Origin of the sequence: Cecembia rubra (assembly GCF_003014575.1) — a bacterium.
GTDB lineage: Bacteria > Bacteroidota > Bacteroidia > Cytophagales > Cyclobacteriaceae > Cecembia_A > Cecembia_A rubra.
This window is the reverse complement of sequence record NZ_PYGF01000009.1, coordinates 1-191514: the sequence shown is the minus strand read 5'-3', so window position 1 is coordinate 191514 and position 191514 is coordinate 1. Positions and strand designations below refer to the sequence as shown.

At 39.1% G+C, this 191514-nt stretch carries 152 protein-coding genes, 8 tRNA genes and 1 pseudogene; 80 read left to right on the top strand and 81 right to left on the bottom strand.

Going from position 1 to position 191514, the window contains the following annotated elements; genetic code table 11:
• Both CLV48_RS15695 and CLV48_RS15685 read right to left on the bottom strand, forming a co-directional pair.
• Positions 1-2333 (bottom strand): YDG domain-containing protein (locus CLV48_RS15695; protein WP_211299952.1); only part of this gene is annotated, 2333 nt, incomplete at its 3' end.
• 90 nt (positions 2334-2423) lie between these two features.
• Positions 2424-3383, bottom strand: a complete 960-nt coding sequence (locus CLV48_RS15685) for a PorP/SprF family type IX secretion system membrane protein (protein WP_106568243.1) — start codon at positions 3381-3383, stop codon at positions 2424-2426.
• A gap of 401 nt (positions 3384-3784) precedes the next feature.
• Between CLV48_RS15685 and CLV48_RS15680 the strand changes: the two genes are divergently transcribed.
• The 4 genes from CLV48_RS15680 to CLV48_RS15665 all read left to right on the top strand — a co-directional run bounded on the left by CLV48_RS15680 (position 3785) and on the right by CLV48_RS15665 (position 7386).
• Entirely contained in the window at positions 3785-4513 is a 729-nt protein-coding gene (locus CLV48_RS15680) for an acyl-[acyl-carrier-protein] thioesterase (RefSeq protein WP_106568242.1), read from the top strand.
• Positions 4514-4622: 109 nt separating this feature from the next.
• Positions 4623-5684: a c-type cytochrome gene (locus tag CLV48_RS15675; protein ID WP_106568241.1), complete on the top strand. Its 1062-nt coding sequence runs from the start codon at positions 4623-4625 to the stop codon at positions 5682-5684.
• Positions 5681-7057: a hypothetical protein gene (locus tag CLV48_RS15670; RefSeq protein ID WP_106568240.1), complete on the top strand. Its 1377-nt coding sequence runs from the start codon at positions 5681-5683 to the stop codon at positions 7055-7057. The genes CLV48_RS15675 and CLV48_RS15670 overlap by 4 nt, the downstream gene beginning before the upstream one ends.
• A complete protein-coding gene (locus tag CLV48_RS15665) occupies positions 7048-7386 on the top strand; it encodes a thioredoxin family protein (RefSeq protein ID WP_106568239.1) in 339 nt (112 codons plus the stop codon). Before CLV48_RS15670 ends, CLV48_RS15665 begins: the two co-directional genes overlap by 10 nt.
• A 29-nt stretch (positions 7387-7415) precedes the next feature.
• Here CLV48_RS15665 and CLV48_RS15660 read toward each other — a convergent pair whose 3' ends face one another.
• Positions 7416-8117: a LytR/AlgR family response regulator transcription factor gene (locus CLV48_RS15660; protein ID WP_106568238.1), complete on the bottom strand. Its 702-nt coding sequence runs from the start codon at positions 8115-8117 to the stop codon at positions 7416-7418.
• Between the two features lie 124 nt (positions 8118-8241).
• On the opposite strand from CLV48_RS15660, the gene CLV48_RS15655 reads away from it, so the two are divergent.
• On the top strand, positions 8242-10779 hold the full coding sequence (locus CLV48_RS15655) for a PAS domain S-box protein (protein ID WP_106568237.1): 2538 nt from the start codon (positions 8242-8244) through the stop codon (positions 10777-10779).
• A 51-nt stretch (positions 10780-10830) separates the two neighbouring features.
• Here CLV48_RS15655 and CLV48_RS15650 read toward each other — a convergent pair whose 3' ends face one another.
• Positions 10831-12966 (bottom strand): M3 family metallopeptidase, encoded by a 2136-nt coding sequence (locus tag CLV48_RS15650; RefSeq protein WP_106568236.1) that lies wholly within the window; start codon positions 12964-12966, stop codon positions 10831-10833.
• Between the two features lie 314 nt (positions 12967-13280).
• On the opposite strand from CLV48_RS15650, the gene CLV48_RS15645 reads away from it, so the two are divergent.
• Positions 13281-14525, top strand: a complete 1245-nt coding sequence (locus CLV48_RS15645) for an alkaline phosphatase family protein (RefSeq protein ID WP_106568235.1) — start codon at positions 13281-13283, stop codon at positions 14523-14525.
• The gene (locus CLV48_RS15640) at positions 14525-14929 is read left to right on the top strand and encodes a group III truncated hemoglobin (protein WP_106568234.1); all 405 of its coding nucleotides are present in this window, start codon (positions 14525-14527) and stop codon (positions 14927-14929) included. The genes CLV48_RS15645 and CLV48_RS15640 overlap by 1 nt, the downstream gene beginning before the upstream one ends.
• Here CLV48_RS15640 and CLV48_RS15635 read toward each other — a convergent pair whose 3' ends face one another.
• From CLV48_RS15635 to CLV48_RS15620, 4 genes are all read right to left on the bottom strand, one after another.
• The gene (locus CLV48_RS15635) at positions 14930-15526 is read right to left on the bottom strand and encodes a sugar transferase (RefSeq protein WP_106568233.1); all 597 of its coding nucleotides are present in this window, start codon (positions 15524-15526) and stop codon (positions 14930-14932) included.
• A 62-nt stretch (positions 15527-15588) separates the two neighbouring features.
• Positions 15589-16701 (bottom strand): DegT/DnrJ/EryC1/StrS family aminotransferase, encoded by a 1113-nt coding sequence (locus CLV48_RS15630; protein ID WP_106568232.1) that lies wholly within the window; start codon positions 16699-16701, stop codon positions 15589-15591.
• Positions 16702-16803: 102 nt separating this feature from the next.
• Positions 16804-17415: an NAD(P)-binding domain-containing protein gene (locus CLV48_RS15625; RefSeq protein ID WP_106568231.1), complete on the bottom strand. Its 612-nt coding sequence runs from the start codon at positions 17413-17415 to the stop codon at positions 16804-16806.
• Between the two features lie 139 nt (positions 17416-17554).
• A complete protein-coding gene (locus CLV48_RS15620) occupies positions 17555-18310 on the bottom strand; it encodes a TspO/MBR family protein (RefSeq protein ID WP_106568230.1) in 756 nt (251 codons plus the stop codon).
• Between the two features lie 130 nt (positions 18311-18440).
• Between CLV48_RS15620 and CLV48_RS15615 the strand changes: the two genes are divergently transcribed.
• Together CLV48_RS15615 and CLV48_RS15610 are read left to right on the top strand one after the other, a co-directional pair.
• Positions 18441-19283 (top strand): alpha/beta hydrolase, encoded by an 843-nt coding sequence (locus tag CLV48_RS15615; RefSeq protein ID WP_245889579.1) that lies wholly within the window; start codon positions 18441-18443, stop codon positions 19281-19283.
• Positions 19284-19383: 100 nt separating this feature from the next.
• Complete coding sequence (locus tag CLV48_RS15610) at positions 19384-20718, top strand: metal-dependent hydrolase family protein (RefSeq protein WP_106568228.1); 1335 nt, start codon at positions 19384-19386, stop codon at positions 20716-20718.
• Between the two features lie 57 nt (positions 20719-20775).
• Here the strand turns inward: CLV48_RS15610 and CLV48_RS15605 are convergent, their stop codons facing one another.
• Both CLV48_RS15605 and CLV48_RS15600 read right to left on the bottom strand, forming a co-directional pair.
• Positions 20776-21237 carry an RES family NAD+ phosphorylase gene (locus CLV48_RS15605; protein ID WP_106568227.1) on the bottom strand — a complete coding sequence of 154 codons (462 nt, stop codon included), beginning with the start codon at positions 21235-21237 and terminating at the stop codon, positions 20776-20778.
• 5 nt (positions 21238-21242) lie between these two features.
• Positions 21243-21704 (bottom strand): antitoxin Xre-like helix-turn-helix domain-containing protein, encoded by a 462-nt coding sequence (locus CLV48_RS15600; protein ID WP_106568251.1) that lies wholly within the window; start codon positions 21702-21704, stop codon positions 21243-21245.
• Positions 21705-21850: 146 nt separating this feature from the next.
• Between CLV48_RS15600 and CLV48_RS15595 the strand changes: the two genes are divergently transcribed.
• On the top strand, positions 21851-22225 hold the full coding sequence (locus CLV48_RS15595) for a hypothetical protein (RefSeq protein ID WP_106568226.1): 375 nt from the start codon (positions 21851-21853) through the stop codon (positions 22223-22225).
• A gap of 93 nt (positions 22226-22318) precedes the next feature.
• Positions 22319-23287: a Fic family protein gene (locus CLV48_RS15590; RefSeq protein WP_106568225.1), complete on the top strand. Its 969-nt coding sequence runs from the start codon at positions 22319-22321 to the stop codon at positions 23285-23287.
• Positions 23288-23450: 163 nt separating this feature from the next.
• Here CLV48_RS15590 and CLV48_RS15585 read toward each other — a convergent pair whose 3' ends face one another.
• Entirely contained in the window at positions 23451-24005 is a 555-nt protein-coding gene (locus CLV48_RS15585) for an REP-associated tyrosine transposase (RefSeq protein ID WP_106568224.1), read from the bottom strand.
• A 203-nt stretch (positions 24006-24208) separates the two neighbouring features.
• On the bottom strand, positions 24209-27157 hold the full coding sequence (locus CLV48_RS15580) for a DNA polymerase III subunit alpha (RefSeq protein WP_106568223.1): 2949 nt from the start codon (positions 27155-27157) through the stop codon (positions 24209-24211).
• A 621-nt stretch (positions 27158-27778) separates the two neighbouring features.
• Between CLV48_RS15580 and CLV48_RS15575 the strand changes: the two genes are divergently transcribed.
• From CLV48_RS15575 to CLV48_RS15560, 4 genes are all read left to right on the top strand, one after another.
• Positions 27779-27997 (top strand): hypothetical protein, encoded by a 219-nt coding sequence (locus CLV48_RS15575; protein ID WP_146140107.1) that lies wholly within the window; start codon positions 27779-27781, stop codon positions 27995-27997.
• Between the two features lie 145 nt (positions 27998-28142).
• Positions 28143-28652, top strand: coding sequence for a hypothetical protein (locus tag CLV48_RS15570; protein ID WP_106568221.1), 510 nt, complete (start codon positions 28143-28145; stop codon positions 28650-28652).
• Positions 28653-28701: 49 nt separating this feature from the next.
• Entirely contained in the window at positions 28702-29118 is a 417-nt protein-coding gene (locus CLV48_RS15565; RefSeq protein ID WP_106568220.1) for a transposase, read from the top strand.
• A 254-nt stretch (positions 29119-29372) separates the two neighbouring features.
• Positions 29373-30257, top strand: coding sequence for a mechanosensitive ion channel family protein (locus CLV48_RS15560; protein ID WP_106568219.1), 885 nt, complete (start codon positions 29373-29375; stop codon positions 30255-30257).
• A 146-nt stretch (positions 30258-30403) separates the two neighbouring features.
• On the opposite strand, the gene CLV48_RS15555 is transcribed toward CLV48_RS15560, so the two are convergent.
• The 4 genes from CLV48_RS15555 to polX all read right to left on the bottom strand — a co-directional run bounded on the left by CLV48_RS15555 (position 30404) and on the right by polX (position 34056).
• Positions 30404-31096, bottom strand: a complete 693-nt coding sequence (locus CLV48_RS15555) for a hypothetical protein (RefSeq protein WP_211299951.1) — start codon at positions 31094-31096, stop codon at positions 30404-30406.
• Positions 31097-31356: 260 nt separating this feature from the next.
• A complete protein-coding gene (locus tag CLV48_RS15550; RefSeq protein ID WP_106568218.1) occupies positions 31357-32007 on the bottom strand; it encodes a YiiX/YebB-like N1pC/P60 family cysteine hydrolase in 651 nt (216 codons plus the stop codon).
• 10 nt (positions 32008-32017) lie between these two features.
• Positions 32018-32308 (bottom strand): hypothetical protein, encoded by a 291-nt coding sequence (locus CLV48_RS15545; RefSeq protein WP_106568217.1) that lies wholly within the window; start codon positions 32306-32308, stop codon positions 32018-32020.
• Positions 32305-34056, bottom strand: coding sequence for a DNA polymerase/3'-5' exonuclease PolX (gene polX / locus CLV48_RS15540; protein WP_106568216.1), 1752 nt, complete (start codon positions 34054-34056; stop codon positions 32305-32307). Before polX ends, CLV48_RS15545 begins: the two co-directional genes overlap by 4 nt.
• A 65-nt stretch (positions 34057-34121) precedes the next feature.
• On the opposite strand from polX, the gene CLV48_RS15535 reads away from it, so the two are divergent.
• The 4 genes from CLV48_RS15535 to CLV48_RS15520 all read left to right on the top strand — a co-directional run bounded on the left by CLV48_RS15535 (position 34122) and on the right by CLV48_RS15520 (position 37712).
• Positions 34122-34529: an EVE domain-containing protein gene (locus CLV48_RS15535; RefSeq protein ID WP_106568249.1), complete on the top strand. Its 408-nt coding sequence runs from the start codon at positions 34122-34124 to the stop codon at positions 34527-34529.
• Complete coding sequence (locus CLV48_RS15530) at positions 34526-36160, top strand: transcriptional regulator (protein ID WP_106568215.1); 1635 nt, start codon at positions 34526-34528, stop codon at positions 36158-36160. Before CLV48_RS15535 ends, CLV48_RS15530 begins: the two co-directional genes overlap by 4 nt.
• Positions 36161-36237: 77 nt before the next feature.
• Positions 36238-36780, top strand: coding sequence for a bifunctional pyr operon transcriptional regulator/uracil phosphoribosyltransferase PyrR (gene pyrR / locus CLV48_RS15525; RefSeq protein ID WP_106568248.1), 543 nt, complete (start codon positions 36238-36240; stop codon positions 36778-36780).
• 8 nt (positions 36781-36788) lie between these two features.
• Positions 36789-37712: an aspartate carbamoyltransferase catalytic subunit gene (locus tag CLV48_RS15520; RefSeq protein WP_106568214.1), complete on the top strand. Its 924-nt coding sequence runs from the start codon at positions 36789-36791 to the stop codon at positions 37710-37712.
• A 99-nt stretch (positions 37713-37811) separates the two neighbouring features.
• Here CLV48_RS15520 and CLV48_RS15515 read toward each other — a convergent pair whose 3' ends face one another.
• Positions 37812-41243, bottom strand: coding sequence for a ThuA domain-containing protein (locus tag CLV48_RS15515; RefSeq protein WP_342748306.1), 3432 nt, complete (start codon positions 41241-41243; stop codon positions 37812-37814).
• 204 nt (positions 41244-41447) lie between these two features.
• Here CLV48_RS15515 and CLV48_RS15510 point away from each other — a divergent pair, with 204 nt between their 5' ends.
• Positions 41448-43790 (top strand): glycoside hydrolase family 3 protein, encoded by a 2343-nt coding sequence (locus CLV48_RS15510; protein ID WP_106568212.1) that lies wholly within the window; start codon positions 41448-41450, stop codon positions 43788-43790.
• A gap of 13 nt (positions 43791-43803) precedes the next feature.
• Here CLV48_RS15510 and CLV48_RS15505 read toward each other — a convergent pair whose 3' ends face one another.
• The 13 genes from CLV48_RS15505 to CLV48_RS15445 all read right to left on the bottom strand — a co-directional run bounded on the left by CLV48_RS15505 (position 43804) and on the right by CLV48_RS15445 (position 55823).
• Entirely contained in the window at positions 43804-44136 is a 333-nt protein-coding gene (locus CLV48_RS15505; RefSeq protein WP_106568211.1) for a hypothetical protein, read from the bottom strand.
• Between the two features lie 198 nt (positions 44137-44334).
• Positions 44335-45534 carry a phosphoglycerate kinase gene (locus CLV48_RS15500; RefSeq protein WP_106568210.1) on the bottom strand — a complete coding sequence of 400 codons (1200 nt, stop codon included), beginning with the start codon at positions 45532-45534 and terminating at the stop codon, positions 44335-44337.
• A gap of 71 nt (positions 45535-45605) precedes the next feature.
• Positions 45606-46583 (bottom strand): L-threonylcarbamoyladenylate synthase, encoded by a 978-nt coding sequence (locus CLV48_RS15495; RefSeq protein ID WP_106568209.1) that lies wholly within the window; start codon positions 46581-46583, stop codon positions 45606-45608.
• Entirely contained in the window at positions 46583-47269 is a 687-nt protein-coding gene (locus tag CLV48_RS15490; protein WP_106568208.1) for a tetratricopeptide repeat protein, read from the bottom strand. The genes CLV48_RS15495 and CLV48_RS15490 overlap by 1 nt, the downstream gene beginning before the upstream one ends.
• 165 nt (positions 47270-47434) lie before the next feature.
• Positions 47435-47875 (bottom strand): acyl-CoA thioesterase, encoded by a 441-nt coding sequence (locus CLV48_RS15485; RefSeq protein ID WP_106568207.1) that lies wholly within the window; start codon positions 47873-47875, stop codon positions 47435-47437.
• 13 nt (positions 47876-47888) lie between these two features.
• A complete protein-coding gene (locus CLV48_RS15480; RefSeq protein WP_106568206.1) occupies positions 47889-48440 on the bottom strand; it encodes an NUDIX hydrolase in 552 nt (183 codons plus the stop codon).
• 1 nt (position 48441) lies between these two features.
• A complete protein-coding gene (locus CLV48_RS15475; RefSeq protein WP_106568205.1) occupies positions 48442-49038 on the bottom strand; it encodes a hypothetical protein in 597 nt (198 codons plus the stop codon).
• Positions 49038-50948 (bottom strand): RecQ family ATP-dependent DNA helicase, encoded by a 1911-nt coding sequence (locus tag CLV48_RS15470; protein ID WP_106568204.1) that lies wholly within the window; start codon positions 50946-50948, stop codon positions 49038-49040. Before CLV48_RS15470 ends, CLV48_RS15475 begins: the two co-directional genes overlap by 1 nt.
• A 2-nt stretch (positions 50949-50950) precedes the next feature.
• Complete coding sequence (locus CLV48_RS15465) at positions 50951-51730, bottom strand: enoyl-CoA hydratase/isomerase family protein (RefSeq protein ID WP_106568203.1); 780 nt, start codon at positions 51728-51730, stop codon at positions 50951-50953.
• 71 nt (positions 51731-51801) lie between these two features.
• Entirely contained in the window at positions 51802-53766 is a 1965-nt protein-coding gene (locus CLV48_RS15460; protein WP_106568202.1) for a ComEC/Rec2 family competence protein, read from the bottom strand.
• A 90-nt stretch (positions 53767-53856) separates the two neighbouring features.
• Positions 53857-54393 (bottom strand): DUF3575 domain-containing protein, encoded by a 537-nt coding sequence (locus tag CLV48_RS15455; protein ID WP_106568201.1) that lies wholly within the window; start codon positions 54391-54393, stop codon positions 53857-53859.
• A gap of 34 nt (positions 54394-54427) precedes the next feature.
• Complete coding sequence (locus CLV48_RS15450) at positions 54428-54865, bottom strand: GNAT family N-acetyltransferase (protein WP_106568200.1); 438 nt, start codon at positions 54863-54865, stop codon at positions 54428-54430.
• On the bottom strand, positions 54822-55823 hold the full coding sequence (locus tag CLV48_RS15445; protein ID WP_106568199.1) for a PhoH family protein: 1002 nt from the start codon (positions 55821-55823) through the stop codon (positions 54822-54824). Before CLV48_RS15445 ends, CLV48_RS15450 begins: the two co-directional genes overlap by 44 nt.
• A gap of 104 nt (positions 55824-55927) precedes the next feature.
• On the opposite strand from CLV48_RS15445, the gene CLV48_RS15440 reads away from it, so the two are divergent.
• The 3 genes from CLV48_RS15440 to CLV48_RS15430 all read left to right on the top strand — a co-directional run bounded on the left by CLV48_RS15440 (position 55928) and on the right by CLV48_RS15430 (position 57156).
• Positions 55928-56704 (top strand): SAM hydrolase/SAM-dependent halogenase family protein, encoded by a 777-nt coding sequence (locus tag CLV48_RS15440; RefSeq protein ID WP_106568198.1) that lies wholly within the window; start codon positions 55928-55930, stop codon positions 56702-56704.
• Entirely contained in the window at positions 56704-57000 is a 297-nt protein-coding gene (locus tag CLV48_RS15435) for a putative quinol monooxygenase (protein WP_106568197.1), read from the top strand. Before CLV48_RS15440 ends, CLV48_RS15435 begins: the two co-directional genes overlap by 1 nt.
• Before the next feature lie 72 nt (positions 57001-57072).
• Positions 57073-57156: transfer RNA gene (locus CLV48_RS15430), tRNA-Leu, on the top strand.
• Between the two features lie 554 nt (positions 57157-57710).
• On the opposite strand, the gene CLV48_RS15420 is transcribed toward CLV48_RS15430, so the two are convergent.
• On the bottom strand, positions 57711-58631 hold the full coding sequence (locus CLV48_RS15420; RefSeq protein WP_106568195.1) for a sugar phosphate isomerase/epimerase family protein: 921 nt from the start codon (positions 58629-58631) through the stop codon (positions 57711-57713).
• Positions 58632-58787: 156 nt separating this feature from the next.
• Here CLV48_RS15420 and CLV48_RS15415 point away from each other — a divergent pair, with 156 nt between their 5' ends.
• Genes CLV48_RS15415 through CLV48_RS15400 form a run of 4 tightly spaced genes read left to right on the top strand, consistent with a single transcriptional unit; the run spans position 58788 to position 65008 of the window.
• Positions 58788-59504, top strand: coding sequence for a hypothetical protein (locus CLV48_RS15415; RefSeq protein WP_106568194.1), 717 nt, complete (start codon positions 58788-58790; stop codon positions 59502-59504).
• Positions 59491-62244: a TonB-dependent receptor gene (locus CLV48_RS15410; RefSeq protein WP_106568193.1), complete on the top strand. Its 2754-nt coding sequence runs from the start codon at positions 59491-59493 to the stop codon at positions 62242-62244. Before CLV48_RS15415 ends, CLV48_RS15410 begins: the two co-directional genes overlap by 14 nt.
• 26 nt (positions 62245-62270) lie before the next feature.
• Positions 62271-63398, top strand: coding sequence for a DUF4249 domain-containing protein (locus CLV48_RS15405; RefSeq protein WP_245889577.1), 1128 nt, complete (start codon positions 62271-62273; stop codon positions 63396-63398).
• A gap of 32 nt (positions 63399-63430) precedes the next feature.
• Positions 63431-65008: a hypothetical protein gene (locus tag CLV48_RS15400; RefSeq protein WP_245889576.1), complete on the top strand. Its 1578-nt coding sequence runs from the start codon at positions 63431-63433 to the stop codon at positions 65006-65008.
• Here CLV48_RS15400 and CLV48_RS15395 read toward each other — a convergent pair.
• The 5 genes from CLV48_RS15395 to tilS all read right to left on the bottom strand — a co-directional run bounded on the left by CLV48_RS15395 (position 65005) and on the right by tilS (position 72547).
• Positions 65005-66672: a mechanosensitive ion channel family protein gene (locus CLV48_RS15395; RefSeq protein WP_106568190.1), complete on the bottom strand. Its 1668-nt coding sequence runs from the start codon at positions 66670-66672 to the stop codon at positions 65005-65007. The genes CLV48_RS15400 and CLV48_RS15395 overlap by 4 nt on opposite strands.
• A gap of 108 nt (positions 66673-66780) precedes the next feature.
• Positions 66781-69480 (bottom strand): PQQ-like beta-propeller repeat protein, encoded by a 2700-nt coding sequence (locus CLV48_RS15390; protein WP_245889575.1) that lies wholly within the window; start codon positions 69478-69480, stop codon positions 66781-66783.
• Positions 69481-69604: 124 nt separating this feature from the next.
• Positions 69605-70543, bottom strand: a complete 939-nt coding sequence (gene mdh / locus CLV48_RS15385) for a malate dehydrogenase (RefSeq protein WP_106568188.1) — start codon at positions 70541-70543, stop codon at positions 69605-69607.
• A 148-nt stretch (positions 70544-70691) separates the two neighbouring features.
• Positions 70692-71228, bottom strand: coding sequence for a Crp/Fnr family transcriptional regulator (locus tag CLV48_RS15380; protein ID WP_106568187.1), 537 nt, complete (start codon positions 71226-71228; stop codon positions 70692-70694).
• Positions 71225-72547, bottom strand: a complete 1323-nt coding sequence (gene tilS / locus CLV48_RS15375; RefSeq protein WP_106568186.1) for a tRNA lysidine(34) synthetase TilS — start codon at positions 72545-72547, stop codon at positions 71225-71227. Before tilS ends, CLV48_RS15380 begins: the two co-directional genes overlap by 4 nt.
• Before the next feature lie 49 nt (positions 72548-72596).
• Here tilS and CLV48_RS15370 point away from each other — a divergent pair, with 49 nt between their 5' ends.
• From CLV48_RS15370 to CLV48_RS15335, 8 genes are all read left to right on the top strand, one after another.
• Complete coding sequence (locus tag CLV48_RS15370) at positions 72597-74234, top strand: OstA-like protein (protein ID WP_106568185.1); 1638 nt, start codon at positions 72597-72599, stop codon at positions 74232-74234.
• Between the two features lie 174 nt (positions 74235-74408).
• Positions 74409-75116, top strand: a complete 708-nt coding sequence (locus CLV48_RS15365) for a T9SS type A sorting domain-containing protein (RefSeq protein WP_106568184.1) — start codon at positions 74409-74411, stop codon at positions 75114-75116.
• A gap of 69 nt (positions 75117-75185) precedes the next feature.
• Positions 75186-76103, top strand: coding sequence for an outer membrane protein assembly factor BamD (locus CLV48_RS15360; RefSeq protein ID WP_106568183.1), 918 nt, complete (start codon positions 75186-75188; stop codon positions 76101-76103).
• Positions 76104-76128: 25 nt separating this feature from the next.
• Positions 76129-76443 carry a DNA-directed RNA polymerase subunit omega gene (locus CLV48_RS15355; RefSeq protein WP_106568182.1) on the top strand — a complete coding sequence of 105 codons (315 nt, stop codon included), beginning with the start codon at positions 76129-76131 and terminating at the stop codon, positions 76441-76443.
• Entirely contained in the window at positions 76443-77651 is a 1209-nt protein-coding gene (coaBC, locus tag CLV48_RS15350; RefSeq protein ID WP_106568181.1) for a bifunctional phosphopantothenoylcysteine decarboxylase/phosphopantothenate--cysteine ligase CoaBC, read from the top strand. The genes CLV48_RS15355 and coaBC overlap by 1 nt, the downstream gene beginning before the upstream one ends.
• Before the next feature lie 39 nt (positions 77652-77690).
• Positions 77691-78596 (top strand): type IX secretion system protein PorD, encoded by a 906-nt coding sequence (porD, locus tag CLV48_RS15345; protein ID WP_106568180.1) that lies wholly within the window; start codon positions 77691-77693, stop codon positions 78594-78596.
• Positions 78597-78638: 42 nt separating this feature from the next.
• The gene (recN, locus tag CLV48_RS15340; protein ID WP_106568179.1) at positions 78639-80294 is read left to right on the top strand and encodes a DNA repair protein RecN; all 1656 of its coding nucleotides are present in this window, start codon (positions 78639-78641) and stop codon (positions 80292-80294) included.
• Positions 80295-80487: 193 nt separating this feature from the next.
• Positions 80488-81303, top strand: coding sequence for an enoyl-ACP reductase FabI (locus CLV48_RS15335; RefSeq protein ID WP_106568178.1), 816 nt, complete (start codon positions 80488-80490; stop codon positions 81301-81303).
• 141 nt (positions 81304-81444) lie between these two features.
• Here CLV48_RS15335 and CLV48_RS15330 read toward each other — a convergent pair whose 3' ends face one another.
• Positions 81445-82221: a prohibitin family protein gene (locus CLV48_RS15330; RefSeq protein WP_106568177.1), complete on the bottom strand. Its 777-nt coding sequence runs from the start codon at positions 82219-82221 to the stop codon at positions 81445-81447.
• Between the two features lie 245 nt (positions 82222-82466).
• Between CLV48_RS15330 and purN the strand changes: the two genes are divergently transcribed.
• From purN to CLV48_RS15300, 6 genes are all read left to right on the top strand, one after another.
• Complete coding sequence (gene purN / locus CLV48_RS15325; RefSeq protein ID WP_106568176.1) at positions 82467-83024, top strand: phosphoribosylglycinamide formyltransferase; 558 nt, start codon at positions 82467-82469, stop codon at positions 83022-83024.
• A 109-nt stretch (positions 83025-83133) separates the two neighbouring features.
• Positions 83134-84660, top strand: a complete 1527-nt coding sequence (gene purH, locus CLV48_RS15320; protein ID WP_106568175.1) for a bifunctional phosphoribosylaminoimidazolecarboxamide formyltransferase/IMP cyclohydrolase — start codon at positions 83134-83136, stop codon at positions 84658-84660.
• Positions 84661-84975: 315 nt separating this feature from the next.
• Positions 84976-86469, top strand: coding sequence for a cysteine--tRNA ligase (gene cysS, locus CLV48_RS15315; RefSeq protein ID WP_106568174.1), 1494 nt, complete (start codon positions 84976-84978; stop codon positions 86467-86469).
• Positions 86459-87439: a M28 family peptidase gene (locus CLV48_RS15310; RefSeq protein ID WP_106568173.1), complete on the top strand. Its 981-nt coding sequence runs from the start codon at positions 86459-86461 to the stop codon at positions 87437-87439. Before cysS ends, CLV48_RS15310 begins: the two co-directional genes overlap by 11 nt.
• Before the next feature lie 25 nt (positions 87440-87464).
• On the top strand, positions 87465-88496 hold the full coding sequence (locus tag CLV48_RS15305) for a LacI family DNA-binding transcriptional regulator (protein ID WP_106568172.1): 1032 nt from the start codon (positions 87465-87467) through the stop codon (positions 88494-88496).
• 14 nt (positions 88497-88510) lie between these two features.
• Positions 88511-89578: an aldose epimerase family protein gene (locus CLV48_RS15300; RefSeq protein ID WP_106568171.1), complete on the top strand. Its 1068-nt coding sequence runs from the start codon at positions 88511-88513 to the stop codon at positions 89576-89578.
• A 6-nt stretch (positions 89579-89584) separates the two neighbouring features.
• Here the strand turns inward: CLV48_RS15300 and CLV48_RS15295 are convergent, their stop codons facing one another.
• On the bottom strand, positions 89585-90601 hold the full coding sequence (locus CLV48_RS15295; RefSeq protein ID WP_106568247.1) for a LacI family DNA-binding transcriptional regulator: 1017 nt from the start codon (positions 90599-90601) through the stop codon (positions 89585-89587).
• Positions 90602-91093: 492 nt separating this feature from the next.
• On the opposite strand from CLV48_RS15295, the gene CLV48_RS15290 reads away from it, so the two are divergent.
• The 7 genes from CLV48_RS15290 to galK all read left to right on the top strand — a co-directional run bounded on the left by CLV48_RS15290 (position 91094) and on the right by galK (position 106267).
• Complete coding sequence (locus tag CLV48_RS15290) at positions 91094-94108, top strand: SusC/RagA family TonB-linked outer membrane protein (protein WP_106568170.1); 3015 nt, start codon at positions 91094-91096, stop codon at positions 94106-94108.
• An 11-nt stretch (positions 94109-94119) separates the two neighbouring features.
• Positions 94120-95604, top strand: a complete 1485-nt coding sequence (locus tag CLV48_RS15285) for a RagB/SusD family nutrient uptake outer membrane protein (protein ID WP_106568169.1) — start codon at positions 94120-94122, stop codon at positions 95602-95604.
• Positions 95605-95709: 105 nt separating this feature from the next.
• Positions 95710-98559 carry a glycoside hydrolase family 2 TIM barrel-domain containing protein gene (locus tag CLV48_RS15280; RefSeq protein ID WP_106568168.1) on the top strand — a complete coding sequence of 950 codons (2850 nt, stop codon included), beginning with the start codon at positions 95710-95712 and terminating at the stop codon, positions 98557-98559.
• Positions 98560-98586: 27 nt separating this feature from the next.
• Complete coding sequence (locus CLV48_RS15275) at positions 98587-100242, top strand: sodium:solute symporter family protein (RefSeq protein WP_106568167.1); 1656 nt, start codon at positions 98587-98589, stop codon at positions 100240-100242.
• Between the two features lie 26 nt (positions 100243-100268).
• On the top strand, positions 100269-102551 hold the full coding sequence (locus CLV48_RS15270; protein ID WP_106568166.1) for an FAD-dependent oxidoreductase: 2283 nt from the start codon (positions 100269-100271) through the stop codon (positions 102549-102551).
• 187 nt (positions 102552-102738) lie between these two features.
• Positions 102739-105060 carry a discoidin domain-containing protein gene (locus tag CLV48_RS15265; protein ID WP_106568165.1) on the top strand — a complete coding sequence of 774 codons (2322 nt, stop codon included), beginning with the start codon at positions 102739-102741 and terminating at the stop codon, positions 105058-105060.
• 61 nt (positions 105061-105121) lie between these two features.
• Positions 105122-106267, top strand: coding sequence for a galactokinase (gene galK / locus CLV48_RS15260; RefSeq protein WP_106568164.1), 1146 nt, complete (start codon positions 105122-105124; stop codon positions 106265-106267).
• Positions 106268-106274: 7 nt separating this feature from the next.
• Here the strand turns inward: galK and CLV48_RS15255 are convergent, their stop codons facing one another.
• The 5 genes from CLV48_RS15255 to CLV48_RS15235 form a co-directional block, all read right to left on the bottom strand.
• On the bottom strand, positions 106275-107639 hold the full coding sequence (locus CLV48_RS15255) for a glycoside hydrolase family 140 protein (protein WP_106568163.1): 1365 nt from the start codon (positions 107637-107639) through the stop codon (positions 106275-106277).
• Between the two features lie 47 nt (positions 107640-107686).
• Positions 107687-108892 (bottom strand): MFS transporter, encoded by a 1206-nt coding sequence (locus tag CLV48_RS15250; protein ID WP_106568162.1) that lies wholly within the window; start codon positions 108890-108892, stop codon positions 107687-107689.
• 157 nt (positions 108893-109049) lie between these two features.
• Positions 109050-112565, bottom strand: coding sequence for a T9SS type B sorting domain-containing protein (locus CLV48_RS15245; RefSeq protein WP_106568161.1), 3516 nt, complete (start codon positions 112563-112565; stop codon positions 109050-109052).
• A gap of 142 nt (positions 112566-112707) precedes the next feature.
• A complete protein-coding gene (gene yaaA / locus CLV48_RS15240) occupies positions 112708-113457 on the bottom strand; it encodes a peroxide stress protein YaaA (protein ID WP_106568160.1) in 750 nt (249 codons plus the stop codon).
• An 8-nt stretch (positions 113458-113465) separates the two neighbouring features.
• A complete protein-coding gene (locus CLV48_RS15235; RefSeq protein ID WP_106568159.1) occupies positions 113466-118997 on the bottom strand; it encodes a gliding motility-associated C-terminal domain-containing protein in 5532 nt (1843 codons plus the stop codon).
• Between the two features lie 84 nt (positions 118998-119081).
• Here CLV48_RS15235 and CLV48_RS15230 point away from each other — a divergent pair, with 84 nt between their 5' ends.
• The 6 genes from CLV48_RS15230 to CLV48_RS15205 all read left to right on the top strand — a co-directional run bounded on the left by CLV48_RS15230 (position 119082) and on the right by CLV48_RS15205 (position 125729).
• On the top strand, positions 119082-120131 hold the full coding sequence (locus CLV48_RS15230) for a PorP/SprF family type IX secretion system membrane protein (RefSeq protein ID WP_106568158.1): 1050 nt from the start codon (positions 119082-119084) through the stop codon (positions 120129-120131).
• An 11-nt stretch (positions 120132-120142) separates the two neighbouring features.
• A complete protein-coding gene (locus tag CLV48_RS15225; protein ID WP_106568157.1) occupies positions 120143-121390 on the top strand; it encodes a M48 family metallopeptidase in 1248 nt (415 codons plus the stop codon).
• Positions 121391-121499: 109 nt separating this feature from the next.
• A complete protein-coding gene (locus tag CLV48_RS15220) occupies positions 121500-122378 on the top strand; it encodes a phytanoyl-CoA dioxygenase family protein (RefSeq protein WP_106568156.1) in 879 nt (292 codons plus the stop codon).
• 12 nt (positions 122379-122390) lie between these two features.
• Positions 122391-124394, top strand: a complete 2004-nt coding sequence (locus CLV48_RS15215) for an alpha-ketoacid dehydrogenase subunit alpha/beta (RefSeq protein WP_106568155.1) — start codon at positions 122391-122393, stop codon at positions 124392-124394.
• 94 nt (positions 124395-124488) lie between these two features.
• Positions 124489-125217, top strand: a complete 729-nt coding sequence (locus CLV48_RS15210; protein WP_106568154.1) for a lysophospholipid acyltransferase family protein — start codon at positions 124489-124491, stop codon at positions 125215-125217.
• A 287-nt stretch (positions 125218-125504) separates the two neighbouring features.
• Positions 125505-125729 (top strand): hypothetical protein, encoded by a 225-nt coding sequence (locus CLV48_RS15205; protein WP_245889573.1) that lies wholly within the window; start codon positions 125505-125507, stop codon positions 125727-125729.
• Between the two features lie 53 nt (positions 125730-125782).
• On the opposite strand, the gene CLV48_RS15200 is transcribed toward CLV48_RS15205, so the two are convergent.
• Positions 125783-127144: a transglutaminase-like domain-containing protein gene (locus CLV48_RS15200; RefSeq protein WP_106568152.1), complete on the bottom strand. Its 1362-nt coding sequence runs from the start codon at positions 127142-127144 to the stop codon at positions 125783-125785.
• 119 nt (positions 127145-127263) lie between these two features.
• Between CLV48_RS15200 and CLV48_RS15195 the strand changes: the two genes are divergently transcribed.
• Entirely contained in the window at positions 127264-127686 is a 423-nt protein-coding gene (locus CLV48_RS15195; protein WP_106568151.1) for a rhodanese-like domain-containing protein, read from the top strand.
• A gap of 42 nt (positions 127687-127728) precedes the next feature.
• Here the strand turns inward: CLV48_RS15195 and CLV48_RS15190 are convergent, their stop codons facing one another.
• The 4 genes from CLV48_RS15190 to CLV48_RS15175 form a co-directional block, all read right to left on the bottom strand.
• Entirely contained in the window at positions 127729-128460 is a 732-nt protein-coding gene (locus tag CLV48_RS15190) for a 3-keto-disaccharide hydrolase (RefSeq protein WP_106568150.1), read from the bottom strand.
• A gap of 2 nt (positions 128461-128462) precedes the next feature.
• Positions 128463-128891: a c-type cytochrome gene (locus CLV48_RS15185; protein ID WP_106568149.1), complete on the bottom strand. Its 429-nt coding sequence runs from the start codon at positions 128889-128891 to the stop codon at positions 128463-128465.
• Positions 128892-128915: 24 nt separating this feature from the next.
• Complete coding sequence (locus CLV48_RS15180; protein ID WP_106568148.1) at positions 128916-129968, bottom strand: sugar phosphate isomerase/epimerase family protein; 1053 nt, start codon at positions 129966-129968, stop codon at positions 128916-128918.
• A gap of 65 nt (positions 129969-130033) precedes the next feature.
• Entirely contained in the window at positions 130034-131203 is a 1170-nt protein-coding gene (locus CLV48_RS15175) for a Gfo/Idh/MocA family protein (protein WP_106568147.1), read from the bottom strand.
• Positions 131204-131478: 275 nt separating this feature from the next.
• Here CLV48_RS15175 and CLV48_RS15170 point away from each other — a divergent pair, with 275 nt between their 5' ends.
• The 5 genes from CLV48_RS15170 to CLV48_RS15150 all read left to right on the top strand — a co-directional run bounded on the left by CLV48_RS15170 (position 131479) and on the right by CLV48_RS15150 (position 136849).
• On the top strand, positions 131479-132723 hold the full coding sequence (locus CLV48_RS15170) for a nucleoside permease (protein ID WP_106568146.1): 1245 nt from the start codon (positions 131479-131481) through the stop codon (positions 132721-132723).
• Positions 132724-132725: 2 nt separating this feature from the next.
• Positions 132726-133598: a hydroxypyruvate isomerase family protein gene (locus CLV48_RS15165; protein ID WP_106568145.1), complete on the top strand. Its 873-nt coding sequence runs from the start codon at positions 132726-132728 to the stop codon at positions 133596-133598.
• Between the two features lie 20 nt (positions 133599-133618).
• Entirely contained in the window at positions 133619-135298 is a 1680-nt protein-coding gene (locus CLV48_RS15160; RefSeq protein WP_106568144.1) for a GMC oxidoreductase, read from the top strand.
• Positions 135299-135316: 18 nt separating this feature from the next.
• Positions 135317-135886: a gluconate 2-dehydrogenase subunit 3 family protein gene (locus CLV48_RS15155; protein WP_106568143.1), complete on the top strand. Its 570-nt coding sequence runs from the start codon at positions 135317-135319 to the stop codon at positions 135884-135886.
• 63 nt (positions 135887-135949) lie between these two features.
• Positions 135950-136849: a sugar phosphate isomerase/epimerase family protein gene (locus CLV48_RS15150; RefSeq protein WP_106568142.1), complete on the top strand. Its 900-nt coding sequence runs from the start codon at positions 135950-135952 to the stop codon at positions 136847-136849.
• Between the two features lie 30 nt (positions 136850-136879).
• Here the strand turns inward: CLV48_RS15150 and CLV48_RS15145 are convergent, their stop codons facing one another.
• Complete coding sequence (locus tag CLV48_RS15145; RefSeq protein ID WP_106568141.1) at positions 136880-137533, bottom strand: MCP four helix bundle domain-containing protein; 654 nt, start codon at positions 137531-137533, stop codon at positions 136880-136882.
• A gap of 266 nt (positions 137534-137799) precedes the next feature.
• On the opposite strand from CLV48_RS15145, the gene CLV48_RS15140 reads away from it, so the two are divergent.
• Genes CLV48_RS15140 through CLV48_RS15130 form a run of 3 tightly spaced genes read left to right on the top strand, consistent with a single transcriptional unit; the run spans position 137800 to position 142667 of the window.
• The gene (locus CLV48_RS15140) at positions 137800-139776 is read left to right on the top strand and encodes a DUF1592 domain-containing protein (protein ID WP_106568140.1); all 1977 of its coding nucleotides are present in this window, start codon (positions 137800-137802) and stop codon (positions 139774-139776) included.
• A gap of 36 nt (positions 139777-139812) precedes the next feature.
• Positions 139813-141162 (top strand): DUF1552 domain-containing protein, encoded by a 1350-nt coding sequence (locus tag CLV48_RS15135; protein ID WP_106568139.1) that lies wholly within the window; start codon positions 139813-139815, stop codon positions 141160-141162.
• 17 nt (positions 141163-141179) lie between these two features.
• On the top strand, positions 141180-142667 hold the full coding sequence (locus CLV48_RS15130) for a c-type cytochrome domain-containing protein (RefSeq protein WP_106568138.1): 1488 nt from the start codon (positions 141180-141182) through the stop codon (positions 142665-142667).
• 119 nt (positions 142668-142786) lie between these two features.
• Here CLV48_RS15130 and CLV48_RS15125 read toward each other — a convergent pair.
• The 4 genes from CLV48_RS15125 to CLV48_RS15110 form a co-directional block, all read right to left on the bottom strand.
• Positions 142787-142862, bottom strand: a tRNA-Lys gene (locus CLV48_RS15125).
• 86 nt (positions 142863-142948) lie between these two features.
• Positions 142949-143022 (bottom strand) — tRNA-Arg (locus CLV48_RS15120).
• A 10-nt stretch (positions 143023-143032) separates the two neighbouring features.
• Positions 143033-143107, bottom strand: a tRNA-Pro gene (locus CLV48_RS15115).
• 41 nt (positions 143108-143148) lie between these two features.
• Positions 143149-143221, bottom strand: a tRNA-Lys gene (locus CLV48_RS15110).
• Between the two features lie 184 nt (positions 143222-143405).
• On the opposite strand from CLV48_RS15110, the gene CLV48_RS15105 reads away from it, so the two are divergent.
• Positions 143406-144023 carry a tetratricopeptide repeat protein gene (locus CLV48_RS15105; RefSeq protein WP_342748305.1) on the top strand — a complete coding sequence of 206 codons (618 nt, stop codon included), beginning with the start codon at positions 143406-143408 and terminating at the stop codon, positions 144021-144023.
• Between the two features lie 18 nt (positions 144024-144041).
• On the opposite strand, the gene CLV48_RS15100 is transcribed toward CLV48_RS15105, so the two are convergent.
• The 7 genes from CLV48_RS15100 to CLV48_RS15070 all read right to left on the bottom strand — a co-directional run bounded on the left by CLV48_RS15100 (position 144042) and on the right by CLV48_RS15070 (position 151109).
• Positions 144042-144704: a hypothetical protein gene (locus CLV48_RS15100; protein ID WP_106568136.1), complete on the bottom strand. Its 663-nt coding sequence runs from the start codon at positions 144702-144704 to the stop codon at positions 144042-144044.
• Positions 144705-144822: 118 nt separating this feature from the next.
• Positions 144823-145830, bottom strand: coding sequence for a type I glyceraldehyde-3-phosphate dehydrogenase (gene gap / locus CLV48_RS15095; protein ID WP_106568135.1), 1008 nt, complete (start codon positions 145828-145830; stop codon positions 144823-144825).
• Positions 145831-146096: 266 nt separating this feature from the next.
• On the bottom strand, positions 146097-148331 hold the full coding sequence (locus tag CLV48_RS15090; RefSeq protein WP_106568134.1) for an NADP-dependent isocitrate dehydrogenase: 2235 nt from the start codon (positions 148329-148331) through the stop codon (positions 146097-146099).
• 200 nt (positions 148332-148531) lie between these two features.
• Positions 148532-149338, bottom strand: a complete 807-nt coding sequence (locus tag CLV48_RS15085) for an amidohydrolase (RefSeq protein WP_106568133.1) — start codon at positions 149336-149338, stop codon at positions 148532-148534.
• A 45-nt stretch (positions 149339-149383) separates the two neighbouring features.
• Positions 149384-149938 carry a peptide deformylase gene (def, locus tag CLV48_RS15080; protein ID WP_106568132.1) on the bottom strand — a complete coding sequence of 185 codons (555 nt, stop codon included), beginning with the start codon at positions 149936-149938 and terminating at the stop codon, positions 149384-149386.
• On the bottom strand, positions 149935-150348 hold the full coding sequence (gene ruvX / locus CLV48_RS15075; protein WP_106568131.1) for a Holliday junction resolvase RuvX: 414 nt from the start codon (positions 150346-150348) through the stop codon (positions 149935-149937). Before ruvX ends, def begins: the two co-directional genes overlap by 4 nt.
• On the bottom strand, positions 150348-151109 hold the full coding sequence (locus CLV48_RS15070) for a hemerythrin domain-containing protein (protein ID WP_106568130.1): 762 nt from the start codon (positions 151107-151109) through the stop codon (positions 150348-150350). Before CLV48_RS15070 ends, ruvX begins: the two co-directional genes overlap by 1 nt.
• Before the next feature lie 153 nt (positions 151110-151262).
• On the opposite strand from CLV48_RS15070, the gene CLV48_RS15065 reads away from it, so the two are divergent.
• Positions 151263-152903, top strand: a complete 1641-nt coding sequence (locus CLV48_RS15065) for a S41 family peptidase (protein ID WP_106568129.1) — start codon at positions 151263-151265, stop codon at positions 152901-152903.
• Between the two features lie 202 nt (positions 152904-153105).
• Complete coding sequence (locus CLV48_RS15060; RefSeq protein WP_245889572.1) at positions 153106-153504, top strand: VOC family protein; 399 nt, start codon at positions 153106-153108, stop codon at positions 153502-153504.
• A gap of 77 nt (positions 153505-153581) precedes the next feature.
• On the opposite strand, the gene CLV48_RS15055 is transcribed toward CLV48_RS15060, so the two are convergent.
• On the bottom strand, positions 153582-155537 hold the full coding sequence (locus CLV48_RS15055) for a M1 family metallopeptidase (RefSeq protein WP_211299950.1): 1956 nt from the start codon (positions 155535-155537) through the stop codon (positions 153582-153584).
• 178 nt (positions 155538-155715) lie between these two features.
• Here CLV48_RS15055 and CLV48_RS15050 point away from each other — a divergent pair, with 178 nt between their 5' ends.
• Positions 155716-157557 carry a TonB-dependent receptor gene (locus tag CLV48_RS15050; RefSeq protein WP_106568126.1) on the top strand — a complete coding sequence of 614 codons (1842 nt, stop codon included), beginning with the start codon at positions 155716-155718 and terminating at the stop codon, positions 157555-157557.
• A 75-nt stretch (positions 157558-157632) separates the two neighbouring features.
• On the opposite strand, the gene CLV48_RS15045 is transcribed toward CLV48_RS15050, so the two are convergent.
• The 8 genes from CLV48_RS15045 to CLV48_RS15010 all read right to left on the bottom strand — a co-directional run bounded on the left by CLV48_RS15045 (position 157633) and on the right by CLV48_RS15010 (position 163319).
• Entirely contained in the window at positions 157633-157872 is a 240-nt protein-coding gene (locus tag CLV48_RS15045; RefSeq protein ID WP_106568125.1) for a GIY-YIG nuclease family protein, read from the bottom strand.
• A gap of 31 nt (positions 157873-157903) precedes the next feature.
• Positions 157904-157977: transfer RNA gene (locus tag CLV48_RS15040), tRNA-Val, on the bottom strand.
• Positions 157971-158219 carry a GIY-YIG nuclease family protein gene (locus CLV48_RS15035; RefSeq protein ID WP_106568124.1) on the bottom strand — a complete coding sequence of 83 codons (249 nt, stop codon included), beginning with the start codon at positions 158217-158219 and terminating at the stop codon, positions 157971-157973. The genes CLV48_RS15040 and CLV48_RS15035 overlap by 7 nt, the downstream gene beginning before the upstream one ends.
• A gap of 31 nt (positions 158220-158250) precedes the next feature.
• Positions 158251-158325: transfer RNA gene (locus tag CLV48_RS15030), tRNA-Val, on the bottom strand.
• Positions 158326-158436: 111 nt separating this feature from the next.
• Positions 158437-158511, bottom strand: a tRNA-Val gene (locus tag CLV48_RS15025).
• Positions 158512-158770: 259 nt separating this feature from the next.
• A complete protein-coding gene (gene amaB, locus CLV48_RS15020) occupies positions 158771-160315 on the bottom strand; it encodes an L-piperidine-6-carboxylate dehydrogenase (protein ID WP_106568123.1) in 1545 nt (514 codons plus the stop codon).
• 61 nt (positions 160316-160376) lie between these two features.
• The gene (locus CLV48_RS15015) at positions 160377-161441 is read right to left on the bottom strand and encodes a DUF4421 domain-containing protein (protein WP_106568122.1); all 1065 of its coding nucleotides are present in this window, start codon (positions 161439-161441) and stop codon (positions 160377-160379) included.
• 675 nt (positions 161442-162116) lie between these two features.
• Complete coding sequence (locus CLV48_RS15010; protein WP_106568121.1) at positions 162117-163319, bottom strand: pyridoxal phosphate-dependent aminotransferase; 1203 nt, start codon at positions 163317-163319, stop codon at positions 162117-162119.
• 132 nt (positions 163320-163451) lie between these two features.
• Between CLV48_RS15010 and CLV48_RS15005 the strand changes: the two genes are divergently transcribed.
• The 4 genes from CLV48_RS15005 (at position 163452) to CLV48_RS14990 (ending at position 166265) form a co-directional block, all read left to right on the top strand.
• Positions 163452-164315, top strand: a complete 864-nt coding sequence (locus CLV48_RS15005) for a toxin-antitoxin system YwqK family antitoxin (RefSeq protein WP_106568120.1) — start codon at positions 163452-163454, stop codon at positions 164313-164315.
• A gap of 81 nt (positions 164316-164396) precedes the next feature.
• The gene (locus CLV48_RS15000; RefSeq protein WP_106568246.1) at positions 164397-164828 is read left to right on the top strand and encodes a MarR family winged helix-turn-helix transcriptional regulator; all 432 of its coding nucleotides are present in this window, start codon (positions 164397-164399) and stop codon (positions 164826-164828) included.
• A gap of 97 nt (positions 164829-164925) precedes the next feature.
• Positions 164926-165930, top strand: coding sequence for an NAD(P)/FAD-dependent oxidoreductase (locus CLV48_RS14995; protein ID WP_106568119.1), 1005 nt, complete (start codon positions 164926-164928; stop codon positions 165928-165930).
• Positions 165931-165944: 14 nt separating this feature from the next.
• Complete coding sequence (locus CLV48_RS14990; RefSeq protein WP_106568118.1) at positions 165945-166265, top strand: 2Fe-2S iron-sulfur cluster-binding protein; 321 nt, start codon at positions 165945-165947, stop codon at positions 166263-166265.
• A gap of 23 nt (positions 166266-166288) precedes the next feature.
• Here CLV48_RS14990 and CLV48_RS14985 read toward each other — a convergent pair whose 3' ends face one another.
• From CLV48_RS14985 to CLV48_RS14975, 3 genes are all read right to left on the bottom strand, one after another.
• Positions 166289-168451: a cation:proton antiporter gene (locus CLV48_RS14985; RefSeq protein WP_106568117.1), complete on the bottom strand. Its 2163-nt coding sequence runs from the start codon at positions 168449-168451 to the stop codon at positions 166289-166291.
• Between the two features lie 108 nt (positions 168452-168559).
• Positions 168560-170680 carry a methylmalonyl-CoA mutase gene (gene scpA, locus CLV48_RS14980; protein ID WP_106568116.1) on the bottom strand — a complete coding sequence of 707 codons (2121 nt, stop codon included), beginning with the start codon at positions 170678-170680 and terminating at the stop codon, positions 168560-168562.
• The gene (locus tag CLV48_RS14975; RefSeq protein WP_106568115.1) at positions 170677-172104 is read right to left on the bottom strand and encodes a methylmalonyl-CoA mutase family protein; all 1428 of its coding nucleotides are present in this window, start codon (positions 172102-172104) and stop codon (positions 170677-170679) included. The genes scpA and CLV48_RS14975 overlap by 4 nt, the downstream gene beginning before the upstream one ends.
• A gap of 140 nt (positions 172105-172244) precedes the next feature.
• Here CLV48_RS14975 and CLV48_RS14970 point away from each other — a divergent pair, with 140 nt between their 5' ends.
• The 3 genes from CLV48_RS14970 (at position 172245) to dnaA (ending at position 175460) form a co-directional block, all read left to right on the top strand.
• Positions 172245-172997 carry a 5'-nucleotidase C-terminal domain-containing protein gene (locus tag CLV48_RS14970; protein ID WP_106568114.1) on the top strand — a complete coding sequence of 251 codons (753 nt, stop codon included), beginning with the start codon at positions 172245-172247 and terminating at the stop codon, positions 172995-172997.
• 1 nt (position 172998) lies between these two features.
• Positions 172999-173913: a bifunctional metallophosphatase/5'-nucleotidase gene (locus CLV48_RS14965; RefSeq protein WP_106568113.1), complete on the top strand. Its 915-nt coding sequence runs from the start codon at positions 172999-173001 to the stop codon at positions 173911-173913.
• Between the two features lie 122 nt (positions 173914-174035).
• A complete protein-coding gene (dnaA, locus tag CLV48_RS14960; protein WP_106568112.1) occupies positions 174036-175460 on the top strand; it encodes a chromosomal replication initiator protein DnaA in 1425 nt (474 codons plus the stop codon).
• Positions 175461-175543: 83 nt separating this feature from the next.
• Here the strand turns inward: dnaA and meaB are convergent, their stop codons facing one another.
• Entirely contained in the window at positions 175544-176539 is a 996-nt protein-coding gene (meaB, locus tag CLV48_RS14955) for a methylmalonyl Co-A mutase-associated GTPase MeaB (protein ID WP_106568245.1), read from the bottom strand.
• A gap of 45 nt (positions 176540-176584) precedes the next feature.
• A complete protein-coding gene (locus tag CLV48_RS14950; RefSeq protein WP_106568111.1) occupies positions 176585-176989 on the bottom strand; it encodes a hypothetical protein in 405 nt (134 codons plus the stop codon).
• A gap of 245 nt (positions 176990-177234) precedes the next feature.
• Here CLV48_RS14950 and CLV48_RS14945 point away from each other — a divergent pair, with 245 nt between their 5' ends.
• From CLV48_RS14945 to CLV48_RS14935, 3 genes are all read left to right on the top strand, one after another.
• Positions 177235-177780: a CopD family protein gene (locus CLV48_RS14945; protein WP_106568110.1), complete on the top strand. Its 546-nt coding sequence runs from the start codon at positions 177235-177237 to the stop codon at positions 177778-177780.
• 194 nt (positions 177781-177974) lie between these two features.
• Positions 177975-178628 (top strand): SCO family protein, encoded by a 654-nt coding sequence (locus CLV48_RS14940; protein WP_106568109.1) that lies wholly within the window; start codon positions 177975-177977, stop codon positions 178626-178628.
• A 3-nt stretch (positions 178629-178631) separates the two neighbouring features.
• Positions 178632-179078, top strand: a complete 447-nt coding sequence (locus CLV48_RS14935) for a c-type cytochrome (protein ID WP_106568108.1) — start codon at positions 178632-178634, stop codon at positions 179076-179078.
• Here the strand turns inward: CLV48_RS14935 and CLV48_RS14930 are convergent.
• Entirely contained in the window at positions 179075-179503 is a 429-nt protein-coding gene (locus CLV48_RS14930; protein ID WP_106568107.1) for a hypothetical protein, read from the bottom strand. The genes CLV48_RS14935 and CLV48_RS14930 overlap by 4 nt on opposite strands.
• 218 nt (positions 179504-179721) lie before the next feature.
• On the opposite strand from CLV48_RS14930, the gene CLV48_RS14925 reads away from it, so the two are divergent.
• Positions 179722-180549 carry an aminotransferase class IV gene (locus CLV48_RS14925; protein ID WP_106568106.1) on the top strand — a complete coding sequence of 276 codons (828 nt, stop codon included), beginning with the start codon at positions 179722-179724 and terminating at the stop codon, positions 180547-180549.
• 76 nt (positions 180550-180625) lie between these two features.
• Here CLV48_RS14925 and CLV48_RS14920 read toward each other — a convergent pair whose 3' ends face one another.
• From CLV48_RS14920 to CLV48_RS14900, 5 genes are read right to left on the bottom strand one after another with little or no spacing between them, the layout of a single operon-like run.
• Positions 180626-181066, bottom strand: a complete 441-nt coding sequence (locus CLV48_RS14920) for a hypothetical protein (RefSeq protein WP_106568105.1) — start codon at positions 181064-181066, stop codon at positions 180626-180628.
• 36 nt (positions 181067-181102) lie between these two features.
• Positions 181103-182326, bottom strand: coding sequence for an ABC transporter permease (locus tag CLV48_RS14915; RefSeq protein WP_106568104.1), 1224 nt, complete (start codon positions 182324-182326; stop codon positions 181103-181105).
• A complete protein-coding gene (locus CLV48_RS14910; RefSeq protein WP_106568103.1) occupies positions 182323-182955 on the bottom strand; it encodes an ABC transporter ATP-binding protein in 633 nt (210 codons plus the stop codon). Before CLV48_RS14910 ends, CLV48_RS14915 begins: the two co-directional genes overlap by 4 nt.
• Positions 182956-182958: 3 nt before the next feature.
• The gene (locus CLV48_RS14905; RefSeq protein WP_106568102.1) at positions 182959-184137 is read right to left on the bottom strand and encodes a hybrid sensor histidine kinase/response regulator; all 1179 of its coding nucleotides are present in this window, start codon (positions 184135-184137) and stop codon (positions 182959-182961) included.
• Positions 184138-184188: 51 nt separating this feature from the next.
• The gene (locus CLV48_RS14900; RefSeq protein ID WP_106568101.1) at positions 184189-187614 is read right to left on the bottom strand and encodes a sensor histidine kinase; all 3426 of its coding nucleotides are present in this window, start codon (positions 187612-187614) and stop codon (positions 184189-184191) included.
• A gap of 129 nt (positions 187615-187743) precedes the next feature.
• Between CLV48_RS14900 and sucD the strand changes: the two genes are divergently transcribed.
• Together sucD and CLV48_RS14885 are read left to right on the top strand one after the other, a co-directional pair.
• Entirely contained in the window at positions 187744-188625 is an 882-nt protein-coding gene (gene sucD / locus CLV48_RS14895; RefSeq protein WP_106568100.1) for a succinate--CoA ligase subunit alpha, read from the top strand.
• 867 nt (positions 188626-189492) lie between these two features.
• On the top strand, positions 189493-191127 hold the full coding sequence (locus CLV48_RS14885; RefSeq protein ID WP_106568099.1) for an ABC-F family ATP-binding cassette domain-containing protein: 1635 nt from the start codon (positions 189493-189495) through the stop codon (positions 191125-191127).
• Positions 191128-191380: 253 nt separating this feature from the next.
• On the opposite strand, the pseudogene CLV48_RS20920 reads toward CLV48_RS14885, so the two are convergent.
• A pseudogene (locus CLV48_RS20920) lies at positions 191381-191514 on the bottom strand (IS256 family transposase); the annotation flags it as partial.

Below are 191514 nucleotides of genomic sequence, written 5' to 3'. Positions count from 1 at the left end.
CCGTCATAAACCTTGTTCTTATCATCTGCAGTAACCGTCAGGACAGCTTTCGTAATCTCTAGCGTACCGGCAACAAAGGTGATGTCATAGTTGTCCGAGGTCAGTCCCTCAGGAGTGATCACATACGTGCCCGCATTGACCGCAGGACCCGCAGGATCCGTAGTAAAGAGCAAGATACCGCCCAGATCGGCCGCATCTTCTCCTTCAATAAACCCTTCATAGCTTACCGTAAATGCTGTGAATGCCTCACCGTCATAAACCTTGTTCTTATCATCTGCCGTTACCGTCAGGACAGCTTTCGTAATCTCTAGCGTACCGGCAACAAAGGTGATGTCATAGTTGTCTGAAGTCAGACCGGAAGGAGTGATCAAATAGGTGCCGGCATTGACCGCAGGACCTGCTGGATCTATTGTAAAAATCAACTCACCGTCCAGATCGGCTGCATCTTCTCCTTCAATAAACCCGTCATAGCTTACCGTAAATGCCGTGAATGCCTCACCATCATAAACCTTGTTCCTATCATCTGCCGCTACCGTCAAGGCCTTTGCCGTAATATTTGCGCTGAATGAAGGCTGGACCAAGCTATAATTCGAAGCAGAGGCACCACTGATCGTGTATCCCGTTGTGCTGATATTGATTCCTGTACCCACATTTGGACTGGCAAATGTAAAAGTAGGCGTGCCGCCTAAAGTCACAATATCACCTGTCTCAACACCGCTCAAGGCAGCCGTACCTGTAACCGAAGCAGCCGTGGTGCGGTCATAAATTTTGTTATTCCCTGTAAGTCCTGTTACCGACAACTCTTTTGCCGTAATATTTGCGCTGAATGAAGGCTGGGCCAGGGTATAATTCGAAGCAGAGGCACCGCTGATCGTGTACCCCGTTGTGCTGATATTGATTCCTGTACCCACATTTGGACTGGCAAATGTAAAAGTAGGCGTGCCGCCTAAAGTCACAATATCACCTGTCTCAACACCGCTCAAGGCAGCCGTACCTGTAACCGAAGCAGCCGTGGTGCGGTCATAAATTTTGTTATTCCCTGTCAGACCAGTTACCGACAATTCTTTTGCCGTAATATTTGCGCTGAGTAAAGGCTGGGCCAGGGTATAATTCGAAGCAGAGGCACCGCTGATCGTGTACCCCGTTGTGCTGATATTGATTCCTGGACCCACATTTGGACTGGCAAATGTAAAAGTAGGCGTGCCGCCTAAAGTCACAATATCACCTGTTTCAACACCGCTCAAGACAGCCGTACCTGTTACCGAAGCAGCCGTGGTGCGGTTATAAATTTTGTTATTCCCTGTTAATCCAGTGATTGAAAGTTCTTTTTGGGCAACGGTCAAAGTTGCAGCAGCACTATTCTGTTCACAGCCATCTGCTGAAGTAATTTTTACACGATAAAGTGCTCCGGAAAGAGAAACTGGAGGTCTTGAGACCGTTAATTGATTAGTTGTAGCCCCGGAATAAACACCGGCATTGGACAAAGAGGTAAAGGAAGTCCCATTATTGGTGCTTATTTCCCATTGATAGGTAAAAGTGCCTGAAAGCCCTACACTTGCTGAAAACTGAGCATTCGCTCCATAAGTAATACTTTGATTTGATGGTGAGGTAATGACAAAGTCCGGACAGGTTATGGTGTATGTTATGATAATCAATCCATTTCCTCCACCGCCTCCAGGGTTGTTTTCTCCCCGTCCACCGCCTCCACCTCCGCCGGGGAATGAACCTGCCACTCCAGCTGCTACACCACCATTTCCTCCATTTCCTCCTGGCGTATTTTCACCTGCGGCTGAAATACCACCCGTTCCGGCTGTCCCGGTACTCGCAGCCCCTCCGTCCCCTCCTGAACCGGCACCACCGCCACCTCCAGCAGTATTATTGACTCCAGCAGCACCGGCACCACCATTTCTAGTTCCACCAGTTCCACCCGCACCTCCAGCACCATTATTCCCAGTACTACCATTGGAGCCCCCATTTGCTGTAACAGTTGAAAAATTAGTACTTCTAGAAGTTGAACCTACTTCACCATTTCCGATGGTGTAGGTAATCGAACTTGAAGGAGTTACTGTTAATGTCGATTTGGTATATGCACCTCCTCCACCTCCTCCACCTGCCCTAATATTAACTCCAGAAATAGTACCTGCACCACCTGCCCCACCTGCTCCCCAAGCCTCAACTGTAATGCTTGTAACCCCTGCTGGAACCGTCCATGAACCAGAAGTAGTTAATGTGACTTTTTTAGTTTGTGTCGTTTGCCCATAGACCCCCTGCCCTATAAGCAGCAATAGGATCAAGCCAAGCAGGGTCCCAAGTTTCTTTATTATAATATCCATCGGATTGCTAAAAATTTGCACTAATCGGCTTTTATTCGCCTCACCAAACATATAGCTTCTATTTTTCATTTTCTTAATCACTTTATCCCATTACCAGATCATTACCCGCTCATCCCCACGAAGTCTGCCAGGCTTAAACAATGAAAAAATCAGGGTAAATTCATGAGTAACATTAGGGAGCAAATAAGATCGGTTCATAGGCAATTCATAGATGTAGCCGATCCTAAACTGGGGCAAAACAAAGCCCAATTGAAAATTATTGGCATAAGTCACCCGATGACCTGCTCCAAACCAAAAGGTCTCCGAAAAAAGCATTTTCACATTTAGCTCCAAATGGTTTGGCAAGTCTGCCTGATTCCGATACATGATATTGGCAGAAAGGGCTAAGGAAGGAGAAACCGCCTCTCTGTAACCAGCCATGAATATACTTACCGGGGATTTTCGGTCCATAAAAGCCTCGCCCCTATAAAAATTCCCTTGGTTTACATTATGCATAGAGTAACTAATAAAAAAGTTATAATGGGTGAGCGCCATCCCCAAATTGAAATCTAAAATCCTCATGTAGGCAAACCGACTCTGAAAAGGTGATAAGATTGGGTCATTGACCATTTCTGCAGTCAGCACATTTCCGTCAAGTTGAACATTGTTGTAATTTAATCCGGCTCCCAATCGAAGGTTAGTTGAATTGCTTAATCTAATTCTGGAGGCATAGGCTAAAATCATTTCATTTTCCTGATAGGGACCATATTGATCATGGAGAAAATTAAATGAAAAAGCATTTTTCCCCATCAATGCCGGCTCAGGAAAAGGGCCAAACTGAGCAAAATCCATCTCAGCAGAGAGATGATAAGTTTTTGGCGCTCCATCCATTCCTACCCATTGGTTGCGCACAAATCCACGGACTGTAGCTCCTTCATAACCACTTAAAGCAGGGTTGTAGTAACTTTGAAAATGGCTAAACTGGCTGATAAATTTCCTAGATTGCGCCAAACTCAAATGAGAAAATAGCAGCAAAGACTGAAGTAAAATGAAATGAAATTTAAAACGCATAAATAAACTTTAGGTGGTGTTTTTTACCACCTTTATGAGAAGTGTTTAATACAATAGAAATTTTGATCAAATACTATTTATATGTGCAATGTTTGTTTTATTACATTTAAAATGTAAATGTTAGTGGTAGAAAATTGAAAAAATGCTACTTTTTGTAAACCACGAGCTCAATTCTCAAAAAATTCGTTTTCATAAAATTATAATTCAATAAAAAAATATTTCATTTTAATTTAACATGAAAATTATTTGAAATTAAAATTAAAACAATAAAAAATTTCAATTTTCATATCGATTTTAAACCTTACTCCAGAGCCAGAATACCCTTTGTTTATTGATTGGTAAATTTGATTTATACTATGTTAATTTACTTGAACTAAATAAGAACTTACAACCAAATTTGTATGCAATCAAAAAATGACAGTTTCCAATATGAAAAAGAATTTGAAGTCCTTTCATTCCAAGTTGACCCCTCAGGAAAGTTACGCTGGTCCGCATTGGCAGATATGCTTCAAGAGGTAGCTTGGAAACATGCTGACAGCAGGAACTTTGGACAGAAACTTTTTGACCTGGGGTTTATGTGGGTATTATCCCGCTTTGATATACAGGTCAATGAGATGCCATCCTGGGGGAATGACATCAAAATCGAAACTGCTGGAAGAGGGATCAACAAACTTTTTGCGATGAGAGAATTTCGTGTAAAAGACAGCCACGGGAAAATATTGGCGAGTGCCATGTCTGCTTGGCTCTTACTTGACATCGAGAAAAAAAGGCCACAAAAGCCGGAAAAAGTATTGCCTGCGGAATTATTTCAACCTATTCTTGAAGAGGAATTTCTTCCTGAAAAACTCAAGGCGCCTTCGTATCCGGTTTTTGGAAGGAATTTTCAGGTCAACTTCTCAGATCTGGACATGAATAACCATGTCAATAATGTGAGTTACATACGCTGGATAGAAGATTTTTGCAAAGAAAAGGATTTCAAGTTCAACAGATTACTGATCAACTACCAATCCGAAGCTATTTTGGGAGAAAGTATAGAAATCCAATTTGAAATAGATTCTAAAAAAATCGTCATTTCAGGAATAAGCAATGGAAGAGTTGTTTTTAATTCTTTAATGACCAATAATTCATAAAATCCGCAATTTTTTTGTAAGTTTTTATTCTGTCAGGGCTATGTGATGAAAATCACAGCATCCTTGCCTGCAATTGAGCCATTTTTGTGTTGTTTTATTTTAAGACCCGATGAGAGAAATCTTCCAGCCCTTCGTAAAATTATTGACTTTGATGGTCGGTTTATTGATGACCATATCCTTACTTACTGCTTTTCTTATCGGTGTGGTGATTTTTGTTTTCAGTGGAGGCTCTCTACCTTCTTTTAAGAACCAATCAGCAATTCAGTCAGTAGCAATGGAAGCTGAAAACTACAGAGGTGTTGCACCTAAAGAAGGAATGTGGAATGCACCTGATTGGAGCACAGTAGAGGAGGAAGCAAACGCTGAGGATATCAAATATGGTAGGGAACTGATTGTGAATACTTCCAACTATTTAGGTCCTAATGGAAAAGTAAAAAAGATGTCCAATGGCATGAACTGCCAGAACTGTCATTTGAATGCAGGAACAGCTCCCCTTGGCAATAACTATGGAGCTGTGGCTTCAACTTATCCAAAAGTGAGGGCCCGTTCGGGACAGATGGAGGATATTCCTAAGCGTATCAATGACTGTTTTGAAAGAAGTTTGAACGGTAAGACGCTTGAATTGAACAGTAAAGAAATGATAGCTATGGTTGCCTACATGGAATGGTTGGGCAAGGATGTAGCTAAAGGAGAAGCTCCCAAAGGGTCTGGTATTTATGAATTGGCATTTTTGGATAGGGCGGCAGACCCTATCAGGGGTAAGAGCGTATATGCACAAAACTGCCAGAGCTGTCACATGGAAAACGGGGAAGGAATGATGAAGCCTGATAAAACCGGTTACATTTATCCTCCGCTATGGGGAGAGCATAGTTACAATAATGGAGCAGGATTGTTCAGAATGTCCAGGTTTGCAGGATATGTGAAGACAAACATGCCGTTGGGTGCTTCTTTTGAAAACCCTATCCTAAGTGATGAAGATTCATGGGATGTAGCTGCTTATGTGAACAGCATGCCAAGACCCAAAAAAGATATTACAAAAGATTGGCCAGACATAGCGAAAAAGCCAATTGATCATCCTTTTGGCCCGTTTGCGGATGAATTTTCGGAAGAGCAGCATAAGTTCGGTCCATTCAAACCTATCAAAGAGTCCAAAGAAAAAACGAGTAAATGAGAAGATACCTGGTCATTGGTTTACTTTATTTTCTTGGTTTCCCTTCTTTGACTTCAGCACAAGATTCCACTAACACTTCCAAGTCCACCGTGCCCGTAGAAGGCACTATGGGGTTTAGGACTTTCTGGATGTCCACTTCCTATTTCGAAGATTTCAAAGGGGATTATGCCTTGGGCCAAGCGGCATTCCTTCGGCTGAAAACAAAAGATTTCAGAGGTTTCTCCATTGCGGCGAGGTACACCCTTTTTGCCAACGTATGGAGTTCGGATCTTTTGGATAGGGATCCAATCACGGGCAATTTCAACAGATATGAGGTAGGACTTTTTGATGTAACAAATCCTGCTGAGCGCTTTTTCGGGAAGCTGGAAGAATTACAGTTGAAGTACCAATCAAAAAAAATAACTGGTGTATTTGGCCGAATGGATATCAATACACCATTTATCAATCCTCAAGATGGTAGGCTGTCCCCGACCTTTGTTCAAGGAGCACAGTTGGCATACCGACCCAATAATACACATCATTTTACGGGCTATATCATTGACCGCATTAGCCCAAGATCCACCTCGGGCTGGTATGATGTGGGTGAGACTTTTGGGCTTTATCCTGTAGGTCAGAGCACCTTTGGTAAGCCTTCTCTATACAAGGGAAAGACCAACAGCCATTTTGTGAGTATATTGGAATGGAAGGGGCAGGTTTTGCCTGAAATGAGCCTTCAGTTTAATCACACCTTTGTGGACAATGTATCCAGTACCTATTTCTTACAGGCACTTAATGACTGGAAACAGCCAGGCAGAAGGTACGACCTTTTTACAGGAACACAGTTTATCCTCCAGCATGGTGTGGTTGAGGGCGGTAATCCTGACAGGACGCTACAGTTTAAGCATCCCGAAGACCTGAATTATGTGTTCAGTGGAAGGATAGGTATCAAAAATCCCAAGATGCAGTGGCACTTGAATTACACTAGAATTGATGGCCGTGGAAGATTCCTAAGCCCAAGGGAGTGGGGCAGGGATCCTTTCTTTACTTTTATTCCCCGGGAAAGGAATGAGGGCTTTAACCAAGTGGATGCCATTACTACCTATTACCAGCGCAATCTTCCCAGTGCAGGTCTACAACTGTATGGGTTTGCGGGACTTCACTTCCTTCCAGACCCTACCGATGTAGAGATCAATAAATTTGGATTCCCTTCCTATGCCCAGGCCAATCTTGGCGGTAGATATACTCCAGATTGGAGCAAAGGACTGGACTTTCATCTGATACTAATGAGCAAGATCAATATCAGGGAAGGGGAAATGAAGCCACAGTGGATTTACAACAAAGTGGATATGTTCCACGTCAATTTTATCGTCAATTATCAGCTGACATGGAAATAAAGAAATTCAACAGTTTGGAAGAACTTCAGCAGGCTTTAGCAATTAGGCCTGCCGTGATGCTTTATTTTTATCAAGATACCTGTGGGGTATGTGTCCAGGTACTCCCCAAGGCGAAAGCCATAATGGAGGAGTCATTTCCTTTGATGGAGCTGTGGGTGATGGAAGCTGAGCAGCACAGGGAGATCATGGCACAGATGCGTATGCTGTCCATTCCAGGGATTTTGGTGTTTTTTGAAGGACAGGAGTTTTTTCGCACCAATGGTCTGATTACCCTCAATGAAATGGAATTAAAAATTAGAAGACCTTATTCTATCATGTTTGAAGAATAAGGCCTAAAAACTTACATTTCATCCTACAATCAGCTATTTTCTTTCACTAGGTTTCTGATTTCTTTGAAGAAACCACGGCGTATAGGGATTACAAATTCCTTGATATGAAGCTCTTTTGAATTAAAAGATGAAATTTCCCGGTGATTTACAACAAAGGATTTATGTACCCTAACAAATTTAGAAATTGGAAGATCATCAACCATATCCTTTAGGATGTCCCTTACCACATAAGATTTGGTTTTAGTCTGAATCTTTGTGTAAAGCCCATCAGCTTGAAAAAACAATATATCATTTAGGGAAATCGGAATAGTAAACCCTTTATCCTTGATCGTGATTACATTTTTTTCCAGTTTGCCTTTTTTCTTTTCACGGGAATTGATTGCCAAATGCAATGCAGATCTTAATTCATCCAATGTAAATGGCTTAAGAAGATATCCCTCATAGGGTTGAGATGAAATCCTGTCCAGAAAACTGGCATCAGAAAAAGCAGTAAGGTATACTACTGGAATATCTGAGATAGCTTTAATCTTTTGGCATAGGGCAATGCCGTCCATATCTCCTTTTAATTGAATATCCATGAGAATAAGATCAGGTTTATTCCTTTTTAGAAAGTTGAGAGCATCCTTTCCATTATCCAATATCTCCTCAACTTGATACCCAAGATAATCCAGTAAATCTCTTATGTTTTGACCAAGCTCAAGCTCGTCCTCAATGATCAATATTTTTTTCATGGGCGAAATATAGGCTTATTGATAATTCAACTTAATAATTTAAAAATCTATTGCTGTATTTTGTAAATAAAGCAACCATAATTTACATATTAAAGGCCTTTATTTACAGCTTAATTGAAAAAAGATGAACAGGAGCGAAAAAATCCTATCCGCCTTAGGAAAATCCTATTTCGAATTGGAGGCTGAAATCAATTTAAAAAAGTCATTACCAAAAATTCTTCATTACCTTGGGGAGTCCACTTCTGTGGACCGCGTTTATATTTTTAAGAATCATTTCAATGAGGCAGGTGAATTCTGTATGTCTTATAAATTTGAATGGAATGCACCAGGTGTTGCACCACAAATTGACTTTGAATTTCTTCAGAATCTGCCCTGGTCAATTTTTCCGGAAATAGAACACAATCTAAGAAAAAACCTGGTAATCAATGACTTGGTTAAAAACACCCAAAATCCTGTTTTCTTTGAATCGATGTCTGAACAGGGTATTTTATCTTATCTTTTTGTTCCGATATTCTCCGGGAAAGAATTTTGGGGTTATATAGGTTTTGACAATTGCAGCTCAGAAATACTGTTTACCCAAGACCAAACTAGCGCACTTCTTGCCTTTGCTTCAACATTAGGAACAAAACTTTTGGCCAACCGACAAAAAAGGAAGTTGATGATAGGCCACAAAAATTACAGCCTCTTAGTCAATAACATTAACGAAATCGTTTTCAGAACAGATCAAGAGGGTCGCCTCGAATTTGTAAATAAAGCTTGGGAAAAGATCGCAAAATTCACAATTAATGAAACTATCGGACAACCGCTGTCTGACTTTTTTGAAAAGGGATCAGAAGAATTGGAGTGTATAAGGGATCCCAATATCAGAAAAAAAAATACAGATGGATTTGAGAAAGACCTTTTAATGAAAACCAAAACAGGACAAAAGGTATGGGTGAAGATAAAAGGAAAGTATAATGATCTCCAATTAGCAGCAAAAGAAGGAGTCCTTGGAACGATCATTAACATTCATTCTCAAAAATTGGCTGAAGAGGATGCCAAAAAACTGAACACCTTACTCCAGGCAGTCAACGAGACCCAATTGAATTTTTTTGAACAGGAAGATTTTCTGACTTCCATGAATTCCCTTCTGGAAAACTTATTATCCATTACTGGTAGCCAATTTGGCTTTACCGGGGAGGTTTTATATGATGAGCAGGGAAACCCCTATCTCAAGTCACATACCATATCGAATATTTCCTGGTCCGAAGAAACCCAGAAATATTACGAGCAAAACTTTAAAGTTGGAATTGAATTTAGAAACCTGAAAACACTTTTTGGAGAAAACCTGAGGACAGGAGAAATTGTCATTTCCAATGATTGTGCAAATGATCCAAGAAGTGGGGGAGTTCCCCAAGGGCATCCTCCTATAAAACGGTATTTGGGAATACCTATTTATAAGGGAACAGAATTTTTAGGTTTGATGGGATTTGCCAATAAGCCTACTGACTATACATTGGAAGACGTTCAGTTTTTGGAACCTATTATCTCTGGGTATGCAAATTTCATCAAAGCAATTCGGATCAATAGAAAAAGAAAAGAGTCTGATGCCATGTATAGGCTCATTTCAGAAAATTCCGGGGATATAATCGCCATTCATGATTTTGATCTGACATTCAGGTACATTTCCCCTTCTATTGAAAAAGTATTGGGATATAATCCCAGTGAAGTTATTGGAAAAAAACCAGAGGATATTTTTGGTAAATTCAAAGCAAAAGTCACCAAATTAGATGGATACGATAAAATGCTCATTTCCCATTTCCATAAAACCACTGGTGAAAAAATTCATCTGGAGATTCTAAGCAGGATTCTTTATGACGAAAAGGGGAATCCAGTTGGAATTGTCGCAGCATCAAGGGATGTGACTGATAGGGAACTGGTCCTTAAACAACTCAAAAAATCTTTGGAAAAAGAAAAAGATCTGAATAAACTCAAATCCAGGTTTATTTCTATGATCTCCCATGAACTCAGGACGCCACTATCAACAATTATCAGCAGTATTGATCTCCTGAAATTAATTACTGAAAATTTAAATGATAAAACACAGAAGGAAAAACTAAGCCTTCACCTTGATAGAATCCATCTTCAGGTGAACCGATTGACTAGAGTGATTTCTGACATACTTACCCTGGAAAATCAATCCAATAAACCTTCTCCCCGAAGAAATGAAAAAATTAATCTGAACAGGTTTTTGAAGACTTTAATTGAGGATTATTTTACGGTTGCTGATATCCCCCAAATTGAAGTCAATTTACCAACAGATGACAAAATCATTGAGACTGATGCATCTTTACTTTCCCATGCAGTAAAAAATATCATAGAAAATGCCATTAAATACTCACCTGACAGCACGGAAAAACCAATTCTAGACTTAATTTTTGAAAAAAATAAGTTTGAAATTATCGTAAAAGACTTCGGGCTTGGTATTCCTAAAGAAGAGCAAAAGCACATATTCAATTCCTTTTTCAGAGCAAAAAATGTTTCCAATATCAAGGGCACTGGGCTAGGTTTGAATATTGTCCATGAATTTGTAAAAAAACTTGGGGGCAAGGTGAGTTTCTCAAGCAAAGAAGGAGTGGGGACTACATTTATTATCTCCATGCCCTATCAAGAAGAGAAATAAAAAACGGAGCAATTAATCGCTCCGCTTTTTTGTCCATATTGGTTGAATCAATTACTTCGTCCTATCCACTTTGACCTGATCTAGGCCTCTCTTTTTAAGTAAAGCATCAATCTTAGGCTCTGAACCACGGAAATTGACATACATGCTCATAGGCTCATCAGTACCTCCTCTTTCCAATATTTCTTTGCGGAATGACAATGCTTTTTCCTGGTTGAACAACTGAGTTTCTTTGAATGCCTGGAAGGCATCGGTATCCAAAACTCCTGACCAGATATAACTATAATAGCCTGAAGAATAGCCTCCGGAGAAGATATGCTGGAAGTAGGTACTTCTGTACCTGGGAATGATTTCACCAATCAATCCGATTTTTTCCATAGATACATTTTCAAAGGTTTTGGCATCCATTTGAATTGGTGAAGTCTGGGAGTGATAATCCAAATCCAAAAGAGAAGCTGCCAAATACTCCGTAGTTCCAAATCCCTGACCAAAAGTCCCGCTGTTCTTCAACTTTTCAATAAGCGCATCAGGAATTACTTCCCCTGTTTGATAATGAATGGCATATTGCTTCAATACTTCGGGTTCAGTGGCCCAGTTTTCCATAATCTGGGATGGCAGTTCCACAAAATCCCTTGGAACAGCTGTACCAGCCAAACTTTTATATTGAACATTAGACAACAATCCGTGCAGAGCATGTCCAAACTCATGGAAGAAAGTGGTCACTTCATCAAAAGTAAGAAGTGCAGGAGCATTACCTGTAGGTTTGGAAAAGTTGCAAACAATAGAAATCACAGGTGCTTTTCTTTCTCCATTGACAGTATTCTGAGGTCTATATGAGGTCATCCAAGCTCCTCCCCTTTTGGAAGCTCTTGGGTGAAAATCCATATATAATACTCCGACATGGGTACCGTCCGCTTCTTTAACTTCATAAGCTTTTGCTTCTGGGTGATAGCTTGGAATATTTTTGATTTCGGCAAAAGTCAGTCCAAAAAGTTTATTCACCACCATGAATACACCTTCCTGAACTTTATCAAGGGCAAAGTAAGGCTTCACTTCCTGCTCATCGAGGTCAAATTTCTGCTTCCGCAGTTTTTCCTCATAATATCTCCAATCCCAAGGCTCTAACTTGAAATCTTTTCCTTCAGCAGCAATCATGGCCTGCATCTCATCCCTTTCTTGCTTGGCTTTGGCCAATGCTGGCTCCCATAATTGATTCAACAGCTTGTAAACATTGTCCACATTTTTAGCCATGCTTTCTTCCAATACATAATCAGCATGGTTGGCATATCCTATAAGATTGGCTTTCTGCAACCTAAGGTTGGCCATTTCAATTAGGATTTCATTATTGTTCTTGTCATTGGCCTGGTCACCTCTGTTTTTGTAAGCTTCCCAAATCTGCTTTCTCAGCTCTCTATTTTCAGCATATTGAAGAAAAGGCATTACGCTCGGATTCTGTAATGTAAACAACCACTTATCTTCTTCTCCGGCCGTCTCCGCATCCTGAAATGCCACATCCCTCAATTCCTGTGGCAGGCCTGCAAGATCTGCTTCGTTATCGATTATAAGCTTAAAAGCGTTGGTTTCTGCCAAAACGTTTTGGCCAAACTGAAGACTCAAAACGGATAATCTACTATTGATCTCCCTTAATTTTTCCTTATCGGACTCATTCAGGTTTGCTCCATTACGGACAAAGGACTTGTAGGATTTCTCCAGTAGCTTATGCTGTTCTGCATTTAAACCGAAAGAATCCTTGTTTTCCCAAACATGCTTTACCCTATGGAAAAGCTTCTCGTTTAGATTGATGTTATCACTGTGTTTGGAAAGTTCGGGAGCCATTTCTCTGGCTATAGCCTGAAGTTCGTCATTGGTGTTGGCAGAGTTAAGGTTGCTAAAAACGATGCTTACTCTGGCCAAAAGCTCACCTGACTTTTCCATTGCCTCGATAGTATTGGAAAATGTGGCTTCCTCTGGATTATTGACAATTGCATCGATTTCCTCTTGATGAAGGCGCATCCCTTCCCTCAAAGCAGGTGCAAAATGCTCATTTTTAATCTTATCAAAAGGAGGTACTTCAAATGGGGTATTGTAAGCTTCAAAGAAAGGATTCATACTATCTGATGGCTTGTCGCCCGTACCGCAGGAAGCCAATAAAGCTCCAGCTATGGAAAGGACAATGATTGTTTTATTCATAATATTCCTATTTGGGTTTGGATGCAAATATAAGATTTGTAACAAAACAAAAACGAATCTACAAAAGAAACCTGGATTGGGCTTCTATGGTTGATATGATTTGGCTTTTGTAGCCTAAGCCTTCTGCTAAAATTCTACTTAAATAGAAAAAATATTATGTAAAACAATTCATAATACTGTAAACCCAAGACAGAATATTTTTTGTTGTCAGGTATTTGAAATGAAAACACTTCTACATGGAACAACTGTAATGAAAAAATTTGTTGCCTTACAAAAGCCACAATACCTTTGCCCAAGGCCAAAAATCAGCTTACATGAAAAGTACAAAATACTTCCTTTTAATATGTTTGATATCTTTTACTTTTTCCGGAAAAGCTCAGCAAAAGGATCAATATGTAATTCTCATTTCCTTAGATGGTTACCGCTACGATTACACGGAACGTTTTCAGCCTGAAAACCTATCAAAATTCATTAAGGAAGGAGTAGAAGCTGAGGCCATGTCTCCATCCTTCCCAAGCAAAACCTTTCCAAATCACTATACCCTGGCCACAGGCATGAAACCAGAAAATCACGGCCTCATAGACAATTCATTTTACGATCCGGCAAAGGATCAGGTCTATGTCATTAACGACAGAGAAATTGTACAGGATGGTTATTGGTATGGTGGCACACCTTTATGGGTTTTGGCTGAACAAAATGGCCTGACCACAGCAAGCTATTTTTTTGTAGGTACAGAAGCACCTGTTCAGGGAATCCAACCCACCTATTATTATAATTATGATGCCAATATCCCTAATCTGGCCAGAATTATAAAAGTGTTTGAATGGCTTATGCTGCCTGAAGAGCAAAGACCAAGATTGATAACCCTTTATTTTTCGGATATGGATGATATCGGGCACCGCTATGGACCTGATAATGACGAACAATTGAACAAAAGGCTCCAGCGATTGGACAAAGAATTAGGTGCTCTTTTTGAAGGATTAAAAAGCTTTGACCTTGACATTAATGTATTCATCGTATCTGATCATGGCATGACCAAAGTGCCTAAAGAAAACCTGATCAACTTAGATCAAGTCACAGAAGGAATAGATGCAAAGGTCATCAATAATGGCGCCTCTGCCCATATTTACCTCAATAACCCCCTTGAGATCGAAGAAATTTACTTGAAACTTAACAGCAAAGAAGGGCCTTTTAAGGCGGTCAAAGTCAATGACAGAACTTTTTATAAAAATATCGAAAATTATAGGCACCGGATGGGGGACCTTCTGATTCTCCCCTATCTAGGATTTTATTTGGCCACAACTGAAGGAATGGTAAGTTACCAAAACCGTTCGGCAATTTTCAAAACAAGTGTATTCGGAGAGCATGGTTACAGCCCTGAATACAAAGACATGCAAGGAATATTTTACGCAAATGGGCCAAGGTTAAAAGAAGGTATTAAGATCGGCAAGTTCCAAAATATTCATGTATATCCGTTGATTTGTGAGATATTAGGACTTGAGATACCAGAAGGTATTGATGGCAGACTGGAAGTATTAAAACCTATCCTTAAAAACTAATGGGAACTACCATAGACATAAAAAGCAGAAAGGAAGTTTCCAAGTTGGTCCGAACCTTCTATGCAAAAGTCAGGACCAATCAGACTCTTGGTCCAGTATTCAACAGTATTGTTGATGATTGGGAAATACATTTGGAAAGGTTAACAGATTTCTGGGAAATGATTTTGCTTCAAACCGGACCGGGTGCTGGGAAATTCAGTCCTGTACCTGTCCACAAGGAGGTAGATGAAAAAATGAATCATCAAATATCAGAAACCCACTTCAATACCTGGCTTTCTCTTTGGTTTGAAACCCTTGAGAGTCAATTCAAAGGAGAGGTGGCTGACTTTGCTAAGCAACATGCCCATAAAATGGGGCATATATTGTTCTTCAAAATTATGGAAGGCAGGAATACAGCAAAATAATCAGGGGACTTTGTTCCCTGTGAACTTGGGCATTATGACATCATTATTGTGTCCTATTCCTTCTCTATTGAATACTTTTAAAATTGTTAACCAAATAATTTTAACATCCAGAAAAAAGGTCCGGTTTTCAACATACCATACATCCAAATCAAATTTTTCATTCCAGCTGATGGAATTTCGTCCATTGATCTGAGCCCAACCTGTAATCCCTGGCCTCACATCCATTCTTCTTCTCTGCCTGTCGCTGTAAAGAGGTAGATATTCCATCAATAATGGCCTGGGACCGACCAAGGACATTTCCCCTTTCAATACATTGATCAATTCAGGAAGCTCATCTAGACTTGTTGATCTTAACCATAAGCCAAATGATGTCAACCTGATTTCCTCCGGTAACAATACACCGTTCGAATCCCTTTCATCAGTCATTGTCCGGAACTTTAAGATATAAAAAGGTTTGCCAGATTTGCCCGGCCTTTGTTGTTTGAAAAATATTGGACTCCCCAATTTAAATCCCACTAGTAATCCCACCACGAAGAGCATGGGTGAAAGCACCAATAGTGCGGCTAAGGCAACTATAAAATCAAAAATCCTTTTCATTTATAAGCAAAGGTTTATTGAATTCGAATAAAAACAAAACTTGAAAAATAATTATCATACAATCAAACAGAAAATTTATTAATTACCCTGCAAACCTCCTCAATATCCTCCTTTGAAAGGCTTGGATCTAAAGGAAGGCTCAGTACTTCTTGGTGAATTTTCTCAGTGATCGGAAGGCAGAGTCCCTCAAATTCAGCCCAAGCTTCCTGCTGATGAGGGGGGATAGGATAATGAATCTGGGTTTGTATTTGTCTTTCGGCCAGATATTGCTGAAGAAGATTTCTTTGAGAAGACCTGATTACAAACAAATGCCACACATGTGATTTATTTCCTAAGGCACCATCAATTTTAGGAAGTACGATCTCTGGATGACAAATAGTCTCCAGGTATTGGGAAGCTAGATTTCTTCTCAATTCATTTTCTTCATCAACAATCTTTAGTTTGACCTGCAGGAAAGCGGCCTGAATTTCATCCATCCGGCTATTAAAACCCTTGACTTTGTTCAAGGATTTTTCTGAACTTCCATAATTAGACAGCATTCTGACCATTGATGCGAGTTCTCCATCATTGGTTGAAACTGCACCTGCATCCCCAAGGGCCCCAAGGTTTTTAGTAGGAAAAAAACTAAATGCGGCCGCATCTCCCAAAGCACCTGTTTTCAATCCTTCCCACTCAGCCCCAAAAGCCTGAGCATTGTCTTCAATAAGTTTTAATCCATATTGATCTGCCAATTCCTTCAACTTTGAATCCCAACATACCCTACCATAAAGGTGAACCAAGATGATAGCTTTGGTCTTTGAATTAATTCTGGATTCAATTAAGTTAAAATCCATATTGTAAGTTTCCAGATCGGGTTCAACCAGGACTGGAACCAAACCTGCATGGAAAACACTGAGCAAAGTGGCAATATAGGTGTTGGCTGGCACCAGGACCTCATCTCCCTTTTTGAACTGACCTGTTTGGACATAAGCCAAAAGAATCAGTCTTAAGGCATCTAGACCATTTGACACGCCAACGGCATAAGACACATTTGTGTAAGCTGCTAATGAATTTTCAAACTCATTGACTCTTTTCCCAAAAAGATATCTTCCTGAATCAATAACAGCAGCTGCTGCTTCTTTTAGTGCTTCCGCATATTTTTGATTAATGTTTTGAAGATCTGAAAATTTTATCATCAACTAAGGAGCTCAAGAACTTTAAAAGTAAAAATTTATGGCAAACACTAACCCAAAAAAATCAAATCTTTTATGAACAACCGTATAACAGTCCAAAATTATTTAGACAGAAATCAATTTAAAATGGTAATCCGTCTTTTCTTTGGTGCTGTTGCAGATCTCTTTGCGAAGATGATAGATAGCTTCAAGCAGAGGGGCATTTTCCAAGGGGCCTGCGTCAATAGCCTTAAAGCCCACCATGGAAATCACTTGCTTCACTATATTTTTTTCAGGAATATCCGGCCCACAGTAATAAGTCTCTTTTACCAATCCCATCGGATCAGAATTGGGATAGTCAAGGCCCAAATTGTTGAATGCTTTAAAAATTTTGGGAGAATCAATTATACTTTTGATGAAGGCCGTATTGCATGAAAAAACTTTGTGGTCATCACTATTGGTACAATCAATAATGGTCATTTCCTTGAGATCAACGTGCGAAAGCTCCTCAAATATTTGTTCCAAATAAGCATTCTCTGCACAGATCATCAAAATATTTGAGGTTTCGATCACATCTTTGAAACTCTTCACCTTATTGGCTGACATATTGAGTATCTTCCATTCTATCTCTGTTGGTGTAAATCCTTTTCTTACACCATAGGCAATTTCCACTCCTCTAGAAGAGAGTGCCTTGCCCAATGTTAGGGCCAGTCGGGTCCCGCCTAATATTCCTATCATATTGTCACATTTGGGATTTTGGATTTCTGTGGGAAAGTTGAATTAACTAGGGCGATTGAAGCAACAAAATCAGAAAATCCAAAATAATCGATGGTAAATTAAACAAAATACACATAAAAGCAAAACTTATTACACTTATTTAATTCAAAGCAGTTTTTTTGTTTTTTGGCTTAATAAAAACGCCTATCAGAAGTACCAACGAAAAAATGATGGCAGCATAAAAAACATTGGGGTTCAAATCTATCTGTTTTAAAGCAATTGCCACAAAAGCCCAAATTCCCACAAATGAAGGTATGGCAAGGTTTTTTCTGATCGCCAGAAAAAGATATACCAAAGCAGCCACAAACAGGACCAGGATGGTTACAAAGTCCTCAATCCCCTTAAACCAACCCATATCATAAAACCATACAGAAAAATTAACCACTGTGGCCACTATAATCCAACCCAAGTATACACTGACCGGAATTCCTGTTAATACTTCCGGACGATCGTTTTTAAATCCTAGCCTTAAATTTCTCCCCATAAAAAGGAGCGATACCAAAAGTCCGGCAATTATCCACACAGACAGGAAAAGCATTTCATGGACCCAAACCACTATCCAAATTCCATTCAGAATATTGGAAACTGTGAACCAATACGAAACAGGTTCAAGCGATCGGTCATTATTTCCTTTCAAGAAACAGACCCATTGATAAGCAATGAATCCAAAAAGCAAAATGTAAATCAGACCCCAAATAGAAAACGCATAACCCGAAGGAGTGATCAAGGTCTCGTATTGGTTGCTGATTTCCCCTACCGACTTTCTGCTGCCTGCCCCTGAACCATACAAGTAATTCAAAAAAAGAGTCCCAAAAAAAGTTAGAGAATTCAATACCAAAAGCAGGAAGTTTTTCATGTCGTGAAATTTAAATTAACAAACAATCAGGTACTTATTCCAAAATCTAATAAAAAAACCGACATTTTTGAAAACTTTGTTAACGCTCTCGAGATTTATAAAAATCAAACATAAGTGTTATTTGAAATCTGTGAAATATCCCTTCTTTCTTGTTTTGATTGTTTTGGCATTATCCTCCTGTTCATTTAAGGGAGTGAGCCGCTACAGAAACATTACCTATATCGAAGAACATCTTTCGGGAAAGCTTCCCAAAAAGGAACTCAATGTATTTGCTCCAAAAAAGTCCAGCGGAGAACAAGATGTTTTGATTTTTATCCATGGTGGAAGCTGGAATTCTGGAAAGAAAGAGATTTATAATTTTTTGGGCAATCGATTTGCGAAAAAAGGCGTGGTAACAGTCATCATTGATTATCCTTTAAGTCCAGAATATCAGGTGCATGATATGGCTTTGGCATCTACCCAAGCAGTCAAATGGACCCACCAAAACATATCCAGATTTGGTGGGAACCCCAATCAGATATTTGTATCAGGACATTCAGCAGGGGGACATTTGGCTAGCTTGATTTCGCTCAGAAATGAATACTTTGATACCCTTCAATACAATAACCCCGTCAGAGGAGCTGTCCTGATTGATGCAGCTGGGCTTGATATGAAGTGGTTTCTGGAACAAATGAACTATGAACCTGGAACAGAATACCTAGTGACATTTACAGATAGTCCTGAGGTATGGAAAGATACTTCACCCATTTACTATCTGGACGAAAAAGACCCCCCTTTGCTTATTTTAATGGGAGAGAAAACCCTTCCCGGAATCAAGGTAACCACAGATCGGTTTTTAGAGAAGTACAAGGAACTCGTTGCCGAGCCAGATTTCCATGTTCAAAAAGGTAAAAAACATAAACCCATGATAGTCCAATTTATCAATCCCCGCAATAAGGTATATGATTGGATTTTGGAATTTATGGCCCAATAGATTTTATAACCTTGATAATTTAGTTTAGAAGAATTTTGGCAACAAAGAGGATAATTAAGTTCAATTCCTTATTTTGGATAGGAAAAAATTTCTTGTTTTTATGTTTTTACTAAAATCCATTCCTAGCATTATTTTTACATGCTTTTTCCTCTCTCTATTAGCTCAAGCCCAGGATAGTGCAAACATCCTTTTCGAAAATGTCCGGGTATTTGATGGAAAATCCAATAACCTATCCGGGCCAGTGAATGTCTTGATAGAAGGAAATAAAATCAGGAGTATCAGTACTGCTCCAAATCCAACAGCTGATGGGATGACCAAAATTCAAGGCAATGGCAAAACCCTGATGCCAGGCCTGATTGATGTCCATGTACACATGGCATTCGGGGCCTTGACCATGCGGGAGATGATGTCCCCTATGCTATCAGAGGGATTGATCATGGAAAAAGTAGGAGGCAATGCAGAACGGATGTTGATGCGGGGATTCACTTCGGTGAGAGATGCCGGAGGCCCCATATTTCCATTAAAAACGGGCATTGATGCCGGAAAAGTAAGTGGCCCAAGAATTTGGCCATCAGGAGCTACTATCTCTCAGACAGCAGGGCATGGCGATTTCCGCACTCCTGATGAAAGATCCAGAAGGTTTTTTGGAGAGCCCTCAAGGGCAGAAAGGTTCAATGCCACTTTTATTGCCGATGGAAGGGATGAAATATTGACCGCTGTGAGGGAAAACCTGCGTTTTGGCGCAAGTCAGATCAAATTGATGGCAGGTGGAGGAACTTCTTCTGCCTATGATCCCGTGGATGTCACCCAATACACTTTTGATGAGATGCGGGCAGCAGTAGAAGCTGCCGAAGATTGGGGAACCTATGTAATGGTTCATGCCTATACCCCAAGAGCAGTGCAAAGGGCCATCAAGGCAGGCGTCAAATGCGTAGAACACGGACAGATGCTGGATGAAAAGACCCTGCGATTGATGAAAAGAAAGGATATCTGGCTAAGTACACAAAACTTGGTAGAGAGCACTCCTGATATGGATCCGCAAAGGGTAGAAAAACGTAAACCGGTAATCGAAGGGCAGGCCAAGCTTTGGCCTATTGCCAAAAAGATGAAATTGAAGATTGCCTGGGGGACGGACTTCCTTTTCGAACCGGAATTGAACGAACAGCAGAATGCCTATATCCTAAAATTGCAACAGTGGTTTACTAATGCCGAAATCCTGAAAATGGTCACGCATGACAATGCTGAATTGCTACAACTTTCAGGTCTAAGAAGCCCCTATCCCGGAAAATTGGGCGTGGTGGAAGAAGGGGCTTTGGCGGATTTGATTTTGGTAGATGGTGATCCTTTAGCAGACCTTTCTCTGATTGCGAATCCCGCAGAGAAGTTTGTGGTGATCATGAAGGATGGGAAAGTGTATAAGAATTTGGTGCAGTAATTTTTTGGAAGCAGGAAAAAGTAAGAAATAAGCTAATTATACTGAGTTCGCATTATTTTATACGCTTCTGATCTGTCTTTTGTCTAGTGGCAAAGGATAAACCCTATATTTGATCAAGTTGAATTTTGGAGAGAGAGGATTAATGACATAGTTCAGAGAACTCGGGTCCACCACCGAAGGCACTGCAAAGGACAGTAGTCCTGACTGCAATAGACCGGTGCCATAATTCATCGATGACTTTGCAGCAGGTATCAAATTCCAGCCAGCAGGAAGTTCGCCTAAGGAAGGGGTGAGAATATGCTCTGCAGGCAAATTGATTTCCATTACCGAATATTTGACATACCTGTCAGAAGCAAACAACTCCGGATCTATGGTCAATCTTTCAAGCAGGGAAGAGGCTATACTTGTTCCCGCATAGAGTGCGGGGTGTCCAGGCAAATTCCATCTGCCTCCAAAGCGTTTGGCTCCTTCACCGCTGTCGTCGCAGTATTGGGTCAGGGCAATCCTATAGACCTTCATGCAGTTCAGATGGCTATCCCGTGCTGTAGACGCATAATCTCTGACTTTAGAATATCCAATCCCTCAGACACATCTATTAAGTCTAAGGGCTTCCGGTTACCTATTGAAAAAAGGGGGCGCTCCATCCAATTCCTGAAGCCTTCCAGTCCAAAATAGGAGATGCCCATGGCATAAAGCTCGGCCAGTTCAAACATCTTTTCGGATTGGATAGTGTCAAATACTTCCTTTCGCTGAATGGTCTTGGATGAAATACCCAAGGCTGTAGCGAGGGTGTTGTAATCTAAACCAGCAATCGCTTTTAGGCTTTCGAAGGCATCTTTTCCAAGCCCCTGACGAAAGGTCTCCACCCTGTTTAAAGGCTCGTCGAAGTGGCCCATTTCCATATTAAGAATGGAATCTACTGAGAAAGTAGCTTTACCGTATGATGCCACTTCGGGCTCGCTAACTTTTGATGCTTTTTTAGACATGGTCTTATATGGAAATTTGTCCAATAACATAACGAAAAATGTCCAAAAATGAATTAAGGAAGAAGTGATTTTTTTATTTTAGAATCAATATCTTATTTGAAACGAAAGGACTGTTTGCATCGTCTCAAATAAAAACCTTTACATCCATGAAAAAGCACTATCTAATTTTGTGCATATTAGCTTTTTTCACCAATTGCACAGATCCGGAAGATGAAGAGCACAATCTTCCTACTGGGCAATTTGAGGTGACCACATTAGGCTTGAGTGTGGATTGCAGGTTAAATGTTTTGAGATTTGAAGAAAAGGATATCGCTAGGCTTGAAAGTTTAGTTGGCAACCAATATGTTATGGATCAAAGTTTACGGGAAGGGTTCAACTTGGATAGGAATAAATTTGGTGAACCTAATATGAAACTTCGGATCCGAATTAGAAAAAAACTGGATAGTGAAGCAATTGCTTGCACAACGCTGGGTATAAGGCTTCCGGCTGTTTTTGTTATTCATGCGGAGAGGATAGATTGATGGGCCAAATTTCCACGATTCTTGATCTTGAGATATTTTTTACTGATCACATTCATTATATTTGATACTATCAAATGATACTATCAAAAAGTAATGAAACCTCCATATGATCTTTCTCCAAACATCTTAAAACTGTTGACAGCTGTTTCTGAAAAAATTGGAGAAGTCCAGGCGGCATATTTGGTCAAGCAAAGCCCAAAACTAAGAAAGCAAAATCAGATAAAGACCATACATGCTTCTTTGAGTATTGAGGGCAACACGCTCTCGGAGGAGCAAATTTCTGCAATCATTGATGACAAGAGAGTTGTAGGTCCTGAAAAAGACATTATCGAAGTACTCAATGCATTGGAGGTTTACAAAAATATCCGAAAATTTAAGGATACCTCGGAAAAGGATTTTTTGGCTGCACACAAAATGTTAATGAAAGACTTGGTTAAGACACCTGGAGCGTACAGAACACAAGGTGTAAGTATTGTAAAAGGTTCAAAAGTCGCCCATTTGGCTCCTCCTGCTTCTCATGTGCCTTTCTTAATGAAGGAATTATTTGCTTATCTGAAAGACAAATCAGAATTAACACTTATAAAAAGCTGCGTCTTTCATTATGAAATGGAGTTTATCCATCCTTTTATGGATGGGAACGGAAGAATGGAAAGACTTTGGCAAACAGTGATTTTAATGAAGAAGTACCCCTTATTTGAATTTCTGCCATTCGAATCTTTGATTGCTAAAAATCAAAAAGCCTATTATCATGCCTTGTCTGCTTCAGATAAAGAAGGTAAATCGACTAAGTTTATCGAGTATATGCTGGAAGTGATCCTACTTTCATTGGAAGAGCTTTTGGTCACACCAACCCAAAAACTCAAGGAAACTGAAAGGTTGAAAGCGTTTTTACTGAATTTCAAAGGAGAATTCACCCGCAAAGATTATATGAATTTTCTCCCGGATTTATCCCCAGCAACGGCAAGCAGGGACCTAAAAAATGGCGTCAAACTTGGTTTGATTGAAAAGTGGGGAGATAAGAGGATGACGTTTTACAAGGGAAAAATGGGTAAGGATAGATAATCTCAATTGGTTCAAGATTAGTTTGGTTCAAGACTTAGTATTGGACCATATTGGTTGAAGTCTTCAGACTGCATTTTCACAGTCTGAAGACTGTATTATATGAGGTCCAAGTCTGAAGACTTAAACCAGGGATGAAGACCTGTACCACGACGGGCCTGAACCATTATTCCACCAAAATCACCTCCATCAAAGTATCAGTTAATCCAGCATAATTCGAAGCACTGCTGTAAAGATATTCCTCCGGAGAAAGGACTATTCCGGCCTCCACTGGATTATGGTGGATGTAATGCAAACATCTTGATAATTTATCATTGGTATTCAGTTCAACAGGATGGCTGTGCTGCTGCCATACCTGAAAACTTTTATTGTTCGGATTGAATCTTCCTGCTTTACTAAAATGCCAAAGCAATAAGTCCTTCCTGCTCTCCTGGGGGTTTATCTGGATTTCTTCGATAATTTTTACTGAAGTGAATTTCTTGACATCTCTGATAATTCCTTCCAAGGGCTGCTCCCCATTTCTACCGATTATAAAATGTGCATGGGAGGACATGATACAATATGCACACAGATCCAAACCTTTGTTTTGCTGACAGTAACGCAGTGAATCCAGCAAAATATCCCTGTAAATCCTGCGGGTAAACAAGTCTATCCATTCAACGATAGTAAAAGTCACAAAGTAAAGTTTCTCCTGATCTCTGATTTTGTATTTTCTGCTCATAGCCAAAAAGTTTTGGTTGAAAAATGTAAATTAATTTAGTTCATCAAAATTATTTTATCAATAGTGTTAGTTGATTTTTTAGGAGTTGGTTCAAGTCTTCTGACTTGGACCATAAAATTCACAGTCTTCAGACTGTGAGGAAAGCAGTCTGAAGACTGCAGTTTAAATGGTCCAAGACTAAGTCTTGGACCATCAACCCCACTTCAATCAGCCGCATTCCAATACGCCATCCTTTCGCAACTGTCCACTTCGATACTGTAGAAATCAAACTCCTGCGTCACCTTGCCTTGGATCAAATAGATGCCACGGCCTTTGAAGGGGTGCTTTTTTACTACAGGAGGGAAATGTACGGTGTCTATCCAGTCCCCTTCCCTATCGATAAAGGTGCCGAAGTTCATGACATCTCCCTTCACCGTTCGGGTGTACTTGATCGTAACAAGGTAGCCGATGATCTGCACTTGTTTGCCCAGATACTGCTTTAAATCCCTGGCTTTGATACTCGGGACAGTCTGATCTTTGACTAAGTGAAACGGGGAATCCAAGGGGAATTCCAAAATATCAATCTGATCCACAATCTCCTGCCGCAGGTCAGCTTCTTCAAGTGCAGGCACCTGCAATTCCCGAAATCCCGCCTGCCGGAAAAGTTCATTGCCTATTGCCACCGCTTTGCGCTTATTCAGAATAAAGTGTGCTTCCCAAAGCAATTCCTGTTTGCTCTTACCCGTAAATCTGAAACAACCGATTCGGATCAAGATCAAGGTTTGCTCCAGGCTAATATCCACACGTGCAATAAAATCCGATAAACCCATATAAAAGCCATTTACGCGACGCTCGCTAAGAATTTTTTCTACACTGGCTTTTTCCAGGTATTTCAGATGGATCAAACCCAGATACACTGTTTTTCCCTTGATATTGGTCAGGTAGTCACTCTCATTGATGTGGGGAGCTTGGATATCGGCCCCGTTCATTCGGAGTTCGTGGATGTAGAACTCGGTATGGTAAAATCCCCCAAAGTTATTGATCACGCCCACCATAAATTCCAATGGAAAGTAGGCCTTTAGGTATAAACTTTGATAGCTCTCCACAGCAAAGGACGCCGAATGTCCCTTAGCAAAGGAATAGCCTGCAAAACTCTCAATCTGATGCCAGACTTCGGCCGTAATCTTTGGATCTCTGCCCAGTCTTTCACAATTGATGAAAAACTGTTCCTTCACCCTTTGGAATTCATCTTTGGAGCGGGACTTGCCACTCATGCCACGGCGCAGCACATCCGCTTCGGCCAGCGAAAGTCCTGCAAAGTAATGCGCCACCTTGATCACATCTTCCTGATAGACCATGATGCCGTAGGTTTCGGGCATGATATCCATCATTACAGGGTGGGCCTGCTTGCGCCTTTCGGGATCCACATGGCGCAGGATATATTCACGCATCATACCTGAACGGGCCACACCCGGACGGATAATGGAACTGGCAGCCACCAGCTCCAGATACTCAGCCGCCTTCATCTTGGCCAGCAACATGCGCATGGCAGGGGATTCTACATAGAAGGCACCAATGGTATGTCCTGTCCTCAACAGTTCTTTGATCTTGGGATCTTTTTTGAATTTTTCTACCTGACGGATATCCACTTGTACGCCCTGATTTTGGTAGATAAGCTCCAAGCTGCTTTTGATATGACCCAGTCCCCGCTGGGAGAGGATATCAAATTTGTGCAGCCCGATGTCCTCTGCGGTATGCATATCGATATGTGCCAAGGGGAATCCCTTGGGAGGCATTTCCGTCGCCGTGTAGTAATGGATGGGCTTGTGCGAAATCAGTACCCCGCAGGCATGAATGGTCAGGTGTGAGGGCATACCATGCAGCACCTGACTGTACCTGAGGATCAGCTTTCCATACTGATCGGGAATATGATCAGGCTTATCGGCATGGTAGATCAGGGATTCGATTTCAGTTTTGGGCAGACCAAAGACCTTACCAAGCTCCCGCAACATGGAGTTGGCCTGAAAGGTACTGTAAGAACCCAATAGGGCCACATGTTCCTGATCCCCTTTATTGTATTTCTCGAAAATATACTTCACCACCTCATCCCTATCTGTCCAACTGAAGTCTATGTCAAAATCAGGGGGATTTTCCCGGTACAGGTTGATAAAGCGCTCAAAGTAAAGATCAAGCTCGATGGGATCCACATCTGTGATCCCCAAGCAGTAGGCCACGATGCTGTTGGCCCCGCTGCCCCTTCCCACATGGTAGAAGTTTCGGTGATGGGCAAACTTGACGATGTCATAATTGATCAGAAAATAGGAGACGAAACCCTTTTGTTGTATAAGTTCCAACTCTTTTTCCAAGCGCTTGCTGATTTCGGGGCTCAGGTTAGGATAGCGGCGGATGGCCCCCTTGAAGGTTTCCTGGCGCAGGAAGTCAAAGTCCTCCCAATCCGAGCCCAAGATGTCGCGCTTGTTTTTGACTGCCTGAAAGTAGAAGGAAAACTGACAGGCTTCGAGTAAGCGCTGTGAATTGTACAGCAGGTAGCTATGTCCCTCGCAGCGGGCCACCATATCGGCGTAGGAATAAAACTGATCGCTGATGTCCCCCTGTTCCTCGGGTTCTAGCTTGCTGAGTAAGGTGTTTTTATCCACTGCTCGTAAGAGTCGATGGGTATTGAATTGTGTCTTGGAGGAAAAACTCACGGGTTGTAGCAAGACCAGCTTGTCCTTGTAGCGATACCAAGAGGACTTGACCAAGCGATTGAGTTGGTAGGGGTGTATGCCGATAAATTCATTTTCACGCAGTGGGAAGATTTTTTCCCGAAAGGGGTAGATGATAAAGCTTTGCTGAAAGTTGGGAGCTTTTTCTTCAAATGGTATCCCCTTTGTTCTTCTATGAGAAAGATGACGGTTGAGTTCGTAGAAGCCTTCCTGATTTTTGGCCAGTCCTATGTATTGCTGTTTGATGCCGTTGCGGAAATCAATGCCAATCACGGGGTGAATGCCCGCTTTTTGAGCCTCCCGAATAAAAGGGAAGACTCCTGCTACCGAATTGATATCCGTCAGGGCGAGGGCATCGAGCTTTTTGCTTTTAGCCTGCGATACCAGCTCCTCGATGGAGAGGGTTCCGTATTTGAAGCTGTAATAAGAGTGGCAGTTGAGATGCATGACGTTACTTGATCAGGAGGGGGAATAGATAACTTTACTTATTCTAAAATGTTAAAAAAATTAACATTTATATGTTTATAATTTAAACAAAACAATTTTTAAAAACCAAGTACCGAAGAGGAAGATATCAGAGTGGGAACAAGAAAAACTGAGGGTCTAATTTAGGATGGATGTGAGCCTAATGTAAAAATTAGCTTTCCGCTAAACATCGCCAAAAGGAACATAGGAAGAAATAAACAATGGAAATTTAGGAAGATCATTCTAAAAAAATTCGATTCATGGATTTCAAAGCTTTCCCTTATGGGTTTACAAAATCAATGAAAGTTATAAATCCTTTTTATATACGATTTTGGTTTCTTCTTGGAGTTAAATTGTATCTTTTTATTTTAAGTTGCGGTGGGTCTGTAATGTTGCAGGAAGATGAATCCTACTGATTAGTTTTTTTGAAGCCAGGGATATACCAAATCCTGTACATCTTGAAGGGAAAAAAATGAGAATTTATTATCCACTTTCGGCACTTGGAGCTCAAAGCTTGAGGTAAGGACAGTTCCTCCTATTGTCATAGAATGGATGCACCAGGGGAAATTTTCCAGGAACTCGGATTGCACCAAATTTGTGTTGGTGGGGCTATTAAGCAACTTTATCGAGATTTTGTATATAAGGAAGGGCAATATTGTTTCTATTAGAGGGCCCAACCAGCATATACCTGAATTTGAAGTGGATTACTCAGCAGGCTATCCAATGCTCCAGCTTTTGGACATGGAAAGGCTCCACTTTTACACTGATGTGGTACTTGGCAATTTGGACTGGGGAATACAGTCTAAAATTTTTTTTGAATAAAATCATTGATGAAAACTTTATTTTTATTTATGTAGTGTATAAGTTTAGGTTGAAAAATCAAAGCATTCCGGAAGATTTACTTTTTGGGGAAGTTAATCCCGCCCCGAATGGTGCGAAAGGGGGAGGATTTTAAATTATTAAAGTCATGAAAAATAAATCAATTATTGCGTTTATTATTACTTTCTTTGCTTTAATATTCTCTTGCCAGGATAGAGACGGTTTCCCTGGAGAAATATCATTTAATGATTCGAAGGTGTTTTTTGATAATGATATAAAGGAGCAAATTTCTTTAATTATGGATGGTACTAAATTGCCTTTAGACAAAAGCTTATTCAAACAACTGCTTTTAGAGGATAATCAATTCGAAGATAATTTATTGGATTTTAATATGTTTGAACTCATTTCCAGCAACGAAAATGACCAATCCTTTTATTTCTTAAAGGCAATAAGTGATGATGGATCGGTTGAAACAGGGTATTTTCTTGAAGAGGATGGAAATGGAGGGTTTTTGCTTTCGGAAAAAAAATGTTCATGTACAGGGTGTCCCAACGGATGTAATTTAAGTGTTTTTGGAGGAACATGTTCCTGTACTCCTTGTTGGCCATCAGGAGATAACCAAAAATGTGAAAAAAAGGAAGAACAGACTATAAAATAACTGATTTTTTGACCAATTTAATTTATAAGTTAACCGATAAAATGGGAAGATGTATTTTTTTAAATGCATCTTCCCATTTGATTCTATCCCTTGGGATGTTCTTGTTTCCTGTCTTCCCGAAGAACGGCCGGGAAGGGGGACCTTGAGCTGGTTTGGCAGCAAGGGCATGTTTGCACTCATGTTCCTGAAGGCCTATCTCAACACCAGTGACAGGCAATTGTTGGAACGCTACAACACAGACTGGGCCTTACAGTATTTTTGCGGTAAAGTACTGTCCGAAAACCAGCAGTTTAGACTCTGTTCCCATCTGGGGGTGAAAAGGCCAAGATCTAAATTAAGGGAGCAGAGATTTGCCCATATGGCTTATTCCAGAAAAAGGAAAAACAGTTTCAGGAAAACGCTCAGAAAAAAAAGCACTCGAATATCTACTCGGCAAAGGGATCGGCTTACTCCAGCAGATCCTTGATAGTAATAAAGGCGCAGGTCTTGGATTGAAGGATTATGCAAGGTTTGCATTGATAAAAAAGGTCATCTGCAAAAAGGAGTTTTTGGAGAGTTACCCCAGGAGAGTCTTTCAAGTTGTAACTCCATACAACTCAAGGATTTCTTTCTGGACGCTTGAGCTGTTTACTTTCGATGATGTCTTTCGTAGTTTTCCTCTAAAGAACATTAATTTTCTTTGTGAATCAGATAAAGTCCGATTAGTTTTACTTCTTCGCTATGGAAAACTGGATAGACTATCTCAACGATATCGTAGAATATGAAGTCAGGTGGAATATCTACAAGACCGTCATCATTCTATTTGTCCTATGGCTGATCAAAAAAGGAGCTTATAAACTCATTGGTATAAGGACTGCCGATGACATGAAGCGGGTGTATCATTGGCGCAAGACCATCCAATATACTTTAGCCATTGTTGGTTTGCTCTTAATTGGAAACATCTGGATCAGCAACTTCCAGTCCATCACCACCTTTTTGGGTTTGTTGTCAGCGGGTATCGCTATTGCCTTAAAGGATATCTTTGTCAATATCGCCGGATGGATTTTTATTTATTGGAGAAAACCCTTTGATGTGGGAGACAGGATACAGATCGGTGAATTCAAAGGAGATGTGGTGGATCTGAGGTTATTTCAGTTCTCACTTTTGGAAGTAGGTAACTGGGTTGATGCAGAACAGAGTACCGGAAGAATTGTCCATGTACCCAATGGAAAGGTTTTTTCAGATCCTCAGGCCAATTACAGCCAAGGATTTGAGTACATCTGGAATGAGCAACAATTTTACATCAGCTTGGATTCTGATCACAAAAAGGCCCAACAAATCCTTAAAGACATCATGTATGAACTCATGCAGGATGGGTTTAAAAACATTGAACGGGCTATGATGAAAGCCCATAAGGAGCACTTTATCCATTTTGGACAATATACTCCGACCGTTTATACCAAGATTAATGAAAGAGGCATTCAACTTTCTCTGCGTTACCTCTGCCATCCAAGAAAAAGAAGGGTACTCGAACACCAGATTACGGAGGCTATCCTCGAGCGCTTTAGCACTGAAAAAGGCATCAGAATAGTTTACCCGATCACATCGGTTTATATGCAAAAGTGAATCATCCTACTGATTAAAGCTAGTAAGAAGCAGTCAGATAAAAAAAGCCCCCTGAAAACTTGTTTCAAGGGGACCTTACAGAGGAAATATATCTCAGCCTCCTTAACTCGCAAAAAACGTAGTTTCAAAAAGTCAGAGCTGTGTTCCTATTGGGCATAATCACAGTTTACGGTTGGATTGAATGGTATATACATCCCGGCAGGATTGTGTTTCCAAAGCCATACATGGAGCTGATAATGGGGCATAGGTGGTCCGCCCCTATCCGGCTGAAAAATCTCAATGGGATTCCCGTTTTCATCCATAGCGTTCACCATTTGCCCACGTCTATGGTTATCAAATGGTATATTTCCAAGCATTGGCGGATCAAGTTCATCCACCTCATCCCCAAACAGCGGAGTTGATGGGATTATATATTCCAATGCAACCAGCTTAAGTTTCCCATTTTGCATAGGTTCATATACCAAAACACTAGGTTCAAAGGGGTCAAACCCGGCCATGATTATCTCCATATTGACTGCATGGTGCCCCATACCTCCCAAAGTAGGATGCTGAACACATGGATGTAATTCATACCCATCTGCAATAGCTACTTCTTGATCATGATATTTGACTGTCGCCTGACGGATCTTAGCGATCAATTGGTTCTGCATAGATGGATTCATTCTTAGGTATTGACCTACCTCATCTTCAAAAAGGTCAAAACTTGATTGGCTTATTTCATCTTGACGATCTAATTGTGTCTCGAAACTTTGCTCCATGTTGTCGTTCATACAGGCTATTGTCAGCGATACCACTATAAGCATCGTAAAGCCTCGGGTTACTAGGTTCATTCTTTTCATAGGAAAATGATTCTTGTTAAAATTGACTATCGATTGATTTAATTTATCCTGGATGTAACAGGACACCTTCATTTTCATTGGCTGTTTAAAACCAAATACAGATCGATCTCTTTCCCTCCTTTTTCCGGAGGCAACTACAAAATCACATGAGGCCTACATGCAAAAACTGCGGAATAATAATTTTAAAATTGCCTTAAAAAACACAAAAAATAATCACCCGATTGAGTGATTTTGCATTTTTATTAACCAAAAAACACCTTTTATTTTATTTCAAACATTTGAAGGACAGGCTCAAGAGACATACCTCCCGGATTCAATCCCGGCTTACCCTCTGGAACTTCTACACCAAGCTCTTTGAAATATTGGTCCCAAATACCAAATAGTTCACCTGTGTCTGGATCTTTATAAGTCATAGGCTTGGGTAAAAATAGGTCTGATCCTTCATTTGCCTCCTTAAAGGCAAAGTAAATCAGCTCTGAGCAGTAAAAAGCATCATTTTCAAAATCAAAATAATGGTCATATGGCTTACCCAAATGCCCTTTTCCTACCCTTATTGCCTTGGGTATAAGTTTCTGATATTGAGCATTTAACCTCCCGACCATCACTTTGGGATTACCTATACTATCTAGATGGCGATTTAAAAACTCATCCAGAGGTGTAAGCACTACCCCTCTGCCCACAGCTTCCAGTACCTTCCATTCGTTTTCATCTTTGATCAATAGGCCATTATGCGAAAAATCTCTTCCCTGATACCCTTGTGTTACTTTCCTAATGGCTTCACAGAAATTCCCACAATCTCCATCCTGAAACAAAATGTCCCCCTCTTTCCATGTGAATTCTTTTGCATCTTCGCAGGAAGAACAACAAAAAACAACCCAAATAAAAAAAATGATATTCCTGTACCCAATCATTTTTTCATGATCAGTTTACAATGAAAAAATAAACTAAAGCCACTGCAAGGATCAAGATCATTTTCTTGGCCCTGTCTTTCAATACCTCTTCCAGTTTTCTTCTTCTAAGAACAAGCACAGCGATACTTAGGCCAAAAAGCTGCAATGCAATACCTATTCCATTGATCGGACCAAGAGGCAAGGAAAGGATATTAAAATAGCTGTTGAATAAAGGAAGCAAGCAAACAATAATTCCCGTAATGCCAAATAAAAAGGAACGTTTGAGCAACATTCCCGGATCTTTTTCCATCCACCTACTCATCTCTTTTTTATTTTCTGTTTTCTTTTTTCAAAATATGATTCCAATTCTTCCTTGCCTTTGGCATTGAAAGTCATTTCCCTGGTCAGCCCTCCCTTACGGCCTACTATCACCCCATACCGCATATCAGCATAACCTTCTATTTCATGAGCGTCCGGATTAATAGAAAGCATCACTCCTTTCTCCATAGCGTAATTGACCCAACGCCAATCCAAATCCAATCGCCATGGGTTGGCATTGATTTCTATGACTACCTGATTTTTTGCACAGGCATCAATTATGGCCTTATGATCCAATGGATAGCCCTCCCTTCTCAGCAACAACCTTCCTGTCGGATGGCCTAAGATGGTGGTGTGGGGGTTCTCAATAGCTTTTAATAATCTGGCAGTTGCTTTTTTTCTATCCATGCCCAAACCTGAATGAACGGACGAAACTACAAAATCAAAACTTAACAGCACTTCCTCAGGATAATCCAAACTCCCATCAGTCAAAATATCGCTTTCTATTCCCTTAAATATCTTGAAAGGAGCAAGTTCTTTGTTCAATGTATCAATTTCATCATGTTGTTTTTGCACCCTTTCAATATCCAATCCACCTGCATATCCTGCAGACCTGCTGTGGTCTGAAATCCCCAAATATTCATAACCCAAATCCCTACAGGCTTCAGCCATTTGTTTTAAGCTGTGTTTTCCGTCACTGTAGGTAGAATGGTTGTGCAGGATACCCTTCAGGTCCTCTTCTGAAAGCAATTGCTCAATTTTATTTTCCTTCGCCAACTCATACTCTATAAATCCTTCTCTTAACTCCTCAGGAATCCATGGAAGTCCAATATGAGAATAGACAGCTGCTTCGTTTTCAAATGGCCCCTCCTGCCTCAATACTTCAACAAGCGTCTTGTTCTCTTGTAAAGGATATAACAAATGTGACTTACTCCCTGTCCTAAGCATTTTTTCTGTCAAAAAATCAGTTGTAGAAGTAAGATGAACAATAAGATTTACCTCAGGCCCTAAAAGTTTCCCCCTCCATTTGAATGGACTAGATAACTTTTGTTCCTTTTCCAAACCTTTCGTTTTGGAGAGTCTGTCCATTACATTCTTGGGTTCCTGGGTTGAAATAAGCCATTCCACCGTTTCAATGATTTCCATTTTCCTTGCAAATTCACCAACTGGAACAACTTTTTCGACTCCCTCAATCCCTTCAATTTCTTTTTGGAGTTCCTGCATAGCATTTTCAATATCTGCAAAGAGCCATTTCCCTCTGTTGGCAGCCCTGAATTCCATTGCCTGGATGATACTTTCCTGTGTTTTCTCACCAAAACCTTTTATTTTGGCGACTTGACCCGCCTGACATGCTTCAAGCAATTCGTGAGTGGAAGTAATCTGTAATTCCTCCCAGAGTACTTTTACTTTTTTTGGTCCAAGCCCTTTAATCTCCAGGATTTCCAAAATCCCTGCCGGGGTTTTGGCCAAAAGTTCCTCTAGGTAAGGATGGGTACCGGTTTTAGCTAGTGCAACTATGATTTCGGCAATACTTTTTCCAATACCATTGATGGCTTGAAGTTCCTCCAGGTCTTTGCCTTCAATAGAAACATCCCCCCTGTCTATGGTATTGACTGCAGACTGGTAGCTTCTGATTTTAAAGGAATTTTCATCGTGCAGCTCCATGAGCTTTATGATGAGTTTGAGCTGGCGTAAAATGCTTTTTTGGTCCAAAATCTTCAATCTTTGGTTACTGAATAGGACAAATGTCATCAATAATTGTTTTAAAATAAAATGTTAAAACTTATCTTATGGCAAGGATTCAAAATTATGCGAACATGAACTATTGGTTAGTCAAGTCAGAGCCAAGTGAATATGGTTGGGATGATCTCAACAGCAAAGGAGAAGAATTATGGGATGGCATCAGGAATTTTCAGGCAAGAAATTACCTGAAAGAAATGAAAATCGGAGACCAAGTCCTGTTTTATCACAGTGGTAAAACCAAAGAAATCGTGGGCATTGCCCAGGTATCTGAAGAGGCCTTCCCTGACCCAAAAGATGATGAAAACAAAGGCTGGGTAGCCATCAGGATCATTCCTAAAAAAGCACTAAAAAAGCCTGTGAATCTTGAACAGATCAAATCAGATGATTTGCTAAGTAGCATGCCACTGCTTAAACAGTCAAGGCTTTCTGTAATGCCTGTTGAAAAAATCCAATTTGAGCACATCATCAAATTATCTTCATGAAACAACTCTTGACATTTATTTTATTTTTTACCTGCTCTGGCCACTTGGTAATTGCCCAGCTGTCATTTGTCAATCGATTTGAAGTTGAAGCTAAATTCCAGGAAAATGATTTTATGGTAATAAACAAACCTGGAGGAGTGGTAGCCTTTCGCGCACAGCCGGAAAAAGGCTTCAACCTGAGATCGAAGTTCCAATATTTCATTACAGATTACGAGCTCAATTCAAGCGAAATTAAGGAGATCCGGATAAAAGAGGGTTATGATTTGACAGGATATGATCTGGAGGGTGATTTTTTCTATGCCCTGATGCAAAAAGGCTCAGTAGCTACATCTGAAAAATATTTATTGGAGATCAATTTAAAAACAGACGAAGCATCTGAATTTTCATTGGAAAACATCTATTCGATGGAGCTGAAAGAGTTTTTGGTACTCAACAGAAACGCCGTGTTTTTGGGTAATGCAGACATGAGGCCCATGTTGCAAATATTCAAACTGGAAGAAAACACTGTACACACGGTCCAGGGAATCTATGGAAAAGAAACTTTGGTACTTCAGCTCAGAAAAGACAGTGAACTGGGAATTATTGATGTCCTTATCAGCAAGCGGGATAAATATAAAATCAAACAGGTGTCCATCATTTCTTATGACGAAAACGGCTCAAAAGTGCGTGAAATCGCTATAGATAAACTTCAGAGCAATGATCTGGAAATAATCGAGGGTATGCTTACTCCAATTCAGGATTATCAACAATCTGTGATAGGAACTTTCGGACAGAGAAAGCGTGAGGCATACCAAGGTATTTATATTGCAGAAATCAATGAATTTGGGGAATATGGAATTAAGTATTACACTATGGAAGACTTCCCGAATTTTTTCAATTACCTCAGCGACAAACAAAGAGAAAGAAGATGGAAAGAAATGGAAAAACTCTTCGAGAAAGGAAAAGTCCCTACGATCAAACCGGTCTTATCTTCAAGAGAGGTGATCAGTACTGCTGATGGTTACTTGATATACAGCGATAATTTCAATGCCACCAACCCAAGGTACATTCCTCGGGATGGTGCTTATGCCAATGATGCTTATCGCTTTAATCCCAACAGGCTTTATTTTGATGGTATGAATTATGGCCCTGCTTATGGTTCCCAATTGTTCTCGCCGCTGCGGTACAATAATTTTTCCTGGCAGCAAGAAGGTGAATACAAGTTTATTTCTGCTTACATGATCTACATTGGCAAGGAAGGTCAGGTGTTATGGGACAATGCATTTAACCTTTCCAATAAGTCCACAAGGATTCCGGGAAAATATGGGGAGTTGAGTTTCGATGGAAATAAACTTCATTATTTATACCTGGATGGATTAGACATTTATATGAGCTATATGAAAGGTGGAGAGGTGATTTTTGAGAATGAAGTTTTTGAGCTCAAATTGATCAATGAAAATGAACGCATCCGCGAAACACAGGATTTAAGCCTTAATTTCTCTTGGTGGTATGATAATTATTTTCTGCTGAGCGGCAAGCAAAAAATCAGATTTATAGGAACTTCTGGTAGGGAAGAAACCAGGGAAGTATTTTTCCTTACCAAGATCGCAGTAGATGGTGATCTTTACGTTCCGAAGGACAATATCGACTAGAACAAAAATCAAAAAGGCCCAAACATCCCTCTTCGTTCTTGGCCTTTTATTTTTATATTTGCATGCAAAGCACAGCCATGCAAAAAAGACTAGTCCTAGATCAGCAGCAAATAGCCATCATACTAAAACGCTTTTGCTATCAGCTGATCGAAAACCACGATACTTTTGAAAATACCGTACTCTTGGGTCTTCAGCCCAGAGGGCCGATTGTTTTGGATAAAATTGTAAAAACCCTGCTGGAAATAAGCGGGGTAAAGGTCCCCTTTGGCTACCTTGACGCTACTTTCCACCGAGATGATTTCCGGAGAAGGGATTTTCCCCTTAAAGCCAATGAAACCAAGATCGATTTCCTTATCGAAGGAAAAAAAGTGGTTTTGATAGATGATGTACTTTACAAAGGCCGGTCAGTCAGGGCTGCATTAGATGCCATGATAGCCTTTGGAAGACCTCAAAAAGTAGAACTTATGGTCTTAGTGGACAGAAAATACACACGCGATTATCCCATTATGCCAGATTACTGCGGGGTCAATGTCAATACCCTTGAAAGCCAGTATGTCTCAGTTGAATGGACTGAGAAGGGTTATGAAGAAGACGCCATTTGGATAACAGAAAAAGCTTAACTTCAGATATGTCACAACTCAGCACCAGACACCTCTTAGGCATCAAAGATATCAGCCCTGAAGATATTCAATTGATATTCGAGACCGCCGATAACTTCAAAGAGGTGCTCAACCGCCCGATCAAAAAAGTACCTTCCCTGAGAGACATTACCATTGCCAACATTTTTTTTGAAAATTCTACCAGAACCCGTCTTTCTTTTGAGCTTGCAGAAAAAAGATTATCTGCCGATGTGGTCAATTTTTCTTCCAGCACAAGTTCTGTTAAAAAAGGGGAAACGCTTATCGATACCGTAAATAACATCCTGTCCATGAAAGTGGATATGGTGGTCATGAGGCACAGTAGTCCAGGTGCCCCGCATTTTTTGGCAAGAAATATCACAGCAAATATCGTCAATGCAGGAGATGGCACACATGAACACCCTACCCAAGCTTTGTTAGATGCATTCTCGATAAGGGAGAAACTTGGAGATGTGGCAGGAAAAAAAATAGCAATTATCGGAGATATTCTCCATTCAAGGGTCGCTCTATCCAATATTTTTTGCCTTCAAAAATTAGGAGCTGAAGTCATGGTCTGCGGACCAACCACCCTCATTCCAAAACATACCGTAAGCTTGGGGGTAAAAGTAGAGCATGATGTAGAGAAAGCCTTACAGTGGTGTGATGTAGCTAATGTCCTTAGAATTCAACTGGAAAGACAGCAGATCAAATATTTTCCTTCTTTAAGAGAATACTCCCTTTATTTTGGAATAAACAAAAAAATGCTTGATCGCCTGGACAAAGAAATTGTCATCATGCATCCAGGGCCCATCAATAGAGGTGTAGAACTGAATTCAGATGTGGCAGATAGCGAGCATTCCATAATCTTACAGCAGGTGGAAAACGGTGTAGCAGTAAGAATGGCCGTTCTTTATCTTTTGGCTGGCGTGAAATAATTTCCTTTCACTGAAGGCAGTTTCGAATTTTCAAAGCAACTCAACAAAAAGGGCTTTTCTGATATCAGAAAAGCCCTTTTTGTTATGAGAAACTTCTGTTTATTTCTTTTTAAACTCTATGGACATCAATGCAGCATTGGGTTCATCACCGTCTATTGGCTTGGTAACAAAATACACATCATGGAATTTTCCTGTCTGTGCATTGCTAAGATGAATATCAATGGTACCGATTCCCATCATTATCCCCCCTTGTCCTTGGTTCGAAACTTTAAATTGTCCTTCACCAATTTTTGTTCCTGTCGGGCTGCCTAATCGCACCTCAACATCAAAACCCTTATTGGATGGCTCTTGGCCTCCTCCCATAAGTACTACCGAACCAATATCTGTCAGATCAATTTGTCTGAAAGCAAATGAAGCCTGAGCAGAAGGCAAAATCATTAAATCCATACCATTGAAATTCATGGTACTGGCTCCTTCCTGATTTTTGGCCTGGCCCATTCCCATGCTAGGATTTTTCAAAGCAATTGAGGTATTGCCTGTAAGTGGTTTAATGTTATTTCCTCCTTTATCAGTGAAACTTGCAGAAAGTACAAATACACCTGTTGGACTTAGGGTCTTACCTAAAACCGGATCGACAGCACCTGAAGCAGGAAGAGAAGGTTTCTCTTCAGTCCTTCTTCCAAGCGAAAGGATATAAGCCACTACTTTAGAGGCATCATCATTTTTCAAGTCAGGATTAGCCGGCATGGCTGTTTCACCCCAAACACCTCCTCCTCCTTTCTGGATTTTGTTTACAAGATAAGAAACCGCATCTGGGTTCCGTCTGTATTTCCTTGCTACATCTACATATGAAGGACCTATTGAGGCTTCATCTTCTTTGTGGCAGGTTTTACAGGTAAGAGAACTGACCAAACTTTTTCCTATCATAGCTTCAGTCATGATCAAATGCCCCTTGGAAGCTTCTGCTTGGTCAAGGCCTGAAATATAATCCGCATAAACAAACAAAGTGCTTAGGTCTCCTGCGGCATTCGGATCATCTGGATCATTTACTGTCACTTCATAGCTAACTTGCTGTCCGGGGAAGTAGAAACTCTGATTTCCCTTGATTTTAATGGTGACCTCCGGTGCTATGTTTCCTGCATAAACTGAAACTATGGCACTTTTTGCTTTTAACTTTCCTGGGTCACTCACTTCTACCTGTACATCATAATCCCCTAGTTGAGTGAATGTATGGGTAAGTTTGGGTTCTTTTGTAGTGATCCTTTCCCCATTACCCAAGTCCCAAACGTAAGTCAATGGATCTTTTTCAGGATCTACCGCTTCCACAGTGAAAGTTGCCGTAAACGGCAAAGCCCCTGAAGTTTTATCCACTGTGACTCCTTTCACTACTGGACTTCTATTGCCAGCATTAAAATCAATCCTGGACAACCCTGAATCAGGGTTCTTACTGAACCAGCCATTTCCATATTCCAAGAGATAAAGTTTTCCGTCCGGGCCTACTTCCATATCAATGATGGCATTGAATTTTGTGCCTGACATGAATGGCTCCATTTTGTCAAAATCACCATTTGCCTGCATGGTTACTACTTTTATCCATCCTCTTACCCAATCATAGATAAACAATTTTCCGTCATAATAAGAAGGATAGCGGCTTGCTTTAGGGAACATATCTCCATAGTAAACAGGGCCTGCCATGGCATTTCGCCCTCCTGTCCCCAATTGAGGAAAATCCGGAGAAACTGCATATGGATACCATATAAATGCAGGCTCTGCAGCCGGTAATTCTCTGACTCCCGTATTGTTCCTGGAATTATTAACAGGCTTATTTACATCATAAGGAATTCCTGATTTGCCGGATGCATAGTCAAACTCAACATAGGCATAATTATTTCCTACAAAATATGGCCAACCAAAATTTCCAGCTTTCCTTGCCTGATTGACCTCATCATATCCTCTAGGCCCCCTTGTGCTTAAGCTATCGGAATTGGCATCAGGCCCTACCTCTCCCCAATAAAGAAATCCAGTTTTTTGATCAATGGAAATCCTGTATGGGTTCCTATTACCTTGAACATAAATCTCAGGTCTGGTACCTTCTTTTCCTTTGGGGTAAAGATTACCTTCAGGGATATCATAACTTCCATCTTCATTTACTTTAATCCTAAGGATTTTGCCTCTAAGGTCATTGGCATTCCCCGAACTCCTTCTGGCATCAAATTGTTCAAAACCCGGCCTATCATCCAAAGGCGCAAAACCCCTGTTGACAAATTTGCTCTTTGCCTGATCGAAGGGAGTAGAATTATCACCCGTAGAAAGGTATAGCAGGCCATCCTTGTCAAAGGCAATAGACCCTCCTGTATGACAGCAGATATTTCTCTGGGAATACAATTCCAAAATGATTTTTTCAGATGCCATATCCCAGGTATCATTTTTGAAGGTAAACCTTGAAAGCCTGTTGATTTCCTTGTCTCCTGTAGGGCTGTAGAACACGAATACATAGCCGTTTTTCTCAAAATTAGGATCTTTTTGAAGTCCCATGACTCCTTCCTCTGCATTAACCCCAGGAATGTTTGTTTTCCAATAGACATCCAATTTGGCAACTTCCCTTGCCGTGGAATCACCATTTTTATACAATAATATTTCCCCCCTTCTCTGAGCAATCAGAATATCCAAATTTGGGAGAATGGTCATTTCAGTAGGTTCTGTAAACTCACCCAAAACAAGCTGTTTTTTCTCAAATCTGTCTGCTTCCGGAACCCTCTGGGTTTTCGCTTTGGAATAGTCCAATTTCTTATTATCTCCAATAGCATATTTGATACCTTCAAGGATATGCTGAAGGAAGAGTTCCTCGGAATATGACTCTTTGGTATGTCCGCCTGCTGTATACCAAGCTCTGCCTCCATCATATTCATGATACCAGGCCATTGGGTGATATCCCATAGGCTGGGTATGTTGATAACTTTCCTCATCAATATCCATCAGGACGTTGACATCAGTATTTAATTTCTTGAAATGATACCATTCATCCCTTCTGTTCCAGATTTCAGGTAAAAACCGGGTACTTGAATGATTTCTATCCGTGACATTCAATTTGCCATCCTGCACATTAGGATATGGATCTCCGATTCCCGGATGGTAAGAAAAATACCCACCGGCAAGTCTGTTGTACCAACCCCAATGATATTCTGTATCGGTGGCTGCATGAATACCGACATACCCTCCTCCGGCTTGGATATACCTTTCAAAATCAGCCTCCTGATAATGATTCAGCACATCACCGGTAGTACTCAACCAGATGACAGCAGAATATTGTTGGAGGTTTTCTTCAGTAAACATTTCGGCATTGGTAGTTGTATCCACTTCAAAGCCATTTTCCATCCCTAATTTTTGAATGGCTGCAATTCCATCAGGAATCGATTCATGATAAAATCCGGCGGTTTTACTAAACACCAAGACTTTTGGCTTTCCGCTTCTCTTGCTGCAGGAAGCAAAAACAACCAAAATCATCAAAGCGAACCATAAACTTTTTTTCACAAACTTGTAGGTTATCATAGGTTATTGATTTTCAAGAAATATAAAGGCTTAAATGTAATGATGTATATGCGAATATCACAAGTGGTGATTTATTTTTAAGATTGGTCTTTAGCCCAAATAAATCCCAAAGCTACATCTTTTCCGGATTAAATCTTTCCATTATGTGAAATTTACATTAAGATTGTATAACAATCCACTTCGTCCATGAATCGATCAGCTACTTTATTTTCTTTCGCACTGCTCCTTTCCAGTATTACGCTGGTTGGTTGTTCAAAAAATTCAGTTATCGAAAAAGAAATCGATGAAGGAATTGTCATTCTCCATCAAAGCAAGGGAGCAACTTTGGGTTATTCAACAGTATCCGGCGTCAATATCATTGAAAGCGCTGGTTTAAAATTTAAAGATCTTAATAAGAACAATAAGCTTGACCCTTATGAGGACTGGAGGCTTTCTGTGGAAGAACGATCCAGGGACTTGGCATCTAAAATGACTGTAGAACAAATAGCTGGATTAATGCTTTACAGTTCCCATCAATCAATTCCTTCTGCTCCCGGGGGATTCGGTGCAGGCACTTATGGAGGGAAACCATTATCAGAAAGCGGGATGAATTCTTACGACCTTTCTGATCAGCAAAAAAAATTCTTATCTGAAGATAACCTTAGGCATGTTTTGATTACCAGGGTAGAAAGCCCCAACATAGCTGCCAGATGGAATAACCGCGCTCAGGCTTTTGTAGAAGGCTTGGGATTGGGGATCCCAACCAACAATAGCTCAGACCCGAGACATGGTCCTATAGCAAGTACTGAGTACAATGCAGGGGCAGGCGGAAATATTTCCATGTGGCCAGAGTCCTTGGGATTAGCAGCCACATTTGACCCAAATTTAGTGGAAAGGTTTGGACAGGTGGCATCCATTGAATACCGGGCATTGGGTATTACAACTGCCCTTTCCCCACAAATAGATCTAGGGACAGAACCAAGATGGAATCGGTTAAAGGGAACATTTGGAGAGGATGCTTATTTATCATCTGATATGGCTAAGGCCTATGTTGATGGATTCCAAAGTTCAGATGAGGAACATGAATTCTACCTTGGATGGGGCAGTCAAAGTGTTAATGCAATGGTGAAGCATTGGCCTGGCGGAGGACCTGAAGAAGGTGGACGGGATGCTCATTTTGCTTATGGTAAATTTGCGGTATACCCAGGCAATAATTTCGATTATCATTTAATACCATTCATTGAGGGTGCATTTAAACTGAAGGGGAAAACCCAATCAGCCTCTGCTGTAATGCCTTATTATACAATTTCTTATGGACAGGATAAAAAAAACAACCTAAATACTGCAAATGCATTTAATGAATACATCATCACTGATTTATTAAGGAATAAGTATGGTTTTGAAGGCGTTGTATGTACAGACTGGGGTGTGACTGGGAATGAAGGGCCCAATCCGGAAATTTTCAGAGGGAAGCCCTGGGGTTTGGAAGACAAAACAATTGAAGAAAGACACTACATAGCTTTAATGGCTGGAGTGGATCAGTTTGGGGGAAACAATGATATAAATCCTGTTTTAGCTGCTTATCAGATCGGCGTCAAAGAGCATGGAGAAGAATGGATGCGAAGGAGATTTGAACAATCAGCCATACGTTTATTGAAAAACATATTCAATACTGGGCTTTTTGAAAATCCATATTTGGACCCAATAGAAAGTGAAAAGACAGTGGGCAATAGCAAATTCATGGAAGAGGGATATCAGGCACAATTGAAATCTGTGGTCATGCTTAAGAATAAAAACAACCTATTGCCTATACAGGAAAAAAGTAAGGTTTATATCCCCCAAAAATTTATCCCTTCAACTACCAACTGGTGGGGTATAAAATCACAGGAAAAATGGGTGGATCCTATAAACTTAGAAATTGCCAAAAAATATTTTGAAATAGTTCTTTCGCCTTCAGAGGCAGATTTTGCGTTGGTCTTCATGAGTAATCCTGAAAGTGGTACAGGTTACGATCCCGAAGACAGAGAAAAAGGTGGTACCGGGTATGTCCCCATAAGTTTACAATATGGTCCATATAAAGCTGAATATGCCAGATCTGAAAGTATTGCAGCAGGGGATCCTGTAATTGCGCCAACAGTAACCAATCGAAGTTATAAAAACAAAACCATCACAGCTGCCAATTTCGAGGAATTAAAAACACTATTAGAGACCAAAAAATTGATGAAAGGAAAACCGGTGATTACTATCGTTGAAACCGGAAATCCATTGATTTTCCAAGAGTTTGAAAAAGAGACTGAAGCTATATTTCTTCACTTTGGTGTGCAGGATCAGGTAGTTTTAGATCTTCTGACAGGCAAATCAGAACCCTCTGCCCTCCTCCCCATTCAAATGCCTGCTCATATGAAAACCGTAGAAGAGCAATCGGAGGACATAGCCCATGATATGGTATGTCACATAGATGAAATGGGAAATGTTTATGATTTTGCTTTTGGGTTGAATTGGAAAGGAGTGATAAAAGATCAAAGAACCAAACAATATAAAAGAAATTAAAGAAAGACCATACTCAATCATTCCCTGAATCCCCTTGTTCTCTCTGAAAATAAACTTTATCTCCGCATGATATACTCAAGACCTCAATGATTCCACTTGAAGTACTCTTTGAAATCCATTTTCCTTCATCATTCTTGGATATTGACCAAAGTTTTCCATTCTCGTCCCGATAGGTAAAAACGCCTGTTTTCTTATTTCTCCTGATATCGTCTGTGATTTCATAAAATCTCGTAGAACCATCAGCCATTATGACGTTGATTTCACAGGGACCATTGATTTCTTCAATTTCCATACATGCGGAGGAAATTCCGGTAAAAAGAAGAATCCATAAAATTCCATTTTTCATAGATGATAAAAGTTGTATGTAGTAAATCAATCAGGATTAATCACTTAAAAACATTTTTGCCTTTAGAGCCATTATAGCTTCCAAATATATCAATGATTTTCAAATCACTGAAATATAGGTCAGAAATTAAGATAGCCTGCAATTACCTGAAAAAAAAAGGCCAATCACTTGGCCTTTTTTTTAAGTTATTTTGAATAATTATGGGATAAGAGCGGCTACACCAGGGAGTACTTTGCCCTCCATATGCTCTAAAAGTGCTCCGCCCCCTGTAGACACATAAGAAACCTTATCTCCAAATCCAAATTTATTGACCGCTGCTGCTGAATCACCTCCTCCAATAAGGGAGAAAGAACCCGCTTGGGTCGCTTCTGCTATGGCCTCAGCCACTGCTACGGTTCCATGCAAAAAGCTGCTCATTTCAAACACTCCCATTGGTCCGTTCCAAAGAATGGTTTTGGATGATTTGATTATTTCTGCAAATAATTTACGGGTTTCCGGTCCAATATCTAGTCCCATCCAACCATCAGGGATTTGTCCTGCAATCGCCAAACCCTGTTCTGCATCATTGGCAAAGGCCTTTGAAATTACTGTATCCAAAGGCAGGATTATTTTGACTCCTTTTTCTTCTGCCTTCTTCATCAATTCCAAAACATAATCTAATTTATCTTCTTCACAAAGAGAATCCCCAATTGTTCCTCCTTTGGCTTTTGAGAAAGTATAGGACATCCCTCCACCGATGATAAGGTTATCCACTTTTTCCAACAGCCTTTCAATAATTAGGATTTTATCAGAAATCTTTGCCCCACCCATTATGGCTGTGTATGGTCTTTCAGGTTTTTCCAATACTTTGTCTGCATTTTCCAATTCAGAAAGCATAAGGTATCCGGTAGCCTTTGTGTTAAAAAACTTCGCAATTACTGCAGTGGAGGCATGTGCTCTATGGGCTGTTCCAAAAGCATCATTAACATATATGTCTCCTAGTTTGGACAATTTCTCTGCAAATCCTTCATCCCCTTTTTCCTCTTCTTTGTAAAAACGAAGGTTCTCCAACAACAGGACCTCACCTGGCTGAAGTCCGGCAGAGAGATTCTTGGCCTCATCCCCAATACAATCTGGGGCAAATTTCACGGGTTTTCCAAGTAGTTTTTGTAGGTTACTTACTACATGTCTTAAGGAATATTTATCTACCGGACCATCTTTAGGCCTTCCTAAATGGGACATTAAAATGACAGAACCCCCATCCTTAAGAATTTTTTCAATAGTTGGTACAGCTGCCCTGATTCTGGTATCATCCGTTACATTTTGATGTTCATCCAAAGGGACATTGAAATCCACTCTGATTAAGGCTTTTTTACCCTTGAAATCAAGGTTGTCCACACTTTTGATTCTGTTTGTCATATTGTTGTTGTTTAAAAGGTTTGATTTTCCTGTAAAATGAAAACGCTAGCTTTTTGCCGGAAAAGCAAAACTTACTCCTTTTCCTCTTCAGGCACAGCTGCCCTTTTTAGCCGGTCATTAATCGCTTTTCCGAGTCCAACTTCCGGCATTAATTCGGATAAAATTAAAGAAACATCCCTGCTATCCAAAGTCCTCATGGCAGCAAATAGGTTTTTTGCTGCTTCAGCCAAGTCTCCCGCCTTGCTTAATTGAATTTGCAAATGTTCTGAAACTTGCGGAAAACACCTCCGAAATGACAGAACAGCAAAGGATTCCCCTTTAGAGGAATATTCCGAAATAAGCAGATCCAAATCAGCGATAATAAAAGGTTTTGAAGGCGAATAGTGACTCTTCAGCATTCCAGGTGATTTTGGGTTACTGCTGGAATGTGCCACTACCTGAACCTTCCCAACCTCACTTTCAATCTTACTGATATCCAAACCACCCAACCGATATACTGTGACTTTATCCCCTTCCATACCCACTATGGTACTTTCCAATCCTACCTGACAACTACCACCATCCAAAATATAGGGTATTTTTGTTCCTAGTTGGTCATTGACATGGGAGGCTTGGGTTGGACTGATATAGCCAAATGGATTGGCACTTGGAGCCGCCAATGGGAAATCCAATGCTCCAAGCAATTCCTTTGTAAGTGGATGATCAGGAATTCTTACTGCAACTGTATCTAGGCCACTTGTTACAAGATCAGGAACAATATCTTTTTTGGGAAGTAATAGGGTCAAAGGTCCTGGCCAAAAACGCTTGGCCAAACGCTGAAGTGGGCCAGGAATTTCTTTTACAAATTGAGCTATCCTGCTCATATCAGAAGTATGCAAAATCAGGGGATCAAAGCTCGGCCTGTTCTTAACTGAAAAAATCTTGGCTACAGCATCAGGATCCAGGGCATTACCAGCCAGTCCATAGACAGTTTCTGTAGGAATACCTACAAGATTTCCTATCTCCAAATAAGCTTTTGCTTTTGCTATGTCCCTGCCAATCTCAGCCATTATTCCGCACAAAAGTCATCAATCCAGGTCTTTGCCTCTGAAAAACCTAAACCCAGGGCCATTTTAAGGTTGGCACAACCGTCCTGCTTTTGTCCAAATGCACTCATTTGAGTTACACCTAAAAGATAATATGCCGCTCCGTTTCTATTGTCCAGATTAACAGTATTGAAGAGGGACTCCACAGCACCTACCGGATCATTATTTCCCAATTGGGATTTCGCTTTATTGAATTGTGCCAATGCATGGTTGGGATTGGCTTGCAACACCACATCAAAATCAAAAATGGCATCCTCATACTCTTCTAATCCTAATAAAGCCAGGCCCCGATTGTAATAAATATCTATCTGCTGGGGATCAAGACCATTAGCCATATTATAATCCAATAGAGCCTCTTTGAATGCCTTTTTCTCCAAATAGGCATTTCCCCTATTGAAATAGGGTTTATAGCTTTCAGGTTCAATTTCAATAGATCTGGTAAATGCCACAATGGCTTCATCAAATTTTGCTTGCTGAAAAAGCGCCACACCTTTTGCATTCAGTGCGGAGGTAAAACCTGGGTTTTTCTCAATAGCTCTATCAAAATATTCAATGGATTTTTGGTATTCGGATGATTCCAACAACCTTACCCCCTCCTCGAACAACTCCTGTTCAGAGGGACTGCATGACCATGCCAAGAAGATGAACATGGACCAAATCAAGTATTTTCTCACGTCTTTAAGGTTAAATATAATCGATTGATACGCCCTAATCACCCCAATAGTTCATTTTTGGATCTATCCAAAAGAGAATTAAACACTGTCCAAATGTTTACTGGCCTTCAATTTCGCCCACAAAGATAATGAAAATTAACCTCAAACTGACTTTTCACTCATTTTTGAGGCATATTCCAGTGGAACGGGCACTGGCCTCATCGTATTCATATCTACCGAAACCATGGTTACTAAAGCCTGTGCAAAAATTTTAGTCTCTCCACTTTCAACTGCCCCCATCAATACCTGTTCCAATACAAAAGAACTGTTTCCAATATGGATACAACGGACATAAGCAGATGGCTGATCCAATATATGTATCGGCACTTTAAAATCTAAATTGATATTCGCAACTACAGTACCTATCTTCATGATATCCCAATTGCAGACTTGATATAAATATGCAGCCCTTGCATGTTCTAAATAACTGAAGTAAACACCATTATTGACATGCATATAGCCATCGATATCTGAAAACCTTATCTGAATAGGTACTGAAAATGAAAAAGAGGACTTTATATCCTCTATTGTATATTTATGCATAAACCCTTGACATTTAAAGTAATATTTCGGATTTACTGGTCTTTTCAAGCATTCTTAAGATTGATGAATTGGTACCTGTCAGATCTTCTATCGCATCAAATGGAATCCAGGCCAAATCCATACTTTCTTCAGAAATCACCAAAGGTTCATTGATCTCTGCTTCTATCAAAAAACGGACATCATAATGAAAATGCTCAGGTACTTCACCTTTTTGGGGAATAACATGCCTGTCAATATCAAAAATACCAGAATCCACTATCCTGAGAGAAGACAAGCCACTTTCCTCCATTGCCTCTGACATTGCTACTTCTAGGAGATTCTCATTACCGTCAGCATGTCCCCCTAGCTGAAGCCATCTATCCAGCTTCCTATGATGGGTCAAAAGTGCATGTGTACGGGTTTTATTGACAATCCAGGCAGATCCTGTAAAATGCCCATCCAATCTTTCCCTTACAAAAGCTTTTTCATCGAAAGTCAGATCAATAAAATCATTTATAAAAGAAGCTTCCTCCTCAAAAGGTGTCCTGTATTTTTCAAGATTAGATCTTAAAGAAAGTCTATCCATGTTATGTGTTGGTTTCAAATATAAAGTCGATAAATTGGTCAAAAGGCCTTGCATCCTGATATAGGCGATCGGAATAAACGGTGACCAAAATTTTAAGGAAACTGGGTGTATCGTTGATGCTCACCTTTTCGATACTGACATTTCCAAAGAGCTGATCTATTTTTTCGGTAGTCAGATCTGCGCTGCTCAAAGGTGGCTTGAAATATTGTTTTTCGGTAGTCTTGACATAATCATTGATTTCCTCAATTTTTCGGTCCAAACTAACCTGATTATACCCCAAATCTAACACTCGCCTGCCAAATGCAAAGAAAAGATTAGAAAAACTTTTTTCATCAAGAGGGCTATCATAAGAAACTGCAAAGCCATTGGCATAAGGTGAGTTTAATATGTGCACCTCCGGAGAAGCATTGATCCCTGATTTTTTAAAATAATAATTTTTGGAAATCAGAGCCACCAAAGATTTTCCTTCCTCTGATTGGGTCCATTGCTCAAGCTCCACTTTGTCTATATCAGACTGCTTGAAATTTTCCTTGATGGACAATGGGTTGGATTTCTTTGGGAATAATTTCCCTAAAACATCATCAATGAATGAAGCCATTAACGCTTTAATTTATAGTTACCATTTGGTTCTGCCACTATCAGCCCCGCTTCTTCCATTTCACGCAATACTTCCACAGTGGTTTGGTCACTTTTTAATCCGGATATTTCTTGAATTGTATATAGAGAAAACTCCTTTCCCTCCTTTAAAGTTTGAATTATTTTTTCCTTTACTTCCTTCTCTCCCCCGTCAGCCTTCTTTTTTTTTGAAATGCATACATCACAGATGCCACAAAACTGCTCTGAAACTTCTCCGAAATAATAGGAAATCTGATTTGCTCTGCATACACTGTAATTGTTGACGTAAGCTATCATTGCATTAGCTTTGTTAATGGCATTCTTCCTTCTTTCCTCAATTCTTTTGAGGTTTAATGGAAGTTTTCCTGCATCAAAACGCTCTGTCAAAAATGTAATCTGGGGCTGGTCTTTTCTTTTGTTATAAGAAATCACACCTCCCTGATCCATATAGTCCAACATCTTGATCAATTCCCTTTCGCTTAAACCCATAGATTTGGCCAATTTGGATTCCTGAATTTTCAAGAATTCCACAAAAAGTTCACCTCCATAAGTCCTTAATAAAATTTTGATTAAAGGGTCCAATTTTGCATTGGCTATCTGAAACTCATACAATTTGCTTTGGTCAACGAGAAATTTTAAAGTTGAGGGGCTAAAAAAACTTTCATTAAGTTCCAAAAGGCCTTCTTCCTGCAAAACTTTCAGGGCATTGTAGGTTAAAAGCACTTCCAAATTGTAAGTTTCCGCGAATGTGGCCAAATCAAAATCAAAACTGCTCATCAGACCACTTCCTACTGCCATGCGATAATAATTGGCAAGACTTTGATACACTTTTTTCAAAAATTCGACAGGGGGATAGGCCATTGCAGCTCTTTCTTCCAAGACCTGCAGATCCTGCTGATGGGTAATGAGCACAGCATATGCTTTTTTTTCATCCCTTCCTGCCCTGCCGGCTTCCTGGTAATAATTCTCCAGATTTTCAGGCAGGTCCAAATGTATTACTACCCGCACATCTGGCTTATCAATTCCCATTCCAAATGCATTGGTTGCCACCATTACCCTTACCTGGTTTTTTTTCCAATCATTTTGCCTTATTTCCCTTACCTCATTGTCCAGGCCTGCATGGTAAAATGTCGCTGAAATTCCAACTTGATTCAAAATAGATGCGATTTCTTTGGTTCCCTTCCGGTTTCTAACATAAACTATGGCTGTACCAGGGACTTTTTGTAGTATTTCTATGCCTTTTTCCAGCTTATTTTCAGCTATACGGACTGAATAACTAAGGTTTTTCCTTGAAAAAGACCTTACAAATACATCTGGGGATTTTAGTTGAAGTTTATCAATTATATCTTCCTTCACTTGCAATGTGGCTGAAGCAGTCAAGGCAAGACAGGGGACATCCGGGTGAAACGCTCTGATATTGGCAATGTCAAGATAAGGAGGTCTAAAATCGTAACCCCATTGAGAAATACAGTGGGCTTCATCTACAGCAATTAGATTGACCTTCATCCGCTTAAATCTCTCTATGAAAATTTCGGTTTTTAGTCTTTCGGGCGAAACATATAGGAACTTATAATTCCCATATATACAATTATCCAATATTGTATCAATTTCCCTCTTACCCATACCTGAATAGATCGCTGCAGCTAACACACCCTTTTTCCTCAGGTTATCTACCTGATCTTTCATCAGAGCGATCAGAGGACTGATCACGACACATATACCCTCCATGGCCAATGCCGGCACTTGGAAACAAATGGACTTTCCTCCTCCGGTTGGTAACAGTGCAAGACAGTCCTTTCCTTCTAAAGCTGATAGGACAATATCCAATTGAACTGCCCTAAATTCATTGAAGCCGAAAACTGTTTGGAGGATATGATAGGCCTTTTCTTTCAATTTTACCAGGAAATAGTTTCTTTGTTCAAAAATGCAGCAATACCTTTTTTGCAATCTTCTGAGCCCCTTGCTCTGGCATTCATCGCAGCAGCATAATCTAGCCCTTCTTCAAGGGTTTGTTCCTGTACCCTTCCGATCATTTCTTTGGTTAAGGCCATAGATTGATCTGAATTCTGTTTAATCAACTTTTGGGCATAGGAATATACTTTTTGCTCCAATTCCTCTGCTTCGACAACCCAATTGATCAGGCCCATTGATTGGGCTTCTTTAGCTTCTATCAAGTCTCCGTCCAAAAGGAGCTGTTTAGATTTACCCTCACCAATCTTTCGTAAAAGAAAAACTTTAACAATGGCAGGTACAAAACCTATTTTCACTTCTGTATATCCAAACTTTGCATCAGGAACCGCAAAAGAAAAATCACAGACCATAGCCAGTCCGCAACCACCTGCAATAGCATGTCCCTGTATTTGGGCAATAATAACTTTCGGGGAAGTGTAAATTCTATAAAACAAATCCTTCAGGTTGTTGCTGTCCTCAAGGTTTTCCTCAAAAGTATTTGTCTGCATAGACTGGAGATAGGCAAGGTCTGCCCCGGAGCAAAAAACCTTACCTGATGCTTTTATCACCAAGACTTTTACATCTTTATCTTTCTCAAAATCTGAAATAGCCAGTTTCAAAGCCTCCACCATTTCTGCATTGAGCGCATTCCTTTTTTCAGGCCTATTAAGTTCCAAATAGCCAATTCTGTCTTTTTTAAAGGTGATAATGGGATTTTCACTCATTTTTTCTGCTCAGTAAATGTTTAGAAATATTATTGAAAGATAGATTACCGAAAGTGCTCTTCCAAAAACATTCATTGAAAAACGACTTTCAGGGCATTTTCAGTTCTGCTAATTGAGTCATTATATTCTATTTTTCTCCATATTCCTGATTCCCATTGAAAAATACCTAAAGCGGATGCATCACAATCTTTGAAATGAATTTTTTCATCCTGAATACTTACAGTCTGGCCATAGGGAAAACGAAATTTTAAATTTTCTTCACTTGAATCGGGAATTAAAGGCAGGAATCCTCCAGAAGATTTCCTTTCTCTGTTAGCTATCACTTTGTACTTCAGCTCATTTTCTTCCGCTTGATCAAAAACAAAAAGTTTACCTTGGTACAAAAAATCAATTGCCAATCCCTTATCTAATCGGTAAACCATCAATTCCTTTCTGTTGAAATCTGTTATCCGTTCTATAACCCGAGACATGCTTCCTATGAATAATATGGCCACAATCATCCAAAGTACCTTTTTGTTGGGCAGGTGGACCAAAAATATCAATAAACCAAGTACTGAAAAATAAATCATCACATCCAATAGATCTAGATAAATACCGGATATCCTTGACTTTGGCAAAGCTTGAATTGCAAATATTCCTGTATTGACAAGCTGGATTATAATTTCTGTAAACTTGGATAGCCAATCACCAATAACATTTACTCTTCCTAAAAGCAAATAAGGCACACCAAAGGACATAATCAAAAATGCTCCCGGAATAGCGATAAGATTAGACAGTAAAAAGTAAACAGGAAAAATATTGAAATAATAACTTGAAATGGGAAAGGTGGCTATCTGGGCAGCGATACCCACCGTACTGATTTGCCAAATATATTCCAAAATACGGTTATCAGGAATCCATAATCTGACCAAAATTGGCTGAATCAACAATATCCCTATCAATGCCACATAGGACAACTGAAATCCAACCGCATAAATCAATTGTGGGTCAAAGACTAAAAGTATCAAAGCAGAAAGGGCTATAGCATTAAAAATCGAAGGAGATCGGGATTTCATTTGGGCCAAACCCATTAGGGAAAACATGGTAGCTGAACGCATTACAGATGGTGACATTCCGGTCAATAGGGCATAACTCCAAATCAGCAAAATTATCCCTGATAAATAGGTAATTCGCTTTCTGACAGAAAGCCTGTAAGGTTTGATCCACAAAAAGAAAAAACCATAAATAATACCCACATGAAGTCCGGAGACAGCCAAAACATGCATGGCACCGGCAGTGGCGTAAGCTTCACTCAATTCTCTGTCCAATGATTTCTTTTGGCCTAAAAGTAAAGCCTTGGCAATCTGGTTAGCTTGAAAATCCTCAAAATGTCTATCAAAATTACCGATTATCTCCCCCCTCAAAAGCACAAAAAAATGCTCCAACGGAGATTCATTTACCCAAGCAATTTTTTGAAAATTATCCCCTACAAAATGTTGGTGCATGACCTGTTGTCGAGCCATGAATTTCTTGTAATCGAATTCAAAAGGATTTTTGGGTCCTTCAATAATCTGAGGGTTTCCCTTTATCCAAAGGAAGTCCCCAGGCAGCCATACACCTGAATCTTTCCGGTAAATGATGACTTCCCCTGCTAGGTCCTTCCATTCTCCCTTGGAGTAACCACGCTTAATCTCAACCCTATTAGAAATTGAATTAGGTCTGGCTTCATCCTGTCCTGTTACTATGGCCAGATACCCTGATAGCCCTTCCTGATGGTAGATCAAATGGTTTTTATTTTGCAATACATCCTTATGAAATGAAAATTGTAAACCAAGGAGTATAAGCATTAAATAGGCCAATGAAGGAAATGTCCATGTTTTTAACCACTGGAGATTTCTTTTGGCATTTATCAACAATAGAGTTACATAAGCCAAGAAAAAGACTGCCAGCAGAAAATCAAAAGTTGGTTTTGGAAAATGCATCAAAAGGGGATAAAGCAATATTCCTAGAATGAAAAAAATCAGGTACCTTATAAATGGATAATCGGCAAATGGCATAGACTTAAAAATTTGAAGGAAAATACCTATAAAAAATGAAAAAGGGGACTGTAAAGCCCCCTTTAAGTATAACTTAATCGGATAAGTTTATCAAAACCTATATCCGACGTTCAGTCCAGCTTTTAATTCGATGGCATTGAACCTATCTGCCACTTCTGAAGAGAAGCCTCTTGCAACTGCAACAAATGGTCCAAAGGCAAAATTGTTAAAATTCCACTTATATCCGCCCATAAGACCAATATATCCGCTATTCAAATTGGTCACAGTTATGGGGCCATCCAGACTTTCGCGATACTCCCCAAATCTATATTTGAAAAAAGGAGAAATATGAAGTTTACCTGATTCATTTCCCGCAAAATAGAAATTATATGACATCAAAATAGAGGTAGCATTAAAGTCTTTACCTGCTCCGGCAGAGCGGTAATTGAACCTGTCATTGATATGAAGTTCCAGACCTAAAGATTGGTCTGGGGCAAGAAAATGCTCATAACCCAGCTCAACGGAACCTAATAATATGGTATTAAGAAAGTTAAGCCTGATTTCACCTTTCGGATCTTCCAAAGCCTGGCCCAAAGCCAAATTCCCTATCAAAATCATTGCTGGCAATACAAATAATAGTTTTTTCATGGTCTTAATTTTTTAAAACAAACAGTAAAATAAATCACAAATATAATTCCATTTTGTAATGCAGAATATTGCATTCCTCAAACATAGGGCCCACTTGTTTGAATCCAAATTTGGCATACAAAGGCATGGCATCGAGTTGGGCATGCATATAGAGTTTTTTACTTTTCGAATCAGGATGTTTGGAAATATCATCCACTACAGCCCTGACTAATGCCTGGCCGACACCTTTTCCTCTCATGGATTTGAGAACGGCAAACCTCTCCAATTTGATGCCTTTATCTGTAAATCTCCATCTGGCTGTTCCCGCTACCTGTCCATCAAGTTTGGCCAAAAAATGTGTAGATGATTGTTCGTATTCATCATATTCTTCTTCGGGATCCACTTCCTGTTCGATTACAAAGACCTTTTCTCTGATATCGAATATTGTTTCAAGCTCCTCCTTCGTCTGTACCTTTTGGACGCTTATGTTCATCTTTTTCAGTTACTTTTTGGGATTCGTTTTTTTCGTATGCTTCAATGATAGACTTTACCAATTTATGGCGGATGACATCTTTACCGCTCAGGCTGACAATTCCGATTCCTTTCACATCTTTAAGGACATGAAGGGCCTCTCTGAGTCCTGATTTTTGTCTTTTTGGCAAATCCACCTGAGTCTGATCCCCGGTAATGATCACTTTGGAATTAGGCCCCATTCTTGTCAGGAACATTTTAATCTGCTCGCTTGTGGTGTTCTGGGCTTCATCCAGCAGGACAAAGGCATCATGTAAAGTTCTACCCCTCATATATGCCAATGGTGCTATTTCAATCACTCTTGTTTCCTGATAAAATTTGAGTTTTTCGGAAGGAACCATATCACTTAGCGCATCATAAATAGGCCTTAAATATGGATCCAGCTTTTCCTGTAAATCTCCAGGAAGGAAACCCAAGTTTTCACCAGCTTCTACAGCTGGTCTGGTGATAATGATCCTTTTCACTTCCCTGTTTTTCAGGGCACGTACAGCCAATGCCACCGCTATATAAGTCTTGCCAGTACCTGCAGGACCTAGAGCAAACACGAGGTCATTTTTGAATGAAGCCTCTACAAGTTTTCTTTGGTTGGCAGATTTGGGTTTGACCACCAATCCTTTGTTCCCGTAGATGATCACATCATTTTTGAGGTTTTCTTCAAATGGCGCCCCTTCTAAAGCAATATACTCTTGAATGTTTTCGGGAGTAATATGTCCAAATCGATGAAAATGTTGAAGCAACATATTGAGAAGGTCATTGATGCGCAGGATTTCAGGTGCACGTCCTTGAATCCTGATTTCATTTCCCCTTGACACCAATTTGCTTTGTGGAAAAGCAGCAGCGATATGCTTGATGTTTTCGTTTCCCGGGCCTAAAAAATCCAGCAGGGGAATATTTTCCAAAGTAATTACTTTCTCTACCAATCCTATACTTTTGAATTATGATTTGTTCCTATGGTGTAATGAATAAATTTCTATTTTTGTTCACACCTATCACAAAAATATAAAATTTTAACAGACTTGCTTGTATGGCATTGATAACATTCACTTCGGATTTTGGAGACAGGGATTATTATGTCCCGGCTGTTAAGGCAAAAATGTTATCCATCAACCCACAACTCAACATTGTGGACATTACCCATATGGTGGAAAATTATGATGTTGCCCACGCCGCATTTTTATTGAAGTCTGTATATAATGAATTTCCAAAAGGAACGGTCCATTTGGTTGCCATGAACGCAACAAGCAATGTAACTGACGGCTACATTGGCATCAAACTGGATGATCACATCTTCATCGGTCCTAACAATGGCATTTTAAGTCTTTTGTCGGAAGATGAACCCGGTATCATTGTGAAATTAGGGGATGTACACATTAAAGAAAGTACTTTCCCCGCGAAAGACATATTGGCTCCCGTGGCTGCCAAAGTGGCCTCCGGAGCTTCCATTCATGATTTTGGAGGTCCATTGAGCGGAATTAAAAAAATGATCCCTAGGAATTTCAAAGCTACCAAAAAGCAGATCACTGGGCATATTGTAAGAGTGGACAATTATGGCAATCTGATAACCAATATCACTAAAGCAGTATTTGATACCCTGAATCCAGGAAAGTTCAATATTGAATTTGGGCGCGAAACCTTGGTCAAACTCAATACAAATTATGATCAGGTGGAGCCCGGAGATTGCTTTGCATTTTTCAATAGTCTGGGCTTATTGGAAATCGGTATCAATCATGGGCATGGCGCCGATCTATTGGGGTTAAGATATGACAGTCCGGTATTTATCAATTTTGATTCAGAGGGATAATGCTGATACGTATAGTAAGAATGACCTTCCAGGAAGATAGAATACAGGATTTCCTGAACAACTTCGAAGTGAATAAGGAAAAAATCAGAAATTTCCCGGGCTGTCATTACCTTGAACTCTGGCAGGACAAAAATTTTAAAAATATTTTCATGACTTACAGTCACTGGGAATCAGAGGAGGCGCTAAATCAATACCGTGATTCTGAATTGTTTAAATCCGTATGGTCTTTTACCAAAACCCTGTTTGCAGATAAACCCATGGCCTTTTCTGCAAAAAAAATTGAAGAACTGCCTTGAGGGTTCTTGCAAGGAAAAAAAATAGTATTCATATTTGCATCCCGTTCAGCAAGGAACGCGGAAGATTGAAAAGCCCAGGTGGCGGAATTGGTAGACGCGTTGGTCTCAAACACCAATGAGGTTACACTCGTGCCGGTTCGACTCCGGCCCTGGGTACTTAAACAGAAAAGGTCCTTCTCATCAGAGTTGGGCCTTTTTTTATGGCTTTGGACGGAGGAGAAGTTTATCCCGACAAAATCGGGAACTCTGGCCCTGGGTACAAAAGACTCACAGAATTGTAGGTCTTTTTTTTCTAACCATTCAAAATCTAACCATTGCTCACCTGAACATAACCCAGGTAAGCATCTTCATGATCCTCCTCCAATTCCCCTTTTCCATAGGACACTAAAAAACTGTTCCCTTTCCTGAACTCATTCCAGATGACTTTGAGGGCGTTTTACATATAAGGATATTCTGCTCTCAACAGAACCCACCAGGCACTATAGAATTTGCCAAGATTTCTGTAAATCTATGCAATAAAGAGGTTAATAATCATACCTGAACCTGATCAATGGCACCAATACCTTTAAATTCCCTTTACAAATCTCTTTATCTCCATCATTCATAAATAATACCCCAGATACCCAATAACGGTCATTAAAAGACCAATGGAGATTTTTTCTCAAATAAATCACTTGGTCCTTTCCAGAAAAATTACCTGTCACCAAGCATTAAACTTGCGCAACTAAAGCCTTCATCTTTTCAAGACCGGTCTTTGCCACAGACAAAGCATCTTTCTTCCAATAGTCTTGATTGAAAAGCTCCAAAGAAAGTATTTTTTCGCCTCCCATGGCCTTTAGATCGGATAGAATCTGACCCATGGGAGCCGATCCATCACCTGGATAAACTCTGTCTTTATCCTGTTGCTCTTCCCTAGGTATATGGGATACAAAATCATTCATATGAAAAATCTCAATCAAATCTCCATTGAGCATTTTCAGTCCCTCGTAACCTGAACCTCCTCTGAAAAGATGATAAACGTCTGGCAAAATCCTCGCATCCTTATCGTTTGCCACTGCAGCAACCATAAGCACCTGCCCTAAATGATTGAAAAATGGGAAAGCTCCCCAAAACTCCAACTGGGGCATAACGCCTGTTTTTCTTCCGAGATCCAATAAAGCTTTATACCTTTCCCCTGCTTTGAAAAGATCCAATGGTGCATCGACGCCAAAAGCAGGAGCAGCTACCCGCTTACAGCCTAAAGCGGCTAATAGCTCCATCTCTTTCTCCATTTGCTCAAATCCTGCCTTTCTCTTTGAATCATCATCTACCATCCAAGGGGCAAAACCTATCGCATTTTCAAATTTCAATCCACTATCATCAATAAGCTTTTTCAAACTGACTAAAGAGTTTCCTGCCTTAATAAAATCCTGCAAATCCCTGATCCATAATTCTACCCCATCATATCCCGCACGGGCAGCGATTTCCAGATAACCTTTCAGTCCAGGCTGCTGCCCCATAATGGTACTGGTATTCAAACAGTATCTGAATTGACTTGCAGAACCGGAAGGACTTGCCTGCAATGAATTGGCCGTTAAAAAAGCTCCTGCACCTAATCCCAAGGATTTGATGGCATTTCTTCTGGAAATCATGTTATATAGGTTTAAGATTGTTGTTAATACTTCATTTGGACTTAAAATTAAACGAATTAGCCCTCAACAATCAACCATTCATAAAAATATTAAACCAATATACCTCTCGAAATAATTAATTTGGTAAATTAAACTTTATTCCATTTTATCCTTTGCATGAAGTCTCCAGTCTTTTTGGTTTTTTTAGTCCTATTTTCATTTGCGGTTGAGGCCTATGCTCAAGGTGGCTCAGGTCTAGAAGTCAAATACAGAGATAACATTACCCTAGACCAAGAAGTAGTCAGTGGTGGATATTTTGTGGACCCTCCAAAAGAATTTGAGGGCCACCCCTATTTTTTCACAAAAAATTTTGAACAAAGTGATATCACAATCAATGGACTTACATATAGACGAGTACCCATTCTCTACAATATCTGGAAAGATCAGGTATTGACCTTCCAGCCTATCCACAAACAAAAAATACTGATCAGGCATGATAAAATAGATGCATTTACGCTTCATTTGGATTTCCCAGTTTCATTTATCCGCTTAGATGAAAATCCAACTTATAGCCACCATGGAAGTGGTATATATGAATATGTAGGAGAAGGCCCCTCAAGGCTTTTGATCAAACATAGAAAACAGACCAAGCCTAAAAGGGAATTCAGTATTTACAGCGAGGTATTTTATGAAACCCAGGATTACTTTCTTCAAAAAAACGGAGAAATAATCAAAATTTCCGGCAGAAAACAGGCCATTGACTTTTTAAGCATGGACCCAAAAGAAGTCAGGAAATCAACTAGGGATTCAAACTTGATTTACAGAATTGACAGAAGAGGCTACCTGTCATTTTTGGTTTCACTATACAATCAGGCACAATATGACAAGAAATAAGCTAATCCTGATTTTGATTTTTTCACTTATTAGCTGTTTGTTTTTTCAAACAGCCCTACATGCCCAAGAGCAGCAGAAAATTTCAGGATTATTTCCAGGAATATCCTTTCCAAGATTTGCCCAGCAAGTGAATTCAATGACAGGCTATCAGTTCTACTACAATCAAGAGGATTTAGCAGATTTACAGGTCAATATCAGCGCAAAAGACAACACCCTGACACAAATTTTGGAGGCACTTTTTGAACAGACTGATTTTAAGTTCAGTATTGATACGGAAAAAAGGGTATTTATCACCAAACACAAACCTTTGGATCTTAAACTTGCAAAAGATTTTTTCGAAAGTCCGGACCCCTTATTGAAAACAGATAGCCTTACCCGTCAATCAGATATTGAAAGGGCTTTTTCAAGAAACAAATTATATGTAATTGGAAATCCGGGCAATCAAAAAGAAGCAACTTTGAAAGGGAAAATTACAGGAATTGAAACCGGAAATCCTGTTTTTGGAGCTGTTGTTTTCGAAAGAACAGAATATAGGCGGGCAATAACCAACGAGGAGGGTTACTTCCAAATTCTCTTACCTGTAGGCCGACATACCTTATTTATTCAAAATCTCGGTGGATTTATTGAACAGAGGCAAATCAGCCTTCAGGGGGACGGTATCCTGGATGTGGCTATTGAAGAAAATATCATTTCCTTATCAGAGGTAACGGTTAATTCAGACCGGATGACCAATATTTCCCGACCCGAAATGGGTGTTCAAAAATTGAACATCCAATCAATGAAGAAAATCCCTGCGGTTTTGGGGGAAGTAGATGTAATCCGTTCTATCCTTACCTTACCTGGGGTTCAGACAGTCGGAGAAGCTTCAGTTGGCTTCAATGTCAGAGGAGGGGCGGCGGACCAAAATCTCATACTTTATAACCATAGCACCATATACAACCCTTCCCATTTATTTGGCTTATTCTCAGCTTTCAATCCGGATGTGGTGGAATCCGTAGAACTATACAAAGCAGGCATTCCTATACAATATGGTGGAAGACTATCCTCTGTACTGGATGTCAAGGCCAAATACGGCAATAACGAAAAAATAAAAGTCACAGGAGGCATAGGTCTGCTTACAGGAAGATTAGCTGTAGATGGTCCAATTGGAGAAAACACCACTTTCTCCATAGGTGCACGCAGTACCTATTCCGATTGGCTGCTCCAGTTATTGGAAGAAAATACCGATTTCAAAGATGGAAGGGCTTCCTTTTATGACCTAAATGTCAGTATCTCCCATAAACTGGATAACAAAAACATCATCCGGGCCAACGCTTACAACAGCAATGACAATTTCAGATTTGACAGAGACACTACTTTCCGCTATGAAAACCTGAATTTTAATATAGGTTGGACACATTATTTCAATGAAAGACTGGAGGCTGAATTTGTGGTCGGAAGGGACAATTATTCTTTCGGAATTGAAGGAAGGGACAATCCAAGCAATTCTTATGACTTTGGCTTCAATATCCGGCAGGATTTTGCCAAAATTCATTTCAATTACGATTATGACTTCAGACATAAATTCAATTTTGGAATCCAGAGTACCCGGTATAGACTAAACCCTGGAAAAATCCAGCCTTGGGGATTAGAATCGATTGTAGCCCCTGAAGAAGTCAATCAGGAACAGGCCTTAGAGACTGCTTTTTATATTGGAGACAATATTGAAATCAGCGAACAACTCACTGTAAGCCTGGGAGGAAGGTATGCACTTTATAATTTTTTGGGGCCTAACACCAGTAGAATTTATACCCCTGGACTGCCCATGGCTCGGACTACCTTAATTCGGGAGGAAACTTTCAATGCAGGCGAAGTGATAAAAACCCACCATGGTCCCGAATTCCGTATTTCAGGAAGATATATTCTCAATAATATTTCATCTTTAAAGGCAGGATACAACACCGGTAGGCAGTTTATCCATTTGGTTACCAACAATGCAGCTATAGCCCCAACAGATATTTGGAAGTTAAGTGATAACAACATTCTTCCACATTGGGGGGATCAAATTTCATTGGGCTACTACAGGAATTTGAAAGTCGATAAATATGAATTTTCAATTGAAACTTACCATAGAAACCTGAGGAACCTTCTGGATTTCCGTTCAGGAAGCACGCTTATCTTGAACAACACTGTAGAGCAGGCAGTGGTAAGATCACAAGGAAGAGCTTATGGGGCAGAAGTATTGCTTAGAAAAAACACCGGTAAACTGAATGGCTGGATCAGCTACACTTACTCTAGATCCTTATTGAAAACAGCCAAGGATGAACCTGCTGAAAAAATCAATAATGGGGAATGGTATCCTAATAATTTTGACCAGCCTCATAATGCGGTGCTTGTAGGCAATTATGAATGGAGCAAAAGATTCAGTACTTCCGTCAATGCCAATTACAGTACCGGAAGGCCTATCACCTTGCCTGTGGCCAAATTTGAATATGGGGGCTCAGAAAGGGTGTTTTTCTCGGACAGAAATGCTTACAGAATCCCGGATTATTTTAGGATTGACTTATCTGTCAACATTGAAGGCAACCATAAAGTAAGAAAACTTGCCCATTCATCATGGTCGGTAGGTGTTTATAACTTATTAGGAAGAAGAAATCCATACTCGGTGTACTTCACCCCTGTCAACGGCATTTTGGAGGGTTACAAATTGTCCATCTTTGCCCAACCAATTCCCTTTATCAGTTATAACTTTAGAATTTGATGCTGAAAAAAATCTTTCATATAAACATGATTTTGGTCCTTCTGATGATGTTTTCATGCAGAGATCCATTCGAACCTGATTTGAGTGATATTCCCGTTGAAGTGCTTGTGGCAGAAGGTTACATAGAGATTCAAGGTGAATCTATAATCAGACTCAGTAAGACTGTTCCTGTGAGGAGTACCCAAAGCAGCCCAGTCATTAGTGGAGCAAAATTATCCCTTCTGGACAGCAATAATGGCCGATGGGAGTTTGTAGAAAAAGAGGAAGGTGTTTATTCATTAAATGGCAACTTCTCACCTTCTGAAACATATCAGTTACAGATAGAACTTATTGGTGGAAAAGTTTACAAAACAGAAAATTTACAACCCATCATTTCTCCTGAAATTGATGAATTGGGTTTTCTTAGGGATCAAAATGGAGTGGAAATATTCGTTAGCACAAAGGGGGATGAACAGGCACAATATTTCTTGTGGAGCTACCAGGAATACTGGATTTTCAGGCCTGGGGTCATTTCCCGCTTGATTTATAATGATGGGGAAGTAAGGTTTAGGGATACGGATGAGCGGATTGATCTCTGTTGGAAAAACAACCTTAATCCAAAAATTGTACTTCAAAATGCAGCTAGATTTGAAGATAACCGCATCCTCCAGAGAGAATTGGTCCTGATTCCCAACAATTCAGAAAAACTAACACAGCGCTACAGTATTGAGGTCATGCAAATGGCAATAAGTCAAGAGGCATTTGATTTTTGGGAGATTCTAAGGAAAAACTCCGATGATATTGGAGGGATTTTCAGCCCTTTACCTTCTCTTATCAGAGGCAATATCTATAATGTAACCGATGAATCCGAACCTGTCATTGGGTATATAAGTATGGGAAAATCTGCTACCAAAAGGATTTACATTGATATCTCGGATGTTTTCCCATGGCCTGTTTTTATTCCCGAATACGAATTTTGTGGAATCTCCTTTCAGGACACAATTCCTCCAACCAAGCAAGCTTTGTTTGAAGCATTTGGCAAAGGCGATAGAATGCCAGCCAGAGATTTGTATGCAAGTAATGGGGAAATAATAGGCTATTTTGGAGCTCCTACACAATGTGTGGACTGTACGTTAAGAGGATCCAATGTCAGACCTGAATTTTGGGAGGATTGACGATGAGAAGTATAAAGCTAATTTTTCTTTTTTTGATAAGCATTCCTTCATTTGGCCAAAATTGGGAGAATGATGAAGTATTTGCCCATATTTCCAAAAATATCAGTCTGATCAACGATCAAATCTGGTTTTATCTACAGGTAAGCAACGGTGGCCAACCAAGTCCTTCAAAAATAGCTTACGTAGAACTGATAGACAGGGAAAGTTTACCGGTACTGCAATTGATCCTTCCTTTAAATCAAGGAAAAGTTGAGGGACTCTTAGAAATTCCTTCCCATCTCGAATCAGACCATTATCTACTGAGGTTTTATACAAGAATCAGCCCACTAAATGATGAAAATAACAGGGGAGTTTTCAATCAATTGATCACAGTTATCAACCCCAAAAAAGGACCACAAACTCCTGGGACAATTCTCGGCAAGAATACTTATCCATTTGAAAAACCTGGAGATTTTCAGATTGCAGAAATTAGCATGAAGCACAAATCTGAAATTCAGGTTCCTTTAAACTCAATCAAAAGCCCTTATCAGATTTCAATTTCCATCCATAACCCTTTCTTACCTGAAGATTTTCACGGTCATATCGGGCAGGAAATCTATCAGCCGTTGGAAAAAAAAACCAACATAATTCCTGAACTTTATGGGCATATTATTCATGGAAAAAACCTAAGCATGGAAGTGGACACCACTGAAACTTTTTTCCTTTCAGCCCATGGAAAACAATCCGTCCTCCATTCCGCTAAACCTGATCCACTAGGCAATTTGTTCTTTGAACTTGGTCCAATAATGGATTTTGATTTTTTGATTGCACAGTCACTGTACTATGAAAAGCAACTCAATTTTTCACCCCAATCACCTTTTTGGAATTTGAAATTGAAAGAAGATTTTGTTTTTCCTACTCTCAATTTGATGGAAGAAGACAGAGTTTTCTTGGAAATGTTACTATTGGCTGCCCAACTTAAACCACACTTTTATCCTGTAAATGCAGGCGAACCACAGCCTATTGTTACAGGATTAGTAGCTGACAGAACATACCATTTGAATGATTACACCCGCTTTGATAATATTGAAACTACCCTTAGGGAATATGTTCCCGAAGTATTGGTCAGAAGACAAAACCGAAACATCGTTTTTAAATTACTTAACACCCCTTTAGGAAATCTGTTCCAGGAAAATCCATTGATATTGATTGATGCCATGCCTGTCTTTGATTCAGATGTTTTAGCAAAATTTGACCCTAAGGATATAGAAAAATTAGAAGTTCTTACCAGAGAATTTTCATTCAATAAGGACAAGTTTTCGGGAGTTTTGAGTTTTACCTCTTTCCAAAATGACTTTGGCAAATTCGAGCTTCCAAAAAATGCCTTGTATTTAAATTACTGGCCAATGTTGAAGACCAAAAAACTGGAAACACCCCACTTCAACCCGAAAATCGGAACAGCAAATTACCCGGATTTCAGAACCAGTCTGCTTTGGAACACAAATCAATCTACTTCTCGACTCCAATTTTATACATCAGAAATCAAAGGGAAATTTGAAATCAAAGTATCCTATTTGAATGAGAGGTCTGAACTGCAATTCCTTCAATCCAATTTTGAGATCACAGATTAATTGTCCTTTTTCCCCATCTCCTTCACCAAAAAATCCTGAAGCTTAGAAGTATAAAAAGCAGCATCATCAGGGTACTCCGGGATAAGTGTTCTCTTTTCAGGAAAACTCTCCATGTGTACTGTTTGGGTCGGAAAGGCAAATCTCACACCTAATCCCTTGGCCAACCTGATTATCTGAACCAAAATTTCATGCCTACAGCGTAATTCCTCCTGCAAGGTAGGCACCTGGAAGAAAATATAGAACATAATGTCCTGACTGTAGGTAGAAAGGCTGTTAAAGTATATGTTATACAAATCTTTCCTGGTGTTAGGATGGTTCTCAACGATTTTGCGGAGACCTTCCACAAAAGCTTCTATCAAATCAGGGGGAGTATCATAAGTTATTGTCAAAGTAGTATAAAACCTTCTGTATTGTCTTAAACCATGGTTATCTATAGTTGCATCTGCAATTTTACCATTTGGAATATACATTACTGAATTTCTAAAGGTCCTCACCCGTGTTGATCTAAAACCCACTTCTTCCACAGTTCCGTCAACATCTCCTGAAGTAATCCAATCCCCAACTTGAAATGGCTTATCGATAAAAATCATGATGGAACCAAAAAAGTTTTTGATGGTATCCTGAGCAGCCAGGGCAAAAGCAAGCCCCCCTATGGAAAGTCCTGTAAGAAAAGGGACAATATCTACTTCAAGCCCCTCTTTGAGAACAAACAAAGTCCCTACGATGACCACAAATGCTTTCAAGGTTTTGCGCAACAAAGGCACAAGTTGATCATCAAGCGTGGATTCTGTCTTCTCAGCCAGTTTCGCAAAATACAGAGAAACTATGTCCACAATTTTATAAAACACAATTGTGATTACCAATGGCTTGGCAGCATTGAGCACTTTGATCACCATAGAAACCACCTCCACTGGCAACTGCAATAACCTGATAAAAAGGGAAGACAGTACAACGATCAAGTAAATACTGGTAATTCTGGCCACCGGAAGAAGGTACTTTTCTCCTACATAGCCATATCCCATTTTGGCCACCAAATAGAGAAATACCTTGTCCAATAAAAAAGTAATCAGCTTATGCGCTACAAAAAGCAAGAGAATAAGAAGGAAGAGACCCGCCAATTGCCAGAAGTGCAATCCTATATAAACTTCATTGCCCATCTTAGGTAAAATGTTCAATAAGCGGTCAGTTCCATAAGGATAGGTGACCCTATGCATTTCATCAATCTGGGAAACCGTAAACGCACTGAACTTCCATTCATTATTGATTTTTTCAAGGTATACCAGAGGCAGCTTTTTGGTATCGTAAAAAAATTTTGCCTGATTGCTGAAAACCGAATCAAAAAAATCCGGCTCATTGGGGACTTCCAAAAACTTTATGAATACTCCATTCCCATCAAAAATCTGTTTGAGTTTTACAGCTAATTTTTCACCTTCCTTCTCACGTTCTGGACCTAAGTTCAGTGCCATTGCGGCAGCTTTTGGATCATAATTATCCTCTCTTAGATTTAAAAAGAAGGTCAAAGTTGTATGATAAGGAGTCTTCAGGTTATGGTAATCCTCTTCTTCTATAGGAACCAATTGGTCATCCAACACTACCTGAGCAAAAATGGATGAATAGAAAAACGTAAAAATAAGAATCAAAATCTTAATCTTGAATTGCTGCATGGGATTACATATTCAGTCTTTTCCTGCGCAAAAGTAATAACATCGCAAAAAGTTGGAAAAGAAAAAACAAAAAAGCCTCCCCTACCTGATTATAAGAGAGGCCAAATATTAAATTGGCAACTTATATTCAGCAAATTTATTCCCTGAAATCGAATAAATCGAATACTGGTTTTGGCTACCTGAATACCTGATCTCTACTTTGTGGTCCCCAATGATAGGAAGGGTATTAAGAAGAATTCCATCCAAATTATACAGGTAAATGAATTCCTGGCTCTTGTCCACTATGACAAAAATATTTTTGTCAGTCCCGAAAGAGAAATACTGAAATTCCAGATTTTCGGAAAATACATCCACACTGAATACTGTTTTATATTCGCTGTCCAAAACTGTTACTTTATTGTACTCATGTACAGCAAAAACATAACGATCATCCTTTTGGTCTTTGATCAGATAAAATTTACTTTCCCTATCAGGCCTTAAAAGTTGATTTCTGTAAGTCAATTCTCCTTTGAGATTTACCTGTACAACTTCACCTTCCTTGGTAATGGTTACAAGTCGGCTTTCCTGTGCACTTCCTCGCTCCAAAAGAATATAATCTGACCTTAATTCATCCCCCAATCTAATAGGAGAGCCTAGCTCCGGCTCGCCCCTCCTATTGAAGAAATACAATTGACCTTTTGAAGATAAAGCCACCATTCTATCGCCTACCCCGGCAATTCTATGATGTGCAGGAGCAGTAGCTACAGGTCCACTGATAGATTTTGGATTCCAACCTTCCAGTTGATTTCCATTTTTATCCAACAAATAAAGATTCCCTTCCTCCGAGGCGATAAAGTATCTGTAATCCCTGGAATTACTGTAATCTACTACATTGAGGTGAGAAATGGTCTGCCCTTCTATGCGAACAGGGAAACCTGAAACCAAATTGCCCAACCTGTCAATGATATAAACCTGATTTTGGGTAGCAAATAACAGTTGTAACTTACCATTTTTGAAAAAATCAACTTGGTGAATGCCTGAGACAATCGGCCCATCCAAATTATAACCGAATACCTGCTCCCCTTCTGAAGTCAACAAATACAGGTTATTTGCTTCATCTTGCACAACAAATTCCTGACTGCGGTCAATAAAATTTTGAACAACAATCGGTCCATAAGTAAGTCTATTGCTGAATGCTACTGTCCTATTTTCTGTCAACAATACATCTTGTACTGATTTGATAGGATTCATACTGTAGCCTAACTCTAAAATGACAGCATTATTCTTTCCTTCTTCCTTTACTTTAAGATTAAGCAGTTCAAAAGATTTCAACTGCGGGGCATATTTTTGAAAAAATGACTTCCAGTTTGGAGAACTGTTTTCAATTATTGCGCTCCAAAACCGATGGATATCAAGCATAAAATAAAATCCATTTTCAGGAGACAAATTATCAATCAACTTTCTCTGGTTTAAAGATTTCCCCCAGGTATTGTCATTATTGATGTCATCGATGAAAAGTTTTATGGCTTTACTGCTATTTGCAAATACCAGCACATCGTTGACAACTGTAATATAGGTATCTGAAAAACCTTGGAATTTACCTCCGAACAGGTGTGCGGGAAATTCTTCTGAAGCTATCCTGATGATCTCCATCTGCTGATAAAAATCTGAAGGGAATTCTTCCAATTCAGAACGATCAATACCGGCATTGAAAGCTCTTAATAATTGGATCTTATTTTGAATTTGGTTTACCTGGAGTAAAAGTATTTTGTCCTGAGGTTCATTGCTTATCAATTCGAACAGAAGAAACGCTGCCTCTCCTGTCAGATCATTTAAAAACCCTTTGTCAATTAAGGATTTCTCGATATCTCCTTTAAGTGTACTGGTAAATTGGAAGCCTTTATCTTCTAGTTTGGAAATTTGGGCTAGATCTTCCAAGTGGTATTGTTGGTACACAGCTGTTCTATTACTTACCAGGTTCTGAAAACTTTTTGGGTTTCCTGATTTAGAAGCAGTAAAGTCGAATTCCTTACCATCCGAAAAATAAGCATGACCTTCCATGATCACTTGATCATTCAAAAATTTTAGCTCTAGATTTGCAGCAATCCCATTCCTGGAAAAGCTTTCAATCATTTTAAATTCAGCATTTCTACTTATCCCGTTTATAACTTTGCCTATTGCTTGTCCGGATATCCTGATCACCCCTAAGCCTTTGGGTCTGGGCAATGCATCAAAAAGCTGCTTATTACTTGATTTGAAATTCAATAGATTGCTATTCTGGGCATAGCGGATGGCATCCTCAACCAAAAAAGAGCTATAACTGGCCACAAATACATTTCCAATTATTGCATAACTCAAATTTCTTTCCAGGTCAAGACTTTGAAATTCCTTGATCTCCACATTGCTGTAACTTCTGGTATTGATTCTTGAAAGTGGGGGAAGATTATTTTCTAAATCTTTCAAAATATCAAGGTTTGAAAGATCTCTAAAAGATATGGTGAACAAAAAATCAAATTCTTCTCTGCCTACCGGATGCCAAGACATTACAAATTGATTGCCTTTTAGGGCCCTTTCCAGTTTACCACCTTTTCCCAAAAGGCTATCCAAAGTCATCACCTGATATTGGGCCTGATCTAATGCTGGCAATTCCGAAATCCGGCTCCAGAAGGGTTGGGTAACCAATTGATTCCAGGCCATTACCGGCTCAGTTGTTTCAAAAACAAGTACGGCCTCTGCGGAAACCAATTCAATGGCATTTCTTTTGGAAAAAAGAAATCCCGACTTAACAAAATAGAAAATTCCCCCTGCTAATCCGAATATTATCAGCAAGGTTATTACAATTCTCCTTGTACTCACTTAATCCTGTTCTTTTTTGGAAGATTCAATTTCGAGTCAAAATAAACAAAAAATCCCGATTAAAAATCGGGATTTTGATAATCTATTCGATAGTTGATTATTTCGAGGACAGTTTGTCCAATACATTCATCACTTCTTTCACGTGACCTCTGGAAACTTCCAAAAGGGCTTTTTCATCGGCATTTAGATCAAGTTCAATAACTTTTTCCACACCATTTTTCCCAAGGATTACCGGCACACCAAGATAGCAATCATCTATACCATACTCGCCATCAAGCTTGATACATACAGGGAAAACCCTTCTCTGGTTTTTCAGGATAGATTCAACCATTTGGGCAGCTGCAGAACCTGGGGCATACCAAGCTGAAGTTCCCATCAATTTCACCAATTCCCCTCCACCGAATTTTGTTCTTTCGATAATAGCATCCAATTTATCTTTAGAGATCAATTCCGTCACAGGGATACCCGCTACAGTAGTATATCTTGGAAGAGGAACCATCGTGTCACCATGACCACCCAAGAGAATAGCCTGGATTTCTTTAGAAGAAATATTCAGCTCTTCGGCGATGAACGCCCTGTATCTTGCAGTATCCAAAATACCGGCCATACCGATCACTTTGGTTCTTGGCAACTGTGAAGTTATGTGTGCCTGATAAGTCATTACATCCAGCGGATTGGATACCACAATGATGATTGCATTTGGAGAGTGCTTGATCACATTTTCAGTCACAGACTTTACGATACCAGCATTGGTTTCAATAAGGTCATCTCTTGTCATGCCAGGTTTTCTTGGAAGACCAGAAGTGATGACCACTACATCAGAATTAGCTGTTTTGCTGTAATCATTGGTACTTCCTACTGTCCTGCTGTCATATTGATTGATAGGTGCTTTTTGCCAGATATCCAGTGCTTTACCCTCTGCCACCCCTTCTTTGATATCAACCAAAACAATTTGTTCAGCGATTTCTCTATAGGCTAACACATCTGCACAGGTTGCCCCAACATTTCCGGCACCTACTACGGTTACTTTAGTCATGATAATGGATTTATTTTTAAGTTTTAAACATTTGTTTCAAAAGCGTCGCTAAGTTATTAAACAAAGGAGATTTAATAAAACAATCACCCTGAATACTTGTCAATTATACGGATGTAATTGCTAAATGATATAGCTAGCTGAAGTGAAACTATCTGGTTTCCTCTTTGTTTCGGTCAAACATCTCCTGAAGATTAAAAAACCCAAAAGAGGTCTTATAAGATTTGAACAGCCGCCTATTGTTCTGATTATAAAACTCGGCCAAGGAAGTCATCATTTTTGCTTTGATCTTGGGATAGCTGTCAAAGACTTCCTGAATGGCAAAATGGGGAATTACTAAAAGCTCAGCCTCTTCAGAGGCAACAATTGCGGTATATATTCTGGTTACATTTTCCAGCAGGGTATTTTCACCAAAAGCCTCCCCTTTATTGACCTCATTAATGATTTCAAAATTATCCTTTATGTCAATGGTCAGGTTGATCCTTCCCGATTTTACGATGTACAGCGCTTGACTAGGATCTCCACTAAAAAACACAACTTCATCCCTTGTGTATTTTCTTTGGTGCAGAGCTGTTAGGAATCTAGCCATTTCCATATTTTTAAGCCTTTCAAAAAGCATCACCTGGGATAAAAACTGAAAAGTTTCCAGTTCACCGACATTAAAAGTTCTTGAAAACGGATTGATCATGAAGATATCTTTTTAAAGTACAGAATATTTTTGGTAGAGGAATCACATTTGAATTTGTCGCTTATCCTATATCCCAAAACCCAAACCACCTCATTTCCGCTCAATAGTACAGCTACTTTTTTCTTTTCTATTAAAGGAACTTTCAAATCTATCAATAAATCAGACACTTTCTTTTCTGATTTCATCCCTAAAGGGACCAATTTATCCCCCATCTCCCATCTCCTAACGACAAGCGGAAAGGAAAGTTTATCACTGTCCAACATCGCATTTTCTGAATTCTTGTCTATTTCGAAATCCCCTTTAACATGAAGGAGATCATACCTTCCAATATTTAGATCTAATCTAATATCAGCCCGCTCAATATTTACCGGTTCCCATTCAATATCCTTCTTGCCTAAAATCAAGCGTTCACGGTCTACGTTAAGGGTAAATTCCCTGGTATAAAAGACTTTTCCTGACAAACCGTTTTCTGCAGTTTCAAGAATATTCTCAACATCAGATATTCCAAAGCCATAATCCCTTAACCAATAATACAAAAGTGAATGTTTTCCAGGCAAATTGATAAAACTCCTGTATTCCAACATTTGATATCCTTCCTGATGAAGTACAAATTCGTCTTTCCACAAGTCATAAAGATAGAAAAATGCTTTCCCTGTATCCTTGATCCTCTTGAAGCTGTTGTCCAAACTGTTGATCCCTTCAGGAAATTTGGCTTCAATTAAGGGCAGTACTTCATTCCTAAGAAAATTCCTTTTGTATTCGCTTTTGAGGTTGGAGCTATCCTCTCTCCATTGATAACCGTATGAGGTCATGAATTTGAGGATTTCAGCCCTATGAAAAGGAAGCAATGGCCTGATAATCTTTCCCCTTCTATCCGACATACCATACAGTCCTTCTATCCCGGTACCCCTCAACAAATTAAGAAAAACAGTCTCTATCTGATCCTCAAAATGATGTGCCACCAATACTCCTTGAAGGTTTCTTAGACCTATGAGTTCTTCAAACCAATCATACCGAATATCTCTGGCGATCATTTGTATTGAAGAATCCCTCAATTCAAAAATTTTACTGTCAACTTTCTTCAAATGAAAGGGAATCCCCCATTTTTCGGCCAAATTTTTTACAAAATTTTCATCCCCGTCACTTTCTTCACCACGTAGACCATAATTTACATGGGCCACTTCAAAATTAATGTTAGCCTCTTTAAGCAAATATCCCAAAGCTACACTGTCTACCCCCCCACTCAGGCCCAATAAATAGGTGGATTGTGGATCTAAAAGATTTTTTATCCGTATATGTTCGATAAAAAGACTTACCATAACCCAAAAATATCATTTTTAGCTAATTTTGTCGCTGAGTTGAATTCAAATGATAAAAAAGTCCAAATTCTTTCTTCTTTCTGTTTGCCTATTATTTGTTTCTGCAGCATTGGCCCAACAGAGCAATATGCTTGAAATCCAACAAGCTGATCTCTTGCAGGGGGCCAGTGGATTTGAGAGACTTATCAATAATGTCAGGATGAAGCACCAAAACTCGCTCATTTATTGTGATTCTGCCCACTTTTTCAGAGCGGAGAACAGGGCTAAGCTTTATGGAAGGGTAAGGATAGTGGATACCAAAGACCCGGTAGTCACTACCAGCAATTATGCTGAATACGATGGGTTCACAAAAATCGCAAAGCTTCGAAATAATGTTGTTTTCAAAAATGAGGAAACCACATTATACACAGATTTTTTGGATTACAACAGGGAGTCTGGCATAGCCAACTATTTTAACAATGGCAAGGTAGTCGATTCTACCAATGTCCTAACCAGTATCAATGCCTCATATGACACAAGGATTGAGCGGATTACTTTCACTGATGATGTCATCTTAGTGAATCCTGACTATACTATGAAAACCAATTTTTTGATATACATGACTGTTCCTAAAACTGCAGAAACAGTAGGTCTGACTAATATTGTATCTGCAGAAGGGGATAAATTAAATGCTCAAAAAGGGAGTTTTTACGATACAGAAAGAAAACAATTCCGCTTCTATGAGGGAGATGTAGAGACTGAAACCAGCAAAGTTTATGCAGAAATCCTTTTTTATGATGAATTGACAAAATACTATGAGGGAAGAATAAATGTCAGTTTGTTCAATAAAGAAAGGGAAGTAGAAATTTTTGGTGAAGAGGGAAAATACTGGGAAGACCGGAAATATAGCTTAGTTTATGGCAATGCAATGGTGCAGAAATACTTTGAAAAAGACACCCTTTTCATGATTGCTGACACATTGATTTCCCAAGATAGTGAAAATGCAAATGAACGATATTTATTGGCATTCAACAGAGTCAAAATGATCAAATCTGACCTTTACGGCATTACAGATTCCTTGGCATATATATACTCTGATTCTACAATTTTCCTTTATAAAGACCCTGTCATTTGGAATGACAAAAGTCAGATCACAGCAGACAGTGTCCGTTTCTTGATAGCCAATGAAGAGATCGAGAGGGTATACCTCAACAGAAGGGCTTTTAATATTACCAAAGACACTTTAGGTAACTTCAATCAGATCAAAGGACGGAAAATGACCGGCTATTTTACAGAAGGTCAAATAAGCCGGTTTCATGTTGAAGGAAATGGGGAATCCATTTACTTTGACATAATAGGGGATTCTGTTCTTAGAGGCATGAATAAAATGCTCTGCGCCAACATCATGATGTTTTTTGAAGAAGGTAACATAAAAAGAATCAATTGGTTGGTTAAACCAGAAGGAGCATTTAACCCCCCTCATATGATCAAGGAGGAGGATAAAAAACTCGAAGGTTTTGTCTGGAGGGAAGAGGAAAAACCAAGTATGGAACAGATTTTTGCATGGAGAACCCCAAAGAGAAGGGAAGAAGAACAAAAGAATCTTTTTGAACAACCTGAAATCACCATACCCTTTCCAGATGAGGAGGAAATACAAAAATCTATACAGGAAAAGTTAAATTCACAGGAGAAAAATAAACCGAATTAAACAGAGAGAAACGAAAATTTTTTGAGAACGAATTAAGCTGAAAAAAATTTCACTGAGGTTAACAAAATTTAACCCAAAAGTGATCACAAGTTCGAACCAATTTGGTAAATTTATACGTATTAGAACTAGACACTCAGGAAAATAAAATTTTAGGCTTATTGATTACAACTTTACATGAAAAATATTTTCGCATTACTCACCTGCATGATTATGCTAATCCCAATTATGGGTTTTGCTCAGGTGCGGGTATTGTCCGAAAATATTGAGTTCAGCGGTAAAATAGGCACCTCCCAAAGACAATCTCTTATTATCCAAAACGAATCCAATCAATCCAAAGAATATGTCCTGAAATTTTTGAGAGGAAATATAGGATCTTCCCAAAACGTCAAAATCTGTATTGGAGATAAATGCTACGATCCTAAAAAAGAATTAAACAAGGTTAAAATCATATTAGAACCCAATGAAATTTTCACAGATTTATATCTTGAATTTGATATGGGAATCAGTGAAGTTAAAGGAAGTTTTGACCTTCAATTCAGCAACCTCAGCAACGTCCGGGATGTATTTCAAATCGAGGCAATTTATGAAGTGTATAATCCGGTAGAAGACGAAACAAACCATAAGGATATATCTCTGGGAAGTGTATATCCTAACCCAAGCCATAGATTTGCACAAATTGATTATCAATTCAAAAATCCCAATGCCAAGGCTAAAATATCTATCAATAGTTTCATAGGAAATCCTGTCGCAGAATATCAACTGGATCCGTCACAAAAAACTCTGGTCATCAATGTGGCAGACTTCAATCCAGGGGTATATTTTTACACCTTATTTGTAGATAATAAAAATATAGTCACCAAAAAGCTCGTTGTCAAGAAGTAAACCTATTAAGCGCCATTGGTTTAATTTGATAACAATGATTTATCCCTTATATTTGCGCCTCCAAAAATCATGAAAGTAAACAAACTAACTATAGTCCTTCTATTTATCCTGGTGGCAATGTCCTCCTGTGGTAAGTTCTACAAATTGGAAAAAAGCACCAATTGGGAGCAACTATACGATGCCGCCAATGACTACTACAATAGAGGGGAATACAGCAGGGCTATTATCCTTTATGATAAAATACTTCCTGTGATAAGGGGAAGTGAGAAAGCTGAACTGGCAGATTTTAATTATGCATACAGCCACTTCAGGACCAAAAGGTACATTGAAGCAGCAGGTTATTTCAATACTTTTTATCAGACCTACAACAGAAGCCCTTTAGCAGAAGAGGCTTTATTCATGAATGCATATTCTCTGTATTTGGACTCACCAGATTACAATCTTGATCAAAAAAGTAGTAGAGATGCAGTAAATGCTATTCAGTTATTTATCAACAGATTCCCTCAATCGGATTCATATGAACGTGCGATGAGCATGATTGAAGATCTGCAAAAAAGGTTTGAGGAAAAAGCCTATCAAGAATCCATGCTTTACTTAAGATTGACTGAAGGACTCTATCCAGGCGATTTTTACAGGGCATGCATCATTAATTTCCAAAATTTTGCAAAGGATTTTCCTGATAGCAAATACAACGAGGAACTGGCTTACAAGCTGGTTGAAGTATCCCTCAGTTATGGACAACGAAGTGTCTTTGATAAGAAAGAGGATAGGTTGAATGATGTCTTTAAATTTGCTGATCAATTCAAAAGAAGATATCCTGAAAGCAAGTACTTTGGGGCCATTCAGCCGCTTGTAAGTAAAGCAGAAAAAGAACTTGCATCTCATATTAAGATAAAAAAAGAATATGAGGAGGCTTTGGCTAAAGCCAAATTGGAGGAAGAGGACAACACAACCCCCACCTCAGAAATCAACGAGAGAAATAATTAAACTGAAATCTTAAATCAATCAACATATGGCCATCAATCCATCCATCATCACAAGAGATCTGGACAAAATTTCAGAACCTACAGGCAATGTTTATGAATCCATACATATCATTGGCCAAAGGGCAAAGCAGATTTCATCTTCTATGAAGGAAGAGTTGAACAATAAACTTTCTGAATTTGCCTCCACTGTGGACAATTTGGAAGAGGTTTTTGAAAACAAAGAGCAAATAGAAATCTCAAAGTTTTATGAAAGGATGCCAAAACCTAGTACATTAGCAATGGAAGAGTTCTTGGAGGGGAAATTATATTTCCGTCATCCGGACGAAACTATTGAAGAATAATGCTTTTAGAAGGAAAAAATATTTTATTAGGTGTAACTGGTAGTATAGCGGCCTACAAAGCGGCCCATCTCACCCGATTATTAGTAAAAGAAGGAGCAGAAGTACAAATCATCATGAGTACTTCTGCTCTTGACTTTATTACTCCTTTAACTCTGGCAACTTTATCCAAAAAACCTGTTTACCATGACTTTTTTGATCCAAAAACAGGCTCTTGGACCAACCACGTTGATTTAGGCCTTTGGGCTGATTTATTTTTAATTGCTCCCATTAGTGCCAATACACTCGGAAAACTAGCTAATGGTTTATGCGATAATTTACTGGCAGCGACTTATCTATCTGCCAGGTGCCCCGTGATGGTAGCCCCTGCCATGGACCTGGACATGTACCAACATCCCTCTGTCAGAGGAAATCTTGAAAAATTGGTTTCATATGGCAATATCATTCTTGACGCTGAAAGCGGCGAATTGGCAAGTGGCCTTTCAGGACAGGGGAGACTAATGGAACCCGAGCATATTTTGGAAAAAGTCATTGCACATTTCCATCACAATCAAGATTTTGTAGGCAAAAGGGTTTTAATTACCTCTGGGCCTACCCAAGAGGCAATTGACCCTGTGCGCTTTATAAGCAATCACTCCAGCGGAAAAATGGGTGCAGCCATCGCTGATGCCTTTGCAAATTCAGGTGCAGAAGTTCATTTGGTACTTGGTGCCGGGGCAAAAAAACCTAAAAGCCCTTCTATTAAAATCTATCCAGTAAAAAGTGCAAATGAGATGTATGAAGAGTCATCCCAGTTGCATGAAAAGATGGACATCTGCGTCTTCGCTGCAGCAGTGGCAGATTATGCTCCTAAAAATGTTGCCAGCGAGAAAATCAAAAAAGAAGGTGCAGACATGACCATTGCTCTGGTCAAAAATGTAGATATCGCTTACAGCTTAGGCAAAATAAAGCGGCCACATCAATTGCATATAGGATTTGCTTTGGAAACAGAAAACGAAGTATTTCACGCCAAGCAAAAACTTGAGAAGAAAAAATTTGACATGATCATTCTCAACTCTATGCGCCAGAAAGGGGCAGGTTTCCAGCTTGACACCAATAAAGTGAGTCTTTTCTTCGAAGATGGGTCTGCCATTGAATCTGATGTATTGCCTAAAGAACAGATTGCCAAAATAATTCTAGAAGGAATCAAAAAAATCCCTGTCAAAATTTAACATATTCATTTTCGTTACCTCATCCAAAGTAAAGGAGATATGGTCAGGTTCTGGTTATATATTTTGTTGATAGGACTTCCATTTGGTCAACTCAGTGCTCAGGAGTTGAATTTTACCGTTATCATCAACAGTGATAGGGCGAGGACCCAGGAGACGGGTGTTTTTGAGGACATGAAAGTTAATTTCGAGCAGTTCCTCAATGGTAGAAACTGGACTACAGATCAGTTCCAGGCTTTTGAACGCATCAAAGGTAACATTTTGATCACCATCAGTGACATGCCTCAAGTTGGCTTTTACAACGCTACTGTTCAAATCCAGACGGTAAGGCCTATTTATGGCACCAACTACGAAAGCATGGTGTTAAATTTCATAGACAGGAACTGGTCATTTGAGTTTCTCCAATCCCAACCACTGGAGTTTAACCGTTTTTCATTTCTGAACAACATCAGCTCCCTCTTGGCCTATTATGCTTATATAGCACTTGGTTTTGACTATGACAGTTTTTCATTGAAGGGAGGAGACCCTTACTTTGAAATTGCCAATAATATCGTCAACAATGCCCAACAGTCTCCCCGACCAGGCTGGCAACCCACACCAAATGATAGGAGAAACCGGTATTGGCTGATCAATGATATCTACACTTCTTCAGTTTTTGCCCCCATCAGGGAAGCCATTTACTTATACCATAGAAAAGGATTGGATCAATTGACAACCAATCCGGATGAAGCTTATAAAAATATTGTAGAAGCCATAAAGCTGGTAGCTGAAGCAAATACCCAACAACCTAATGGAATTTTTACAATTGCTTTTATTGATGCCAAAGGCGATGAGGTTAGCAAGATTTTAAAAAGGGCGCCTTTGGAAATAAGGACCGAAGCTGTGGGATATTTGATGAAAATTGACCCAAACAATGCCAGAAGGTACAATGACATTCTGAAAGGTTAAGCACTTTTTATTAGATTTGCCCTTGGTACATTTTTAAACCCAATGCTCAAATCACTTCATATTTCTAATTATGCCCTGATCCAGGAACTGGAGATGGCTCCCAGTGCAAAATTGAATATGATTACCGGTGAAACTGGTGCCGGTAAATCTATTATGCTGGGTGCCGTAGGCTTACTTTTGGGAAATAGGGCAGATACCAAATCCCTTTCTGATCCAGAAAACAAATGTGTAGTAGAAGGATGTTTTGGAATTGAAAATTATGGTCTGGAAGATTTTTTCGATCAAGAAGAACTGGATTTTGACAGGGAGTGCATCATCCGAAGGGAAATCAGTCCTACAGGAAAATCAAGAGCATTTATCAATGATACACCGGTAAGATTAGAAACACTAAAAGAATTGGGCAAGTTTCTAATGGATATTCACTCCCAGCATGATACATTAATGTTGGGCGATGGACTTTATCAACTTGGGCTTATAGATGCATTTTCAAAATGCCAAATTGAAAAATTAACCTATCAAGAAGCTTATCAAGCCTATCTATCTGCTAAAAAGGCACTTGAAAAAAGAAACAAGGAAGCTTTGGATCTAAAAAAAGAAGCCGACTTTAATCGGTTCCAACTGGAGGAACTCTCGGCGCTTAAACTCCAGTCAGGCGAACAGGCTATCCTCGAAAACGAGCAGGAAATTCTGGAAAATGCTGATGACATCAAATCAAAAGTCCAGGAAGTACTTGGACAACTCCAGGATGAACAATTTGGCGCATTGCGTATGCTTTCCCTGGCCAATCAAGGTGTCCTACAACTAGCACGGTTCGCGCATATATTTGAACCCTATAGCGAACGTTTCCAGAGTGTTCTCATAGAGCTAAAAGACATTGCTGCGAGCCTGGAAGATGAAGATAGTGCAATTGAGGTTGATTTTGAAAAACTGGAGAATGTTAGAGAAAGACTGAGTAAAATCTACCATCTCCAACAAAAACATGGACTGGAGAGTGTAGAGGAGCTAATTTCACTGGAGCAAGAGCTTTCCGAGAAAGTATTCCAAGTAGAAACCCTGGATGAGGACATCCAAAAACTTCAACAGTTGAAATCAGAAGCAGAAAAGGAGATGTTGTCCAAAGGGAAACTGCTCAGTGAAAAAAGGAAGGCTTCATTTGATCAATTTTCCAAAGAACTAGAGGGTTTACTGAGGCAATTGGGCATGGAAAATGCCAAAATAGAAATGGCACACCAGAGCATTCCTCCTTTCAAAGAGGGTCTGGACCAGATTGACATTCTTTTTTCGGCCAATAAGGGTATTGACCCACAACCCCTTAAGCAGGTAGCATCAGGAGGTGAATTTTCAAGATTGATATTTGCCATTAAATATATTATGGCAGATAAAATGGCATTACCTACCTTGATATTTGATGAAATTGACACAGGTGTATCCGGTGAGATTGCGATTCAGATGGTCAGGATGATGCAGGAAATTGCAAGAAAACACCAGGTCATTTGCATTTCACATTTACCTCAGGTTGCTGCAAAAGGGGACCAACACTATTTTGTTTTCAAAGACAATAGTAGCCATAAAACGGTGAGCAAAATTAAGCTGTTAAGCAAAGAAGAAAGGATAACAGAAATAGCAAAAATGATCGCAGGAGCAAATCCCTCAATTTCTGCTCATGAAAGTGCTAAAGAACTTTTGGGCGGTTTATAAGAACGGAAAATTCAAAATAGGCCATAATTAATCAGATTTATTTTCAATTGCATGGGATGTTGACTCCTAAAGGGTTGAAGTTTGGGCCTGTTTTCCTTTCAATCTGACCGAAATCCGGCAAGCCAAATCCCATATCATAAATTTTTCCTTATTTTTACCGGCTCAATACAGTACCAACCTAAATATTGATATTATGGCAGAAAATTTATTGAAAGGAAAAGTTGGCATAATTACAGGCGCCTTGGATGAAAACTCCATTGCCTGGAAGACCGCCTTAAAAGCCCATGAACAAGGAGCTAAATTTGTTTTGACCAATGCCCCTATCGCCATGAGGATGGGTGCAATTAAAGAATTGGCGGAACAATGCAACACCATTGTTATTCCTGCAGATGCAACTTCTTTGGAAGATATAGAAAAACTATATGCAGAGGCGAAGGAATTTTTGGGTGGAAACTTTGACTTCCTGCTCCATTCTATCGGTATGTCCCCTAACATCCGCAAAGGAAGGTCCTATGGAGACTTGAACTATGACTGGATGAACAAATCTTTTGATGTATCTGCCATTTCATTTCACAAAATGATGCATATCGCTGAAAAAATGGACATCATGAATGAATGGGGATCCATTATGGGGCTTTCATACATCGCCGCACAAAGGGTTTATCCTTTCTATACAGATATGGCTGATGCCAAAGCATTGTTGGAAAGTATTGCAAGAGGATATGGTTACAGGTTCGGAAAAATGAAAAAAGTAAGAGTAAATACCATTTCACAATCTCCAACCAAAACTACGGCAGGAACAGGCATTGGAGGTTTTGATTCCTTCTTCAACTTTGCAGATAAAATGTCCCCACTTGGAAATGCTTCAGCTGAAGCATGTGCGGACTATATTATCACCATGTTCTCCGATTTTACCAGATATGTGACCATGCAAAACCTCTTCCATGATGGAGGTTATTCTACCACAGGTATTTCTGAAGAGCTGATGGATCAGTTCAAGGATTTGTAAAATCCCTATTTTTAAATAGTGTCAGAAAAACTAGTTTTCCGGGAATTGAAATTTGGAAATGGGGTTTGATAATACTCAAATACTGCTAAGTTCAAACCTGAGTGTACATAAAATAAAAAAAGAGGGTTTTCCCCTCTTTTTTTATTTATCCTGAGCGTTGATCAGGTAAGGAGTCTTGCCATCAGTAATGATAATTTTGGTATTGGGAGAATTTGCCAATTCCCTGAAAGCTTCAATGCTCCTCAGTTCAATGATTTCGCGAACCAATCCTTCTGCCAAAATAATTTGGGCTGCCCTTGTTCCTTCCGCTTCTATCCTTCTCCTTTCAGCTTCTTTCCTTTCTCTTTCTAGAACATATTCCATTTGCTGGGCTTCTTGTTCTGCTTTCAATTTCCTTTCAATTGCCCTACTGAGCTCATCCGGTAATCGGATACTTTTCATAAGAACTCTCTCTACTACAAAACCCCTCTCCCTCAATGATTCGTGCATACGCTCCTGAATTTGATTTTCAATTTCAGATCGCATACCGGAATGCATGTCCTTAGCCATGTATTGGGCTGTAATATCTGCTGCTGCCGACCTAAATACATTCAGAATCAACACCCTTTCGTAATTTTCCCCGACATCCTCCAATATAAAAGGGACCCTTTTTTTCTCGATACTATACAAAATCGAAATTTCCGAGTCAATTGTCAATCCTTCTTTACTGGGAAGGTTCAATCTTACTTCTTGGTTTACTGTCCGAATCGGAACTTTAATTACCCTGGTAGTAAAAGGATTGAATCCAACCAAACCAGCTTCTTCAATATCTGGGGAAAGTTTACCAAATTTACTTTTGACTCCTACTTCACCCTGGCGTATGACGGCACATGCAGAGGCCATCATCAGTATGAAAACAAATGCTAGCAATTTCCTCATGACAGTATAATTAGTTTGCAGACTATACGAGGAAACAAACAACTAAGTTTATCAATATTTCAAAAATTCCATATTAGTGAAATTTTATTTCTAATTTAGCAACACAGGTAAATTTTATTCGTTTAATATTAATTTAAACGAAAAGTAACGGATTAAATATCCGACCTAAACACCAAACATCAGCGAATTTTGGAGAGTTTAGAATAACCTCCTAATTTTGAATATTCAAACCAACCCTTCAGATTTTGAAAAAAATTGCCATCCTTGCTTCCGGAAGCGGCAGCAACGCCGAGGAGATTATGAAACATTTTGGCCAATCTCCCAAAGGAAAGGTAGTGCTAATAGGCTCTAATAAAAAAGATGCTTTTGTACTTGAAAGAGCCAAAAAATTTAAAGTTCCCAGTTTTACTTTCAACAAAAGTGAATTGGAATCGGGAGAAGTAACCCAAAAACTTCAGGAAGCAGGGGTAGAGTTTGTGGTTCTTGCAGGCTTTTTGCTGAAAATACCCGATAACCTTATCCGTGCATTCCCAAATAAAATTCTCAATATCCATCCTGCACTTTTGCCCAAATATGGAGGAAAAGGAATGTATGGGATGAAAGTGCATGAGGCAGTCAAATCCTCTGGAGATACAGAATCAGGTATAACCATACACTTGGTTAATGAGCATTACGATGAGGGCAAAATCATCTTTCAGGCTGCAGTACAGGTAGAACCTTCCGATAGCCCTGAAGATATTGCCCAAAAAGTCCATCAACTGGAATACAAATACTTTTCAAATGTGATAGAAAGTCTGCTTTAATTACCTGATTTTCCTACCTTTGCAACTTGAAAAATTATCCACCAAAATATAGCCACAAAGTTCCGTCCAATTCCTTTGTGTCTTAGCGCCTTTGTGGCCGTCAAAAATCATGGCTACCAAAAAAATCCATTCTGCTCTTATTTCTGTCTATTATAAAGACAATCTTGAACCTATCATTGCCTTATTAAAGGAGCACGGTGTAAAAATTTATTCTACCGGTGGCACCCAGAATTTCATTGAGGAACAGGGTGCCGAAGTAATTCCTGTTGAAAAACTTACAGGATATCCTTCCATTTTTGGTGGAAGGGTCAAAACCCTACATCCAAAAATCTTTGGAGGAATTCTATACAGAAGAGATTTCAAAGATGATGTATCTCAGGCGGTAGAATATGATATACCTGCCATTGACCTTGTGATAGTAGATCTTTATCCTTTTGAAGAAACAGTAGCTTCAGGTGCATCCGAGTCAGACATTATAGAAAAAATTGATATTGGGGGCATTTCATTGATTAGGGCAGCTGCCAAAAATTTTAAAGATGTGGTCATTGTCGCATCTAAAGCTCAATATGGAGAATTAGAAGAACGGTTGAGAAACCAAGATGGTGCCACCACAATGGAAGACAGAAGATATTTTGCTACCCGGGCTTTCCAGGTATCTTCCAATTATGACACCCATATATTTAATTATTTCAACAGGTCTGAATCCATCCCCGTACTCAAGATTTCTGAAAATACAGCTAAGACGCTTCGCTATGGGGAAAACCCCCATCAATCTTCCCATTTTTATGGGGATCTGAGCAAAATGTTTGATCAGCTTAATGGCAAAGAACTTTCTTACAATAACCTGGTGGATATCGATGCTGCAGTAGCATTGATTTCAGAATTTAAAGGTGAAACTGCCTTTGCTATTCTTAAGCATACCAATGCCTGTGGCTGTGCAATTGCTCCAACTGTAAAAGAAGCTTATCAAAAAGCATTCGAAGCAGACACCACTTCTGCTTTTGGTGGAGTATTGGTAACCAACCAAAAAGTTGATTTGGCCGCTGCGGAAGAAATGAATAGTTTGTTTTTTGAAGTCCTGATTGCCCCATCTTTTGATAAAGATGCTTTGGAACTACTAAAAAGCAAGAAAAACAGGATCTTGTTGCTTCAAAAAATCGAAGTACCTAGCACAAAACAGATCAAAACATTACTCAATGGTATCATTGAGCAGGATAAGGACCTCAAAACCGAAACTAAGGAAGATTTCAAAATAGTAACCAAGGTGGCACCTACCGAAGCTGAAAAAGATGCACTAGTATTTGCGGCAAAAATCTGCAAACACACTAAATCAAATACGATTGTATTGAGCAACAGCAATCAATTGTTTGCTTCAGGAGTAGGACAAACTTCCAGGGTGGATGCACTCAGACAAGCTATTGAAAAGGCAAGATCATTTGGCTTTGACTTGAATGGAGCAGTAATGGCATCTGATGCCTTCTTTCCATTCCCAGATTGTGTGGAAATTGCCCATGAAGCTGGCATCACTGCAGTAGTACAACCTGGTGGATCAATCAAAGACCAAGACTCCATTGACTTCTGCGATGCCCATGGCATGAGTATGGTAATGACTGGTGTCAGGCATTTCAAACACTAATAAAAAATTTCAGGATTTTAATAAGAATATAAAAGTTCGAATTAATTGAAAAGCCCCACATCTAATTCCCGATGAGGGGCTTTTGCTTTTTTCTGGAATGGCCTCTTTCTGATTTTTTAATTGGATCCAACTGTAAAATGGTGACTGTTAAAGTTGATTATGCATTCAAAGTCCTAATAGCTTGATATTTTTTTTATTTACCGGATTCAATCTGCTATTTTGCAAGTAAGTTTTATAATAGATCGTTAAGATGCTCTTGGAACATCAAGCACCGAAAACGATAAGTTATTCGCCTGTACGCTGTACTCAAAAATAATGAAACAACACCAACTGAAAATCTACAATACACTTTCGAGAAAGAAAGAAAATTTTGAAGCTATCAATCCTCCATTTGTAGGTATGTATGTCTGTGGTCCTACGGTGTATGGGGATGCTCATTTAGGACATGCCAGACCAGCCGTGACCTTTGACACAGTGTTCCGCTATTTAAGTCATCTTGGTTATAAAGTAAGATACGTCCGGAACATTACTGATGTAGGACATCTGACGGGAGATGCGGATGAAGGAGAGGATAAGATTGCGAAAAAAGCGAAATTGGAGCAATTAGAACCCATGGAAGTGGCCCAGCAATATACAGACACATATCATAGGGATATGGAACGATTGAATACCATCAAGCCGAGCATTGAGCCACGGGCTACCGGACATATTCCGGAGCAAATTGCACTGGTACAGGCCATCTTGAACGAGGGTTTGGCTTATGAGGTAAATGGGTCCGTCTATTTCGATGTATTGAAGTACAATGAAAGCGAAAGGTATGGTAAGCTTTCGGGCAGGGTTTTAGAGGAGTTGATTGCAGGTACACGTGATTTGGACGGGCAAGGAGAAAAAAGGAACTCCGTGGATTTTGCATTGTGGAAAAAGGCGGCAGCTGAGCACCTGATGAAATGGGATTCCCCCTGGGGAATGGGATTTCCTGGTTGGCACCTGGAATGTACAGCGATGTCTTCCAAGTACCTGGGCAAACATTTTGATATTCATGGAGGAGGTATGGACCTTATGTTTCCCCACCATGAATGTGAAATAGCGCAGGGCAATGCCTGCAACCATCAGGACCCTGCAAAATACTGGATGCATAACAACATGATCACCATCAACGGACAAAAGATGGGCAAATCTTTAGGGAATTTCATCACCCTACAAGAACTATTCACAGGTAACCATAAATTACTTGAACAGGCCTACAGTCCTATGACAATCCGGTATTTCATGTTGACAGCACATTACCGTTCTACATTAGATTTCTCCAATGAGGCTCTTAAAGCAGCCCAAAAAGGTTATAAAAAAATAATCAATGGTTTGAGGATTGCCAAAAAACTGAAATTTGAAGCTGAATCAGACACCGCAATGGACCAAGAGCAAATCAAGCAAGTTGAATCCAACATTCTAAGTGCCTACAGAGCCATGGATGATGACTTTAACACTGCGCAGGCAATAGGTCATTTGTTTAACCTTCTGAAAAAGATCAATTCTTTGTACACAGGCCAGTTGAAACCCGCCGTATTTGGGGAGGAAGTTTTCCAAAATCTGATCGGTACCTATGTTGTTTTTGTAGAAAAAATTCTTGGTTTAAAAGATGAAAAGCCTGAAAGTCAGGAAGCATTAATGGAGGTTTTGCTTCAATTATATACGGAAGCCAAAACTGCAAGAAATTATCAAAAAGTAGATGAGATAAGAGCTGCCCTCAAAGACATGGGATATGTAGTAAAAGACATGAAAGACAAAATTGATTGGGCATATGAGGAGTAATATTGTTTTATTTTCGTTGCTCTTATGCCTTACTTGGTCCTGTAGCGGGGACAAGATCAAAGATAATTTACAAGAGCCCATTATTCTTAAACCTGCCCCTGATTTCAATGCGGATTCTGCTTATGTTTTTATAAAAAAACAAGTGGATTTTGGTCCAAGGGTTCCCAATACAGAAGGACATAGAAAAACCAGGGAATGGTTAATAGAAAAGTTTAAAAGTTATGGTTTGGAGGTAAAAACTCAGGATTTCCAAGCCAGGACATATGATAATCTAAACTGGAATTTAAGCAATATCATAGCTACCTATAATCCTTCAGCCAAAAAACGGATCCTTTTGGGTGCCCACTGGGATACGCGCAGAATGGCAGACAAAGACACTGAAAGGATCCATGAGCCCATAGATGGTGCAAATGACGGAGGTTCTGGTGTGGGAGTTTTGCTTGAAATTGCCAGGGTAATCACATCTTCGGAATCGAAACCTGAAATTGGAATAGATTTTATCCTGTTTGATGGGGAAGATGATGGAGAACCTGAATTCAGCAATACCCGGAACAATTCCCAGATTTGGTGGTGTTTGGGTTCTCAGCATTGGTCCAAGAATCCACACCAACCAGGATATTCTGCCTATTACGGAATTTTAGTGGATTTGGTAGGAGCTAAAGGGGCAAGATTTTATAGGGAAGGCTATTCTATGAACTATGCTAAAAACATTGTAAACAAAGTATGGAATTTCGCCTCAGAATTAGGATATTCAGACTTCTTTATTTCGAGAGATGCACCTGAAATCATAGATGACCATGTATTTGTCAATAGGGATGCTAAAATTCCAATGATTAATATCGTGGAATTTTCTCCCAATTATGGATTTGGACATTATCACCATACCCATGCGGATAATATGGATCTGATAGACAGGAGAACCTTGAAAGCGGTCGGGCAAACTGTTTTGTTTACGCTATATCAGGAATAGGTATATTCCATAAACCACTGAAAAAATGAAAAAAGGCCATCAGGTTACAATGAAAGAAATCGCCAAAAAGCTTGGGGTTTCGGTATCGACTGTTTCCAGGGCATTAAAAGACTCACCTGAACTACATCCAGACACCAAAAAAAGGATTGTAGAGATGGCCAAAAGTATGAATTATCAATATAATTTATTGGCACAGAGTCTTAGAATAAGTAAAAGTAAAGTATTAGGGGTTATTGTTCCTGAACTGACTTCTCATTTTTTTTCAAGTAATATCAGCGGCATTCAGGACACTGCCTACAAAAGGGGGTATAATATCATGATCTGTCAGTCCAATGAGAACTATGATCAGGAAAAAGCCAACATTAAGACCTTGGTTTCTTCCCAAGTGGACGGTCTTCTGATATCCCTAAGTCGTGAGACGAAAAATTACGACCACCTTAGAGAATTATATGACAGAGAGATTCCCTTTATAATGTTTGATAGAGTGACAGAAGAGATACCTGTTTCAAAAGTAACAGTGGATGATGCCCATGGTGCTTATTTGGCTGTTCACCACCTATTGGAGCAGGGTTGTCGAAAGATTGCCTACATTTCTGGACCTGAAGACCTTTACATCAGCAAAAAAAGAAAGGAAGGTTATCTTGATGCATTGAAAGAGTATGGTATTCCTGAAAGTGAAAGTAAGGTCTATATTACAGATCTTACGACAGAAATGAACAGAAAAGTTACTTTGGATATGCTGGAAGATAAGGAAAGGCCTGATGCAATTTTTGCCATGATCGATCCTTTGGCTATTGATATTTTGATGGTCCTGAAGGAAAAAGGAGTCAAAATACCTGAAGACATTGCCCTCGCAGGATTTACTAACAATCCCACTTCAGCAGTCATTGAACCTTCCCTGACGACTGTTTCACAACCTGGCTATGAAATGGGACAGATTGCTGCTAACCATTTGTTGGATCAGCTGGACGACTTGGTGTCCGATGAGCCTCAATCTTTTGTACTTCATACAACTTTGATCCCAAGGAATTCCTCAAAAAAAATTAAAACAAAATAAAATCCACACCATCCATGACCCCGAAACTTGAATCCAAGAGGTTTGGAATTTCTCCAGATGGAAAAGAAGTAACACTTTTTACTTTGAGTATTCCTGAAAAAATTAAATTATCTGTCATGAATTATGGGGCTACTTGGACCCACCTTTTCATTCCAGATAGAAATGGAAAACTGGAAGATGTAGTTTTGGGTTTTGATGATTTTGCAGGTTATCTTCAAAAAGATTATTTGGAAAATTATTGTTATTTGGGTTCAACGGTCGGTAGAGTGGCCGGCAGGTTTACCGATAATAAGTTTACCATCGACGGAAAAAATTATCAATTACCTTTAAACCAAGGCCATATTCATCTCCATGGAGGAAAGGAGGGTTGGGATAAAAAAATATGGCAAGCTGAACCATTTGAGACTGCTGATTCTGCTGGAGTTACTTTTTATTATCATAGTGGGGATGGTGAGGAAAATTATCCGGGAAATATTGAGATATGGGTAACCTACACTTTGGATGAGACCGGCACCTTGGAAATTAAGTACAGGGCAATAACTGACCAAAAGACCATTATCAACCCAACCAATCATGCTTATTTTAACCTCAGTGGGGATTTTACACAAACCATAGAAAACCATGAATTTTTTGTTGATGCAGATCATTACCTGTCATTGAACGAAAAAATACTTCCAACTGGAGAAATTTCACATGTGGCCGGTTCTCCTTTTGACTTCAGAATACCCACTTTGATTAAAGAAAATATTCAACAAGATAACCAACAGCTTAAACTGGCCGGAGGGATTGACCATTGCTTTGTAGTCAATCAAGAAGAGAGCCGTGCGATGCTTTATGATCCTGATTCTGGAAGGAAATTGACCCTATCAACAACAGAACCTGGCCTCCAAGTTTACACCGGTAACTTCCTCAATAAATCCTTCAAAGGCAAAGGAGGCGTAGCTTATGGAAAAAGAGCCGCAATCTGCCTGGAAACACAACATTTCCCAGACTCCTGTAACAATAGCAATTTCCCCTCTATTTTATTACTTCCAGGGGAGGTTTTTCAGTCCAGGACAATATTTGTATTTAGTGTTGTATAATTGAATTCAAGTACTTTCTCTAACTATTAAGTCAGGCTTAACAATTTCTGTTTTATATTCAAACTCATCTTTCTCCTCGAAATTTATTTCTTTTAAAATAAGTTTTGCTGCCAATTGACCTATTTCAAAAGAGGGTTGCGACATTGTGGTAATAGAAGGACTGACATATTTTGTGATATCATCGTTACCAAATCCGGCAATTGCCAAATCTTCGGGAACTTTAATACCTAATTCTTTTGAAGCAGCTAAAACACCTAAGGCAAGGATATCCGCAAAGCAAAAAACAGCATCCGGTGATTCCCCGGAACTCCAAAGATTTTTAAAGGCAATGACGGACAATTCCGTTGTAAATTCAGAAAGCTCAATTACCAGATTTTGGTCAAAGGGAATACCATTCTCTACTAATGAGCTTTTATATCCCAAAAATCTATCCATACAAACAGTTAAGGATAATGGCCCTCCTATAAATGCTATTCTTTTTTTCCCTCTTTCAATTAAATGGTTAACTATCCTTTTGGCACCCAAAAAATCATCAGTAGTGACTTTGGATATTGGAATTGAATCGCATACCCTCTCAAAAAGCAATACAGGTATGCCCCTTTCCTTAAGGTCTTCAATATGGTCGTAATTTTGCGTTTCCTTAGAAAAAGCAATCAAAATCCCATCAACCATACTGTTTGCGAGAATTTCAACTATTTCTACTTCTTTTTGATAAGACTCAGCGGATTGAAAAATCATTACCTTATACCCTTTTTTATAGGCCACACTTTCAATTCCGGAAATAGAATTAGACCAAAATTGACGGTTTATAGTTGGTACCACAACTCCAAGAACTTTTGATGATTTTTTAATCAGGCTCCTCGCCAATAAATTGGGATGATAATGCATCTCCTTAGCAATTTTTATCACTGCTAATTTTGTTTCCTTACTTATTTCACTGGAATTCCTTAAAGCACGTGAAACGGTTGCAGTAGATACATTCAGTTTTTTGGCAATGTCTTTTATTGTGATGCTTTTTTTCATAGTTGAAGTAACATTCAAATGCTTTAAAATTTTTTCATTTTTAAATCTATTACTGCCAACATAAAAATCATGGGCAATTTCAGCAAGCAAGCCCTTGTTGTTTCCATCCGCCGAACTAATATCGATCGAATTAAATTGATTACCAACTCTTAAGATCAGTTAATTCCCTATTCCTTGAGACCTTTTTATTAATTTTTTTCATATCAAAAGATTCTATTGCTAGACACTAATCGGAAATGCTCAAAAAAAGCTAAGGATAGAAAAATTTCAATTAACAAATCGTTAACAAATCCGTGAGTTAATTTCCGAATTGATAAATGTAAACGTTATCGATAACGTTTACGGTATAAAAATTCATTTTTATTCATTTTTTTGAATTTTTAAATTGTTTTTTATGCATACATTTAAATAAAATTTTGTTTAACGATTAACTAGCAAATTCTAATACTTGTAGTTTATGCTAGCACCAAAATTTACCTAAATGATCAAATAATGAAACATAAATTACTCTTGTTAGCACTGTACTTTATAAGTATGGGCATTCATGCAACATTTGCCCAAGGAATATTGGTGCAAGGGTTAGTGTTGGACGAAAAACAATTGCCTTTGCCTGGTGCAAATCTTTTGATAAAAGGTACTTCGGCGGGCACTATTTCCGATATTGACGGCAAATTTTCTATCAACGTCACAAGTCCTTCGGCGATTCTAATAGTATCATATTTAGGATATTATTCACAGGAAATAGCTTTGAATAATAGAAATGAGATTATTATCTCTATGGTCCCAAACTTAGATGAGTTGGGAGAAGTGATAGTTGTGGGTTATGGTACACAAAGGAAGATCGAAACTACCGGAGCGATTTCTTCTGTAAAATCAACTGAAATTATGCAAACACCTGTCGCAAATGTCGCCCAAGGGCTTCAAGGTAGGGTAGCAGGACTTCAAGTGGTTCAAAATTCAGCTGCTCCAGGAGGAAATGTGAGTGTGAGAGTGAGGGGCACAAACTCCATCAGAGGAAGTTCGGAACCTCTATTTATTGTGGATGGGGTACAATTTAATAACGGAGGTGGAGTAAATGATCTTAGTCCTCTTTCTACCATTAACCCAAATGATATAGCCTCAGTTGAAGTACTCAAAGATGCCTCCTCTACTGCGATTTATGGAGCCCGAGGTGCTAATGGGGTAGTCATTATTACTACCAAAAGAGGAAGCGCAGGAAGGACTGTATTTTCCTTGGACAGTTACTACGGAATCCAACAGCCTACCAAGCAGATTGATGTGCTGAACGGAACTCAGTTTGCAGAGTTGGAGAATGAGGTATTTAGAAGAGATGTTTTCCCCAATCCCTCTTCGGAAGGAGTAGGTACCAATTGGCAGGATTATATTTTTAGAGATGCACCTATTCAAAGTCATCAACTTTCCCTTTTGGGAGGAAACGAAAAAACTCAATTTGCCATTTCAAGTAACTTTTTTGACCAAAAGGGAATCCTGATAAACTCTGATTTCCTACGCTATTCACTTAGAATTAACCTTGACCATAAAATCAACGATCGCATCAAAATCGGAACAAGTATTTTAGGCAGTCAAAACATTAACAATACCATCCCCACTGGATCAACAAGTTTAGATGGCGGTGCAATCACAACCAGTATAGTAGGTGCGGCTTTAGGTGCCCCTCCTACCCTTAAACCATATGACTCCAATGGAAATGTATGGCCGTTTGGGGATCAGGTATCAGGTGGATATCGTGAAGTGACTAACCCTTTAGGATTGGCCAAGATTCTGAATAAAACCAATATCCAACAGGTTCTATCCAATCTTTACATGGAAGCCAAGCTGGCAGAAGGATTGACCTATACTGCCTCATTCAACGCCGTGCTTAGAAATGACCTTAATGATTTTTATTCCCCTATTTCCATCATTGCCCTTGGAGACAGAAATGCGACTTCTGGTTCTGGAAGAAAGTTCAACAGAGATCAGAGTACCCTCTTGCACGAAAGCATTTTCAGCTACAATAAGAAACTTGGAGACAACCATAGTCTAAGAGTTACGGGAGTCTTTTCTACTCAGTCAGATCAAGTAAGAACCAATCAAGCATCCGGAAATGGGTTTCCAAATGATGCCACTACCAATGAGGCCCTTCAGGTCGCAGCCAATTTTACTTCCAGCAGTTTCCGCGCTAAAGAACGATTGGACAGTTACATGGCAAGGGTGAATTATGGCTTTAAAGACAAACTGTTTTTTGACCTAATAGCCAGAACTGATGGGTCGAGCAAATTTGGGAAAAACTACAAATATGGATTCTTCCCTGCCGCATCAGCTGCATGGAGAATTAGTGAAGAATCATTTTTGAAATCCAACTCTATAATTTCTGACTTCAAACTAAGAACATCGTACGGAATTACAGGTAATTCCGGAGCCATCTCCCCCTATCAATCTTTGGCAACGGTAGGTCCAGGCTCATCTTACAACATGGGTAATGCCTTTGTTACAGGTCTCGCTCCTAACGGGATAGCCAATCCAGATTTGAGATGGGAAAAGTCCTATCAATCCAACATTGGAATTGATATCAGTTTTCTAGATGACAGATTTAGTATTGTTGCGGATTATTATAACAGAACTACAAAGGACTTATTATATCTGAAAAATTTACCGATTAGCTCAGGTTACGGGACAATCATCGGAAACTTTGCCGAATTAGAAAACAAAGGCTTCGAGTTAGCGGTAAGTGCTGTCCTTCTTGAAAAAGACTTCAGGTGGGATATTGCTGGAAACATCTCATTCAACAGAAACAAAGTAGTTAGTTTGGATGGGGATGTGGACGAACAATTTGTGACCCCTTACAGTGTTGTATCTGTAGGTTTCCCACTAGGCGTATTCAAAACTTTTGTATTTGACGGCATCTATCAAACAGGTGAGCAAATTTTACCAGGTTCAGGTGGTCGAATCGGCGGGCATAGAGTAAAAGATGTTAATAATGATGGTGTCATCTCCAACTTAGATCAAGTTATTACAGGTGATCCTAATCCAGATTTTATTTTCGGGTTCACAAGTAATTTTGCTTATAAAGGATTCGACCTCAATGTTTTTATATCAGGTTCTGTCGGAAATGACTTATATAATATCAGTCGTTATACTTTTGAAAATCCCCTTGGGCAACGAAATGTCCTCAAACAATTGGAAAACAGATGGTCACCGACTAATCCTTCAGAAGAATATGTAAGCGGATTTCAAGGAGGAAGGCTACCGATATCTGATCGGTTTTTGGAAGATGGATCATTTGTTCGATTGAAAAACATCACCTTGGGATATTCTCTACTCAATTTCAAAGGCATTCAGAAGGTAAGGTTCTATTTAAGCGGTAATAACCTTTTGACAGTCTCAAATTATAGTGGATTTGATCCTGAGGTCAATACATTCGGAGGTTCCAATGTTGCAATTGGTGTAGATAACCTCGTTTACCCAATTGCTAAATCCTTTATCGGAGGAATTCAAATCACCTTCTAAATCTCACGACAATGAAAAAAATTATATTCTATACCTTCATTTCAATCCTGGGAATCAGTTTGGTTTCCTGTGAACTCGAAGAGGAAGTTTTTTCCAATATTACTTCTGAAAACTTCTATAGAACTTCTGGGGATGCAGAGACTGCATTGATAGCAGCATATGATCCAATCGCAACGATGTATAATGCTGCAGTACATTCCGTAGATTTCTGCACAGATCAGATATATCCCAGACCAGTTGTAGCCAGAGATACCTACACTTTGTTTTCCTACGATCCTAATTACTCTGCTCAAAAAAGCTTTTCCAGAGAATTCGAGTCCCCTGTCCAATTATGGAGATCTTGTTATTCGGGAATTGAGCGTGCCAATTGGGTGCTTTTCAAAGTCCCTGCCATAGCTATGGATGAGGCCAGAAAGACTTCCATTTTGGGCGAAGCCTTATTTTTGCGCGCCTTTTATCATTGGATGCTGACTAAGACATTTGGGGAAGTAGTGGTAAAAATAAATCCAAGCCAGAGTGAATCAGATGCCTATCTTGAGAAAAGTTCAGTAAATGAAGTGTATGCCCAGATTTATATGGACCTGAATGCCGCTATTCAAGCTTTACCTGCTTACAGTCAGCAAGTGCCTCAATTCGGAAGGCCCTCCAAAGAAGCGGCCATGGCTCTATTTGCCAAAGCGGCTTTGTACAATGAAGATTTTACCAAAGCCCTTCAAATGGCAGAGTCTGTAATCAATTCAGGTTCCTACAGGCTTCTGGACAATATAGAAGATGTCTTCGATGTAACAAAAGAGACAATGGCGAGGGCTGAAAACATTTGGTCATTTGAAAGCATAAGAGCAGTTCCCGGAAGAAGTAGTCAGGTACATTCACTTTTTGGACCACCAAATAGCCAAGGGATAGAATATGGAAACAGTTCTTTTGGATCAGCGTTTGCCTATCAAAAATTCTATGACTCCTTTGACCCTAATGATGATAGGAGAAAACTCCTCGCAACCTCTTTCATAAATAGAGCCGGGGTAGTTGTACCGCAAGCAAGTATTACCCCTATTACGACTGAGGGTGTTTTGGTAAGAAAATTCCGGGATCCAAATTCCATAGGTGGTGCTTACGAAACAAACTTGACAATAATTAGATTGGCCGATGTATACCTTATTGCAGCAGAAGCTGAGGCCAAAGCTACAGGGCCAACATCAAAGGCCTACGAATATATTAACATCGTCAGAAGAAGATCCAAATTAAACAACCTCCCATCAGGACTGACCGCACAGCAATTCGTAGATGCAGTTATTCAAGAAAGATCCTGGGAGCTCTTTGCCGAGGCAGATAGGTGGTTTGACCTGACTAGGACCGGAAAATTTCTAACCCTTGTGCCATTGGCAACTAACAATGTATTTCCGACAAGGACTCCGATGGCTAAGCACCGTTATTTCCCTATTCCTTTGGATGAAATTCAGGCCAATCCAAAATTGGTTCAAAACCCCGCCTGGGAATAGTCCATCATTATTCTTCTGGAGGTGAAAAATCTCATCTACAGACTTTAAAAAAAATTGGTAATTGCCTAAGTTCAATCTTGCAACTTAGAAAGCTAATTCATCCATATGAAAAATCGGCGCAATCATTCTATTTACGTTTTATTCTTAATCTCACAATTTGCATCACAATTTATATTTGCCCAAAATAAAGCCGAGAGTTCTTATTTGGATTTAAATGGCTCTTGGTCGTTTAGAATTGATCCTTACCAACAGGGACTGGAAAATAAATGGTATGAACCTCAAAGCTCAGGAGATATACTTTGGGACAAAATAGATGTTCCAGGAAATTGGGACCTAAGAAATGAATATGCACATTATGTTGGTGTAGCTTGGTATCAAACAAGCTTTACAATTCCCCAAAACTGGAATAGGAAAAACATAAAGATCCATTTCGAGGCTGTCTCTCATGATGCCACTGTCTGGATCAACGGCAAATACATGGGAAAGAATAATAGTGGCTTCCTTCCCTTTGAATTTGACATGACATCCTTAGTGCAGATTGGTCAGCCTAATTATGTCACAGTGCAGGTGGATAATTCAAAAAAAATCGGGGCGATTTGGAACTGGGGAGGAATCAGAAGATCAGTATTTCTTTCGGCCTCCGAAGGAATTAGATTGACGGAGAATCACATTACTCCACTTTTTGATTATGTAGAAAAGTCCGCAGAAGTACATTTCCGGCTGAAGTTCCAAAATCTTACTGATCAAAACCTTGACCTCCTGGGAGAAATTCGAATTAAAAAAGACGGTGTAATTCTCAAAAAAATCCCTTTTAATCAAAAAATAGCAGAAAGTTCAGCCCATGAATTTTTTCTGAAATCATCATTAAATGGCAATGAGGTTTTTCCATGGCATTTTGATTCCCCACACCTGTACAATTCTGAAGTAATTATTAATGGCTCTGAAATTCCTTTGACAGTCGAGCGATTCGGATTGAGAAAAGTCGAAGTGGATCAATCCAAAAAACAGCTCCTACTTAATGGGGAAACTATCCGGGTAATGGGCTTTAATCTAGTACCTGATGATAGGATTACCGGAAATACCCTTCCACTTTGGAGAATTAAGGAAGATGTAGATCTGATGAAATCCGCAGGGGGAAACTTGGCAAGACTTTCTCATTTGCCATTGCCAAAGGAAGTATTGGATTACCTGGATGAAAGGGGGATGATGACGATCTCTGAGATTCCGTTATGGGGCTTTGATCCCTTGGCTGATCCCAAAAAGGAAATAGCTAAAGAATGGCTAACCCGATTGATTGGGACTCAATACAATCATCCCAGTATCATCGGCTGGAGCGTGGGAAATGAAATAGGCCATTATCCGGAGACTTTCGAGTATGTCAAACAGAGTGTGGAATTTACCAGAACACTCGACTCTATACGATTGGTGACAGCTGTGTCCCACACGGCCCAAAATGAAAATGACTTTTTAATTCATTCCGATCTAGGATTGATCAATAAATATGGATCAGATCTTCGAGCGATTACAGAAATCCAGCACAGAAGATTTCCTGGCAAAGTCCTTTTTTATTCAGAATACGGGATTTCCCAATTCGGAGAAGATCTGAATTCGGACTTTGATGCAAAATCTTTAATCAACTCTCTAAGAGGATTACCCTACCTGGTAGGAGCTTCACTTTGGACTTTCAATGATTACAGAAGCAATTATTTTGGAACCAAAGAGTTTTCTGAAAACCGATCATGGGGTGTTGTAGATGTCTACAGAAGAAAGAAACGAGCATTTTATAGCATCAGAAAAGAATTAGCTCCGGTTCAAGACTTATTAGCAAAAAGTACTACTGCAAATTCAGCCGAAATCACCTTAATTCCCAGAAGTCCCTTTGATCTTCCGGCATATACACTTCGCGGCTATCGATTGGTATGGCGGGTAAAAGATCAAAATGGAAAAGTGCTGGAATCTGGATGGGAAAATTTGCCTGAAATAACCCCAGGATCAACCAATTTAAAAAGAAGTATTTCATGGGAAACATTGGAGGCCCAACAACTTGAGGCGCTTATTCTGACTCCCCAAAATGATCAGGTAATAGAGGCATCTATCGATTTTAAATCTCCAAAAGAAATCAGTCCATTGGGTGTTTTCGGAGGAAGAATGCTTCAAAATGACATTCGGCCCAAGTCAGCGCAAATTCGTATTTTCTTGAGTGAAAATAGGACCTCTGATTTTCATATCGCAAGGATTAAAATAGGCGAGGAAGTAAAGCAGATCGGGCCTAACTATGAAAATTATATTGATATCAATGAATTGGAGTTTTCTACTCCTTATGAATTGGAAGTTTTGGCAGTAAATTCAAAAGGGGAAACGACAGTTCTGAAACGCACAGTTGAAGTCGATCCCAAAAAGGTAGTCCCTCCTGCCATCCGTCATATTCAAAGAGAGAAAAACGGATTCTATGTAGGATACGCCACTGAGGTTGATGACTTTCAATTCCGTGTCAGATATTCTAAAGAGAGAAATCTAGGTGATAAAAGTAAAGTCATTACTACTACTAATCCAGGATTGATTTTCATCCCTCTTGAAGAAAGCAATGCTTTGCGGTACTTCCAGATCCAAAGGGTAAAGGATAATTATTATCATAGTGATTGGTCACCCATTTACGAGATCTTTTCTGATCATGAATCAAATCCTGAAGACCCAATTTTAAATGGAGTGACCATCCAAAATGGAATTGCTTTAATTCATTTCCAGCCTGTAAAAAAAGCCCTTGGTTATTACCTAGAATACCGGGAAGCAGGAACGAAAGACTCCTCATGGAAGTCAGTAACTATTTCCAAATCCCTTGCAGAATTCGCTTTTGTTGAGGGTTTAAATCTAAATTCCAACTATGAATTCAGGCTTTCTTCCATTACCTCGAAAGGTAAGTTAGCAGGAGGTTTGATTTTAAATCCAACAAGATAATCTCCCCAGTTAAAGCTAGAAATCTCCATGCAGCAAATCGATTACATAACAATAATCATCTTTTCTCTGATCATTCTGGCCGCAGGTTTATCCTTCGCCACTAAAGGGACTAATATGAAGTCATTCTTTGCGGCAGGAGGAGCAGTCCCTTGGTCAATGAATGGGCTATCTCTGTTCATGAGTTTCTTCTCGGCCGGAACATTTGTAGTTTGGGGATCTATAGCTTATCAATTTGGATTGGTAGCGATTACCATTCAGATGTCCATGTGTATCGCCGGTTTTGTGATTGGCTATTTCATTGCACCAAGATGGTGGAAATCGAGAGCATTGACTGTAGCTGAATTTCTTACCAATCGATTTGGAAAAAATATCCAACAATATTATACCTACCTGTTCCTTTTTCTCTCTTTGGGATATACTGGGGCTTTCCTTTATCCAGTAGCTAAAATTGTCAATGTAACGACGGGATTTGATATCAATTTAGCTATTCTTCTGTTGGGAGGTATGATCTTGATATATACAGCAGTGGGTGGGTTATGGGCTGTGGTAGTTACTGATGTTTTGCAGTTTGTGATTCTTACGGCAGTAGTTTTATTGGTGATTCCGCTTTCTGTCGAGGAAGTCCAAGGCTTTGGAAATTTTATTGATAAAGCACCTGATACGTTTTTTCACTTGTTCAATGGGCAATACACGGCAATTTTTATAGTAGCTTTCACCATCTATAATATTGTCTTTATTGGCGGTAACTGGGCTTATGTTCAACGTTACACTTCTGTAAAAGACGCCAAATCTTCTCGAAAGGTAGGTTTTCTTTTTGGTGTATTATACCTGTTTAGTCCTTTGATCTGGATGCTTCCCCCAATGATTTATCGGGTTTTGAATCCTGAACTTCAAGGTTTGGAGGCGGAAGGAGCCTATCTGATGATTTGCAAGCAAGTGTTGCCCGCTGGGGTATTGGGGTTGATGTTGGGAGGGATGATTTTTGCTACAGCAAGTTCCGTGAATACTTCATTGAATCTGGCATCAGCCGTATTGACCAATGATATTTTTAAACCTTTAAGGCCTAATTCCACAGAAAAAACGCTAATGCTTGTCGCAAGAATAACAACCGTTCTTTTTGGTCTTGGTACCATAGGAGTGGCATTTCTGGTTCCCTTGGCAGGAGGAATAGTGGAAGTGGTTCTGAGTATTGCAGCAGTTACTGGTGGGGCGCTATATGGTCCTGCGATATGGGCACTTTTTTCCAAAAAACAGAGCGGAAATTCAATTTTGGGAGTAACGGTCGTGAGTTTGACAATCAATTTATTCTTTAAGTTCATTACTCCCATGGTTTTTGAATTCTCATTGGATCGAACTGAGGAATTACTGTTGGGTGTTGGGGTGCCAATTATCCTGTTGGTTCTGGTTGAGATCTTTGGCAAAGTATTAATTCCATCCGAAGAGCCTGCAAATAGAATTCAAGCCGAACTGGAAGTTTTTGCTGAAAGTGAGCAGAATGACTTTGGCATAAAAGTCCTCGGTATTTCCCTTTTGGTCATTGGATTCCTTTTTGGACTACTGGCAATATGGGCAGTTGAATCAGCAATTTACCTGCTCAGTTTAGGAATTCTGATTTCAGGATTCGGCTCCATTTTGTATGGGAAAGTAGTTAAAAGCAGTACAAAAAAACTTCAAAAGAACTAATAATCGCCCATAAGGGCAATTCAAATATGGAAAAAGTTGAGTTCTCAAAAAATAAAAGAATCTTAAAAACAGATTACCTAACTTCAGATTTGGTTATCGCCGGAGGAGGATTGTCAGGCACCTGCTGTGCAATTACAGCCGCTAGGCAAGGATTGAAAGTAATTTTGATTCAGGATAGACCGGTTTTGGGAGGGAATGCTTCCTCCGAGGTGAGATTATGGATTTTGGGGGCCACATCTCACATGGGAAACAACAACCGTTGGGCCAGAGAAGGAGGGGTAATCGATGAAATTCTTGTTGAAAATCTCTACCGTAATCCGGAAGGCAATCCCTTGATTTTGGATACAATTCTCCTTGAAAAGGTCAGTATTGAGCCAAACATCAAACTACTTCTCAATACAGCAGTTCATGATTTGCAGAAAAACGAAGTTGATCAAATAGAATCCGTCCGCGCTTTTTGCTCACAAAATTCAACGGAATATCAAGTTGCAGGAAAGTTTTTTGTGGATGCTACCGGAGACGGGATTTTAGGTTTTTTGGCTGGTGCCGCTTTCCGGATAGGAGCAGAATCAAAGGAGGAATTTGATGAAGGATTTGCTCCTGATCAAAGCTATGGGGAGCTACTTGGACACTCAATTTACTTTTACAGCAAAGACACTGGCAAGCCTGTACGGTTTGTTCCACCTTCATTTGCGGACATTGACATAACAAAACTGCCTAGATTTAAGACTTTCAATTTAAAAGAATTTGGCTGCCGGTTATGGTGGGTTGAATATGGAGGAAAAAGGGATACCATCCATGAATCTGAGGAAATTAAGTGGGAGTTATGGAAAGTCATTTATGGAATCTGGAATCACATCAAAAATTCAGGTGAGTACCCTGATTCCGAAAATTTGACGCTGGAATGGGTGGGTACAATACCGGGGAAGAGGGAAAGCCGACGTTTTGAAGGAGAATACATGCTGAACCAAAAAGATGTAGTGGAGCAAAGACCTCATTTCGATGCAGTTTCTTTTGGAGGTTGGGCCTTGGATTTGCATCCTGCTGAGGGAGTTTTTGGAGATCAACCGGGCTGTACGCAATGGCACAGCAAAGGTGTTTACCAAATACCTTTCCGCACGATGTATTCAAAAAACATTAAGAATCTCTTTTTAGGAGGAAGGCTGATCAGTGCTACTCACGTGGCATTTGGTTCATCACGGGTGATGGCCACCTGTGGGCATAATGGTCAAGCCGTAGCCATGGCTGCTGTCCTATGCAAAGAACAGGATTTGCTTCCGAGAGATTTATTGGTTGGGAATAGGATAAAAGAACTCCAGAAAAGACTCATCAAATCTGGTCAATTCATCCCCAATTTCCATTTGGAGGATGATCAGGACTTGGTTCGTAGTGCGCAAATCACTTGTTCTTCGGAATTGGAATTATTTGGACTTCCTTTTAATGGTCCTTGGTATCCTTTGGATTTCTCTATGGCTCAGATGCTCCCGGTCGAGCCGGGAGGGGTTCCGGCTATGAAAATTCAGGTGAAGTCTTCTGTAAAATCTAAGCTAAACGTCGAGTTGAGGCTTAGTGAAAAGCCTGAAAACTATACTCCTGAGGTTATTTTGGAGAGACTGCAAATTGAAGTTGAACCCGGAGAAAACTTTTATTCATTTTCTTTTGACCAAGAAATACCTACCGCTCAATATGTCTTTGTCACGTTTATGGCTAATTCTGATGTGATGCTAAAGTGCTCCAACACCCGCATGACCGGCCTGCTGACAGTTTTCAATAAGTATAATAAATCGGTAGCAACGAGTAGTCGACAGGATCCTCCGCCAGGAATAGGAATTGATTCGTTTGAATTTTGGGTACCGGAAAGAAGGCCTCAAGGCCATAATTTAGCATTTGAATTAGAAGGCACTCTCAAACCTTTTTCGGTTGAAAATATTACTAATGGTTTTTTTAGACCTACTAAACAACCCAACGCATGGGTTTCATCTCTTGGAGATCTTTGTCCGTCAATTATGCTGGAATGGTCCAATAAGCAGAAAATTTCGACTATTATGCTTTATTTAGATACTGATTTTGACCATCCTATGGAGTCCACCTTGATGGGGCATCCGGAAAATGAAATTCCTTTTTGTACGAAGTCTATTTTAATTAAAAATGAATCAGGGAAGATCCTTTATCACATCAAGGAAAACCATCAAACTATCCAATCGATCAGATTCCCTGAACCTGTGATAAGCCGTAAACTGAAGATTGAATTTGAAAAAAGAGTCGAAAATGCACCCTTGGGTGTGTTTGGGATTGCCTGTTATTCTTAATCATTTAATCAAAGTTTGTAATGCCCTTCAACCTGAAAACCATGAAATTCTTAATTCTCTTTTTACAGTTAGATATTCTTGGTTCCTGCTCTTACCTTAAGTATAAACCTGATGTTTTGCTTGAAAACAATCCTAAGAAGAATCTGAATTAAATCAATATCTTGACTTTTACATTTAAGCACTGCTTATGAAGATATACCTTTTGAAAAAAATCAGTTTTCTGTTTTTAGTTTCCAATTTGGCCTTAAATCCAAATTCTTGGAGTCAGCAGAAAAACAATCTGGCTCTCACTGGAACAGCTACCGCCAGTTCTTCACAGTCGGGTTTTGAGCCTTCCAAAGCAACTGATGGGATGTTTGGGTTGGAAAGTTCATGGAAAAATAAAGCTGAAAGTGAAGAAACTTGGTTGATGCTCAAGCTTCCTGGGGCTACTGAAATCACCGAGCTTTTCATCCACATGACAGAAGGATCTTCTGTTGTTTCTGATTTTAAAATCCAGACCATATTAAACGGTTCCTGGAGAAATGTCAAAGAAATCAGTTCCAATACCTCCCATCGGGTAGTGGTCGGCTTTGAACCCCCAATTCTGACGGACCGAATTCGACTGTGGATGGGAAAAAACGAAAGTGTGTCAATTGCTGAACTGGAGGCTTATGGCCAACAGTACGTGGATTCAACTGCTATGGAAGTCAGGAAAATTCTGGTCAACCAAAGTGGTTACAACCTTGATCGGCCTAAGCGCTTTTCTGCGCCTAGCCTTGCTGACCAATCCCCTTTTGAAGTCATTAAAGCCAAGGACCGGAAAGTGCTTTATTCGGGATTCATTGAAAAAGGGAAGGGAGATTTCTCTGATTTCAATCCCAATTCCCAAGAGGAATATATCATTGTGTCAGGACATGAAGAATCATTCCCTTTCCGAATTGGACCTTATTGGTTGGAGCGGGTAACGTACCGCAACATAGTAGATTTTATGATAGGAGCCAGACATTATATAGGTTCTACTAATTTAATAAGGCCTCTATCATTTGAATGGAGGGACGGGGATTTTTTCAATTGGGCATTACAAAGCCTTGTGGCCCTTTACCTTGCCAATCCTGGAGCTTTTGAGAGGATGGAAAAAACGGTTTCTTATGTGCATAACTCCACTTTCCCCCATGAATATAAAGGTTTGTGGGGAGCATTGGAACCTTTTCATGAGGATGCTCCTGATCTTATCAAGCTAATTCATTGGGATGTAGATGTGAAGATCTCCCAATGCCTGGAACATGAGATGCAAAAGGCAGAACTGGCGCACTTTCTATATGCTTGGCCTTATTTGGAAAAATGGCTACCTCAGCAAAATTTTGACCGTGTCTATGAATATGCCCGTAAAAAATGGGAAAAAACCACTGTGAGCGCCAACTCCACCTCACAGTACGACCTCAGCCCTGAGCATAATTTACTGACTTTGAAAACCCAAATGGGAACCACCAAAGGTGAGATGCCTCCGGGATATTCGGTCATACCCAATCTGATGATGTATGAAGTCACCAAAAAACGAGGTGAACAGGATGCGGAAAAGTATTTTGAGGCAGCTTATCATCAGATGGAATGGATGATCCAGAATCTGGATTGGAAGGATCCCATAGTGACCAAAGGACAGCGCATATCAGAACATATAACCATGCGGGCGTTTGCTTATTTTTATAGTCAATTTCTGGAACGCGCCCCTAAAGGATTAAAAGAAAAGGTAACTGAATGGGCCAAAATTGCCATTTCTAGGTCAGACAACTATTGGGATTTTAGAAAATACAGCGACGATGAAGACTGGGTTCCTCCGAGCTGGAATGAGACCGGAAATGTTTTAGGATTTCCTGCAGCAGTATTCTCAGCTATGTCAATTGTAGAAGATAAGGAATTAAACCAAAAGCTGGAAATATTAGCTTGGTCTCATTTTGACAATGCTTTTGGAAAAAATCCAGTAGGAAGACATTTCTCACATAGAGGCCCCGAAGAAATTGAAGGAGTGGATTTGGGTTGGTACAATGCCCATAAAGGTGGATATGGTCTCTTGGAAGAGGTACGATTCGTTTTTGATGGTTCTCCAAAATCATTTCATTATCCCAATCATCCTGAAGTTGGCAATTTAGGTTGGACAGAAGGCTGGGTTCAGTTCAATACTGCTTTTAATACAAGTATGGCCTATTCAGCTAATCATTACACATATCTAACATTATCGGTAAATTCTAAAAATAAACTAGAAATAAGATTGGAAGCTCCATTGAATTTTGATCCAACACTGACTGAAAGCATACCCATTTTGGTTCACAATGAACATGGACAAAAGATTTCAGTAACACTTCTAGAGGAGTTTCCTTATTCAAGAGTTTTCGTGGCAAATCTTAATATTACAAAATCTGGAATTACTTCAAACAAAGAGAATATCAAATGGGAAAAAGGAGGAAGCCTAACAGTTTCTTATGGTCTTGGGTATTTTAAAAAAAGTGTGGCTATTATTAGGCAGGATTAGGTTTGACTATGGTATAAAAATATTTTTTTTCGATAAATCTATTTGTTTTATTGCGCAATATATGAGAAAACTTATAGAAACCACATTTAAGGATTTATTCCAAAAAGTACCCCTAATCGTCAATTCACCAGGCAGGATTAACCTGATCGGTGAGCATACAGATTACAATGAAGGTTTTGTAATGCCTGCAGCCATTGATAAAAAAATGTATGTAGGAATTGCTGAAAATGGCCTATCGAATGCAAGAATCTATTCCCTTGATTTCCAAGAAGAATTTACCTTTGACATTCGGTCTTTTTCTCCTAAAAAAGGCCATTGGGCTACCTATATCATGGGTGTAACAGCCCAATTACAGCAGGCAGGTTACCAAGTTAAGGGATTTGACATGGTATTTGGAGGAGATATCCCTGTAGGTGCCGGTCTATCTTCTTCCGCTGCACTGGAATGTGCAGCTGGTTTTGCTTTAGCTTCACTTTTTGGTTTTGACATTCCAAGACTATCCCTTGTGCATTACGCCCAAAAAGCAGAACACCTATTTGCCGGCGTTCAATGTGGCATCATGGACCAATTTGCCTCCGTTATGGGCAAAAAAGGCCATGTAATCCGACTAGATTGCCGGGATTTGTCCTATGAATATTTCCCACTTGATCTTGGTGATTATCAAATCCTTTTAGTGGACACCCAGGTCAAGCATTCTCTTGCTGATACTGCATACAACCGAAGGAGAAATGAATGCGCCGAAGTAGTATTGATGGCACAACAAAACCTTGTAGGGGTAAAATCCTTAAGGGATTTGAGGTTAAAGGATTTAGATCAGTTAAAAGCATATATTAATGAAGAAGTACTGGGAAGGGGTGAATTTATCATCGAGGAAAATGAGCGGGTTATAGACACCTCAAAAGCCTTAAAGGAAGGAAACTTGAAAAAAGTAGGCGAACTGATGTATGCTTCCCATGAAGGATTGAGTAAAAAATATAGCGTAAGCTGTACTGAATTGGACTTTTTAGTAGAAATGACCCAACCTATGGATTATGTGTTAGGAAGTAGAATGATGGGAGGAGGATTTGGGGGATGTACCATCAATATCCTGAAGAAAGAAAGCGTAGAAATTTTCAAAGAAACAATTACAGCATCCTATGCTGATAAATTTAAAAAAACTCCAAAATTCTACGAAGTAAATCTTGAGGAAGGTACAAGCAGGCTATGAATTGATATCACTGCCTGCTTACTACCAAGACCCAATCATTCCCTTTACCTGATGAGGGAGGATTAATCCTTTTATTTTCATTTCTAAGAGGTGTTCCTGAATAATCAAATGAAACACCTGTCCTTGGATCAAACCATTTTGCTTGCATAATTTCTGAAAAACTTGATAAATCAAGATTAACTGATTTTCCGGTTGGAAAATATACCATCAGGAATGTATGATTGAGGTCTCTAGTTGCGATTACAAAATTTTCATCATCCTCCTGTTGGTCCAAAACAATACTGAAATCAGGAATTCTTGTAAAATAGGATTGGGAAAGCATTAGCTTCTTTAAATGTTTCACCTGATTGGCCATTGGCAAATCAAGGGAAACTTGCCAAGGCTTTAAAGGTCCATTGATCGGTTTTCTTTCGAGTGTAAACATTTGCCAAACAGCATGACAACCATAGGTCTGTCCAGCTGCCCCTGCGAAAACATTCCAGTACATTATTCTTCTTATATCATCTGGATTACTATATCCAAGTTCTTTGGCATTAAAACAATTAGGATGTTCTTCGTACAATGGTTCCCCGTCTAATGTAGGTTTTAAGGGCAGAAGCTGGTAATCATGTTCAATAATCCTAAAAGTCGGTTGGTTAGGACAATGTCCGGTTTGTTGCATATTGAAATCCAACCATCTTTCCTCATGAAACCAGGTAGATGATCCGGCAGGCCAATTAGGCTGAGGGTGAAAAGTCATCAAAATTGGGTTATCAGGTTTTGCGGTATCTTTAATACCTTTAGCCATCAAATTCCAGATTTCCTTATCATTGGAATCCTTTCTTGGATTCCTGTCCCCTCCAATTACCCAAATTAGATTTTTCTTGTTTGCTAACCTTTTACCTAACCAATTTCCAAATTGATATGCATTTTTTTCATTGAAAATCTCGGGGCCTTCTCCCCAAGTGTTTTTGAAAAGCTTATCTCCCCAAGTAGGTAAAAGAGCGATATGAATTCCCTTTTCTTCTGCCAAATCAATTATTTCATCAATATATTCCCAATACTTTTCGTTGTATTCAAACGGGTTTAAAGATAAAAATGGAGTATTTCCATAGCTATTAGGGGTATTTAATCCATCTAATTCGGCCAAAGCTACAGCTTGGACTACATTGAAACCTTGCATTGCCCTTGTTTCGAGATAATACTTGGCTTCCTCTCTGGTAGTTCTATGAAAGAGCTCCCAGGCAGTATCTGCCATCCAAAAGAATGGCGTTCCGTCTGGATTTTGAAAATATCTCTGATTATCTGAAATCCGAATCGGGCCTTCAACTTGTCCTGTTGAAGGATATGAAATCAGGATTAGAAGAAAAAAACTAATAATAAATTTGTCCATAACAAGAAAAAAGCAGCCCGAATGGGCTGCTTAAATTTTACTTCATATTAATGTGCTGAAACATCTTCTGCTGGTTTGGCATTCTTCTGCCATATAAAGAAAATGATAAAGAGTACGATCAAGATACCCGGGAATGACACCATTTTCAAAAGAGTTGCCTGGCCTGCCGCCAATTCTGTATCATGTAGAAGTCTTGCAGAATCAATCCATTTACCGATAATCGGTTGGAAAATTGCGGTGGAAAACATTCCGACTCCACCTATAATAGACATCCCTAATGCACCACTTAGTGGCACTCTTTGGGCAACAGCTCCCACCATAACGGGCCAGAAGTAACAAACTCCTATAGCAAAAAATACCGCGGCCAAATAAGCCATAGGTCCAGTAACAACGCTAAACAGGTAGATACCTATTGCTGCGAAGATTGCTCCTCCCAATAGAACACCAGTTTGACCTAATTTTTTCACAACAGGTCCGGCAAAGAACCTCCCCACTGCCATAATACCAGTAGTCAATGCCAAGATCAACATTCCGCTGGCACCGCTTTCACTCATTACGATATTAACCCACTGCTGAGGTCCGAATTCTGAGATCGCGGTCAGAGCCATGCAAATGAACAAGAAAATAAACACAGGAGAAAACATGGCCTTCACGTTGCTGGAAAGAGAAGTTACGCCTTCTACAGTTGGTTTTGGGAAAGCTTTTCCAAAAAACAAGACTGCATAAGCGATAGTTGGGATCATGATCATCCACATTTGAGCTTGCCAGCTAAAAGCAGCATCTGTCATGAATTTGGATACCAGGGCACCAATAACTATACCACCTGGGAACCACATATGGAATCTATTCAACATTTTATTAAGTGTCACGCCAGAGTACATGTCTGCAATCATTGGGTTACAAGCAGCTTCCGTACAACCATTACCAAATCCAATAAACAAAGTGGATATCAATAGAAGAGCATAACCATCAGCATAGATTGTCAAAACAATACCCAATGTATGGGCAACAAAGGCGATTCGCATGATATTTTTAGGTCCTACAGTATGGTAGAAGATCCCTCCTAAAATCATGGAAATTGGGAATCCAAGGAACCACATAGAATTAATAAATCCAAGTTGTTCTGCTGATAGACCGAATTCAGCTCCTAATTGCGGAAGGATACCTGCACGGATAGAAAATGAAAGAGCGGTGGTGATAAGGGCCAAGCAACTTGCATTGAACAAGGCACTCTTGTTGATGTTTTCGTTCATTCGAGTTGGGTTTAAAAGGTTGAAACTGACTTAAATTATTGGATGATTGGTTGAATAATCCGGAAAATATAAAAAAATATTTGAATTAGTTTTTTGCCGTTGAAAAAAATAAAGCAAACATGCTCAAATTCAATATTTTATTTTGAATAATAATACATTATTTACTATAATTTAGAACCATAAGGCTCCGGGTTACTGATTGAACAGAATGATCGCTTTTATTTTTGTATTCTATTTTTACAACATAGGATCCAGGAGGAACAATTTGTCCGCTAAAAGTGCCATCCCATGGACAAGATGCTTTATTTTCAATTGTATCAGAATCATTACAATAGAATAATAATTGCCCCCATTTATTATAAATCCAAATTTTGAGTTCATCAATCAGGTTGTTGGAATAAACCAAAAAGCTTCTATCTGGATCTTGGGGTATAATTGCATTTGGAAACATCAATTGTAGGCCACAATCCTCTTTTACAGTGAATTTAGTAGTATATCTACAGCCATCATTGCTGGTTACAATTAACGTATAATTACCTTCAGCAAATGGGCTGAAATAATTTCCCTCTTGGACTAGATTTTCATCTAAATACCACTCATAATGGCTAAACAGCCCAGGATCGATTACAGGAATTTGCCCATAAATTGAACAGAAAACATACTCCTCCTCAATAATTGGTCTAATATTATCCTGAACAATATTAACCAAAGTCTTATCAAAACCTAAAAGACAACCTAATTGATTATAAACTTCAGCTTCATATAAACCCTCAGTCATTACCGCAATCACAGATTCATTTTGAAGATCTACTCGTTCACTTCTTATCCCTATGGAATCAGTAAAATACCACTTGATGTTACCTTCAAATTGTCCTAAGTCTCCCTTCAGGTAAATAAAGGTGAAACCAGGATCAGGGCAAATTGGAAATGACTCTAATTTTATGTCAATAGAGATTACCGGTTCTTGTATTATGAATTTTTTAGGTGGTAAAGAACATGACATACTCCCCTTAGGCCTTACTTCCAATTGATGGATACCAAAATTTGATGGTTGGAAAAATTGATCTTTACCCACTTCATTACCAATTGAATCATACCAATAAAAATCATAAAGTGCAGGGTCTTCAAATAATATTTCAGCTTTATAAATCAAATTACCCTCACAGTCTTCGCTGAATAACGATGGTTCATAATTGATTGGCTCGACTATGGTGACATTTAATTTTTTTATCATCTTACAAAGTGGACTGTTTGGGTCCAGTGCTTTAGACTCCACTATATACCCCCCTTCTATATCAAGAAAAATTGCACTGCCTTTACTTATTGTGATCTGATCTCCTGATGGTTTGGTAACAATAAATTCAATATCCAAAGGTGAATCCAAAAAAAGATTGTAATTATCGCAAACAGTTAATTCTTCAGGTAGAAAAAAATCCGCAACATCTTCCAGTTCGACAATATTTTCAATTTTTCTACCTATTTCACAACCTGATTTATTGTAAACTACAACTTCATAAAAGCCGTATTTTTCAATTTTGATTTCTGATTGTCCCTGAAACTGGGGTAGGTCAGTAGAGTTTCCAAACCTGTCTATATAGATCCACTCAAAAAAATTTGCTTCTTGAAAATTCGTTTCAACTTTGAGGATTGAATATCTTGAATTATAACAATACTGGGATTCAAGAATCTCAACCTCTACTTGAAATACAGGCTGGCTTACAATAAATCTCTTGGGAGGATTATTACATGGTTCTGAATTTCTTAACTGCACATCCAATTTAAATTCCCCAAAAGAAGTGGGGAATAAAAATCTGCCATTTCCTACCACTTGATCTAATTCATTGTACCAAGTAAAAATTAAATTGCTCGGGTCACGTCCAAAAATCTCTGCTTCATAAGTTTTATTTCCAAAACAATCCTGATTTACCAATTTGGGTTCATAATTTATAGCATCATTTGCTATAACCCTGAAAGCGAACTCTCTAGGACATAAAGCTCTATTTAAATCAGTTTCAAAGCCTTTAATGATATAATCTCCCCCCTCCCTTATAGTAAATGGTTCACCTGTAATTTTAGAAACAATCGTGTTATCGGGATACACCAATTCAAACCTCAAATTCTGATCTGTATTGGGAAATAATTCAAATTCTCCACAAATATTGAGTCTAACTGGAACATCAAATGAAACTAGGTCCTTTCTTGCAATAAAAAACGATTCAGAAAATGGAAATACACATCCATTTTCATCTATCAATTCAAGGAAATATGTCCCATTTGGTAGATCTATTTCAAATTCATCTTTGTCAGCTATTGTTCCAAATGATCCTGGTAATTCTTCTTCAGTAAATGGCAGACCATTTATGCTTAAGATCCTATATTTTCCAAAAAATGGTCCATTTAACAATTTGATCTTAATCCTACCATTTTCTTTACCTTTATCAGTACAAGTTTCATCCACTTTTTCAATGATTTCGAAAAGTATATTCCTTGGCTCTTCATCCAAACCAACAATAAAAGGAAAAAATTGTGTGCAAATTCCAGAATATATTACAACGCTATAAACCCCAGAACTCAAGTCAGACAAAATTATTGGGCCAGATGTAGGACTCAAAGAAACTTGGTCATAAATAATTTCATCCAACTTATAAACAAACAATCTATCTAATTCAGAAAGTATTTGGATCTGGACTTCTCCATCTCCTTGTAAACAATTACCTGAATTTCTCTCTACTTCAACTAATATTTCCCCTTGGGGAAGTACAGAAAATACTAAGCTGTCTTCCAGTTTACAGAAAGTATTTGTTGAGTTATCTGGAACAAATACAAATTCATAGTCACCTATTCCCTCAAGATCATAAAGGACATTAAATATCAAATTATTTTTTTCTCCTAATAAAACCCGATTACCAGTACCAACTTTTTCATAATACCAGGATCCAGGCACAGGTATATCAGTACTTAGGGTAATTTCTTCCCAATTGAAACAAACATTTGGTTTGGAAATAGCTATTGTATAATCTTGAGGAATAGAAACTGAAGTAAATTTAGAAAAAGGACAAATAATCTGTCCCTTATCATTTTTAGTAAAAAATTCAGCTACAAATACTCCAGGCTTGTCAACTTTTAAGCTATTACCATTACCGATTGTTTGACCATTTTGGTCCTTCCATTCAATAAAAAAATCAAGTAACTCTGGATCATTAGGATTTATCAACATCAACTCAACTGAACCATCCTCGCAGATTAGATAACTATCTTGTAAAATTAAATCTACTCCCCTATTAATCCTAATTAACTTTGAATCAGAAAAAATAGGAACTGACCCTCTTCTTACATTCAATTCAATCGTATAATTTCCTTCTTCTGAAAATGTATAACTAAATATTTGAAATCCACCATCTCTATCTGCCAGTAGAACGCCTTTTTCGTTGAAAATCTTCCAAGAAAAAACGTCCGTGGCCAAGCCTCCACCTGAAAAATCTCCTATAATACTTCCATAGTATAAACACAATTCATCAGGACCTGTTATCCCTAGTTCTTCATTAGAAAAATTTAAATCACGATAATTAATATCTGATTTAGCATAACTTTCAATAAATTGATTAGACCAAAAAAAATACATTCCTCCAATAAATAAAAAGAATATTGGTAGGTGTTTTAGTCTACTTTTCATATTATTTCTTCGCTTCCATACCAAGTATCAAAACATTACTGAAAATTAAATCATTAACCCAAACATTCAAATAACATATATTACATTTTTTTGAATTTCTAATACAAATTTTATACGCTCGAATAGGGGATTTTATAAGTAACTACCTAACAAACAACCACTCTCCATTTTCCATCTCCTCTTTAAACTCATACCTTTCTGCATTAAAGACCTTCAATTGTTCAGGTTCATTGATTCTGTTTTTAATAATATAGTCGGTCATTAATCCTCTGGCCTGTTTGGCAAACAATCCAATAATCTGGTATTTCCCATTTCTGTACTCCTTGAAAACAGGGGAAATAACATTGGAGCCCAACTTAGAAGTATCAACTGCTTTGAAATATTCCTGAGAAGCTAAATTAATTATGGGACTACCATTGGAAGCCTGATTGATCGTTTTAGCGATCCTTTGTCCCCAAAATTCATAAAGATTTTTACCTCTTCTATTTTTCAATCTTATCCCCATCTCAAGTCGATAAGGCTGAATCAGATCCATAGGCTTCAATAGCCCATATAATCCAGAAAGAATTCTCAAATGTTTTTGGGCAAATTCAAAATCCTCCACCGAATAATTCTCAACATCAATTTTGGTATATACATCTCCCTTGAATGCCAATATGGCTTGTTTGGAGTTTTCAGGAATAAATTTTTCTTGAAATTCCTGGTACCTGGATTTATTCAATTGAGCTAGCTTTTCACTGATTCCCATCAACTGCATAAGATCCTGAGAGCTTTTCCTCTTCATAATGTCCACCAACTCCAACGTTTGTTGCACAAATTCTGGCTGGCTGTTTAATTTTACTTCTGTTATACTTAAATCAAGTGTTTTAGCTGGTGAAATTAAGGTAATCATATAAATATTTACTGTATAACTACTATTGCGCTTTTTAAAGTTCTCTTGACATTTTGACGGGTACTTCCATAATTGACCACAACAGGATATGAACCTATCGGAACAAATCTGCCATTGACAATACCGTCCCAAGTACAAAGCTCAGTTTCCCCATTTATGTTCGAATTTTCACAATAAAAAATCAATTCCCCCCATCTATTATAGATAAATACTTCCAATTCATCCACAAATTCAGTTGGGAATATCCTGAAATTCCTTTCTTCATCACCCAATATTATGGCATTTGGAATCCGAACCCCGATTTCACAGTTTTCCACCACATCAAATCTGACAACAAACTCACAGCCTTGGTCATCTGATACAATCAATACATATTGCCCTGGAATTACAGGGGTAAATGTAGGTGAATTAGACACTTCCTCATCCCCCAATTGCCAAGAATAGTTGGGGTATTCACCTGGGTTTATTTCGAAAGTTACACCTTCAGGAGCACAAATTTCATATCTTGACTCCAGGACAGGTGGAATGATCGTAGATTGAATTATTTCAATTTGATCCGACCCCACTACACAGCCATCACCATTAATCAATAACACTTCAAAGATTCCATTTTCCAATACCACTACATCTTCCAATCCAAGCCAATTTTGTTGGGATACTCTTTCCCCGTTGACAATTTCATACCATTCAACTCTTGCAACATCAGACAAATCAGCAATAATGGAAATGATGGTAAAGGGATCATCTGCACAAAATGGTTCAGCCACTAGTTCTACATTAATCTCAGGAGTTATATCATCTACAATAAATGAAATTGATTGATTTTCACAAAGTGCCCCTGTTCTCGGCTGAACTTCCAGGAAATACTCTCCAGTTGCCCTCGGGAAAAACAATGGATTTCTACTTACTACGCGACTATTTGAATCCAACCAAAAAATGAATACTTGATTTGGATCCTCATTAGGACCCAAAACAGCCTCATAGTATATCCCGAGATCACAGTCAATTCTTGGTCCAACCAAATTAAACACAGGCGGAGCAATAATTACCAGATTGATCTCCCTTTCCAAAGAACAATCAACACCGCTTGGATCTTCCCCCAGAATAAAATAATTACCTGTTTCTGTCAATGTAAAACTTCCGTCTTGATTGGCCTGAATGGTATTGCCTGAATTATTTCTTAAAGTATAGACAAGTTGATCTGGAGACTGAGGTGTAAAGACAAAAGTTCCGCAAGCTTCCACATTTGATGGAACCGTAAAATCAACAAAATTTACTTGTTCTACTTCCAAAAGCTGGTCAAATGGCACAGAACAGCCATTCTCATCTTCCACCTCAACTGCATAAATTCCTGCCGGAACATTGACTGATATCTGTTCAGAATTTGTAAATGAATCTGAGAATACGGCACCATCACCTTGTCTGACAATCTGATATGTTCCTGATACTGGTCCATTGGCAAAACTAATAACTATTTGTCCTTCCTGTACCACTTGTACATCACAGGTTTCAGATACAGAGGTAACCTCATAACCTTCAATTCCCTGAGGAGGATTAAGGTTACGGATGGTCACAGATTGCACAAATTCACAATTAAATTCATTGCGCAACTGTAATGTATATAATCCAGGCTCAAGGTCAGTGAAAGGAGGTAGGCTTTCACCTGCAGCCAATGGGCCATAGCTCTGTCCTAATTCCATCACTTCAAGACTTTGTATGGATGACAATGCTGTTATTGTAAAACTTCCATTAGGATTGACACAATCATCGGAATCAGCCAGAATCACCACTTCAACTTCTGGTAATGGAAAAATAGTTAGCGGTGCAACTTTTTCAACAAAACATCCTTCAACCAAAGGGTCTTCGGCCAAAAATACAATCTCATACTCTCCCGGTGAAGGTAGTGTTGAAGGAATCAGCTCCAATTCAAAAGCAACTCCTAAGGAAACTCTATTTGGCGAACCGGCAGGTCTGTAAAACCATTCTCCGGAAATTGGTGTATTTGGAGCAAAGACTACCAAAGGCTCATCATAGCAAACTTCCTCGGCACTTTGGGTAAGATCAAAATCAAATGCCGGGCCTACAAAAACTGATTTACTGGCAGGACAAACATCAAATTCGGCTTCGGTTAATCCTTCGGGCACCCTGTACCTGACCGTAACTGTATAAATACTTTCTTCACTTACTTCAATGGTATTGCTGTTCTGATCACCGATTAACTGACCTGCAGCATTTCTCCACTCAAAATCATACAACCCCTCTGCAGGATCATACCCATCTATAGCTGTCAGCTGGACAGGGTTTCCTACACAAAGAGTGAATTCATCCGGCAAGGTAATTTCAGGGGCATCGACTACTTCCACTACAATCTCCTCTCTAAAATACTCAGGATCCCCACATCTATCCACCCGAAGGGTAACCGTATAAATCCCTGCCCTCGGTAAGGACTGCTCAAGATTCTGGAATTGTTCTCCAGGTCCTCCCAATTCAGAAATAATAACTTCTCCATCTTCATGAACTATCGTCCAAAAATAACTGTCAATATCAGGTTCACCTCCACCTTCAAATAAAGCCAGAGCTCCAAATTCCGGATCATAGCAAATTCTTTCCGGTCCTGCCAAGGCAGGTTCTGGAATGCTACTCCCTGATTGCTGTACAAAAGCAGGAAGGCCTAAAGTCATGGAAGTTCCAGGCGACAAGATAATTCCTTGCTCAGAATAAAAACTGTCAATGCAATTTACTCCTGGATTGATGGTAGTAATTTCGTTGGCACCGGGCCTTGCGACATATATCTGCCCATCAGGACCAACCTGCAATGCACCAAATGGCCCAGAAGTACTTAAAACATTCCTTGTAGCCAAAATACAAGATTCCCTTTGTGCCCTTGTGTTTGCATTGTTAAAACAATCAAAACAGGAAAGATTGGTATCTAAATCTTCACCCTGTATGGCAGAATCAGGCCGCTTGATAAGGTATTCCTCAATCTTTCCAGGGCTCCCTGAAAATGATACAAACACCCTGCTTCCATCATTGGAAAACTCCAAACCATAAATTTCTTCACCGGTACATCCCAAATCCAATTGAGCATATTCTGTAAGCCTTCCAGTGCTTTGGTTGAAATTGAAAATCTCTAATCTTGAACAGTTTCCATCTTGAATTGTAACAGCTACTTGGCTGCCATCGGGGCTGAATTTCATACTTCCAACACCGGTATTAAATCCATGATTAGATCCAACAGATGAAAAAACTGGCTGACCGATCCCAAATTGGCTGACTGGATATGCACGGAAAGTGTTATTGCCCAATTCATGGAATAAAACCCAGGTCGTATCACCAGAAGCCAGCGCTGCAGAATGTTCAGTACTGGGACTGAACAGAAAATTATTTTTGGTGACTACACTTCCAACCCCAGTGGGGTTATCTGTCTTAATGTCCACAACTGAATAGCTGACCCTATTACTTCCATCTGCTGCCCTTTGGGAGGTAAACACGTAGAAAATTGTCTGATTTTGGGGAACGGGTACAGCAATTACACCTTCTGAAGCCTGATTATTCCCCCCAATATTTTCTCCGTTATTCATTAAATCCCCGTTGAGATCCCACACGGATTCTCCATCTGTAAAAAACAATACCTGACCGGTCTCATCAGAAATAGTGGTAGTTCCTGCAGGAATATTTTGATTATGGCTCACAGGCCTGGGAACTGGTGCATTGGGGTCATCCGGATCAGGATTGAAGTCCAATCCGGCCCCGTTTCCAAAGTACCAAATATTATTGCTTTGATCAGGAAGATCCCAAATACGTACCCTTATCTCGGCATAGGCATAACAATCGGAACCCTGTTCCCTTACCAAAACCCAATATAGTCCTGGTCGGTCAACACAATTATTTTGGTCTTGGACCCAACCCTCTTCCCTTCTATTGGACCAAAAATACTCATAATTGCCTCCTTGGCCACCCCCCACACCTGGGGCTTGTCCTCCTTGGCCTCCACCTTGCTGAACTTCCAGCAATGAGCCTATATCCACACAAGCTCCCTCACAAACAGTGGTATCCTGAGCACTGAAATTGGCCTGTAGATTATTTTCTGTTAGCCTTATGGTTTTGGGTACTGTAACTGTATTTCCGTCAGCAAAGGTCACTGTAAGAGTAACCTGAATACTTTGATTGGCGGTAGCCTCTTCAGGTATCAGCAAGTGCTCTTGATTGAAATCAATATCAATAGGCTGGCCATCTTCATCGGTTAATGGTGGATTAAAAGTCCATTCAAAGCTTACAGGCCTGTAATTTTCAGGTGTGATGACACTGGTTAATTGTATAGGGTTATTGCTACAAGGTTCTTCAGGTTCCCATGTAAAATCAACCTGAGGATTAATATCTTGGTTTGGGGCAAACTGCGGAAAAACACGACCACAAAAATCTGTACCATTAAATGGGTCCTCCTCAATATCCAGCTCGTCCAAGTCGGTCTCATTTGGATTATTTACCCTCCCGATTAACTGAGGTCCTCCGACCGTTTCCTCATAAATATAGTAAAGCCGACCATCCGGGCCAACTTTGACATCAAAAATCCTATCCACTATCACTTCTATGGGCATGACTTCTGGTTCTGCATCCAGGTCATTGATGGGAACCCTTAAAAGCTGATTGCCCCTTGAGAAGTAAAGAAATTGCCCATCGGGCGAAATGGCCCCACCCTCTATAGCATCTGTACCACCTGATTGGGAAACCGTAGAAATTGACCCGAAAGACCCGGTGGAAGCATCAAAATCAACCACTGCAATATCATCGCCGGCATTTTCCGGAATTAAAATAAGCTTCCCAGTGGATTCCTCAAATACAATAGCTTTAGGAGTAAATGGGAATGAAACATTGCCACTTTCAGTAAAATCACCTTGGGTGGGTTCAATTCTTCTAGACACCAATTGACCATTACTAAAACTAATCAGATAAGAGGAAGACTGGGGCGTTTTTACGACCAAAATGGCTCCGGAAGCTCCATTTGCTATGGTAATATTTTTATCAATCACCTGTCCTAAAGGGGGTTGATTCGGCAATGCTTGCCCTGGAGCATTCATATCAATGACAGCATATTGAAGTTGGCCTGTTGGACTAAGATAAAATACATAAAATAATCTGTCTCCAAGTGGATCATAAGAAAGAGTTCCAATTGCTACTTTTTGCCTTCCTTCAAAATCACCATTTATCCCTGGCGCCATACCCTCCATTGGTTCATTGTCACCATCATAAATCAATTCCCCATTAGTGTAAAAAATGGTATTACCGGAAATTGGATCAATAGCAATGGCATTATTGTTCTGGCCAACTATAACATTTCCAGGCAATGTCCTGACTACCGGATCTTCCCCTCTTCCAAAAGATAAGTAACTGTTTTCCTGGTCAGACTCGCAATAACCAAAAATCCATTGATTGTTATTAAATCCCTGAGCCGAGGTATTTTGTATTGCCGATAAACAAAATATCAAACTTAAGAAAAAGAAAAATAAATGTATATTTATGTAATTTGTCGACGTTTTCATATTTTACACCATAATCACTAAAACAACTAAATGGTTTGATCGTTTAGTTTGATGTGTTCATTCTACCAATTAACGTATAAAAACTTGCAAAGGTCTTATCCATATCATCTTTTTTTACTGGTCATAGGCTTTTTTTTACTTTTTGACTCACAAGCTCAAGACCCTCAATATAGTCAATACTATGCAGCACCTTTGTATTTGAATCCTGCCTTTACAGGTTCAGAAATGTTACCAAGAGTTGGTTTTAATTATAGAAACCAATGGCCTGGTTTGGAGGCTCAGTTTACAACATTTTCTGCTTATTTTGACACCTTTTTGGATGAATATAACAGTGGAGTAGGCCTTTTAGTTATGAGTGATACTGAAGGTGCGGCCAAACTTAGGTCTTTTACAGTTGCAGGTCTATATTCATATGAGTTAAGATTAGGTGAAAATGCTTATTTCAGGCCTGGATTCAGGGCCAGTTATATTAGAAGGGAAATAGGATTTTATGAAAACTTAGTCTTTGCCAACCAAATTGACAGAAACAACCCTATGGGTCCATTATTACCGGGTTCTGATTTTCCTGGACTTGGAGATCCTGTTAACCTACTTTCACTATCTGCTGGTGGACTGTTTTTTACGGATAAATTTTGGTTTGGAGTAGCTGCAGACCATCTCAATCAGCCCAATCAATCCTTTCTAGAAAATGGTATTAGCAACCTTCCCTACAAACTTTCTTTTCACACAGGTTACAAAATACCATTAGGTTCGGGGGGATATAGAAATGATTTCACCCATATGTTCAAAGAGCGTTACATTGTGCCCACCATAAATTATAAAAGACAGGGACCTTTTGAACAGCTTGATCTTGGAGCATATCTTTACGCAGAACCTTTGATCATTGGTCTTTGGTACAGAGGTTTACCTTACCGTCCTGTCGAGCAGCAAAGCAATAGGGATGCCATCGTTCTTATGGTAGGGGTCAACCTTATCAACGGTATAAGCATGGGATATAGTTTTGATTATACAGTCTCAAAGCTTGGTATTCAGTCAGGTGGAGCTCATGAAATCAGTTTGTCTTTCCTTTTGGCCGATAAAAACCAAAACAGAGTCAGAAGCCGAGACACCATTCTACCTTGTCCTAAATTCTAAGAAAGACCTTAATGGAAGCCATTTGGATTAAGTACCTATTATTAGTTGTACTTACAATAAGTTTTATTTTTGATAAATCCTTAAGCTATCTCAATATAAAGAGGGACGTACCTTTTGTTCCTGATACATTGAAAGAATATGTTGATAGAAAAAAACTCCTGAAATCAAAGGAATACCAAACTACCAACTACCGCTTTGGCCTTTTAACTTCAACTGTATCCTTTACCTTAACTTTTTGCTTTATCTATTTTGGGTTCTTTGGCTGGGTAGATGATTGGTTGAGAAACTTGGTGGACAATCCCATTCTGCTTTCCTTATTATTTTTCGCCGTGATTTTTATTGGTTCAGATGCACTCTCAATACCTTTTGATTATTACCAGACCTTTCGCATAGAAGAAAAATACGGTTTCAATAAAACCTCAAAAAACACTTATATCAGTGACAAAATAAAAGGCTACTTTTTGTCCATACTGATTGGTGGTGGACTACTTACCGTACTACTGACTTTAATCAACTATATGGGCAAAGGGTTTTGGTGGCAGTTCTGGTTAGTCAGTGCAGCATTTATGGTTTTTGTAAACCTTTTCTATACTGCCCTTATCCTGCCCTTGTTCAATAAACTTACTCCACTGGAAGATGGTGAACTGAAATCCAAGATAATTGGATATGCCCAATCGGTTGGCTTCCCATTGGATAATATTTTCGTCATCGATGGAAGCAAAAGGTCCTCTAAAGCCAACGCATTCTTCTCTGGGTTTGGAAAAAGAAAGAAAGTGGTTTTATATGACACTTTAATAGATCAACACACTCCTGATGAACTGGTGGCTGTTTTAGCTCATGAAATTGGCCATTATAAAAAAAAGCATGTGATCTTGGGTATGATTGCTTCTATCCTACAGGTAGGCATTCTTTTATACATTCTTTCTTTATTTATTTTCAGCGAAAATATGAGCCTGGCTATTGGAGGAAGCCAAATGGCCATTCACTTGAACATTATTGGTTTCACCATGCTATTCTCCCCAATTTCAACTGTCCTGGGTATAGGAATGAATATCCTGAGCAGAAAAAATGAATTTGAGGCAGATGAATTTGCCAAAATGACTTTTGCTGGAAAGCCACTGGCAGAAGCTTTAAAGACTTTATCCGTTAATACACTAAGCAATATCAACCCCCACCCTTGGTACGTATTTGTAAATTATTCACACCCTCCACTTCTGGAAAGATTAAGCAAGTTGGAAGATACAGACCCAACTTTTTAATAAAATCATTCTAATAGACTATAGGTGTTTATTTGTTGAGCAAACAAACAAAACTTTTTTTTCTTTCGCTGTTTAGTCTGTAAATTAAGCTGTATTAACCACAAACCTTATGAAAGACCTATCTAATTACCCTCACCCAATTACTGATTTATTTCCCCAACCAAAATCCAGACAGGACTGGGATCATTACCGTCTTAGCAATGAACAAGTAGAATTTTTCAATGAGCAGGGATATTTAAGTGGAATCAAACTACTGGACGAAAAACAGATTGAGACATTAAAAAAAGAACTTGAAGAAGTCGCAGATCCCAAACATCAGCTACATCATCTTTTTCATGAATTTCATTCCAATGAGTCTTCTGATCCCGATACTGTCCTTTTCCATTCCCTTGGCCATTGGAGAATATCAAAAGCCTTTCATGATGTCATTTGGAATCCGGCATTCTTGATGGCGGCCCATCAGTTGTTAGGTGAAAAAGGCGTCCGATTCTGGCATGACCAGCTTTTTTGTAAACCCGCCCATCACGGTGGAGTGGTTGCATGGCATCAGGATTATTCTTACTGGACGAGGACTGTAGAAATGCAACACCTAACCTGTTGGTGTGGCTTGGATGATGCTACAATTGAGAATGGATGTATTTACTATGTCCCAGGCAGCCACAAATGGGGATTGCTACAAAAACCTTCACTTGCAGGACAAATGGAAGGATTATTGGAATTTTTAACTCCCGAACAAAAAGAGGCATTCAAGCCAATTCCAGTGGAATTAAAAGCGGGATACGCTACTTTTCATCACCCATTGATGGTACATGGAAGTTATGAGAATAAATCAAACAGGAGCAGAAGAGCCTTTGTCCTGAATGTTTTTGCGGATGGAACGGTGTCAAATACTGATGAAGAATTACTGAAAGGTGTGCCGGTAATCAGTAAAGGCAACAAAATGGAAGGCCAGTTTTTTCCCTTACTTTTTTCTCCTAATTTGGCGTAAAAATAAACCCATATGTCCAAATTGATCGAAGCGAAACAGGCTATATCTTTCAATAGAAAATCTTACGATGATCAAACCTTATTAAATTTATACGAATCACTTTTAATGCCCCGGCGGATAGAAGAAAAAATGCTGATATTACTCCGCCAGGGCAAGATTTCTAAATGGTTCAGCGGCTGGGGCCAGGAAGCCATTTCCATTGGGGCAGTCAATGCCTTGCATAAAGATGAATATATCCTCCCCATGCACAGGAATCTGGGCATTTTCACTGGCAGGGAATTACCTCTAGAAAAGCTGTTTGCCCAATTTCAGGGAAAAAAATCCGGATTTACAAAAGGCAGAGACAGGTCCTTTCATTTTGGTAGCAAAGAACACCATATCGTAGGCATGATCTCCCATTTAGGTCCTCAATTGGCCATAGCAGATGGAATCGGACTTGCCCATAAACTTTCAGGAGAACAAAAAGTCTGCTTGGTATTCTCTGGGGATGGTGCGAGTTCAGAAGGGGATTTTCATGAAGGCTTAAATGTAGCCGCTGTTTGGAAATTGCCTGTAATTTTCATCGTTGAACATAATGGCTACGGACTTTCCACTCCAAGTGAAGAGCAATTTGCCTTTAAATATTTTACTGAAAAAGGCCCTGGGTATGGGATGGAAACTATTCGCATTGATGGCAACAATGTATTAGAGGTATATGACTCCATCAAAACCTTGGCCGAGGATCTTAGAAAAAACCCTAGGCCGGTATTGGTTGAGGCAATCACATTTAGGATGAGAGGACATGAGGAGGCGTCTGGTACAAAGTATGTCCCTAAAGAACTTATGGAAACATGGGCCCTCAAAGATCCTGTGAGCAACTATGAAAAATACCTGGAAAGGACTGGGGTGTTGAGCCCTGAAATAAAAGAAAAAATCAATAAGAAAATAAAGGTAGCCATCAACAGAGGATTGGAAATAGCCTTTGCTGAGGAAGCAATTTCTCCAAATTCACTAGAAGAATTTCAGGATATCTATGCACCCTATGAGGCAAATGTAATACAGGCAGGAGAAAAGGCATCTGAAAAAAGATTTGTGGATGCTATTTCAGATGGTCTAAAACAATCCATGGAAAAGTTTCCTAATTTAGTTCTGATGGGTCAGGATATTGGAACTTATGGAGGGGTGTTCAAAGTTACAGAGGGATTTATTGACCATTTTGGAAGGGAAAGGGTCCGAAATACCCCCTTATGTGAAAGTGCTATTATCGGTACTGCCCTTGGACTTTCTATCAAAGGTTACAAATCCATGGTAGAAATGCAATTTGCGGACTTTGTAAGTTGTGGCTTCAATCAGATCGTCAATAACCTTGCAAAAATACATTACCGCTGGGGCCAGAATGCCGATGTGGTAGTCAGAATGCCAACAGGAGCGGGTGTTGCCGCAGGGCCATTCCACTCACAATCAAATGAAGCCTGGTTTTTCCATACTCCAGGATTAAAAATAGTCTATCCTTCTAATCCATTTGATGCCAAGGGATTGCTAAATGCAGCCATTGAAGATCCTAATCCATACCTTTTCTTCGAGCACAAGGCGCTTTACAGATCGATTTCAGGGGAGGTTCCTGAGGATTATTATACCTTAGAAGTAGGAAAGGCCAAATTAATAAAAGAAGGAAACAGCCTCAGTATTATTACCTATGGGATGGGGGTTCATTGGGCAATGAATGTTACAGAAGAATTGGGAATTGATGCAGACATATTAGACCTTAGAACATTATTGCCTTGGGACAAAGAAGCTGTCAAGAAAACAGTTGAGAAAACAGGAAAAGTGATTTTCCTTCAGGAAGACTGTCTGACCGGAGGGATAGGCGCTGAAATCGCAGCTTGGATATCTGAGCATTGTTTTGAGCTTTTAGATGCTCCAGTAATGAGGGAAGGCAGTCTTGACACTCCCGTTCCATTTGCCCCAAGTCTTGAAAAAAATTTCTTGCCGCTGGGGAGGTTCAGAGAAAAATTAAAATCACTGATCGCCTATTAAAAAAAGGGCCCCTGAAAAGCGCTTCAGGGGCATGCAAGCAAAGAGTTAGATTAATTATTTTCGATAACACAAAATTAATCAAATAATAAAGAAAATGAAAATACTCCAGTGGGTTTACACCCTGTATTCTGCATTGATTTTCATTATTTTAATGTTGGTTTTAGGTTTATTTGTTGTAATTCCTCTGATTTTAAGCCCAAAAGCAGGGAAAGTTTCTTTCTTCTTCATAAGACTTTGGGCCAAAATCTGGTCCTTCATGTCCGGTATCCGCTATGAAATTCATGGAAAAGAATTTGTCCATCCCAATCAGCCCTACATTTATATTTTCAATCACCGCTCATTTATAGATGCTCCTGTAATACCCATTGCAATTCCACAGGAAATTCGTGCTATAGGTAAAAAGGAATTATCTAAGATACCTTTCTTTGGATTTGTAGTTTCAAGAGTAGCCGTTTGGGTAGATAGAAAGGATGCATCTTCCAGGAAAGTTTCAGTAGAGAGGCTTTTGAAAATTCTGGAAAACAGAATTTCAATTGTAGTGGCCCCAGAAGGAACCAGAAATAATACAGAACAAACACTCTTGCCATTTCAACGTGGTGCATTTAGAATTTCTGTAGAAACAGGCATTCCTATACTTCCAATGGCAGTAATAGGTGCGGATAAAATCATGATGAGAGGTTCAATACTTATGAAACCAGGAAAGGTCCGCATCTATTTCTCTTCACCAATTGACCCTGCTCCCTATCAAAAAAATGCTGATTATATCGGTTTGTCAGAGAAGTGTTACAATAGGCTTGAGGCAATGATTCTTACGCATGAGTGAGTTATGGGCTCCCTTGGCGCCATTTAATCAAAAAAACATTAGCAAAACACTTAAAACAGCTCAATTTTAATCAGAATAATGAAGTGTGGAATGCGAGTTTGACTGATCTTATAGAAAAAATTCGCCTCAAAATAGTAAGCTAATCCTTGGAATAAGGAGTCCTTTTTATACCTGATCACCAGACCTATTCAAGCTAATATTTCGATAGATTATACAAAATATTGAAATAATTTTGTAATTTAGACTTTCTTCAAAACCAACAATCATCAAAAAACTTAATTATGTTAATGAAAAGACTAAGATCACTCCTTGCTTTGTTGATCGTTTTCGGATTTGTATTTGGAGCGACAATGACTTCCTGTGGGAACAAAAAAGCTGAGGACCAAACAGAGCAAACAGATGAACATCCATCTGAAGACGAGCATCCTTCAGATGAAGAACATCCAAGTGATGATGAACATTCAGGAGACGAACATCCAAGCGGTGGAGAACATCCTTCTTCCGAGGATTAAAAAATGATTTCTAATGAAAAAAAGGCTGTCACCAAAAAGACAGCCTTTCTTTTTTAATTGATCCGGTTAAATGAAAATACAGTTTTTGGATACAATAGTTCCCCTTTTTCTTCCATAATTGGATAAGCCAAAAAATTGATTGGACCTGCCTTTGGCATGGTTGATAGCACCAAATCCCTTCCCCTGCTCAGTTCAATCCTATTAGCCGGATGACGGCCAAAATAGTAAGTTGCGAGTGCTGTATATTTATTTCCTTCGCTGATATCAACAGGCCACCATTTTCCCTCAGCATAAAATTCCGCCCAACAATGATACCCATCTATACCTCCCTCATTTCTTTCGGATGGTATTGAGGCACCAATTGCAAATCTTGCCGGTATGCCAATCGATCTGGCCAAAGAAATAAAAAAGGAATGAAATTCCGTGCAATTTCCAGTTTTCGAATCACATGCAAAGTCCGCACTGCCTGTGCCATAGGTCCCGAATTTCATATAACGCATATTATCTATAATATAGTCGTATAATGCCCTGGCATGAACCAATTGTCCATCATTTTCCTTTCCTTTAATCGCATTTTCTGCGATCTCCTTAAACCTTCCTCCTACCGGAAGTAAAAGATCCGGCTCAAGGTATTTGTTGATCTCTTCTTCTGAATCCAAATAGGGGCCTTTTTCCTTTCTGGCTACCTCATAGACTATCTCTATCTCCTCACCACTATGTACCTGATTGACGTCCAGTACCAAAATGGTATTTCCAAATTTCTTTTCTTCTTGAAAAGATTGTTTACCAGGTACTTTTATTGACTTAATTTTAACTTCCTGAAACCTATCTGTCTGGGCAATGGGAATCCAGACCTTAGCATTGGCTGAGATTTTGGGAAGAAATGCCTTATAGGAAAATTCAAAGTAATCCCTCCCCTCTTTAACCCCAAAAAGATCATTGGTTGACGATTCGACCGGCACCCTCTTCCAGGTTTTATCCACCAGTTGCTTCCAGGAATACCTTGGCTTTCCGTTCAGTTTGTGCAGTGAAGTTTCTGTCACTTTCATATTCCCTGGCTCTCCTTCCAAAAAAAAGTCAACATCATAGACATCACCCTTTTCATCTGCAAGATCCACACAGGCAAAATGGCGGCTTGGACCCAAATTGGACAAATATTCAGTATGCACCCTCACCAGTTTAAGTCTTAATTCCACTTTCTCATCATTGACAAGAAAAAAACCCTCATTTATGGCTTTTTCCTGCTCTATATATGCTTTTATCCCATCTTCTATTTCTTCTATGGAAACCTTCTTTTTAGATAAATTCTCTTTTGCTTCTGACTCCAATGAATCTCTTTTGGATTGTTGACAACCAATTGCCAGCATACAAAAAAGTAAAATGGACAGGCTGAAAATTTGCTTTTTGAATTTCATGATTTAATTCTTAAATATTTTTTCGAGCAAAACCAAATACTCGGTGATAAAACGCACATGGGATTACCCAATATTGATGTAAATTAGTGGATTGTATCAAAAATGCCAATTTGAATATTATGAAACAGACTCTTTTTCTTTTGACTGTATTCTTCTTAATTGTTTCATGTGGTCCACAACAGAGGCAGTCTGATGAAAAACAAGAAAACCAAGTCCAAAAGGCAAAAATCCATAATGTAAACTCCTCTAAATTTCATGAACTTTCCCAATCAGGAAATGGAATTGTACTGGATGTAAGGACCTTGGCTGAGAGCCAGCAAGGACATATTCCTAACGCTATAGTTATCGATATTCATCAAAAAGATTTTGAAAATAAAATCCAATCCTTGCCTAGGGACAAAGAAATATACGTGTATTGTACAGTAGGGGCGAGAAGTAGTCAGGCGGCCTACATACTTCAGGAAAATGGATTTGAAAAAATATACAATTTGGATGGAGGGATCATAGACTGGGCAAAGAATGGATATCCAATTTCCAAATAAATCAAAAAACCGGACCAAGCTGTGATCCGGTTTTTTTTATAGTTAAAGCTTTTTAATTCTGATATTCCTGAACCAGACTTCATCACCATGGTCCTGTAGGGCAATCTTACCTTTTTGGAATTTTCCAAATCCAGGCATGTCCTTGAATTTGGAATTCGCTACCATATCTTCCCACTCTTGGGTCCACATAGTAGTGGAAACAACCATTACCCCATTCAGATAAAGTTCAAGATTTCCATTTTCGGCAATAATTTCAGCCAAATTCCATTCACCTACTGGTCTTACCGTCTCTTCACTGGATTCAATCAGGTCATATAAGTCTCCCGCTCTATGGGTTCTGATTTTGGCATCAGGATGGCCGTCGTTATCCAAAACCTGCATTTCTGGGCCTGTCATCCAAGGATAAGCAAATTCCGGAGACTCATGAACAAAAAACATGATTCCGGAATTTCCATCTTTGGCAATCTTCCATTCCACCTGAAAATGAAAATTATCAAACTCTTGATTGGTTACAATATCTCCGCCATCACCTGTCTGCCATCCATCTTTGTTGGATGCATCCAGATAAATTGACCCATCCTGAATTTTCCAAGCCGCACCAACATCACCACCGCCATATTTTGACCAACCTTCGAAAGTCTCTCCATCAAAAAGGCTGATCCAGTCATTTTCGGCAGTTTCTATTGAGGTTTCTTCTGCTGTTTTTTCCTCTTTTCCTCCACAGGCATAGAGTAAATAGGCAGCCATAAACAGGCCTAAAACTATTTTATTCATTTTTATTTCTTTAGCAAAAGCACATACTTTACGATAGTCTCCACATCTTCTTTTGCCAAATGTGGATGCGCTGGCATAGGCACTTCACCCCAATTGCCAACAAAACCATTAAGTACATGCTCTGTCAACATTGCAACATTCGCTTCAGTATTGTCATACTTGGCAGCAACATCAGCATAAGATGGTCCTACAATTTTTCTTTCTACCATATGACAGGCAGTACAACCTGATTCTTTGGCTTTGGCAGAACCTGCCACAAAAACAGGATCATCCTTGTATTTGTCCTCCAAGCTAACAGGTGCCGAAGCAGCAGGGGCAGGTTGAGAAGAAGCACTGGAAGATTCAGAGGAATTTGATCCTCCACCGCCACAGGAATAAGCAATAGCAGAAAGTACAATTACTCCCGCGGATAAAGATTTAATAAGTTTCATAATAAATATAAATTGATGGTAATTTTAAATTCCTAAGATTTTTTTGTTGAAAGCCTCATCAGCTCCAGCAGCTGCAAAATCATCAAAAGCTTTTTCTGTAACTCTAATGATATGGTCTGCTATAAACTGGGCACCTTCAATGGCACCTTGCTCCGGATGCTTGATGGCACATTCCCATTCCAATACAGCCCAACCTGAATAATCGTATTGGGAAAGTTTGCTAAAGATACCACTAAAATCCACTTGTCCATCACCTAAAGATCTAAATCTACCAGCTCTTTCTACCCAACTCTGATAGCCTCCATAAACACCTTGTTTTCCGGTAGGGTTGAATTCAGCGTCTTTAACATGGAACATTTTGATCCTTTCATGATAGAAATCAATGAACTGTAAATAATCCAGGCATTGCAGAACAAAATGACTCGGATCATAAAGGATATTGGCCCTTTTGTGGTTGTTCACCTTTTCCAAAAACATTTCAAAGGTAACCCCATCATGAAGGTCTTCACCTGGATGGAGTTCATAGCATACGTCTATACCGTATTCCTCAAAAGTATCCAGGATAGGAAGCCATCTTTTGGCCAGTTCTGTAAACCCTGTGTTGACCAATCCTGCAGGTCTCTGAGGCCAAGGGTAAACAGTATGCCACATCAAGGCACCAGAAAAAGTAGCATGGGCGTTCAAGCCTAGGTTAGCGGAGGCTTTGGCTGCATATTTAAGCTGTTGCGATGCCCATTCTGATTTTCCTTTCAGATCGCCGGCAAGATTTGCAGGAGCAAAAGCATCAAAGAGTTCGTTGTAAGCAGGGTGTACTGCTACCAATTGCCCTTGTAAATGGGTCGAAAGCTCTGTAATTTCCAGACCAGCTTCATGCACTATTCCCTTGATTTCATCTGCATAAGTTTTGCTTTCCGCAGCTTTCTGTAAGTCTATCATTCTTCCGTCCCAGGAAGGAATCTGCACTCCTTTGTATCCAACACTTGCCATCCATTCACAGATGTTCTTCAGGTTGTTAAACGGTGCCACATCATCGGCAAACTGGGCAAGAAATATTGCAGGTCCTTTTATGGTTTTCATAGGTTTTACATTAAATGTTAATTGAAAGATTTATTAATTCTAACTTCTTACACTATCGTCAATCATCAATATTTTACAACAAACGGCGTCCATTTCTGCTCAGAAGCTGAACTCGCTAATACATGCTCAATAAAGGCCATTCCTCTTATACCGTCCTCTGCTCCCGGAAAATCCCTCCATTCTGTTTTCGGCTCTTCACCTTTGCGAAGCGCATAAATGCAGCGCGCAAAATTCCTGTAAATATTTGCAAAAGCCTCAATATAGCCTTCAGGATGTCCGGCAGGAGTACGGGTATTTTCATTGGCTAAAGAACCCAAATAACCTGTTCCAGCTCTATAAATTTCTGCAGGCTTTCCTGGCCACCTTACAATTAAAGAATTATTATCCTCCTGTTGCCATTCCAAGCCCCCCTTGTCACCATAAACTCTAATTTTCAGGTTATTCTCACAACCGGCATCGATTTGGGAGGCAGTTAGAATTCCAGAGGCATTATTTTCAAAACGCATCAAAACAGCCCCATCATCATCTATAGGCCTTCCTTCTACCTTGATGTCCAGATCTGCACAGATTTTGGCAACTTTGATTCCGGTAACATATTCAGCCAAATTGAAAGCATGGGTCCCTATATCCCCAAAACAACCTGCTTTACCATTTCTGGCTGGGTCTGTTCTCCATTCCGCTTGCTTATTGTTTTCATGTTCCAAAAGTTTATAAAGCCAGCCCTGTGGATATTCCACATAAACCTTTCTGATTTCACCTATGGCTCCCTGTGCAATCATCTGTTTCATCTGCTTCACCATCGGGTAGCCTGTATAGGTATGGGTAAGACAGAATAACTTATCACTTTTTTGTATGATTTTGTACAGCTCTTGAGCTTCCTCATAGGTAAGTGTCATTGGTTTGTCCAATACCACATGAAATCCACTTTCTAAAGCCTTTTTGGTAGGATCAAAATGGACATTGTTTGGGGTAACTATACTGATTATATCAATTCTTTCGGACTCAGGTAAGTCTAACTCTTTTTCGATCATTTCGGTATAAGAAGAATATACCCTGGATGGATCTAACATCAGTTCTTCACCAGCCTGTCTGGATTTTTCGGGATTACTGCTGAAAGCTCCAGCGGTAAGTTCTATTAATCCATCCATCAAGGCAGCGTTCCTATGTATAGCGCCAATAAAAGCACCTGGTCCGCCTCCTACCATACCCATTTTGAGTTTCTTTTGAGCTGTCATTGTTACTTGAGGTTTAAAGGTTTATTGTTTTAAACAGATTTCGTTCAATTCACTCGTAAGTTAATTCATGATTCTTTTTCACTCGAATCAAAGCCTAAATAAATGACCAATTGCTTTAAGATGTTATGAGTGGTTAAGAACGCCGAAACAAATCATTTTTAAATCAATTCCCACATCTTGCAAAAATAAAATTAAGCTAAAAAACCTGAATTTTAAATAGAAAATTGATAGTTTACGTTCTCAAAAAATCAAAGATTGACTAATAATTGATTCCCATGAGCTTAACACTCAGAATAAAACTTTCCTTGATGATGTTCTTAGAATTTTTCGTCTGGGGTTCTTGGTATGTTACCATGGGAACTTTTTTAGGCATGAACCTTCAGGCCTCCGGGGCCCAGGTGGGAAGTGCATTTTCAACCCAATCTTTTGGGGCAATTATAGCCCCATTTATCATTGGCCTTATAGCTGACAAATTTTTCAATGCGGAAAAAATTCTGGGGGCATTGCACATTTTAGGAGCTTTTGCACTTTTCTTGGCATATCAGGCGACATCTTTCCAGGAATTTTATCCATTTATATTCATATACATGATCCTTTACATGCCTACCCTGGCCTTGGTAAACTCTGTTTCTTTTAGACAAATGAAAGATCCGGAAAAGGAATTCTCTCCGATAAGGGTTTGGGGAACTATAGGTTGGATCACTTCTGGATTGACAATTAGCTATGTCTTTTTTTGGGATGCGGTGGACAACATGAATGCCGGAATGCTGAAAAACACTTTCTTGATGGCATCCATTGCCTCAATGATTCTGGGACTATACAGCTTTACACTCCCAAAAACACCCCCAAAAGCTGAAAAAGGGCAAAAAGTTAAGCTTTCAAATATTTTGGGCTTGGATGCGATAGGACTTTTTAAAGACAAAAATTACGCAGTATTCTTTGTTTCTTCTATTCTGATCTGTATTCCTTTGGCATTTTATTATCAAAATGCCAATCCATTTCTGGCAGAAATTGGAGTTTCTGACCCAACCGGAAAAATGACCATTGGCCAGATCTCTGAAGCATTGTTCCTGCTTTTACTTCCTGTTTTTTTCAAACGCTTCGGGCTTAAAAAAACGCTAATTGTAGGAATGTTGGCTTGGGTGGTCCGTTACGCCCTATTCTCTATCGGAGATGCTGATTCCGGACTTTACCTTCTGATCATTGGCATTGCTTTACATGGCATCTGCTATGATTTCTTTTTTGTTTCCGGCCAGATTTATACTGATGCCAAAGCCGGAGAAAAATTCCAGTCTTCTGCCCAGGGCCTGATCACATTGGCCACCTATGGCGTGGGCATGTTGATCGGATTTGCTATCGCAGGTCAAGTCTCTGATTTATATAAATCTATTGATGGCAGGCACGCTTGGGAAACAATCTGGATGATTCCATCAGGCATTGCTATATTAGTAGTGATATTCTTCGCTGTAATGTTCAAGAATGAATCTGTCAGTAAAGAAATCCAAAACAAACCTAATTAAACATGAAAGAAAACAGCAGAAGAAACAGCTTAAAAAAGTTAGTGATGGGCACAGCAGCGCTAAGTAGTTTGCCCTACTTGGAATCAAAGGCAATTACAATTTCAGGCCCTTTGAAAGGAAATGTGAAACATGCGGTTTGCCATTGGCCTTTCAATCCTATGACCTTAGAGGAATTGTGTATAGGCATCAAAAAAATAGGTTTCAATGCAATCGATTTAATTGGGCCTAATAACTGGCATATTTTACAAAAACACGGAGTAGAATGCTCCATGTGCAACGGGGCAGACCTTGGCATTGTTCAGGGCTTCAATGATCCCCAATACCATGAAAAATTAATCCAAGGCTATGCAGAAGTAATCCCATTAATGGCAAAGGCCGGTTACAAAAACATCATTGCATTTAGCGGCAACCGAAAAGGTATGGATGATGAGACTGGATTAAAAAATTGTGCCATAGGTCTTAAAAAAGTAATGGGAATAGCAGAAAAGTATGGTGTTACCGTTATAATGGAGTTACTCAACAGCAAAGTAGACCACCCGGATTACATGTGTGATAAAAGTGCATGGGGTGTGGAGCTTTGTAAATTGGTCGGTTCAGAGAACCTCAAGCTTCTTTATGACATTTACCACATGCAAATCATGGAGGGAGATCTGATCAGGACCATCAAAAGAGACCACCAATATTTTGGCCATTACCATACTGCAGGAAATCCAGGCAGGAACGAGATTGATGAAACCCAGGAAATAAACTATCCCGCAGTGGTTAGAGCTATTTTGGATACCGGATTCAAGGGGTATTTGTGTCAGGAATTTGTACCAAAAACAAAAGATAAAATGGCAGCTTTAGAGCAGGCTATTAAAATATGTGACCTTTAAACTATCAATTTAAATTTATTATGGCAGATAATTCGTACGATGCGATCGTTGTCGGTTCCGGAATCAGTGGGGGTTGGGCAGCGAAAGAATTAACCGAAAAGGGATTAAAAGTACTCTTATTAGAACGTGGGCAAAATGTAGAACATGTGAAGGACTACAAAACCGCGACTACAGCACCTTGGGAAATACCCCACAGAGGTAGAAGAACAATAGAGATGATTGAAAATCATCCCAATTTGAAAAGAGATTATGTTCTCAATGAATTGAATTTAGATTGGTGGGCCCACGAATCAGACTCCCCTTATATTGAAAAAAAGCCATTTACCTGGTTCAGGGGATATCAAGTAGGAGGAAGATCGCTCCTTTGGGGAAGGCAGAGTTATAGGCTTCATGACATAGATTTTGAAGCCAACCTGAAGGAAGGGATAGCTGTAGATTGGCCGATAAGATACAAAGACCTGGAACCTTGGTATGGTTATGTCGAAAGGTTTGCAGGTATTTCAGGTAATAAAGATGGATATTCCATTCTTCCTGATGGGGAATTTCAACCGCCTATGCCACTAAACTGTGTAGAGAAGGATGTGGCGGCAAGGGTCAAGGAAAAATGGGGAGGCAAAAGATTAATCACCATAGGCAGGGTTGCCAATTTAACCCAGCCCCTGGAAGGCAGGGTTCAATGTCAGTTCAGAAACAAATGCTGGTTGGGCTGTCCCTTTGGTGGCTACTTCAGTACTCAATCTTCGACCCTACCGGCTGCCATGAAAACCGGTAATTTAACCCTTAGACCATGGTCTATCGTTACCAGATTACTTTATGACAAGGACAGCCAGAAAGCTACTGGGGTAGAAGTCTTGGATGCCGAAAACAATCAGACCTACGAGTTTAATGCAAAAATTATTTTCTTATGTGCCTCTGCATTTAACTCCACATCAATTCTGATGAGGACCGCAACGGACATTTGGCCGGAAGGTCTTGGCAGTAGCTCCGGTGAACTGGGACACAACGTCATGGACCATCACTTTAGATTAGGAGCAAATGGAGTAGCAGAGGGTTATGAGGATAAGTACTATTTCGGAAGAAGGCCAAACGGCATTTATATACCAAGATTCAGAAATATAGGAGATGACAAAAGAGATTATCTGAGAGGTTTCGGTTATCAAGGAGGTGCTTCCAGATCTGGATGGAGTCGCAATGTAGCTGAAATCAATTATGGTGCACCTTTGAAGGAGGCCTTGAGCGAACCAGGACCATGGACTATGGGTATCACAGCATTTGGTGAAATCCTCCCTTACCACGAAAACACTATCAAACTCAGTAAAGAAGTGAAGGACAAATGGGGATTGCCTGTTCTGGAAATGGATGCTGAAATTAAAGAAAACGAGAAAAAAATGAGGGTGGACATGATGAATGATGCAGCTGAAATGCTGGAAGCTGCTGGACTCAAAAATGTAAAGACCTTTGATGCTGGATATACTTTTGGTCAGGGAATTCATGAAATGGGAACAGCCAGGATGGGCAGAGATCCAAAAACATCTGTCTTAAATGGAAACAACCAGGTTTGGGATGCCAAGAATGTTTTTGTAACTGATGGAGCATGTATGACATCTGCAGCAGCACAAAACCCTTCTCTGACTTATATGGCTTTGACCGCAAGGGCAGCAAGTTTTGCGGTAGAAGAACTTAAAAAGGGAAATCTTTAACATTAAAAGAATTTTATTATGGCAATGAATAGAAGAGAGGCTATAAAAAGTGTCGCATTGATGATGGGAGGCGCAATGGTAGGCGCCAATGCGATCCTGACAGGATGCAAACCTGATGACCAAATTGTCGGACTTGATTTCTCCCCAAAAGATATTGCATTTTTGGATGAAATTGGAGAAGCCATCATCCCTACTACAGATACCCCTGGAGCGAAGGCAATTGGAATCGGGGCATTTATGGTAATGATGGTTAAAGACACCTATAATGCAGAACAGCAAAAAACCTTCGTAGATGGACTTAACCTGATCCGTAAGGATTTTGAAAAAGCCAAAGGTAAAAATTTCATGGATGTAACAGTGGAAGACAGGACTGCCTATTTGAATGAACTGAAATCAAGTGGAAAAACCACCATTGAAACTGATCCGTCTAATGTATCAGCGGTTTTAGGTATGTTACAGGACCTGACAGTTCTTGGATATTTCACCTCTGAAATCGGAGCTACCCAACAGCTTCGCTATTTCGAAGCGCCCGGAAGGTATGATGGATGTATAGACTATACGCCTGGGGAAAGGGCTTATGCACTTTAATTAAATGATCTAACCACCCTGAGACTGCCTAAAGGCAGTCTCTTCAATTTCAACCTGACACATATGAAAAATAGAAGAAGATTTATCCAGATGAGTGCTGTTCTTGGAGCAGGCGCTTTTCTACCCCTTCAATTTTGCAGTACTAAAAAAGAGGAAAACTCTGGAAATGAAGCTTTAATTGGAGCAGCAAGTGGGATTCTGGACAATTTTGGAATTCAACTTTACTCTGTCAAGGAAAATATGGCCGAAGACCCTGTAGCTACAATCAAGGCAATGGCTTCCTTCGGGTATACCCAAATTGAAGGCTTTGATGGAGGCAAAGGAATTTTCTGGGGATTGTCCCATACAGAGTTCAAATCTCTGGTGGATGACCTAGGTTTAGATTTTATAGCTTCCCATGCCAACACCTTTCAAAATTTGGAAGAACAGGCTGAAAAAGCTGGATATATCGGAATGAAATACCTGATCTGTCCTTGGGTAGGCCCCCAAAAATCGATGGATGATTACAAAAGGCTGGCTGAGGAATTCAACAAACAAGGTGAAATCTGTAAACAATATGGATTACGATTCGCATATCATAACCACGGTTATACTTTTGAGGAATTAGATGGACAAATCCCTCAGGATTATCTCATGGAAAATACAGATCCAAACCTGGTAGATTATGAAATGGATACCTATTGGGTTTATACTGCAGGCAAAGACCCTATTTCCTATATCAAAAAGTACCCTAACCGATTTGTTTTAGGGCATGTAAAAGACAAATCCGGGGACTTGCCATTTGAAGAGGCCAATGGTTCAACTTTAATCGGGAAAGGCATCATGGACTTCCCAAGCATTTTGAGAGCAGGGATGGACAATGGCATGAAATATTACATTGTAGAGCAGGAAAGATTTGACGGAACTGATCCTATGGAAGCTGCAAAAATCAATGCAGCTTATATGAAAAGCCTAATATTTTAATTAAAAAGACCGGCCGACTGGCCGGTCTTTTTAATCTACAATTCCTTCTTTAATTGTCCTTGAAGTGTAAATCAACAAATAAATAATCACAAGCAAAATTACAAGTGCTGCTACTTCAAATTGGGACCAAATTTTGGATTTGTTCACAACCTTATCCGAATTCATGGCCAATATTTTTCCTTCTTCCAATTGAATTTGGGAAAGCTTATCAAGGTCTCCAATAGCACGTTCAATATACTTATTATATTCTTGGACATTGACTTTATTGACTCCTTCCTCTTCAGAATACAATTGAGCATACTCCGCAATGCGAAGGTTATTTTGGATAATGTTTTTAAAGTCATTTAAAAAGCCCGCCTCCTTGGTAGTAAGCTTAGTACTTTCAAAATCACTGACCAATTTTAAAATTTGCTCTTCATATGCAATGATTTCATCAATTACATGAGAATAATCGCTTTCAAATTCACAGTGATTGACCAATAATTTTATCCTGAATAGCTTCTCAGAAATAGAAAAGATATAACTCTCCACAACCAGTCTATCTTCATAAAATGAGATAAAACTATCACCTAATTCGTTGAAATTTTTTCTTTCCAGCACATTTTTCCCAAAGATCATGAGAATCAAAAATGTTAATATCAAAGCAGCTTTGAGCTTTCGGTTTTGCAGTTTTGTTCTGGACATGATGAAAACAATTTAGATTTTTAACTGTGGAAACTTCAATTTGAAATATCCCTCAACTAATTAAGATTTTTGCTGGGAAATAACCTAAGAAAAGAGGAAAATAATTAAATGTTCCATTTTTGACAGATTGAGAGCATCTGCCAAATAAGAATCTGATTTTATACATATAAACTAATTATAAGTCACTCAAACTCCGTGACAGCCATACAAATAATAGACCATACAAGCGTTTTTGAAATAATATATTTTTTGTAAATTAAGATGCCATGAAATTAATCCTTCTTTGCCTTACATTATTTTTTCTAGCATCCAATACAATCACCGGTGCGGTGGTGGAAGAATCAGATGATGACTACATAGGGACATTAATGCCATTGGCTGAGAAACATTGCTTTTCCTGCCATCATGATACCAAAAGATCAGGAGGCCTAAGTATTAAAAGCTACTTTATGGGAATCAATGATTTTGAAAGTAGAATTGCAAGAGGGGGAAAAGTTTGGACAAATATTATCCAGACAGTAAAGTCCGGAGAAATGCCGCCTGCAGGAGAACCCTTTATGTCCCATGCGGAGAGGGAAGCTTTTATAAATTCAGTAAATGCCATATTACTAAAATCTCTAACCTCAAATGATCCTGGAAGGGTTGTAATCAGAAGATTGAGTCATACTGAGTATGAGCACACTATTTATGGTCTGGTAGGTATCAGGTTTGATGCCAAATCCAAATTTCCAAGCGATGGTTCAGGAGGAGCTGGATTTGACAATTTTCCAAATACACTTTTTATTACTCCCTTAAAAATGGAGAGGTATTATGATGCCGCTGAAGAAATACTGGATTTAGCCTATCAAAATTCCGAAACATGGAAAAAAATTGTGCCAAATCCATTTTTTGAAAACATCTTCCAACGTTTTGCCAATTGGCTTAAACGTCTCTTTTCCGGTGAAGATTATGTAGAAAAGCATTTGCTGGCTGCTGAAGATGTGATTATTCCATTTACAAGTAATGCTTTCCGCAGGTTTCTGACCCCAGAAGAAAAACAAACCTATTTAGGGCTATACAAAGAAGTATATGAAGGCACCTCCGGAAAGGAGAAATTTAACCTGGCCATCAAAGAAACCCTTAAAGCAGTTCTTGTGTCACCTAATTTTTTATACCGCTATGAAGAAGAGCAGCCTATTGATCATGCCTACCCATTAAGCAATTTTGAGTTGGCAAGTAGAATTTCATTCTTTCTTTGGTCAACTTTTCCAGATAAAGAACTTTTTGAGGCTGCATATAGGGAAGACCTTCACGACCCAGGGGTTTTAAAAAAACAGGTTAAAAGAATGTTAAGAGATGAAAAAGCCAAACAATTTTCAGAGAGTTTTGCAACACAATGGTTTGGAATAAGCAGATTTAGGGAAGACATTACGGCTGACCCTGAAAGATATCCTGAAATGATTCCTTCTTTAAAGTCTGCCATGTACCAGGAATTAGTAGAATTTTTCCATCATGTACTTACTGAAAGCAAGAATTTTCTCGACCTGATTGACAGTGATTATACATTTCTTAATGAAGAACTTGCCCAACACTATGGAATAAAAGGCATAAAGGGATCTGATTTTCAAAAAGTAAACTTAAACTGCAGCACACGGGGAGGAATTTTAGGAATGGCCAGCATATTGACCTCCACTTCCCTTCCCATAAGAACCAGTCCAGTATTAAGAGGAAAATGGGTATTAGAAGAAATTCTTGGCACTCCTGCCCCTCCTCCCCCACCAGATGCAGGAGATCTTCCAGAAGAGGCCGCAGCAGACCCTAATGCAAGTATCCGTACCCTTTTGACTGTTCACCGCTCCAAACCGGCCTGTATCACCTGTCACCAAAAGATGGATCCGATCGGATTTGGTCTGGAAAATTACGATGCAATAGGAAGATGGAGGGACAGTTATGGCCAGGACAAAATTGTTGCTTGGGACACTTTGCCAAGTGGTGAAATATTCAATGGGCCGGGCGAACTAAAAAAGATTCTTACCAATAAAAAAGATTTGTTTGCCAGAACCATTTCTGAGAAAACTTTCACTTATGCTATTGGCCGTAATGTGGAATTCAAGGACGAACTCTATATACAGTCGCTGGTAAAAAATCTACTAGATCACAACTTCAATACCGAAGAATTCATAATTGCTCTGGTTACAAGTTATCCTTTCAGGTATAAGGTAAATGACGGAGCAGAAAAATTTAAAATGTTGGCAAAAAATTAAATAACAATGGGTAATTGGCATATCTCACGTCGACGCATGCTAAAAGGATTAGGTGCAACTATTGCGCTTCCCTTTTTACAGGCAATGGTCCCTCCTGGAATGAGTATTTACAACATGGAGAAAAAGCCTGTTAGGTTTGCTTGTTTGTTTATGCCAAATGGGGTAAATAAATTCCATTGGACTCCAGAAAAGTTCGGTACAGACTTCGAACTAACATCTACCCTGAGGCCCCTATCCAATGTAAAAAATGACATTCTTATCCTTAACAATTTAATGAACAAAGGGTCTATATTCCCTGGTGCAGATGGGCATTATGCTAAGACATCCAATCTATTGACCGGTTTACCCATTTACCAAACTGTGGGTGACAATTTACATAGTGGAGGAATTTCATTCGATCAACTAATCGCCAAGCATATTGGACAGGATACCTTACTCGACTCAGTACAATACGGAATGGAAAGAATTAATTCCGGAATAGACGGGGCTGTAGGATTCACAAAACTTTATGGATCGGTCATATCATGGAAGACGCCAACTCAGCCATGTTCAAGAGAAATAGAACCAAGGATGGCCTTTGACAGGTTATTTAGGGGAAGCTTACCTGATACCAAACCAAAGAATGACAGGTGGAAAAAAAGTGTTCTCGACCTGGTAAAAGAAGATGCAGATGCCCTTCAAAGAAAACTAGGACGGGCAGATCAGGATAAACTGGAAGAATATTTGGAATCCATTAGATCTATCGAAAAACGAATTGACAACCAGGAAAAAATCAAGGCATTTGAAAACCAAATAACACCTGAAATACAAAAAGAATTGGTAGGTCTGAATTTGCGTATTGATGAATTCAATGAAACATTTGTTGGGGTAGATATTACCGAAAAAACAAGACAAATGTTGGATATCATGGCATTGGCATTTTGGACTGACGCTACTAGAGTTGGCACATTTATGTTTGGAAACTCTGTAAGCAACAGGAATTTCTCTTTCCTTCCTGGAGTACAGGGTAGTCACCATCAATTATCCCATCACCAAAACCTTGAAGATCAACTCGAACAATACCGAATCATCAATGAATGGCATGTTGCCCAATATGCTTATTTCCTAGAAAAACTTAAATCACTTCCAGATGGTGATGGCAATCTTTTAGACAATTCTATGATCATGTTCTGTTCAGGATTAAGAGATGGAAATGCTCACTCCCCTTACAACTTGCCTATTTTAGTTGGAGGAAAAGGAGGGGGTGGAATTAAACCTGGTCAAAACCTGGAATTTGAAAAGGAAACCCCATTAGCAAACTTATACCTATCTATGGCTCATATCCTGGACATGCCTCTTGAATGTTTTGCTGACAGTACAGGAGAATTGTGTGAAATCCATGTTTAGCTTTAATTTTTTATAGGATGAATTCTAAGTCTCTTTTGACCAAAAGGAAAAATATTTTTATAAAGTTCAGGTATTTGTTCCTATTGCTTGGAGGAGTATTATTACTCCTTCCCACAATAAGTCCGGGAGAAGTTCCATCTAATTTGATTGTTTTCCTTGGCAGGCTACATCCGTTAGTTGTCCATTTTCCGATTGTTTTAATTTTTCTGGCTTTGTTTTTTGAGTTAATCACAAAAGCCAATATTCTAAAGGTTACTTCTAATATCATTGGGATTTTACTTGGTTTGGGGATATTAAGTTGTCTGGGATCTTTGCTTTTTGGTTTTTTTCTCTACTACACAGGAGAATATTCAGGTGATACCTTATATCAGCATTATTGGGGCGGAGTTTTCTTAACAGTTCTAATGGCCTTAACTTTATTTCTATTTTTAACATATCAAAAGGAAAAATCTGAACGATCTTATTGGTTTTATTTTCTAGCTCTGTTTTCCGCCAATGTAGTTTTGGTTTACACTGGTCATCAAGGAGGTTCACTCACCCACGGGGGAGAATATCTGACGCAGTTTCTTTCTAAGGAGAAACAGACTCAAATCATTTGGGAGCCAAAACCAATTGAAGAAATGCTGGTATACGGTGACGTTATAGTGGCTTTTTTAGATAAAAAATGCATGAGTTGCCACAATGAAAACAAATCAAAAGGAGGTCTAATTTTGACCACTTATGAGGATTTGGTTAAAGGGGGCAAAGGAGAACATGCAACCCTTATCCCCAACTCATCAGAAGAAAGTGATATTTTCCGGAGGGTATCCCTACCTTCGAATGACGATGACTTTATGCCTCCTGAGGGGAAGCCTCCCTTAAGCCAAAATGAGGTTTTGCTTTTGAAATGGTGGATAGATAATGGAGCTGACCCCAATCTCAGGTTAACCGAAGCTTCTTCAAACCCTGAAATTGAACCCCTCTTATCGGTTTATTTGACTGAACTTGAACAAGACCATCGAAGGAGGTTTTATGAAAAACTCACTACCGAATCTCTTATACAGTCCTTAGGAGATCCAACTAATTTTGAGCTGAAAATTGACCCATTTGATGAAAAGTCCGTTTCCTTATCTATGACTTTTCCACCAACAAAATTCGGGGACACAGATTTGATTGGGCTTAAGACTTTGTTTCCCCAAATTTCAAAGGCTTCATTTATTGGCAGTGATATCACAGATAATGGGTTTTATTATATTGGGCAAATGGCATCTTTAAATGAATTATATATCCAGCAAACCCAAATAAATGGAGAAGGCCTTGCCTATTTATCCAATCTTGAGGATTTGGAAATCTTGGATCTTTCAAAAACCAATATTAGCAACGGCAATCTATTGCACATACTACGCATTCCTTCATTGAAGGAGGTATATATTTATGAAACCAATATTTCAAAAGAAATCATTGAAGCCATCCAAGAAAACCGAACAGATTTAAAACTACATCTGGAAAGAGGCAAATTATTTTAAAACAAAAAAACCTCCAATTCTGGAGGTTTTTATGATTCCTTTAAGCTTTTCATGATACGGTAAAGCTTGACTTCGTTTTATCGGGCTCAACTACTCTCCCTTAACGATTTATTTTCACTTGGTGATCCCGCTGGGGCTCGAACCCAGGACCCTAACATTAAAAGTGTTATGCTCTACCAGCTGAGCTACGGAATCAAAAGGCGACAATACTATAAAAGATAAGAACCTTGAATAGATTATCCACTTAATGAACAGAGCATCCTTGAGGGATGCTCCGAAAGTGATCCTGTCAGGACTCGAACCTGAAACCTACTGCTTAGAAGGCAGTTGCTCTATCCAGTTGAGCTACAGGACCTGGATAAAAGTCGGGGTGGCAAGATTCGAACTTGCGACCTCCACATCCCAAATGTGGCGCGATAACCGGGCTACGCTACACCCCGAACTTGTTCAATATATTTAGAAAAACCATTCGTTTTTCTTGTGATCCCGCTGGGGCTCGAACCCAGGACCCTAACATTAAAAGTGTTATGCTCTACCAGCTGAGCTACGGAATCATTTAGGTTTTGATTTGTTTTTTCTCAAATCATTGCCGTAATTGGACTGCAAATTTAAGCTACTGAATTTAAAATGCAAAACCTAAAGCAAATCTTTCTGACAAAATTTATAATATTTTTTATCGCCTTTTTACAAAGTATTAATTGTCAAGCGAATAACTTCAAGCTAAGTTTAGCAGATTCTTTGTTTATAGCACAAAACTACCAAGAGTCTTACAGTATTTATAAAGACATCCTTGAAAATGACGAAGCTTATAGCCCTGCAATGCTTTTAAAGATGGCATTTGTAGCAGAAGGAATGGGGGATTTTTCTAAAGCCAGCTTTTATCTCGCCAAGTATTACGATCTTAATCCAAACCCTAGAGCGATAACCAAAATTAAATCCTTAACAGAACAGAGCAATCTCATGGGTTACGAGCTGGATGATATTGACCGTTTGATAAAATTCCTTTCTGATTTTCAAATGGAATTAACGGCAGTCTTTGCAATTACTCTTGTAATTTCTCTTATTTTCCTTTTGGTTTTCAATAAAAAAGCTGACCAACCCAAATACTACCTCCCTTCTGCTCTTTTCATTATTCTGGTTTTTATAGCAAATAATTTTTTCACAGGACCTAGAACAGGTATTGTTACAGGTAGCCCCGCCTTAGTAATGGAGAAACCAACTGCAGGTGGCAAGCTGATCAGTGTAGTAGAGCCAGGGCATCGCGTAGTCATTCGGTCAACCAAAGACATTTGGTATGAAGTCAATTGGATGGATAAAAGGGCCTATATCAAAAAAGAACACATTACCAGACTTTAATTCAATGTTTGGTTTGGGTCATTTGTTCAAAGACTCCAGCATCAACTCTATTTGGTCTGGAGTCATATATAGATTTTTAATTTTGTCCTTGTAATCATCCTCAAAACCATCATGGTTGAGGATAAAATTTTTTGTAGCCAGAATCTGATGCCCCATCCCACAAACTATGGCATATCCGTCCGCTGTGTATTCTGCTTCCACTACTTTATCCTTTGAGGTAAGGTACTTTAGTCCAAACCTCATCATATTTCCAGTGGAGCGGTTAAGATAATCCATGATATGACCTAATTCATGGCCAATCCATCCAACCAATGCATCTCTGGGAATTCTTTCAATAGGCGTCAAGCTTTCTTCAAACTCCAAAGTTCTTGTAATTTTAATCCGGTATTTTCTTTTCTCAATGGGATCAACAAAAAGTGAAATAAATCTAGGTTGGGCCTGCATCACCGCACCTGTAATTCTCTCTTTGAACTCAAAAGTTATTTCCACATCTTCTAACTCTGGAAAATAAGCCAATGCTTCTTTAACAGGACCAAGAATAGCTAAAGGAATTTTTTTATTCTTGTATTTGACTATTGTGTCAAATTCTTCTTGGTTAATAAAATTTTCAGGAGATGATATTAAATTTTGGATAAATGGTGGGCTACAAAGAAGCAAAACCCAAATCAAAACTAAATGCATGCTAATCAAACTGTTGAAATACTATGGTACAAAAATTCCCTCGGTATTCCAACATAAAATATAAGAGACAAATAAAAAGGAGGACTTTTGGTCCTCCTTTTTATTGTTTGGGCTTACATCAACCCTTATTTGCAATATAGGTAAGCAAATCAACTACTTTATTTGAATAACCCCACTCGTTGTCATACCAGGAAACAACTTTCACAAAAGTTTCGCTCAACTGTATACCTGCATCTGCATCGAAAATGGACGTTCTTGGATCACCATTGAAGTCAGTTGAAACCACGGCATCTTCCGTATAACCCAAAATACCTTTAAGATTTGTTTCTGATGCTTCTTTCATTTTGGCACAGATTTCATTATAAGTAGCAGGTTTCTTTAACCTTACTGTCAAATCCACTACAGAAACATTTGGAGTTGGAACCCTGAAAGCCATACCTGTAAGCTTTCCATTGAGCTCAGGGATAACTTTTCCCACCGCTTTCGCAGCTCCGGTAGAAGATGGAATGATATTTTGAGATGCTCCTCTACCACCTCTCCAGTCTTTGGCAGAAGGACCGTCAACTGTTTTTTGGGTAGCAGTCACGGCATGAACAGTGGTCATCAAACCCTCCTCAATTCCCCAGTTATCATTCAATACCTTGGCAATTGGAGCCAGACAGTTTGTGGTACAGGAAGCATTAGAGACAAAGTTCATGTCAGAAGTATATTTGTCATGGTTTACTCCCATTACAAACATAGGAGTATCATCCTTTGATGGAGCTGACATAATCACCTTTTTTGCTCCGGCATCGATATGACCTTGAGCTGTATCTTTGGTAAGGAAAATTCCGGTTGATTCCACTACGTAATCAGCACCTACTTCTCCCCATTTAAGGTTTGCCGGACTTTTTTCAGCTGTAACTCTGACTTCGTTTCCATTTACGATCAATTTACCATCTTTGATCTCTACGGTACCGTCAAATTTACCATGGGTGGAATCATACTTCAACATGTAAGCGATATAATCCACATCAATCAAGTCATTGATTGCTACAACCTGAACATCAGGTCTTGATTGTGCAGCTCTAAATACCAGTCTACCGATTCTTCCGAATCCGTTGATTCCTACTTTAATTTTGCTCATAGTTATTTTATTTATTGTTGTATTGGTTAGACTTTAAAAAGAAAACCGTACTGACAAAACATATTTTTCAACGGTAAGCTTCTCAATAATGTGTTAAAATTACCAAATAAATTCCGCCCACCAAAATATTTAAAAGATTGAAAATGAAGCTATTAATTCAAACATAAAATACAATCGATTGCGAAATTCCCGATTAAAAATCAACACATTGATTTTCAGACAAATAATATTTTTCACAAAAAAAGCGGCATAAGCCGCTTTTTTTGTCATTTTTTCAATTTTTCAAGAATTTCATTGAAAATTTTGCTTGGCCTCATGACATCAGCTGTCTTTTTTGGATCTGGCATGTAATATCCTCCAATATCGACCTTAACTCCTTGCACGTCATTTAGCTCTACCACTATTTCGGACTCATTATCTGATAACTCTTTTGCGATAGGGGTAAATATCTCTTTCAACTCAATATCTTTTTCCTGTTTTGCCAAAGCTTCAGCCCAATATAAGGCCAGATAAAAATGACTGCCTCTGTTGTCCAGTTCTTTTGCTTTTCTGGATGGGGATTTATCTTCTTGCAAAAATTTACCTGTTGCTTGATCAAGGGTTTCGGCCAATACCTTTGCCCGTTCATTTGCAAATACATCACCCAAATGCTCCAGAGAAACAGCCAATGCCAAAAACTCACCCAAGGAATCCCACCTAAGGTGATTTTCCTCGACCAATTGCTCAACATGCTTGGGAGCTGAACCTCCTGCACCAGTTTCAAACAAACCGCCTCCGTTCATCAAAGGAACTATAGAGAGCATCTTGGCACTGGTGCCAAGCTCAAGGATAGGAAAAAGGTCAGTGAGGTAATCTCTTAATACATTACCTGTTACAGAAATTGTATCCTTCCCTTCTTTCATTCTTTGCAAGGAAAATTTTGTCGCTTCCTCTGGGGACATGATATGGATTTCCAAACCAACTGTATTATGATTCGGGAGGTATTTCTCTACCTTTTTGATCAATTCCGCATCATGTGCTCTGTTTTTATCCAACCAGAACACAGCAGGCACAGCGGTAGCCTTCGCTCTGTTAACGGCTAATTTGACCCAATCTTGGATAGGCGCATCTTTGGTCTGGCACATTCTCCAGATATCTCCCCTCTCCACCTTATGTTCTAACAAAATTACTCCTTCTTCAGAAAGCACTTTAACCTCCCCATCCAAGGCGATTTCATAAGTTTTATCATGGGAACCATACTCTTCAGCTTTCTGCGCCATCAACCCTACATTAGGTACAGACCCCATAGTCGCAGGATCAAAAGCCCCGTTAATTTTACAGAAATTGATGGTTTCCTGATAAACACCCGCATAACATCTGTCAGGTATGACCGCTTTTGTATCCTGTTGCTTTCCTTGTTTGTTCCACATTTGACCGGAAGTACGGATCATCGCAGGCATGGAAGCATCGATGATCACATCACTCGGTACATGTAGGTTGGTGATGCCCTTATCGGAATTCACCATTGCCAAATCAGGCCCTTCAGCAAGACAAGCATCTATAGCCGCTTCAACCTCTTTTCTTTGTTCTTCCGGTAGATTTGTAATTTTTGCTAGCAGGTCTCCAAAACCGTTATTAACATCTACACCGATTTGCTTGAACAAGGGTCCAAATTTTTCAAATACAGGTTCAAAAAAAACTTTTACTGCATGGCCGAAAATGATTGGGTCAGAGACCTTCATCATCGTAGCTTTCAAATGTAATGAGAAAAGCACACCAGTTTTTTTGGCATCTTCTTTTTGCTCCTTCAAAAATTTCTTAAGTTCGGAAACACTCAATACAGCTGCATCGATTACTTCTCCTGCCTGTACTGCCAGTTTTTCTTTAAGAACTGAAATAGAACCATCATTTCCATGTAGTTCTATCCTTATGGTGGAATGCTTCTCCATTGTAATGGATTTTTCACTTCCATAAAAATCTCCTTGGCTCATAGAAGCAACATGGGATTTGGAATCCAAACTCCATTTTCCCATACTATGGGGATTGTTTTTGGCATATTGCTTCACTGCTAAAGGAGCTCTCCTGTCTGAGTTACCTTCCCTTAATACAGGATTTACGGCACTTCCTTTTACCTTATCATACCTGGATTTGACAGATTTCTCCTCTTCACTTTTTGGCTCATCTGGATAATTTGGCAGGGCATAACCTTTTTCCTGAAGCTCCTTAATGGCAGCTTTCAGCTGAGGTATTGAAGCAGAAATATTGGGAAGTTTTACAATATTTGCTTCAGGGCTCTTGGCTATTTCCCCTAATTCTGACAAATCATCATTGATTCTTTGTTCAGGTTTTAAATACTCCGGAAACTGAGATATGATCCTTCCCGAAAGTGAGATATCCCTTGTCTCAACTACGACACCAGCAGAATCAGTAAAGGCTTTGACTATAGGCAAAAGAGAGTAAGTTGCCAAGGCAGGAGCCTCATCCGTGAGTGTATAAAGAATCTTTGCTGTTTTATTGGTCATTTTTACTGAATATGAATAAATAGATTTATTTGAGAGAAGTAGCTCAGGGTAATTTTTGGAAAATCAGGTATTTTTCTGATTCATGAGGGTTGAGCTATTTCAAAATTGCGGGCTAAATTAAAGAAATTATACGAGTTTCAAAGTCTGATTACATTAAGGGCATTAATGGGCTTTCTGCTTTATTTTCCGGGTGAATTTATTCAAACTTTTAATTGGAAGCCATCAGCATCCAGCCAAGCAGGGAATTTATCCCTGTAATCTTTTAGCGCTTTATGGTCTAAGTTCACGAAAAGTATTTCCTCTTTATTTTCTGAAAAAACCATTTTTTCTCCTTTAAAATTATAAGCAGCAGAATGACCTGAGTAAGGTACAGCATTTCCATCTTTCCCTACCCTATTGACACCGATGGAGTAACTCAAATTCTCAACTGCCCTCGCCTGGAGTAAAATATCCCAAGCATTGATTCTTGGACTGGGCCAACTTGCGACGTAGAAAACCAGATCGTATTCCAAATCTTTGTTTACCACTTGATTTCTGCTCCAAACCGGAAACCGTAAATCATAACAAATTTGAGGCAATATTTTCCAGCCTTTTAAGCTTAGCACTTCTCTTTGAAGTCCCATGGTATAATGGGCATCTTCATCGGCCATTCTAAAGAGGTGCCTTTTGTCATATTTGCTTACTCTGCCATCTGGTCTCACCCACAACAACCTATTGAAGAAAGAATTCCCTTCCTTAATGACCAGGCTGCCGGTAATTACGGACTGGGTTTGCGCGGCCATCTGGCACATCCACTTGGTTGTGATAAAATTCATGGGTTCAGCCACTTCCGCCGCATCCATTGTAAACCCTGTTGTAAACATCTCAGGAAGTATAATCAGATCTACCATATGTGGTAAATTCATGATTTTTTCTTCAAGCATCGCCAGGTTGGCAGTCCTATCTTTCCAATACAAATCTGTTTGCACAAGTGCAATTACCAAATCAGGAAAAAGCATATCTGTCATAATGGAACAAGAAAAAACCAACAAGACAGCTTGTTGGTCAAGTTTTTATCTCATAGGATAAATCATCCTGTAATCTGTTGGTACTTTTCCTTTGCTAACTTCTATAAGTTTACTTTGTACCATTCGTTTTTTCAGGCCTTTTAGGTAATCTATAAATAGAATTCCTTCAAGATGATCATATTCATGTTGGATGACTCTGGCTGTCATTCCTGAAAACTCCTCTTCTTTCAAATTCCAGTTTTCGTCAAAGTATTCAATAGTAAGCTTTTCAGGCCTGATAATTTCGGCCCTCACATCAGGAATGCTTAAACACCCCTCTTCAAAACCATAATTATCCCCATACTCATCCAAGATAATCGGATTGATAAATGCTCTTCTGATCCCTTTCTCTTCATCAGTCTCATCCAGCATGAGTGTGGAGTCAATCACAAATAACCGGATGCCTTTATTGATCTGTGGTGCCGCCAAACCTACTCCATTGGCATGGTCCATGGTATTGAACATGTCCTGAATCAGTTCCTCGAGGTTATCACCTTCAGCAATATCTTCTGCCTCACGCTTTAATATAGGGTTGCCATAGGCAACAATGGGATAAATCATAATTGTTCTAAGTAAGATTGTAGGATAATTGCAGCACTGACTTTATCCAGATTTCCGGTTTTTTCTATTCTGTCCTTTTTTTTACTTCCCATTGCAATCATGCTCTGCATAGCCATTTTTGAAGTAAATCTTTCATCTATCAAGACAAGTTTTTTATCTGGAAAGAGCTTAGAAAGCCTGTCTTTTAAACTTATAACCCTGGGTGTCATCTCATTAGCATTCCCATTAAGGTTTTTTGGATACCCCAATACGATAGTCTCCACTTCTTCTTTTCCAAAGTAAATTTGAAGAAATTCTATCAATTTTGAAGTTTCCACAGTTTCAAGAGGATTGGCTACAATCTTCATCGGATCTGTAACCGCTAATCCGGTCCTTTTGGTTCCCAGATCTATGGCTAAAATTCTTCCCATCAATTGTTCCTGATTTTCTTTTTGATTTTCCTCAATACTTCTTTTTCCAGTTGGACAGCTTTTGGAAATAAAAGTTCATCTTCTATTTGGGCATGGATGATTAACTCTTTTTCAAAGTTCTGGAGTTCATGATACAGCACTTTCATACTGACAGGCGCATCTTGGGGCAAATAGTAATCTTTGGTTAGCTTTCTGATTCCCTCCATTTCATCATCATGAACTTCATGGGCCTCTGAGAGTGCCGATACAGGGCTTTTCTCCAATATTTTCAAGGATTCCTCAAGTGGAAATTCATCATTTTCTAATTCCTGCAACAGTTTGATTCTTTGAAACAATCTGTTCTCCTCTTCATGGATATGATGTATAAAATCCTCTACAAATAAAGGAAACATGATCCTCAAGTCTGAAAGGACTGCATTATAGGAAGGCTGGTCAACTTGAATTCCCGACACCATATTTGACAAGAAAGGCAGTTCTTGCCTTACAAAAAAATAATGCTTCCTTTTTAAATAAGCCACCAAAACTTCTATTGGATGAAGGAATAGCTCTTCCTTCTCAGGCTCTTTCCTTTGGGCCCAAGCTTCAAGCTCATTGGTCAATTGCTGTGGTTTGATTTTATATTTGTCACAAACCTCCTGTAGGGAGTTTTGTTCATACTGAAAAAAACTGATTCCGAAATAATGAAGTACCGCTGCGAAGACATAATTTTCAGAAACAATGTCTTTGATCGGATTTTTTTCTATATTTCTGAAACTGTTCATAAGGGCAAAATTAACTCATTTTACATAAATAAAGTTAAAAGGCCTACCAAAATCGATTTTATTTCGTTTATAAAAACGAAATGATCGAATATACTGTTTTATGGTATATTGTGATGTAATTTCACGGAGCAAACAATTAAATCGTAGGATCAAGTGAGCGAAATCAAAAACACCAAACAGCAAATCAGACTACCCTTACTACTTGCTTTGGCCATTTCGGCAGGTATCTGGATAGGAGCCACTTTTGCTGAACCAAAAACTGACAGAAATGACCTGAAGGCAGCCATTTACAAGCTTCAGGAAATCATTACATACATCAATAGGGATTATGTAGACAGTGTGAACACCAATGAATTGGTTGAGTACGGCATTCAGAGAATGCTTGAAAAGCTTGACCCGCACTCTTCGTATATTCCAGCCAAAGATGCTACTCTTGCCAAATCCCAATTAGATGGTGAATTTGATGGAATAGGAGTAGAATTTGGAATTATCAGGGATACGATCTATGTAGTTGCTCCCCTCACTGGGGGGCCTTCCGAAAAACTTGGTATCCAATCCGGAGATCAGATTATCAAAGTAGATGGGAAAACTGTTGCAGGAACAGGTATAACCAATCGTGATGTTTTTGATTTATTGAGGGGACCAAGGGGATCAAAAGTGAATGTAGAAATCAAAAGGAAAAACCAGAAAGAATTGTTGCCTTTTGAAATCACTAGGGACAAGATTCCACAATATTCCATCAATGCTTCTTACATGGTCAACCAGGAAATCGGCTATGTGAAAGTAACCAGATTTGCAGCGACTACCCATGAGGAGTTCAAGAAAGCCATAAGAGAACTGAAAGACCAGGGCATGAAAAAGCTAATACTTGACTTGCAGGGCAATCCAGGAGGCTATATGGGCGCAGCTATTAACATCGCTGATGAAATTTTATCCGAAAACGCCCTAATTGTTTCCCAAAAGGGTAAGGTAAACCGCTATAATCAAAAGGCCTATGCCATAAAACCAGGACTTTTTGAAGACGGTTCTGTAATTGTACTGATCAATGAAGGAAGTGCATCTGCCTCAGAAATTGTGGCTGGTGCGATTCAAGACAATGACCGCGGGCTAATTGTGGGAAGACGGTCTTTTGGAAAAGGATTGGTCCAAATGCCTATTGATCTTTCAGATGGTGCTGAATTGAGGCTGACAATAGCAAGGTATTATACTCCTTCAGGAAGATCTATCCAAAAACCTTATGGTGATGATCAGGATTACTCTTCTGACTGGACTTATAGATTTGAACACGGGGAATTCTTTAGTGCGGACAGCATCAAATTCAATGATAGTTTAAGGTATGAAACCCTTTCAGGTAGAGCTGTATATGGAGGCGGTGGCATCATGCCAGACTTCTTTGTATCATTAGACACTACTATGAGCAGTGCTTATGTAAACAGGCTCTTCAATTCAGACTCTGCCAGAGAATTTATATTGGATTACCTGGATAAAAACAAAAAGCAATTTGAGGGAATGAGCTTCGATACCTACTACAAAAACTTTAAGATTACAGATGATATGCTTCAGGCTCTTATCAAAGTTGGGGAGAAGAATAAGGTGAAGTTCGATGAGAAAGACTTTAGGAAGTCCAAAGATTATCTGAAAATCCTGCTTAAGGCTCATATGGGAAGAAATGTCTTTGATGACAATGCTTTCTACAAGGTCATCAACGACATCAATGAAATCTACCTACAAGCTTTAAACCTTTTTGGAGAAGCTGAAAAACTGGCTTTTGCGCCAAAATCCGGCAAAGAATAAACTGTTATTGGTCATTGAATAAAACCAAAAGGGAACCTCAATACGGTTCCCTTTTTGGTTAATTACATCATATTGTTATCCTGATAAAGAAGGTCAATCCAAACCCTTTTTATTAATTTTTTGCTAACTTCAAGTACAAAACCCTCATTGACCTATGAAAAAATCGTTTGTTATTTTAGGCGGAATTATCTGTTTATCAATCATGAGTCATACAGTCACAGCCCAGGCAAAAATCACACACATAGCAGTTTATGTAAAAGAACTTAAAAGAAGTGCGGATTTTTACTCGAAAGTCTTTCAATTTACCGAACTGGATGAGCCCTTTAAGGATGGGCTTCATGCTTGGTTTGATATAGGCAATAATTTATCACTACATATCATCCAAGCTCCTTGGGAACCGATTACTATCAATAAGAATAACCATATTTGCTTTAGCGTTCCGGATATGGACCAATTTATAGCCAAACTAAATAACTTAGGTATTGAATTCGGAGATTGGCCGGGAAACAAGGGAAAAGTGAATTTGCGTCCTGATGGAATCAAGCAAATTTATATCAAAGATCCTGACGGTTATTGGATTGAAATCAATGATGAATATTAATTTTTTGGCCCAAAGTAGAAAACACAAAGTACTCAAAAAGAAGAGTACTTTGTGTTTTTTTAAGAATGCTTAAAAATTTAATCTTGGTAAAGTGATGAAGGCCATTTGTCATTGCCGGAATTGATATCTGTAATTACTTTATCAGGATCAATTTCAACGGCAACTACTTTTTTATTAACCCTTAGTAGGTGATTCCACTGATTCCCTTTGAACCAAATTTCAACCGGAAGCTTTTTCCTCTCCTTTTCACCGTCCTCATAGGTAATTTCCAATAAAACCGGCATAGGCATTTCGCCTAAATTGGCAAGACTGACAACATAATTGGCACCATAAGGATAGACGCCATTAATGGCCAGATCAATATTGGCATTACTGTAGAACCAGCCCTTCCAAAACCAATCAAGATTTTCCCCCGACACATTTTCCATATGGTTGAAAAAATCTGTGGGTTGAGGATGCTTATATGCCCAAGTTTTGATATAAGACTTAAATGCCTTATCAAATATTTCGGGGCCCAATATATATTCTCTGAGCATGATCATCCCCAAAGCAGGCTTATAGTAAGCTACCATTCCCAAATTATTGGATTGAGTCCTATCTGGATGAGTAGCAATAGGTTCTCTGTCTTTATTGGTCAGCCAACCTGTATATCGTCTGGTCTGGATCAGGTTATTGGTATATTCTCCATTATTAAAGGCTAGGTAAGAATAATAGTTAATAAAAGTATTGAATCCTTCATCCATCCAGGCATGTCTCCTTTCATTGGTACCTACTATCATAGGAAACCAATTGTGTCCGAATTCATGGTCTGTCACACCCCAAAGACCCTCTCCTTTAGATCGGAAACTACAGAAATTCAGGCCAGGGTATTCCATTCCTCCCACATTAGAAGCCACATTTACTGCAACTGGGTAGGGATACTCGTACCACATTTCAGAATAATGCTCTACAGAGGCCTTGCTATATTCTGTAGACCTGCCCCAAGCTTCCTGACCATCACTTTCCTTAGGATAAACGGATTGCGCCAATGCTTTCTTACCACTTGGGAGATTGATCCTGGCAGCATCCCAGATAAAAGCTTTCGAAGAAGCAAAGGCAACATCTCTGGAATTTTTCATTTTAAAATGCCAGGTAAGCATTCCCTCTTGTTTAGGCCTGGTGTTTGAGTAGTCTGTAATTTCATCAGGAGTAACGATATAAACACGTTCATCACTTTCTGATGCTGCCTTCATTCTTCTTTGTTGTTCCCGGGTCAAAACCTGTGCAGGATTTACCAATTCTCCTGAAGCCACTACAATATGGTCAAAAGGAACAGTGACTTTATAATCAAAGTCACCATATCCAAGGAAAAACTCTCCGGCACCTAAATATGGATCTATATTCCACCCTGTCACATCATCAAATACTGCCACCTTGGGATACCATTGGGCTATGGAATAAATTACTCCATGTTCTACCTGCTGACGTCCCATTCGGTCCATGCCCTTTTCTGGTACTTTAAATTCAAAGTCCATGGAAACAGTGGCCTGACCTCCGTTGGCTGGTATTGGCTCAGAAAAAGTGACTTGCATTCTTGTATCACTTATAAAATAATCAGATGTCACTGGCTTATTTTTTCCTGCCACCTGAGCTTTTACATTGCTGATTTTATATCCTCCATCAATATCACCACTGTATCTATTTCCCTGAACAGGGGTTGTCAAAGTTCCTCGGGATTCTGGTGTAAATCTGTTTTGCTCTAACAGCAACCAGACAAAATCAAGGTTTTCCGGACTGTTATTTTTATATGTAATGTGAACCTTTCCTTTTAAAATATGCTCTTTTTCGTCCAATGTTACTTCCAACTGATAATCTGCACCATTTTGCCAATAGGCAGGACCTGGTTTACCCGAAGCAGTTCTCATTGGGGAGCCTTGCCTATATCCAAATTCAGTGAAAGCAGCATCTTTGTGGTCTGATACCATCATCTGCGCAAAAACCGTCGTTGAAATCCCCCATAACATCAACAGGAAAAAAAATTTAATTTGCTTCATTCTATACATAAGTTTTTTATTTTGTTCAACCTGCTAAAATTACTGATTGGACTTTGAAGAAAAAACCAACAGAAAAGAATCTTTACCGTTTTTGACCAAAGTGTATGAAAATGCCAATTTTTGTTATTTGATAATAATCATGCTTAACTTTCGGCCCTATAAATAAACCATCAACTGAATGAAATTAAGTGTACTTGCTGCTTTTTTAACCTTAAATCTAAACCATGCGCCTGTTGAGCAGGACAGTTCAACAGTAGAGCTGAGGGAATTCACTATTTCTGAAAACAGATTAGAAATCCCTTTCAACAAAGTTTCCAGAAACATTTCTGTCATCCAAAGGAAAGCAATTGAAACTACTCCTGCCAGAAGTGTACAGGAACTGCTTTCTTTTACCCCCGGAGTGGATGTAAGACAAAGAGGGGTAAGTGGAGTTCAGGCCAATATTGGGATTAGAGGAGGCAGCTTTGAACAGACATTGATGCTACTTAATGGCATCAAGTTGACTGACCCTCAAACCGGCCATCATATGATGAATATTCCCGTACCTTTCCAGTCCATACAAAGGATTGAGGTATTGAAAGGCCCGGGATCCAGGATTTTTGGACAGAATGCCTATGCAGGTGCCATCAATATAGTAACAGAGCTTCCCGAAACCAAAAGTTTGAATATTCAGGGATTTGGAGGTGATTTTGGAATGCGGGGAGGGCATATTATCAGTTCTCTCCCCATTGGAAAATACAAGCAGACATTTTCTGTATCCCATGATGCATCAGATGGCCATTGGTATAATTCAGATTTTAAGGTCAATAATGTATTTTATGAATCAGGGTATGAATTGAATGACAAACACGAATTCAACAGCATGTTAGGCTACACAGATAGGACTTTTGGAGCCAATGGATTTTATACCAATGCGTTTCCTGACCAATGGGAAAGTATCCAGACCTATCTCGGCGCACTTAGCCATTCCTACAGAAACAAAGGGCTATTTGTGCAAAGCCGTGGCTATTGGAGACGAAATGTAGATGAATTCAGGTTGAGAAGAAATGAACCGGAGTTTTTCACCAACAACCATACTTCCGATGTGCTGGCCCTAGAGATCAATGGTGCCTACACCCATCAATGGGGAACCACAGGACTTGGTATTGAGACCCGGGAAGAACGGATCAACAGCAGCAATCTAGGAGAAAGAAACAGAAGTTTCATTGGCATCTTTGCTGAACACAGAATTGAATTTCTGGAGAAATTTGATGCAAGGGCAGGCCTTTATTCCAACTACTACAATGAATTTGGCTGGAGACATTTTCCCGGGGCAGAATTAGGTTTTCAAGTGGATAAATTTTCTAGATTCTACACCAATTTTGGTTCCAGTTTTAGAATTCCTTCTTTTACTGAACTGTATTACCAAGATCCCAGCAATTTCAGCAACCCGGATCTTTTGCCGGAAGAAGCATGGAACTATGAATTTGGATGGAAGTTGAATAAAAGCAGGATAAATGCAGAGATTGTATACTTTTACAGGTTTACGGAAAACCTGATAGACTATACAAGGGATCCCAGTACTGTTCAGCCAAACCCTAACCGATGGACCCCCAGAAACATCAGTGAAGTAACTTTTAGGGGTATAGAAACTGCCATTCAGTATGCTCCGAATCTGGGAGGCAAGCAGGCAAAATTAAGTGAAGTTAGTTTAAGCTATAACTACATCAATGCTGATCTGGTCCAGGCTGAAGGGGTAGAATCAAGATTAGCTTTGAATTCCTTGCGTCATCAGGTAATTGCGGGCTTGCAGGCAGATTTTATTCAAAAGATAGAACTTACTGTAAAAGGAAGGTACATAGAGCGAATCGCATTGGATCCCTATTTCTTACTGGATGCCCGCCTGGACTACAATAGGCTTAAAAAACTGGGATTCTTCGCTGAGGTCTCCAATATTACTAATTCAGATTATGTAGAAGCCGGATTTGTACAGATGCCGGGAAGATGGGTGAAGGCGGGGTTTTCGTTGAGAGTGAATTGACCTTCTATCAATAAAATTAGAGCTATTCAAAAAATGAATAGCTCTTTTTATGATCATTTAAAAACTAAGATGTTTTTATATGATTTTTGTTTTCTTACGGCTTTTCCAAGATTTTACCTTCCTTTCCCGGGCATATGCCCCAACCTTATCCGGATATTCTTCCTGATATACCAATTTCCAATCAGCAGTCCTTCCCGTAAAACCTTTATGGTTGGATAAATGCTTTTTCAGCCTCTGATCAAGAGAATCACAGGTGTGGCCAATGTAAAACCTGTCCAAAATTTCAGAATACAATATGTAAAAGTAGCAGGACATAAAATAAAAAAAGCCCCGAAATGGGGCCTTGTGGGAGGTGAGGGATTCGAACCCCCGACCCTCCCGACTGTATGTCGGGATGCTCTGTTCCAGCTGAGCTAACTTTCTATCAATTCCTTGATCTTCTTACGGCTTTTCCAAGATTTTACCTTCCTTTCCCGGGCATATGCCCCAACCTTATCCGGATATTCTTCCTGATATACCAATTTCCAATCAGCAGTCCTTCCCGTAAAACCTTTATGGTTGGATAAATGCTTTTTCAGCCTCTGACCAGGAGAATCACAGGTGTGGCCAATGTAAAACCTGTCCAAAATTTCAGAATACAATATGTAAAAGTAGCAGGACATAAAATAAAAAAAGCCCCAAAATGGGGCCTTGTGGGAGGTGAGGGATTCGAACCCCCGACCCTCTGCTTGTAAGGCAGATGCTCTGAACCAGCTGAGCTAACTTCCCATTAACTCTTAAGGATTCGGACTGCCAACTCTTCCGACTTTAGTCGGAATGCTCTGAACCAGCTGAGCTAACTTCCCTAATTTTAATTTGGATCTTCTCTAAGGTCGTTTGTGGGAGGTGAGGGATTCGAACCCCCGACCCTCTGCTTGTAAGGCAGATGCTCTGAACCAGCTGAGCTAACTTCCCATTAATTTTATAGATTCGGACTGCCGACTCTTCCGACTTTAGTCGGAATGCTCTGAACCAGCTGTGCTAACTTTCCTTTAGAACCATTTGCTTACCAAACGGATTGCAAAGGTAGATTTATTTTTTTTCGCTGCAAATTTTAATTTCAAAAAATCATCCTCAATTAATTAATCCATTGAAAATGAATATTGTATTTTTTCTATCATCATTCACTACAACTTTATTTCGATGAGGGAAATTCTCCCTCATCGAAAAACTATCAAATATCAAACTTAATTCCCTGTGCCAATGGCAAGGCCTTGCTGTAATTGATTGTATTGGTCTGTCTACGCATATAAGCCTTCCAGGAATCCGATCCGGACTCCCTTCCTCCACCTGTTTCTTTTTCTCCGCCAAAGGCACCACCTATTTCAGCACCAGAAGTACCAATATTGACATTTGCTATACCACAATCAGAGCCCGATGCGGAAAGGAAAGCCTCAGCCTCTCTCATATTTAAGGTCATGATGGCAGAAGACAATCCCTGAGGGACTCCATTGTGCATCGCTATGGCCTCATCCAAAGTTTTGTACTTCATTATATATAAGATAGGAGCGAATGTTTCTTCCTGAACCATTTCAAAATGGCTTTCCGCCTCTATGATGCAAGGTTTTACATAACAACCAGATTCAAACCCGGGACCATCCAAAACTCCTCCATTTACTATTACTTTTCCTCCCTCAGCCTTTACTTTTTCAATTGCCTGTAGATACAATTCCACCGCTGCTTTATCAATCAAAGGACCCACATGATTCTTCTCATCCAATGGATTCCCGATCACAAGTTTACTGTAAGCGGAAGCCAATCTTTCCTTTACTGTCTCATACACAGACTCCTGTATGATTAATCTCCTCGTGGAAGTACAGCGCTGACCAGCCGTTCCCACTGCACCAAACAGGGCTCCCCTTACAGCAATATCCAAATCGGCATTTTCGGTGATGATGATCCCATTATTGCCCCCTAACTCCAACAAAGACCTACCCAATCGGGCAGCAACTTCCTGACCTACAATCTTACCCATACGGACAGATCCTGTGGCAGAAATAAGAGGTACTCTTTTATCTTTGGTCATCATTTCACCCACCTTATAATCTCCAACAATCAGATTGGAAATCCCCTCAGGAAGGCCATTCTCTTTAAAAACCCTTGCCACAATATGCTGGCAGGCTACAGCGGATAAAGGCGCTTTTTCAGAGGGTTTCCAAATACATACGTCTCCACAAACCCAGGCGATCATACTGTTCCAAGACCAGACAGCTACAGGAAAATTAAATGCCGAAATGATTCCTACCAGACCAATTGGATGCCATTGCTCATACATCCTATGACCAGGTCTTTCGGAATGCATGGTCAATCCATATAATTGTCTTGAGAGACCAACTGCAAAATCACAGATGTCAATCATTTCCTGCACCTCTCCCAAACCTTCCTGATAGGATTTACCCATCTCATAGGAAACCAACTTACCCAAATCCTCTTTTACATCCCGGAGTGCGTTGCCAATCTGCCTTACAATCTCCCCCCTTTGTGGTGCAGGTTTAGCTCTCCAAATCTTAAAAGCCTCCTCTGCCTTCTGGATTACTACTTCATAAGATGACCTATCGCTTATCTGAATTTCACCTATTAAAGCAGCATCAACTGGAGAAAAAGAACTGATAAAATCTCCTTTGGTTTCAATCCATTGGTTACCGGTTGAAGTTCCCAGATTCTTTTTGCTCACTCCAAGCCTTTCCAATACTCTTTCAATGCCAAATGTATCTAACATGTTTTTAGGTTTATATACTAATGAAATGATGGTAAATCTAATAAAAATCCCGGGCTAGGACTTATTTTTTGCCCTTTTGTCTTTTCCCTGGCGTCAAAAACCTTGATGGCTCTACATAATCTAGGTACTTTTTAAGTTGGGGCCCGGGCATAAACCTATATATGAGGTTGATCCTGTAATTACCAGTAATAAATGCCGGATTAAATTCATCAACAGCAGACATCCGGACATAGCTTCGGACATAATTTGAATTGATCGACCATTTGGGGGAATTATACCCAATAAATACTCTTCCAAAGAAATTAGGTTGGACACTCCATTTATAATTCCTCCTCTCCTCAATTGCGAGGTAATTCCTTCCCAAATCCAAATTAGTGGACACCATCCCTGTGACAAAAAAATGCTTTAGGAAAACCAAGGTATGAACGTATCCTGCATTAGGCCCGAACTGAAAGAAACCTAACCTCGAAAAATTTCGGTCAATAGGTACCTGATCCTCCGAAAAGAACAATCCTTCATTATCTGCAAATCCCCCAAAGGCCTCAAATCCGGCCAAAAAACTACCTGCTGATTTCTTTTGCCTGGCACTTTGCAAAAAAGCCGCTTTCATGGACAGCTTATCACCATTAAACAAATATTGAAAATTACCACCAAACATCCTTACTGTCAAATCTGGATAAAGAAAAGGATTTATGGTATAAAGCTCCTCATTAAACCTCCGCAGGTAATAGCCAGTATAAAATTGTCCAAAAAGATCGATCACAAAATTCTTTGGGTAAATATGGGCTTGGAGATCCAGCATCTTTGTTTCTCCCCTTCCCCTTTCCGGATTCATAAAACCAAATCCTAAACCAATATTTAAAGTAACATCATTGTAAGTGGCACCAACACCAAGATTTAAATTAGAATTTGGTTGAAAGCTCCAACGGTTATCATTTAACCTATCATTGACAGTCAAGGAAGTATATTTCCTTGAAATATATAATCTAGTGGTAAGACAGCTTTTATAACTTTCATAGTATGTAGAATCCTGGGCCAGTGTTCTATTAATTGGGACAAAAAAAAGCGTCAGTACTATAAATATCAATTGAAAAATTGCAATATCTGCTTTTAACATAGCTCTCATTAGCTTTTTTAAACAATCGAAAACTTACACTAACCTAATAAAAAAAATCCGCATCGCTGCGGATTTTATTCATTAAATGAAGGTCAGAAAAAGTAATTATCGAAATAACCCCCATTCGAATTTCAATAAAAACATTTAGCAGAAAAAGTTGCTTAATCACCCGAAACAAATATAAGCAAGAGTATTAATACAATCCAAAACTTTGACTTAGTTTTTTTTGGTTTTTTAGCAAAAAAACAACAAATCGATTTTATTGAAAAATCAAATACAGAGAAATATTAGAATTACAAAGTTCTAAACTGCTTTACAACCATATAAAAGCACACTAATTAAAAATTAAGTGAGTTTCCTAAAAATTCATTTTAAAGCTATTTTTTTGCTTTTAGAATACTTTTTTTTTCATATTATTGATAAATCGAAAAAATAAGTTTCTAGATAGAAGAATTAATAAATTATAGTAAAAATCAGCCCTCACCAAATTATTAGCAAAATCAAAAGTTAATTTTTTATTGAAAAATTTCTATTTTATGCGAATTATAGGAAAAACTGGACAACACATTCAATTGAATTTTGACCATCCGAACACACTATTTATTTTGTTGTCGAACTTTGGACAAAAAAAAGCCTTCCTCTTATGTATAAAAGGAAGGCTTAGTACAAATTTTAAACTAACAATTATTTCAGGTTTGCGCAGGCTTCTTTAATTCTTTTCATAGCTTCAACAAGCTCCTCCTCAGAAGCAGCATAAGATATCCTAACGCAATTTGGAGCACCAAAAGCCTCTCCTGTCACAAGAGAAACATTGGCCTTCTCCAGTAAATAAATACAAAAGTCATCTGCATTATTTATTGTAAAACCATTAGCAGATTTTCCAAAGAAATAAGTTATATCCGGAAAGAAGTAAAACGCACCCTCTGGAACATGGGTTTTAAAGCCTGGAATTTCCTGGATAAGTTTCAGAACCAGATCCCTTCTATTCAGGTAAGCTTTTTCCATTTCTTTAGAAGCTGTCTGATCTCCTGAAATAGCAGCTAATGCAGCCCTTTGGGCAATCCCTGTACCTCCAGATGTAAATTGGCCCTGCATTTTTTCACAGGCTTTGGCAATAAATAAAGGAGCACAAATATACCCTACTCTCCAACCAGTCATGGCATACCCTTTAGAAAAACCATTTACTGTGATAGTCCTTTCAAACATCCCTGGGAAAGAGGCAATGCTGGCATGCTTTCCAGTAAAATTTATCAATTCATAAATTTCATCGGCAATGACAAAAAGATTTTCCTTCTTTTTAACTACTTCTGCGATTGCTTCCAGCTCTTCCTTACTGAAGACAGACCCTGTTGGATTGCATGGGGAAGAGTAGATGATCGCTTTTGTTTTATCAGTGATTGCCTCCTCTAACTGCTTTGCGGTTGCTTTGAAATTGTTCTCCAGTGAACCTTCAATCGTAACAGGTATACCACCTGCCAATTTGATGATCTCAGCATAGGAAACCCAATAAGGAGAAAAGATCACCACCTCGTCTCCTTCATTGATCATACACATGAAGACATTGGCAATGCTGTGCTTTGCTCCTGTTGAAACGACAATATTCTCAGCCTTGGCATCTGCTATCTTATTCTCTTCCCTGAGTTTCTTGGCTATAGCTTCCCTAAGGTCTTGGTATCCTGCTACAGGAGGGTAAGCAAAATATTTTCCTTCGTCAATGGAAGCCTTGGCAGCCTCCTGAATATGCTTGGGAGTTTTGAAATCAGGCTCACCCAAACTCAGGCTGATGATGTCTATTCCCTGGGCTTTTAATTCCCTGGCTTTTTTGGCCATAGCCAAAGTAGCCGATTCTTCCATTTGATTGATGCGGTCGGATAGAACTGATGTCATTTTATGGTAGGTTTAATAAATTCGGCCAAAAATACGGATAACAATGATTAATTCTAAATCAAAACTTGGAATTGATTAAGTATTTGTAAATTTAACACAAAATATTCCATCTAACTGCTGCGTTTTACCGACATGATCCGCAAACTCGTTTTTATTATTATACTTGTCCAGATCAGCCAAATTGCTTTGGCCCAGAATAAAAAAAGGAAAAACAAAGCTGAAGACCCTGATTCATCCGGGGTAGTAAGTGATATACTAATGCCTACCACACTACCATTGCTGCTATTTGATGAAAGTGCACGTAAAGAGAAAAAGAAAAAAGAGAAGAAAAGCAACAGGAAGAATATTTATTATGGGGAAAAAACCAAAAGAGTAAGAATCAGAACCAATTTCAGGAGCCAAACCCAACTTCAAAATTTCTTTGTAACTACAGAAAAAAGGGTGGTTGACCCTTATATCCGCGACATTTTTTGGTACGACCGTACGGAAAATGTCGTAAGAACTAAAGATTTTAATCCCTCAAAAGGCTACCTTCTCCATGGACCTTACACCAAATACATCAATGAAACAGTCATTGAGGAAGGTAATTTTTTTTATGGCACTAGACATGGAATCTGGCTGAAATTTGACGACAAGAGTGTCCTGTTGGACAAACTACACTTCTCTGAAGGCTGGCCAAAAGATTCTCGGGTCACCTATTACAATCAAGTTTCTCAACAAATTGAAACCCTAACTCCTATAGAATATGAACTAAAAGAAGGAAACTTCTTCCATTTTTTTGAGGATGGACAAATTGCTGTATCAGGAGAATACCATTTTGGCGAAAAGGTCGGACTTTGGACTGAATACTGGAACCACAAAAACAAGGTGGTCAGAAAAAGGGAAATCCAGTACCAGGATCAACCTTTTACAAAAAATTTCAGACCTTTTATTAGGGCTGAATGGGACAAGGATGGCAATTTGGTATATCGAAATGAGGAAAGGGGAAGAAATTAAACCCTATTTACCCTATCTTTTTTATAGATAATTATTTTTTTTCAAGATCAAGTCCGTATATTTGTCATGCTAATTATTGGTATGACACAGGAGCAATTCAGTAAATATTCTTTCCTATTGGACAGGACTGCAAGAAGGGTGAAGCAATATGCCCAAAGGAAATTCAAGTTAGAAGATTTTGACCTGACAGTAGACCAATGGCTGGTCATGAAAAACCTATCTGAGAATGAATTGCTCAGTCAAACAGAATTGGCCCAGATGGTTTTTAAAGACCAACCCACACTCACTAGGATCATTGACATCCTGAGCAAAAAGGGGTATGTGGAAAGAATCCCACACCCACAGGACAGGAGGAGCTTTCAATTGGTATTAACTGAAACAGGGAAATTGAAAGTTAAAGAACTCAAGCCCAAAGTAGCCTTCATCAGAGAAAAGGCTTGGGAAAATCTTAATGAAAGAGATTTCGAAGAATTTAAGAGAATACTCAATACAATCTATAAAAACCTCGAATGAAAAACTTGGATAAGTAAGTATATTACTTGTCATACTAATTATATTTGCACGAACAATTTGATGCTAATCTGGTTTCTCTAATAAAAAAACACATATCATGATTACTACTGACATTTGTATCATAGGGGCAGGACCTGTAGGGCTTTTTGCAGTTTTTGAAGCGGGCCTCTTGAAGATGCGTTGCCACTTGGTAGATTACCTGCCGCAAGTGGGTGGTCAACTTTCTGAAATTTACCCTCAGAAACCCATTTATGACATCCCTGGTTATCCTGAAGTCAAAGCACAGGAGTTGGTAGATAATCTGATGGAACAGATTAAGCCTTTTCAACCAACCTTTACTTTAGGAGAAAGAGTAGAGCATCTCAATAAGCAGGAGGATGGTTCCTACATTTTGGTTACCAATGAAAATACACAAATTCATGCTAAAGTAATCGTAATAGCAGGGGGATTGGGTGTATTTGAACCGAGGAAACCTGCCCTTGAAAAGCTCGATTATTTTGAAGGTAAAGGGGTTACCTACATGGTCAAAAATCCGGATACATTCAGAGATAAAAAAGTTGTCCTTGCGGGCGGCGGGGATTCTGCTCTGGATTGGACAATCTACTTGTCCAATATCGCTGAAAGAGTAACCTTAGTCCATAGAAACGAAACTTTCCGAGGTGCTCCAGATTCGGCAGCAAAAGTATTTGACTTAGCAAATAACGGGAAAATTGATCTCATCCTTTCCGCTAATTTGAAAGAATTGGGTGGAAACGGCCAGCTTTCAAGCATCACGCTAGAAGGAAAAAACAAAGAAGAAATCGTTATCGATACAGATTATTTGATTCCATTGTTTGGGCTTAGTCCAAAACTTGGACCAATTGCCGATTGGGGATTGAGTATTGATAAAAATGCCATTGAGGTGGATACCAGAGATTACTCAACAGGAGTAGAAAGGATTTATGCCATAGGTGATATCAATACTTATCCAGGAAAACTTAAATTGATCCTATGTGGATTCCATGAAGCTGCTATCATGATGCATTCAGCATTCAAATACGTCTATCCCGATCAAAAACTCAGCTTCAAATACACTACAGTAAACGGAGTAAATGCATTTTAATATTCTTTTACAACATGGTAACATTTACAGTTGAAGATCATGACGGCAACCGTCAGACAGTAGAAGCTCCTGATGATATGGGCTTAAGCTTAATGGAGGTTTTAAAGGCCTCTGAATATCCTGTTTTAGCAACTTGTGGAGGAATGGCTCTTTGTGCTACCTGCCATGTTGAGGTCCTTGAGGGAGAAAATGCATTGGGGGAAGCTACAGATGTAGAATTGGATCAATTAGAAAACCTTCCTGAATATTTCCCTACAAGCAGATTAGCTTGTCAAGTGAGAATCAGCACATTGCTTGAAGGGGCGGTTATAAAACTAAGAGGAGAAGATAATTAAAAAAAGGCCATTAATGGCCTTTTTTATTTCCTTTTGAACAATTGTCCCACCAACTGGGTAAAGCTCTCCAAACTATCCACACCTGTCATAATAGGCTTCAATAAAGGGGAACCGCCATAAGCGTTGAGATCCTTTTCATCAAAGTTAAACTGCATTGGATAAATGAGGATATAATTGTTCTGCATAAAATACTTATTGAGGTATTTGGGCAGTTTCTCCATTTGCCCCTCATAAGACACACCATTTTTTCTGCTCATCACCACCACCAAAGCATCATTTTCTTTAAGGTCTTTCGCAAGAATCAGGAAGTCATCCCAGTCAGAAAATTCTACGAAAACCGCTTCCACACTAAATTTCTTCTGGACCTGCTTGATGAAATTCAATGTCTCTTTAGAACCATAAAAAATAAGCTTGGCACTTGTATTCCTTCCCAAATTCCAGATTCTGAGCAACCAAAAAGCAAAACCCATTTCCTTTTCTGCATTTGGAGGGACTACAACCAGATACCTCGACACTGTATTTAGAGGCTGCAAACTATTATAAATCAAAGCAGTAACATTGATTTTCCCAAGAATACCCTCAGTGAGTTTTCCTAAAAAAGAGCCTGAGATCCCAGCATCTTTGTGAAGACCAAGAATGATATCTGTTGCCTTATTTTCTTTGACTGCATTGGTGATCCCATTTATCACATTGGAGTCATACCTTACCAATTCAGTTAAATGATTGTCAGTAGCTGAAGCACAAATACTGGCTTTTTCCAAGAGTTTTTTCGCATACTTTTCCTTTGAGGGATCTTGGGAATCCGAAGGAATGATATTCAATGCGATCAATGCATCCTTTTGGGATTGGGTTTTGATGGTCACACCCAAATTGATCAACTCAGAAATGCTTTCCGGGTAATTAACCGGTATAAGAATTTTTTCATGGGCAGTTTTTCCGTCAACTTCATCCTCATCATTTTCTTCTTCTATTGCAAGCCTTACCGCTCCTTTTTGAGCCACAAATGAAGCTATAGTACAAGTGACCAAAATCATTAGAATTGTACCATTCAACACACTTTCACTCAATAACCTTATTGGTTCCCCGCTCTCATTTTCACCCAATATCACATTGTAACCCACCAATACTGCTGCCAATGTGGCTGCTGCCTGGGCATTACTTAAACCAAATATCACATCCCTTTGGGCTGAGGAAAATTTAAAAGTCTTTTGGGTCAATAAGGCAGCAAGGTACTTGGATAGGGTTGCAATCACTGTCATTACAGCTGCAACTTTGATGGTTTCAAAATCATTGAAAAACACCCTGAAATCAATGAGCATACCTACCCCGATGAGAAAAAAAGGAATAAAAAGTGCATTCCCTACAAACTCAATCCTGTTCATCAAAGGTGAAGTGTGTGGAATCAGTTTATTTAATGCCAAACCTGCCAAAAAAGCACCGATAATGGCCTCTACACCGGCAGCCTCAGCCAAGAAAGCAGCAAGGAATACCAGGCCCAAGACAAAAATATACTGGGAAATATTATCATCAAACCGCTTAAAAAACCATCTCCCTAGAATCGGAAACACAAAACTGACAATTGAAGCAAATATGATCAGGGAGATAATCAATCTTATCCAAAAATCACTTGTCAATTCACCGACTGAAACCCCGACTACAACCGCTAAGACCAAAAGGGCCAATGTATCTGTGATTACTGTTCCCCCCACAGCAATATTGACTGCTTTATTTTTTACAATTCCCATTTTACTTATTATCGGATAGGCCAATAAGGTATGGGAGGCAAACATTGAAGCCAAAAGAATGGAAGTAGGCAGACTAAATTCAAGTAGGTAAAAACCCGATAGCGTACCTAGAGTCATAGGTATTGAAAAAGTAAAGAGTCCAAATATGATTGATTTGTTACTGTTTTTTTTAAAATCAGCCATATCCACTTCCAATCCCGCAAGGAACATGATATAAAGCAAACCTACAGTTCCAAATAGAATAACACTGCTATCCCTCTCAAGAAGGTTGATTCCATTGGGGCCTATAATGGCACCCGCCATTATCAGTCCTATCAGTTGTGGAATCTTTATCCTGTTCAATAAAATGGGGGCAAAAAGAATAATAAATAAGATACTTGAAAAAATTAATACCGGATTAGACCATGGTAAAGTAAAGTTCAAATCTGCCAATAAAACCATTTCTCTAAGTTTAGTTTAATCAAAGATAACCCAAAATGTTATTGTATTTAATGAAAATGGGCTGAATCTAGTTCCAGCCCTCTCATAATTTATTAAGATTTTACAATATCAGAGTTCCATCAATTTATTCAAAATTTCAATGGCAGCTTTGGAAATTACTGTTCCAGGACCAAATACAGCAGCCACTCCAGCTTCATGAAGAAATTCATAGTCCTTTGGAGGAATCACCCCTCCCGCAATCACCATGATATCCTCTCTTCCAAGCTTTTTCAATTCCGAAATTAAGGCAGGAACCAAAGTTTTGTGACCGGCAGCCAAAGATGATGCGCCTACTATATGCACATCATTTTCAACAGCCTGCATAGCTACTTCCTCAGGAGTCTGAAACAGTGGGCCAATGTCCACATCAAAACCAAGGTCTGCAAATCCTGTAGCAATCACTTTAGCTCCTCTATCATGACCGTCCTGGCCCATTTTAGCTACCATAATCCTGGGTCTTCTTCCCTCCAATTCAGCAAAACGATCCGCCAATTCCTTGGCTTCTTTAAAACTTCTGTCATCTTTCGCTTCTCCTGAATACACCCCAGAAATTGATTTTACCGTAGCTTTATGTCTCCCAAATTCCTTCTCCATGGCAAAGGATATTTCTCCTAAAGTAGCTCTTTTTCTAGCTGCATCCACAGCCAGTTCCAATAAATTTCCATTTCCTGTCCTTGCTGCCTCAGTAATGGCCTCTAAAGCTGATTCCACTTCTTCATGATTTCTATTGGCCTTAAGCTGATTCAAGCGCTCAATCTGCTTGTCCCTTACGGCTTTGTTATCAACTTCCAAAATGTCGAAAACTTCTTGATCATCAGTCTCATATCGATTGACCCCCACAATAATATCCTTCCCGCTATCTATTCTCGCCTGTTTTCGCGCAGCCGCTTCCTCAATCCGCATTTTGGGAATGCCAGCCTCAATGGCCTTTGCCATTCCTCCCAGGCTCTCCACTTCTTCTATCAAAGCCCAGGCCTTCTTAACCAATTGGTCAGTGAGATATTCTACATAATAAGAACCTCCCCATGGATCAACCGTTTTGGTAATCCCTGTCTCTTCCTGCAGATATAGCTGCGTATTCCTGGCAATCCTTGCTGAAAAATCTGTAGGCAATGCTATGGCCTCATCAAAGGAATTGGTATGCAATGATTGTGTATGTCCAAGAGCAGCCGCCATGGCTTCAATGGCTGTTCTGGTCACATTATTAAAAGCATCCTGCTCAGTCAAAGACCAACCTGATGTCTGACAATGCGTCCTTAATGCCAGAGATTTTGAATCCTTAGGTTTAAACTGATTGACAATTTTAGACCAAATCAATCTTCCTGCACGCAACTTTGCAATTTCCATGAAGTGATTCATTCCAATTGCCCAGAAAAATGAAAGTCTTGGTGCAAAATCATCAATATCCAGACCAGCAGCTAATCCCGCCCTTAAGTATTCCAGACCATCTGCCAAAGTATAAGCCAATTCTAGATCTGCTGTTGCTCCAGCCTCTTGCATGTGGTAACCTGAAATGGATATAGAATTAAATTTTGGCATATTCTTGGAAGTATATTCAAAAATATCCGCGATGATTTTCATGGATGGTTGGGGAGGATAGATATAAGTATTCCTTACCATGAATTCCTTAAGGATATCATTCTGAATGGTACCGCTCAGTTGGTGTGCCTTTACTCCTTGTTCTTCTGCTGCTACTATATAAAATGCCAAAACGGGGATTACAGCACCGTTCATTGTCATGGATACAGACATTTGATCTAGTGGAATTCCATCGAAAAGAATCTTCATATCCAAAATGGAATCTATGGCCACTCCAGCCTTTCCCACATCACCTACCACCCTTGGGTGATCAGAATCATAACCTCTGTGGGTGGCTAGATCGAATGCCACTGATAAGCCTTTTTGCCCCGCAGAAAGATTTCTACGGTAAAATGCATTGGATTCTTCTGCAGTGGAAAAACCTGCATACTGCCTGATTGTCCAAGGTCTAATAACATACATGGTACTGTATGGGCCTCTCAAGTAAGGGGGAATCCCTGCTGCATATCCCAAATGAGAAAAACCCTTAATAACTTCCTCAGAAAATACAGAAGGTACCGGAACCTTCTCAGCAGTTTCCCAAATCTCGGAATCTAGATTGCTGGATTGAGATTGATTTATAAACTTCAATTGCTTTATATCGGGTCTCATGCTAAAGTATCAGTTTGAAATTCCAAAAGATCAGTTTCTCTACAGCCAAGCAATTGCCACGGCAATTCCTCCACATTTCCCATAGATGACAAACCCAAATTTTCTCCTTTCAATAGGTACTTGTTTGCACCAATTTTGGTTTTTTGGACCTGAAGTATTCCCGTCAGTCGCTTTTTGCGTGTGGATTTAATTTCTTCTTGAATAATTTGACTTTGGTACAATTGCCACCAACCTCCATTGGCTTCAATTTTCTCTAATCCTTCTTTCACTTTGTTCAGCAGCATTGCGATAAGGTTTTCAATAAAATAACTACCTGCCACTGGATCCAATACCTTATCGTAATAACTTTCTTCCCTGAGAATATTTGAAATATTTCTAGCCATTCTTCTGGAAAAAGAATTTGGCTCAGCAATTACTTCATCATGGGAACGGACCCATAAATCATTACAACCACCCAAAATTGCACCCATTGCCTCAGTAGTATTTCTGAGCATGTTGGTATGTACATCCCTTTTGGATTTGGTCCAGTTGCTAGTCTGACAAAAAACCTGGATATCTTCTGGATTTACCTCTACCTTATATAAAGCTGCAAGACTTTGAAAAAGTATACGTGAAGACCGAAGTTTGCTGATTTCCTCAAAATAATCCGAGCCAACCGAAAAATGGAGCATTGTTGATTCAAAGACTTTCTGAACAGGAATTTTCTTCTTCCCTATATAATCCAATAATTCAATGTAAGATGCAATTCCAAATGTAAGCTCCTGAACTGCTGTGGCTCCAGTTTCATGGTAATGGGAAAAATTGATGCAGCAAGCTTTAAAACCATGGAATGATTCCAATATTTTGATTGATGTCGCTAACTCTTGGGAAATTTTGTCCAGATCAGAACGATCTCGTAATAGTTGGGCCATTCCGTCCCAAAGCAGACCGCCCTGAAGTTGATTTAAATCCCAGTTTTTACTGTTGAACCAATCCAAGAAGGAACCTAATATCATACTTGGATCAAGCCCAATTGGCATTAGAAAAGTTTTAATGTATTGAAGTTCGACTCCATTGAGGATGCTGTCAAAATCCTCATTTCCGGACACTTCAAGCACTATAGCATCACATCCGTTTTGAAGTGCATCCAGAATGATTGCATTCCCCTGATTTTGGTCCTTGATTCCTAAATAAACAACATTTGACCAAATCCTTGGAGGCATTCCTGGTATCTTGGAATTAGGTTGAATTTTGTTATGGTACTCTTTCAAAAAAGAGAGGTTTACCATATCCTCTTCCATGTAAAAAGGTAAGATTTCTATGTCATCTGCTGTTTTAGACACCAAATGTTCTTTAAAATCCTTCCCCTTGAGGTCAGCAATAGCCTGTTGAATCCATTGCTCCTTAGTGACAGGGCCAAATTCCTCAAAAAGATTATTTTCCATATTGGGTTTATATTATTTGATTAAAAAACACCTCCATAACCCCAAAACCATAAAGGTAAACTGAGGTTTAAAAGCTATCTTTAACCCCAAAAATAAGAGGTAGATGAATGAAAACCCATTAATCGGCCTCAAATTGAAAGATGATCAGAAATAAAATTTTCAAAATCTGGATTTGTCCTGCGATCCTATTTCTGCTAACCAGTTGTGCTCCATCTCTATTTAAAACCGGAGAAGGGCAATTTCTCCTTGTAGGGTCAGACATTCCTGTGGACTTGGCAGCTCAAAATTTCATACATCCCTATAAAGAGAACCTAGAAAAAGAAATGAACGCGGTAATCGGAGAAACCACCGAGGCTATCCTGAAAACCGGAAATGGTGAATCAGCTTTAGGCAATCTGGTGGCTGATTTCCAAAAAGAATTTGCAGAAAAGGAACTGGGTTATCCAATCGACATCTCTATCATCAACAACGGTGGAATACGTAATACACTACCCAAAGGGGATATAACCTTGGGAAATATTTATGAATTGTCACCCTTTGATAATTATCTCCAAATCCTTGAGTTAAACGAAAACGATGTACTGAGTCTTGCTGAATTTGCTGCTTCTAGAAAGATTCTTGGAATTTCAGGAATGAAAATTACAAGCCAAGGAGAAAAGATATTGGAATTGAAAATCAATGGCAAGGATTTGATACCAGATAAAAAATACCTTCTGGCTGTGAATGATTACCTGGCAAATGGTGGAGATGGAATGGGATTCCTTGTTGAGATACCTAGAAAAACTGAAACAGATTACTTGCTAAGAGACATTCTTATTGAAATTATCAAATCAAAAACTGAGGCTGGACAAAAAATCGAAGCCAAAATAGAAGGAAGGCAAAAATTTGACTGATATGAGGAGAAGAGATTTTATAAAAACAAGCTTACTCAGCAGTATAGCCATCAACTATGGCAATCCCCTCTTTGCAGATGACCTGCAGCCAAAGAAAGGAAAGAGAATAAGTATCCTTCATACCAATGACATGCATTCCAGGATTGAATCTTTCCCAGATGATGGTAGCCGCTGGGCAAACCAAGGTGGGATGATAAGGTTGGCTTCCTTGGTTTCAGAAATCAGGAGTGAGGAAGAAAATCTACTATTATTGGATGCCGGTGATGTTTTTCAAGGGACACCATATTTTAATTTTTATGGAGGAAAACTGGAATTTAAACTCATGAGCCAAATGGGTTATGATGCATCCACGATTGGGAATCATGAATTCGACAACGGCCTGAAAGGACTTTTCGACCAAATGCCACATGCTTCTTTCCCCCATATCTGCTCCAACTATGATTTCTCAAAGACTTTAATGGCAGGGGCAACAATACCATACAAAATTTTCAAAAAATCAAGCTTAAGAATAGGAGTCTTTGGTTTAGGAATAGAATTGCAAGGATTGGTTGGTAAAAAGAATTATGAAAACACCCAATACCTAGACCCCATAGGCGTGGCACAGGAAATGGTTCAGGAGTTGAAATCAAAAAAATCAGACTTAATCATATGTCTTTCCCACTTAGGCTATTCATATAGGGGAAATAAAATAGATGACATCAAATTGGCAGCAGCAGTCAGTGAAATTGATTTGATCATAGGCGGCCATACACACACATTTTTGGACGAGCCAACTCAAATCAAAAACACTGAAGGGCATACAACAATTATTCATCAAGTAGGTACTGGAGCGCTGCGTTTAGGAAAAGTAGATTTTGAATTCAACAAAGAGAACAAAATTAATTTTGCCAATGCAAAAAGTTTACCTATTTATTAGAAAGTCAAGGTGTTTTTGATTTTTTATTTAAATTTATTTTCCCCAAATTTGATGCCCTCCAAAAAGGCAGGGAGTCAGCAAAAATCATCAATTCTTTCGCTTGGATAATTATTGAGTACTAAATGAGTTCAGAGGCTAATGCAGTTTGGAATGAATGTTTGCGTGTAATCGAGCAGCACGTCAATGAACAGAGTTTTTCAACCTGGTTCAAACCTATCAACCCTGTAAGATTAGAGGGGAGTACACTTACCATTCAGGTACCTAGTCAGTTTTTTTATGAGTGGCTGGAAGACAACTATGTTCAGGTTTTGAAGCTTGCTATTAAATCTACGATTGGCCCTAATGGCAGATTGGAGTACGCAGTAGTGGTAGACAAAGGCAATTCTCAAAATCAACCTTACGTAGTAAGCTTTCCTCAAGGCAACTCCAATCCTAATCCAAAAAAAGCCAATGCTTCAACAGTTGAAAGCAAAAGCCCTTTTGACATGCAATCTCTGGACAGTACAATGTTGCTTCAGTCCAACCTCAATCCCAATTATACTTTCAGTACTTATATAGAAGGCGATTGTAACCGTCTGGCAAGATCTGCTGGGTTTGCAGTGGCCAACAAACCGGGAGTGACCTCATTTAATCCATTGATGGTATATGGAGGAGTAGGACTTGGAAAAACCCATTTGGTACAGGCAATCGGCAATGAGATCAAAAATGGACCAGATGACAAATTTGTCCTATATGTTTCTTCAGAGAAATTTGTAAACCAGTTTATGGATGCCATTAAAGATGGCAATGTTAAAACTTTTACAAATTTCTACATGCAGGTAGATGTTTTGATCATTGATGATATTCAGTTTTTGGCGGGAAAAGATAGAACACAGGAGATGTTTTTCCACATCTTTAATCACCTTCACCAAAACAAAAAACAAATCATTATGACTTCTGACTGCCCTCCTAAGGACCTAAAAGGTTTGGAGGAAAGGCTGCTTTCAAGATTCAAATGGGGTTTGACAGCTGACCTGCAGATGCCTGATTTCGAAACAAGAGTGGCCATTATAAGAAGAAAAATGCAATCAGAAGGCATATTTATTCCAGATGATGTAGTTGAATACCTGGCCTACACTGTAGATACAAATGTCCGGGAACTGGAAGGGGTTTTGATTTCCTTAATTGCCCATGCTTCTTTGAATAGGGTGGACATCGACCTTACCTTGGCCAAGACTATCATGAAAAACATTGTCAAGGATATTGAGAATGAAGTAGGGATTGACTTTATCCAAAAAACTGTTTCTGAATATTTTGACATTAAAATGGATGACCTTAAGGCCAAAACAAGGAAAAAAGAAATTGTCACTGCCCGACAGGTCGCGATGTATTTTTCAAAAGAGTTTACCAATCACTCCTTAAAATCTATTGGCTATCATTTTGGAGGAAGGGACCACAGTACGGTTATCCATGCCGTACAGACAGTCAATGATCTGATGGACACCGATACAGCATTCCGAAATTCGGTCAATGATCTTAAAAAGAAATTCAAAATGCGGTCCTATTGACCGCATTTTTTTATTTTGGAGTGAAATCTTTCCCAGTTTGCTGTTAAGTACTGGCGATTAATTCAATGATGTATTTATTCCCCTCATCTGTTTATTAAAAATAAATCCACCAATTCCCTTGCTTTGGCAATCGCTGAATATTTACCGGATTTAATACCTGGAAGTATTTCGCCCATTCTACTTTTGACTTTTGGATTATGGAGAAAGTTATTTTCTATTAAGTACCTGACATGTTCCTGCATCCAATTGGCCCGCTGTTCTTGCCTGTTGAATTCGAGATACCCATTTGCTGTCATTTTATCTTTAAATTCAATTATCATTTCCCAGGCCGCCTCCAAACCTGATTTTTCCAAAGCAGAACATGTTTTAACCTGAGGGACCCAGCCACTTTCTTTAGCAGGAAAAAGGTGAAGGGCATTGGCATATTCTCTTTTTGCCCTTTTTGCTGCCTCCACATTTTCTCCATCAGCTTTGTTGATAATCAATGCGTCACACATTTCTATAATTCCTTTTTTTATTCCCTGCAATTCATCTCCAGCCCCTGCCAACATTAGCAGGAGAAAAAAGTCAACCATTCCTTTTACCGCAATCTCTGATTGTCCTACACCTACGGTTTCAATTAGAATCACATCATGTCCTGCTGCCTCACAGAGAATCATGGATTCCCTGGTTCTGGCGCTAACCCCACCCAAACTTGCTCCAGCAGGACTTGGACGGATATAGGCTCTTTTATCCGCAGAAAGTTCCTCCATCCTGGTTTTGTCCCCCAAAATACTACCTCCTGACTTTGGGCTACTCGGATCAATAGCCAATACGGCAAGTTTGTATCCTTTATCCAGCAGAATCTTTCCAAAACTTTCAATAAATGTGCTTTTCCCTACTCCCGGAACGCCTGTAACCCCAATCCTGATAGATTTGCCTGAATATGGCAGAACCCCTTCCATCACTTTCTCGGCTAAAAGTTGGTCTGACAGCAGGGAACTCTCGACCAAAGTAATAGCTCTGCTGAGGACCATTCTATCTCCTTTTAATACCCCCTCAATGTACGATTCAACAGAAAGTCTGCTTTTCTTTTTCAATTTTTCCAATGATTACGAGACAATGATTTCCCTAATATATCTTATTTAATTGAATGGATACCTGATGAAATTCTCTTGGCCCATTGCTGACTTTTCATACATCCCAATACAGTATTCTTTCCAAGTGGCGTCAAAATGGGGAGCTTCTGGCTTGAGAAATTTGGGCGTATGGTCCAATGAATTAAAAAAATAAACTTTAGTGTTTCCGTATTTGGTATGGGGCATATATCCACCATAGGCTTTCATCTCAGTCCAAGTTGTATCAGAGGTATAGACTGCATATATCCTTTTGATAGGTCCTGTGTTGTTTTCATTCCTGTAAAAGGCCATTTCCTTAAACTCACCCTTCAGATCTGAAATTCCAGGCTGGGAAATGGTGTCACTGATTATCCACGCTACGACCCCAACTACAATCAAAATAAGGGAATAAAACACAAAACGATTACTCATTCGAATTAGTAGTTTAAATTTACCCAGATTATGTATTAGATTTCTTAATCAGAGTTCAAAATACAAAAGAACGGGCATTTAACAAATGAAGTATAGTCATCTATAGGATGATTGAGCTAAATGTAATGGATCGATTGATTAAATCCGCCGTGGCAGATCAGCACTTAATAACTTGTGCCCTGTTGCGGAGAAATTTTAATGCATATTTCAGGTTTAAAGCCTTAATTTAGTAGAAAATTTCCAAGATGGCATTTGAATATATAAAAGCACTGCACATCATCTTCGTTGTAACCTGGTTTGCAGGGCTTTTTTACATTGTTAGACTGTTTATTTACCAGGTGGAAGCCATGGAAAAAACAGTACAGGAGAGAGCAATATTGCTCCCCCAACTCAACCTTATGGCTCAACGCCTATGGTATATCATTACTTGGCCCTCTGCATTACTGACCTTGATATTTGGTTTTTGGGTTTTGTATTACAGGTGGGGGTATATGCAAATGGGATTTATGCAGGCCAAATTAGGATTTGTCCTTGTATTGTACGTATATCACATGATATGCCATAAAATTTATAAAGATTTACAGAACGGAAAAGCAAAATGGACCTCCACACAGTTAAGAATGTGGAATGAATTATCTACCCTTTTGCTTTTTTCTATCGTCTTTCTAATAGTACTCAAGAGTCTTATTAGTGTGGTATGGGGAATTGTAGGTTTACTGGCACTAAGTATCTTGATGATGCTGGGAATTAAATGGTATAAAAAAGTAAGGGAAAAAGAGAATCAACAATAAAATTTATGTATTTCCCTAATTAAACCAGTAACCAATTTAAAGTGGGACTTGAATAAACCTGATATGAATAGATATCGGATCCGCCTTGGCGGACAAGTTATTCATTGATATTGGCTTGAAATTGTAAGTTTATTTTATAGGGAAGATTCTACTGGTAAGAAAGCTGACATTCATGATAAAATTAAAAGTTCAATATGAAATCAAATTTAGCAATCATAATATTTGCCTTGTTTACTTTCCAATTTTCTTGTACAGGGACTAAAGACAAGGACGAGAACACAGCTTCTCTCCCTATTTTGGGCAACTGGCACGTAAATGAATTTGAAATTGAGGGTAAAACTGTAAAAGATACAGTCTATCATAAAATAGCAGATTTTTCATTTATTAATCAGGAGGGAAAGGAAGTTAACAACTCCACCGTATCCGGTAAAATTTATGTTGCTGACTTTTTTTTCACTACCTGCCCTACAATTTGCCCAATTATGAAAACTCAGATGTTGAGGGTATATGATAAATTCAAGGATGAACCAAACTTCATGATACTAAGCCATACTTTGGACCCTGAGCATGACACCCCGGAATTACTCAAAGATTATGCTTCAAAAATCGGTGTAGAAGATGATATTACCTGGAATTTCCTATCTGGGGATCAGGAAAAAATCTTTGAAATAGGCCAAACCAGCTACCTGACCACAGCCATGTCCGATAAAAATGAACCAGGAGGAATTTTACATTCCGGCGCTTTTGTTCTAGTAGATCAAGACGGAAGAATAAGAGGTGTATATGATGGCACCAAAGAAGAGCATGTGAATAAATTAATGAAAGACATTCCCAAATTATTGAAATAAACTATGAGGCTTATTGCATTGGGATTTTGCTTAAAGGTCTTGATCTTTTTTGGTTGCAATACCCAAAAGTCAAATGAAGAGAAAACTCTTACCTCCATCAAAGACACAAAAGTCCTTCAGTACGCAATAGAAGGAAAAAATCTTTATGAACTGTACTGTGCCAATTGCCATCAAAAAGATGGATCAGGGCTCGGAAAACTTATCCCTCCTCTCAATCCTTCTGATTACATGAAAGAAGATATAGGAAGGACCGCTAGAATCATCAAGCATGGACTTCAGGGGGAAATCATTGTGAATGGCGAAATCTATAATCAGCCTATGCCAGGAAATCCTCACCTTACCAATTTAGAAATTGCAAGAATACTCACCTATATTTATAATATTTGGGGAAACCAGGAAGGAGTAATTGATGCCAACTCTGTTGAAAAATTCTTAGGTGATAAAAATTAAATTTTCCCCAATTCAACTTTAGCAGCTTGAAGTGCTTCTTTAATGTCTTTATTAACTTTTTCTACCAAAATTTTTTGTTGGGTCAAATAGGCTTTCGCCTCCTCTTCTGAAACCGATTCATCTGGAGCTTTATATTGCCTCATCCAAACAAACATACCTTCAAAAGCATCATCCAACTGATTTTCAAGATCTCTTAGCTCTTTGATTTTTTCAGCATTAGCTGATGAGTCTGATTCCAATAAATTTGCTGTTTTCAATTTGACTTCTTTTTTCAAAGACTTAAGCTCTCCCATCAAAGGCATGACCTCATCATGAATAGCGATCACCTCAACTCTAAGTAATTTTGCCTCATCAACTTTCTCAATATTACATCCAGCTTGAAAGAAAATCATTACAAAAAAGATAGATCTGAAAACATTATTCATATATAACCGACATTTCTTCTGCAATTTAGTATTAATTTAATTAATAAAAATTCTTTTTATTATCATTTTTTTGAATTGAATTAGAAAAATCCTGTTTTAGATTTAAATAATTAATTAATTGATGCAATAAAGAGGATAGCAACAATGTCTTTCTATTAAATATTTTTCCTTTCATAAGATTATGTAATTTTGAAAAACTTTAATCTTATCACTTGACCATGAAAGCATTCTGTTTTGCCATAGATAAAGTCATCCCTTCTCATCTAGCTTCAGTTCATCCAATGGATATTGGATTAATAAGAGGTTATGGAATTTTTGATTTCTTCCGGACATCTCATTATCAACCATTATTCTTGAGTGATTACCTGGATAGGTTTATCCGGTCCGCTGCAAAAACCCATCTCTATCTTCCCTATACCAAAAATGAACTGGCCCAGATCATTCATGACCTGATCCAAAGAAATGACCTGGAATTTGGGGGTATAAGAATGCTTTTAACGGGAGGTGTTTCAGATAATCATTTCACTCCCACTCAGGGTTCTCTATTCATCTTTTGTGAAGATTTGGATTTCCCTTCCCCTTCCAAATATGAATACGGTGTTAAGTTACTGTCTATAGAACACGTAAGGGCAATTGCAGATATAAAAACCACTAATTATGCATTCCCGGTATGGCACAGTGCAATTTGGAAAAAAGAAGGTGCTGAAGATGTACTTTACCATTCAAACGGAATAATTTCAGAAAGCTCCAGGTCTAACATCTTTGTTATTAAAAACAATAAGATATCAACTCCAGACAAGCATATATTACACGGGATCACCAGAAAAAGAGTACTTGAACTTGCCCCGGAAACAGAAATAAAAGAGTTAAGTCTTAAGGATGTATTGGATGCAGAAGAGGTCTTTATGACCAGTACCACTAAAAAAATACTTCCTGTCACGCAGATCGATGACCGTAAGATAGGGGATGGAAAAATTGGTCCTATCACCGGAAAATTAATGGAAAAGTTCTTCGAAATGGAAAAATCGATGATTCTTTCAGCTTGATTCCAAAGCATCAAAAAAGGGCAATCAAAGATTTTTGATTGCCCTTTTTATTAATTTAAGATTGGCATTGGCCAAGTTAGTTGGTCAATAATTCTGCATCTTTCAAAATATACATAAGTTTTTCAGGGTCTTTGTCATTCAATGTCAATTTACCTCTAACTTTCACCCTTTTAGAGGTGTATTTAATTGGATTCTTCAGCATAACTTCCATAACTGTTTCTGGTCCACCTGAACCGCAGAAAAAGCATTCTGCTAAAGGCAATGAAGAAAGGATGATGTGCTCGGGCTTAAACATCCCTTCAAATGGAATAATAAAACCATCAGCTTCTACTACCTTACCTTCTAACTTTTTGATCTTATCGCTAAATACAGGTATGTATAATTCTCCAAATTCATCTTGCCCGATTTTATAGGTAACATCAGATAAATCCCTCCAGACATTTTGTGCGGTTTGACTAAATGCCCAGTTACCAAAAAGGGCAAAGCTTAATACAAATACAATTCTTTTCAATTCCATGTATTATTTGAGTGACATATATATTCAATCCGAAATTTAAGGTTTGGATAATTGCTTTGCAATATCTGTTTGATAAGCGCTCCAGGCAGGTATAAGAGAGGCAATAATACCTACCATTATAGCATAGACCAATATCCAAACCTCTTCTTGCAGGAATACTGCCGAGGTAAGTCCGCTGACAGCACCCTGTTCATTTTGCATAACGAGCAAAGCCAAAAAAAGGTGCCCCATCAATATACCGACCAATGCTCCCAAAACAGTTAAAATCACACCTTCTAACACAATGTGAAAGAACAATTGACCTCTTGAAGCTCCCAATGTCCTCATTACTGCAAGATCATACTTTCTTTCTTTTAATGAATTGAACAGCGCAATGAAAATTCCCAATCCAGCAATTACAATAATAACAACTGCTAAACCTTGAATCAGTTTAACTCCCACACCCAAAAGCTCAAACAACCTTGATATCTCAAATGCTGGTGAAGCGGCCTGCAATGCACTTCTGCTATTGATATATCGAGGTAATTGGACCGCAGCCATAGGATTACGGTATTGGACCAAAAGTGAGGTCACTTCCCGCTCCTCATCAGTTTCAGGAAACCCTGATTTAGATACTGACTTCTCAAATTTATCATGATCATGCCCTTCGTCATGGGTATACCATACTGATTCAATACTGGTCAAGACCAATTTATCAAGGACATTTCCCTGCTTCGCTAAAATTCCAGTTACATTATAAGGATGTTCATCATGTTCATGACTACTACTGCCAATGCCATGCGATCCCACAAAATTATCTCCAACTGTTAATCCCAGTTTAGAAGCCACCTCATATCCCAAAACCACATCAAATGGCTTTTCCCATATTTTTCCTTCTCCCATTTTGGCATTATATAGCTCAAGGTAATCATAGTTTGTCCCTACGATCCGATATCCCTGATAATTATCACCGAGGCCTAAAGGTATTATATTCTTAATGAGACGGTTTTTAGAAAGGGCAATAGCGTCTTGCATATCAATGTTTCCAGTTGGAAAATCAATGTGGTAAACACTAGATAAAATCAATTGAAGCGGACTGCCCTTAGCCCCGACCACGAGGTCGATACCTTCTGCATCCCTCGTCATTTTCTTTTCAAATTGATCCTGAATCAGTATAAGAACCGTGATGATGGCAAGACCTAAAGCAAGTAATATGATATTCAACCCAGTATTCAATGGCTTGGCCACCAAATATTTCCAACTCAGTTTCAACATATTCATACTTCACCTCCTATTGTTATTTGATTGGAAATATGATTTTTTACCCTTTGGTCATGGGTAACAATAATTAGGACTGCATTGAATTTTTCAGCTTGTTCTTTAAGTAGCTTCACTACTTTTTCCGCATTATCATCATCAAGACTGGCAGTAGGCTCATCTGCAAGTATGACCTTAGGAGAATTGGCCAAAGCCCTCGCTATTGAAACACGTTGTGCTTCACCTTCAGACAGGGTATTAACCTTCGCTTTCCTTTTGTCAAAAATACCAAGATCTTTAAGTAAAATTTCATTCTTCCCACCATTAGCCCCAGAGAAAAAATTGGCTAACTGCAAATTTTCTTCTACCGTAAGTGGAGATAAAATATGAGGTTTTTGAAAAATAATACCGATATTTTTCCCTCTAAATTTATCCAAGGAAGCCCCGTTCAATTGGTAAAGCGAAGTGCCCCCTATCAAAATCTCTCCCATTATAGGCTTCAACAATCCTCCTAATATATTCAAAATTGTTGTTTTGCCACTACCAGATTTACCCAGAATTAACAATTGTTCTCCTTGATTTAGAGAAATGTCAGGAATAATAAAACTTTGGTCTTTGATGTAATGAAATTCAATATTTTTTGCGACAAGCATACTTTATTTCGTTATGGGAATCTTTACGAAGAAAGTCGTGCCTTCGTTTGGTTTACTTTTAAAAGTAATTTCACCTCCTAGGACATCAACGCATTTTTTTACAATGGAAAGCCCAAGGCCTGAACCTTCAATAATACCTACATTTTTTGCCCTGAAGAAGCGATCAAAAAGCTGATCCTGTTCCTCTTGGGGGATCCCAATTCCGTGATCAGCAATTTTTGCTTGCAAATATCCCTCTATCTCCATTAGTTCAAATTCTACTGATTGACCATCTTTAGAATATTTTACTGCATTGGACAATAAATTCTCGAAAATTTGATAGAGAAGGTCTGAATCTGAGGTAATGGTTTTTGGAATTTTATCAATTTTTAAATTGATCTTGACATCATTTTCACTTCCTGCTTTGACCACATCTACTACTTCATTGATCAGTGCATTCAAAAAAAGTTTTTTTGGTTTGTAATCAATTTTATTTGCATCAGCTTTCCCAAAAAACAATACTGAGGTCAAAAGACTATTCAGGTTTCTTACCGAATGTTCAATTTTCTCGGCATGCTTCATGATTTTGGCCTTAAATGGATGGTCTTTTTCGGCATACTTTTGAAGCAACTGTGCAGAACTTAATATGGAAGTCAGTGGGGTTTTGAAACCATGGGAGACATTCAGTACAATCCTGGACTTAAGTTCGCCTATTTCCCTTTCTTTTTCCAAAGCACGGGTCAATTCTTTATTGGCTTCAGCCAGATCCTTTGTTCTTTGCCTAACTTTTTCCTCAAGTTCATTATTGAGTTTTTGAAGCTCTTTTTCCTTACGGTCCTTAAATATGGCAAGTTCAATCACCATATTCAATTCGCGGATATTGAATGGCTTAATGACATAGGCAGAAGGATTCGTCCCCACTACCTTAGTGAGTGTTTCTGCATCAGAGCTTGCAGACAGATAGACTACAGGAATATCATACTTTTCATTGATGATTTCTGTAGTTCTGATACCATCCAATTCTCCCGCCAGGTTGATGTCCATCATGACAATATCTGCATGATGCTCAGCCAAAATCTCTAGGGCTTTCTCTCCTGAATCAGAAATACCAATAATCTGATGGTTATTTTTTTCAAGTGCTTTTTTTAGAAGAAGTGCTGACACATGGTCATCTTCTGTTATCAAAATCCTTAATGGAAACATAGGCGTATTCACTCTAGCATGCAAATTACAAGATAAAATGGATATCGAAAATCATTTTTGGTGAACAGGTAAAATTATCCTCACCTTAGTACCTACTTCTTTTTTACTTTCTATATAAATTTCACCTTTCATCATTTGAACAAGGTTTTTAGTAATTGCTAAGCCTAATCCTGTCCCTTCATAAACTCTCCCATAACCCTCACTTTCTTGTTCGAAAGGTTCAAAAATGCGTTTTAAAAAATCCTCACTCATACCTATCCCTTGGTCATGGACTTCAAATTCAATTTTATCACCTACTCTACTTAAATAAACACTTATCAATCCCCTGTCAGAATATTTAATCGCATTACCTACTATATTATTCACTATCATCTCAAAATACCGAGGATCAATCTCAACTACCAAGTGCTGAGTAAGGTATTTCGCTGATATTAAGATACCTTTTTTTATTGCTAATGACTTTAATGGCAATAAAATTTTAGACATATAATCAATGAGATTGACAGTCTCAGTTTTTAATTCCAGCTTATTGGATTCAATTTTTGACAAATCCAAAATACTGTTAATCGTTTTAAGCAAGCGCTCACCAGACTCTTGGATGATTTCAAGCTGGGATATAAGTTCCTGATCTTTTTGTCTGTTCAAAATAATATTTTCAGCCGTACCCAGAATTCCGTTCAATGGCGTACGGATTTCATGACTCATATTGGACAAAAAGCTTGACTTTATCCTGCTGGCCTGTTCTGCTTTTTCTTTGGCAGACTTTAGCCCCTCTTCGTAAATTTTTCTTTCTGTGATATCTCTGAAAACAGAAAAATATACATTTTGTCCGTCAACCTGAGTTTTCAACACCGAAGAATAATAATCTACAAACTTTTTACCGCCTTTAAATGGAAGCTCTATCTCCAAATTGATTTGACTGACAGGGTTTTCCCTGTAATATTCTTCGAGACTTTTTCTTTGATCTTCATAGAACTTCTGGTTATCAAACAATTCCCAAATAAATCCATTCCTAAATTCCTGAAGGTTTATTCCCGCCAAATCTGCAAGAGATTGGTTGGCCTCAATAACTTTTCCATCATCAGAACACAACATCAAGCCATCTTTCGAGTTTTCCCACACCATTCTAAATTGGTCCTCAGACTGAATCACCTCCTTGGTTTTTTCATCAATTTCCATTTTTAGTGCTCCAGCTTTTTTGCTTTGAGCAAATAAACTCCTGATCAGATAACCTATCCCAAGCAATGCTAAGGAAAGGACAATCAAAAACCAGGTTTGAAGATATATAGGCCTCAATATTTTGAAATTAACAGAAGATACCGGTGATGTAAAATTAAAACCGTCATTACTGGCCATTAAAAAAAACTGATAATTTCCAGGAGGCAGATTATTAAAAATCAGTTCGTTGTCTCGGGGATTATTAATCTCTATCCAAGTATCATGGAGTCCTTCAAGTTTGTACTTCAGCGTCAATTGTCCTTCCTGCAAAAAAGTGACTGCTTTAAATGAAATCTTGACACTGTTATTGCTAAATGGAATCTTCTTATAATCAACCTTTGTAGAGGGAAAATCCAGGAGTTTGACCTCCCCTATCCGTAAAAGAGGCTGGGAGAAAATTTGAAAATCTTCCTTCGGGTTGAATTTGGACAATCCTTTAGATGTTCCTATAAAAATACTTCCTTCTGCATCCTCCACCAAAGCACCACGGTTAATTTCTGATCCGGCAAGTCCGCTTTTTTCATTGAAATTTCTTAGTCCAAATTTATCTATTATGTAAACGCCACGGTCGGTCCCTGCCCAGATCCTGCCTGCTTGATCCTTTAAAATAGCATAAACTGGCCTTTGAATTTTTTGGCCTTCCCATTCATAAGGCTCCAATTTTCCATTCACTAAAACTTTGAGCCCCGTTTCCGTTCCAAAATATATCTTGTCTTCAGTTTCCAAAAAATCATAGCCGATTACAGCCATAGCGCTTCCGAATTCAACTAACTTGTCCACCTCAGGTATGGCATTTCCCCCTTGCATAAAAACCAACTTCCCATTGGATAATTTTCCGACCTTTCTGAGAAAAAACTGGGCCTGACCAAAATTCTGAAGCATTTCGGATGTTATATCATTCTCAAAATGTTTAGAAGCCTGTTGATTGATTGATGAAAGGTAAATCTTCCTATTACTTATTATGAAAAGACTATCTCCTACTACATGAACAGAATTGACAAATTTTTCATAAGGATTCTTGAATAGTGAATAGGTATTGGACCGTGGATCAAATCTCCCCAAACCAAGTGAATTTGCCGTAAACCAAATTTTCCCATTCTTATCCTTTGAAAAGTTGGTAATCCTAACTTCCGGCATCCCTTTAAATTCATCAAACTTGTAAAGCGTACTTACTTCACCGTTTTCCCAAATTTGAAGTCCATTGTTAAACCCTAAGAGAAATCCATTTTCTAAAATACTCAAAGCAGTAATTTCATCATCCAAGAACAGATTCGAACCATAATTCTGAAATCTTAAAGAATTGATATTCACTACTCCACGGTGAGAACCAATCCAAAGAATACCTTCCCTATCCTTTAAGTGACAATTGATCTGATGGGTCCTCAATTCATCTGAAACCCTAAGTTCAATCACCTGGTTTTCCTCAATATTGTATTTAAAAAGCCTGGAATTATAATGGTAAAAAACATCATTTCCATTATGCGTAATCCCACTATGGTGCTCTGTAATGTAAATACTTTTAATAAAATCTTTGTGTATCAAACCATCAACCCAACCCAACCTTGATCCTGTCGCCAAAAATCCCTCACCTAAAAAATAATACCTTCCCCTTGTTTCATCTTTTACTACCCTCAAAATCTGTCCGGGGAGCTCCAGCCCTTGCCAATAAAAATCACGAAATGTAACTCCATCAAACTTAAGGGCACCCTTTTCAAATAACAAGATGGTACTGTCTCTTTGAGAATAAACAGACCGAAAACCCCCTTTTTCGGTAATATCCCACCTGGTTTTTCTCCAATCTTTTCCTTTTGAAACGTAAATACTATCATTGGTGATAAAGAAATAAGCTTCTTCATTTTTATGATAATTCAAATCAAAATTTAATTGATTGAAAGATCTGTTTTCCAGAGAAATTGGCAGTAACAATTTTTTCCAATCCCCTTTATCATACTTGAAGACCCCTGGTTTCCCTATTTTATTATAAATCCATATAGCCCCATCCTTCCCTTTAAGCATTCCCATTCTTTTGGATAATTGACTTTGGATTGTATCTGGCACAGGATAAGTATAGAATCCATCCGAATAATATAAACCCAAAGCTGTATTGAACCAAATTTTACCTTCCGAGTCCTGCAAAATATCATATACCACATCAGAGGGAAGTTCAACACCTCTAATTTGACCATTGATCGGGAAATCCTGTGCAAGTGCTTCACAGGAAAAGAAAAAAGCAAATACGCACCAAATTACAACTCGCATAAACACTTCGAACAGCCATCTAAATTATAAAAAGATGTGGATACTGTAAATTAATTGGAGATTGTTTAGCTTTTCTTTTTGTGGTAGGGCTGAATCTTTTATTTTTGTCCAAACTTTAAAAATCGAAGCATGAGTGTTTTAGTCAATAAGGATTCAAAAGTGATCGTGCAGGGCTTTACCGGTTCTGAAGGTTCATTCCATGCACAGCAGATGATTGAATATGGAACCAATGTTGTAGGCGGTGTAACTCCAGGAAAAGGTGGTTCAACCCATTTGGAAAAACCTGTTTTCAACTCTGTAGAAGAGGCAGTAGCAGCAACTGGAGCCAATACTTCTATCATATTTGTGCCACCTGCATTTGCAGCTGATGCCATTATGGAAGCTGCTGACGCAGGCATCAAAGTAATCATTGCCATCACTGAAGGTATCCCTGTGGCTGACATGATGAAAGCCAAACCATACATCAAAGAAAGAGGAGCGGTATTGATCGGTCCAAACTGTCCCGGTGTTATCACTCCAGGAGAGGCCAAAGTAGGTATCATGCCAGGTTTTGTGTTCAAGCAAGGCAGAATCGGCATTGTATCCAAATCGGGAACTTTGACCTACGAAGCCGCTGACCAGATCGCTAAGGCCGGTTTGGGTGTATCTACAGCAATCGGTATCGGAGGCGACCCAATTATCGGCACTTCTACCAAGGAAGCCGTTCAGTTGTTGATGGAAGATCCTGAAACTGACGCTATCGTCATGATCGGCGAGATCGGTGGCAATTACGAAGCAGAAGCTGCCAAGTGGATCAGAGAAAATGGCAACAAGAAGCCAGTTGTTGGATTTATCGCTGGACAGACTGCACCTCCTGGACGTAGAATGGGCCATGCCGGAGCGATCATTGGCGGTGCTGATGATACTGCCGCAGCCAAAATGCGCATCATGGGAGAAAATGGCATCCACGTAGTGGAATCACCGGCCGAAATTGGTGCTGTAATGGCCAAGGTCTTAGGTGTTGAAGCTTAATTAGAATTAGTGATTAGTTAATAGTGATCATTAACTGGTTAATATCAAACCGCTCGGTGAAATCCGGGCGGTTTTTTTTATTATTGTTGGGTGAAAGAATTCCATTTTATGATCCGGTAGCTAGGATAGCCTTTCTTGATGACAGGAATGAAATTCAATTAGTAGTTTCCGCTTTTACTTTTACAACTATTTTTCTTGTGTTTTCAACGTTTGAACATAAGGAAGTAGTGAAAGAAAAAATCAAAAAATTTAGGATCCTGGCAGCACCAGCTGATCTGACTGACAAAGAAATTAAAAGGTTTTATCCTCCAATTTTCCTGATTTCAAGGATGTTATTCAAAACTACTGTGCACTTTAGAAAGATTGCTGAATTTTAATTACCAGAAACACCAAGGACTTTAAACGATCTGATATACCTGTTTTAACCCCAGTAGAATATCTGAGTAGTATTAAAAAAGTTTAGCCGTTTTTCAACGATTGCTATTCTTAAGCCCTAATTGAAAAAGACACAAGACATAAGACACAAGACATAAGATTTTTACAGCTCTCAATTCCTTATCCAATTTACCATCTTTTAAAAAAAGTAGGGAAAATTAACGGCTTCAAGTCCATTGTTGAGTAATGTAGACACTAGTAAAATAATAGAGAAACTTGGTATATGGTACTTTGTACAAAAGTATATTTCAACTTATTTCAACTCTATTCCAATAACCGAAAATTACTTTTCTGTTTACCTCTAACCCATTATCAATTTAATCTGAAAAAATATCCATCAATATCAATCCCCATATTTCAATTTATTTAATAAAGTATATTTCCACTTTATTTCTATTTAAGCCTACCTTTGCCCCTTGAATTCCAATCATCATGATTTCAGTAGATAATATTTCAGTATTGCACGGCGGACATGCCTTATTCAGTGATGTTTCCTTCTCCATCAACCCCACCGACAAAATCGCACTTATGGGGAAAAACGGAGCTGGAAAATCAACCATGCTCAAAATCATCGCAGGAGTGACCAAACCCTCCAAAGGGGGTGTTTCCGCGCCCAAAGATGCGGTAATCGCCTACCTACCTCAGCATTTACTGACTGCAGACGACTGCACGGTGTTTGATGAAACTGCCAAGGCGTTTGCTTCTTACTTGGGACTGAAAGCCGAAATTGACCGATTGAATGAGGAGTTGACAGTAAGGACGGATTATGATTCAGAGGAATATTACAAAATCATTGAGCGGGTTTCGGAAGTATCAGAGAAGTTCTATTCCATTGAAGAAGTGAATTATGAGGAGGAAGTAGAAAAGGTCCTGTTGGGTCTGGGTTTTGAAAGGTCAGATTTCCAGAGACCAACCTCAGAATTTTCAGGTGGTTGGAGGATGCGGATTGAGCTGGCCAAGATCCTTTTACAAAAACCTGATCTGATCCTACTTGATGAGCCTACCAACCACCTGGACATAGAATCCATTCAGTGGCTGGAGGATTTCTTGACCGAAAAAGCCAAAGCCGTAGTGGTGATTTCCCACGACCGTGCTTTTGTAGATAATATTACCAACCGTACCATTGAGGTAACTATGGGTAGAATCTATGATTATAAAGCCAAGTATTCACATTACCTCGAACTTAGAAAAGAACGCAGAGAGCAACAGCAAAAGCAATACGATGAGCAGCAGAAGTTTATCGCAGAGACCACGCAATTTATAGAAAGATTCAAAGGCACCTACTCCAAAACCTTACAAGTACAGTCAAGAGTAAAAATGCTCGAAAAGCTGGAAATCGTAGAGGTGGATGAAGTGGACACTTCTGCCTTGAAATTACGATTCCCCCCTTCCCCAAGGTCTGGAAAATACCCAGTGATCGTACAGGACCTTTCAAAGTCCTATGGAGAACATGTAGTATTCAAAGATGCCAATATGGTCATCGAACAAGGCCAGAAAGTGGCTTTTGTGGGCAAAAATGGAGAAGGTAAATCCACCATGATCAAAGCCATCATGGGGGAGATTGAATTCGAAGGAAAATGCGAGCTGGGCCATAATGCAATGATTGGCTATTTTGCACAAAACCAAGCTTCTTTATTGGATGAGAGCCTGACCATCTTTGAGACCATCGATCAGATAGCAGTGGGTGAAATCCGCTCCAAAATCAAGGACCTTTTGGGTGCTTTTATGTTCAAAGGGGATGACATCAACAAAAAAGTCAAAGTCCTTTCCGGAGGAGAAAAGACCAGGTTGGCTATGATCAAACTATTACTCGAACCCGTCAACCTTCTGATCCTCGATGAACCTACCAATCATCTCGACATGAAGACCAAGGACATTATCAAAGATGCCCTGAAAGCATTTGATGGGACTTTAATTGTAGTATCCCACGATAGAGACTTCTTAGACGGTTTGGTGACTAAAGTTTTTGAATTTGGCAACAAACGTGTCAAAGAACACTTTGAAGACATCAATGGCTTCTTAAGGAATAAGAAATTGGAGAATTTGAGGGAGGTGGAAAGGAGATAAGCCTTTGGTGGTATTAATGGAAATATGCTTCGCGAAATATAATTGAAATAAAAAAGTATTTTCAGATAAATAGCTTGTCACGTATTCTAAGAATCGGGAATTACTAAGTGATATTGATGGATATTTGCTTTGCGATATTAGTAGATATTGGTAATGAGATATTGAAGGGAATGTTTTGGAAATACACTTCGCGATATATTTAGAAATGACACTATCCCGATAAGTGTGTAAACTTTAAATTATGATTTTATGGTCAGGTTTCAAGAAGCCTGACCCTATCACCAAATATAAGCAGGAAACTGTTAAGGATAGTACCCCAGTCTCGAATGGGCATAGTCCATTTTTTCGATGCTTCCCTTGCAGCGAGGAAAACAGACTTCATAACAG

Bases quoted from the DNA above. Each gene is read 5' to 3' on its own strand.
- CLV48_RS15685 (WP_106568243.1), bottom strand. From the start codon at position 3,383: ATGCGTTTTAAATTTCATTTCATTTTACTTCAGTCTTTGCTGCTATTT.
- CLV48_RS15680 (WP_106568242.1), top strand. From the start codon at position 3,785: ATGCAATCAAAAAATGACAGTTTCCAATATGAAAAAGAATTTGAAGTC.
- CLV48_RS15675 (WP_106568241.1), top strand. From the start codon at position 4,623: ATGAGAGAAATCTTCCAGCCCTTCGTAAAATTATTGACTTTGATGGTC.
- CLV48_RS15670 (WP_106568240.1), top strand. From the start codon at position 5,681: ATGAGAAGATACCTGGTCATTGGTTTACTTTATTTTCTTGGTTTCCCT.
- CLV48_RS15665 (WP_106568239.1), top strand. From the start codon at position 7,048: ATGGAAATAAAGAAATTCAACAGTTTGGAAGAACTTCAGCAGGCTTTA.
- CLV48_RS15660 (WP_106568238.1), bottom strand. From the start codon at position 8,117: ATGAAAAAAATATTGATCATTGAGGACGAGCTTGAGCTTGGTCAAAAC.
- CLV48_RS15655 (WP_106568237.1), top strand. From the start codon at position 8,242: ATGAACAGGAGCGAAAAAATCCTATCCGCCTTAGGAAAATCCTATTTC.
- CLV48_RS15650 (WP_106568236.1), bottom strand. From the start codon at position 12,966: ATGAATAAAACAATCATTGTCCTTTCCATAGCTGGAGCTTTATTGGCT.
- CLV48_RS15645 (WP_106568235.1), top strand. From the start codon at position 13,281: ATGAAAAGTACAAAATACTTCCTTTTAATATGTTTGATATCTTTTACT.
- CLV48_RS15640 (WP_106568234.1), top strand. From the start codon at position 14,525: ATGGGAACTACCATAGACATAAAAAGCAGAAAGGAAGTTTCCAAGTTG.
- CLV48_RS15635 (WP_106568233.1), bottom strand. From the start codon at position 15,526: ATGAAAAGGATTTTTGATTTTATAGTTGCCTTAGCCGCACTATTGGTG.
- CLV48_RS15630 (WP_106568232.1), bottom strand. From the start codon at position 16,701: ATGATAAAATTTTCAGATCTTCAAAACATTAATCAAAAATATGCGGAA.
- CLV48_RS15625 (WP_106568231.1), bottom strand. From the start codon at position 17,415: ATGATAGGAATATTAGGCGGGACCCGACTGGCCCTAACATTGGGCAAG.
- CLV48_RS15620 (WP_106568230.1), bottom strand. From the start codon at position 18,310: ATGAAAAACTTCCTGCTTTTGGTATTGAATTCTCTAACTTTTTTTGGG.
- CLV48_RS15610 (WP_106568228.1), top strand. From the start codon at position 19,384: ATGTTTTTACTAAAATCCATTCCTAGCATTATTTTTACATGCTTTTTC.
- CLV48_RS15605 (WP_106568227.1), bottom strand. From the start codon at position 21,237: ATGAAGGTCTATAGGATTGCCCTGACCCAATACTGCGACGACAGCGGT.
- CLV48_RS15600 (WP_106568251.1), bottom strand. From the start codon at position 21,704: ATGTCTAAAAAAGCATCAAAAGTTAGCGAGCCCGAAGTGGCATCATAC.
- CLV48_RS15595 (WP_106568226.1), top strand. From the start codon at position 21,851: ATGAAAAAGCACTATCTAATTTTGTGCATATTAGCTTTTTTCACCAAT.
- CLV48_RS15590 (WP_106568225.1), top strand. From the start codon at position 22,319: ATGAAACCTCCATATGATCTTTCTCCAAACATCTTAAAACTGTTGACA.
- CLV48_RS15585 (WP_106568224.1), bottom strand. From the start codon at position 24,005: ATGAGCAGAAAATACAAAATCAGAGATCAGGAGAAACTTTACTTTGTG.
- CLV48_RS15580 (WP_106568223.1), bottom strand. From the start codon at position 27,157: ATGCATCTCAACTGCCACTCTTATTACAGCTTCAAATACGGAACCCTC.
- CLV48_RS15570 (WP_106568221.1), top strand. From the start codon at position 28,143: ATGAAAAATAAATCAATTATTGCGTTTATTATTACTTTCTTTGCTTTA.
- CLV48_RS15565 (WP_106568220.1), top strand. From the start codon at position 28,702: ATGTATTTTTTTAAATGCATCTTCCCATTTGATTCTATCCCTTGGGAT.
- CLV48_RS15560 (WP_106568219.1), top strand. From the start codon at position 29,373: ATGGAAAACTGGATAGACTATCTCAACGATATCGTAGAATATGAAGTC.
- CLV48_RS15555 (WP_211299951.1), bottom strand. From the start codon at position 31,096: ATGAAAAGAATGAACCTAGTAACCCGAGGCTTTACGATGCTTATAGTG.
- CLV48_RS15550 (WP_106568218.1), bottom strand. From the start codon at position 32,007: ATGATTGGGTACAGGAATATCATTTTTTTTATTTGGGTTGTTTTTTGT.
- CLV48_RS15545 (WP_106568217.1), bottom strand. From the start codon at position 32,308: ATGAGTAGGTGGATGGAAAAAGATCCGGGAATGTTGCTCAAACGTTCC.
- polX (WP_106568216.1), bottom strand. From the start codon at position 34,056: ATGACATTTGTCCTATTCAGTAACCAAAGATTGAAGATTTTGGACCAA.
- CLV48_RS15535 (WP_106568249.1), top strand. From the start codon at position 34,122: ATGAACTATTGGTTAGTCAAGTCAGAGCCAAGTGAATATGGTTGGGAT.
- CLV48_RS15530 (WP_106568215.1), top strand. From the start codon at position 34,526: ATGAAACAACTCTTGACATTTATTTTATTTTTTACCTGCTCTGGCCAC.
- pyrR (WP_106568248.1), top strand. From the start codon at position 36,238: ATGCAAAAAAGACTAGTCCTAGATCAGCAGCAAATAGCCATCATACTA.
- CLV48_RS15520 (WP_106568214.1), top strand. From the start codon at position 36,789: ATGTCACAACTCAGCACCAGACACCTCTTAGGCATCAAAGATATCAGC.
- CLV48_RS15510 (WP_106568212.1), top strand. From the start codon at position 41,448: ATGAATCGATCAGCTACTTTATTTTCTTTCGCACTGCTCCTTTCCAGT.
- CLV48_RS15505 (WP_106568211.1), bottom strand. From the start codon at position 44,136: ATGAAAAATGGAATTTTATGGATTCTTCTTTTTACCGGAATTTCCTCC.
- CLV48_RS15500 (WP_106568210.1), bottom strand. From the start codon at position 45,534: ATGACAAACAGAATCAAAAGTGTGGACAACCTTGATTTCAAGGGTAAA.
- CLV48_RS15495 (WP_106568209.1), bottom strand. From the start codon at position 46,583: ATGGCTGAGATTGGCAGGGACATAGCAAAAGCAAAAGCTTATTTGGAG.
- CLV48_RS15490 (WP_106568208.1), bottom strand. From the start codon at position 47,269: ATGTTCATCTTCTTGGCATGGTCATGCAGTCCCTCTGAACAGGAGTTG.
- CLV48_RS15485 (WP_106568207.1), bottom strand. From the start codon at position 47,875: ATGCATAAATATACAATAGAGGATATAAAGTCCTCTTTTTCATTTTCA.
- CLV48_RS15480 (WP_106568206.1), bottom strand. From the start codon at position 48,440: ATGGATAGACTTTCTTTAAGATCTAATCTTGAAAAATACAGGACACCT.
- CLV48_RS15475 (WP_106568205.1), bottom strand. From the start codon at position 49,038: ATGGCTTCATTCATTGATGATGTTTTAGGGAAATTATTCCCAAAGAAA.
- CLV48_RS15465 (WP_106568203.1), bottom strand. From the start codon at position 51,730: ATGAGTGAAAATCCCATTATCACCTTTAAAAAAGACAGAATTGGCTAT.
- CLV48_RS15460 (WP_106568202.1), bottom strand. From the start codon at position 53,766: ATGCCATTTGCCGATTATCCATTTATAAGGTACCTGATTTTTTTCATT.
- CLV48_RS15455 (WP_106568201.1), bottom strand. From the start codon at position 54,393: ATGAAAAAACTATTATTTGTATTGCCAGCAATGATTTTGATAGGGAAT.
- CLV48_RS15450 (WP_106568200.1), bottom strand. From the start codon at position 54,865: ATGAACATAAGCGTCCAAAAGGTACAGACGAAGGAGGAGCTTGAAACA.
- CLV48_RS15440 (WP_106568198.1), top strand. From the start codon at position 55,928: ATGGCATTGATAACATTCACTTCGGATTTTGGAGACAGGGATTATTAT.
- CLV48_RS15435 (WP_106568197.1), top strand. From the start codon at position 56,704: ATGCTGATACGTATAGTAAGAATGACCTTCCAGGAAGATAGAATACAG.
- CLV48_RS15420 (WP_106568195.1), bottom strand. From the start codon at position 58,631: ATGATTTCCAGAAGAAATGCCATCAAATCCTTGGGATTAGGTGCAGGA.
- CLV48_RS15415 (WP_106568194.1), top strand. From the start codon at position 58,788: ATGAAGTCTCCAGTCTTTTTGGTTTTTTTAGTCCTATTTTCATTTGCG.
- CLV48_RS15410 (WP_106568193.1), top strand. From the start codon at position 59,491: ATGACAAGAAATAAGCTAATCCTGATTTTGATTTTTTCACTTATTAGC.
- CLV48_RS15405 (WP_245889577.1), top strand. From the start codon at position 62,271: ATGATTTTGGTCCTTCTGATGATGTTTTCATGCAGAGATCCATTCGAA.
- CLV48_RS15395 (WP_106568190.1), bottom strand. From the start codon at position 66,672: ATGCAGCAATTCAAGATTAAGATTTTGATTCTTATTTTTACGTTTTTC.
- mdh (WP_106568188.1), bottom strand. From the start codon at position 70,543: ATGACTAAAGTAACCGTAGTAGGTGCCGGAAATGTTGGGGCAACCTGT.
- CLV48_RS15380 (WP_106568187.1), bottom strand. From the start codon at position 71,228: ATGATCAATCCGTTTTCAAGAACTTTTAATGTCGGTGAACTGGAAACT.
- tilS (WP_106568186.1), bottom strand. From the start codon at position 72,547: ATGGTAAGTCTTTTTATCGAACATATACGGATAAAAAATCTTTTAGAT.
- CLV48_RS15370 (WP_106568185.1), top strand. From the start codon at position 72,597: ATGATAAAAAAGTCCAAATTCTTTCTTCTTTCTGTTTGCCTATTATTT.
- CLV48_RS15365 (WP_106568184.1), top strand. From the start codon at position 74,409: ATGAAAAATATTTTCGCATTACTCACCTGCATGATTATGCTAATCCCA.
- CLV48_RS15360 (WP_106568183.1), top strand. From the start codon at position 75,186: ATGAAAGTAAACAAACTAACTATAGTCCTTCTATTTATCCTGGTGGCA.
- CLV48_RS15355 (WP_106568182.1), top strand. From the start codon at position 76,129: ATGGCCATCAATCCATCCATCATCACAAGAGATCTGGACAAAATTTCA.
- coaBC (WP_106568181.1), top strand. From the start codon at position 76,443: ATGCTTTTAGAAGGAAAAAATATTTTATTAGGTGTAACTGGTAGTATA.
- porD (WP_106568180.1), top strand. From the start codon at position 77,691: ATGGTCAGGTTCTGGTTATATATTTTGTTGATAGGACTTCCATTTGGT.
- recN (WP_106568179.1), top strand. From the start codon at position 78,639: ATGCTCAAATCACTTCATATTTCTAATTATGCCCTGATCCAGGAACTG.
- CLV48_RS15335 (WP_106568178.1), top strand. From the start codon at position 80,488: ATGGCAGAAAATTTATTGAAAGGAAAAGTTGGCATAATTACAGGCGCC.
- CLV48_RS15330 (WP_106568177.1), bottom strand. From the start codon at position 82,221: ATGAGGAAATTGCTAGCATTTGTTTTCATACTGATGATGGCCTCTGCA.
- purH (WP_106568175.1), top strand. From the start codon at position 83,134: ATGGCTACCAAAAAAATCCATTCTGCTCTTATTTCTGTCTATTATAAA.
- cysS (WP_106568174.1), top strand. From the start codon at position 84,976: ATGAAACAACACCAACTGAAAATCTACAATACACTTTCGAGAAAGAAA.
- CLV48_RS15310 (WP_106568173.1), top strand. From the start codon at position 86,459: ATGAGGAGTAATATTGTTTTATTTTCGTTGCTCTTATGCCTTACTTGG.
- CLV48_RS15305 (WP_106568172.1), top strand. From the start codon at position 87,465: ATGAAAAAAGGCCATCAGGTTACAATGAAAGAAATCGCCAAAAAGCTT.
- CLV48_RS15300 (WP_106568171.1), top strand. From the start codon at position 88,511: ATGACCCCGAAACTTGAATCCAAGAGGTTTGGAATTTCTCCAGATGGA.
- CLV48_RS15295 (WP_106568247.1), bottom strand. From the start codon at position 90,601: ATGAAAAAAAGCATCACAATAAAAGACATTGCCAAAAAACTGAATGTA.
- CLV48_RS15290 (WP_106568170.1), top strand. From the start codon at position 91,094: ATGAAACATAAATTACTCTTGTTAGCACTGTACTTTATAAGTATGGGC.
- CLV48_RS15285 (WP_106568169.1), top strand. From the start codon at position 94,120: ATGAAAAAAATTATATTCTATACCTTCATTTCAATCCTGGGAATCAGT.
- CLV48_RS15280 (WP_106568168.1), top strand. From the start codon at position 95,710: ATGAAAAATCGGCGCAATCATTCTATTTACGTTTTATTCTTAATCTCA.
- CLV48_RS15275 (WP_106568167.1), top strand. From the start codon at position 98,587: ATGCAGCAAATCGATTACATAACAATAATCATCTTTTCTCTGATCATT.
- CLV48_RS15270 (WP_106568166.1), top strand. From the start codon at position 100,269: ATGGAAAAAGTTGAGTTCTCAAAAAATAAAAGAATCTTAAAAACAGAT.
- CLV48_RS15265 (WP_106568165.1), top strand. From the start codon at position 102,739: ATGAAGATATACCTTTTGAAAAAAATCAGTTTTCTGTTTTTAGTTTCC.
- galK (WP_106568164.1), top strand. From the start codon at position 105,122: ATGAGAAAACTTATAGAAACCACATTTAAGGATTTATTCCAAAAAGTA.
- CLV48_RS15255 (WP_106568163.1), bottom strand. From the start codon at position 107,639: ATGGACAAATTTATTATTAGTTTTTTTCTTCTAATCCTGATTTCATAT.
- CLV48_RS15250 (WP_106568162.1), bottom strand. From the start codon at position 108,892: ATGAACGAAAACATCAACAAGAGTGCCTTGTTCAATGCAAGTTGCTTG.
- CLV48_RS15245 (WP_106568161.1), bottom strand. From the start codon at position 112,565: ATGAAAAGTAGACTAAAACACCTACCAATATTCTTTTTATTTATTGGA.
- yaaA (WP_106568160.1), bottom strand. From the start codon at position 113,457: ATGATTACCTTAATTTCACCAGCTAAAACACTTGATTTAAGTATAACA.
- CLV48_RS15235 (WP_106568159.1), bottom strand. From the start codon at position 118,997: ATGAAAACGTCGACAAATTACATAAATATACATTTATTTTTCTTTTTC.
- CLV48_RS15225 (WP_106568157.1), top strand. From the start codon at position 120,143: ATGGAAGCCATTTGGATTAAGTACCTATTATTAGTTGTACTTACAATA.
- CLV48_RS15220 (WP_106568156.1), top strand. From the start codon at position 121,500: ATGAAAGACCTATCTAATTACCCTCACCCAATTACTGATTTATTTCCC.
- CLV48_RS15215 (WP_106568155.1), top strand. From the start codon at position 122,391: ATGTCCAAATTGATCGAAGCGAAACAGGCTATATCTTTCAATAGAAAA.
- CLV48_RS15210 (WP_106568154.1), top strand. From the start codon at position 124,489: ATGAAAATACTCCAGTGGGTTTACACCCTGTATTCTGCATTGATTTTC.
- CLV48_RS15205 (WP_245889573.1), top strand. From the start codon at position 125,505: ATGAAAAGACTAAGATCACTCCTTGCTTTGTTGATCGTTTTCGGATTT.
- CLV48_RS15200 (WP_106568152.1), bottom strand. From the start codon at position 127,144: ATGAAATTCAAAAAGCAAATTTTCAGCCTGTCCATTTTACTTTTTTGT.
- CLV48_RS15195 (WP_106568151.1), top strand. From the start codon at position 127,264: ATGAAACAGACTCTTTTTCTTTTGACTGTATTCTTCTTAATTGTTTCA.
- CLV48_RS15190 (WP_106568150.1), bottom strand. From the start codon at position 128,460: ATGAATAAAATAGTTTTAGGCCTGTTTATGGCTGCCTATTTACTCTAT.
- CLV48_RS15185 (WP_106568149.1), bottom strand. From the start codon at position 128,891: ATGAAACTTATTAAATCTTTATCCGCGGGAGTAATTGTACTTTCTGCT.
- CLV48_RS15180 (WP_106568148.1), bottom strand. From the start codon at position 129,968: ATGAAAACCATAAAAGGACCTGCAATATTTCTTGCCCAGTTTGCCGAT.
- CLV48_RS15175 (WP_106568147.1), bottom strand. From the start codon at position 131,203: ATGACAGCTCAAAAGAAACTCAAAATGGGTATGGTAGGAGGCGGACCA.
- CLV48_RS15170 (WP_106568146.1), top strand. From the start codon at position 131,479: ATGAGCTTAACACTCAGAATAAAACTTTCCTTGATGATGTTCTTAGAA.
- CLV48_RS15165 (WP_106568145.1), top strand. From the start codon at position 132,726: ATGAAAGAAAACAGCAGAAGAAACAGCTTAAAAAAGTTAGTGATGGGC.
- CLV48_RS15160 (WP_106568144.1), top strand. From the start codon at position 133,619: ATGGCAGATAATTCGTACGATGCGATCGTTGTCGGTTCCGGAATCAGT.
- CLV48_RS15155 (WP_106568143.1), top strand. From the start codon at position 135,317: ATGGCAATGAATAGAAGAGAGGCTATAAAAAGTGTCGCATTGATGATG.
- CLV48_RS15150 (WP_106568142.1), top strand. From the start codon at position 135,950: ATGAAAAATAGAAGAAGATTTATCCAGATGAGTGCTGTTCTTGGAGCA.
- CLV48_RS15145 (WP_106568141.1), bottom strand. From the start codon at position 137,533: ATGTCCAGAACAAAACTGCAAAACCGAAAGCTCAAAGCTGCTTTGATA.
- CLV48_RS15140 (WP_106568140.1), top strand. From the start codon at position 137,800: ATGAAATTAATCCTTCTTTGCCTTACATTATTTTTTCTAGCATCCAAT.
- CLV48_RS15135 (WP_106568139.1), top strand. From the start codon at position 139,813: ATGCTAAAAGGATTAGGTGCAACTATTGCGCTTCCCTTTTTACAGGCA.
- CLV48_RS15130 (WP_106568138.1), top strand. From the start codon at position 141,180: ATGAATTCTAAGTCTCTTTTGACCAAAAGGAAAAATATTTTTATAAAG.
- CLV48_RS15100 (WP_106568136.1), bottom strand. From the start codon at position 144,704: ATGCATTTAGTTTTGATTTGGGTTTTGCTTCTTTGTAGCCCACCATTT.
- gap (WP_106568135.1), bottom strand. From the start codon at position 145,830: ATGAGCAAAATTAAAGTAGGAATCAACGGATTCGGAAGAATCGGTAGA.
- CLV48_RS15090 (WP_106568134.1), bottom strand. From the start codon at position 148,331: ATGACCAATAAAACAGCAAAGATTCTTTATACACTCACGGATGAGGCT.
- CLV48_RS15085 (WP_106568133.1), bottom strand. From the start codon at position 149,338: ATGACAGATATGCTTTTTCCTGATTTGGTAATTGCACTTGTGCAAACA.
- def (WP_106568132.1), bottom strand. From the start codon at position 149,938: ATGATTTATCCCATTGTTGCCTATGGCAACCCTATATTAAAGCGTGAG.
- ruvX (WP_106568131.1), bottom strand. From the start codon at position 150,348: ATGGGAAGAATTTTAGCCATAGATCTGGGAACCAAAAGGACCGGATTA.
- CLV48_RS15070 (WP_106568130.1), bottom strand. From the start codon at position 151,109: ATGAACAGTTTCAGAAATATAGAAAAAAATCCGATCAAAGACATTGTT.
- CLV48_RS15060 (WP_245889572.1), top strand. From the start codon at position 153,106: ATGAGTCATACAGTCACAGCCCAGGCAAAAATCACACACATAGCAGTT.
- CLV48_RS15055 (WP_211299950.1), bottom strand. From the start codon at position 155,537: ATGAAGCAAATTAAATTTTTTTTCCTGTTGATGTTATGGGGGATTTCA.
- CLV48_RS15050 (WP_106568126.1), top strand. From the start codon at position 155,716: ATGAAATTAAGTGTACTTGCTGCTTTTTTAACCTTAAATCTAAACCAT.
- CLV48_RS15045 (WP_106568125.1), bottom strand. From the start codon at position 157,872: ATGTCCTGCTACTTTTACATATTGTATTCTGAAATTTTGGACAGGTTT.
- CLV48_RS15035 (WP_106568124.1), bottom strand. From the start codon at position 158,219: ATGTCCTGCTACTTTTACATATTGTATTCTGAAATTTTGGACAGGTTT.
- amaB (WP_106568123.1), bottom strand. From the start codon at position 160,315: ATGTTAGATACATTTGGCATTGAAAGAGTATTGGAAAGGCTTGGAGTG.
- CLV48_RS15015 (WP_106568122.1), bottom strand. From the start codon at position 161,441: ATGAGAGCTATGTTAAAAGCAGATATTGCAATTTTTCAATTGATATTT.
- CLV48_RS15010 (WP_106568121.1), bottom strand. From the start codon at position 163,319: ATGACATCAGTTCTATCCGACCGCATCAATCAAATGGAAGAATCGGCT.
- CLV48_RS15005 (WP_106568120.1), top strand. From the start codon at position 163,452: ATGATCCGCAAACTCGTTTTTATTATTATACTTGTCCAGATCAGCCAA.
- CLV48_RS15000 (WP_106568246.1), top strand. From the start codon at position 164,397: ATGACACAGGAGCAATTCAGTAAATATTCTTTCCTATTGGACAGGACT.
- CLV48_RS14995 (WP_106568119.1), top strand. From the start codon at position 164,926: ATGATTACTACTGACATTTGTATCATAGGGGCAGGACCTGTAGGGCTT.
- CLV48_RS14990 (WP_106568118.1), top strand. From the start codon at position 165,945: ATGGTAACATTTACAGTTGAAGATCATGACGGCAACCGTCAGACAGTA.
- CLV48_RS14985 (WP_106568117.1), bottom strand. From the start codon at position 168,451: ATGGTTTTATTGGCAGATTTGAACTTTACTTTACCATGGTCTAATCCG.
- scpA (WP_106568116.1), bottom strand. From the start codon at position 170,680: ATGAGACCCGATATAAAGCAATTGAAGTTTATAAATCAATCTCAATCC.
- CLV48_RS14975 (WP_106568115.1), bottom strand. From the start codon at position 172,104: ATGGAAAATAATCTTTTTGAGGAATTTGGCCCTGTCACTAAGGAGCAA.
- CLV48_RS14970 (WP_106568114.1), top strand. From the start codon at position 172,245: ATGATCAGAAATAAAATTTTCAAAATCTGGATTTGTCCTGCGATCCTA.
- CLV48_RS14965 (WP_106568113.1), top strand. From the start codon at position 172,999: ATGAGGAGAAGAGATTTTATAAAAACAAGCTTACTCAGCAGTATAGCC.
- dnaA (WP_106568112.1), top strand. From the start codon at position 174,036: ATGAGTTCAGAGGCTAATGCAGTTTGGAATGAATGTTTGCGTGTAATC.
- CLV48_RS14950 (WP_106568111.1), bottom strand. From the start codon at position 176,989: ATGAGTAATCGTTTTGTGTTTTATTCCCTTATTTTGATTGTAGTTGGG.
- CLV48_RS14945 (WP_106568110.1), top strand. From the start codon at position 177,235: ATGGCATTTGAATATATAAAAGCACTGCACATCATCTTCGTTGTAACC.
- CLV48_RS14940 (WP_106568109.1), top strand. From the start codon at position 177,975: ATGAAATCAAATTTAGCAATCATAATATTTGCCTTGTTTACTTTCCAA.
- CLV48_RS14935 (WP_106568108.1), top strand. From the start codon at position 178,632: ATGAGGCTTATTGCATTGGGATTTTGCTTAAAGGTCTTGATCTTTTTT.
- CLV48_RS14930 (WP_106568107.1), bottom strand. From the start codon at position 179,503: ATGAATAATGTTTTCAGATCTATCTTTTTTGTAATGATTTTCTTTCAA.
- CLV48_RS14925 (WP_106568106.1), top strand. From the start codon at position 179,722: ATGAAAGCATTCTGTTTTGCCATAGATAAAGTCATCCCTTCTCATCTA.
- CLV48_RS14920 (WP_106568105.1), bottom strand. From the start codon at position 181,066: ATGGAATTGAAAAGAATTGTATTTGTATTAAGCTTTGCCCTTTTTGGT.
- CLV48_RS14915 (WP_106568104.1), bottom strand. From the start codon at position 182,326: ATGAATATGTTGAAACTGAGTTGGAAATATTTGGTGGCCAAGCCATTG.
- CLV48_RS14910 (WP_106568103.1), bottom strand. From the start codon at position 182,955: ATGCTTGTCGCAAAAAATATTGAATTTCATTACATCAAAGACCAAAGT.
- CLV48_RS14905 (WP_106568102.1), bottom strand. From the start codon at position 184,137: ATGTTTCCATTAAGGATTTTGATAACAGAAGATGACCATGTGTCAGCA.
- CLV48_RS14900 (WP_106568101.1), bottom strand. From the start codon at position 187,614: ATGCGAGTTGTAATTTGGTGCGTATTTGCTTTTTTCTTTTCCTGTGAA.
- sucD (WP_106568100.1), top strand. From the start codon at position 187,744: ATGAGTGTTTTAGTCAATAAGGATTCAAAAGTGATCGTGCAGGGCTTT.
- CLV48_RS14885 (WP_106568099.1), top strand. From the start codon at position 189,493: ATGATTTCAGTAGATAATATTTCAGTATTGCACGGCGGACATGCCTTA.